The 230,686-nt window shown below is 67.2% G+C and carries 217 protein-coding genes and 1 pseudogene (2 of these 218 cut by a window edge); 79 read left to right on the plus strand and 139 right to left on the minus strand.

Annotated features, from left to right (window positions below):
• Window positions 1-200, minus strand: partial view of a serine/threonine-protein kinase gene (locus ON32_RS11985; protein WP_245550985.1) — the 5' end (the start) only. It extends 1,549 nt beyond the left edge of the window; 200 of the gene's 1,749 nt are visible here — the first part of the coding sequence; its start codon is at window positions 198-200; the stop codon falls past the left edge of the window.
• A 185-nt stretch (window positions 201-385) separates the two neighbouring features.
• Here ON32_RS11985 and ON32_RS11990 point away from each other — a divergent pair, with 185 nt between their 5' ends.
• Complete coding sequence (locus tag ON32_RS11990; RefSeq protein WP_040790952.1) at window positions 386-883, plus strand: hypothetical protein; 498 nt, start codon at window positions 386-388, stop codon at window positions 881-883.
• 144 nt (window positions 884-1,027) lie between these two features.
• On the opposite strand, the gene ON32_RS11995 is transcribed toward ON32_RS11990, so the two are convergent.
• Window positions 1,028-1,444 (minus strand): MarR family winged helix-turn-helix transcriptional regulator, encoded by a 417-nt coding sequence (locus tag ON32_RS11995; RefSeq protein WP_217998048.1) that lies wholly within the window; start codon window positions 1,442-1,444, stop codon window positions 1,028-1,030.
• 102 nt (window positions 1,445-1,546) lie between these two features.
• Between ON32_RS11995 and ON32_RS12000 the strand changes: the two genes are divergently transcribed.
• The gene (locus ON32_RS12000) at window positions 1,547-2,071 is read left to right on the plus strand and encodes a MarR family winged helix-turn-helix transcriptional regulator (protein WP_051133153.1); all 525 of its coding nucleotides are present in this window, start codon (window positions 1,547-1,549) and stop codon (window positions 2,069-2,071) included.
• A gap of 40 nt (window positions 2,072-2,111) precedes the next feature.
• Here the strand turns inward: ON32_RS12000 and ON32_RS12005 are convergent, their stop codons facing one another.
• The gene (locus tag ON32_RS12005; protein WP_373284294.1) at window positions 2,112-2,576 is read right to left on the minus strand and encodes a DUF7144 family membrane protein; all 465 of its coding nucleotides are present in this window, start codon (window positions 2,574-2,576) and stop codon (window positions 2,112-2,114) included.
• A 173-nt stretch (window positions 2,577-2,749) separates the two neighbouring features.
• Here ON32_RS12005 and cobG point away from each other — a divergent pair, with 173 nt between their 5' ends.
• The 3 genes from cobG to ON32_RS12020 all read left to right on the plus strand — a co-directional run bounded on the left by cobG (window position 2,750) and on the right by ON32_RS12020 (window position 5,750).
• Window positions 2,750-3,934 (plus strand): precorrin-3B synthase, encoded by a 1,185-nt coding sequence (gene cobG / locus ON32_RS12010; RefSeq protein WP_040790954.1) that lies wholly within the window; start codon window positions 2,750-2,752, stop codon window positions 3,932-3,934.
• A 4-nt stretch (window positions 3,935-3,938) separates the two neighbouring features.
• Window positions 3,939-4,505, plus strand: coding sequence for a GNAT family N-acetyltransferase (locus tag ON32_RS12015; RefSeq protein WP_281032231.1), 567 nt, complete (start codon window positions 3,939-3,941; stop codon window positions 4,503-4,505).
• A gap of 243 nt (window positions 4,506-4,748) precedes the next feature.
• Entirely contained in the window at window positions 4,749-5,750 is a 1,002-nt protein-coding gene (locus ON32_RS12020) for an alpha/beta hydrolase (protein WP_373284300.1), read from the plus strand.
• Window positions 5,751-5,778: 28 nt separating this feature from the next.
• On the opposite strand, the gene ON32_RS12025 is transcribed toward ON32_RS12020, so the two are convergent.
• From ON32_RS12025 to ON32_RS12045, 5 genes are read right to left on the minus strand one after another with little or no spacing between them, the layout of a single operon-like run.
• Window positions 5,779-6,636 carry an alpha/beta fold hydrolase gene (locus ON32_RS12025; protein ID WP_174361625.1) on the minus strand — a complete coding sequence of 286 codons (858 nt, stop codon included), beginning with the start codon at window positions 6,634-6,636 and terminating at the stop codon, window positions 5,779-5,781.
• 51 nt (window positions 6,637-6,687) lie between these two features.
• Window positions 6,688-7,971, minus strand: a complete 1,284-nt coding sequence (locus ON32_RS12030) for an acyl-CoA dehydrogenase family protein (RefSeq protein WP_040790956.1) — start codon at window positions 7,969-7,971, stop codon at window positions 6,688-6,690.
• 8 nt (window positions 7,972-7,979) lie between these two features.
• The gene (locus ON32_RS12035) at window positions 7,980-8,984 is read right to left on the minus strand and encodes a phosphotransferase family protein (protein WP_040790957.1); all 1,005 of its coding nucleotides are present in this window, start codon (window positions 8,982-8,984) and stop codon (window positions 7,980-7,982) included.
• On the minus strand, window positions 8,981-9,307 hold the full coding sequence (locus ON32_RS12040; protein ID WP_245550987.1) for a DUF6285 domain-containing protein: 327 nt from the start codon (window positions 9,305-9,307) through the stop codon (window positions 8,981-8,983). Before ON32_RS12040 ends, ON32_RS12035 begins: the two co-directional genes overlap by 4 nt.
• Window positions 9,308-9,319: 12 nt before the next feature.
• Complete coding sequence (locus tag ON32_RS12045) at window positions 9,320-10,174, minus strand: oxygenase MpaB family protein (RefSeq protein WP_051133154.1); 855 nt, start codon at window positions 10,172-10,174, stop codon at window positions 9,320-9,322.
• A 240-nt stretch (window positions 10,175-10,414) separates the two neighbouring features.
• Between ON32_RS12045 and ON32_RS12050 the strand changes: the two genes are divergently transcribed.
• Window positions 10,415-11,542: an NDMA-dependent alcohol dehydrogenase gene (locus ON32_RS12050; protein ID WP_040791233.1), complete on the plus strand. Its 1,128-nt coding sequence runs from the start codon at window positions 10,415-10,417 to the stop codon at window positions 11,540-11,542.
• 106 nt (window positions 11,543-11,648) lie between these two features.
• Window positions 11,649-12,077, plus strand: a complete 429-nt coding sequence (locus tag ON32_RS12055) for a DinB family protein (protein WP_051133209.1) — start codon at window positions 11,649-11,651, stop codon at window positions 12,075-12,077.
• 11 nt (window positions 12,078-12,088) lie between these two features.
• Here ON32_RS12055 and ON32_RS30525 read toward each other — a convergent pair whose 3' ends face one another.
• On the minus strand, window positions 12,089-12,760 hold the full coding sequence (locus ON32_RS30525) for a CatB-related O-acetyltransferase (protein WP_085995179.1): 672 nt from the start codon (window positions 12,758-12,760) through the stop codon (window positions 12,089-12,091).
• Between the two features lie 196 nt (window positions 12,761-12,956).
• Here ON32_RS30525 and ON32_RS30975 point away from each other — a divergent pair, with 196 nt between their 5' ends.
• A complete protein-coding gene (locus ON32_RS30975; RefSeq protein WP_040790959.1) occupies window positions 12,957-13,322 on the plus strand; it encodes a four-helix bundle copper-binding protein in 366 nt (121 codons plus the stop codon).
• On the opposite strand, the gene ON32_RS12070 is transcribed toward ON32_RS30975, so the two are convergent.
• On the minus strand, window positions 13,241-14,644 hold the full coding sequence (locus ON32_RS12070; RefSeq protein WP_051133155.1) for a serine/threonine-protein kinase: 1,404 nt from the start codon (window positions 14,642-14,644) through the stop codon (window positions 13,241-13,243). The genes ON32_RS30975 and ON32_RS12070 overlap by 82 nt on opposite strands.
• Before the next feature lie 103 nt (window positions 14,645-14,747).
• On the opposite strand from ON32_RS12070, the gene ON32_RS12075 reads away from it, so the two are divergent.
• Both ON32_RS12075 and ON32_RS12080 read left to right on the plus strand, forming a co-directional pair.
• Window positions 14,748-15,431: a TetR/AcrR family transcriptional regulator gene (locus tag ON32_RS12075; RefSeq protein WP_040791236.1), complete on the plus strand. Its 684-nt coding sequence runs from the start codon at window positions 14,748-14,750 to the stop codon at window positions 15,429-15,431.
• Entirely contained in the window at window positions 15,428-16,315 is an 888-nt protein-coding gene (locus ON32_RS12080) for an alpha/beta fold hydrolase (RefSeq protein WP_051133156.1), read from the plus strand. The genes ON32_RS12075 and ON32_RS12080 overlap by 4 nt, the downstream gene beginning before the upstream one ends.
• A 22-nt stretch (window positions 16,316-16,337) precedes the next feature.
• Here the strand turns inward: ON32_RS12080 and proS are convergent, their stop codons facing one another.
• Entirely contained in the window at window positions 16,338-17,777 is a 1,440-nt protein-coding gene (gene proS, locus ON32_RS12085; RefSeq protein ID WP_040791238.1) for a proline--tRNA ligase, read from the minus strand.
• Between the two features lie 151 nt (window positions 17,778-17,928).
• On the opposite strand from proS, the gene ON32_RS12090 reads away from it, so the two are divergent.
• On the plus strand, window positions 17,929-18,264 hold the full coding sequence (locus tag ON32_RS12090; protein WP_040790960.1) for a YnfA family protein: 336 nt from the start codon (window positions 17,929-17,931) through the stop codon (window positions 18,262-18,264).
• A gap of 150 nt (window positions 18,265-18,414) precedes the next feature.
• Here the strand turns inward: ON32_RS12090 and ON32_RS12095 are convergent, their stop codons facing one another.
• Window positions 18,415-19,617 (minus strand): MFS transporter, encoded by a 1,203-nt coding sequence (locus ON32_RS12095; RefSeq protein WP_217998050.1) that lies wholly within the window; start codon window positions 19,615-19,617, stop codon window positions 18,415-18,417.
• A gap of 83 nt (window positions 19,618-19,700) precedes the next feature.
• Here ON32_RS12095 and ON32_RS12100 point away from each other — a divergent pair, with 83 nt between their 5' ends.
• Entirely contained in the window at window positions 19,701-20,075 is a 375-nt protein-coding gene (locus ON32_RS12100) for an ArsR/SmtB family transcription factor (protein ID WP_051133157.1), read from the plus strand.
• A gap of 113 nt (window positions 20,076-20,188) precedes the next feature.
• Window positions 20,189-20,659, plus strand: coding sequence for a hypothetical protein (locus tag ON32_RS12105; RefSeq protein WP_040790962.1), 471 nt, complete (start codon window positions 20,189-20,191; stop codon window positions 20,657-20,659).
• Window positions 20,660-20,787: 128 nt separating this feature from the next.
• On the opposite strand, the gene ON32_RS28845 is transcribed toward ON32_RS12105, so the two are convergent.
• From ON32_RS28845 to ON32_RS12120, 4 genes are all read right to left on the minus strand, one after another.
• Window positions 20,788-21,030, minus strand: a complete 243-nt coding sequence (locus tag ON32_RS28845) for a hypothetical protein (protein WP_157224177.1) — start codon at window positions 21,028-21,030, stop codon at window positions 20,788-20,790.
• A 172-nt stretch (window positions 21,031-21,202) separates the two neighbouring features.
• Window positions 21,203-21,628, minus strand: coding sequence for an ESX secretion-associated protein EspG (locus ON32_RS12110; protein ID WP_169331617.1), 426 nt, complete (start codon window positions 21,626-21,628; stop codon window positions 21,203-21,205).
• The gene (locus tag ON32_RS12115) at window positions 21,580-21,909 is read right to left on the minus strand and encodes an ESX secretion-associated protein EspG (protein WP_040790964.1); all 330 of its coding nucleotides are present in this window, start codon (window positions 21,907-21,909) and stop codon (window positions 21,580-21,582) included. Before ON32_RS12115 ends, ON32_RS12110 begins: the two co-directional genes overlap by 49 nt.
• Before the next feature lie 317 nt (window positions 21,910-22,226).
• Window positions 22,227-22,808 carry a TetR/AcrR family transcriptional regulator gene (locus ON32_RS12120; protein ID WP_083874468.1) on the minus strand — a complete coding sequence of 194 codons (582 nt, stop codon included), beginning with the start codon at window positions 22,806-22,808 and terminating at the stop codon, window positions 22,227-22,229.
• Between the two features lie 72 nt (window positions 22,809-22,880).
• Here ON32_RS12120 and ON32_RS12125 point away from each other — a divergent pair, with 72 nt between their 5' ends.
• Window positions 22,881-23,741, plus strand: coding sequence for an alpha/beta fold hydrolase (locus tag ON32_RS12125; protein ID WP_040790965.1), 861 nt, complete (start codon window positions 22,881-22,883; stop codon window positions 23,739-23,741).
• Between the two features lie 14 nt (window positions 23,742-23,755).
• On the opposite strand, the gene ON32_RS12130 is transcribed toward ON32_RS12125, so the two are convergent.
• Together ON32_RS12130 and ON32_RS12135 are read right to left on the minus strand one after the other, a co-directional pair.
• On the minus strand, window positions 23,756-23,986 hold the full coding sequence (locus tag ON32_RS12130) for a hypothetical protein (protein ID WP_040790966.1): 231 nt from the start codon (window positions 23,984-23,986) through the stop codon (window positions 23,756-23,758).
• Between the two features lie 514 nt (window positions 23,987-24,500).
• Window positions 24,501-24,995 carry an MFS transporter gene (locus tag ON32_RS12135; protein ID WP_157224178.1) on the minus strand — a complete coding sequence of 165 codons (495 nt, stop codon included), beginning with the start codon at window positions 24,993-24,995 and terminating at the stop codon, window positions 24,501-24,503.
• 206 nt (window positions 24,996-25,201) lie between these two features.
• Between ON32_RS12135 and ON32_RS12140 the strand changes: the two genes are divergently transcribed.
• From ON32_RS12140 to ON32_RS12150, 3 genes are read left to right on the plus strand one after another with little or no spacing between them, the layout of a single operon-like run.
• A complete protein-coding gene (locus ON32_RS12140; RefSeq protein WP_040790967.1) occupies window positions 25,202-25,837 on the plus strand; it encodes a precorrin-8X methylmutase in 636 nt (211 codons plus the stop codon).
• Window positions 25,834-27,375 carry a precorrin-2 C(20)-methyltransferase gene (locus ON32_RS12145; protein ID WP_040790968.1) on the plus strand — a complete coding sequence of 514 codons (1,542 nt, stop codon included), beginning with the start codon at window positions 25,834-25,836 and terminating at the stop codon, window positions 27,373-27,375. The genes ON32_RS12140 and ON32_RS12145 overlap by 4 nt, the downstream gene beginning before the upstream one ends.
• Window positions 27,376-27,402: 27 nt before the next feature.
• The gene (locus tag ON32_RS12150; RefSeq protein WP_040790969.1) at window positions 27,403-27,987 is read left to right on the plus strand and encodes a PadR family transcriptional regulator; all 585 of its coding nucleotides are present in this window, start codon (window positions 27,403-27,405) and stop codon (window positions 27,985-27,987) included.
• Here ON32_RS12150 and ON32_RS12155 read toward each other — a convergent pair.
• From ON32_RS12155 to dprE2, 4 genes are all read right to left on the minus strand, one after another.
• On the minus strand, window positions 27,897-28,682 hold the full coding sequence (locus ON32_RS12155; RefSeq protein ID WP_281032228.1) for a cobalt-precorrin-6A reductase: 786 nt from the start codon (window positions 28,680-28,682) through the stop codon (window positions 27,897-27,899). The genes ON32_RS12150 and ON32_RS12155 overlap by 91 nt on opposite strands.
• An 11-nt stretch (window positions 28,683-28,693) precedes the next feature.
• Window positions 28,694-29,311 (minus strand): DUF8020 domain-containing protein, encoded by a 618-nt coding sequence (locus ON32_RS12160; RefSeq protein ID WP_040790970.1) that lies wholly within the window; start codon window positions 29,309-29,311, stop codon window positions 28,694-28,696.
• A gap of 93 nt (window positions 29,312-29,404) precedes the next feature.
• Window positions 29,405-30,649 carry a bifunctional cobalt-precorrin-7 (C(5))-methyltransferase/cobalt-precorrin-6B (C(15))-methyltransferase gene (locus ON32_RS12165; protein WP_040790971.1) on the minus strand — a complete coding sequence of 415 codons (1,245 nt, stop codon included), beginning with the start codon at window positions 30,647-30,649 and terminating at the stop codon, window positions 29,405-29,407.
• The gene (gene dprE2 / locus ON32_RS12170; protein WP_040790972.1) at window positions 30,646-31,407 is read right to left on the minus strand and encodes a decaprenylphospho-beta-D-erythro-pentofuranosid-2-ulose 2-reductase; all 762 of its coding nucleotides are present in this window, start codon (window positions 31,405-31,407) and stop codon (window positions 30,646-30,648) included. Before dprE2 ends, ON32_RS12165 begins: the two co-directional genes overlap by 4 nt.
• A gap of 146 nt (window positions 31,408-31,553) precedes the next feature.
• On the opposite strand from dprE2, the gene ON32_RS27065 reads away from it, so the two are divergent.
• Both ON32_RS27065 and ON32_RS12180 read left to right on the plus strand, forming a co-directional pair.
• Window positions 31,554-31,976 (plus strand): hypothetical protein, encoded by a 423-nt coding sequence (locus tag ON32_RS27065; protein WP_051133160.1) that lies wholly within the window; start codon window positions 31,554-31,556, stop codon window positions 31,974-31,976.
• Between the two features lie 105 nt (window positions 31,977-32,081).
• Window positions 32,082-32,486 carry a PPOX class F420-dependent oxidoreductase gene (locus ON32_RS12180; protein ID WP_040791243.1) on the plus strand — a complete coding sequence of 135 codons (405 nt, stop codon included), beginning with the start codon at window positions 32,082-32,084 and terminating at the stop codon, window positions 32,484-32,486.
• Here the strand turns inward: ON32_RS12180 and ON32_RS12185 are convergent.
• Window positions 32,473-33,600 carry a M24 family metallopeptidase gene (locus tag ON32_RS12185; protein ID WP_040790973.1) on the minus strand — a complete coding sequence of 376 codons (1,128 nt, stop codon included), beginning with the start codon at window positions 33,598-33,600 and terminating at the stop codon, window positions 32,473-32,475. The two genes, ON32_RS12180 and ON32_RS12185, sit on opposite strands and share 14 nt — an antisense overlap.
• A gap of 200 nt (window positions 33,601-33,800) precedes the next feature.
• Here ON32_RS12185 and ON32_RS12190 point away from each other — a divergent pair, with 200 nt between their 5' ends.
• The gene (locus ON32_RS12190) at window positions 33,801-34,736 is read left to right on the plus strand and encodes a 5'-3' exonuclease (protein WP_051133161.1); all 936 of its coding nucleotides are present in this window, start codon (window positions 33,801-33,803) and stop codon (window positions 34,734-34,736) included.
• A 104-nt stretch (window positions 34,737-34,840) separates the two neighbouring features.
• On the opposite strand, the gene ON32_RS30530 is transcribed toward ON32_RS12190, so the two are convergent.
• The 11 genes from ON32_RS30530 to dop all read right to left on the minus strand — a co-directional run bounded on the left by ON32_RS30530 (window position 34,841) and on the right by dop (window position 47,691).
• Window positions 34,841-35,677, minus strand: coding sequence for a DUF4333 domain-containing protein (locus tag ON32_RS30530; RefSeq protein WP_051133211.1), 837 nt, complete (start codon window positions 35,675-35,677; stop codon window positions 34,841-34,843).
• A 78-nt stretch (window positions 35,678-35,755) separates the two neighbouring features.
• Window positions 35,756-38,455 (minus strand): DEAD/DEAH box helicase, encoded by a 2,700-nt coding sequence (locus ON32_RS12200; protein ID WP_373284295.1) that lies wholly within the window; start codon window positions 38,453-38,455, stop codon window positions 35,756-35,758.
• Between the two features lie 3 nt (window positions 38,456-38,458).
• Window positions 38,459-39,430 (minus strand): twin-arginine translocase subunit TatC, encoded by a 972-nt coding sequence (gene tatC / locus ON32_RS12205; RefSeq protein WP_040790975.1) that lies wholly within the window; start codon window positions 39,428-39,430, stop codon window positions 38,459-38,461.
• A gap of 169 nt (window positions 39,431-39,599) precedes the next feature.
• A complete protein-coding gene (tatA, locus tag ON32_RS12210) occupies window positions 39,600-39,857 on the minus strand; it encodes a Sec-independent protein translocase subunit TatA (protein ID WP_040790976.1) in 258 nt (85 codons plus the stop codon).
• A 240-nt stretch (window positions 39,858-40,097) separates the two neighbouring features.
• Complete coding sequence (locus tag ON32_RS12220; RefSeq protein WP_040790978.1) at window positions 40,098-41,162, minus strand: helix-turn-helix transcriptional regulator; 1,065 nt, start codon at window positions 41,160-41,162, stop codon at window positions 40,098-40,100.
• Window positions 41,159-42,154 (minus strand): helix-turn-helix transcriptional regulator, encoded by a 996-nt coding sequence (locus tag ON32_RS12225; protein ID WP_040790979.1) that lies wholly within the window; start codon window positions 42,152-42,154, stop codon window positions 41,159-41,161. Before ON32_RS12225 ends, ON32_RS12220 begins: the two co-directional genes overlap by 4 nt.
• 408 nt (window positions 42,155-42,562) lie before the next feature.
• Window positions 42,563-43,921 carry a Pup--protein ligase gene (gene pafA / locus ON32_RS12230; protein WP_217998051.1) on the minus strand — a complete coding sequence of 453 codons (1,359 nt, stop codon included), beginning with the start codon at window positions 43,919-43,921 and terminating at the stop codon, window positions 42,563-42,565.
• Window positions 43,922-44,146: 225 nt separating this feature from the next.
• Window positions 44,147-44,929, minus strand: coding sequence for a proteasome subunit alpha (prcA, locus tag ON32_RS12235; RefSeq protein ID WP_040790981.1), 783 nt, complete (start codon window positions 44,927-44,929; stop codon window positions 44,147-44,149).
• Window positions 44,926-45,783 carry a proteasome subunit beta gene (gene prcB / locus ON32_RS12240; protein ID WP_051133212.1) on the minus strand — a complete coding sequence of 286 codons (858 nt, stop codon included), beginning with the start codon at window positions 45,781-45,783 and terminating at the stop codon, window positions 44,926-44,928. The genes prcA and prcB overlap by 4 nt, the downstream gene beginning before the upstream one ends.
• A 14-nt stretch (window positions 45,784-45,797) precedes the next feature.
• Complete coding sequence (locus ON32_RS12245) at window positions 45,798-45,992, minus strand: ubiquitin-like protein Pup (protein WP_040790983.1); 195 nt, start codon at window positions 45,990-45,992, stop codon at window positions 45,798-45,800.
• A gap of 205 nt (window positions 45,993-46,197) precedes the next feature.
• The gene (dop, locus tag ON32_RS12250; RefSeq protein WP_040790984.1) at window positions 46,198-47,691 is read right to left on the minus strand and encodes a depupylase/deamidase Dop; all 1,494 of its coding nucleotides are present in this window, start codon (window positions 47,689-47,691) and stop codon (window positions 46,198-46,200) included.
• Between the two features lie 276 nt (window positions 47,692-47,967).
• On the opposite strand from dop, the gene ON32_RS12255 reads away from it, so the two are divergent.
• From ON32_RS12255 to ON32_RS12265, 3 genes are all read left to right on the plus strand, one after another.
• Window positions 47,968-49,173, plus strand: a complete 1,206-nt coding sequence (locus tag ON32_RS12255) for a DUF418 domain-containing protein (RefSeq protein ID WP_051133162.1) — start codon at window positions 47,968-47,970, stop codon at window positions 49,171-49,173.
• Between the two features lie 79 nt (window positions 49,174-49,252).
• Entirely contained in the window at window positions 49,253-49,753 is a 501-nt protein-coding gene (locus ON32_RS12260) for a nitroreductase/quinone reductase family protein (RefSeq protein ID WP_083874394.1), read from the plus strand.
• A gap of 92 nt (window positions 49,754-49,845) precedes the next feature.
• Window positions 49,846-50,382 carry an NUDIX hydrolase gene (locus tag ON32_RS12265; protein ID WP_040790985.1) on the plus strand — a complete coding sequence of 179 codons (537 nt, stop codon included), beginning with the start codon at window positions 49,846-49,848 and terminating at the stop codon, window positions 50,380-50,382.
• On the opposite strand, the gene ON32_RS12270 is transcribed toward ON32_RS12265, so the two are convergent.
• From ON32_RS12270 to arc, 3 genes are all read right to left on the minus strand, one after another.
• Complete coding sequence (locus ON32_RS12270) at window positions 50,362-51,039, minus strand: TIGR00266 family protein (RefSeq protein ID WP_040791248.1); 678 nt, start codon at window positions 51,037-51,039, stop codon at window positions 50,362-50,364. The genes ON32_RS12265 and ON32_RS12270 overlap by 21 nt on opposite strands.
• 123 nt (window positions 51,040-51,162) lie before the next feature.
• Window positions 51,163-51,531 (minus strand): arsenate reductase family protein, encoded by a 369-nt coding sequence (locus ON32_RS12275; RefSeq protein ID WP_040791249.1) that lies wholly within the window; start codon window positions 51,529-51,531, stop codon window positions 51,163-51,165.
• Between the two features lie 97 nt (window positions 51,532-51,628).
• Entirely contained in the window at window positions 51,629-53,389 is a 1,761-nt protein-coding gene (arc, locus tag ON32_RS12280; protein ID WP_040790986.1) for a proteasome ATPase, read from the minus strand.
• 555 nt (window positions 53,390-53,944) lie between these two features.
• Here arc and ON32_RS12285 point away from each other — a divergent pair.
• Window positions 53,945-54,517, plus strand: coding sequence for a WKL family lipoprotein (locus tag ON32_RS12285; protein WP_040790987.1), 573 nt, complete (start codon window positions 53,945-53,947; stop codon window positions 54,515-54,517).
• A gap of 51 nt (window positions 54,518-54,568) precedes the next feature.
• On the opposite strand, the gene ON32_RS12290 is transcribed toward ON32_RS12285, so the two are convergent.
• A complete protein-coding gene (locus ON32_RS12290; protein ID WP_040790988.1) occupies window positions 54,569-55,402 on the minus strand; it encodes a tRNA (adenine-N1)-methyltransferase in 834 nt (277 codons plus the stop codon).
• A 74-nt stretch (window positions 55,403-55,476) separates the two neighbouring features.
• Here ON32_RS12290 and ON32_RS12295 point away from each other — a divergent pair, with 74 nt between their 5' ends.
• Window positions 55,477-56,373: a RecB family exonuclease gene (locus ON32_RS12295; protein ID WP_040790989.1), complete on the plus strand. Its 897-nt coding sequence runs from the start codon at window positions 55,477-55,479 to the stop codon at window positions 56,371-56,373.
• Window positions 56,374-56,398: 25 nt separating this feature from the next.
• Here ON32_RS12295 and hisG read toward each other — a convergent pair whose 3' ends face one another.
• From hisG to metH, 8 genes are all read right to left on the minus strand, one after another.
• Window positions 56,399-57,250 (minus strand): ATP phosphoribosyltransferase, encoded by an 852-nt coding sequence (gene hisG, locus ON32_RS12300; protein ID WP_040790990.1) that lies wholly within the window; start codon window positions 57,248-57,250, stop codon window positions 56,399-56,401.
• Between the two features lie 69 nt (window positions 57,251-57,319).
• Window positions 57,320-57,583, minus strand: coding sequence for a phosphoribosyl-ATP diphosphatase (locus ON32_RS12305; RefSeq protein ID WP_040790991.1), 264 nt, complete (start codon window positions 57,581-57,583; stop codon window positions 57,320-57,322).
• An 86-nt stretch (window positions 57,584-57,669) separates the two neighbouring features.
• Window positions 57,670-59,484, minus strand: coding sequence for a choline/carnitine O-acyltransferase (locus ON32_RS12310; protein WP_040790992.1), 1,815 nt, complete (start codon window positions 59,482-59,484; stop codon window positions 57,670-57,672).
• A gap of 24 nt (window positions 59,485-59,508) precedes the next feature.
• On the minus strand, window positions 59,509-60,312 hold the full coding sequence (locus ON32_RS12315) for a class I SAM-dependent methyltransferase (RefSeq protein WP_051133163.1): 804 nt from the start codon (window positions 60,310-60,312) through the stop codon (window positions 59,509-59,511).
• 28 nt (window positions 60,313-60,340) lie between these two features.
• Complete coding sequence (locus ON32_RS12320; RefSeq protein ID WP_083874395.1) at window positions 60,341-61,198, minus strand: HalD/BesD family halogenase; 858 nt, start codon at window positions 61,196-61,198, stop codon at window positions 60,341-60,343.
• Between the two features lie 159 nt (window positions 61,199-61,357).
• Window positions 61,358-62,062: an HAD family hydrolase gene (locus tag ON32_RS12325; protein ID WP_040790994.1), complete on the minus strand. Its 705-nt coding sequence runs from the start codon at window positions 62,060-62,062 to the stop codon at window positions 61,358-61,360.
• 480 nt (window positions 62,063-62,542) lie between these two features.
• Window positions 62,543-64,336, minus strand: a complete 1,794-nt coding sequence (locus ON32_RS12330) for a serine/threonine-protein kinase (RefSeq protein WP_040790995.1) — start codon at window positions 64,334-64,336, stop codon at window positions 62,543-62,545.
• Window positions 64,337-64,526: 190 nt separating this feature from the next.
• Window positions 64,527-68,123 (minus strand): methionine synthase, encoded by a 3,597-nt coding sequence (gene metH / locus ON32_RS12335; RefSeq protein ID WP_040790996.1) that lies wholly within the window; start codon window positions 68,121-68,123, stop codon window positions 64,527-64,529.
• A 174-nt stretch (window positions 68,124-68,297) separates the two neighbouring features.
• Between metH and ON32_RS12340 the strand changes: the two genes are divergently transcribed.
• On the plus strand, window positions 68,298-69,188 hold the full coding sequence (locus ON32_RS12340; RefSeq protein WP_040790997.1) for a PAC2 family protein: 891 nt from the start codon (window positions 68,298-68,300) through the stop codon (window positions 69,186-69,188).
• Between the two features lie 66 nt (window positions 69,189-69,254).
• Here the strand turns inward: ON32_RS12340 and ON32_RS12345 are convergent, their stop codons facing one another.
• Entirely contained in the window at window positions 69,255-69,602 is a 348-nt protein-coding gene (locus ON32_RS12345) for a hypothetical protein (protein ID WP_245550991.1), read from the minus strand.
• Between the two features lie 212 nt (window positions 69,603-69,814).
• Here ON32_RS12345 and ON32_RS12350 point away from each other — a divergent pair, with 212 nt between their 5' ends.
• A complete protein-coding gene (locus ON32_RS12350) occupies window positions 69,815-71,008 on the plus strand; it encodes an NsdA family TPR-like regulatory protein (protein ID WP_217998052.1) in 1,194 nt (397 codons plus the stop codon).
• A 6-nt stretch (window positions 71,009-71,014) separates the two neighbouring features.
• Here ON32_RS12350 and ON32_RS12355 read toward each other — a convergent pair whose 3' ends face one another.
• Window positions 71,015-71,581 (minus strand): M15 family metallopeptidase, encoded by a 567-nt coding sequence (locus ON32_RS12355; RefSeq protein WP_245550993.1) that lies wholly within the window; start codon window positions 71,579-71,581, stop codon window positions 71,015-71,017.
• 389 nt (window positions 71,582-71,970) lie between these two features.
• Here ON32_RS12355 and rph point away from each other — a divergent pair, with 389 nt between their 5' ends.
• Window positions 71,971-74,574 carry a rifamycin-inactivating phosphotransferase gene (gene rph / locus ON32_RS12360; protein WP_040790998.1) on the plus strand — a complete coding sequence of 868 codons (2,604 nt, stop codon included), beginning with the start codon at window positions 71,971-71,973 and terminating at the stop codon, window positions 74,572-74,574.
• Window positions 74,575-74,628: 54 nt separating this feature from the next.
• Here the strand turns inward: rph and ON32_RS12365 are convergent, their stop codons facing one another.
• The 3 genes from ON32_RS12365 to mftE form a co-directional block, all read right to left on the minus strand.
• A complete protein-coding gene (locus ON32_RS12365) occupies window positions 74,629-76,305 on the minus strand; it encodes a fumarate hydratase (RefSeq protein ID WP_051133164.1) in 1,677 nt (558 codons plus the stop codon).
• Window positions 76,306-76,772: 467 nt separating this feature from the next.
• Complete coding sequence (mftD, locus tag ON32_RS12375; protein ID WP_040791001.1) at window positions 76,773-78,005, minus strand: pre-mycofactocin synthase MftD; 1,233 nt, start codon at window positions 78,003-78,005, stop codon at window positions 76,773-76,775.
• A complete protein-coding gene (mftE, locus tag ON32_RS12380) occupies window positions 78,002-78,754 on the minus strand; it encodes a mycofactocin biosynthesis peptidyl-dipeptidase MftE (RefSeq protein ID WP_051133165.1) in 753 nt (250 codons plus the stop codon). Before mftE ends, mftD begins: the two co-directional genes overlap by 4 nt.
• Before the next feature lie 98 nt (window positions 78,755-78,852).
• Between mftE and mftR the strand changes: the two genes are divergently transcribed.
• From mftR to ON32_RS12415, 7 genes are all read left to right on the plus strand, one after another.
• Window positions 78,853-79,446 (plus strand): mycofactocin system transcriptional regulator MftR, encoded by a 594-nt coding sequence (mftR, locus tag ON32_RS12385; RefSeq protein ID WP_040791002.1) that lies wholly within the window; start codon window positions 78,853-78,855, stop codon window positions 79,444-79,446.
• Between the two features lie 125 nt (window positions 79,447-79,571).
• Window positions 79,572-80,474, plus strand: a complete 903-nt coding sequence (locus ON32_RS12390; protein WP_040791003.1) for an STAS domain-containing protein — start codon at window positions 79,572-79,574, stop codon at window positions 80,472-80,474.
• A 13-nt stretch (window positions 80,475-80,487) separates the two neighbouring features.
• Window positions 80,488-80,877: an STAS domain-containing protein gene (locus ON32_RS12395; RefSeq protein ID WP_040791004.1), complete on the plus strand. Its 390-nt coding sequence runs from the start codon at window positions 80,488-80,490 to the stop codon at window positions 80,875-80,877.
• Between the two features lie 4 nt (window positions 80,878-80,881).
• Complete coding sequence (locus tag ON32_RS12400; RefSeq protein ID WP_040791255.1) at window positions 80,882-81,280, plus strand: anti-sigma regulatory factor; 399 nt, start codon at window positions 80,882-80,884, stop codon at window positions 81,278-81,280.
• Window positions 81,273-81,902, plus strand: coding sequence for a SpoIIE family protein phosphatase (locus ON32_RS12405; protein ID WP_040791005.1), 630 nt, complete (start codon window positions 81,273-81,275; stop codon window positions 81,900-81,902). Before ON32_RS12400 ends, ON32_RS12405 begins: the two co-directional genes overlap by 8 nt.
• Window positions 81,903-81,918: 16 nt before the next feature.
• Window positions 81,919-84,225, plus strand: a complete 2,307-nt coding sequence (locus ON32_RS12410; protein WP_040791006.1) for a SpoIIE family protein phosphatase — start codon at window positions 81,919-81,921, stop codon at window positions 84,223-84,225.
• Between the two features lie 819 nt (window positions 84,226-85,044).
• The gene (locus ON32_RS12415; RefSeq protein ID WP_051133166.1) at window positions 85,045-85,383 is read left to right on the plus strand and encodes an STAS domain-containing protein; all 339 of its coding nucleotides are present in this window, start codon (window positions 85,045-85,047) and stop codon (window positions 85,381-85,383) included.
• Window positions 85,384-85,497: 114 nt separating this feature from the next.
• Here ON32_RS12415 and ON32_RS12420 read toward each other — a convergent pair whose 3' ends face one another.
• A complete protein-coding gene (locus ON32_RS12420) occupies window positions 85,498-86,538 on the minus strand; it encodes an LLM class F420-dependent oxidoreductase (protein ID WP_040791256.1) in 1,041 nt (346 codons plus the stop codon).
• 124 nt (window positions 86,539-86,662) lie between these two features.
• Between ON32_RS12420 and ON32_RS12425 the strand changes: the two genes are divergently transcribed.
• The 7 genes from ON32_RS12425 (at window position 86,663) to ON32_RS12455 (ending at window position 94,738) form a co-directional block, all read left to right on the plus strand.
• On the plus strand, window positions 86,663-87,325 hold the full coding sequence (locus ON32_RS12425) for a cyclodeaminase/cyclohydrolase family protein (RefSeq protein ID WP_040791008.1): 663 nt from the start codon (window positions 86,663-86,665) through the stop codon (window positions 87,323-87,325).
• A 255-nt stretch (window positions 87,326-87,580) separates the two neighbouring features.
• Window positions 87,581-87,952, plus strand: coding sequence for a hypothetical protein (locus ON32_RS12430; RefSeq protein ID WP_157224179.1), 372 nt, complete (start codon window positions 87,581-87,583; stop codon window positions 87,950-87,952).
• A gap of 280 nt (window positions 87,953-88,232) precedes the next feature.
• The gene (locus ON32_RS12435; protein ID WP_373284301.1) at window positions 88,233-89,402 is read left to right on the plus strand and encodes a glycosyltransferase family 4 protein; all 1,170 of its coding nucleotides are present in this window, start codon (window positions 88,233-88,235) and stop codon (window positions 89,400-89,402) included.
• A complete protein-coding gene (locus ON32_RS12440) occupies window positions 89,399-91,510 on the plus strand; it encodes an amylo-alpha-1,6-glucosidase (protein WP_040791258.1) in 2,112 nt (703 codons plus the stop codon). Before ON32_RS12435 ends, ON32_RS12440 begins: the two co-directional genes overlap by 4 nt.
• 103 nt (window positions 91,511-91,613) lie before the next feature.
• On the plus strand, window positions 91,614-92,369 hold the full coding sequence (locus tag ON32_RS12445; protein ID WP_040791010.1) for a L,D-transpeptidase: 756 nt from the start codon (window positions 91,614-91,616) through the stop codon (window positions 92,367-92,369).
• Window positions 92,370-92,564: 195 nt separating this feature from the next.
• A complete protein-coding gene (locus ON32_RS28500) occupies window positions 92,565-93,662 on the plus strand; it encodes a DUF8176 domain-containing protein (RefSeq protein ID WP_157224180.1) in 1,098 nt (365 codons plus the stop codon).
• Window positions 93,663-93,871: 209 nt separating this feature from the next.
• A complete protein-coding gene (locus ON32_RS12455; protein WP_040791260.1) occupies window positions 93,872-94,738 on the plus strand; it encodes a universal stress protein in 867 nt (288 codons plus the stop codon).
• A gap of 54 nt (window positions 94,739-94,792) precedes the next feature.
• Here the strand turns inward: ON32_RS12455 and ON32_RS12460 are convergent, their stop codons facing one another.
• The 14 genes from ON32_RS12460 to ON32_RS12525 all read right to left on the minus strand — a co-directional run bounded on the left by ON32_RS12460 (window position 94,793) and on the right by ON32_RS12525 (window position 109,271).
• Window positions 94,793-96,058 (minus strand): cytochrome P450, encoded by a 1,266-nt coding sequence (locus tag ON32_RS12460; RefSeq protein ID WP_245550995.1) that lies wholly within the window; start codon window positions 96,056-96,058, stop codon window positions 94,793-94,795.
• A 299-nt stretch (window positions 96,059-96,357) separates the two neighbouring features.
• On the minus strand, window positions 96,358-97,584 hold the full coding sequence (locus ON32_RS12465) for a cytochrome P450 family protein (RefSeq protein WP_040791011.1): 1,227 nt from the start codon (window positions 97,582-97,584) through the stop codon (window positions 96,358-96,360).
• Window positions 97,585-97,594: 10 nt separating this feature from the next.
• Window positions 97,595-98,866 (minus strand): cytochrome P450, encoded by a 1,272-nt coding sequence (locus ON32_RS12470; RefSeq protein ID WP_040791012.1) that lies wholly within the window; start codon window positions 98,864-98,866, stop codon window positions 97,595-97,597.
• The gene (locus ON32_RS12475) at window positions 98,863-99,483 is read right to left on the minus strand and encodes a GTP-binding protein (RefSeq protein ID WP_051133168.1); all 621 of its coding nucleotides are present in this window, start codon (window positions 99,481-99,483) and stop codon (window positions 98,863-98,865) included. Before ON32_RS12475 ends, ON32_RS12470 begins: the two co-directional genes overlap by 4 nt.
• The gene (locus ON32_RS12480; RefSeq protein WP_040791013.1) at window positions 99,458-99,805 is read right to left on the minus strand and encodes a DUF742 domain-containing protein; all 348 of its coding nucleotides are present in this window, start codon (window positions 99,803-99,805) and stop codon (window positions 99,458-99,460) included. Before ON32_RS12480 ends, ON32_RS12475 begins: the two co-directional genes overlap by 26 nt.
• Complete coding sequence (locus tag ON32_RS12485; RefSeq protein WP_051133169.1) at window positions 99,802-100,233, minus strand: roadblock/LC7 domain-containing protein; 432 nt, start codon at window positions 100,231-100,233, stop codon at window positions 99,802-99,804. The genes ON32_RS12480 and ON32_RS12485 overlap by 4 nt, the downstream gene beginning before the upstream one ends.
• Entirely contained in the window at window positions 100,233-101,807 is a 1,575-nt protein-coding gene (locus ON32_RS12490) for an ATP-binding protein (RefSeq protein WP_040791015.1), read from the minus strand. Before ON32_RS12490 ends, ON32_RS12485 begins: the two co-directional genes overlap by 1 nt.
• Before the next feature lie 1,014 nt (window positions 101,808-102,821).
• Window positions 102,822-103,208 (minus strand): metal-sulfur cluster assembly factor, encoded by a 387-nt coding sequence (locus tag ON32_RS12495; RefSeq protein ID WP_040791016.1) that lies wholly within the window; start codon window positions 103,206-103,208, stop codon window positions 102,822-102,824.
• The gene (gene sufU, locus ON32_RS12500; RefSeq protein ID WP_040791017.1) at window positions 103,205-103,690 is read right to left on the minus strand and encodes a Fe-S cluster assembly sulfur transfer protein SufU; all 486 of its coding nucleotides are present in this window, start codon (window positions 103,688-103,690) and stop codon (window positions 103,205-103,207) included. The genes ON32_RS12495 and sufU overlap by 4 nt, the downstream gene beginning before the upstream one ends.
• Window positions 103,691-103,693: 3 nt before the next feature.
• A complete protein-coding gene (locus ON32_RS12505; protein ID WP_040791018.1) occupies window positions 103,694-104,947 on the minus strand; it encodes a cysteine desulfurase in 1,254 nt (417 codons plus the stop codon).
• 1 nt (window position 104,948) lies between these two features.
• Window positions 104,949-105,719, minus strand: coding sequence for a Fe-S cluster assembly ATPase SufC (sufC, locus tag ON32_RS12510; protein WP_040791019.1), 771 nt, complete (start codon window positions 105,717-105,719; stop codon window positions 104,949-104,951).
• A 38-nt stretch (window positions 105,720-105,757) separates the two neighbouring features.
• On the minus strand, window positions 105,758-106,936 hold the full coding sequence (gene sufD / locus ON32_RS12515) for a Fe-S cluster assembly protein SufD (RefSeq protein ID WP_040791020.1): 1,179 nt from the start codon (window positions 106,934-106,936) through the stop codon (window positions 105,758-105,760).
• Complete coding sequence (sufB, locus tag ON32_RS12520) at window positions 106,936-108,396, minus strand: Fe-S cluster assembly protein SufB (protein ID WP_040791021.1); 1,461 nt, start codon at window positions 108,394-108,396, stop codon at window positions 106,936-106,938. The genes sufD and sufB overlap by 1 nt, the downstream gene beginning before the upstream one ends.
• Entirely contained in the window at window positions 108,393-109,271 is an 879-nt protein-coding gene (locus tag ON32_RS12525) for a helix-turn-helix transcriptional regulator (RefSeq protein WP_373284302.1), read from the minus strand. The genes sufB and ON32_RS12525 overlap by 4 nt, the downstream gene beginning before the upstream one ends.
• A gap of 265 nt (window positions 109,272-109,536) precedes the next feature.
• Here ON32_RS12525 and mptB point away from each other — a divergent pair, with 265 nt between their 5' ends.
• From mptB to ON32_RS12545, 4 genes are all read left to right on the plus strand, one after another.
• Window positions 109,537-111,282, plus strand: coding sequence for a polyprenol phosphomannose-dependent alpha 1,6 mannosyltransferase MptB (mptB, locus tag ON32_RS12530; protein WP_373284297.1), 1,746 nt, complete (start codon window positions 109,537-109,539; stop codon window positions 111,280-111,282).
• Window positions 111,279-112,211, plus strand: a complete 933-nt coding sequence (locus tag ON32_RS12535) for an ABC transporter ATP-binding protein (RefSeq protein ID WP_040791023.1) — start codon at window positions 111,279-111,281, stop codon at window positions 112,209-112,211. Before mptB ends, ON32_RS12535 begins: the two co-directional genes overlap by 4 nt.
• On the plus strand, window positions 112,208-112,999 hold the full coding sequence (locus ON32_RS12540; RefSeq protein WP_040791024.1) for an ABC transporter permease: 792 nt from the start codon (window positions 112,208-112,210) through the stop codon (window positions 112,997-112,999). Before ON32_RS12535 ends, ON32_RS12540 begins: the two co-directional genes overlap by 4 nt.
• Before the next feature lie 73 nt (window positions 113,000-113,072).
• Window positions 113,073-114,041: a COX15/CtaA family protein gene (locus ON32_RS12545; protein ID WP_040791025.1), complete on the plus strand. Its 969-nt coding sequence runs from the start codon at window positions 113,073-113,075 to the stop codon at window positions 114,039-114,041.
• Window positions 114,042-114,096: 55 nt separating this feature from the next.
• On the opposite strand, the gene ON32_RS12550 is transcribed toward ON32_RS12545, so the two are convergent.
• Window positions 114,097-115,329: a PucR family transcriptional regulator gene (locus tag ON32_RS12550; protein WP_040791026.1), complete on the minus strand. Its 1,233-nt coding sequence runs from the start codon at window positions 115,327-115,329 to the stop codon at window positions 114,097-114,099.
• A gap of 198 nt (window positions 115,330-115,527) precedes the next feature.
• Window positions 115,528-115,878: a hypothetical protein gene (locus ON32_RS12555; RefSeq protein WP_040791264.1), complete on the minus strand. Its 351-nt coding sequence runs from the start codon at window positions 115,876-115,878 to the stop codon at window positions 115,528-115,530.
• A 126-nt stretch (window positions 115,879-116,004) separates the two neighbouring features.
• On the opposite strand from ON32_RS12555, the gene ON32_RS12560 reads away from it, so the two are divergent.
• Complete coding sequence (locus ON32_RS12560) at window positions 116,005-116,979, plus strand: quinone oxidoreductase family protein (protein ID WP_040791027.1); 975 nt, start codon at window positions 116,005-116,007, stop codon at window positions 116,977-116,979.
• Between the two features lie 68 nt (window positions 116,980-117,047).
• On the opposite strand, the gene ON32_RS12565 is transcribed toward ON32_RS12560, so the two are convergent.
• On the minus strand, window positions 117,048-117,971 hold the full coding sequence (locus ON32_RS12565) for a heme o synthase (RefSeq protein WP_245551021.1): 924 nt from the start codon (window positions 117,969-117,971) through the stop codon (window positions 117,048-117,050).
• 569 nt (window positions 117,972-118,540) lie between these two features.
• Here ON32_RS12565 and tkt point away from each other — a divergent pair.
• From tkt to ON32_RS12625, 12 genes are all read left to right on the plus strand, one after another.
• A complete protein-coding gene (gene tkt / locus ON32_RS12570) occupies window positions 118,541-120,688 on the plus strand; it encodes a transketolase (RefSeq protein WP_040791265.1) in 2,148 nt (715 codons plus the stop codon).
• A gap of 6 nt (window positions 120,689-120,694) precedes the next feature.
• Complete coding sequence (gene tal / locus ON32_RS12575; protein WP_040791029.1) at window positions 120,695-121,825, plus strand: transaldolase; 1,131 nt, start codon at window positions 120,695-120,697, stop codon at window positions 121,823-121,825.
• 5 nt (window positions 121,826-121,830) lie between these two features.
• The gene (zwf, locus tag ON32_RS12580) at window positions 121,831-123,405 is read left to right on the plus strand and encodes a glucose-6-phosphate dehydrogenase (protein WP_040791030.1); all 1,575 of its coding nucleotides are present in this window, start codon (window positions 121,831-121,833) and stop codon (window positions 123,403-123,405) included.
• The gene (gene opcA / locus ON32_RS12585) at window positions 123,402-124,313 is read left to right on the plus strand and encodes a glucose-6-phosphate dehydrogenase assembly protein OpcA (RefSeq protein ID WP_174361630.1); all 912 of its coding nucleotides are present in this window, start codon (window positions 123,402-123,404) and stop codon (window positions 124,311-124,313) included. The genes zwf and opcA overlap by 4 nt, the downstream gene beginning before the upstream one ends.
• Window positions 124,303-125,061, plus strand: a complete 759-nt coding sequence (gene pgl, locus ON32_RS12590) for a 6-phosphogluconolactonase (RefSeq protein WP_040791032.1) — start codon at window positions 124,303-124,305, stop codon at window positions 125,059-125,061. The genes opcA and pgl overlap by 11 nt, the downstream gene beginning before the upstream one ends.
• Window positions 125,062-125,070: 9 nt before the next feature.
• Window positions 125,071-126,267: an inorganic phosphate transporter gene (locus ON32_RS12595; protein WP_040791033.1), complete on the plus strand. Its 1,197-nt coding sequence runs from the start codon at window positions 125,071-125,073 to the stop codon at window positions 126,265-126,267.
• Window positions 126,264-126,548, plus strand: coding sequence for a hypothetical protein (locus ON32_RS12600; protein ID WP_245550996.1), 285 nt, complete (start codon window positions 126,264-126,266; stop codon window positions 126,546-126,548). The genes ON32_RS12595 and ON32_RS12600 overlap by 4 nt, the downstream gene beginning before the upstream one ends.
• Before the next feature lie 4 nt (window positions 126,549-126,552).
• The gene (locus ON32_RS12605) at window positions 126,553-126,897 is read left to right on the plus strand and encodes a DUF3349 domain-containing protein (protein ID WP_040791035.1); all 345 of its coding nucleotides are present in this window, start codon (window positions 126,553-126,555) and stop codon (window positions 126,895-126,897) included.
• The gene (locus ON32_RS12610) at window positions 126,898-127,194 is read left to right on the plus strand and encodes a DUF3349 domain-containing protein (protein WP_040791036.1); all 297 of its coding nucleotides are present in this window, start codon (window positions 126,898-126,900) and stop codon (window positions 127,192-127,194) included.
• 112 nt (window positions 127,195-127,306) lie between these two features.
• Entirely contained in the window at window positions 127,307-129,607 is a 2,301-nt protein-coding gene (locus tag ON32_RS12615; protein ID WP_040791037.1) for a thiamine pyrophosphate-dependent enzyme, read from the plus strand.
• Between the two features lie 42 nt (window positions 129,608-129,649).
• Window positions 129,650-130,045, plus strand: coding sequence for a hypothetical protein (locus ON32_RS27080; RefSeq protein ID WP_051133170.1), 396 nt, complete (start codon window positions 129,650-129,652; stop codon window positions 130,043-130,045).
• 230 nt (window positions 130,046-130,275) lie between these two features.
• Window positions 130,276-130,752: an SRPBCC family protein gene (locus ON32_RS12625; RefSeq protein WP_040791038.1), complete on the plus strand. Its 477-nt coding sequence runs from the start codon at window positions 130,276-130,278 to the stop codon at window positions 130,750-130,752.
• 61 nt (window positions 130,753-130,813) lie between these two features.
• On the opposite strand, the gene ON32_RS12630 is transcribed toward ON32_RS12625, so the two are convergent.
• Complete coding sequence (locus ON32_RS12630; protein WP_245550997.1) at window positions 130,814-131,800, minus strand: alpha/beta fold hydrolase; 987 nt, start codon at window positions 131,798-131,800, stop codon at window positions 130,814-130,816.
• Between the two features lie 54 nt (window positions 131,801-131,854).
• On the opposite strand from ON32_RS12630, the gene ON32_RS12635 reads away from it, so the two are divergent.
• Entirely contained in the window at window positions 131,855-132,703 is an 849-nt protein-coding gene (locus ON32_RS12635) for an SDR family NAD(P)-dependent oxidoreductase (RefSeq protein ID WP_040791040.1), read from the plus strand.
• A 6-nt stretch (window positions 132,704-132,709) separates the two neighbouring features.
• On the opposite strand, the gene secG is transcribed toward ON32_RS12635, so the two are convergent.
• From secG to ON32_RS12680, 9 genes are all read right to left on the minus strand, one after another.
• The gene (gene secG / locus ON32_RS12640) at window positions 132,710-132,943 is read right to left on the minus strand and encodes a preprotein translocase subunit SecG (RefSeq protein ID WP_040791041.1); all 234 of its coding nucleotides are present in this window, start codon (window positions 132,941-132,943) and stop codon (window positions 132,710-132,712) included.
• 38 nt (window positions 132,944-132,981) lie between these two features.
• Complete coding sequence (locus tag ON32_RS12645) at window positions 132,982-134,574, minus strand: MFS transporter (protein ID WP_040791267.1); 1,593 nt, start codon at window positions 134,572-134,574, stop codon at window positions 132,982-132,984.
• Window positions 134,575-134,761: 187 nt separating this feature from the next.
• On the minus strand, window positions 134,762-135,547 hold the full coding sequence (gene tpiA, locus ON32_RS12650) for a triose-phosphate isomerase (RefSeq protein WP_040791042.1): 786 nt from the start codon (window positions 135,545-135,547) through the stop codon (window positions 134,762-134,764).
• Window positions 135,547-136,773, minus strand: coding sequence for a phosphoglycerate kinase (locus tag ON32_RS12655; RefSeq protein ID WP_040791043.1), 1,227 nt, complete (start codon window positions 136,771-136,773; stop codon window positions 135,547-135,549). The genes tpiA and ON32_RS12655 overlap by 1 nt, the downstream gene beginning before the upstream one ends.
• Window positions 136,774-136,785: 12 nt before the next feature.
• Complete coding sequence (gene gap, locus ON32_RS12660) at window positions 136,786-137,805, minus strand: type I glyceraldehyde-3-phosphate dehydrogenase (RefSeq protein WP_040791044.1); 1,020 nt, start codon at window positions 137,803-137,805, stop codon at window positions 136,786-136,788.
• Window positions 137,806-138,391: 586 nt separating this feature from the next.
• The gene (gene whiA, locus ON32_RS12665; RefSeq protein WP_040791045.1) at window positions 138,392-139,375 is read right to left on the minus strand and encodes a DNA-binding protein WhiA; all 984 of its coding nucleotides are present in this window, start codon (window positions 139,373-139,375) and stop codon (window positions 138,392-138,394) included.
• Window positions 139,366-140,412, minus strand: a complete 1,047-nt coding sequence (locus ON32_RS12670) for a gluconeogenesis factor YvcK family protein (RefSeq protein WP_040791046.1) — start codon at window positions 140,410-140,412, stop codon at window positions 139,366-139,368. The genes whiA and ON32_RS12670 overlap by 10 nt, the downstream gene beginning before the upstream one ends.
• A complete protein-coding gene (gene rapZ / locus ON32_RS12675) occupies window positions 140,409-141,368 on the minus strand; it encodes an RNase adapter RapZ (protein ID WP_040791047.1) in 960 nt (319 codons plus the stop codon). Before rapZ ends, ON32_RS12670 begins: the two co-directional genes overlap by 4 nt.
• 264 nt (window positions 141,369-141,632) lie before the next feature.
• Window positions 141,633-142,361, minus strand: a complete 729-nt coding sequence (locus ON32_RS12680) for an alpha/beta fold hydrolase (protein ID WP_051133171.1) — start codon at window positions 142,359-142,361, stop codon at window positions 141,633-141,635.
• Window positions 142,362-142,445: 84 nt separating this feature from the next.
• Here ON32_RS12680 and ON32_RS12685 point away from each other — a divergent pair, with 84 nt between their 5' ends.
• Entirely contained in the window at window positions 142,446-143,027 is a 582-nt protein-coding gene (locus ON32_RS12685; RefSeq protein WP_051133219.1) for a TetR/AcrR family transcriptional regulator, read from the plus strand.
• Window positions 143,028-143,084: 57 nt separating this feature from the next.
• Here the strand turns inward: ON32_RS12685 and uvrC are convergent, their stop codons facing one another.
• Window positions 143,085-145,160 carry an excinuclease ABC subunit UvrC gene (gene uvrC / locus ON32_RS12690; RefSeq protein WP_040791048.1) on the minus strand — a complete coding sequence of 692 codons (2,076 nt, stop codon included), beginning with the start codon at window positions 145,158-145,160 and terminating at the stop codon, window positions 143,085-143,087.
• A 94-nt stretch (window positions 145,161-145,254) separates the two neighbouring features.
• Here uvrC and ON32_RS12695 point away from each other — a divergent pair, with 94 nt between their 5' ends.
• Window positions 145,255-147,288, plus strand: a complete 2,034-nt coding sequence (locus ON32_RS12695) for a gamma-glutamyltransferase family protein (protein WP_083874474.1) — start codon at window positions 145,255-145,257, stop codon at window positions 147,286-147,288.
• A gap of 26 nt (window positions 147,289-147,314) precedes the next feature.
• Here the strand turns inward: ON32_RS12695 and ON32_RS12700 are convergent, their stop codons facing one another.
• From ON32_RS12700 to ON32_RS12715, 4 genes are all read right to left on the minus strand, one after another.
• Window positions 147,315-147,905, minus strand: a complete 591-nt coding sequence (locus ON32_RS12700) for a PH domain-containing protein (protein WP_083874407.1) — start codon at window positions 147,903-147,905, stop codon at window positions 147,315-147,317.
• Between the two features lie 3 nt (window positions 147,906-147,908).
• Window positions 147,909-148,388 (minus strand): 6,7-dimethyl-8-ribityllumazine synthase, encoded by a 480-nt coding sequence (gene ribH, locus ON32_RS12705; protein WP_040791049.1) that lies wholly within the window; start codon window positions 148,386-148,388, stop codon window positions 147,909-147,911.
• 28 nt (window positions 148,389-148,416) lie between these two features.
• A complete protein-coding gene (locus ON32_RS12710) occupies window positions 148,417-149,661 on the minus strand; it encodes a bifunctional 3,4-dihydroxy-2-butanone-4-phosphate synthase/GTP cyclohydrolase II (protein WP_040791050.1) in 1,245 nt (414 codons plus the stop codon).
• Between the two features lie 313 nt (window positions 149,662-149,974).
• The gene (locus tag ON32_RS12715; RefSeq protein ID WP_040791051.1) at window positions 149,975-150,598 is read right to left on the minus strand and encodes a riboflavin synthase; all 624 of its coding nucleotides are present in this window, start codon (window positions 150,596-150,598) and stop codon (window positions 149,975-149,977) included.
• 821 nt (window positions 150,599-151,419) lie between these two features.
• On the opposite strand from ON32_RS12715, the gene ON32_RS12720 reads away from it, so the two are divergent.
• Complete coding sequence (locus ON32_RS12720) at window positions 151,420-151,893, plus strand: hypothetical protein (protein ID WP_051133172.1); 474 nt, start codon at window positions 151,420-151,422, stop codon at window positions 151,891-151,893.
• 54 nt (window positions 151,894-151,947) lie between these two features.
• Here ON32_RS12720 and rpe read toward each other — a convergent pair whose 3' ends face one another.
• The gene (gene rpe / locus ON32_RS12725; RefSeq protein WP_040791052.1) at window positions 151,948-152,622 is read right to left on the minus strand and encodes a ribulose-phosphate 3-epimerase; all 675 of its coding nucleotides are present in this window, start codon (window positions 152,620-152,622) and stop codon (window positions 151,948-151,950) included.
• A 129-nt stretch (window positions 152,623-152,751) separates the two neighbouring features.
• Here rpe and ON32_RS12730 point away from each other — a divergent pair, with 129 nt between their 5' ends.
• The 3 genes from ON32_RS12730 (at window position 152,752) to ON32_RS12740 (ending at window position 156,412) form a co-directional block, all read left to right on the plus strand.
• Window positions 152,752-153,174 (plus strand): ATP-binding protein, encoded by a 423-nt coding sequence (locus ON32_RS12730; protein WP_040791053.1) that lies wholly within the window; start codon window positions 152,752-152,754, stop codon window positions 153,172-153,174.
• Between the two features lie 74 nt (window positions 153,175-153,248).
• Window positions 153,249-154,022: a SigB/SigF/SigG family RNA polymerase sigma factor gene (locus tag ON32_RS12735; protein WP_281032232.1), complete on the plus strand. Its 774-nt coding sequence runs from the start codon at window positions 153,249-153,251 to the stop codon at window positions 154,020-154,022.
• A 221-nt stretch (window positions 154,023-154,243) separates the two neighbouring features.
• Window positions 154,244-156,412 (plus strand): molybdopterin oxidoreductase family protein, encoded by a 2,169-nt coding sequence (locus ON32_RS12740; protein ID WP_040791274.1) that lies wholly within the window; start codon window positions 154,244-154,246, stop codon window positions 156,410-156,412.
• 72 nt (window positions 156,413-156,484) lie between these two features.
• Here ON32_RS12740 and ON32_RS12745 read toward each other — a convergent pair whose 3' ends face one another.
• The 20 genes from ON32_RS12745 to pyrR form a co-directional block, all read right to left on the minus strand.
• Window positions 156,485-157,534 carry a hypothetical protein gene (locus tag ON32_RS12745; protein WP_040791054.1) on the minus strand — a complete coding sequence of 350 codons (1,050 nt, stop codon included), beginning with the start codon at window positions 157,532-157,534 and terminating at the stop codon, window positions 156,485-156,487.
• Between the two features lie 236 nt (window positions 157,535-157,770).
• Window positions 157,771-159,204, minus strand: coding sequence for an RsmB/NOP family class I SAM-dependent RNA methyltransferase (locus ON32_RS12750; RefSeq protein WP_040791275.1), 1,434 nt, complete (start codon window positions 159,202-159,204; stop codon window positions 157,771-157,773).
• A 377-nt stretch (window positions 159,205-159,581) separates the two neighbouring features.
• On the minus strand, window positions 159,582-160,505 hold the full coding sequence (fmt, locus tag ON32_RS12755; protein WP_040791055.1) for a methionyl-tRNA formyltransferase: 924 nt from the start codon (window positions 160,503-160,505) through the stop codon (window positions 159,582-159,584).
• Window positions 160,505-161,047: a peptide deformylase gene (gene def, locus ON32_RS12760; RefSeq protein ID WP_040791056.1), complete on the minus strand. Its 543-nt coding sequence runs from the start codon at window positions 161,045-161,047 to the stop codon at window positions 160,505-160,507. Before def ends, fmt begins: the two co-directional genes overlap by 1 nt.
• Before the next feature lie 172 nt (window positions 161,048-161,219).
• On the minus strand, window positions 161,220-162,227 hold the full coding sequence (locus tag ON32_RS12765) for an esterase/lipase family protein (RefSeq protein WP_040791276.1): 1,008 nt from the start codon (window positions 162,225-162,227) through the stop codon (window positions 161,220-161,222).
• A gap of 78 nt (window positions 162,228-162,305) precedes the next feature.
• Window positions 162,306-162,965, minus strand: a complete 660-nt coding sequence (locus ON32_RS12770; protein ID WP_040791057.1) for a PadR family transcriptional regulator — start codon at window positions 162,963-162,965, stop codon at window positions 162,306-162,308.
• 250 nt (window positions 162,966-163,215) lie between these two features.
• On the minus strand, window positions 163,216-165,333 hold the full coding sequence (locus ON32_RS12775; RefSeq protein ID WP_245551024.1) for a primosomal protein N': 2,118 nt from the start codon (window positions 165,331-165,333) through the stop codon (window positions 163,216-163,218).
• A gap of 131 nt (window positions 165,334-165,464) precedes the next feature.
• Complete coding sequence (gene metK, locus ON32_RS12780; protein WP_040791058.1) at window positions 165,465-166,676, minus strand: methionine adenosyltransferase; 1,212 nt, start codon at window positions 166,674-166,676, stop codon at window positions 165,465-165,467.
• A gap of 161 nt (window positions 166,677-166,837) precedes the next feature.
• Complete coding sequence (gene coaBC, locus ON32_RS12785; RefSeq protein ID WP_051133175.1) at window positions 166,838-168,088, minus strand: bifunctional phosphopantothenoylcysteine decarboxylase/phosphopantothenate--cysteine ligase CoaBC; 1,251 nt, start codon at window positions 168,086-168,088, stop codon at window positions 166,838-166,840.
• 50 nt (window positions 168,089-168,138) lie between these two features.
• A complete protein-coding gene (gene rpoZ, locus ON32_RS12790) occupies window positions 168,139-168,417 on the minus strand; it encodes a DNA-directed RNA polymerase subunit omega (RefSeq protein WP_040791060.1) in 279 nt (92 codons plus the stop codon).
• A 59-nt stretch (window positions 168,418-168,476) separates the two neighbouring features.
• A complete protein-coding gene (gmk, locus tag ON32_RS12795; RefSeq protein WP_051133220.1) occupies window positions 168,477-169,049 on the minus strand; it encodes a guanylate kinase in 573 nt (190 codons plus the stop codon).
• 20 nt (window positions 169,050-169,069) lie between these two features.
• The gene (gene mihF, locus ON32_RS12800; protein WP_040791062.1) at window positions 169,070-169,390 is read right to left on the minus strand and encodes an integration host factor, actinobacterial type; all 321 of its coding nucleotides are present in this window, start codon (window positions 169,388-169,390) and stop codon (window positions 169,070-169,072) included.
• Window positions 169,391-169,912: 522 nt separating this feature from the next.
• On the minus strand, window positions 169,913-170,326 hold the full coding sequence (locus ON32_RS12805; RefSeq protein ID WP_051133176.1) for a VOC family protein: 414 nt from the start codon (window positions 170,324-170,326) through the stop codon (window positions 169,913-169,915).
• Window positions 170,327-170,452: 126 nt separating this feature from the next.
• Window positions 170,453-171,277: an orotidine-5'-phosphate decarboxylase gene (gene pyrF, locus ON32_RS12810; RefSeq protein ID WP_040791063.1), complete on the minus strand. Its 825-nt coding sequence runs from the start codon at window positions 171,275-171,277 to the stop codon at window positions 170,453-170,455.
• 81 nt (window positions 171,278-171,358) lie between these two features.
• Window positions 171,359-174,709 carry a carbamoyl-phosphate synthase large subunit gene (gene carB / locus ON32_RS12815; RefSeq protein WP_040791064.1) on the minus strand — a complete coding sequence of 1,117 codons (3,351 nt, stop codon included), beginning with the start codon at window positions 174,707-174,709 and terminating at the stop codon, window positions 171,359-171,361.
• Entirely contained in the window at window positions 174,709-175,845 is a 1,137-nt protein-coding gene (gene carA, locus ON32_RS12820; RefSeq protein ID WP_040791065.1) for a glutamine-hydrolyzing carbamoyl-phosphate synthase small subunit, read from the minus strand. Before carA ends, carB begins: the two co-directional genes overlap by 1 nt.
• On the minus strand, window positions 175,842-176,336 hold the full coding sequence (locus ON32_RS12825; RefSeq protein WP_040791066.1) for a PH-like domain-containing protein: 495 nt from the start codon (window positions 176,334-176,336) through the stop codon (window positions 175,842-175,844). Before ON32_RS12825 ends, carA begins: the two co-directional genes overlap by 4 nt.
• Window positions 176,336-177,670 carry a dihydroorotase gene (locus tag ON32_RS12830; protein WP_040791279.1) on the minus strand — a complete coding sequence of 445 codons (1,335 nt, stop codon included), beginning with the start codon at window positions 177,668-177,670 and terminating at the stop codon, window positions 176,336-176,338. Before ON32_RS12830 ends, ON32_RS12825 begins: the two co-directional genes overlap by 1 nt.
• 71 nt (window positions 177,671-177,741) lie before the next feature.
• Window positions 177,742-178,698: an aspartate carbamoyltransferase catalytic subunit gene (locus tag ON32_RS12835; protein WP_040791067.1), complete on the minus strand. Its 957-nt coding sequence runs from the start codon at window positions 178,696-178,698 to the stop codon at window positions 177,742-177,744.
• Entirely contained in the window at window positions 178,695-179,366 is a 672-nt protein-coding gene (gene pyrR, locus ON32_RS12840) for a bifunctional pyr operon transcriptional regulator/uracil phosphoribosyltransferase PyrR (protein WP_245550998.1), read from the minus strand. Before pyrR ends, ON32_RS12835 begins: the two co-directional genes overlap by 4 nt.
• Window positions 179,367-179,752: 386 nt before the next feature.
• Between pyrR and ON32_RS12845 the strand changes: the two genes are divergently transcribed.
• Window positions 179,753-180,061, plus strand: a complete 309-nt coding sequence (locus tag ON32_RS12845; RefSeq protein ID WP_040791068.1) for a hypothetical protein — start codon at window positions 179,753-179,755, stop codon at window positions 180,059-180,061.
• 80 nt (window positions 180,062-180,141) lie between these two features.
• Here the strand turns inward: ON32_RS12845 and ON32_RS12850 are convergent, their stop codons facing one another.
• The 5 genes from ON32_RS12850 to ON32_RS12870 form a co-directional block, all read right to left on the minus strand.
• Window positions 180,142-180,675: a DUF4334 domain-containing protein gene (locus tag ON32_RS12850; RefSeq protein WP_040791281.1), complete on the minus strand. Its 534-nt coding sequence runs from the start codon at window positions 180,673-180,675 to the stop codon at window positions 180,142-180,144.
• Window positions 180,676-180,844: 169 nt separating this feature from the next.
• A complete protein-coding gene (locus ON32_RS12855; RefSeq protein WP_245550999.1) occupies window positions 180,845-181,108 on the minus strand; it encodes a YciI family protein in 264 nt (87 codons plus the stop codon).
• On the minus strand, window positions 181,105-181,614 hold the full coding sequence (gene nusB, locus ON32_RS12860) for a transcription antitermination factor NusB (protein WP_040791069.1): 510 nt from the start codon (window positions 181,612-181,614) through the stop codon (window positions 181,105-181,107). The genes ON32_RS12855 and nusB overlap by 4 nt, the downstream gene beginning before the upstream one ends.
• 1 nt (window position 181,615) lies before the next feature.
• The gene (gene efp / locus ON32_RS12865; RefSeq protein ID WP_040791070.1) at window positions 181,616-182,179 is read right to left on the minus strand and encodes an elongation factor P; all 564 of its coding nucleotides are present in this window, start codon (window positions 182,177-182,179) and stop codon (window positions 181,616-181,618) included.
• A 38-nt stretch (window positions 182,180-182,217) separates the two neighbouring features.
• Complete coding sequence (locus ON32_RS12870) at window positions 182,218-183,345, minus strand: M24 family metallopeptidase (protein ID WP_040791071.1); 1,128 nt, start codon at window positions 183,343-183,345, stop codon at window positions 182,218-182,220.
• Between the two features lie 145 nt (window positions 183,346-183,490).
• Between ON32_RS12870 and ON32_RS12875 the strand changes: the two genes are divergently transcribed.
• From ON32_RS12875 to aroB, 4 genes and pseudogenes are all read left to right on the plus strand, one after another.
• Window positions 183,491-184,000 (plus strand): prepilin peptidase, encoded by a 510-nt coding sequence (locus tag ON32_RS12875; protein ID WP_040791283.1) that lies wholly within the window; start codon window positions 183,491-183,493, stop codon window positions 183,998-184,000.
• A 75-nt stretch (window positions 184,001-184,075) separates the two neighbouring features.
• Window positions 184,076-185,314, plus strand: a complete 1,239-nt coding sequence (gene aroC, locus ON32_RS12880) for a chorismate synthase (RefSeq protein ID WP_085995184.1) — start codon at window positions 184,076-184,078, stop codon at window positions 185,312-185,314.
• Window positions 185,311-186,000: pseudogene (locus tag ON32_RS28505) on the plus strand (shikimate kinase); the annotation flags it as partial. The gene aroC and the pseudogene ON32_RS28505, both read left to right, overlap by 4 nt.
• Before the next feature lie 500 nt (window positions 186,001-186,500).
• Window positions 186,501-187,622, plus strand: coding sequence for a 3-dehydroquinate synthase (gene aroB / locus ON32_RS12890; protein WP_040791072.1), 1,122 nt, complete (start codon window positions 186,501-186,503; stop codon window positions 187,620-187,622).
• Between the two features lie 29 nt (window positions 187,623-187,651).
• On the opposite strand, the gene ON32_RS12895 is transcribed toward aroB, so the two are convergent.
• The 7 genes from ON32_RS12895 to ON32_RS12925 form a co-directional block, all read right to left on the minus strand.
• Window positions 187,652-188,125, minus strand: coding sequence for a B-4DMT family transporter (locus tag ON32_RS12895; protein ID WP_245551000.1), 474 nt, complete (start codon window positions 188,123-188,125; stop codon window positions 187,652-187,654).
• Window positions 188,126-188,207: 82 nt separating this feature from the next.
• Window positions 188,208-189,011: a shikimate dehydrogenase gene (locus ON32_RS12900; protein WP_040791287.1), complete on the minus strand. Its 804-nt coding sequence runs from the start codon at window positions 189,009-189,011 to the stop codon at window positions 188,208-188,210.
• Window positions 189,012-189,057: 46 nt separating this feature from the next.
• Window positions 189,058-190,560 carry an endolytic transglycosylase MltG gene (gene mltG, locus ON32_RS12905; RefSeq protein ID WP_040791073.1) on the minus strand — a complete coding sequence of 501 codons (1,503 nt, stop codon included), beginning with the start codon at window positions 190,558-190,560 and terminating at the stop codon, window positions 189,058-189,060.
• A complete protein-coding gene (ruvX, locus tag ON32_RS12910) occupies window positions 190,557-191,111 on the minus strand; it encodes a Holliday junction resolvase RuvX (protein ID WP_040791074.1) in 555 nt (184 codons plus the stop codon). Before ruvX ends, mltG begins: the two co-directional genes overlap by 4 nt.
• On the minus strand, window positions 191,111-193,789 hold the full coding sequence (alaS, locus tag ON32_RS12915; protein ID WP_040791075.1) for an alanine--tRNA ligase: 2,679 nt from the start codon (window positions 193,787-193,789) through the stop codon (window positions 191,111-191,113). The genes ruvX and alaS overlap by 1 nt, the downstream gene beginning before the upstream one ends.
• Before the next feature lie 143 nt (window positions 193,790-193,932).
• A complete protein-coding gene (locus ON32_RS12920; RefSeq protein ID WP_040791288.1) occupies window positions 193,933-195,288 on the minus strand; it encodes a replication-associated recombination protein A in 1,356 nt (451 codons plus the stop codon).
• 134 nt (window positions 195,289-195,422) lie between these two features.
• Window positions 195,423-196,589, minus strand: a complete 1,167-nt coding sequence (locus ON32_RS12925; protein WP_040791076.1) for a phosphotransferase family protein — start codon at window positions 196,587-196,589, stop codon at window positions 195,423-195,425.
• Between the two features lie 330 nt (window positions 196,590-196,919).
• Between ON32_RS12925 and ON32_RS12930 the strand changes: the two genes are divergently transcribed.
• Window positions 196,920-197,807: a DUF2189 domain-containing protein gene (locus tag ON32_RS12930; protein ID WP_245551001.1), complete on the plus strand. Its 888-nt coding sequence runs from the start codon at window positions 196,920-196,922 to the stop codon at window positions 197,805-197,807.
• A gap of 61 nt (window positions 197,808-197,868) precedes the next feature.
• Here the strand turns inward: ON32_RS12930 and aspS are convergent, their stop codons facing one another.
• On the minus strand, window positions 197,869-199,695 hold the full coding sequence (aspS, locus tag ON32_RS12935) for an aspartate--tRNA ligase (protein WP_051133222.1): 1,827 nt from the start codon (window positions 199,693-199,695) through the stop codon (window positions 197,869-197,871).
• Window positions 199,696-199,866: 171 nt separating this feature from the next.
• On the opposite strand from aspS, the gene ypfJ reads away from it, so the two are divergent.
• Window positions 199,867-200,787, plus strand: coding sequence for a KPN_02809 family neutral zinc metallopeptidase (ypfJ, locus tag ON32_RS12940; protein WP_040791078.1), 921 nt, complete (start codon window positions 199,867-199,869; stop codon window positions 200,785-200,787).
• A 92-nt stretch (window positions 200,788-200,879) separates the two neighbouring features.
• Here the strand turns inward: ypfJ and ON32_RS12945 are convergent, their stop codons facing one another.
• Window positions 200,880-202,535 (minus strand): hypothetical protein, encoded by a 1,656-nt coding sequence (locus ON32_RS12945; RefSeq protein WP_040791079.1) that lies wholly within the window; start codon window positions 202,533-202,535, stop codon window positions 200,880-200,882.
• Window positions 202,532-202,873, minus strand: coding sequence for a type VII secretion target (locus ON32_RS12950; RefSeq protein WP_040791080.1), 342 nt, complete (start codon window positions 202,871-202,873; stop codon window positions 202,532-202,534). The genes ON32_RS12945 and ON32_RS12950 overlap by 4 nt, the downstream gene beginning before the upstream one ends.
• Window positions 202,874-203,072: 199 nt before the next feature.
• Here ON32_RS12950 and ON32_RS12955 point away from each other — a divergent pair, with 199 nt between their 5' ends.
• The 4 genes from ON32_RS12955 (at window position 203,073) to ON32_RS12970 (ending at window position 208,384) form a co-directional block, all read left to right on the plus strand.
• Complete coding sequence (locus tag ON32_RS12955; RefSeq protein ID WP_040791081.1) at window positions 203,073-204,074, plus strand: NAD-dependent epimerase/dehydratase family protein; 1,002 nt, start codon at window positions 203,073-203,075, stop codon at window positions 204,072-204,074.
• 31 nt (window positions 204,075-204,105) lie between these two features.
• Window positions 204,106-205,122: an Rv2578c family radical SAM protein gene (locus tag ON32_RS12960; RefSeq protein ID WP_040791082.1), complete on the plus strand. Its 1,017-nt coding sequence runs from the start codon at window positions 204,106-204,108 to the stop codon at window positions 205,120-205,122.
• A gap of 191 nt (window positions 205,123-205,313) precedes the next feature.
• Entirely contained in the window at window positions 205,314-207,296 is a 1,983-nt protein-coding gene (locus tag ON32_RS12965) for a 2-oxoacid:acceptor oxidoreductase subunit alpha (protein ID WP_217998053.1), read from the plus strand.
• Complete coding sequence (locus ON32_RS12970; RefSeq protein WP_040791083.1) at window positions 207,293-208,384, plus strand: 2-oxoacid:ferredoxin oxidoreductase subunit beta; 1,092 nt, start codon at window positions 207,293-207,295, stop codon at window positions 208,382-208,384. The genes ON32_RS12965 and ON32_RS12970 overlap by 4 nt, the downstream gene beginning before the upstream one ends.
• Before the next feature lie 60 nt (window positions 208,385-208,444).
• Here the strand turns inward: ON32_RS12970 and ON32_RS12975 are convergent, their stop codons facing one another.
• The gene (locus ON32_RS12975; RefSeq protein WP_051133180.1) at window positions 208,445-209,092 is read right to left on the minus strand and encodes a hypothetical protein; all 648 of its coding nucleotides are present in this window, start codon (window positions 209,090-209,092) and stop codon (window positions 208,445-208,447) included.
• Window positions 209,093-209,133: 41 nt separating this feature from the next.
• A complete protein-coding gene (gene hisS, locus ON32_RS12980; RefSeq protein ID WP_040791292.1) occupies window positions 209,134-210,411 on the minus strand; it encodes a histidine--tRNA ligase in 1,278 nt (425 codons plus the stop codon).
• Window positions 210,412-210,662: 251 nt separating this feature from the next.
• Here hisS and ON32_RS12985 point away from each other — a divergent pair, with 251 nt between their 5' ends.
• Entirely contained in the window at window positions 210,663-211,544 is an 882-nt protein-coding gene (locus ON32_RS12985; protein WP_040791084.1) for a peptidylprolyl isomerase, read from the plus strand.
• Window positions 211,545-211,831: 287 nt separating this feature from the next.
• Entirely contained in the window at window positions 211,832-212,431 is a 600-nt protein-coding gene (locus ON32_RS12990) for a hypothetical protein (protein WP_040791085.1), read from the plus strand.
• Between the two features lie 107 nt (window positions 212,432-212,538).
• Here ON32_RS12990 and ON32_RS12995 read toward each other — a convergent pair whose 3' ends face one another.
• The 17 genes from ON32_RS12995 to ON32_RS13075 all read right to left on the minus strand — a co-directional run.
• Entirely contained in the window at window positions 212,539-212,997 is a 459-nt protein-coding gene (locus tag ON32_RS12995) for a DUF4913 domain-containing protein (RefSeq protein WP_245551002.1), read from the minus strand.
• Window positions 212,994-214,823: a type IV secretory system conjugative DNA transfer family protein gene (locus ON32_RS13000; protein ID WP_051133181.1), complete on the minus strand. Its 1,830-nt coding sequence runs from the start codon at window positions 214,821-214,823 to the stop codon at window positions 212,994-212,996. The genes ON32_RS12995 and ON32_RS13000 overlap by 4 nt, the downstream gene beginning before the upstream one ends.
• 36 nt (window positions 214,824-214,859) lie before the next feature.
• Window positions 214,860-215,462, minus strand: a complete 603-nt coding sequence (locus tag ON32_RS13005) for a hypothetical protein (protein WP_245551004.1) — start codon at window positions 215,460-215,462, stop codon at window positions 214,860-214,862.
• Window positions 215,459-217,141 (minus strand): peptidoglycan DD-metalloendopeptidase family protein, encoded by a 1,683-nt coding sequence (locus ON32_RS13010; RefSeq protein ID WP_040791086.1) that lies wholly within the window; start codon window positions 217,139-217,141, stop codon window positions 215,459-215,461. The genes ON32_RS13005 and ON32_RS13010 overlap by 4 nt, the downstream gene beginning before the upstream one ends.
• A gap of 16 nt (window positions 217,142-217,157) precedes the next feature.
• The gene (locus ON32_RS13015) at window positions 217,158-217,463 is read right to left on the minus strand and encodes a transposase (RefSeq protein WP_245551005.1); all 306 of its coding nucleotides are present in this window, start codon (window positions 217,461-217,463) and stop codon (window positions 217,158-217,160) included.
• Window positions 217,463-219,454: a putative type IV secretion/conjugal transfer ATPase gene (locus ON32_RS13020; RefSeq protein WP_083874415.1), complete on the minus strand. Its 1,992-nt coding sequence runs from the start codon at window positions 219,452-219,454 to the stop codon at window positions 217,463-217,465. Before ON32_RS13020 ends, ON32_RS13015 begins: the two co-directional genes overlap by 1 nt.
• A gap of 7 nt (window positions 219,455-219,461) precedes the next feature.
• Window positions 219,462-220,952, minus strand: coding sequence for an SCO6880 family protein (locus ON32_RS13025; protein ID WP_040791088.1), 1,491 nt, complete (start codon window positions 220,950-220,952; stop codon window positions 219,462-219,464).
• On the minus strand, window positions 220,949-222,412 hold the full coding sequence (locus ON32_RS13030; protein ID WP_245551006.1) for a conjugal transfer protein TraG N-terminal domain-containing protein: 1,464 nt from the start codon (window positions 222,410-222,412) through the stop codon (window positions 220,949-220,951). Before ON32_RS13030 ends, ON32_RS13025 begins: the two co-directional genes overlap by 4 nt.
• Before the next feature lie 104 nt (window positions 222,413-222,516).
• Window positions 222,517-223,329, minus strand: a complete 813-nt coding sequence (locus tag ON32_RS28510) for a DUF8175 domain-containg protein (protein ID WP_040791089.1) — start codon at window positions 223,327-223,329, stop codon at window positions 222,517-222,519.
• Entirely contained in the window at window positions 223,326-223,967 is a 642-nt protein-coding gene (locus tag ON32_RS13040) for a DUF8175 domain-containg protein (RefSeq protein ID WP_245551007.1), read from the minus strand. Before ON32_RS13040 ends, ON32_RS28510 begins: the two co-directional genes overlap by 4 nt.
• 94 nt (window positions 223,968-224,061) lie before the next feature.
• Window positions 224,062-224,331: a hypothetical protein gene (locus ON32_RS13045; RefSeq protein ID WP_040791090.1), complete on the minus strand. Its 270-nt coding sequence runs from the start codon at window positions 224,329-224,331 to the stop codon at window positions 224,062-224,064.
• A 25-nt stretch (window positions 224,332-224,356) separates the two neighbouring features.
• Window positions 224,357-224,653 (minus strand): hypothetical protein, encoded by a 297-nt coding sequence (locus ON32_RS13050; RefSeq protein ID WP_040791091.1) that lies wholly within the window; start codon window positions 224,651-224,653, stop codon window positions 224,357-224,359.
• Between the two features lie 168 nt (window positions 224,654-224,821).
• Window positions 224,822-225,481, minus strand: coding sequence for a hypothetical protein (locus tag ON32_RS13055; protein WP_051133182.1), 660 nt, complete (start codon window positions 225,479-225,481; stop codon window positions 224,822-224,824).
• Complete coding sequence (locus tag ON32_RS13060) at window positions 225,478-226,359, minus strand: MinD/ParA family ATP-binding protein (RefSeq protein ID WP_040791092.1); 882 nt, start codon at window positions 226,357-226,359, stop codon at window positions 225,478-225,480. The genes ON32_RS13055 and ON32_RS13060 overlap by 4 nt, the downstream gene beginning before the upstream one ends.
• Window positions 226,360-226,373: 14 nt before the next feature.
• On the minus strand, window positions 226,374-227,318 hold the full coding sequence (locus tag ON32_RS13065; RefSeq protein WP_040791093.1) for a DUF8176 domain-containing protein: 945 nt from the start codon (window positions 227,316-227,318) through the stop codon (window positions 226,374-226,376).
• Between the two features lie 57 nt (window positions 227,319-227,375).
• Entirely contained in the window at window positions 227,376-229,031 is a 1,656-nt protein-coding gene (locus ON32_RS13070; RefSeq protein WP_040791094.1) for a cutinase family protein, read from the minus strand.
• A gap of 242 nt (window positions 229,032-229,273) precedes the next feature.
• A protein-coding gene (locus ON32_RS13075; protein WP_040791299.1) for a RelA/SpoT family protein crosses the window boundary here: on the minus strand, window positions 229,274-230,686 show its 3' portion. Its footprint extends 993 nt past the window's final position; 1,413 of the gene's 2,406 nt are visible here — the last part of the coding sequence; its start codon lies beyond the right edge, outside the window; it ends in the stop codon at window positions 229,274-229,276.

Consider the following 230,686-nt stretch of genomic DNA (forward strand, 5'->3'; position numbering starts at 1 on the left):
CCGGTGCCGAGCACACCGAGTAGCCGATAGTCCCCGATCCACGTCGGATCGTGGATACCGAGAGATTGCATCCCGCGGCCGCTCCCTTCACCTGACAGCAACGGGCCGATATCGGCTTCCCATCCGCCGACCACCGGTTCTGGACGCTCCCGGTGCCCGTCACCCCGGGAATCGGTGCCGATCACCGCACGATAACGCAAGATCGAAGATCACAGATTCACAAGGACCGCCGCCACGGGGTTAGCAGCACGGGCGGTGGGGTCTTAGTCTGACGAGCGTTGTTCGATCGACCGGGAAGCACTCTCCCGCTGAACCGACATGGGCCACCGATCCGGTTCCACCGGCCCTGAATCCGCTCGCGTGACAGACGACCCCGGAGGTTTTCATGAAGAAAACGATCGTCGCCGCTCTGACATTCACGCTGATGGTTTTCCTGGCCGATCAGGCCGATGCCCAACCTGCCCCCGTCGAACCGGCCCCACCCGCCGCGCCCGCCGCGGTGGACCCGACGGTCCGGTCCGGCCCGGTGGGGACCCCGATCCAGGTCAGCAACGACGGTGATATGGCCGTCATCGTCCGTCCCACCGATACAACCGTGCCACCTCGGGAAATCGGCAATACGGTACTCACCCAGGAGGTGACCTTCCAGCACATCGCCGGTAACCCGTCCCTGGCTCCCGATCTCGATCTGTTCCTGGTCACGACGGACGGCGAGCTGATCGCCCCGCTCACGGACGTGCCCGGCGGCCTGGTGGCCGGCCCCCTCGAGCCCGGCGAGACCCGAACCGGGATCGTCGCGTTCGAACTCCGGCCGGATCAGACGGCGAAGGAAGTCGTGTACGCGCCCGTGGAGGAGGACATCCAGGGCACCTGGACCCTCTGACCTACTCCGACCGCAGCCCGTCGGCGGCGGTCGGTCGTCGATTCGTCCGCGTACCCCGGCTCCCATGGACGAGCCGGGGTACGCGGAATTCGTATGTCTCTTCCCGATGATCGCCTCCTCCCGACGATCGGTGCGCGAACGACCTCACGGCATCCCGGCGACGAAACGGGTGAGCAGCCGAGCGAATTCGGCCCGTTCGCGCTCGGACCACCCGGTCATCGCGGCATCGAACGCGGCTCGACGCCGCGTATGGGCCGCGGCGAGTAGCTCGAGTCCCGCCTCGGTCAACACCAGCACCGAGCGCCGCCCGTCCGCCTGATCGGCGAGACGCCGAACCAACCCCTGCGCGACCGCCGCCGCCACCAGCCTGCTCGCCCTGGGCTGATCTACCGCCAGCGCCTCCGCCACGGTCGATACGGTCGTCGGTTCCGACGATCCCTCGATCACGTCCAGCACATCGAACGCCGGTCCCACGGGCTCCCCCGCTCCTGCGAGCACCCGCCGGGTCTGTCTGCGCCGGATCGCCACCATTGCCCGTTCGATTCGCTCGACATCGTCCACCCGGACATGCTATAACTCGGCATATACTTGTAATTGTACAATTATATTACAAACAGCATATTTATGTCGGGCAAACTCGTATTGGCAGACGAAAGGCCGTCCGTGAAGAAACTCCCCCTCATCGCCGTACTCGCGCTCGCGCTACCCGCGACCGCCTGCGGCTCGTCCACCGGAACTCCCGCCCGCACCGCGCCCGCCACCGACACCGGCGAGAACCGGCCCCTCGGATATCAGGTGAAACGGCTCGACCGATTGATCACCACGACCTTCGACCGTCTGCTCGGCGAGACCGGTCTCACCCGCCGCGAATGGCAGGCCCTGCACACGATCGCCCGCAAACCCGCCACCACCACCGAACTCATGGACGCCCTGCGGCCCTTCTGGGAGGTCGACCGGACAACCCCGGACGACATCACGGACGCATTGATCGAACGCGGCTGGGTGCAGCGCACCGTCGACGGCCGATTCGAGCTCACCACGACCGGTCGCGCGGCCCACGACGAGGCCGCCGACACCGTGGGACGACTCCGCGGCCTGGCCGTCGCCGATATCGCCGACGCGGACTATGTCCACATGATGGGCACCATGCAGCGGATCATCGACAACCTCGAGCGCGCGGCTCACTGAGCAATACGGGCCGAGCGGCGCTGCGACGATCCGGCAACCGTCATGCCCGTTCCGGGCTCCAGGTCGTGATCGCCCATATCACCACCACGTCCAGGGCGATGATCAGGATGGACCACAGCGGGTAGTACGGGATCCACAGGAAATTCGCGATGATCGACAGGCAGGCCAGCACGATCGCCGTGACCCGCGCCCAGGTCGCCCCCGTCACGAGCGCCAAGGCGGTGAGGATCAGCAGAATGCCGACCACGATATGGATCCACCCCCACCCGGTGAGATCCAGGTTGTAGGTGTACTGGGGGCCGACGACGAAGATATCGTCCTCCACTACGGCGGAGATCCCCTGGAGGAGATTGACGACTCCCACGGTCAACAACAGGGCGGCAGCGGCGATGGTCCCGCCGAAAGCCAGACCCTGCCGTACCGGACTCGAGCCGGATCGCGGGAGCGTGTGCGTACCGCTGGTTGTGGGGCTTTCCGAGCTCTGATGTTTGGGTTCGGTGGTCACGATCGGTTCTCCTCCACATGCGGTGGGGCGGTGAACTGCGCCGACAGGGCGCGATTGTCGACGAATCCGTCGTCTCGATCAGCGAACTACCAGTTCAACGATAACCGCGTGGCCTCGTCCCGGAAAGAGGCGCGGCGGATGCGCGGCCACCGGCCTCGTATCCTGGTCGGGTCATGATGCGCCCGAAACCCGACTCCTGCCCCGGTGTCCTGCGGCTGCACGATGCCGCCGACGGTCCGCTGGCCCGGATCCGACTGCCCGGTGGGCGACTGACCCCTGAACAGGTGCAGGCCCTGGCGGAGGCGGCGCACGAGCTGGGCGATGGAAATATCGAACTCACCTCGCGCGGCAATGTGCAGCTGCGGCAGGTGCGGGATGCCGGGGCGCTCACCGACCTGTTGGCGGGGGCCGGTCTGCTGCCCAGTCGAACGCACGAGCGCGTCCGCAATATCGTGGCCTCCCCGCTCTCGGGCCGTATCGGCGGCGGCGCCGACGTACAGGCACTGGTCCCGGCATTGGATACCGCTCTGCTCGCCGCACCCCGGCTGGCCGACCTTCCCGGCCGGGTGTTGTTCGGGCTCGACGACGGCCGTGGCGATATCAGTGGGCTGCGCCCGGATATCGGCGCCCACGCCGTGGGAGACGACGAATTCGCGCTGCTGCTGGCCGGACGGGACAGCGGCGTTCGGGTCTCGCCGGCCGAAACCGTCGAGGTATTGCTGGCCGCGGCGCACGGTTTCCTCGAGCTGAGCAATGGGCAGTGGCGGCTGCACGAGATCGACAACGGCATCGAACGCCTGGTCGAGCTGCTCGGTCTGTCCCCGGGTCCGGACCGGATCGACCCCCCCACACGAACCGAACCCCCGATCGGGTGGCTGCCCCAGGACGACGGTCTGGTCGCCCTGGGTGCCGGTGTACGATTTGGGTCCCTGCCCGCCCGGACGGCCGAGTTCGTCGCCGCGATCGAACGCCCGGTGCTGATCACCCCGTGGCGTGGTCTCGTCATCACCGATCTCGAGGAATGGCCCGCCGAACAGGTGGTTCGAGTGCTGGCACCCATGGGATTGATCTTCGACGCCGCCTCGCCATGGCTGGATATCACCGCCTGCGCCGGCCTGCCCGGCTGCGCGAAATCCCACACCGATGTGCGCGCCGATGCCGCCGAGGCCGTGGAATCCGGCCGCACCGCCTCGGATATCGGGGTCGCGCCGACGGACACGGTAATTCCCGCCGAGCTGGTCACCACCTCCGGCCGCCAACACTGGTCCGGCTGCGACCGTCGCTGCGGGCGCCCACCGGGCCCGGTCACAGAGGTCACCGCCGGTCCCGCCGGCTATCGGGTCACCACCGCCGACTGACCGTATCCGGGCGTGCTCGGCTCGAAAATCGGTTGGCCGCGCGCACCATCGGCGCGAGGATTCCCCCATGATCCGTATGACGTCGGAAGCCGACCTGCCCGTACTACGGGATATCGAACGCGCCGCGGGAAGGCAGTTCGCCGAGATCGGCATGATGACGGTCGCCACGGACGAACCACCCGCGCCGGAGGTATTCGCCGAGCGCCATTCGCACGGCCGGGTCTGGGTGTACGTCGACGAATCGGATACCCCGATCGCGTTCGCAATGGTGGGGGTGGTGGACGGCACCGCCCATCTGGAGCAGGTTTCGGTGCACCCGGATCACGCGGGTGAGCGCATCGGGCAGGCCCTCATCGGACGGGTGCTGTCCTGGGCGCGCGCCAATGGGTTCCCGACCCTCACCCTGACCACGTTCGCCGAAGTCCCCTGGAACGGCCCCTACTACGAAAGGCTCGGATTTCGCCCGTTGACCCGATCGGAGGAGACGCCGGGACTACGCGCGATCCGCGCCGCGGAGGCCGCACACGGACTGGATCGGTGGCCTCGGATCTGTATGCGTATCGACGTGTGAGCGCCCACCACGGCGACACTCACGCCGAATCCGCGTGTCCCATACACGGTTGTTACGGATCATACGTCCGGCTCGTATACAGTGACTCCGGCTCGGTGCGCGGTGGTCGCGATATCCGCGACCCGGGAAGCGATTGTGATACCGCACGCCGATCCCGTCCGATTTCGGACACCGGGTCGGCGGTATCGCGCGGCAGCAGAATTCGACTCTCTTCGACCGGTGAACAGGACGAAGGCGGGAGGTATACGAGTGGACGGAGCCGAGCGAGCCGGAAAACGACGGAAAAACCGCTCGTGGCCGATAAAAGCTCTCGCCGTGGTCGCGGCGGCCGTGCTCATGTCGACGATCGGTGCGGCCGTCGCCCCCGCCGCGCCGATCCGGGAAGCACAGCTGCGCGCCCCGGCCGGCGGCACCCAGGACCTCTTCGTGCCGTCCAGCATGGGACCCATCAAGGTTCAGGTGCAGTGGGCGGCTCGTGGAGGCAGCGCCGCGCTCTATCTGCTCGACGGTCTGCGGGCGCCGGAGGACCACAACCAGTGGACCACCGATACCGATGCCCTGCGCCGATTCGTGGGCGACGATGTCACCCTGGTGTTCCCGGTGGGCGGTCGCTCGAGTTTCTACACCGACTGGTACCGACCGAGCAGCACCAACGGCCAGGAACGGGCCTACAAATGGGAGACGTTCTTAACCCGGGAGCTGCCCGATTTCCTGGCCCGCTATGGGGTCTCGCGCACCAACAACGCCATTGTCGGCCCCTCCATGGGCGGTAACGCCGCACTGGTACTGGCCGCCCACCATCGCAACCAGTTCAAATTCGCCGGGTCCTTCTCGGGGTTCCTTCACCCCACCTTCCCGCTCTGGAACGAGGCGATGCGCGCGGCCATGTGGGACGAGGGCAATTTCAACCTGGCCGATATGTGGGGCCCGATCGACGACCCCGCCTGGACCCGCAACGACGCCACCGTACAGGCCGAACTGCTACGTGGACTGCCGATGTACATCTGGTCGGGCAATGGCGCGCCCGGCCCGCTCGACGCCTCGCACGGTGTCGGTGAGACCGTGAACGCCATGGGATTGGAGGCGATCGCGATGACCGCCGCCCAGATATTCCGCGACCGGATCAATGCCGCCGGTATCCCGGCCCGGGTCGATATCGTCAACGGCACACACACCTGGCCCTATTGGGCGCAGGCGCTCGAGACGGCACGTCCGATGATCCTCGAGGCGCTCGGCGTGCGCTGACCCACGCCCCGGCCGGTGTGGTGGGCACTCACCCGAGAAGGTCGCGCAGGATGCGGTCGGCATGTGTCCACAGCAGCGCGCCACCGGCGTCGGCCACATGGTGTCGGACGGCCTTCGGAATTCGCCGGGCGAGGGTGCGCCCGTGGTCGGGCGAGTGGGTGGGGTTGGTGTCGTGTTCGCCGTACCACAGGTACACGGGGCAGTCGAGGTCCTCGACCCGGAACGGCCACGGGGACAGATGGAGAACCGTATCTCGGGCATAGCCCGCCGAGCCCTGCGCGAAGCCGGCCGCCAGGGTGCGGCGGAACATTTCGTCGAACTGTGGTTGTCGATAGATTTTCCGGTCCACCTCGGGACTCGTCTCGACGCTCATCCGCCACAGGGTCTCGGCGCTGCCGAAGCCGGCGAACTCGGCCTCGGCCTCGACCGGGTCGGCGGTCACCCGATCGACCAGGCGACGCACCTCGGACGGCAGGGTGAGTCCGGGGTGGGCGAGTTCGTCACCACCCGAGACGATCGCCACCGCCGAGCCCACCGCCCGCGCGGCACAGGCGAGCGCGAACGGCGCTCCCTGGGAGAAACCCACCAGTGCGGGGTCGGTGAGGCCGAGCCGACCGATATCGTCGGCCCAGTCGAGCAGTGTCCGGCCGGGGGCCGGGGTGGAGACACCGAGGCCGGGACGTTCCACCGAGATGAGCCGCACCCCCAGTTCGGTCACCACATCGGCACCGAAACCCAGCCATCGTCCCCATCCCGCTCCGGGACAGAACACGACCGGCCGGCCATCCGGCGGCCCCCACTCCGCCCACCCCAATCGACGTCCATCCGGTAGAATATTCTCCCCGGCCCGGACCGGTTCGGCGATGACCATGTTCACTCTGCCCATGATTTCACTCTGCCCATGATGATCCGCCCCCGCGGTGGCCGGTGAACGCGATCAGCGCGATGCGTTCTGCGACCCGACTCCCTTGACCACGGTCCGGTCCATGAACCCGAACAGATATCCGGCGACCCGGCGCATCTGGATCTCCTCCGCGCCCTCGGTGATGCGGTAGCGGCGGTGATGCCGGTAGATGTGTTCGAACGGCTTGTACCGGGAGTAACCGAGTCCGCCGTGCACCTGCATGGCCCGATCGGCGGCCTCACAACACAGCCGGTTGGCCCAGTAGTTGCACATCGATACCTGTTCCGAGACGGCGAAGGTACCGTAGGCGTCCATCGACCAGGCGGTCTTGTGGATCAGCGCGCGCAACATCTCGCACTGGGTGTGCAGTTCCACCAAGGGGAACTGGATCGCCTGATTGGCGGCCAACGGTTTACCGAAGGGTTTGCGTTCCTTGGCGTAGGCGACGGCCTGGTCGACGCAGTACTGGGCGGCGCCGAGACTGGACGCGGCCTGGCGGATGCGGTTCTCGTTGAAGAAATGCTGGACGACGGCCAGGCCTTTACCCTCCTCGCCGAATACCGCCGAGGAGGGCACGCGCACATCGGTGAGCGAGACCCGGGCGTGGTCGGTGGGCATATTGAAGGTCCACAGGTATTCCTCGACCGTGAAACCCGGCGTGTCGGTGGGCACCAGGAACGCGGTGATACCGCTGCCCTCGCCCGCCCTGCCCGAGGTGCGGGCGAAGATCAGGTCGGCGTCGGCGATATGGACGCCGGTATTCCAGGTCTTGCAGCCGTTGATCACCCAATCGTCGCCGTCCCGGACGGCGGTGGTCTCCATATGGGTGGCGTCGGAGCCGTGTTCGGGTTCGGTGATACCGAACGCGAAGAATTTGGTGCCCGCGGCCAGGCCGTCCACCCATTGGGCCCGCTGCTCCGCGGACCCGTATTCGAGCATCAGCAGCAGGCCGACATTATTGGCAACGATGGCGTGCTCGTTCTGTAAATCGCAGTGCAGGCCCAGGCCGCGGCGGGCCAAATGTTCACGGATCACGGCCATACCGAGATTGGTACCGTCCCGACCGCCGTACTCGGCGGGAAAGGCGTAGCGATAATGGCCGGCGGCGTCGGCGCGACGCCGGGCTTCGGCGAGGAGTTCCTCCCACTCCCGACTCGGCAGACCGCCGCGTTCCCAATCGGTGCGGGCGTCTTCGCGACGGTGGTCGAAGAAGCGGATGTTGTCGTCGGCCCGTTCGAGCGGAACGATCTCCTTGTCGATGAAATCGTCCAGTTCGTCCAGATAGGCGGCCAGGTCGGCGGGCAGTTCGAAATCCACGATGACTCCTATGCTTTCGCGCGAGGGCGGATCTGCATGAGCAGATCCCATTCGATTTCCGAGACGCGCCGACCGCCGGCGGCCATGACGATATCGCGGACGGTGCCGTCGAGATGGGCCGCGGCCTGACCGGCGAGACCGACCCCCCAGGCGAGCGTGCCCATGACCTTCCACCAGCGGTAACGGTCGGCCTCGAAGGCCGCTCCGGTGCTCTCGTAGCCGCGGACGAAGGTGTCCCGGTCGGTGATTCCACCCATTTCCCGGTGATCCTCGCGGAATCGCCACATCCGCAGGGCGGGCCAGGCGACATCGCGCATGGGGTCGCCGAACCGCTGGGCCCCCTCCCAGTCGAGGACGGCACGCAGTCCGTCGGGGCCGACGATCAGATTGCCGTTGCGCATATCGGTATGCAGGAGGACGGGTTTCGGCGGTAGGCCGGGTAAACGTTTCTCCAGCCAGCGCAGCGCCAACCCGAAAACGGGGCGGTCGGCGAGAAGTTCACGCACCCCCCGTTCGGCCGCGGCGAACTGTTCGGCGGCGGGATCGACGCCCGCGGCGGGCACGCTGTCCGGGACCGCGGCCGGGTCGATACCGTGCAGGCGGCCCATGGCCACGCCCCACTGTCGCGCCACCGTCTCGGCGTTACCGGCGGCCGCGATGGTACGCAGTACCTTGCGGGGCACGGTCTCCCCGTCGATGTGTTCGGAGATCATGAACGGTTCGCCGATATAGCGGGTGTCCGTGCAGACGGCCACCACCTCCGGTGCCGGAATACCGTTGGCCCGGGCCAGTTCCCGCACCGCGGCCTCGGCGTCGACCGGGACGAGTTCGACCGCGGGCGGCACGATCGTGGCCACCAGGGGACGCGGTTCACCACCGTCCACGGTGGCCTCGAAGGCGATATTGCGCCGCCGCGCGCCCGCGGACAGGAACTGAAACCGAAAGATCCGCACGGAGCCGCCGAACTCGTCACCGAGAAAGGCGGTCAACCCCTGGACCGGGTCGGTGCTCATTCACCTTCCCACCTGTCGTATCCGGGTTTGGCGATGGCGAGATCGGCTCGCACCACCTCGGTGAGCGCCTGCCACAGCGCCTCGTCGTCACCGGGGGGAACGGCGGCCAGCAGGTCCCGTTCCCGCCGCGCCGCCTGCGGACCGAGTTCGACCTCGCGTCCGAGGATGCGGGCCAGGTTCGCCCCGACTCGCGCACGATGCTGCAGATCGGGCGGCAACGCCGGCAGCAGTGTGTCCTCCAGGAGTTCGGCAAGTGTTTCCAGCAGTTCTGCTGCCGTCGGACGGTTCTGCACGGGCTCTCCCTCGTCGGATTCCGTACCCACTAGATCATGGGGTCAGGTGGTACGCACGCGTTCGATCCCCGCGTAGGCGCGTGGGGCGTATTTGAGCCGGTCCGGCAGCAGCGGCCATATGGTGCGCACCGTCGTCGCGAACGCGCGGAAGCACACCTGGTCGATCGGGGTCCAGCGCAGGCCGAGAATCTCCCGGGCCCGTTCGGGCATGAGTGCGTTGGCCAACCACACGTTGAATGCCATCACGGGTCGCCAGATCACCGTCCACACCGGTTCGGGAATACCGGGGAACGCCGGAATCCGCTCCCGGTTCAACCGCAGGGCGAAATCGGTGGTGGCGTTGGCTTCCAGAACCTCGTCGATGGTGTGGTCCCAGTACTCTTCGAATTCCGCATAGTCGGTCACCAGCACCCGGTCGGACAGCCCGTACATCCGCCACCAGGTGATGCCCTCGGCGATCAGTTGATCCTTCTCGGCGTCGGTGAGCGGCGTGCCGAAATACTCGTTGAGCGCGATGGTCAGTTCGACGAAAGTGGCATGAGTCCACCAGTACACGTCGGGGTTGAGGGCGTGATAGCGCTCGCCGCGTGAATCGGTGCCTTTGAGGTGTCGGTGGTAGTCCCGCACCCGCCGGGCCTGATCCTCGTTGTCCGCGTCGTAGATCATTCCCTGGATCTGCGGTAACGAGCGCACCAACCGATCCCAGGGATCCGCAAAGAAATTCGAGTGGTCCTGCAGGGCCGCGCCCACGGCGGGGTGCATGTTCTGCAGGATTCCGGTGCGTCCGAGGAACAACATGTTCCGCAGGTCACCGGCGTACTTCCAGGTCAGTGAGCCTGGCCCGATCGGTGCGCCCTGCGGGGCGGATGGCTCGATGGCGGTATTCGGGGCACCCATGAACCGACCTCCTGGTCTGCACGAAATGAGGTACTGAGAGAAACAGTAGATGATCTTCTCATTCTCGCATCACCCGGGCATTCCACGAAGCCGGTCGCGGCCGATGAGTGAAACCCGGATTGCGTCGAAGTATTTGTCGTATCGTCGTCTGGACGGTTGTCCATACACTTGTGTGCAGCAGTTCGGATCCGGTCTCCGGCGGTATGTGCAGTGGGCCCGGATCGCGCGGAAAGGCGAACGATGAAGACCAAGGGCGCTCTCATCTGGGAATTCGACCAGCCGTGGCAGATCGAAGAGATCGAGATCGGCGATCCACGCGAACACGAGGTGAAAATCCGGCTCGAGGCGGCCGGAATGTGCCATTCCGACCACCATCTGGTCACCGGCGGCATCCCGATGATGGGATTCCCGGTGCTCGGCGGCCACGAGGGCGCCGGCGTGATCATCGAGGTCGGCGCGGGCGTGGAAGACCTTGCGGTCGGTGACCACGTGGTGCTGTCGTTCATCCCCTCCTGCGGGAAGTGCCCGTCGTGCCAGGCGGGTATGCGCAATCTCTGCGATCTGGGAGCGCTATTGCTGGCGGGCACCTCGGTAACCGACGGGTCGTTTCGCATCCGGGCCCGCGGCCACGACGTCTACCCCATGGCCCTGCTGGGCACCTTCTCCCCCTACATGGTGGTGCACCAGAGCTCGGTGGTGAAGATCGCTCCCGATATCCCGTTCGAGGTGGCGTGCCTGGTCGGCTGCGGAGTCACCACCGGTTACGGTTCGGCCGTGCGCACCGCCGATATCCGTCCCGGCGAGGATGTCGCGATCATCGGTCTGGGCGGAGTGGGGATCGCCGCACTACAGGGCGCGGCACACGCGGGTGCACGCTATATCTTCGCCATCGACCCCATCCCCTGGAAACGCGAGCAGGCGTTGAAATTCGGCGCGACCCACACCTACGCCGATATCGAGGAGGCCACCGCCGCGTGCGCCGAGATCACCTGGGGTGGAATGGCCAAGAAGGTCATCGTGACGGTGGGCGAGGTGCACGGCGAGGACGTCGACAGCTGGATGGGCATCACCGCCAAGGGCGGTACCTGCGTACTCACCGCCATGGGCAGCCTCACCGACAACCGGGCCACCCTGAATCTGGCAATGCTGTCGCTACTGCAGAAGAACCTGCAGGGCACCATTTTCGGCGGCGGCAATCCGCACTACGACATCCCGCACCTGTTATCGATGTACAAGGTGGGCAAATTGAATCTGGACGATATGGTGACCCGGCAGTACCGGCTCGACCAGATCAACGAGGGCTACCAGGACATGTTGGCGGGACGCAATATTCGCGGTGTCATCCGCTACACCGACGCCGACCGCTGACCATGCGCCGACACCGGCCGCCTCGTGACCGACGCCGGCGTACGGTGACGGCGTGACCGCACCGGAACCGATCTGCCACGGACCCGAACGGGCGCTGTTGGAGAACATGCTCGACCGAAATCGCGCCACACTCGTGGCCACCGCGCGCGGCCTCTCCGAAACGGATGCCCGACGCCGGCTCGTACCCTCGCTGACCACGCCGATCGGATTGATCAAACACGCCACCGTGGCCGAGCGGGTCTGGTTCCAGCGGGTACTGGCCGGCATCGGCGAACACGACTGCGATGGCCCGGCCACCCCCGGCGACGTCAGTTTCCTCGTCGGGGACGACGAAACCCTCGAGGAGGTGATCACCGCCTTCGAACGTGCCTGCGCCCGATCACGGGAGATCGCCGCCGAATACGACCTCGAGGTGCGCCGCCGACACTGGCGCATGGGCACGGTCGACCTGCGATGGATCTATCTGCACATGATCGCCGAACTGGCCCGACACGCCGGGCACGGCGATATCCTGCGCGAACAGATCGACGCCTGAGCTACCGCTGCTCACTCCGTCGCGGAGCCACCCCACCCGTGCGACTCGGCGATCCGCGCCAGTTCGGCGGGTGAACCGCCCATGATGACGGCCGCGTGCTCGGTGACGAGTTCGATCGGCCAATCCCACCAGCGCACCCGTAGCAGGACAGCGACCTCCTCCGGAGTGAAGCGGGTGCGGATATGGCGGGCGGGATTACCCGCGACGATGGCATACGGTTCGACATCCTTGGTGACCACCGCGTGCGCGGCGACCACCGCACCGTCGCCGACGGTTACACCGGGCATGATCGTGGCGGAGCGCCCGATCCACACATCGTTGCCGATCACGGTGTCCGGAAGCGGGTCGATGGCGGTGAACACTTCGAGGGTGTTGTCCGTCCACGCCCCGCCGAACATGGTGAACGGGTAGGTGGACGGACCGACCATCGGGTGGTTACCGGCCGGCATGACGAATGTCGCCCGCGGCGCGATCGCCGTGAACCGGCCGATGATCAGGCGCTGCGGACCGTAGTTGTACAGCACGTTCGCGTCCTGGAACGGCACCCCGCTGCCCTCGTCGTCGAAGTAGGTGAACTCTCCCACCTCGATGAACGGCGAATCGATCTGGTTGGACAGGAACACCACATTCGTCAGCTCCGGTCGGGTGGACGGATGCAACCGTGTGGGGTCGGGGATCGTCAAGGGAAGTCATCTCCTGTCCGGGATCGATTGTCGCGACCGACCACGCTACCTACCCATACGGCATCGGAATCGAACGTACCGCTCCGACAGGCTCACCCCCACGGGCGGCAGCGGGTTCATCGGCGTCGGGGGGGTACGCCCCCCCGCTGGAAACACCCGACCCCGGGAAGGAACGCCGACGACCCGGGCAGCCGATATGCTCCAGGCCCACCCGACCGATTTCGGAGAGACCGACCGACGTGCTCTCGCCCGCTGTATCGAGGAGTGCTTCTTCGCCTGCGCTCGGGTGTGTACCGCATGCGCGGACGCCTGTCCGGGCGAGGAAACCGTCGCCGAGCCGATCAGCTGTACCCGCGCCGACCTCGATTGCGCGGACATCTGCATCACCACCGGCCGGGTGCTGTCCCGCCATCTCGATTACGACACCGATCTCGTCCGCGTGGCGCTCACGGCCTGGTCGCCCTATTCCAACCGCCGTGATCATTTGGGGGCGGTCAGGGTGAGCTTGCTACACAGCCACCGACCGTCGACGTTCTCGAGTGTCATCACCATCGACAACTGAGTGGTCCTCGGTTCGGGAGCCACCGCTGTCTTGACGGTCTGCTCCCCGATGACCAGCACCTCGGCCCGAGTGGCATCGCCGGATTTGTAGTAGCACTGCAGATCTTTCACTCGGGTGGATGTCCGGTTCTCCACCAGGAGATCACGCAGAGTCGGGAGCGATTCGTCGAAATCCCGCTTGGCCTTTCCGGTCGTATGCTCGCCGATCGCCCTCATGTAGGCGTCGATATCGGTGTAGTCGTAGTTCGTGATTGCCTCGGTGATATCGCAGGCCGCCTTCTCGAGCTCCTCCTCCATGGTCCGCTGCTGCTGCAGTTGCGCGGCCTCGGAGGAATTCCACGCCATCGACACCGCGGCCACACCGCCGCCGAGTGCGAGGACGACGACGAGCGCGGCCACCCCGAGCAACAGCATGCGGGATCGACCATGCCGCGGCGGCGGAGCCGCCGCGGGCGGGGACGGCAATGCCGACCGCGGCAGCCGAGCGTCGGCGAGCGCCGCGGCAGCCGCCTCGGCGAGCTCACCGCAACTGTCGAATCGATGCTCACGCTCCTTGGCCATCGCCTTCGCGATCACCGCGTCGAAACCGTTGGGCAGGGCCGGGTTCAGGTGACCAGGGCGCGGCGGAGGTAGATGCAGATGGGCGTGGATCAATTGGCCGGTGGTCGTGGCGGGAAAGGGGGGCGAACCGGTGAGCAGGTGGTGCAGTGCCCCACCGAGGGCATAGACATCGGTGCGGCGGTCGATACCGGACGAGGCGTCGAACTGTTCGGGGGCGGCATACCGGAAACTGGCAAAGACCTCCCCGGTGCGAGTGAGCCCGGCAGTTTCGTCCAAGGCCTTGGCAATGCCGAAGTCCGCGAGCAGGACTCGCTGTGGCGTACCACCGGCGATCAGGATGTTGCCCGGTTTGACATCCCGATGCAGGATCCCGTTCCGATGGGCGTGGTCGAGCGCTCGAGCGGTCTGGTCGATGATCCACACGGCGTAGTCCGGTGGGAGCGGACCGTTGCGCAGCAGGGTGCCGACATCGGTCCCGTCGATGTATTCCATGGCGATCCACAGCCGCCCCTCATGCTCACCGCGGGCGTAGATCGTCACGATATTCGGGTGCGCCAATCGCGCGGCGGTATCGGCCTCACGTTGAAACCTCGCCCGCACATCAGGGTCATCGGTCACGGCGCCGCCGAGCAATTTCAGGGCGACGAAACGCGGTAGATCACGATCGTGCGCGAGGTACACCTCGCCCATACCGCCCATGCCCAGGAGGCGTTCGATGCGATATCCCGCGAATACCTGCCCCGGCTCCGCCGTCTGCCCCACCCGGCTCTCCTCTGCTCGATCTCGCGGTCACCCTACTGCATATCGAAACCGAGCAGCCTGTAGTGACCATATAATGGATTCTGGTCACTACGAGAGAGGTCATATGCCACGTCCACTCATCCCCGACCGCCGGGGGCGCATTCTCGCGGAGGCACAGGCACTCATCCTGGACAAGGGCTGGCCCGCCACCACGGTGGCCGATATCGCCGAGCGCGCGGGTATCGGCAAGGGCGCCGTCTACCTGGAGTTCCCCAATAAGGCCGCGATTCTGGAAGCTCTGCTGAACCACCGGATGAAACAGTTGACAGCCCGGGTGCATCGCCGAGTCCTCGACGCACGGCAACTGGTGGACCTACCCACCGTCTACCGATTCGGCGTCGAGGCACTACTGGCGGACCCGTTGATGTGCGCGCTGTATGTGGGTGATCGGACCGTACTGGGCGACCATGTCCGAGACGTGGCCGACGATCGGTACCTGCAACGGATGGAATGGCTCGGCGACTATATCGCCCGGCTCCAGGAGATCGGGATCGTCGACGCCGGCGTCCCCACGAAAACGATCGTCCGCGTCCTGGGCGTGTACACCCTGGGCCTGGTCCACGCGCCGGGTGTACTCGGCGCGACCACCCCGGAAGAACTGGCCGATGCGGTCGGCCTGTTCGCCGACCTCGTCGGCCGCGGACTGGCCACCGATCTGCCCGTCGACCCCGAGGCGGCCCGCACGGCGCAGCTGACCCTACTCGAACGACTCGGTGGTCAACTCGACCTCCTGGAGGAGCAGTCATGACCGAAATCTTCGGCACCCACACCGATCTGACCGTCTTCGGCGGCCCCGTGCGGTGGTACCACGCCGGCGATACCGGGCCGGCGATACTGCTGTTGCACGGCGGGATGCTGGATACCGCACAGGGGGTGTGGCGCCATCTCGCCGCCGACCTGGCCACCGATTACCGGGTGCACCTCATCGACCTCCCCCGCCACGGCGGCAGCCGACCGTGGTCGGGAGTATTGGACGACACCTTCTATCGTCGCTTCCTCCACGACCTGCTCGACACCCTCGATCTACCCCGCGTGGCGATCATCGGACTCTCCCTGGGAGCGGGAATCGCCACGGGCTACGCCCTGGATCACCCCGAGCGGGTCAGCGCCCTGATCGCCGTCGGCCCCGGCGGGATCGGGGCCAAACGTAGGGCACAGTTCCTCACCTGGCTGCTCATCCGCACCCCCGGCGCCATGCGGCTGACCGCCCGATACCTGGCCCGCCACCCCGAATGGATTCGGAAATCGATGCGCGCCGAACTCACCGCCGGCGCGGACACCCGCGATTTCGAGACCATTGTCGAGCGGGCCGTCGCGGAGGCCGAGGCGAAGGCCGAATACGGCGAACCGGCCCTCGACGACTGGATGATCCACTCCTATGGCCCCTTCGCCATGCGGGTGAACCTCCTGCCCGAGCTGCCGAAACTGACCGTTCCGACGCTCTGGGTCCGCGGCGGCCGGGATCGGCTCGTCGGCGACGCCGAGATATCGGCCGCGGCCGCCGCGACCCCGAACTCCCGCCTGGTGACCATCCCGGACGCCGGACATATCGTCACCTACGACAAACCCGACGAATTCGGTCGCCTGGCCCGGGAATTCCTGGCCGAGGCACTCGACCGCTCCCGACCGTAGCATCGGCCACGGGCGATATCGCTCAGTAGGCGCGACCGAAGATCACGCGCTTGCCATGGGCCGAGGCCGCTCCGCACCGAACACACGCACCAACCGCGGGTTCGTCCGCCAGGGGAATGCAACGCGGGGTGGCGGCGGTTGCGGATTTGATGTCCTCCTCGCAGGCGGAGGCGCCGCAGTGCAGCGCCCGCGCCCATCCGGTCGCGACCGCGGCGGCGAAGTCGTCCCAGCTGTCGACCGTACGGGTGTGTTCGTCACGGAACGCGGTCGCACGAGCGAGCAGGAACGCCTGGAACTCGTCCAGCACCCCCGGCACGATCTCGGACAGAGAATCGAGCGGTACGGCCCGCTTGCCCTCGTCACCCAGGCGTTTCACCAGCATCGCCGTTCCGGCCGCCAGATCCCGCGGACCGAGCTCGAGCCGGATCGGCACACCGCGCATCTCCCACTCGTTGTATTTGAAACCGGGGCTGAGTTGCCGCCGGGCATCGACATGGGCGCGCACACCGGCCGCCCGCAGCCTGCGGGCCAGATCGTCGGCCGCATCCTCGACCGCGGGATCGCCACCACGGGTGATCGGCACGATCACCACCTGATACGGCGCCAGCCGCGGCGGGAACACCAGCCCCTTGTCGTCACCGTGGGTCATGACGATGCCGCCGATCATGCGGGTGCTCATCCCCCAGGACGTGGTGTGGCACAACTCGTCGCGCCCCGATTCGCCGGTGTAGCGGATGCCGAACGCCGTGGCGAAGTTGGTACCCATATAGTGCGAGGTACCCGCCTGGAGCGCGCGGCCGTCACGCATCATGCCCTCGATGGTGAACGTCGCCACCGCCCCGGCGAAACGTTCGCCGGGTGTCTTCTCCCCCGGGATCACCGGCATGGCCGCCAAATCCCGCGCCACCTCGTGGTAGATGTCGAGGGCCAGCATGGTCTCCCGACGGGCATCGGCCTCATCGATATGCGCGGTGTGTCCTTCTTGCCACAGGAATTCGGTGGTGCGCAGAAACATTCGCGGCCGCAGTTCCCACCGCACCACATTCGCCCACTGGTTCAACAACAGCGGCAGATCCCGGTGGGAAGCGATCCATTTGGCCATCATCTCGCCGATGATGGTTTCCGAGGTCGGCCGCACCACCAGCGACTCCTCGAGCTCCTTACCGCCGGCATGGGTCACCACGGCCAACTCCGGGGAGAACCCTTCCACGTGCTCGGCCTCCCGACCGAGATAGCTTTCCGGGATCAGCAACGGAAAGTAGGCGTTCTCATGGCCGGTGTCCTTGATGCGACGGTCGAGTTCGGCCTGTAACAGCTCCCACAGCCGATACCCGTACGGTCGAATGACCATGGTGCCCTTGGCCGGGCCTCGGTCCACGAGGCCGGCCTTGAAGACCACCTCGTTGTACCAGGCAGCGAAATCCTCGCTCTGGGCGGTCACACCGCGCTCATCCCGTGCCATGGTCACAGAGACTACTGGTGGGCGGCAGATCTGCTTCGGCCACTCCCCGTGGATCGGTCGCCTCGCCGTCCCACCGCGGGCGCCCCGGATTTCCGGCGGCCGGCCCATCCACCGACGACCGGCACCGGACTCGGAATCCAGGGTCGGACCCGTGACCATATTGCGTTCGATCCTGTTGTTCGTGCTCGCCGCCGTGGCCGAGATCGGCGGGGCCTGGCTGGTGTGGCAGGGGGTGCGCGAGCATCGGGGATGGGCGTGGATCGGCGCGGGTGTGATCGCCTTGGGGATCTACGGCTTCGTCGCCACCGGACAACCCGACGCCCAGTTCGGTCGTATCCTCGCCGCCTACGGGGGCGTATTCGTCGCCGGTTCGCTGCTGTGGGGAATGGCGCTGGACGGTTACCGACCCGACCGCTACGACATCATCGGCGCCCTGCTCTGCCTCGCCGGGGTCGCCGTCATCATGTACTCCCCCCGAGTCGAGTGAGGGCGTGCCCCCAACTCACCGCGTATCGAGGCCATAGCAATCGGCGAACAACCGATTTCGGAAGTACCTGCATGTCGGATGAAGTTCGGGAACCCATTATGATGCCCGGCCCGACGTCGTCGGGTCGGGCGGATACAGGCGGCGCTGCGCTCATTCACGCACGGCAGACCGATAGGCCGCCGCACCCGTGAACAGTGCGAGAACCGCGAGGGTTACCGCGAGCACGGTCGCGGCGGCCTGCATACCCCATCCGTTGACGGCATAGCCGGTGGCCACGGTGAGTACCGCTGCGGGGAGATAGGCGCAGATGTTCAGCGCGGCATTGGCCTCGGCCCGGCGGTCGGCCTCGACGTGGTGGGCGATGAGCCGCAGACCACCCAGTTGGCCGAGCCCCTGCCCTGCACCGGCGAATACGGCCGATACCACGAAGAAGAGGGGGCTTTCGATGCCGAGGGTGAGCACCACGGCGGCCATCGCCAGGACGGTGCAGGCGGTTCCCAGTGCGAACAGCCGACGTACGGCGAGCCGCGTGAGCACGATCTGGGAACCGGTGGCGGCCAGGAACATCACGCACGCTGCACCGCCGGCCAACAGCGGCGAGGTGGTCCCGAGGGCGAGCACCAATAGTGACGGACCGAGGGACAGCACGAAGGAGGTTGCGCTCAGTCCGGGCGCGAAAACCCCTGCCCCGCCGAGAACATGTCCCCGATTGGGCGCGGGCACGCGCGGTAGACGTGGCCACAGGACCCCCGGCACCCGGCCGGACGGACGGTTCAGCGGTAATCCCACATAACCGACAAGGGCGAGAAGCAACAGCACGATGTTCACGGTGAAGACCCATTCGATAGGGCGTTCCGTTAGCTGGTAGACGATTCCGCCCAGGAGCGGCCCGAGACCGGCTCCGAAGACCATCGCGATGGAGGCCCACATCGAGGTGGCGGATCGGCGATGTTCCGCGCCGAGGTCGACAACCGCCGCCATACCGGCGGACACCACGATCCCGACCGCGATGCCGACCAGCAGCCGCGCGACGATCAGGGCGATGACATCGCCCGCGGTCATGAAAAGCACCGCGGAAACCATGGCGATCAGGATCCCCGGTATCACCACCGCCTTGCGACCGTAGCGATCGGCCGCACGTCCCGCGATCAGCAGCGTCACCACCAGGCCCGCAATATAGGCGGCGAACACGATCGTCAGGGTCGCCGACGAATACCCCATCTCCCGCTGCCAGTACACATACAGCGGGGTCGGGGAGTTGGACAGCGCGAATACGGCCGTCACCGCCCACGCCGCCCGCAGCATTTGCCATCTCGTCCCGCTGCGCTCCGCAGCCCCACGTACCACCGTCACGGACCATCCTCCTTGTACGAGAAAATACGTACAAGGAATGTAGCTGTACGAGAATTTTCGTACAAGCCGGCTAGAATGGCGATATGCCAGAGCCCACATCCGATATCGAGCGACCGCCGCTCCTGCCGGAACCATCCGTCGACGAACTCCGACTCGAGACCGTGATGGGCGCCCTCGCCGATCCGCTCCGTATGACGGTGGCGCGCAAACTCCTCCTGGAGTCCGACGAGTTCGATCACCCCTGTGGCTGGTTCGGCTTCGACCGCCCCAAATCCAGCCTCACCCACCACTTCAAGGTGCTCCGCGAGGCGGGCGTGATCCATCAACGGCAGTACGGATTGGAACGACGCAGTCGGCTCCGCACCGAGGACCTCGAGCAACGCTTCCCCGGCCTACTCGACCTCATCGCCTCGACCGGCCGGAACCCGCACGAACCACATCCGGCTCGAACGGCATAACGACCGCCCCTGCCACCACTTTCGGGGCCTTCCACCCCGTGCCGGGAACGGTAGCGTTCACGTCGGTAGCAGCTCTCTGCTCGACGAGCGAACGAACCTGGAAGGCTCGAGTCATGGCCCATGCGCAAAGAATCGGCCGATACGTGCGGACGAGCGCCATCGCCGTCGCGATGGCGGCGGGAATGTTCACCACGGCAATACTCGCCGCGCCGGCCGCATCCGCGACGCAGAGCGCCTCGGTCGTCGAGGGCCGAGGAAGGATCCTGGTCACCGTGATCGAGGACCATCCGCAGGAGACCGCCGACGAGACGATATGGATGGACGGCCGCGAACTCCCGCACTGCGACTGGGGCAAGCGGGACATCGTCGGTCGAGCCCGTCACCATCGCATCTGTGACGTGCCCGCCGGCGCCCACCACATCCAGGTGCGCGATCCCGGCAAGGGCACGCTCTTCGACGGCCGGGTCACCGTCCCGCCGCCCAACGGCCTGCTCGACATCGTGGACACGGTGGTGAGCTGTCTACGCCTGCCGATTCCGACCGACCCGACCTACCAGGACGTCCTCTGTAAACAGATCGGTTGACCTGCCCGCCGGCCGGGGCGGTCAGGTCCATCGTCACTCGCCATTGCACCGTGGCCCCCTCGGAGGACTCGGCGGCATCGAGTACCGCATCGCACGCACCGGGTCCGGCGGTCTTCACCGACGTCACCTCACCCGCTTTCCCCAGCTCCTCCCGTAGCAGCAGGGCACACATCGATCTCCCGAGCCCGCTGCATGATTTCCCGCCGCTGGGTGGCGTTCTCCGGCGCGGTGAACCACACCAGGTCGGTTCCGGCCGTCGGCGACGGAGACTCCGATCCACAACCGGCGACGGCAATCGCCACGACACCCGCCAAGGCCGGGATTCGGAACATGATCCCCCGCACGGCTCCACCGACGACAGACTCGGACAAATCAACCAGCGGCCACCCACCACGCCAATAGATGCCGGACACCGATACCGACCCCCACCGGCGTCTGCGTCATGGAATCCACCCGGACAAGACGAGTGGCGCCCGGCAGCGAACATGCCGTTCGCCGCCGACCCCGGGTATCCGGATCGGCAGCGGTGCAGCCGTGAAGGGTTCAGCCCGGATCGATCATGCGGACGAGCTCTCCGCGCAGCTCGGTATGCGAGATCGGATCGATGTGGAAATCCCGGTAGCGCTGTCGGTACACGTAACGACCGTCGTCGGTGACGTCGAACCAACTCAGATAGCGCGGCGGGAACGGGCGGGGCTCGCGAAGACCGTGGCGTACCTCGATATGCCCCGCCCCATCCCGAGGGGCGCGCAGCAGACGGCGCATACGGTCGGCCATCCGGAGTTTGCCACCGGTCCAGACCTCATGGGTTTCCCGCAGGTGATCGATACTTTCCACCAGAGGCGGGTGGCGTCCCTTGGGGAGCTCACCGAGGACATAACCGAACACCCGGGGCACGATCTCGGCAGGACCGACCTGGATCACCACATTGCCGCCGAACTCCGGGGTGGGGCCCGGCCGCTGCACCAATGTGAGCCGATCGTGGTGACAATGGCCCCGTATGCGCGGACGGGGCGCAGTCGCGTGCCGAACAGAGTGAGGGTGGAATCCGGGTCGGCAGCCACCCGTAGCGCGGCCGACAGGTCCGGGTCCCGCCCGATGGGCAGACGTTCCCTCAGCTCGGAGGCGATCTTCTCGTATTCGGATTCCCAACGGACCGACGAGACCAGGCGCAGCGGAAACGGATACCGATCCCGGCCGGTCTCGGCCCACACGTGCATGAACTCGTCGGGAGTGAATTCCCATTTCACCGGTGGCCACCGCCGTCGTCGTACGATGCCGGACGGGGAGCCGAGAAGGTATCGCCTCGGTGGGCGCCACCGGCGGACATCACGAGCGGCGTATCCGGCGTCGGGCGACCCGACCGCGCCGCGACGCCACTCCCCTGACCGATGTCCATGGTGCTACCCGCCCTTCACAGAACTGCGCTCACCTTACTGGATGCACCCGCCGGTCGACCGGCTTCCGCGGTCTGTCCGCTTCGCCCCAGCGGTGCGTCACCATAGCCCCGGGTCACCCGAAGCATTCTGTCCCGCAGGAGGATCGCGACGGATCCGACAGGCATCCCTCATCTCTCACCACACGATGCCGCGTCCACCCGGTCGGCCATGGCGCGACCGGCGGCGTGTAGCGGCTCGGCGCTGCGTAACGTGCGGCTCAGCACGAAAGCGCCCTCGAGCGCTCCGATCACCGCCAGGAACAGATCGCGCGCGGCGGCGGGGGACAGACCGCGGCGCACGAAGTAGTCGGTGCCCTGGTCGATCCAGGACGTCATCACTTCCGCTGTCACCGCGCGCAGCTCCGGTTCGCTGTCGGCGATCTCTCCGGCGACCGTTGCGACCGGGCACATATTCATCCAGGCGGTCTGCTCGATCGTCTCGGCCGCCGAGGCGAAGGCCGCACGCACACCCTCGCGTAGGTCCTCGTGGGGATCCATCAGCAGCGGCAGGAGCTGAATGTAGGCGGCTCCGGAGGCGCGGAGAGCTTCGGCGGCGATCTGCGGTTTTCCGCCGGGGAAATGATGATAGAGCGAGCCCATGGGGGCTCGGGCCAGTTCCGCCACCTGTTTGACCGAGGTGGCGCTGTAACCCTGGCGACGCATCAGCTCGGCCATGGCCGTGGTGATCCGCTCGCGGGTGCCGGTTGACATCTTCTCTCCCACTCACCCAGACTAGAACACACGCTCTAGAGTGATCGCTCTAGAGAGATCGGAAGGAGTGGTATGCCGATCGTCGATCTACCCGCCGGCCGGGTCCACTACGTCGAACGCGGCGCCGCGGCGCCGGACCGGCCCACCGTCGTGCTGCTGCACGGCCTGCTCATGAACCACACGATCTGGGATCGGGTCATCGACCTACTCCCCGACGATTTCCGCTACGTCCTGCCCGACCTCCCCCTCGGCGCCCACCCGATCCCCTTGAATCCCGACGCCGAACTCGATCTGCGCGGCCTGAACCGGCTCATCGCCGATTTCCTGACCGCCCTGGACCTGCGCGATGTCACCCTCGTACACAGCGACTGGGGCGGCGGCCTGTTCCTCACCTCCTATGGGTGGGACGAGCGGGTCGGCCGGATCATCGCCCTACCCTGCGAAGCCTTCGACAACTTCCCTCCCGGCCTCCCCGGGAAGATGGCGACCGTGGCGGTGCACATACCGGGCGGCATCACCTTGGCCCTGCACCAACTGCGGATACGCCGGCTGCGCAACTCGCCCCTGCTGTTCGGCCACATGGCGCGCAATCCCCTACCGGACGAGCTGGTGCACGGTTGGACCGAACCCGGCCTGCGTAGTGCAGAGATACGCCGCGACCTGCACAAATACGCCACATCCACATTCCACGGGCCCGACCTCGTCGCCCGCACCGAAGCGCTGCGGAATTTCACCGGGCCGGCATTGATCCTGTGGTCCTCGGCGGGCAAGGTGATGCCCCGTGAGCACGGCCGACGCCTGGCCGATCTGCTACCGAACGGCCGACTCGTCGAAATCGATGACGCCTATGTGCTGTCCATGATCGACCAACCGGAGGCCGTCGCCCATGCCATGACCGAGTTCCTCACCCGAACCCGCGCCGACAGATCCTGAAACGAACTCCGAGCTCAGGTCCACAGGCTGCGACACGGCAGTGGGGGCAGGTGCTCCTGCACGTTCTCGTCGATGGTCACCACGGCCCCGGTGGTGGACGCGGCCGCCGCGAACCGACGCGCCACATGGTGATCGTCCTGGTAGTCGAGTTCCACCGGCGGGTTGGCGAAACACACTCGGATGTGACACACACCCGGATGGTGGTCGTGTCCGCCGGCAATGTTCTGATTCGCCCGTACAGCCATCGTGCCAATTCCCGAAATTGTCGTTCGGCCGGCATGGTGGCGGCTCGTGATCGCGACCACGCCGGTAGAGGTCTCCAGCCTGGAGCATCCGGCCGGCGACCGCATCGGTAGAAACCGGTCACCCACCTAGGTGGTTCAACCGTCGATACAAGGAGAGGGCGGCGGCGAAGAGGCCATCGAGAAGAACGCCGGGCGTCCGGCGGCCACCGCAGAAAACGCACATCGGCCGCGACGACCGGCCGATCCCGCCTGCCGCACATCGGGTGAGCATTCGTTCATCCGATACTTTCGAGTGGTTTCGAGTGGTTTCGAGTGGTTTCGAGTGGTATCGAGTGGTATCGAGTGGTATCGCCATCCGAATATACGACTCCGCTACCGGCCATGCTCCGGATCGGGGAGCGGGAGGCCGAGCCGAGCGGCGACGAGCGGGACCGCACAGAGGTGGTGAGCACGGCCTGCGGACCGCATCGGTCGGCCAATGCACCGAATGCGGGCAGCAGCAGTCCATCGGCGCTCACCCCGATCCCAGGGTGACCCCGGCGGCGGTACCGGGACGTGACGGGAGATAGTCCTGCCCCGATCGCACCAGGACTGCGAACGGAACGTCGACGGCCATACCGGTGAGCACCGCACACAGCAGAGCGAACAACGGGTGCGGCACCATACGTAGGGCGAGCAATACCGGAACAGCGGCGACGCTGCCGATTCGGACCACCCGCACCATACCGATCCGGTCGGTCAACCACCCGCCACCATGCCCGAGACACCCCACCATCAGCGCCGCCAACGCCACACCGCCCAGGGCCGGTATCGCACGTAACTCCTCGACCCAATACAGCGCCAGGAAGGTGACGAGCGCGGCGAAGACCACCGATCGCACCACCGCGACGGCGATCGACACCCGAACGGCGACCATCGGTCGTGGCCGCCGGTATGCGCCGCCGACGCCACGATCGCCGTCCCACACATCCGATGGCGCCGGCCGAGGCCGAGCGGAACGGGGCGACACCGGTCGCTCCGACGGTCGATAGGAGCCCGTATCCCCCGTATCCGTCGACCCCTACGACGCCTCCTGTGCGCATCTCGGCCGACTCCATGGCCGTGACCCGCGGAAACGACGTATACCACTGGAGGTGCTTCCGTCCGCGAACTCACCCTCGGTCCGCGCCGGCACCCGCACCGTACCGCCGGGACAGGCCGGAATATGGTGTCCGCATGCCCGACACGCATGTTCCGTACCTCACCGATGCGGCCGAGATCTACCGCCGCTCGTTCTCGATCATTCGATCGGAGGCCGACCTGGAACGCTTCCCGGCGGATGTCGAGCAGGTCGTGGTGCGGATGATCCACGGGGCCGGACAGGTCGATCTGGCCGATGACGTGCTGTTCACCCCGGGTGTGGTGGCCGCGGCGCGGGAGGCGCTGCAAGCGGGCGCACCTATTCTGTGTGATGCGAACATGGTGGCCTCGGGGGTCACCCGTACCCGGTTGCCCGCCGATAACGACGTCGTCTGCCTGCTCCGGGATCCACGAGTGCCGGAGTTGTCCGCGAGGTTGGGGACCACCCGATCGGCGGCGGCCCTGGAACTGTGGCGTGACCGGCTCGACGGTGCGGTGGTCGCGATCGGGAACGCGCCGACGGCGCTGTTCCATCTACTGGACATGATCGCGGCCGGTGCGCCGACCCCGGCGGCCGTGCTGGGTATCCCGGTCGGGTTCGTGGGAGCCGCCGAATCCAAGGAGGTCTTGGCCGCCACGTCCGGAATCGAATACCTGACCGTGCGGGGTCGGCGCGGCGGCAGCGCCGTCACCGCCTCGGCATTGAACGCGATCGCGAGCGAAGCGGAATGACCGGCAACGCGGGGAAACTGTGGGGGATCGGGCTCGGACCGGGCGATCCGGAACTGGTGACCGTGAAGGCGGCGCGGGTGATCGGCGAGGTCGATGTGATCGCGTTCCACAGCGCACGGCACGGGCGCAGTATCTCGCGGGGAATCGCGGCCCCCTATATGCGGCCCGGCCAGCTCGAGGAGCACCTCGTCTATCCGGTGACCACGGAGACCACCGATCATCCCGGTGGATACCAGGGCGCCATCGACGAGTTCTACGAGCAGGCCGCGCAGCGGCTGGCCGCCCACCTGGCGGCGGGACGGTCGGTGGCGCTGCTCGCGGCCGGTGACCCGCTGTTCTACAGCTCCTATATGCATATGCACCGGCGGTTGTCCGACCGGTTCGAGACGGAGATCGTTCCGGGGATCACCTCGGTGAGTGCGGCCTCGGCGGCATTGGGAACACCCCTGGTGGAGGGCGAGCAGGTGTTGACCGTACTGCCGGGCACCATGCCGACCGAGGAACTCACCCGCCGGCTGCGCGACACCGATGCGGCCGCGATCATGAAGCTGGGCCGCACCTATCCGAATGTGCTTCGAGCTCTGGACGATTCCGGACGACTCGACCGGGCCTACTACGTGGAGCGGGCCAGCACCACCCGGCAGCGGGTGGACGCCGCCGCGGATGTGGATGCCGAGGACGTCCCGTATTTCGCCATTACGATCGTGCCGGGACCGGAACCCACCGGTCCGATAACGACCGGACCCACGATACGAACCTCGACCGATTCGGCCGATACGAACACCGACCGCGGAGTCGGTGAGGTCGTGGTGGTCGGACTCGGTCCCGGCGATCGGGACTGGACCACCCCGGAAGTCGACCGGGAACTCGCCCGGGCGACCGATATCGTCGGCTACACCACCTATGTGAATCGGGTGCCGGTGCGTCCCGGCCAGCGCCGGCACGCCAGCGACAACCGGGTGGAATCCGAACGCGCCGCCATGGCCTTGGACCTGGCGCGGCGCGGCGCCCGGGTGGCAGTGGTGTCCTCCGGCGATCCGGGGGTGTTCGCCATGGCGGCCGCGGTGCTGGAGGAATCCGCCGATCCCCAGTGGGCGGGGGTGCCGGTGCGAGTCCTGCCGGGGGTGACCGCGGCGAATGCTGTGGCGAGCCGGGTGGGCGCGCCACTCGGACACGACTATGCGGTGATCTCACTGTCGGATCGGCTGAAACCGTGGGAGATCGTGGCCCGTCGGTTGTCGGCGGTGGCCGCCGCCGATATGGCCATCGCGATCTACAATCCGGCCTCCCGACAACGCACCTGGCAGGTGGGGGCAATGCGGGAGCTGCTGCTGGAACACCGCAAACCGGACACACCGGTGGTACTCGGCCGCGATGTCGGCGGGCCGACCGAATCGGTGCGCGTGGTCACGCTCGACGAACTGGACCCCACCGAGGTGGATATGCGGACGCTGCTCATCATCGGCGCGTCCACCACTTCCGTGGTCGAGACCGAGGACGGTACGCGAGTGTTCACTTCCCGGCGCTATCGAGCCTGAGCACCTCCCATCCGATAACATTCCACTGTGGAAGCTTCAAAAGGGAAAGACGCGGCGGACGGCGGGCGCCGGCGGCAGCTGAACTCCACGGCGGCCTCACTGTTGGGGTTCCTGCACGAGGGACCGATGTCGGGGTGGGATCTGGTGACCCTGGCCCAGGAGCGGATCGGGGATTTCTGGACGATCACTCAGAGCCAGGTGTATCGGGAACTCGCCACCATGTCCGCCGACGGACTGGTGGTCAAGGGAGAAACCGGCGCTCGCGAACGCACCCCGTACCACATCACCGACGCCGGACGGGAGGAGTTCGCCGCTTGGATAGCCCGCGACCCGGGCACCGAGACCATCCGCGTTCCACTCCTGCTGACCCTGAACTTCGGCGATCACCTCGACCGCGCCCAACTCGAGTCCTTCATCGAAGCCGGCCGCCGAGTACATCGGGAACGGCTGGAACGCTACCTCACCGAGGACGCCGAAGGCCTACCCCCACATCGACGCGCCACCCTCGAATTCGGAATCGCCTACGAGCGCGCCGTATTGGAGTGGTTCGATCGGTTGCCCGAAATACTCGACTCCCCACCATCCGGCAACCGCTCGACCAACAGCCGATAGGTCTCGGCAACCGTTTCGGCGGCGGTGATACCCGGCGGTATCGGTGGCCGGTTCACCATCACCACCGGAATGCCGAGCCCACGAGCGGCGACGAGTTTGGCGTAGGTCGAATCACCGCCACTGTCCTTGGTCACCAGCACATCGATGCGATGACGGACCATCAACTCGGTTTCCTCCGCGACGGTGAACGGCCCACGGGCGAGCAGGATCTCGTGTCGTGGCGGCAGCGGATCCTCGGGAGGATCGATCGCGCGGATCAGGAACCACGGCCGACTCGCCTCGGCGAACGCGGCCACCCCCTGGCGGCCGATGGTGAGCAGAATTCGCTCGCCCAATCCCACGGATGTGGCGACGGCCGTGGCCAGATCGGGTACTCGCCACCACCGATCCCCGGGCCCGGCGGTCCACCCCGGCCGAGCGAACCGGATCAGTGGGATGTCCAGGGCGGCGGTGGCCGCAACGGCGTTTTCCGTCATGGTCGCGGCGAACGGATGCGTGGCATCCACTACGGCATGAATATCGTTGTCACACAACCATTTCTGCAAGCCCGCGACACCGCCGAAACCGCCGATCCGGACGGCGCCCGCGGGCAACAAGGGGTCGCGAACGCGTCCGGCGAGCGAGGAGACGATATCGAATCCCCGCTCGCCGGACAGCATTCGGGCCAGTTCCCGGGCCTCCCGGGTCCCGCCCAACAGCAGAATTCTCAGGGCTGGCCGCTGAAGTAGGCGATACCGGCATTCAGCAGCGACGGACCACCCGCCACCGCCAGACCGATGACCGCACCCAATACGGCACCCGGAATCAGACCGACGCCGAAGAACACCAGGCCGATCGCAGCACCGATGAGACCACCCACCAGAGCACCCAGGGACGCCCGCTGCAGTTCATCCATGAACCACTGCTGCGCGCCGATGAACTCGGCCTGAGCCGGCGCACCAGCGACGGGTTCGGCCTGCGGGGTGAGGGTGAGTCGGCTGCTGTCGGCATCGATCTCGGCGGCGATCTCCACCGGCCGGCCGGCGGCCTCGACGGTCAACGGAATGCTGGTGATCTCCTGCCCGGCGGCGTTGGTCAGGACCACCGACTTCTTGTCGGAGGTCAAGCTGAACGTGCCTCCGGTAACGGTGGTGACCACCGACCGACCGGCCTCGGCGAGGGCCAGGGTGTAATCGACGCCCTGATCGCTACCGGTCACCTCGGTGGCGGCGGCACCCTGCTCCTGACCCGGCGCGGGAGCCGGGGCGGCATGGACGGTACCGGCGCTGACTCCGGTGGCCGCAATGGCCAGCAGGGCCGTCGCGGCGAACTTCTTGTATTTCATTTATCTCCCCAGATGAAAATCGGACCCGACCATGATCGGGACTCGAACAGACATTACTCGCCGAACCCGTCGGAGATAACCGTGTCGTCCCGATTATGTGAATCCCGCACCCGTTGCCTTCGTCACCGACCATTGGGTCACCGGCAACTGCGGCCGCCACGTGGTGAATCGTCCCAGTGGCTCGCCCCGGTAGATCTGAAACCGGCGCAATTCGCCACCATGCGCCGACGCCCACCCCACCAACAGCGTCTCCGATTCGGCGGTCACCGCGGTGGCGACCAGCCGACCGCCCGGGCGCAACCGGGCCCAACAGCTGTCGAACAGATCAGGCCGGGTGAGACCGCCACCGAGGAATATCGCGTCCGGTGGAGTGGATTCGACGGTTTCCAGCGCGGCGGGAACCTCACCGCGGATTTCCACCTCGGGCACCCCCAGCGCGGTCGCATTGGCGGCGATCTGTTCCCGCCGGCGCTCGAGCAGCTCGAAGGTGACGGCCCGACAACTCGGATGGGTGCGACACCATTCGATGGCGATGGTGCCCGACCCCCCACCGATATCCCACAGCAGTTCCCCGGGAGCGGGGGCGAGCGCCGACAGGGTGAGGGCGCGTACCTCGGCCTTGGTGAGCTGGCCGTCGCCGCCGTACACGGTGTCGGGTAGGCCGGGGACACGGGTCAGACGCGGATGTTCCGGGTCGGCGGCGGTTTCGATCGCGACGATATTGAGCGGATCGCCGGGCGGCGCGTCCCATTCGCCGGCCACACCGCACACGATACGTTCCGCCGGGCCACCGAGCTGTTCCAGAACGGTGACGGTGGAAGAACGGAAACCGTTGTTGCACAACAGCTCCACCACCCGACGGGGAGTCTCGGCATCGGCGCTCAACACCAGCACCCGCCGCCGGTCGGACAATTCGGGCAATACCCGGGCCACCGGCCGACCGACCACACTGACAATGCCCACCTCCGGCAGCGACCAACCCAGCCGCGCGCACGCCAGCGACGCCGACGACGGTTGTGGCAGCACCCGCAGGGCCTCCGGGCCGAGCAGTCGGGCCAATGTGGTGCCGATCCCGTAGAACATCGGATCACCACTGGCGAGCACCCCCAGTCGAGTATCGCGGTACTCGTCCAACAGGCGTGGCAACGCGGGCAGTAGCGGAGACGGCCAAGGCACCCGATGCGCCGGCACCTCGTCCGGGAGCAATGCCAGCTGGCGGGACGAACCCAGCAGCACCTCGCATTCACGTATCGCCGCCCGCGCGATACCGCTCAGACCCTCCCAGCCGTCGGCGCCGATACCGACCACCGGGATACGCGGCTCCGACCGGTCGCTCATCGCGGCATCCGCCGCCAGATTACTTGCGGGAGCAGTCGCATACCGAAGAAGACCGGCCGCAGTATCCCGGGAATCCATACCCGGCCCGCACGGCGACCCAATGCGTCCACCACCGCGTCGGCGACCTGGGCGGGGGTACTGGAGAACGGGGCCGGTGTCATTCCCTCCGTCATCCGGCCGATGACGAAACCCGGACGGGCGAGCAGAAGATGCACCCCGCTACCGTGCAGCGCGTCGCCGAGACCGCTCGCGAAACCGTCCAACCCGGCCTTGGCCGAACCGTAGACATAGTTGGCGCGCCGCACCCGAATACCGGCGACCGAACCGAACACCACGATCTGCCCGCTGCCCTGGACGCGCAGCTCGTTCGCCAGGACGGTCAGCACACTGATCTGGGCGATGTAGTCGGTGTGCACCACCGCCAGGGCATGTTCCGGATCACGTTCGGCGCGCGCCTGATCGCCGAGAACACCGAATGCGAGGACCGCCACCCCGATGGGACCGTGCTCGGCCACGATCTTCGACAGCAGCGCCGGATGGCTCGCGGTATCGTCGGCGTCGAACTCGACCGGGTACACCGCCGTCGCACCGGCCGCGGTGAGCGTCGCGGTCTCGTCCGCGAGGTCGGCGCTACGCCGAGCCGCCAATACCACCTCCCGCCCCGACGCCAGCCTCCGCGCCACCTCCATACCGATTTCACTGCGCCCCCCGAGAACCAGCACCGTTCCGGAGTCGATTCCGCGCACACGACGTTTCATACGCCCAGTCTGACATTCGCCCACTCCGCCTCCGCCGGCGCTCGCCGACCCGCCGGACGATGGACCACCGCACGAGGACATACGTTCTCCCCGGCCCTGGAACGAGGGGCATGCGATGACCGAACGAACCCCTTAACGTCCCCGGTATGCATCGACAGGGACAACCGTATTCGCCGACGCAGGTTCCGGTGCTGATCGAAGCCACGGATTCCTCCGTCATAGGTAGACCGATCGGACTGCCGATGCTGGTCGAATTCGCGCCCGGGCTCCGATTCCGACTGCGGCCCGGGCAGAATCACCTCGCCCTGCCACCGGGGTACTACCACGCCCGGTTGTGGTCGCAGTACACCTTCTGGCATGTCGGCAAGGCGACGCTCGATATCGATACCACCCGGGGGCCGGTCCGGTTCTTCTACGCGGCGCCGCACACCATCTACCACAGCGGTGCGGCCGGTTTCCATCCGCAGGAACGCCCGGGAGGGTCGTGGCGTACGGCCTATTACCTGCTGGCCCTGCTGGGCCTCGTCCTCTCGCTCATCCTGCTGTTCGTCGTGCTGACCCACTTCTGAGTCGAACACGGGTCCGGGTCGACACCTGTGCCCGACGCACATCACGAAACGTGTACTTCCGGAGTCGATCTCCACGCCCGAGGAGACGCCCGCTACGGTCGGCTGATGACCACCGGCACTGTCGAATTGTCCCCGGCCGCGCTCGAGTTCGTGACCGAGCGGCATCTGGCCACCCTGACCACTCTCCGCGCCGACGGCACTCCGCATGTGGTGGCGGTCGGATTCACCTGGGATCCCACGGCGGGGGTGGTGCGGGTGATCACCGACGGCAAATCGGTGAAGGCCCGTAATGTGCGCCGATCCGGATACGCCGCGGTGAGCCAGGTGGACGGTATTCGCTGGCTCACCCTCGAAGGCCCGGCCACCGTCCTCGACGATCCCGACAGCGTCGCCGAGGCCGTACGTCGCTATGCCGAACGGTATCGGGTGCCGCGGGAGAACCCGACCCGGGTGGTGATCGCCATCCGGGTCCGGCGGATGCTGTCGAGCAGCACGCTCAAAGCACTGTGAGCTCGTGCGGCCGGAGGTTCAGGGCTTCGTGGCCGTTCTCGGTGACCACCACGATGTCCTCGATCCGGGCACCCCATTCCCCGGTGAAATAGATACCGGGTTCGACGCTGAACGCCATTCCGGGCCGCAGTTCCAGGTCGTTGCCCGCCATGATGTAGGGCTCCTCGTGCACCGACAGACCGATACCGTGGCCGGTGCGGTGCACGAAAGCGGAGCCGAGCCCGGCATCGGTGAGGAGGTCACGGGCCGTGGCGTCCACTTCTCCGGCCCGAATCCCGGGTCGAACCGCGGCCACGGCGGCGGCCTGGGCCCGTTCCAGCTCGTCGTAACGGGCGGTGATCCGCGTATCGGGTTCGCCGAGGACGTAGGTTCTGGTGGAATCGGAGTAGTAGCCCGGTTCCACGGGACCACCGATATCGACGACCACCACATCCCCCTGTTCGATCCGCCGATCGGACAGCTCGTGGTGCGGGCTCGCGCCATTGGGTCCGCTACCGACGATGACGAAGGCCGCCTCGGAATGCCCCTCGGCCAAGATGGCCTCGGCGATATCGCGGCCCACCTCGGCCTCGGTGCGACCCACCCGCAGCCACTCCCCCATCCGGGCGTGCACCCGGTCGATGGCGGCGCCCGCGCGACGCAGCGCCTCGATCTCGGCCTCATCCTTGATCATGCGCAGTTCCCGCAGGACCGGGGTTGCCGAGACGGGCAGTCCGCTGAACGATTCCGCCAGCGGCAACAGGTGCCGAGCCGGCATCTCCTCGGCCACCGCCACCCGGGAGCCCACGTGCAGTGTCGACCGGACCAGTTGATAGGGGTCGGTGCCGTCGACCCAGTCCAGCACCTGCAACCCGAGTTCGCTCACCGCCGACTCCGCCAGTCCCGGCAGCTCCAGTTTCGGGACCACCACCGAGGGGGTGGCATTGTCGGCGGTGATCACCAGGCAGGTGAGTCGTTCGAACGACTGGGCGCGGGATCCGATCAGATACCGCAGATCGGGCCCCGGGGTGATCAGCAGGGCGTCGAGATGGGCCTTGCGCATCGCCTGCACCGCCCGCTCCAGCCGCTCACCGTAGACATTCGCCGCGAACCGTGACTCCGTGTGCCCGTTCATGGTCTCGACGTTACCTCGCCGCGCCGCGCTCGGTGGGCTGCCCGGCCGCGCCCGCGTGGTGACTCCCGTGCGGCGATATCGAGGCTGTGGTGGGGCGCCGTCGGCGTCGATGCCCGACCGCACGACACCGTGTTTCTCGTGTCGGCGGTGCCGGGTAGCCTCGGCGGGTGACCTCCACCGATTCGTCGCCTGCACCACTGATGTTGCTCGACGGGGCGAGCCTGTGGTTTCGCGCCTTCCACGCCATTCCGGAGAAGATCACCGCGCCCGACGGACGCCCGGTGAACGCGCTGCGAGGTTTCACCGATATGGTTGCCGCACTCATCACCCGGTATCGACCGGGACGGCTGGTGGTCTGTCTCGATCTGGACTGGCGGCCGGGTTTCCGGGTGGATCTGGTGCCCACCTACAAAACCCATCGCCTGGCCACCGCCGCCGACGCCGACCCCGGCGCCGAGGAGGTTCCCGATACTCTCACCCCGCAGGTCGACATGATCATGCAGGTACTGGCCGCAGCCGGAATCGCCACCGGCGGCGCCGAGGGACTGGAGGCCGACGATGTGCTCGGCACCCTCGCCACCCAGGAGCTCGCCGATCCGGTGATCGTCGTCAGCGGCGACCGTGATCTGTTACAACTGGTCCGCGATACTCCGCAATCACCGGTGCGGGTGCTGTACGCGGGTCGAGGTCTGGCCAAGGCAGAGCTGTTCGGCCCGGCCGAGGTCGCCGCCAAATACGGTGTGCCGCAGGAGAACGCGGGCCCCGCCTACGCCGATATGGCCACCCTACGCGGCGATTCCTCCGACGGCCTGCCCGGCGTACCCGGGATCGGGGAGAAGACGGCGGCCGGCCTCATCTCCCGTTTCGGATCGTTGGAAACGCTCATGGCCGCCATCGACGACCCCGACGCCGATATCGCCCAGGGCGTCCGCGCCAAACTCCGGAATGCCCAGGACTATCTGAAGGCCGCCGCCCCGGTGGTCCGCGTCGTCCGCGACGCCACCGTAATGCTGTCCCGGCCCGATATCCTGCACCCCGCTCCCGCCGACCCGGACAAACTGCGAGAGTTGGCCGCGACCTACAACGCTGCAAGCCCTGTCGAGCGCCTCATCGAGGCCATTACCGGATCGGCCTGAGCTACCGGATCGGCCTGAGCCGGACGTGGCCCGGAGAATAGACCGCATCCCGACGATCCCCGGCCGCCTCCGAGCGATACGGCCGGGGATCGCGGGTATTCGGCTCAACTGGGACGGCCGACCTCGTAGGTCCCGTCCTCCTTGGTGATCTTGATATTCACCGTCTTGGCCTCCCCGCCCACCTTCAGCTCGCAGGTGAACGTGGCGTCGACCTTCACTTCCTGGCCGGACGGGCAGGTCACATCGCTGATGTCCTCGATCCCGTACGACTCCGACAGCACCTTCTGCACACCGTTCTGCAGGGCGCCCTGATCGAGTTCGTCCTTGGCGGTGAGGACCAGGATCAACGCGACGACACCGCCGACCACCGCCAATGCCAGGACCGCGAGACCGACGATGAGCCCGGTCTTCTTGCCACCGCCCGGTGTGGGGCCGGGCTGCCCACCCCACTGTTGCTGCGGCTGCTGCCCCCACTGCTGTTGCGGCTGTTGCCACTCCTGCGACTGCTGCTGCCCCCAATCCTGTTGCGGCTGCTGCCCCCACTGCGGCTGAGGCTGTTGTTGCGGTTGTTGCTGCGGCTGGGGCTGCCACTGTGGTTGTGGGTGCGGCTGGGACGGCTGCTGCCCGCCCCACTGCGGCTGGGGCTGCGACGGTTGCTGCGCCCCCCACTGCGGCTGAGATTGTCCCCACTGCTGCTGACCGCCCTGATCGCCCCACTTCTGCGTGGGCTGCGCCTGCTGCGGATCGGGTTGCTGCGCAAAGGGCTGCTGACCCCCCCACTGTTGCTGGGTCGGGTCGGCTCCGCCGGGGTGAGCGGGGCCGGGTGCGCCAGGGTTGTGTCCGGCCCCGCCGGGTGCCTGCTGTCCACCCCACACCTGGGTGGGATCGTTGCGTCCCTCCCCTGGGTTGGGGGCGCCGTTCGGTCCGTACGGGCCGCTCATCTGCTTGCCTCCACTCGCAATCGTCATACACACGGTAGCCCCCCGCGTGCGCATGAAATCAAATCACAATCAGGGTAATCACGCTGCGTCCACCGCGACGACACCCCGCCGAATCGCGCGCACCGCCTTGGCGGCGGTCGAGGCGACCTCCGGGTCGTCGGCAGTGTCGTGAATCTGGTCCAGCAGATCGATCACCTGCCGACACCAGCGCACGAAATCACCGGCCGACTGCGGCGTGTTCTGCTCGCCACCGGCGAACAGCGCTTCGGCCAGCGCCTCACCGCGGGCCCATTTGTAGATACCGGTGACAAACCCCAGATCCGGTTCCCGGGTCGGCTCCAGACGATGCTCGGCCTCGTCCGAGCGCAGCCGAGACCATTCGGCGATCGTGGCTGCGATGGCACGCCGAATCGGCGCCGTGGGACCGGCAGCGCCGAGGAACCCGCCCTCGGACCGCGACTCGTACACCAGGATCGATACCACCGCCGCCAGTTCCGCCGGCCCCAGGCCACGCCACAACCCCTGACGCAGACATTCGGCCACCAGCAGATCGCTTTCGGCATAGATACGGGCCAACCGGCGACCGTCCGCGGTGACCTCCCCGTCACGGACGAAACCACGTTCCTCCAGCAGTCCGACGATCCGATCGAAGGTGCGGGCCAACGAATTCGTGGTGGCGGCCACCTTCTGCCGCATACCCTCGGTCTCCCGCAGGATCCGGTGATACCGCTCGCCGATTCGGGCCAACTGCTCCCGGTCGGGCCGGGAATGCGCGGGATGCGAACGCAGACTGCGGCGCAGGGCCACCAGCTCGGCATCGTCGGCGGCCCGCGATCGACGGTCGCGTCGCGGCCGACCCGGCGCGGTGATACCGGTACTGCGCAGCGCCGCGGCCAGATCCCGCCGGGTGCGGGCGGTACGGTGGTCCACCCGGCGCGGCAGCCGCATCCGCCCCAACGGTTGCGCCGGCACCGGGAAATCGGCGGCCGAGACCCGGCCCGCCCACTTGTCCTCGGTGAGCACCAGGGGCCGCGGATCACCCGGCGTGGCATCCGGCTCCAGGATCACCGCCAGGCCCGCCCGGCGTCCGGTGGGTATGGCCACCACATCGCCGCGACGCAATGCGGTGAGCGCGGCGACGGCGGTTTCCCGCCGGTCGGCACGCGACCGCTGGGACAGCTGTTTCTCCCGTTGTTTGATCCGCTCCCGCAAGGCGAAATAGTCGAGGAACCCACTGTCCTCCCCGCCGAGCTGGGCGACGAGTTTGCGCAACTGGGCCTCGTTGCGTTCGATACCGCGCACCAGGCCCACCACCGAGCGGTCGGCCTGGAACTGGGCGAAGGACCGCTCCAACAACTGCCGCGACTCCTCGGCACCCATCCGGTCGATCAAATTGATCGACATGTTGTAGCCGGGACGGAACGAACTGCGCAGCGGATAGGTGCGGGTGGAGGCGAGCCCGGCAACCGCGCTGGTATCGACCTCGGGCTGCCACAGCACCACCGCATGGCCCTCCACATCGATACCGCGGCGGCCGGCACGCCCGGTGAGCTGGGTGTATTCGCCCGGAGTGAGTTCGGCGTGGGTTTCGCCGTTGAACTTGACCAGCCGCTCGAGCACCACCGTGCGAGCCGGCATATTGATGCCCAATGCCAAGGTCTCGGTGGCGAACACCGCCCGCACCAACCCGTTGACGAACAGTTCCTCCACGGTGTGCCGGAAGGCGGGCAGCATACCGGCATGGTGGGCGGCCAGACCTCGATGCAGCGCCTCCCGCCATTCCCAGTAACCGAGCACCTCCAGATCGCCGCGCGGCAGATCGCCGGTATGTTTCTCGATGATCTCGTCGATCCGCTCCCGATTGTCCTCGTCGCCCAGATCCAGCGACGAGCGCAGACACTGGGCGAGCGCACCGTCACAACCGGCGCGGCTGAAGATGAACACGATGGCGGGCAGCAGCCCTTCCTCGTCCAGTCGGGTCAGCAACTCCGGGCGCGGCAGCGGACGGAAGAAGCGACGCGGTCCCCCGCGCCCGCGGGGGCCGCCCCAGCCGTCCATCCGGTCGGCGGCCTCCCGATGCCGGATATAGCGCACCAGATCCTCGTCGACGACCACCCGCTGCTCCGAGGACGAGGTGTCGAACAGGTCGAACATCCGACGACCGACCATGACGTGCTGCCACAGCGGCACCGGGCGCGTCTCGTCCACCACCACTGCGGTATCACCGCGCACGGTCTCCATCCAGGCGCCGAACTCCTCGGCGTTCGACACCGTGGCCGACAGACTCACCAAACGCACCTCCGGCGACAGGTGCAGGATGACCTCTTCCCACACCGCACCGCGGAACCGGTCGGCCAGATAGTGCACCTCGTCCATCACCACATGCGACAGTGCCGCCAAGGCCTCGGACGAGGCGTAGATCATGTTCCGCAGCACCTCGGTGGTCATAACCACCACCTGGGCGTCGGGGTTGATCGATTGGTCCCCGGTGAGCAGCCCCACCCGTTCCCGGCCGTAGCGTTCGGTGAGATCGGCGAACTTCTGGTTGGACAGCGCCTTGATCGGGGTGGTGTAGAAGCATTTGCCGCCCGAGGCGAGCGCCAGATGGACCGCGAACTCGCCCACCACGGTCTTACCCGCGCCGGTGGGCGCGCAGACCAGCACGCTGTGCCCCTCTTCCAATGCGGTGCAGGCCTGGCGCTGGAAAGGATCGAGATCGAAGCGGAGCTGTGCGGCGAACCGCGCCAACTCCGCCGGCAGCGCCGTATGCGATATCACTTGTCAGAGGGTATCGGAGTAATCCGACACGGGTCGCGTTGTTTTATCCGTCACCGCCCCCGGCCCGGATGTGTCGATCGGGGCGGCCGCCTGCACCGGTTCGGGAGCGGCGATCGGCGAGGCCTCCTCGTCGTCCCACGATCCCCAGCCCTCGGCCTGCGCCCGCCGTGCCCGCCGTTTGTCGTTGATCCTGGCGAACTGCACCGCCATCTCGAACAGCACCGTCAACGCCAGCGCCAACGCCAACATCGAGAACGGGTCCTGCGGGGTCACGATCGCCGCGAACACGAACAGCCCGAAGATGATCCCCCGGCGCCACGATTTCAGCTTCTCGTACGGGAGTATCCCGATCAGATTCAATCCGACGATCAACAGGGGCGTCTCGAAACTGACCCCGAAAATGACCAGCAACTGGATGATGAACCCGAAATACTGCGAGCCGCTCAGCGCGGTGATCTGCACATTGTCACCGATGCCGAGCAGGAAGCTCAATGCGTGCACGACCACCACATAGGCCAGCACCGCACCGGCGACGAACAGCACCGAACCCGAACCGACGAAACCGATTGCGTACCGGCGTTCCTTCGGATACAGGCCCGGGGTGATGAACGCCCACAGCTCGTACAACCACACCGGGCACGCCAGCACCACACCCGCGACCAGGCCGACCTTCAATCGCAGCATGAACTGTTCGAACGGCGCCGTCGCCAACAGGCGGCACTCGCCGTCCGGTGTCAGCGTTGCCCGAGACTCCGGCGGCAGATCGCAGTACGGGCCACGCAGCAACTCGCCGAGGCTGGGCAACCCGAAAACGGAATGCGCGTACCACAGGAAGCCGAGGATGGTGGTCAGCAGCACCGCGGCGAGGGAGATCAGCAGTCGGGTACGTAGCTCCTGGAGGTGCTCCACCAACGACATGGTGCCGTCGGGGTTGGTCCTGCGCCGACTACGCCGGGGATCGAACGGAATACGCATGATGTGGCTGCCCTTGTGCTCGCGTGCCTCGCTCCACCCGGACGGCGACTACCCGTCGAATCCGGCGACCGGGAACTGCCCGCGGCGGATAACGACGAGAGCCCGGCCGGAGATGCCGGGTTACAGTATCGTCCCGCCCGGGATGGACCCGTCCGGGAACCGTTCGACTCTAGAGCGCCTTCGGCTCTTTCGCGGTTTCGGTGCTCGACGCGGTGACCGGCTGCTGACCGGGGGGCAGCTGCTGCGGCGGCTGCGCCACGGTATTCGACGCGGAATCCCCCTCGTTCTGCATCTGCGTGACCTCGCTCTTGAAGATGCGCAACGACCGGCCGAGACTGCGGGCCGCGTCGGGCATCCGCTTCGCGCCGAAGAACACCACGAAAACCACTGCGATGATCAGCCAGTGCCAGATGCTCAGACCGCCCATGTGAACTACCTCCAAAGACTGTGGTGTTTTCGATGCTACCTGCCCGCATGACGTGCACGAACCGTGCGCCGTGGCCGATGTCGACGCCATTCCGGACCGGTGGAACCGAAAGCGGACAACCGCACCGCGCCCCGCGCCCGAACGCCCTCGGGCGGTGAGCACGAATCACCGGTCGAGCCGAATCGCGGTATCGGAACTCGATGGCCGACCGTCCACCGGCAACGACCGGGCCCGGCCGATTCACGCCGGATCCGCGGCCGCCAGGTCGGCCTCGGCCGCGGTGTAGGCGGCGAGGGCGCTTTCGGAACGTTCCCGTACCGCAGCCACCAGCTCCGCCGGTCCGAGCACGGTGGCCCCGGAGCCGAAGCCGAGTACCAGCCGGGTCATCCAGTCCAGGGTAGCGAACCGCATGGTCGCCTCCACGCTACCGTCCGGATGCACCGCCACCCGATGCATGGGGTACTGGTCCAGCACCCAGCTGTAGTCGGCGGTGATCCGCAGCCGGGCCTGCGGAAGTGCCGGATCGTCCTGGAACAGGTCGAGGACGGCGTCGGTATCGGTGGCATGACTCGGCGGACGGGCCGGTTCGTCGAGTTCGGTGGCGCTCTCGATCCGGTCGAAACGGAACAGCCGCACCCCCTCGGCCTGCCGGCACCAGCCCTGCAGGTAGCTGTTGTTGTCGACCAATACGATCCGAATGGGGTCGACCACCCGCTCGGATACCACATCCCGGCTGGCCGAGTAGTACACCAAACGCACCGCGTGCTGCTTCGCGAGCGCCGCCCGCACGGTCCGTACCGCGGGCGCCTCACTCGACCGGTCCCCGTCTCGGGTGCCCGCGGAACCGTCCGTCCCCTGGTTTGAGGCCACCGGTCCCGTCGATGCGGAGTTCCGCACCGACGGCGCCGCGGCGGTCTCGGAGGCACCCCCGGATATCGCCGATTCGATCTTGGCGATGGCCGAATGCGCCGCCGTCGGATCCACCATGCCGGGCAGGTCGACGATCGACCGCAATGCCACCAGCAGCGCCGTCGCCTCGGTGGAGGTGAGCCGCAGCGGGCGCTCGATACCGGCCGAGAAGGTGACGTCGATGCTCTCCTCGGAGAACGACAGATCGATCAGGTCACCGGGACCGTAACCGGGCAGCCCACACATCCACAGCTGGTTCAGATCACTCATCAATTGCTTGGTGGTGACCCCCAGATCGGCGGCCGCCTCGGCGGCACTGATCCCTGGATTCGCGATGAAATACGGCACCATGTTCAGCAGCCGCGACAATCGCACCGACAATCGGCTGGTGCTCATGCGCCGACCTCCGTCCGGTCCAGTACCGACCGCAGCCGCGCGATCACGTCCTCCCGCAACTGCGCCGGGGTCAGGACGAGCGCATCGGGACCGAGACCGGTGATCACCCGGGCCAGCCAGTCCCGGGAACGAATCGGCAGCTCGACCACCGTACCCGCTCGGCCCGCGATCGTCCGCTCCCCGACCGGGTGCCCGAGTCGCCGCAGTTCCCCGCCCCGGCCCTCGGCCACCCATACGGTCGCCGAACCGGTCACCGGAGCGCCTTCGGTGACCGTGGCCACGATCTCGCGCAGATCCACATTCTCGGGCTTGTGCACGGTATTGCGGGGCCCATAGGCAACGATCTCGTCGCCGATCCGGGACAACCGGAAGGTCCGGGTCGCGTTCTTCACCCGGTCGTGGCCCACCAGATACCACCGGCCGCGGTGCGTGACCACACCCCACGGCTCCACATCCCGCATCAGATACGGCTCGTTGATCGCGCCCCGATGTTCGAAACGTACCGCCTGACCCGCGTCGATTGCGGCCAGCAGTTTGCCCAACACCGGTTCGGACCCGCGGGTGCGCGCCGGAACCGCCGGAATCGTGGCAATCGCGCTGTCGGTTTCCACATGGACACCCGCCGCGCGGAGTTTCAGCAGGGCGCCTCCGGCCGCCGCCGCCAACTCCGGTGATTCCCACATCTGCACCGCCACCGCGACCGCGGCCGACTCCTCACTGGTCAGATCGATATCGGGCAGCTCATAGGCATCCCGGTTGATCCGATAGCCCTCCACCGTGGAGAACTGTCCCGCCGGTCCCAACTCCAGCGGGATGCCCAGATCACGAAGTTCGTTCTTGTCCCGTTCGAACATGCGGCTGAACGCCTCGTCGCCGGCGCAGTCCTCATAGCCCGCGACGCTGTGTCTGATCCGCTCCGCGGTCAGGAACTGCCGGGTCGACAGCAGCGCGATGACCAGATTCACCAGCCGCTCGACCTTGGATATCGCCACTCGAACAGCCTAATGCAGTGTTCGATTGCGCCGCTTTCGGCGGCGCGGGTTGCGGGCCTCGCCGAACTCGGCACGGGGAGCGCCACTGGAGAAGACGGGAGGAAGTCGACGTCGAGAGCACAGGCGACAGCGACAGTGCGTAGGAAGACAATGAGTAAGAAGACAATGCACAGGAAGGCAATGCACAGGAAGTAGCGCCGGTCGACTTCATGCCCGGATCGGTATGCGACCGCAGGTCGGCACGTGTTCTCGGCTCGGGACCGGTCCGGTGGGCGGGCTCGGGAGTCACGCTCGAGAACCGGCCCCCTCGGAAACCGACGAACCACACCCTGCGCACCTCGTGGCGCCGAGTTCGGCGAGACCCACAGGGCCGAAGCCCACGGCGACCGAGCCCACGGCGACGAAGAACTACATCGAGGCGATCAGGCGATCCACGCGTTCGTCCACCGAACGGAACGGGTCTTTACACAACACCGTGCGTTGGGCCTGATCATTCAGCTTCAGGTGCACCCAATCGACGGTGAAATCACGCCCCGCCGCCTGGGCGGCGTTGATGAAGTCGCCGCGCAGTTTGGCGCGGGTGGTCTGTGGTGGGGTGTCCACCGCCGCGTCGACCGCGTCGTCCTCGGTGACCCGCTTGGCCAGACCCTTGCGCTGCAGCAGGTCGAAGACGCCACGTCCACGTTTGATGTCGTGGTAGGCCAGATCCAGCTGGGCGATCTTGGGGTCGGACAGTTCCATCCCATACCGCTCCTGGTAGCGCTGGAACAGTTTGCGCTTGATCACCCAGTCGATCTCGGTGTCGACCTTGGCGAAGTCCTGCGCTTCCACCGCGTCCAGGGTTCGGCCCCACAGATCCACCACCTGGTCGATCTGTGGATCGCGTTCCCGATTGCGCAAATGCTCCACTGCGCGGGCGTAGTACTCGCGCTGAATATCGAGTGCGCTGGCCTGGCGTCCGCCGGCCAATCGCACGGGACGGCGGCCGGTGAGATCGTGGCTGACCTCGCGGATGGCACGGATGGGGTTGTCGAGGGCGAAATCGCGGAACGAGACCCCGGCCTCGATCATCTCCAACACCAGCGACGCGGTGCCCACCTTGAGCATGGTGGTGGTCTCGGACATATTCGAGTCACCGACGATGACATGCAGCCGGCGGTACTTCTCGGCATCGGCATGCGGTTCGTCGCGGGTGTTGATGATCGGCCGCGAGCGGGTGGTGGCCGAGGAGACACCCTCCCAGATGTGCTCGGCCCGCTGCGACAGGCAGTAGGTGGCCGCCTTGGGCGTCTGTAGCACCTTGCCCGCACCGCAGATCAGCTGCCTGGTGACCAGGAACGGCAACAGCACATCGGAGATGCGGGAGAACTCACCGGCCCGAACGACCAGGAAGTTCTCGTGGCACCCGTAGGAGTTGCCCGCCGAGTCGGTGTTGTTCTTGAACAGGTAGATGTCCCCGCCGATCCCCTCTTCGGCCAGACGTTGTTCGGCATCGATGAGCAGATCCTCGAGGACCCGCTCCCCGGCCCGGTCGTGGGTAACCAACTGAACCAGGCTGTCACATTCGGCGGTGGCGTATTCCGGATGCGATCCGACATCGAGGTACAGCCGGGCACCGTTGCGGAGGAACACGTTGGAACTGCGCCCCCACGACACCACCCGGCGGAACAGATACCGGGCCACCTCATCGGGGCTGAGCCGGCGATGCCCGTGGAACGTGCACGTCACACCGAATTCGGTCTCGATCCCCATTATTCGTCGCTGCACACTATCGACATTACAGCCATGACGTGGGGTTGCGTGGGGCTGTGAAAAACCCGGCTGTATACGTCTTGGCAACGATTGGACCGAAATCGGCTCGATCGCAGGGCATCAGGGCCCGGAAGAGCCCGGAAAACGCGGATTCGACGCGGGATCGAGACCACACGCCGACAGCACCGTACCCGGTCTCGGCAACTGTTGTCGCGCCGCCGAGACCGGGCCGTCGAACGGTTATTTCTTCTTGTCGTCGGTGCTCGCGGATTTTTCCGCACCATCCGATTTCTCGGCGTCGGCGGAGTCCTCGGCCGGAGCCAACAGCTGTTCCAACATCGCACGACCGACCCGCCGGAAGGCCCGCCGAGGCCGGGCCTGCTCGAGGGTGGCGACCTCGAGCGAGCCGACGCCCAGCATCCGCTTCTCCTTGTCGGCGCCGTCCGGCACCCCGGCCTGCAACGCTCGCACCGCCACCCCCACGGCGGACCGAAGGTCCATACCGGACCGGTAGGAGTCCTTCAGCGCCGTGACGATCGGCTCGGTGGTACCGCCCATCACCACATAATCGCGTTCGTCGACGATCGAGCCGTCGAAGGTGATGCGATACAGCACCGCCTCCGGCTCCTGTTCGGGGTAGCTGACCTCGGCGACGCAGATCTCCACCTCGTAGGGTTTGAGCTGGTCGGTGAAGATTGTGCCCAGGGTCTGGGCATAGGCGTTGGCCAGCGCCCGACCGGTGACATCGCGCCGGTCGAACTGGTATCCGCGCAGATCGGCCTGCAGGATGCCACCGCGACGCAGGTTCTCGAACTCGTTGTACTTACCGACGGCGGCGAAGCCGATCCGGTCGTACAGTTCGCTCACCTTGTGCAGGGTCGCCGACGGATTCTCCGCGACGAACAGCACACCCTTGTCGTACACCAGCACCACGACACTGCGACCCCGAGCGATACCCTTGCGCGCGAGCTCGGTCTTGTCGCGCATGATCTGCTCGGCCGACGCATAGTACGGCAGTGTCATGCGCGGGTGCTCCCTTCCTGTTCGGCCGCTTCCCGGTCGGCGGCGATATCACGGGCGATGGCCTCGAGACGTTCCTCGGGCACCTCCACCGCCCCCTCGGCATCGATGACGATCGCCGTCGGATAGATACCACGCAGTAGGTCGGGCCCACCGGTGGCGGTATCGTCGTCGGCCGCGTCGACCAGGGCTTCCACCGCGATACGCAGTGCTCGATCCTGATCGATCCCCTTGGAGTAGAGCTTCTTCAGCGATGTCCTGGCGAACATCGATCCGGAGCCCACCGCGGTGAAACCGAACCGTTCCTCACTACGACCACCCACCACATCGAAGGAAACGATGCGCCCGGCGCGGTCCGGGTCGGTGGCCTGCTCGTCGTAACCGACCAACAGCGGCACCACCGCGAGCCCCTGCATGGCGGCCGGGAGATTGTCGCGCACCATCTTCGACAGCTTGTTGGCCTTACCGTCGAAGGTGAGCGACACCCCCTCGATCTTCTCGTAGTACTCCAACTCCACGGCGAACAGCCGCACCAGTTCGATGGCCATTCCGACGGTGCCGGCAATACCGGTCGCCGAATAGGTGTCGGTGATGTGCACCTTTTCCACATCTCTACCGGCCAGCAGGTTGCCCTGGGTGGAGCGGCGGTCACCGGCGATCAGCACCCCACCCCGATAGGACACGGCCACGACCGTGGTCCCGTGGGGGGCGATATCCGACGCGCCGCCGCCGGTATTCCCGGCGGCGGCGTTCGCGGTCATCACCTCACCGAATCTGTTGCTCGGCAACAGCTCCGGTGCGTGCATACGCAGATGTTCGGTAAAGGATGACAGGGCGTACCCCGGGTGGAGACGCATGGGGTCACCTGCGGTCACTGGCCACCTTTCTGCACGTAGGCGCGGACGAAGTCCTCGGCGTTCTCCTCGAGCACATCATCTATCTCGTCGAGCAGGTCGTCGGTGTCCTCCGCCAGCTTCTCGCGCCGTTCCTGACCCGCGGCGTCCACACCGTCGGGGCCCTCATCCTCGTCGCCGCCCCCGGCGCGTTTGGTCTGCTCTTGTGCCATCGCAGCCGACCTCCTCTGTGTTCACCACGACCGGATTCCCCGTTCGGGTCCCGGCCGAATCGTGAGCAGCATCTGTGCTCGTCTTTCAACACTACCCAGCCCGAGCGACACATAGTCGGATTCCACCGTCCCGGCACCGGGCCGATACCGAAACGCGGCGGTTCACCCCGGCTCGCACCGGGAGTCGCCGACCGGGGTCGTGCGCTCAGCTGGTGAGCTGTTGCACCAGGTCGGCCGCGGTTCCGACACCGTCGAGCAGCTCGCCCACATGCGCTTTGGTACCGCGGCGAGGTTCGAGCGTGGGAATTCGTACCAGGGAATCACCGCCCAGATCGAAAATCACCGAATCCCAGCTCGCGGCCGCGATATCGGCGCCGAAGCGGCGCAGACACTCACCGCGGAAGTAGGCGCGGGTATCGGTGGGCGGAGTCGTCATGGCCTCCAATACCTGCTGCTCGCTGACGAGTCGTTTCATCGAGCCCCGGGCCACCAGACGGTTGTACAGACCCTTGTCCAGCCGAACATCGGAATACTGCAGATCCATCAGGTGCAGTTTCGGCGCGGCCCAGCCCAGACCCTCACGGCTGCGCATACCCTCCAGCAACCGCAGTTTGGCGGGCCAGTCCAGCAGGTGGGCGCATTCCATCGGATCTCGTTCCAGCAGGTCCAACACCATGGCCCAGTTCTCCAGGATGTCGATGACGCGCGGATCGTCGGTGTTCTTGTGGAACGCGGCCACGCGCTCGTGGTAGATCCGCTGCAATGCCAGTCCGGTCAGTTCCCGACCGTCGGCCAAGGCCACCGTGGCACGCAGGGTCGGATCGTGGCTGATGGTGTGCACCGCCGTCACCGGCCGGGCCAGCTGCAGGTCGGACAGGTCGGCACCGGACTCGATCAGATCCAGCACCAGGGCGGTGGTGCCGACCTTGAGGTAGGTCGACATCTCGGCCAGATTGGCGTCACCGATGATGACGTGCAGCCGGCGATACTTGTCGGCATCGGCATGCGGTTCGTCCCGGGTATTGATGATGCCGCGTTTGAGCGTGGTCTCCAGCCCGACCTCGACCTCGATATAGTCGGCGCGCTGCGACAGCTGGAAACCGGCGTGCTCACCGGCCTGTCCGATCCCGACCCGACCGGAACCGCAGATCACCTGGCGGGACACGAAAAACGGTGTCAATCCCACGATCACCGCGTTGAACGGCGTCTCCCGGCTCATCAGGTAGTTCTCGTGGGTGCCATAGGAGGCGCCCTTACCGTCGATGTTGTTCTTGTACAGCTGCATTCGGGGCGCACCCGGAACGCTGGAGGCATGCCGGGCCGCGGCCTCCATCACCCGCTCCCCAGCCTTGTCCCACAGGACGGCGTCCAGCGGATCGGTCACCTCCGGGGCGGAGTACTCCGGATGAGCATGGTCGACATACAGCCGGGCGCCGTTGGTGAGGATCATGTTCGCGGCACCGACCTCGTCGGCGTCGATCACCGGCGCGGGACCGTTCATCCGACTCAGATCGAAACCGCGGGCGTCCCGCAGCGGCGACTCCACCTCGTAGTCCCAGCGCGTGCGTTTGGCGCGGGGCACCCCCTCGGCGGCAGCGTAGGCCAGTACCGCCTGGGTGGAGGTGAGAATCGGGTTGGCCGAGGGCTCGGTCGGAGTGGAGATACCGTACTCGACCTCGATACCGATGATGCGCTGCATGGCATCGAGCCTAAACGACATCAGGGGACGACCGTCCGGTAACAGGCCGCGCACGGCCGGAGCGCGGGCCCGGACATGCCCGAGGTACCCGGGCGCGAACCCTTCCGTGCCCTGTCCGGGAAACCTGCTCCATCCGGGGGATGGAGGTACGCCTTCAGGATGAGCGAGATCACCCCGCCGGTACGACTTCCGAACGACGCCGATCGCGGGACATCCACCCTCGCGTGATTCTTCCGGGCGACGCGGCGCGGTATCGGGTGATGCGATGGTTCCACCATGACCGGCATACGGACCGATCTCACCGTCGACGACCCGAAACCGCCTCGTCCGGCCCGGCTGAGAGCACTGGACATACTGCGTGGAATCGCCATCCTGGGCACGCTCGGCACCAATATCTGGATCCTGACCGACCCGGAGGGCATGATCGGCTACATCGATCGGCTGAGTACCGCTACCACCGACGCCTGGATGTGGGTGGAGAAGGTGTTGCAGCAACTGGCCCAGGGCAAATTCCTGGGTCTGCTCACCGTGATGTTCGGTATCGGTCTGGCCATCCAACAGGGGTCGGCGCAGCGAGGCGGACGTCGCTTTCCGGGTGCCTACCCGTGGCGCGTCGGGTTGCTGTTTCTGGACGGGGTGCTCAACTTCGTGTTCATCGCCGAGTTCGACGTGCTGATGGGCTATGCGGTGACCGCGCTGATCGTCGCCTACGTCCTGGCGCGCGGCCCTCGGGTCCGGCGGCGTTGGATCGTCGGCGCCGCAGGTGTCCACCTGACACTTCTGACAGTGCTCGCTCTCGCCACGGCGACGGCATCACAGGGCGATTCATCCGCTTCCGAACCACTGGACCCGAACCCCTATGCCGATGGTTCGTTCTGGGACCTGGTGTTGTTCCGGCTGGAGAACGCCGGGAGTTTCCGGTTCGAGCCGGTCGTGATCCTGCCGATGACGATCGCGCTGTTCCTGATCGGGGCCCGGCTGTACCGGGCCGGAGTGTTCGCCACCGAAGGCGCTCGGTTGCGGCGCCGGCTCATGGTCGTCGGTTTCGGTATCGCTCTGCCGGTGGACCTGTTCGGTGGTGTGCTCGGCGGTGGAGTGAGTGTGAACTGGATCTTTCTGCTCCGTTACGGCGCGGCACCGTTCGTCTCCCTGGCCGTCCTGGCCCTGGTCGCCGAGTTCTATCTGCGCCGGCCGCACGTCGGTTTCCTCGGTCGCCGAATGGCCGAGGTGGGCCGGACCGCGCTCAGCTGCTACATCCTGCAGAACCTCGTCGGCTCGATCCTGTGCTACGGCTGGGGTTTCGGCCTGGCGGTCCGCTATGACCACCCCGCGGCCCGGGTTCCGTTCACCATCGTGATCTATCTGGTCGTCGTCGTCACCATCACCACCTTCGCCCACCTGTGGCTGCGCCGTTTCGAGCGCGGTCCCGTCGAATGGTTGTGGCATACGGGCTATCGGCGGCTCGCCGGGTCGAACGCATAGCCCCGAAACGGGCAGAAATCTTTGCCCCCATGGGGATCCGATACTCTCGGACCATCGGGCCTCCCCGCGAAGGAGCATCATGAACAAGGATTCCACGACGAATCCGTATGGCACCCCATCGACAACCGGTCCACAGCCGGTCGGCCGGTCCCAACAGGTGACGAATTCCGTCGTACGCGCTCTGCTGAAAGCGCCGCTGCTGGGCCGGGTGGTGGGACGACGGCTGATGATCCTGCACGTCGTCGGGCGCCGGACCGGGCGGGTATTCGATATCCCGGTCGCCTACACCCACCACGACGGAGCGCTGCTCATCGGCACCACGCTGCGGCCGTGGGTGAAGAACATTCGCCCCGACACCCCGATACAGGTATCGATGGGCGGTCCGCGGCACAGCGCCGATGCCGAGGTGATCACCGATGCCGACGAGGTCGTGCGGTTGTTCGAGATCGTGGCCCGGGACAATCGCCAGAACGCGCGGCACAACGGCATCGGTTTCGACGCCGACGGCAATCCGAACAAGGCCGACCTGTACCAGACCTGGCAGCGCGGCGGCGCGATCATCCGGCTGGTACTGCGCTGATCCCACCCGGGCACGGTACCGGCCGGCCGAAGCGGCAGCGCAGCGGCGCCCACGCTACCCTCGCCCTCGTGTCGGTTCCATCCGAGCGGGAGATGATCGCCGTCTACGATGACCGGGGTCGACCGACCGGGGTCGCCGACCGGGCCCTGGTCTATCGGGACGGACTCTGGCATGCCAGTGCCGGTGTGTTGGTGCGTTCCGGGGACGGCCGCCGTATCTACGTACACCGCCGCACCGAGACCAAGGCCGTGTTCGCCGGACTGCACGACTGTTTGGCCGGAGGTGTGGTGGCCCCGGGCGAGAATCCGGTCGATACCGCGGCGCGGGAACTGGCCGAGGAACTCGGCATCGTCGTCCCCACACCCACCGACCTGCGGCCACTGGCCCGAACGTCCTGGGACGGCCGGTGGGCGGGTCGGGCGCTGCGCTGTCACCTGTTCGCCTACGAACTGCGTTACGACGGGCCGATCCGACATCAACCGGAAGAGGTCGCGGCCGGATGGTGGTGGCCGGAGGCCACACTGCGCGCACATCTCGCCGACCCGTCCTGGCCATTCGTACCCGACAGCCGGCAGGTGCTCACCGGGATCCTGCTCCGATCCCGACCGTTACCCGGCCGATACCGATGACGTCCACGCGGCGAAAGCACCGGGATTGCGGGTCTGCAACAGCACCCGGCCGGGGCCGACGAAGTCGAAGACCAGCCCCTCACCGGATTTCAGCGACTGGAGCGAACGCCCCGATACGGCGCGGCGAACGGTGAACCGCATCGCCAGATCGTAGGCCACCACATGACCGGTATCGATGGTGATCGGTTCGTCGGGGGCCAGATCGATGACATCGATTGCGCCGAAAACCCCCACCACAACCTGCCCGTCGCCGTGCGCGCGCAGTCCGAAGCCGCCCTCACCGCCGAACAGATTCGCGAAACCACCCCATTTGCTCTCCACCTGCACCCCCTGCGAGCCGGCGATCCAGGAACCGCGGCTGATGAAGAACGGGCGATCCGGGGCGATCGGCAGCACCGATATATCCCCCGGTAGCGAGGGCGCCACATCCACCCAGCCGCCTTGCGGCGGCGCGGTGAAGGTGGAGACGAAGAACGACTCCCCGGCCAGCACCGACCGTCTCAGCCCGGCCAGAATCCCGCCCTCGGCCTTCGCCTGCAAACTCACTCCGGCCGAATGCGCCACCATGGCCCCGGATTCCACCCGCATCGGCTCGTCACCCGCCAGGACGCATCGCGCCACCGTCGCCGAGGGACCGTGCCGCAATTCAACTTTCATGCCCTGACAGTAGCGCCGCGCACCGACTCCGAGCGCATACCCCGATCCGAACGCCCGCCGCGCGTATCGCCGCATACGAACGCCGGGGCACCCGACGGGATGTCCGACCGGCCCACCGCGGTCTCAGCCGAGCGTTTTCAGCGCTTCCTCGTCCCGGGCCACCACGGCCCTGCCATCCGAGGTGAGCACGATGGGGCGCTGGATCAGCCGTGGGTTCGCCACCAGCGCCTCGATCCACCGCTCCCGCTCGGCCTCGGTGCGGGGCCACTCGGAAATTCCCAGCTCCTGGGCCACCTGCTCACCGGTGCGGGTGATATCCCAGGGGTGCGCACCGAGCCGGTCCAGGACGGCGCGCAGTTCGTCGGCGGTGGGCGGGTCGTCCAGGTAGCGACGCACCGTATACGCCACACCGGCGGTGTCGAGACGGTCCAGGGCGGCACGACTCTTGGAACACCGTGGGTTGTGCCAGATCTCGGTCTGTCCGATTGCCATATCGGCAGCGTATCGCGTGCACCGCACGGGTGAACGCCGGTGGATATGCGAGGAGGCCGCGCCCCCGAGGGGAAACGCGGCCTCTTCGAGCACCGGTCTACAGGTACTGTCCGGTGTTGGACTCGGTGTCGATCGCCCGGCTGGCACTGGCGTTCTTGCCGGTGACCAGGGTGCGAATGTAGACGATCCGTTCGCCCTTCTTGCCGGAGATCCGCGCCCAGTCGTCCGGATTCGTGGTGTTGGGCAGGTCCTCGTTCTCGGAGAACTCGTCCACGATCGAATCGTAGAGATGCTGGATGCGCAGACCGGGGTTACCGGTGTCGAGCACCGACTTGATGGCGTACTTCTTGGCCCGGTCCACGATGTTCTGGATCATCGCGCCGGAGTTGAAGTCCTTGAAGTACAGGACCTCCTTGTCACCGTTGGCGTAGGTGACCTCCAGGAAGCGGTTGTCCTCGCTCTCGGCGTACATCCGCTCCACCACCCGCTCGATCATGGCGCGGACGCAGGCGGCCTTGTCACCGTTGAACTCGGCCAGATCCTCGGCATGCAGCGGCAGATCCTCGGTGAGGTACTTGGAGAAGATGTCCTGCGCCGATTCGGCGTCCGGCCGCTCGATCTTGATCTTCACATCCAGACGGCCGGGCCGCAGGATCGCGGGGTCGATCATGTCCTCACGGTTGGAGGCGCCGATCACGATGACGTTCTCCAGGCCCTCGACACCGTCGATCTCGCTCAACAGCTGCGGCACCACCGTGGTCTCCACATCCGAGGAGACACCCGATCCGCGGGTGCGGAAGATCGAGTCCATCTCGTCGAAGAACACGATCACCGGCGTACCCTCGGACGCCTTCTCTCGGGCTCGTTGGAAGATGATCCGGATATGGCGCTCGGTCTCGCCCACGAACTTGTTCAGCAGCTCGGGGCCCTTGATGTTGAGGAAGTAGGACTTGGCCTCCTTGGCATCCTCACCGCGCGCCTCGGCGATCTTCTTGGCCAACGAATTGGCCACCGCCTTGGCGATGAGCGTCTTACCGCAGCCGGGCGGGCCGTACAGCAGCACGCCCTTGGGCGGGCGCAGGGCGTATTCGCGGAACAGGTCCTTGTGCAGGAACGGCAGCTCCACGGCATCGCGGATCTGCTCGATCTGCCGGCCCAGACCACCGATGTCGTTGTAGTCGACATCGGGCACCTCTTCCAGCACGAGGTCCTCGACCTCGGCCTTGGGGATGCGTTCGAAGGCGAAACCGGCCTTGGTGTCGACCAGCAGGGAATCGCCGGGACGCAGTTTACGGACCGGGGAGTCCGGATCGTCGGTGTCGTCGGCCTCGGCGACCTTCGCCAATGGCCCGGCCAGCCAGACCACCCGCTCCTCGTCGGCATGCCCGACGACCAGGGCGCGACGACCGCCGTCGAGGATCTCGCGCAGGGTGCCGATCTCGCCGACCATGTCGAAGGAACCGGCCTCGACCACCGTCAGGGCCTCGTTCAACCGCACCGTCTGACCGTACTCGAGGGTCGAGGGGTCGATATTCGGCGAGCACGTCAACCGCATCTTGCGGCCGGAGGTGAACACGTCGACGGTCTGATCCTCGTACACCCCGATCAGCACGCCGTACCCACTGGGCGGCTGACCGAGCCGATCGACCTCCTCGCGAAGCGCCACGAGTTGCTGTCGCGCCTCTTTCAAGGTATCCATCAGCTTGGTATTGCGAATGGTCAGCGAATCGATGCGGGCTTCCAATTCCCGTGTGCGATCCGGCGAATCGGCGAGTTGCCTCCGGAGTGCAGCTGCCTCGGCGCGCACTGCCTCGAGCTCTCTCCAGGCCGCCGAATCCGAATTCTCGATGGGGCTCATGTGCTGCTCCTCCCAGTCCCGGTCTATCAACGCTACCGGGCGTAACCCGTTTACGCTGTCCGACATGGTTTCGTCGTGATCACATCTATGCCGCGACCAGCCGCCGAACCATCCATGTTAGCCGGCCCTAACCCACTTGTGACGGGTTGCGAACCGTCTACTCGATAGGTTGCCGGCCACACCCCCATGCACACCTGTTTCCGCCCATATTCGCGGTCCGCGACGCCGCTCACCGCGCTCGTCTTCGGTTCCGCGGACCCGAGCGACGACGGGAACACCCACCTCCGACAACGGCATGACAACGACGGCATGACAACGACGGCATGACAGCGACACCGACCGCAACGATGCCGGCGACCGAAACACACAGTAGTCGCGATCTCCGACGATGTCGCGACCGTCTTTCCACCGGATGGGCGGCCTCGGCGCGGATGACGTCGGCGATGATGATGCACGGTCCATCCGGCCCGCGACCGAGCCACCGGATCACCATGTTAGCCTACCCTAACTCAATCGGGCGGGTCGCCTTCCCGCCTGGCCGAAAGGTTGTCAGTCATGCACGTTCGCACCCGGACACTGCGCCTGTCCCGTATCGCCGTCGCCGCGGCGGCGGTGGCCCTGGTCGTCGGTCTCACCGCCTGCGGTTCCGATGACGGTGGCTCCGATACCGCCACCACCTCCGCGACCGCCACCGACACGGCCGCGCACGACCACGGCGAGGAGCACGATCACGACGACGATCACGACGACAACCGGGACGACGACCGGGACGACGCGCACGCCCCGTCGGCGGACGCCCTACGCGGCGGCCTGGACACCTTCGTCGATCCGCAGGTGTCGACCGCGGACAAGGCGAAGATCGTCGTCGGCGGCGAGAAGCTCACCGCCAATATCGACCAGATGAACCGCGAGCTCGCCGGCTACGGCGAACTCACCTTCGCGGTCGCCGATATCGATGTGGACGACGAGCAGGCCACCGCGCAGGTCACCATCACCTCGCCCCACGGAACCGCCCCGGCCATGCCGATGACCTGGCAGCACGACCACGGCTCCGATTCCTGGAAGTTGTCCGAGCAGAGCGCCTGCGTGTTGCTCGGCTTCGCCAAGGCTCCCTGCGTACCGGCCTGAGCCGGCCGTTCGGGAGCCTCGCCCGACCCGAGGTCGGGTCGGGCGGGCGGTTCAGCCCTTCGAGGGCCGACGCTGCGGTTTCGGCGGAACGACGCCCTCGGCCAGCCGGCGGGCGCTGACCAGGAACGCGGTATGCCCCTGCATCCGGTGCTCGGGCCGCACCGCCAGGCCGACCACATGCCAGCCGCGCACCATCGACTCCCATGAGCGCGGCTCGGTCCAGCACTGCTGTTCCCGCAGGGCCTCCACCACCTTCGACAACTGGGTGACCGTCGCGACATAGACGATCAACACCCCGCCGGGCACCAGGGTCCGGGCCACCGTGGGCAGCGCCTCCCAGGGCGCGAGCATGTCCAGAACCACCCGGTCCACCTGCTCGCCCTGGTAGTCGGCCACATCCCCCACGGTCAGCGACCAGTTCGCCGGCACCTCGCCGAAGAACCGTTCCACATTGCGCACCGCGTGCTCGGCGTGATCGGAGCGGATCTCGTACGACACCACGGCGCCCTGCGGCCCCACCGCCCGCAGGAGCGAACAGGTCAGCGCACCGGACCCGGCACCGGCCTCGAGCACCCGGGCACCGGGGAACATATCGCCCTCGTGCACGATCTGGGCCGCGTCCTTCGGATAGATCACCGCCGCGCCGCGCGGCATGGACAACACATAGTCGATCAGCAGCGGGCGCAGGGCCAGGTACGGGGTGCCGTTGGTGGAGTGCACCAGACTGCCCTCCGCGGCACCGATCAGATCATCGTGGCGAATGGCGCCGCGATGAGTGTGGAACTCCTTGCCCGGTTCCAGCAGCACGGTGTACAGCCTGCCCTTGGCATCGGTCAGCTGCACCCGATCTCCGATGGTGAATGGCCCGGTCCGTCTGGCCGTCATGGATCTCCGTTTCACAGTGGGTTGGCGCTCTCATCTCGACACCGATGTCGGTGCCGCCGGATAGCCTGCCAGGTATGTCCGCGCCCGTGAGCACACCACCCCCGATCGACCCCGATTCCGCGGCGACGGGCAGGCGATCGCGCCTGGCGCTGTCGCCGTCCCGGGCCGCCGATTACAAACAGTGCCCGTTGAAGTACCGGCTGCGCGCGATCGATCGGATACCGGAACCACCGGCCCGCCATCTGGTGCGCGGCACCGTGGTGCATGCGGTGCTGGAGGATCTGTACGGTCTGCCCGCCGCCGAGCGCGGACCGGAACGCGCAACGGAACTGGCGCGACCGGTCTGGGAGCGGGTGGTGGCGGAGCGGCCCGAGGTGGCCGAACTACTCGACGACACCGAAGTGGACTCCTTTCTCGACGAGGCGCGCGAGCTGGTCCGCACCTACTACCGACTGGAGGACCCCACCCGCTTCGACCCGCAATCCTGTGAGACCCGGCTGGAGGTAGAACTGTCCGACGGCGCGCTGCTGCGCGGTTTCGTCGACCGCATCGATGTGGCGCCCACCGGCGAGCTGCGGGTGGTGGACTACAAGACCGGACGCGCGCCCGGGCCTCTACAGGAGACCAAGGCGCTGTTCCAGCTGAAGTTCTACGCTTTGATGCTGCTACGCGCCCGCGGTGTCGTACCGACCCAGCTCCGGCTGATCTACCTGGCCGACGGCCAGCTCCTCACCTACGCGCCCGAAGAGGCCGAACTGCTGCGTTTCGAACGCACCCTGTCGGCCCTGTGGCAGGCGATACGCGCCGCGGGCGAGACGGGCGAGTTCCCGCCCAACCCGAGCCGGTTGTGCGACCTGTGCCACTACCGGCAGTTGTGTCCGGCCTTCGACGGCACCCCGCCGGCGTATCCCGGATGGCCCACCGGTGGTGAATCGGCCGCCGAGACCTTCGTCGAGTCGGTCTCGGACTGAGCGGAGACCGGATTCACGAATCCGGTCAGAACGCCCGGCAGGAACGGATATCGGTGGCCAGAATCGCCTTGGCGCCCAGGTCGGCCAGTTCGTCCATCACCGCATTGCCCTGGTTGCGCGGGACCAGGGCCCGCACGGCCACCCACTCTTCGTCGGCCAGCGGGGACACCGTGGGCGATTCCAGGCCAGGAGTGATCGCGACCGCGCGGTCGAGCAGCACCTTGGGGCAGTCGTAGTCCAACATCAGGTACTGCTGGGCGAACACCACGCCCTGCAACCGCGCGATGAGCTGATTACGCGCGCGATCCCCTCGGTCGGCGCCCTCCTGCTCCACCACCACCGCTTCCGAGTCGCACAACGATTCCCCGAAGGCCACCAGATTGTGCTGCCGCAGGGTCCGGCCCGAACCGACGACATCGGCGATGGCGTCGGCGACCCCGAGCTGAATGGAGATCTCCACCGCGCCGTCCAGGCGGATCACGGTCGCCTCGATACCGCGACGGGCCAGGTCGCCGCGCACCAGGTTCGGGTACGAGGTGGCGATGCGTTTACCGGCCAGATCGGCCACCGACCAGTCCCGACCGGCCGGGGCTGCATAGCGGAAGGTGGAACTGCCGAAGCCCAGGGCCAGTCGCTCCTGCACCGGCGCGCCGGAATCCAGGGCGAGATCGCGGCCGGTGATCCCCAGGTCCAGTTCACCGGAACCGACGTAGATGGCGATGTCCTTGGGCCGGAGGAAGAAGAACTCGACCTGGTTGGCGGGGTCGAGCACGGTCAGATCACGTGAATCGGTGCGTTTGCGATAACCGGCCTCGGTCAGGATCGAGACGGCGGATTCGGAGAGAGCGCCTTTGTTGGGGACGGCGACGCGCAGCATGGTGTTCGTCCTTTCGATGCGCGAGAGGGGATGGCAGTGGGCGGCACGGACCTCGGCAGGACCCGAGGCTCACAGATGTCGGTAGACATCCTCGAGCCGCAGTCCCCGACCCACCATCAGCACCTGCACCCAGTACAACAACTGCGAGATCTCCTCGGCGAGCGCCTCGTCGCCTTGGTATTCGGCGGCCAGCCACACCTCGCCGGCCTCCTCGAGCACCTTCTTGCCCTGGGCATGCACACCGGCGTCCAGCGCGGCCACCGTCCCCGACCCCTCGGGGCGGTTGACGGCACGATCCTGGAGCTCGGCGAACAGGGCCTCGAAAGTCTTCACGGGAGGTCATTGTTTCAGACCCCTGCAAACCGTTTCCGGCCGAGTGGCAACCGTCCGGTGAACGATCGCCGCTCGGCCGGTGGAATTCAGGCCGAGGCCAGCAGTGTTTCCAACTCGTCGACGGCGGTGCGCAGGTGCTCGGCGAAGGCGTGCATCTCGTCCGCCACCGCAGCCGGGGTGGCCAGGTAGAGGTTCCACCGGTCCGGCAGCAAGACGTAGGCGATACCGATACAGCGCGAACTGGTGGAGCCGAAACCGAAGTAGCGAATGTTCACCGATGGCGCGGAGCTGGTGCTCAGGTAGTCGTCGCGCATGATGGTCCAGCCCGGGCTGGTGTAGAGCGGGATGGGGTCGGTGACGCCGAGCTCGGCGCCACGCCGCCGCTGGATCCACTCCAGTTCCCACAGATGCTGTTCCGGTGCGGCACCGGACCGGCATTGGGTGGCACGTGCCACATGCGCCTCCGCGGCGGTGCGGACCGCGGCGAGCCGAGCGGCGGTATCGGCCTGCGGGTCCTGCATGGTGTCCACGAAGGCCACCATCTCCGGGGTGACCACGCGCATGGCCTCGGTGCGGCCGTTGCGGTATTGGCGGGTGGCGATGGACTCGTAGGTGGCGCCGGTGAGCCCCTTGCTGCGGCGATGGGCCAGCTGGTAGGCGAGCTGGGCGAAGGCGTCGGGGGAGATACCCAGTTCCTTGGCGCGGGTGGTGCCGAAATCGTCGAACGAGACGATGGTGGTGGCATTTGCGGCGGCGTAGGCGGCGAAGTCGCGGCCCGCGGCGGTCACCTCGTGGCGCGCGGCCTCGTCGAGGCGGAACTCGACGAACTCGACCGGCGGCTGCCCCTGGGGACGGGCGCCGGAGCGGGTGACATGCTCCTCGACCGAGGTCTGCAACAGGGTGTCGACGAAGGACAGGATGGTGGTTCCGTCCAGTCCACAGTGCTCCACATTGATCCCGGCCTGACCGTCGGCGAACACGATGAACGACACCGATTTGTCGAACCACCGGTTGGCACTGTCACCGTGCAGCAGGGTGTCGCAGGCGTGCAGTTCGTCCCGCGGGGCGAAATCCTCCAGGCACAGACAGAACAGCGCGGTTTCGACGGTGTCGAAGGCGGCGACGTTGTCCGGATCGGTGAGCAGCTCGGTGCGCACCCGGGCCCAGTCGGCCCGGGCCATGGTGGTCAGATGCCCCACGGCGGTGTCGGGGGCCGCCGGGCGGGCGCCCGCCTTCAACACCGCGCGCAGCCCCTCGGCCAGATCGGTGAAGGCATAGGGGACGCCATCCGGCCCGATGACGTCCATCCGAAAGATGTTTCCGCGGTGGAACACCAGAATGTGTCGAGCGGTCGAGGGCCCGGGGTGTTCGGCGCTGTAGGGCACCCGCACCGTGTCCTGTTCGACTCCGGGAATCCGGGTCTCGGAGAACAGGTACTTGTTCTGCCACATCGACAGGCGTTGACCGCGTTGGGTGACCGGCGGGATCTCTTCGCGGTCCAGGGCCAGTTTGTAGTCGATGGCGGCGGCGACGATACCGGCCGCGCGCGCCACCTGGTCGGCCTCGGTGGAGGCGGCCAGGACGGTGTCGTCCCGGAAGAGGAAGAAGAAGTTGGCGTTCAACGCGATCCGGTCGCGGCGGCCCAGATACCGCGACGGCCAGAACAGATCCAGCCAGCTACCCACCCCGGCAGTGGCGTCGTATTCCTGCAGAGCCGCGTGCAGGGTCCGGCCGGGGCCGTCCGGGCGCAGCAGATCCGCGACCGCCTGCTCGGTGGTGGCGAGTTCCTCGGCGGTCAGCAGCGGCGCGCACCACTCGAGGAAACGCGCGCAGCTGTCCTCCAAGGTGGGTAGGGGCACCCGGGGCAATCGGTCTTCGGCGGCAAATGTGCGTTCGCTCACAGCGGGTCCTCGAATCGGGGTCGGTTACGGTCGCGGCCGCGACAGGAAGAGATTGGCATACAGCCATCCCTCGTCCTCGCGGCCGGTGGGATCGGTTCCCTTGGCGGACAGCGTATTCAGCACCTGCGTACGTTCGGCGTCGGAGGCGAACCGGCGTTGCGCGAAATCGCCCGGTATCCGCTCGGTGTGATAGCCCAGCTCGGCCAACGCCGCCTCGATCGGTTCGAACCCGTACATGCGTAGGACGAAGTGTGCCATCCACGGTCGCCGGTCCGGGTGTGCGGTGGCCACCCGGAGAAGGGTTTTCTCGGTGACGTAGCCGATACAGCCGGTGGAGATCACCAGGTCCACCCCGGCGAGAATCTCCCGCTGGGCGTCGGCGGGATCGGCGGACTCCAGATCGGCGTGCACCGTGTCGTGCAGCAGTCCCGCCGACCTCGCGTAGTCCAGCGCGGGCAGCGAAACGTCCATACCGATGAAACGCACCTCGGACAGGGCGTCCCGGGAGTCGAGACGGGCGCGGTCGCGCGCGATGAGCGCGGCCCGGTCGGCCGAGGAAGCGGCGTAGTGGGCGGCCAGGTCCTCGAGTCCCACATCCCAACGAAGTAGAGCCGCGTTCACCCCATAGGAGCAGCCGATGTCGAGCACCGTCGGGTACTTCCCGGTCGCGGCTCGATACTCCCGGATCTGCCGCAACAGATGGGGTTTCGCCAACTCCGGAATCCGATAGTCCAGTTCGGACATTCGGGAGTAGTACGCGCGCGGATCTGCTCTGTCGTAGATATCGTCGAAGGAGGCTTTCCCGGTGGTGTGCAACGGCACTGACACGATATTCCTCTCGTCGGACCCAACCCGCTCAATCGAGCAGCCGGTCTCCTCGTACGGCGTCCGCCGCGTCGAGGTGGTCGATGAGTACCCGACCGAACAGTTGCCGGGTACGTTCCACGGTGCCGATGACACCGGGCCGATCACTGTAGGCGAAGATCGCGGTATGTCGTTGGGTTCGTCCCACCACCGGGGCGACCCGATGCAACGAGAATCGGCCCCGAAACAGCTGTAGATCGCCGGGGCGCAATTCCAGCCGCCGGATGAGTCGCTCTCCCACGCCGGTCAACACGGCGCGCACATCGGCGAGATTCTCCGTGTGCGGGGCACGGATATTCGGGCAGTACTCGAACACGCCCCCGGCCTCGGGCGCCCGGGTGAGCATGCTGACGGTGAACTCGTTGGTGTCGAAATGCCAGGGATGTGACATACCCGGGGCCACCACATTGAGCACCAGACCGGCCAGGGGATCGGCGAATTCGTGGAGTTCGGCCAGTCCGAAGCAGTCGGCGACGAAACGTTGGAACAGTTCGCTGGTGTAGAGCCGGTGGATGAGCGCGTCGGCGGGAATGCGGTCGCGGGGGACAAACGCATTGCCGCGTTCGAGCACGATCCGTCCCGGATGGTCGTCGGGCAGGTCGGCATCCAACGGGATGTTGTAGGCGTTCACCCGCTCCACCCGGTAGTACGCCTCGGGGGCCATCCGTTCGCCCTGTTCGCGCAGAAGGTCGTGCAATTCCGGACGGATGAACTCGCGGAGGACGGTACATCCGTCCTCCGCCAGATCGGCGCGGGCCGCCTCGACCGCCGCACACCATCCGGGGCTGTCGGGGACCATGGGATAGCGTGTGGTGTCGACGATTTCGTGTACGGTCCCCGGCACTGCCATAGCGATTATTGTTAGCGGACCCGTCGCCGACACGCCCGACTATTGCCGGAGTTATCCGGTGACAAACATCACGGACCGTACGGTCTTATCGACGCTCGGCATTATTTCCACGAATCCGCGCCCCCGCGGCGGCCGAAACGACACGGCGGGAAAACCGCCTCAGCGCACCACGATTCGAGGTGATGCGGACGGCGCGACGCGCCGAACCCGCAGCGCGTACTCCAGATCCGACAGCGTCAAGCCGACGAGGCTGTCCCGATGCACCCGAAACGGGTGGGCCGGCACCGGAATCTCACACGGAACCACCAGCACGGCGCATCCGGCGGCCGTGGCGGCCTGCACCCCGGTGACGGAATCCTCGATGGCCACACAGTCTTTCGGATCGAGCCCGAGGAGTTCCGCCGCGCGCAGGTAAACAGCCGGATCAGGTTTGCCGTGCACCACCTCGTCACCGCAGACCGAGGTATCGAACCGCTCGCGCCCCAGAGTCTGCAGGGCCAGTTCGGTCAACGACCGCTTGGTATTGGTGACCAGAGCGGTAGGCAGTCCGGCGGCACGAACCATGTCCAGGGCCTCCGTCGCGCCCGGACGCCACGGAATGGGACCGGCCATCAACTCGGACACCCGCCGCTCCAGGAACCGGCCCGCGCCCCGCAGATCCTCCGGATGCGGGTCGAGACCGAGCCCGGTGAACATGATGCGCAGGGCATTGGGCCCGGAGGCGCCGATCAGGGAGTGACGCAGCTCGGTGGTCATCTGCCCGCCCAGTTCGACCGCCAACTCGCGCACGGCGATATCCCACAGCTTCTCCGAGTCGAGCAGTGTGCCGTCCATATCCCACAGCACACCCGCCGGTCGTTTCATCTGACGCGGCTCCTCGGTCGGAATTCGACCCGACCGGCTCTCGGTCGGGTGCGGCCGGCGGCCGCACGGACAGGCTATCGAGCCGTCCCCGACCGCCGGACGCCGGCTCGTCCACGCACGGCATCACCGGACGAGCGGCGTCGCGACTACCGGCCGAATTCCCGAACCATGTTCGGAATGAGCAGATACATGTTCGGAATGAGCAGATAAGCCTTCTCCGTGCTTCAGCGGCACGTACTCCCGAGCGACGCCTCGCCCGTATAATTCCGCACGCTTGGCGAGGCACTGATCAAGAGTCGGATACCAATCGGGCTGAGCCGATGCCAACCCACTTCCCATGCCGAAAATCACTCCGGCGATACCCGCGACAATCGCAATACGGCGAATGGCCACGTTTCCCCCGCCTCGAAGCACCCCAGGCCCGGTGATGGCACTCCACCGGACCGGATATGTCCGAGAACCATTGTCGTGAAACGTATCTCACATTAGTTGCGAATCGGCGATGAGCAGCCGGCCACCTTCGGAGACGATACGGAACGAACGGGTCTCCGAGGTGGTGGAACCGTCCCGCAAGGTGTAGGTCAGTCCGGCGATCACCGTGCCGGAGCCGGCCGGGGTGACCGAGGTGACCTGCACGGCGCCGATCGTCGACCAGAAGCTCGTGTAGTCGCTATAACCGCCCGCCACGTTCTGGTATTGCGTGGACAACCACGACCAGGCCGTTCCGGTGTCGCCCGGCAGCAACCCGTAGTACGCCCGGACGAACTGCTCCGCCCGGGCATCCGTGAGCGGTCCGCTCGCCACCGCCGCGTCGTGGGCGTCCGAGCCGGACTCCGCTGTCTCCTCGGCGGGTTGCCCGTCCGATCCCGCCTCGGATACCGCGCTCGTGGTCTCGCCGGATCCCGCCATCGCATCCGAGTTGTCACCGCCCGAGGTCAGGACCACCCCTGCAATCACCCCCACGACCACCACCCCGGCGGCCAGCGCCATGGTCCGGCCCCGTCCGTGTCGGGTCGTCTCGGCCGGAGGCGAGGCGGAACCGGCCCCGGTCGATGGGGGCACCGGTCGGGCGCCGGGGTCGGCGGGTGCGCCGACCCCGGCGCCCGACCGAGGATTCGGCGTCGAAGATCCGGCGATCCGCTCGGTCGGACGCACCGTGGTGTCGTCCCCGAAACCCTTGGCACCGGAACCCTTGGCACCGGAACCCTTGGCGCCGGCCGGTGATCCGCCGGGAACATCGGCCGTACCGGCGCCATCCGCCGCTCCGGTACCCCGCGGCGCGGATCCGGGCGCGCCATTCGGCGTGGCCCTATCGGACCCGGTGTCCGCGGTCGCCGAAGCCGCGGACAGCCGTTTCGTCGGCCGAGCGGATTCCACCCCCTCGCTTTTGCGAGTGGTGTCACCGGCGCCACCCACCGGCATGACCTTGGTCGACGAATTCGCCGGAAGTGGATTACGACCGGCCGCGACATCGGCGAGCAACCGCTGCGCCTCTTGCATGGTGGGCCGCTCGGCAGGGGTGGGTTCCAGCAGTCGCATGAGCACCGGCCCCAATTCCCCCGCCTCTTCGGGTTCGGTGACCTCTCCCCCGGCGACGGCGTGCAGTATGGCCAGCGGGTTGTCGCCCTCCCCGAACGGAGGCCGGCCGGTCACCGCCGCGTACAGGGTGGAGCCGAGCGCGAATACATCGGACGGCGGTTCCGGATTCTCCCCCCGCGCGACCTCGGGGGACAGGTAGGCCGGGGTCCCGGCGAGCAGCCCGGTGGCCGTGACCGTGACATCACCGGCCGCCCGGGAAATTCCGAAATCGGTGATCTTCACGGTGCCGTCGTCGGCCACCAACAGATTCGCCGGTTTCACATCGCGGTGCACGATCCCCGCGTCGTGCGCGGCGGCCAGCGCGGCAGCCGCCTGAGCGCCGATACGAGCCGCCTCCCGCGGTGGCAGTGTCCGCCCGCCCGAGAGCCGGGCGGCCAGGCTGGGAGCGTCCATGTACTCCATGACCAGCCACGGCTGATTGTCCTCGTCGGCGACATCGAAGACGGTGATCGCGTTCGGATGATGCAGCCGGGCGGCGATCCGCCCCTCCCGCAGGGCGCGCATCCGCGCCTCTTTGGCCGCGGCGGGTGGCAGGTGCGGGCCGAGCAGCACCTGTTTCACCGCGACGGTCCGCTGTAGGCGGATGTCGCGAGCTCGCCACACCACGCCCATGGCGCCGGTACCGATCGGATCCGTGAGCCGATACCGTCCGGCCACCAGCCGATCCGTCGTCATCTGGGTGTTCCCCTCCTGCTCGCCGCCGAGCCATCTCCAACTCCGCGCGTCGATGGGCGGAAATGTGAAAATCCTACGCTCCCAGGTACAGCGCACCCGCCGGCAGTCGGGCGGTCGAGACCGGCCGTGGCCGGTCGCCGGGACTGCGCGGCGGATGCGAATACCGTTTCCGTTGTGCGGTGTGCTGCCGCTATGCGTTGAAGTACTTGGCCTCCGGATGTAGCAACACGAATGCATCGGTGGACTGCTCGGGATGCAACTGTAGTTCCTCCGACAGCGTCACCCCGATTCGCTCGGCCTCGAGCAGATCGACCAGTTTGGCCCGGTCCTCCAGATCCGGGCAGGCGCCGTATCCGAACGAATAACGTGCACCGCGATAGCCGAGTTTGAAGTAGTCCGTGACATCGTCGGGATCGGATTCGGCGATGGAACGCCCCTCCAGCAGCAACTCCTCGCGGATCCGCCGATGCCAGTACTCGGCCAATGCCTCGGTGAGTTGGACGCCGATACCGTGTACCTCGAGGTAGTCGCGGTAATTGTTCGCGGCGAACAGCTCATTGGCGAAATCGGCGATCGGTTGGCCCATGGTCACCAACTGGAACGGCAGGACATCCACCTGACCGGTCCGCGTGGCGTACTCCCGGGAACGCACGAAATCCGCGATGCACAGGAAACGGTCGCGCTGCTGACGTGGGAAGGTGAACCGATACCGCTGCGGCGCATCGGGTTTCGGCTCGGTGAGCACGACCACGTCATCGCCTTCGGAGATGGCCGGAAAGTATCCGTACACCACCGCCGCGTGCTGGAGCACGCCTTCGGTGCTGAGCCGGTCGAGCCAGGCGCGCAACCGCGGACGCCCCTCGGTTTCCACCAATTCCTCGTAGCCGGGACCGTCCCCGCCGCGCTGCCCGCGCAGTCCCCACTGCCCGAGGAACAGCGCCCGCTCGTCCAGCAGACCCGCGTACTCGTGCACCGACAGACCCTTCACCAGCCGGGTGCCCCAGAACGGCGGCACCGGAACCGGTAGCTCCGCGGCCACATCCGAGCGTTCGGGCACCTCGATCGGGGTTTCGGCGGCCCGACGTTCGGCGGCAATCCGCTTGGATCGTTCGTGCCGGGCCTTGCGTTCGGCGGCCTTCTTCTGTTCGGCGATCGCCTCCGGGCTATCGGGCGCCGGCCCCTCCCCACGTTTACGGGCCATGATCTCGTCCATGAGCCGCAGCCCCTCGAAGGCGTCCCGCGCATAGTGCACCTCACCCGCGTAGACCTCGGTGAGATCGTTCTCCACATAGGAGCGGGTGAGCGCCGCTCCGCCCAACAGCACCGGGAACTGGTCGGCCACGCCCTTGGCGTTGAGCTCCTCCAGATTCTCCTTCATCACCACGGTGGACTTCACCAGCAGCCCGGACATACCGATCACATCGGCCTTCTTGTCCAGCGCCGCGTCGAGAATGCTCGTGATGGGCTGTTTGATACCGAGGTTGACCACCTCGTAGCCGTTGTTGGACAGGATGATATCGACCAGGTTCTTGCCGATATCGTGCACATCGCCCTTGACGGTGGCCAGCACGATCCGGCCCTTACCGCTGTCGTCGGTGGATTCCATATGCGGTTCCAGATGCGCCACCGCGGCCTTCATCACCTCGGCCGACTGCAGCACGAACGGCAACTGCATCTGTCCCGAGCCGAACAGTTCACCGACGGTCTTCATCCCCGACAGCAGGGTTTCGTTGATGATCTGCAGCGGCGGCACCTGCTGCATGGCCTCGTCGAGGTCGGCCTCCATACCATTGCGCTCACCGTCGACGATGCGCCGTTCCAGACGTTCGAACAGCGGCAGAGCGGCCAGTTCCTCGGCCCGCGAGGCCTTGGAATCGGCCGTGGACACCCCCTCGAACAGCTCCATCAGCTTCTGCAGGGGATCGTAGCCGTCGCGGCGGCGGTCGTAGACCAGATCGAGGGCGACCTCGCGCTGTTCGTCCGGGATCCGACTCATCGGCAGGATCTTGGAGGCGTGCACGATGGCGCTGTCCAACCCGGCCTGCACGCATTCGTGCATGAACACCGAGTTCAGCACCTGCCGGGCGGCCGGGTTGAGACCGAAGGAGATATTGGACAGACCGAGCGTGGTCTGCACCCGCGGATGCCGGCGCTTCAATTCCCGGATGGCCTCGATCGTTTCCAGACCGTCGCGACGCGACTCCTCCTGGCCGGTGCCGAGGGTGAAGGTGAGCGCATCGATGATGATGTCGCTTTCGGACAGCCCCCAGTTGCCGGTGATATCGGCGATGAGGCGTTCGGCGACGGCGACCTTCTTCTCGGCGGTGCGGGCCTGACCCTCCTCGTCGATGGTCAGCGCGACCACCGCGGCGCCGTGCTCGACGACCAGGCGCATGGTCTGCTGATATCGCGATTCGGGACCGTCACCGTCCTCGAAGTTCACCGAGTTGACCGCGCACCGGCCGCCCAGATGTTCCAGACCGGCCCGCAGCACCGCGCTCTCGGTGGAGTCGAGCATGATGGGCAGGGTGGAGGCGGTGCTCAGCCGACCGGCCAGCGCGGCCATATCCGCGACACCGTCCCGGCCGACGTAGTCGACGCACAGGTCGATCATATGGGCGCCGTCCCGGACCTGGTCCTTGGCGATATCCAGGCATTTCTGCCAGTCCTCGGCCAGCATGGCCTCCCGGAACGCCTTCGACCCGTTGGCGTTGGTCCGCTCCCCGATCATCAGCACGCTGGCGTCCTGCTCGAACGGGACCGCCGTATAGGTGCTGGACACGCTCGGCTCGGGCTCCGGGTCGCGGCGCTGCCCGATCGGCGGCAGGGCGGCCTCGACCTCCCGCACGGCCTCGGTGACCTGCCGGATGTGTTCGGGGGTGGTCCCACAGCAGCCGCCTACCAGCGCCAACCCGAATTCGGAGACGAACCCGCGCAGCGCGGTGGCCAGCTCCTCCGGGGTCAGCGGGTACTCGGCACCGCGCGAGCCGAGCACCGGCAGGCCGGCGTTCGGCATCACCGAGACCGGGACACGGGCATGACGGGACAGGTAGCGCAGATGCTCGCTCATCTCGTCCGGACCGGTGGCGCAGTTGAGTCCGATGACATCGATACCGAGCGGTTCGAGCGCGGTCAGCGCCGCGCCGATCTCGCTGCCGACCAGCATGGTGCCGGTGGTCTCGACGGTGACGTGGGTGATGATCGGAATACGCCGACCCAGCCGCCGCATGGCCTCCTTGGTGCCGTTGATCGCGGCCTTCACCTGTAGCAGGTCCTGACAGGTCTCGATGAGAACGGCGTCGGCGCCGCCCTCGAGCATGCCCAGCGCCGCCTCGGTGTAGGCGTCACGCAGAGTGGCGTAGGGAGCGTGCCCCAGCGTGGGCAGTTTCGTACCCGGGCCCATCGAACCGAGCACGTACTTCGGGGTTCCGTCGGGTCCGGGACCCATATCGTCGGCCACCTCACGGGCCAGCCGGGTACCCTTCTCGGCCAGCTCCCGAATGCGGTGGGCGATATCGTAGTCACCCAGATTGGGGAGATTGCAGCCGAAGGTGTTCGTCTCCACGGCATCGGCGCCCGCCGCGAAATAGGCGCGGTGGATCTCGCGCAGCACGTCGGGCCGGGTGTCGTTGAGGATCTCGTTGCACCCCTCCAGGCCGCGGAAGTCGTCGAGGGACAGATCCGCTGCCTGCAGCATGGTGCCCATCGCGCCGTCGCCGATGACGACACGCCGGGAGAGCGTGTCGAGCAGAGTGGTGTCGTACTCGATGGGAAGGGAGGCAGACATGAATTCCAGGGTAGTGCGTGATACCGCCGCTCCGGCCCCCTACGTCGCTTCCCTCGACGCCTGTGACGTATCCGGGTGACGGAACTCACGACGGTCACGTGTTCTGCCCGCTGAGCCGGCCCGGACGGGATAAACCCGACGCCCCCTCGCCGCGGACGCCGTAGGCTGGCAGGGATGGATGCCAGTGAACTGCCGGTAGACGGGCCCGATCTTCCCTCGCTGCGGGACCCGGTGCTGGTTGCTGCCTTCGAGGGGTGGAACGACGCGGGTGATGCCGCCAGCGGGGCGGTGGAGCATCTGGAGTTGATCTGGGACGCTCGCCCGTTGGCCGAACTCGACTCCGAGGACTACTACGACTACCAGGTCAATCGTCCCATGGTGCGCCAGGTGGACGGGGTCACCCGGGAGATCGTGTGGCCGGCGACGGTGTTGTCGGTGTGCTCTCCGCCGGGTAGCGACCGCGATGTGGTGCTGTTGCGCGGGATCGAACCGAATATGCGCTGGCGGCGATTCTGCGCGGATCTGCTGGAGTTCGTCGAGCGGTTGGGGGTGCAGACCGTCGTCATACTCGGCGCCCTACTGGCCGACACCCCGCACACCCGACCGGTGCCGGTGACCGGTTCCGCCTACAGCAAGGAGGCGGCGCAGCGGTTCAACCTGGAGCAGACCCGGTACGAGGGCCCCACCGGGATCACCGGGGTGCTGCAGGATCAGTGTGTCAAGGCGGGCATCCCGGCGATCTCGTTCTGGGCCGCCGTCCCCCACTATGTCTCCCAGCCGCCGAATCCGAAGGCGACCATCGCCCTACTGCACCGGGTCGAGGACGTCCTCGATATCGAGGTCCCACTGCGGGATCTGCCCCGACAGGCCGAGGAATGGGAGGCCACGGTCAACGAGATGACCGTCGCCGACGAGGAGATCAGCGAGTATGTGCGCTCGCTGGAAGAACGCGGCGACGCCGCCACCGATCTCAACGAGACAATGGCCGAGATCGATGGCGACGCCATAGCCGCCGAGTTCGAAAAATATCTCCGTAGACGTGGACCCGGCGGTTTCGGGCGCTGAGCCGGCTTCCCCTTCGGCACCGGCGCCCATCCGTACCGCCGCGCAAGCTCGTCCGCGGCGCCTCGGTCAGCTGTTCACGGTCCATACCCGAGCTGCGGCATCGGTGGCCAGTTTCGCGATCAACAGCTCTCGCGGAATGGTCTGACCGGCAAGGTGGTCCAGCGACGGCACCACGACATGGTGTGCGTCCGCCCGCCGGAGTTCGCGGGTGAGTTCGGCGAACGCCGTCCCGTCGCCCCCGGACGATTCGTGGAATGTCGCGGCGAAACACAATCCTTCGGCATCGGCCAGGCCGCGTAGCGCGGCCTCCATGTCCTCGCCCTCGTCCTCGGCCAGATCATCGCGTAAATACCCGTAGATCAACGCTTCCACCCGAACCTCCTGAATCTTCCCCGCGAGACCGCGGGGGACCATTACTGCTCCGGGATCAAGAAACCCGCGTTCGCGGGGATGTTGCCTGGACCGACCGGCGGGCCGATCCGGTTCGATCATGACGGGTCGCCCTCCCGGAGAGTAGATGTCAAATAGGGGACATCCCCGTGCCCTATTCGGCCCATGGGGAGTTAGCTGGTGCGATACTGGGCCGCGTGCCTACTTCTGATGATCGGCCCCTCTGGGCTGTCCGCATGCGTTCCGAACGCGACGCTCGGGGGTGGTCACAAGCCGATGCCGTACGGGCCATGCGGGCCAAGTCGTCACACAATCTGCCCACCGACAGCACGCTGTTGCGCAACTGGCGCCGCTGGGAATCCGGCGAGTCCCGTCCGGACGATTTCTACGCTCCCCTCATCGCCGCCGCATTCGACACCGTGACGGCGACATTCTTTCCCAAGGCCAGACCCAACCGCGACGACGAGCTCCTGACGGCTACCGGGATGGACACGCTCGAATTCATGGGCCGACTCCGCATATCGGACGTCTCGCCCGCCACCTTGGATGCCATCCGCTTCACCACCCAACGGCTGTGCTGCGAATACTCCACCGCGGACCCGCACGAACTACATCGCGAGGCCGCCGGCTGGCTGCGGCGGATCGCCGCCCTCCTGGACGGCCGGATCACCCTGGCCCAGCACCGAGAGATCTTGACCCTGGCCGGATGGATGGCGCTGTTGATCGGCTGCCTCGACTACGACATGGGTCGTCGCACCAATGCCGAGGCGACGCGCCGGGCCGCGATGTCGTTGGGGCAGGAGGCCGAGGACTCCGAAATCATCGGTTGGAGCGCGGAACTGGCCGCATGGTTCGCACTCACCCAGGGCAATCACCGGGGCGCGCTCCAGGCGGCGGAGGCGGTGCCCACGGCCTGCGCCCACACGGGTGTCGGGGTGCAGTTGGCGGCGCAACGCGCCAAGGCCTGGGCACGTCTGGGCGATCGCGGCGAGGTGGATGCCGCATTGGCCGAGGGCCGAGAAATCCTGGAGCGGCTCGGCCATCCTTCCGATATCAACAACCATTTCGTCATCGACCCGCAGAAATTCGATTTCTACGCCATGGACTGCTGCCGGGTGGCCGGCGACGACGCTCGGGCCGAAGACTACGCCCGGACGGTCCTCGCCGAGGCACTCGGCCCCGACGGCACGGTTCGCAATCCGATGCGGGTGGCGGAGGCGCGACTCACCCTGGCCTCGATCGCGGTGCGTCGCCGGGATCTGGAACTGGCGGTCGAGGAGGGCACTCGCGCCTTCGCCGGCCGGCGCCGCTCACTGCCCTCGCTGCTGTGGATCGCGGGCGAGGTTGCGCAGGAGATGACCGCACGATATCCGGGAGATCCGCGCACCCGGGCGTATCTGGACGAGTTGCGGGGCCTGGCGGCCGAATGAGGCCGCTCAGCGCATACTCGCGTCGGGGATCCGGGGTGGGCACGGGGTGCCGGGAATGGTGACGAGCTCGAAATGCCACCACTCGTTGTCGAATGTTCGGCACAGTCCCCACCGATTGCCGTGGGTTTCCAGCCATTGCGCGCCGGCGATCGGGGCCACATCGATGGCGCGCCCGGTGACATGGGTGGATTCCTCCGGGGGTAGCACCCATCGGCGGGCCTCCTCGGGGCTGCCGTAGGTGCGTAGCCCTTCCTCCCACATCCGCTGCTGTTCTTCTCGGCTGCGGTGGCCGGAGTTGATCCACAGCGGCACCCCTCGCGCGTGCGCCTCCTCCTCGGCCATGGTGTAGGCGACCGCGAGGAGAGGGTCGAGTCCTTCGGTACCGGCGGCGGCGACGGCGTATCCGGGTACCGGCACCCCCGAACCGTGAACCGTGCGCACCTGGGGAGCCGGGTCGATCGCGGGCGCGGCGTGCGTCACCGGCGCGCTCACCGGCAGGACGGCGGCCAGCGCCGCAGCGAGCAAGGTGATCATCGGCGACCGGATCGGCAGGGCGCGCACGGGGGTCGTCATGATGATCATCCTATCGGCCGGCACCTGCTGCGCAGGCCACGTGAAGGACACGACACCGTATTGTGAAAATTAACATTTCCATATAGGCGCACGCTCGTCACAGCGGTGATCAGCGCTGCCACAAAGGCTTTCGAAGACGGACGGAGTTGTCGCCACGGGCGACCCCGGTGGTCACTCGCGCGCTCCCGCTAGGACTCGTGTCTTCCGGAGAGCACGATCGCACCGAACAAACGCGGCCCTACGCCTGTGCCTCGTTTCGATCCGCGAGACCGGACCCGAATTCCTCATCCCCCTTTTACGTTATACCTGATCCGCTGCCCTCATGAGGCTGCGATTTATCGCCCATAATCGCCCACTGACGCGGAAACATACAGGTCAGGAGCGGTGGAATGGCGTACGTTCTGAATTTCGACGAGATCGACCGGACCCGGGTCCCGGAGGTCGGCGGCAAGGGCGCGAACCTCGGCGAGCTGTCCCGGATCGACGGGATCCGGGTGCCGGACGGGTTCTGTGTGACGACAGCGGCCTTTCGGCGGATCGTGGCCGAGGTGCCGTCGATCGATGAACGACTCGACCGACTGTCCCGCCTCGAACCGGACGACCACGAGTTGATCCGGACGCTGAGCTCGCAGATCCGGCAGGCGATAGCGGAAGTCACCGTTCCCGACGATATGGCGGGCGATATCCTCGGCTCGCTCACCCGTTTCGGCGCCCATGAGGCCTACGCCGTGCGATCCAGTGCGACGGCCGAGGATCTGCCGACCGCCTCCTTCGCCGGGCAGCAGGACACCTATGTGAACATCGCCGGACCGGAGGCGATTCTCCGACACATCGGCCGATGCTGGGCCTCGCTGTTCACCGACCGGGCCGTCACCTACCGGCTGCGCAACGGCTTCGACCACCGCAAGGTCGATATGGCGGTGGTGGTGCAGCGGATGGTGTTTCCGCAGGCATCCGGGATCCTGTTCACCGCCGACCCGGTCACCTCCGACCGGAGGATCGTGTCCGTGGACGCCGGATTCGGTCTCGGCGAAGCCCTGGTTTCCGGTCTGGTGAACCCGGATGTGTACAAGGTGCGCGACGGTGTCGTCGTCGATCGGACGATCGCCACCAAGAAGATCGCCATCCGGATCGCGCCGGAGGGCGGCACCCACATCCAGGAGATCGAGCCCGACCTGCGGGATCGGCCGGTGCTGAGTGATGCGCAGCTCGTACGCCTCGAGCGGATCGGTCGGAGCATCGAGGCGCACTTCGGTGTCCCCCAGGACATCGAATGGTGCTCGGACGGCGACGAATTCCACATCGTGCAGAGCCGGCCGATCACCACGCTCTTCCCGATTCCGGAAACCGACGACGACGGCAACCGCGTCTACGTCTCCGTCGGACACCAGCAGATGATGACCGACCCCATGAAGCCGCTGGGCATCTCGGTATGGCAACTGACCAGCCCTGCGCCCATGCGCCACGCCGGTGGGCGGTTGTTCGTCGACGTCACCCCACATCTGGCCTCGCCGGCGAGCCGCGAAGGCCTCGTCCGGGCTCTCGGTGAATCCGATCCACTCATCGGAGACGCGCTGCGCACCGTACTCGAACGGGACGGCTTCATCCGACCGAGCGCGGACGAGCTCCCTGCCGGCCCACCGACCGATACCACCGCCTCGGATGCGCCCGATCCGGCCGTCGTGCCCGAACTGATCGCCCACGGCCGCACTTCCCTCGAGGCCCTGAAACGCGATATCACGACCAGATCCGGACCGGAGCTGCTCGACTTCATCCGGTCCGATATCCAGGAGCTGCGGCACATCCTGTTCGGTCCCCGCGGTCACCAGGTACTCATGGCGGGGATGGAGGCCGCCCAATGGCTCAACGACCGACTTCGGACCTGGTTGGGTGAGAAGAACCCGGCCGATGTCCTCACCCGATCGGTGCCACACAATGTCACATCCGAGATGGGATTGGCCCTATTGGACGTCGCCGATACGATCCGACCGCACCCGCAGGTCGTGGCCTTTCTGCGCGAGATCGAACGCACGGGGGCCGAGGGCAGGGATTTCCTGGACGAACTGGTGCACCTGCCGGGCGGACGGGAGGCCCGAGCCGCCATCGACGCCTATCTCGACACATACGGTATGCGGTGTGTCGGCGAGATCGATATCACGCGACCACGGTGGAGCGAACACCCCGCCGCGCTGATACCGGCACTGCTCGTCGATATCGACAACTTCGAACCGGGCGCCGGCGCACGACGTTTCGCGGACGGCCTGCGCGAAGCCGAGAACAAGAAACACGAGCTGCTCGAGCGGCTGCGCAACCTTCCGGACGGGGAACGGAAAGCCGAGGAGACCGCCCGGATGATCGACCGTGTCCGCGCCTTCTCCGGCTACCGGGAGTATCCGAAATACCATATGGTCGGCCGCTACTTCGTCTACAAACAGGCCCTGTTGCGGGAAGCCGAACGCCTCGTGCGCGCGGGCGCGCTGCGCCGGGAAGAAGACATCTTCTACCTGACGTTCGACGAGCTGTACGAGGTCTTCCGCACCCACCACGTGTCCTACCCGCTCATCGATGAACGGAAGGCCGCCTTCCGCTCGTATCGAGCGCTCACCCCGCCCCGGGTGCTCACCTCGGACGGCGAGGCGATCACCGGGTCGTACCGGCGCACGGATCTACCGGCCACGGCCCTGGTCGGAATACCGGTGTCCACGGGGATCGTCGAAGGGCGGGCCCGTGTCGTATCGGATATCGGACAGGCCGAACTCACGGCGGGCGACATCCTGGTCACCGCCTATACCGATCCGAGCTGGACTCCGCTGTTCGTCGCGATCGAGGGCCTGGTCACGGAGGTGGGCGGGCTGATGACCCACGGTGCGGTCATCGCCCGGGAATACGGGCTACCGGCCGTTGTGGGCGTGGAGCACGCTACCCGACGAATCCGCGACGGACAGCGGATCCGAGTGCACGGCACGGACGGATACGTCGAGATCCTGGAGTGAGGAGAGTCGCTGAACCCGCCCACCGCGGCCGGGACCGGACCCGGCCGCGGGGCGCTAGACCCGCTCCTTGGACCGGGTCCGCACCCGCAGCGCGATCGGCTTCTGGGTATCGGCGAAGAAGTCGTTGCCCTTGTCGTCCACCACGATGAAGGCGGGGAAATCCTCCACCTCGATCTTCCAGACGGCTTCCATCCCCAGTTCGGGGTATTCGAGCACCTCCACCGATTTGATGCAGTCCAGCGCGAGTCGGGCGGCCGGACCACCGATCGAACCGAGGTAGAACCCGCCGTGCTCCTTACAGGCCCGGGTGACCTGCGCCGAGCGGTTGCCCTTGGCCAGCATCACATACGAACCACCCGCGGCCTGGAACTGATCGACATAGGAGTCCATCCGGCCCGCGGTGGTGGGTCCGAACGAACCGGAGGCGTAACCGTCGGGGGTTTTGGCCGGCCCGGCATAGTACACGGCCATATCCCGCATGTACTGTGGCATCTCCTCGCCGGCGTCGAGCCGTTCCTTGATCTTCGCATGCGCGATATCGCGGGCCACCACCAGCGGGCCGGATAGCGAAAGCCGGGTCTTGACCGGGTATTTCGACAGTTCGGCGCGAATCTCGGACATGGGCCGGTTCAGATCGATGTGCACAACATCGCCGCCGAGGATCTCGTCGGTCTGTTCCGGAAGGTACTGCGCGGGCTCGTATTCCAGTTGTTCCAGGAACACGCCCTCGGGGGTGATCTTGGCCAGGGCCTGACGGTCGGCGGAGCAGGAAACCGCCAGTGCCACCGGGCAGCTCGCGCCGTGGCGGGGCAGTCGGATCACCCGCACGTCGTGGCAGAAGTACTTGCCGCCGAACTGGGCGCCGATACCGAACGACTGGGTCAGCTTGAACACTTCCTCCTCGAGCGCGATATCGCGGAAGGCGTGCCCGGCCATCGACCCCTCGGTGGGCAGATTGTCCAGATAGTGGGCGGAGGCGTATTTCGCGGTCTTCAACGCGAATTCGGCGCTGGTACCGCCGATCACCACGGCGAGGTGGTACGGCGGGCAGGCCGCGGTGCCCAGCGAGCGGATCTTCTCGTCCAGGAACTCCAGCATCCGCGTCGGGTTCAGGATGGCCTTGGTCTCCTGGTACAGGAACGATTTGTTCGCCGAACCGCCGCCCTTGGCCATGAACAGGAACTTGTACGACGGATGCGCGGGATCGCCCGGGGTGGAATACAACTCGACCTGAGCGGGCAGATTGGAACCGGTGTTCTTCTCGTCCCACATGGTCAGCGGGGCGAGTTGGGAATAGCGCAGATTCAGTTTGGTATAGGCGTCGAAGACACCGCGGCTGATCCATTCGGCGTCGTCCGCACCGGTGAGCACGCCCTCGGACTTCTTGCCCATGACGATCGCGGTACCGGTGTCCTGGCACATGGGCAGCACACCGCCGGCGGAGATATTGACATTCTTCAGCAGGTCCAGCGCGACGAAGCGGTCGTTGCCGCTGGCCTCCGGATCGTCGATGATGCGGCGCAACTGGGCCAGATGCGCGGGCCGCAGGTAGTGGCTGATGTCGTGCATCGCCTCGGCGGTGAGCAGCCGCAGCACCTCGGGGTCGACCTGCATGAACGTCCGGCCGCCGTGTTCGAAGGTGCTGACGCCCTCGGTGGTGATCAGCCGGTACAGGGTGTCGTCGGCACCGATCGGGAGCAGGTCTGAATAGCGGAATTCCGGCGCGGTCACCGATCGCACTCCTTCGCGGTGGGCAGCGGGTCTGGCACAGTGAGCCTAGCGACCGACCGACACGAACCCACGGTCAGGCCATCCTTTCGGCACGACCCGATACGAAATCCACCCACATTCACGGTGACCGAAGCATATTCGCCACCGGCGATCGACCGCCACGCGTATCGGTCTGCGGCGACCGGATATCCGACCGCGATACTCGATACCCCCGACCATCCTCGTGACGGCACCGATCGATACGACGACGCCGCGGTACGGACGAACGGGGCCGCAATGGGCGGACCATCCGGTCGAACCGAATTCGCGGTGGCGGCACCCCGAGGTCACCCGCTCCCACCGAGGTCACCGGGGGACGGGAAGGGGCGCCCCTCGGCGGGCCGTCCGGTATCGGCAGCTCCATCGGCGATCCGGCCCGCTCGGTCTCGCCGTGCCGATACCTCACACGTCCGAATACACGGCCGGGCTCAGCTCGCCGCGATCTCGGTGATCTTCCCCGTCGCGGAGCGGATCGGGAGGTCCGCGTCCGCCGGAACGCCCAGCGCCCGCTCGAAACCGTCCGGTATCACGATGTCGTCGCGGTTCAGATCGGCGACCCGGGTCTTGCGCAGCCCGAGCAGCGCGGAATCGATACCACCGCGCAGGATGTCCAGGACGTTCTCCACCCCGGCCTGACCATTGGCCGCCAGACCCCACAGGTAGGCGCGGCCGATCATGACCGCGCGGGCGCCGAGCGCCACCGCCTTGACCACATCGCTGCCGCGCCGGACACCTCCGTCGAGCAGGACCTCCACCTGATCGCCCACCGCATCGGCGATCACCGGTAGGGCGCGAATCGAGGCGGGAGTGCCATCCAGGTTGTTACCGCCGTGGTTGGACACCGATATCGCCGCCACCCCGGCATCGACGGCCCGCAGGGCATCGTCGACGCGCATCACACCCTTGAGCATCACCGGCCCGTCCCACTGTTCGCACACCCAGCGCACATCGTCCCAATCCGGGGGCGGGGTACCCATCCACTCACCGTAGGCGCCGAAGAAGGCCGGCGCGGGGGTATCGCCGAGCGTCATGTTCGGCACGGTCAGATCGGGCAGCGTCCCCGCCCGCAGATAGCGGGCCAACCAGCGAGGTTTGACCACCACCTGCGGCGCGAAACTCATCATGGTGCGCAGGTTCAGTCGCTCGGGGATGACCGGACTACCCCAGTCACGGCCGTGCGAGAACGACCAGTCCAGGGTGAGGATCAGTCCCTTGGCACCCGCCCGCCGCGCCCGTGCCATTCGAGCGGCGATCTCGTCCTTGCCGCCACACCAGTAGAGCTGGAAGAAGGTGGCCGGATTGGCCGCCACCACCTCTTCGACCGGTTTGCTCGCGAACGACGACAGCCCCATCACGGTGCCGCGGGCCGCGGCGGCCCGGGCCACCGCCACCTCGCCGTCGGGATGAACGGCCTGGACCCCGGTGGGTGAGATGAGCACCGGCATCGAGATCGGCTGCCCCATCACGGTGGTGGACTGATCTCGTTCGCCGATCGGTCCGGCGACGTGCGGTGCGAAACCGAGTTCGGTGAACGCCGCCTGGTTGTCGTCGATGGTCTGGCCGCGCTCGGAGCCGGCGACGAGGGCGCCGTAGACCGATTTCGGCAACCGTTTCTCGGCCCGCCGACGTGCCTCGGCAACGGTTTCGAACCACGGGTTCATATTCGCTCCTTATCTGATGGCGCCGACGGCGGCGCGGGCCGAGGCTCCGAGGTCTCGGCATGCGGCAGCAGTGGCCACCAACTCCGGGCCGTATCGGCCAGATCGTGGATCAGTCGGTCGAGCAGGACCGCACCCTCGGCGGCGTCGGCACCGGTCGGGTCACCGAGAACACCATTGGCACTCACCGCCCGCACTCCCCCTTCGCGCAGTATCGGCAGGATCTGCGCCAGCGGACGCCGCTCGCCCGCCTCGGCGCGCTCGAGGCGCACCCGCTCGGGTGACAGTGCCAGTTGCAGGGCGGTTTCGGAGCGACCGGCGTGCGGGTCGCCGTCGTAGCGGGGGGTGTACAGGCGCACGTCCCGGGATTCCGAGCGCAGCAGTCCGACGGCCCGGTGCAGCGGTTCCAGATTCCCGCCGTGGCCGTTGACGAGCAGGATCCGCTCGAAGGTATCGGTGGCCGAGCGACACAGTTCCACGATCAGCAGTTCCAGCGCGCGCCGACCGATGGACAGGGTGCCGGGAAAACCGGCGTGTTCCCCGCTCGAGCCGTAGGGGATCGCCGGGGCGACCAGTACCCCGGGTCGCCGCTCGGCCAGGCCCGCACACAGCGCGACGGCGAGATCGGTATCGGTGGACAGCGGTAGGTGTGGACCGTGCTGCTCGGTCGACCCCACCGGCACCGCCAGCAGTGTGTCCGCAGCCACGGCGTATTCACCCGCCTCCGGCCATGTGAGATCCGACACCAACATGCGCCGAGATTAACGTCAGTGACTGACATAATCAATAGATCGGCGGCGATATGCGCCGAAGCCGCCACCGAACCGCGAAGGACCGATAATCGACAGCCGTGACGGCACAGAGCACGCGCGGACGCCCGCGCGGCACCACTCAACGCGAACTCGAGCTCATCGCCATGCGGTTGTTCAGCGAACAGGGCTTCGATCAGACCACCGTCGAACAGATAGCCGCCGCCGCGGGAATCAGCGGACGCACGTTCTTCCGCTATTTCACCGGTAAGGCCGAGGTGCTGTGGTACTCGTTCGATCATGAGGTCGCCGCCCTACGGGCGGCCTTCGCCACCGTTCCCGACGACGAACCCCTGATGGCCGCGGTCCGGCGCGTGGTGGTGAACGCCAACCGTTACCGCGCCGAGGACGTGCCCGAACTGCGCACCCGGATGCGGTTGATCACCACGGTCCCGGCCTTGGCCGCCACCGCCGGCCCGCACTACGACGCCTGGGAACGCGCCGTCTCCGATTTCGCCGCCTCTCGGCTGAGCGAACCCGCCGACGGCCTGATCCCCATGGCCGTCGGCCGCACCACCCTGGCCGCCGCCCGCGCCGCTTTCGACGCCTGGCTGACCCGCGCCGACGCCGATCTGACCGTCTATCTCGACCAGGCCCTGGCCGCCCTCGAGCGCGGCTTCGCGCCGGCCCGATGAACCCCTGGTCGGGGAATACCCCCCGAAGGTTTCGCCGACGATGGCGGTGGGGTATGACTAGGCTCGGTATCGGCATGCCGCCGAATACGACGAACCACCGACCGTCCGGAAGGGGCACAAGTTCTATGTCCGAGGTGTCCATGAGCCTTTCGGCGGACTCATTGGCCGCGGAACCTGTCGACAATCTGCTCCCACAGCTGGTCGAGCATCTGCGCCAGAACCGCACCGCCCTCCGCGAGGAATGGGCCAGGCGCATCACCGACGCCCGTCTGCTCACCGCGATGACCCCGGAGGAGGTCTTCTCCGAGGCGACGTCGATCTACGACAACTACGTCGAGGTATTGCAGACCGGTAGCGTCGAGGCGCTACAGGCCTATGCGCGCGATCTGTCCGAGCGCATCATTCCGCGGGGCGTCGAAACCGACGAGGTACTCGGCATGGTGCTGCTGCTGCGCGATGTCCTGGCACGGTCGCTGTTCGAGAAGTATCAGACCAACTTCGAACTGCTCAATGCGGTACTCGACGCCTACGAACCGGCGGCCAACCGGATCGCCAACACCGTGGGTGTCTCCTTCGTGCAGGAGCGCGAACGCATTATCCGGCAGCAGCAGGAGGCCATCCGGGAACTGTCCACCCCGGTGCTGCAGGTCCGGGAACAACTGCTGATTCTGCCCATTATCGGGGTGCTCGACAGCCAACGGGCGCGCCAACTCACCGAACAACTGCTGCGCGCCATTCGGGACAATCGGGCCAAGGTGGTCGTCATCGATATAACCGGTGTGCCGGCCATCGACTCCACCGTGGCCAACCACCTGGTGCAGACCGTCGACGCGTCCGGACTCATGGGCGCCAGCGTCATCATGACCGGTCTGTCCTCCGAGATCGCGCTCACCCTGGTGACCATCGGTCTGGACCTGTCCAAGATGAACGCGGTCGGTGACCTGCAGGGCGGGATCGAGGAAGCGGAGCGCCTACTCGGCTACGAGGTCTCGAGAGTGACCGAACGCGGCGAACGCGACAATCGGTAACCGGGCTCGAAACATGCCGGTACCCATCCTCAAACAGGGCACATATCTGATCGCGTCGGTGCAGTCCGCACTGACCGATGCCGATACCGAGCGATTACAGGACGACCTGATGAAACAGGTCAGCAAGTATCGCGCGCAAGGCATCATCGTCGATGTGACCGCCATCGATGTGATGGATTCCTTCGCCGCCAGATCACTGCGCACCATTGCCCATATGACCCAGCTGCGCGGCGCGGAAACCGTCATCGTCGGCCTGCAGCCGGAGGTCGCCTTCGCCATGGTTCAGCTCGGGCTCACCTTCGAGGACATGCACACCGCATTGGACCTCGAGGAGGGACTCGCCTGGTTGAACCGCAAAGTCCCCGCCCGCCACCAACGGGACGGTCGTGACAGTGGCCGTTGAGAACATGGTGATCGCGGTGAAGATGTCGAACGACATCGTGACCGCACGGCAGGCCGGGCGGGAGCTGGCGGAGAAGCTCGGTTTCTCGCTCACCGACCGCACCATGATCTCCACCGCCATTTCCGAGGTGGCGCGCAACATCACCAGTTACGCCGGTAGCGGCGAGGTCAGGTTGTTGGTGGACGAACGCGACGGACGCCGGGCCCTGGTGGTACAGGCCCAGGACCAGGGACCCGGCATCATCGATGTGGCTCGCGCCATGGAGGACGGATATTCGACCGGATTGGGCCTGGGTCTCGGCCTCCCCGGCGCCAAACGACTGATGGACGGCCTGACCGTCGACTCCGCCCCCGGGCACGGCACGTTGGTGGAAATGTGGAAGTGGGTACCCGACAGTGCATGAGGACGGGTTCATCGGCCGGGTCGAATGGGCGATGGCGGGCCGGGCACTACCGGGACAGGACGTATCCGGTGATCGCTGCGCGGTCTTCGACACCGGCCGCGGAACCGTGTTGTTCGCGGTGCTGGACGGACTGGGGCACGGCGCCGCCGCGGCCGCCGCGGTCGATCGCGCCACCCGGGTGCTGGACCGCAACCGCACCGCACCCCTGGACGAGCTGATGGTGTTGTGTCACCGCGCCATGGCCGATACCCGAGGCGCCGCGGTCTCACTGGCGCTGTTCGGAGCCGAGGAAGCCCAGTGGCTCGGCGTCGGCAATGTGGAATCCCAGGTGCTGACCGCGGGGCCGACCGGACCGAGGGTGCGGGCCACCGCGCTGCTGAACGGCGGAATCGTCGGGTATCGACTCCCCGCCAATCTCCACCCCCAGACCATTCCGATACGACCGGGTGATCTGTTGCTGATGTCCACCGACGGGGTGGTCACCGATCCGGGTGAGGGGGTGGATCTGTCCAGGTCGACCGCGGATATCACCATGGATCTGCTGGATCGCAACGCCAAGGACACCGACGACGCCCTCGTACTCGCTGCCCGGGTTCGGGGCACCGCGAACGGAACACCGTGAATACGGACGGTATGCGATGAGCGCCGTGCTCGCCGCCTTCCTCGACGACTACGCCGACGCGCTACGTCGTTATCTGGCCTCGCCCGGGCTCGACGGGCTCGCCGAGGGCCACGACCTGGGCCGGCGGGCGCTGGTCGAGGGGATCAGCCTGCTCGATCTCACCGAGCACCACTTCCGGGTCGTCAAACAGGCACAGGCCGAGGAGGCGAAGGCCCGCGTCGAACGCGCGGCCTCCGAATCCGACAACGGCATCGAGGAGAACGCCCTCGAATTCCTGCTACAGACCCTCATCACCCTGGACGTCGCCACCCGCGGTTATCTCGACGGCACCCGCCGCTACGAGCAGCAGCGTTCCCGCGCCGACGACCTCGCCGGCCGTGACGCATTCCGCACCGCGCTCGTGGAATCCCTTCAGGACGGCTTCTTCGTCGCCGACGGCCGCGGCACCATCGTCGAGGTCAATACCGCGTTCGGGGAGATAACCGGCTACGGTGCCTCCGGGGTCCCCTACGCGCTACCGCATCCGTGGTCGATCCCCGCCGGCCCGCGCTACCCCGATCTGGGGACCGAGGCGCTGCGGTTCGTCCTGCCCATCCGCCATAGGGACGGCCGGCAACGCTGGCTCGGGGTGAGCACCAGCGCCCTGGTCAAACCGGACGGGGTCGAACAGATCTTCGTCGGCACCGTGCGCGATGTCACCGCCGAACACGATGCGCAGGCCCGCGATCAGGCGGCGTCCCGGTTGGCCACCGCGGTCGCTTCGGCCACCAGTGTGGCCGAGGTACTGGAGGTCGGCCTGGACGAGTTGCGTCGCACGGTCGGCGCCGAGACCGCGGTGGTCTCGGTGTGGAGCGGCCGGCACACCGAACCCGAGGTCTATGTCTCCGGCGCGGCGGTGGACAGCGAAACGGTGGCCACCGGCACCGCCGGATCCATTCTCGATCCGCCCACCCAGGCCCTGCTGGACCGAGCCCGGTTGCGACCGGGGCGGACTCTCATCGCGATACCCGAGGGCGCAGAACTCGCGGAGGGTATCGTGGCCCCGCTCGGTGAGGCCGGCGATGCCGCGCTGTGGTTGCGCTTCTCCGCGCCGCGGGTCGTCGATGCCGCCGACTGGACACTGTTCTCCCTGCTCATCGGGCATCTGAGCCTGGCCGTGCAGCGGGCCCGGCATTTCGATCAGGCCCGGTCGACCTCACTCACCCTGCAACGGGCCATGCTCGGGCCGATCGACCTACCGCCGCGGTTCTCGGTGCACTACGAACCCGCGTTGCCACCGCTGGAAATCGGCGGCGACTGGTACGACGTGGTGCCGCTACCGGACGGGACCATCGGCGTGGTGGTGGGCGACTGCGTCGGCCGTGGTCTGTCCGCCGCGGTTGTCATGGGCCAATTACGCACCGCCGCCCGAGCTCTGTTGTTGCGCGGGGCGGGCCCGGCCCAGTTGCTCACCGAGTTGGACCCGGTGGCGGCCCGGATTCCCGGTGCGGTGTGCACCACGGTATGCGCGGCGGTCCTCGACCCGGTCCGTGGCCTGGTGCGATACAGCAACGCCGGTCATATGCCGCCCATCCTGGCCGATGTGCGGTCCACCGGACGGATCCTGGAAGGTGGCCGGTCGGTTCCGCTGGCGACCTTCGACGTCCCCCGCCGACCCGAGGCCACCACTCCCCTGCCGCCCGGCTCCACCCTGGTGCTGTTCACCGATGGACTGGTGGAGCGACGCGGCGAGGACATCGACGACGGTTTCGCCAAGATCGCCGCGGTACTGGCCGAGACTCCGGAACGACTACCGCGGGAGGTCGCCGACGCCGTGCTGTCGGAACTGCGTCCGGCAGGCGGATACGACGACGATGTCGCCATGGTGGTCTACCGGCAACCGCCTGCCCCGCTCCGGCTGGATCTGCCCGCACGAGCAGAACAATTGGCCGCGCTGCGGCGGACGCTCATGGCCTGGCTGACCGCCGCCGCGGTGCCGCACGACCTGGCCGGAGATCTGGTCTCGGCCACCAACGAGGCGTGCAGCAACAGTATCGAGCACGCCTATCGCGGCGCCGACGACGGCCGGGTGACACTCACCGCGGAATGCGATACCGAGACCGTTGTCATCCAGGTCATCGACCACGGCACCTGGAAACCACGTGCCGCCGACCCGGGGCCCCGGGGGCGGGGCATCGATATGATGCGTGCACTCACCGAGGAGCTGGAGATCGATCACAGCGATACCGGTACCCGGGTGCGCATGTCGGTGACCTTGCCGTCGATCACCTTCCCGGTGGCCAATGCGCTGCGGGGGACGTCACGGCGGAGTGCATCCCAGTAATGATTCGGGTCGGATGTGCGCAGCGGTCCGAACCAGCGTTGTCGCGGCCGGCGTTTTCGATCTCGATCATCCCGTCCCAACAGCTATCCGAAGCAGTGACCTGCGGTGATGGGTGTGCTGGTACCAAGGGTTTCCGGGGTGTTCGTCGTGTCTCCGTACGGCTCGGTTCATAACGGCCGCGCCGGCCGACCACACCGAAAGCGCGACGGTCGACGATGTTTCCGGCAGGGATGAGGACTTCACGGATCGGGAAGAGGCGGTCGGTCCGCTGTGGGTGGGCGAAGAATTCGTCGTGATCGTTGTTCGTCGTGATCGTTGCAGATGAGTTCATCGTGGTCGAGGTCGACGGATGCCGGGTGAGGTCGACGCGGCCGGTCGTGGCGCGGTGGTCGGCTGTGAGGGATGGATGCGCATCGGCAGACAGGTGTCGGTGGACCGGTCGTAGTGCAGGAGGTGGGCGCCGGCGAAGAAGCGATGTGTTCCCGGCGCGCCGGTTCCCAGCCCCACACCAACCCGACGGTTTTCGGCAGAAAGGCGACGATGACTCGTTCGGTGGTGGTATCGAGGTGGGGTCGAGGGTATCGGTGTTCGACAATGCCGCCGCCTCGGAGTTCCTGCCCACCGATGGCCGAGTACGGGTGGTGATCACCGATACCCGACCGCGCTTTCACCGGCTTCGGGGAGCCCGTGGACGCCGAGGAAGGTTTCGAGCGCAGCGCGAGTTGCACGAACAACCCCCGCCTTGCAATCTCCCCATATTTTGTGTGTTGTTGAGGGGTGACGAACACATCCGGAGACGCGTATCCCCTCACGGACACAATGACCACATCCGTCTCGGACCATGACGGCACGACCGTGCTCACGGTGAGTGGGGAGGTCGACCTCGCGACGGCCCCGGCCCTGGAGACCGCTATCGACGCGGCGCTCGGCGCGGAGCCCGCCGGACTCATCATCGACCTGTCCGCGGTCAACTTCCTCGCCTCGGCGGGTATGGCCGCGCTGGTCGGCGCGCATCAGCGAGCGGGCGAGGCGACGAAGATCGCCGTGGTCGCCGACGGCCCGGCGACCAGCCGCCAGCTCAAGATGACGAGCCTGGACAAGGTCTTCGCGCTGTACCGCACCCTGGACGAAGCCCTCGGTAGTTTCCGAGGCAACTGACGGAGGACCGAATCCGGGACCACCCGGTCACCACGCCGCCATCCGACGTCTCGGGGCCGGCACCTCGGCGGCCCCGAGACGAGGTGCCGGTCACCGCCGCGGGCCCTTCCCCGGTCAGTCGCAGAGCGTACGCAGCCGCTCGATCAGCTTCACCCGCTCGACGGGGGTAGCGGCCAAGGGCGCAACGTTCAGTACCGTGACACCCGCCTCCGCAAAGGCGGCGATCCGCTCCTTGACGAAGTTCTCCGGCCCCACCAGCGAGATATCGCGAACCAGATCGTCCGGGACGACCTTGGCCGCTTCATCCTTCTTCCCCGCCAGATACAGCTCCTGAATACGGTCGGCTTCCGCGCCGTAGCCGTACTTGGTGGCCAATGCGTGGTAGAAGTTCTTCCCCTTGGCGCCCATCCCACCGATGTACAGCGCCAGCATGGGCTTCACGAACTCCAGCAGCGGGGTCACGTTCTCGCCGATGGCCAGTGCCGGCCCGGCGTACACGTCCAGCGGGCCCAGGGCCGGGTCACGTCGTTCCTGCCCGGCGCGCAGCGAATCACCCCAGACCTGTTCCGCCTTCTCCGGCAGGAAGAAGATCGGCTGCCAGCCCTCGGCGATCTCGGCGGCCAGTTGGACGTTCTTGGGTCCGAGCGCGGCGAGCAACACCGGGATCCGCTCCCGAACCGGATGGTTGATCAACTTCAGCGGTTTGCCCAGGCCGGTGCCCTCTCCCTCGGGCAAGGGGATCCGGTAGTACTTGCCCTGGTACTCCAGCCGCTCCCGCCGCCACACCGCCCGGCAGATCTCCACGACCTCCCGGGTCCGGCCGATCGGCGCGTCGTAGGGCACCCCGTGGAAGCCCTCGATCACCTGGGGCCCGGAGGCGCCCAGACCGAGGACGAAGCGACCATCGGAGACGAAGTCCAGACCGGCCGCGGTCATGGCGGTCAGGCTGGGGGTGCGGGTGTAGAGCTGCATGATGCCGGAGGCCAACTGCAGGCGGGTGGTCTTGGCGGCGAGATAACCCAATGCGCTCACCGCGTCGAACGAGTACGCCTCGGGCACGAACACGATGTCCAGCCCGGCGCGTTCGAGGTCGGCCACTTCGGCCGCCGCCTCGGTGAACCCGCCCGAATAGTTGAGACCCAAACCGATACGCATAGCGATCAACATAACCGCGGCGACCAGGCGGCCTTACACCGGCTACGCGCCCGGAACAGGTAGGTTGAATTCGGAGCCCTTTTGGGGCTAATACATAGCCAACGAAATAGAGAAAGGCCAGACCGTGTCGCAGCCCACCGCGCCGCCGCAGCAAACGTCCCCCGCGTTCGGTAGCAGGCCGCTCGGAGATTACCTGGGCGAACTCGCGGCAAAGGTCCCCGCCCCCGGTGGCGGCGCGGTTGCTGCCCTGCACGCGGCCCAGGCGGCGGCTCTGGTCGCCATGGTCGCCCGCTACACCACACGCGCCAAGGACGCCGAGCACCGAGAGGTCGTCGATCGCATCATCGAGGCCGCCGATGCCTCGCGAGAGCGGGCCCTGGCCCTGGCCGACGCGGACGCCGCCGCGTTCACCGCCGTCGGCGCGGCCTACCGCCTGCCCAAGGACACCGAGGCGCAGGCCGAACAGCGCTCGGCGGCGATCACGGCGGCATTGCTCGAGGCCGCCCGCGTCCCGGCCGCCGTCGTCGACGAGGCGGACGAAGTACTCACCCTCGCCACCGAACTGTTGCCGATCGGAAATCCCAATGTGGTCACCGATATCGGAGCCGCCGCCGACGCGGCCCGGGCCGCGGCCACCAGTTCTCGGCTCAATATCGAGATCAACCTCGCGTCCCTGCCCGAAGAGCACGGTTCCGAGTTCCTCTCCACTCTGGGCCGAATCGAACAAATAAGCGCACGGGCCGATGCCCTCCACACGGATGTATTGCATGCGGTACGCGGCGATTGAGTTACGGTCGGATTACTCCATCGAAAACTCAATTGCCGGACCGTGATCGGATGGATTACCGAAGACCCGGACAACCGAAAATCCGGCGTAGACTGGGTCCCGGTCTTCCCAACCGAACATTTCGCATCGTTCGACACGACCAGTTCCATCGAGAAAGACGAGTTACCAGCTAGATGCGTCACCCGCTGTACCGGCCGAGTGCAGTACCGTCGGCCGGAGCTGTTTGCCCCAGCTCTACAAGTGCAGGAGGTAACGGTGAGGATCGGGTATACATCGGTGCCGGACATGCTCGAGCCGGATGGACTGATCCACGAGGCGCCCGTCGCCGGGACGGGGGAGGACGACACACCGGCGGCAACACTCTCCCCGCAGGGTGGACCCTTCCGGGCGCAGAGCGACGACCGGGCGAGCGATACCACTTCCGAGCGAAAGGTCTTTTCCAATATCGCGGATTGTTCCGCCGATCCCGGAATACTGACCCTCGGACAGGCTTATCGCGCCCACGACATCCATCGCTACTGTTCCGCGGAATGCCAGGTCCGCAGACGGGCCGTGTCGATCCTGACCGCAACCGAAAGACCGGGTTTCGCCATTTCCCCAGGCCTTCCCGATCCCACCGCCGATTGATTTCGTCTTCGGCGCGTCATCTGTTTGCGCCGCAGCTTTCTTCACCCACGTGCCGGATATTCCGGTGCCGGGCGGCCGGTACCACCGGACCGCCGCTTCATCGAATCTGATCCATCGCTTCACCGAATGGTTCTTATCAGCTCCACCCTTGGCCGGGCGGCGATTTCGGCGTGCCGTATGGCCACCAGTAGAGGAGGAAAAGTTGAGTACCATTTTCACGCAGGAGTCGATCGAATCGAATATTTCCGCGCGGAAGGCCAGGCATGCCCGGCTCGGCGGAATCGGTCGTAACCACCCGCTCAATATCGTGCTGGTGGCCCCGCCCTACTTCGACGTTCCCCCCGCCGGTTACGGCGGTGTCGAGGCCGTGGTGGCCGAACTCGCCGACACCCTGGTCGCCCGCGGGCACCGCGTGACCCTGTTGGGCGCCGGAAAGCCGGGCACCGCAGCGGAATTCGTTCCTGTGTGGGAGCAGACCCAGGCCGAACGGCTCGGCGATCCGTTCCCCGAGGTGGTCAACGCCCTCAAGGTGCGGCGAATCGTGGAGAAACTGGCCCGGTCACGGCATATCGACATCATTCACGACCACACCTTCGCCGGACCGCTCAACGCCCCCGCCTACGAAGCGCTCGGTATCCCCACGGCCGTAACCGTACACGGCCCGGTCGACAACGACATGTGGGAATACTACGGAGCCCTGGACGAACACACCCGGCTCATCGCAATCAGCGACCGACAGCGGGAACTGGCACCGGGTTTCAACTGGATCGCTCGGGTGCACAATGCACTCCGCCCCAGCGAGTGGCCCTTCCGCACCGAGAAGAAGGACTACGCGCTGTTCCTCGGTCGCTATGCGCCGTACAAGGGACCGCAGCTGGCCTTGCGCGCCGCGCACGAAGCCGGTGTGCCACTCATTCTGGCGGGTAAATGCAACGAACCACCGGAGAAGGCGTTCTTCGCACAGGAAATCGAGCCACTGCTCACCGACAGCGACACCGTCTTCGGTGAAGCCGATGCGGTGGCCAAACGAGAACTGCTGGCCTCCGCGCGGTGCCTGCTGTTCCCGATCCGGTGGGAGGAGCCGTTCGGCATCGTGATGATCGAGGCGATGGCGTGCGGGACGCCGGTGGTGGCCCTGCGCGGCGGCGCGGTCGAAGAGGTGATCGAGGACGGCGTCACCGGCATCATCTGCGATGATCCGTCCGAACTGCCCGCGGCCATCGCCCGAGCGAGTGAACTCGATCCGCATGCCTGCCGGCGTCGGGTCGAGGACTATTTCGGGGTCGATCAGCTGGGCGCCGGCTACGAAGCGGCCTACTATCGCATACTCGATGCGTGGGACGAAGCCCACGCCCGGGCACAGACACCGACCGCGACCGGCCTGCGTCACAACGGACTACTCGGTATGCGAGCCGAGGCCGGCACGACCTCGTTATGGAGCCGAGCATGAGCGAACCGCCGCGAGTGTTGAACTCCGGCCAGCCCGCCGCCATCAACGGTGGCGGCGGGACCGTCACCTTGGTCGAGGCGAGCACGTTCTGCCTGTCCGACCATCTCGGTGATATCCACTCCGGAACATCGCAGGGACTGTTCTTCCGGGACGCCCGCGTGCTCTCGCGGTGGGAGTTGCGGTTGGACGGTCAGCACGCCGAGCAGCTGACCGTCCTCACCCCCGAGGCATTCAAGGCTCGGTTCGTCATGCGCAAACCCCCACGTAAGGGGATAGCGGACAGTACGGTCCTGGTGGTCCGCCGACGCCTCATCGGTGATGGGCTCAAAGAGTCCATCACCGTGCGCAATCTGGGGCACGAGGACACCGCGATGACCATCACCCTGTTCGTGGACGCCGATTTCGCGGATCTGTTCGCGGTCAAGGAAGGCCGTAACCACGGCGGTAGCGCCGAAGCCGTCGCCGTGGACGGCGAACTACTGCTCACCGATCGCAACGAGCCCGGCCGTGGCCTGACCATCAGCGCCACGGGCGGGCCGGTCATGTTGCCGGGCAGCGTGAACTGGCAGGTGGTCGTGCCGGCACGCGGCCAATGGCATACCGAGATCGTGGCCCAGCCGGTGCTGTCGCACCGGCGGGTGCAGATGGCGTTCGGCGACGACGAGGACAGCCCGATCAGCCGGATCAAGGCCTGGCGCGCCACGGCGACGGACCTCACCGCCGGCGATCCCAATCTCGGAGATGTCCTGCAACGCACCGAAAGCGACCTGGGTGCATTACGCATCGATGGTCGCGAGGACGGCGCCCCGGCCTATGTGGCCGCCGGCGCCCCCTGGTTCATGACCCTCTTCGGGCGGGACAGCCTGCTCACCTCGTGGATGGCGCTGCCGCTCGACTCCGCCCTGGCGGTCGGCACCCTGCGCCGATTGGCGACGCTGCAGGGCACGAAGGTCAATCCGATCACCGAAGAGGAACCGGGCCGCATCATGCACGAGATGCGGCACGGCCCGGCCAGCGATCAGGTGCTCGGCGGCAATGTGTACTACGGATCGGTCGACGCCACACCATTGTTCGTGATGCTGCTGTCCGAATGCTGGCGGTGGGGCGCCGACGAGAAGATCATCCGGGAACTGCTTCCCGCCGCCGACGCGGCTTTGGCCTGGATCGACGAATACGGCGACGCCGATGGCGACGGTTTCGTCGAATACCGACGCAAAACCGACCGTGGACTCGCCAACCAGGGCTGGAAGGACAGTTTCGACGCCATCAACGACGCCGCCGGGCATTTGGCCGAACCGCCCATCGCCTTGTGCGAGGTCCAGGGCTATGTCTACGCGGCGCGGATGGCACGCGCCCAGCTCGCCGACCACTTCGGCGATATCGAAGGCGCCGCCCGGTTGCGGGAGCGGGCCGAGGATCTGAAAGCCCGGTTCGACGAGGCGTTCTGGGTGGAGAAGAACGGCTGGTACGCGATTGCGCTGGATGGCCAGAAGAACCAGGTCGATTCGCTGACCAGTAATGCCGCCCAATGTCTGTGGACGGGTATCGTCTCCGACGAACGGGCCGCCGAGCTGGTGCAGCGACTCGCCGACCCCAGCATGGACTGCGGTTTCGGGCTGCGCACTCTGGCCTCCACCATGGGTGCCTACAACCCGATGAGTTACCACAACGGTTCGGTGTGGCCACACGATACCGCCATCGCCGTGGCCGGGCTACTGCGCTATCGGCATATCCCGGGCGCGAGCGAACTCGCCGAACGGCTCGCCACCGGCCTGCTCGACGCGGCAAGTGAATTCGGCGGCCGGTTGCCGGAACTGTTCTGCGGTTTCGGACGCACCGAGTTCCGCTCACCGGTGCCCTACCCCACCTCCTGTTCCCCGCAGGCCTGGGCCAGCGCGGCGCCACTGCTGCTGGTGCGATCGTTTCTGGGCCTCGACCCCTGCGTCCCGCATCGCACGCTGCGGGTAACCCCGCAGCTACCGCGGGAATGGGGCAAACTGGTCCTCACCGATCTGCGGCTGGGACCGGCGACGGTCAGTATCCACGCCGAGGGCACGGCCATGCACGTACACGGATTGCCGCAGGACTGGCAGCTGATCACGGAGTAGTGCCGAGACGAGACCCAGAGGAAATCCGCTCGTGTGGTCCAGTTGATCATGGTCGCCTAATATGGACGTCTGTCCACCATATCGTCCATAAGGGGTGGCGCCCATGCAGACGGTCGCTCGGCACCTGTTTCTCGCGATCGCGGTCGTACTCACGACGGTTATCGGCTCCGGCGGCGCGACCGCCGCGATGGTCGACCGAACCGCCACCGCGCCACCCGTGGCGGCGGTGTCCCCGACAAACGGCGCCGAGGTCGGTATCGCGCACCCGGTGATCATTCGGTTTCTCGCGGACGTCACCGACCGTCCCCGCGTCGAGCACACGGTGCGAATCGGCACCGATAAACCGTTGCCCGGCCGTTTCTCCTGGAACGGCCCCCGAGAACTCACCTGGACGCCGACCGGTTTCCTGCCCACAGACAGCACCGTCACGGTAATGGTGGGTGAGCGCCGGACCGAGTTCCACACCAATGCCGGTGTCGTCGCCGATGCGGATATGTCCACCCACACCTTCACCGTCAGCATCGCCGGACAGGTGGTGCGCACAATGCCGGCATCCATGGGCAAACCCGGATGGGAGACCCCGGTCGGCACCTTCCCGATCCTGGAGAAGTTCCGCTACATCGTCTTCGACTCCCGAACCATCGGCATCCCCCTGGATGCACCGGAAGGCTATCTGATCGAAGGCGAATGGGCCGAACGGCTCACCTGGGGCGGGGTGTTCGTCCACTCGGCACCCTGGTCGGTCGATGCACAGGGCAACTCCAATGTCAGCCACGGCTGCATCAACCTCGCTCCCGACGATGCCGCCTGGTACTACGAGAACGTCGGCGTCGGCGACCCGGTGCACGTGCACTGGTAATCCACCGCTCTCCCTTTCGGGCGCTGTCGGCCCCCTTCGGCTATACCAATCGCGTACTCCGGAGATACCATCGCGCGGCGGGCCGGTATCGGATAGAAACAGGGGAAGAACTCCGGCAGTGGAATCGACGAAGGGCTAGGCGTGATGGACCGACCGGACTCTTTCTCCGACCCGGGAGGCGATCCGTATCCGACGGTGCCCATTCCGATTTCGGGCACCGACCGCTACCCCGCCCCCACATCGCAACCACCGGCGGCTTCCGCGCCCGGCACATCGCCGCACCCCCGTCCGGACGGCTTCGGCCATCCCCCTGCGACGCCGTACACGCCCGCACCCGACACCCCGGCGCGGACCGTTTCGTATTCGCTCAGCCCCTTGGACATGTTCGTCACCGAACCACTGCCGATATTTCGGCCCCCCGCGGCGTCCTACCCGCTCGACGAGAAGTACCCCGCGCCCTCCGGTGCACTGCCCGCGCCGCGCGAATATCAGGACTACGAGGGCGAATGGTCCGACTGGGTGGCCGGTCGGACCGATCCGGTGGCCTATCCCGCCAACGCCCCCGACTCCCCCACCCGGGCGGACGCCACGGGCACACCGCCGGATCCCTACCCCGAGGAAACCTCCCCCCACCCACCCGAACCGGATGACACCTCAGAGCCGGTCTCCGCTCCCACCGCCCGGGAAAGACTGCGCCGCCGGCTGGAAACGATCCGACCCACACCCACCGCGCCGCCCGACGCCCCTCGCCGGCCGGACCGGACGCGCTGGGCGACGGTCGTCCTGGGCGCGGCCGGGATGGCGGCGCTGACCGGTGCCGCCTACGTACAGTTCGTGGTGATCGGCTTCGACGACGCCCCACCGCCTGTGCCCTCCGCCTCGACCGCCACCCCGATATCGGCAGCGACCCCCGCATCCGGCGATTGTCCGTCGGAGCGGATCGGCAGCACCGTCCGCGGCAACGGACCGGGCGGCGACGCCTCCGGCCCGGAGGCCATCCTCGCTTTCCAACACGGTTATTACGTCGCCCGCTCCGGAGAACAGGCCCGGGCCGTGGTGGCTCCCGACGCCGCGGTGCCCTCGGCGGCCGATATCCAACGGGGTATCGACACCATCCCCGCCGGGACCACACACTGCGTCACCATCACCCCGGGCGCCTTCGTCGGCCAATACACCGTGGTCATCACCGAATACCGCGCCGGCTCACCGCCGCGCGGCTACAACCCCCAGTTGGTCACCACCATGCAGATCGGGAACCGGACCCTCATCACCGCCATCGGCCCGATGCCCTGACCGGTTCGGCCGCCCGGCGGCCGAACCGCTGCGCCCCACCCCGGACCGTGACCGAACGGGAACCCTATCGACACGACCGAGACCCGCCGGCCACCTGGTCACCCGACGTCGACCGAGGGAGACTCGAGGCATGGACGATATCGGCGAGGAAGATCGGATCAACCGACCATCCGACTCACGATGACGGTGTCCGGAAGGCGGCGATAGCGATGCCCGTACCGACCACAGCACCCGTCCTGGTCGGCACCGACGGCTCCGAATCCGCGCTGTACGCGGTGCGGTGGGCCGCGCAGGTGGCGGCCCGGCGGGGCGTTGCTCTGCATATCGTGCATGCCATCGGCGTACCGGTCGATATCGGGCCGACCCTCGACTACACGCCCCTCGAGGGGAAAACCTATCGGGCGGCAGCACAGGCCGCGGTGGACGACGCCCGCGTGGCCGCAACCGAGGCCGCGGCACCGATTCGACAGATCGAGATCGAGATCTCGGTCTCGGACGAGGCCCCTATTCCGCTGCTGCGGGATCTGTCCGCCCGGGCGCGGCTACTGGTCGTCGGCACCCGCGGGCTCGGGGCCCTACGCCGCGGCCTGCTCGGCTCCGCCAGTAGCTCTCTGGCCCGACACGCCCGCTGTCCCGTCGCGGTCATTCCGGAGGATCCACCCACCGAAGGGCCGGTGGTCGTCGGGGTGGACGGCTCCGGTTACAGCGCACAGGCCGTCGAGATCGCCTTCGAACAGGCGGCCGATCGGAATACCGAACTCATCGCGGTGCACACCTGGTCGGAGTTCTACCGGTACCTGCCCCGGGAGGCGCTGCAGCAGGAGGCGGAGAGCCTGCTCTCGGAGAGCCTGGCCGGTTACTGCCGGGACTATCCCGACCTACGGGTCCGGCGCGTCGTTCGGGAAGACCGACCCGCCCGCGCCATTCTCGATCTCGCCGCCGAGACCGACGCCCAACTCATCGTGGTCGGCAGCCGTGGACGCGGCGGTTTCATCGGACTGGCCCTGGGCGCGGTGAGCCAGGCGACCCTGCACTCCTACGAACGCCCCGTAATCATCGCCCGGGGGGCAACCTGATCTCCGACCACCTCGACGAAACCGACACACCTTCCTCCGATACCACGGCTCCACCTAGAGGTTCAACGGTGGCGACTTCGGGAAGACGACCGGCAGGGCCACCAACGAACGGTGCCACGGTCCGGGACGCCACGCCAGCTGATCCGCCGGCACGGCCAACTCGATTTCCGGCAGCGCATCGAGCAGCTGATCGATGGCGTCCTTCACCGCCAGGTGCGCGACCGAACGGGCGGGGCAGGCATGCGGCCCGACCCCCCACGCCAGGTGCGAACGGTTGTCGGTGAAGTCGGCGCCGCGGATCGTCGGATCGTTGTTGCACGCGGCCATGCTGATCACCACCGGCTGGTGGGCGGGTAGCCAGACACCATCGATGAAAATGGGCTGACGCGGATAGCTGATGCAGTAGTTCGCCATCGGCGGGTCGGTGAACAACACCTCCTCCAAGGCGTCCCGGGTGGCCAGGCTGCCGTCGAGGATATTGGCGGCGAACCGGCTATCGGTCATCATCAGCAGCAAGGTGTTGATGATCAGGTTCTGCACCGGCTCGATCCCGGCCCCGTAGATCGTGATGAGCTGATGGACCATCTCCTCATCGGTCAACCCGTTGGGGTGTTGGATCAACCGGGAGGTGACATCGTCACCCGGCTCGGCGCGTTTGCGCCTGGTCAGCTCGAGCACCGCATCGGTGAGCAGCGCATTGCCCTCGGTCGCATTGATGCCCTCGAAAATGGCCGCCATACCGGTGGCGGCCTGCTGCCCCAGGTCGGGTGGACAACCGATCAGAGCATTGATCGCCGCGAATGCCAGCGGGAACGCGTACTGGGAGACCAGATCGGCCTGGCCGTCCCCACAGAAGGTGTTGATCAACGGAATGGCGATCTGCTCGACGGTGCTGTGCATGGCGTGCAGATCGACCCCGTTCAGGGCGAACACATTGGCGGTCCGGTAGCGGGTATGGGCGGCACCCGCGCTGCGAATCGGGTTGGGCCGCCATTCCATCATCGGCCGCACCGGACAATCGGCGGGGATGTTCTTCTCCCACACCCGAGGATCCGCCGGAAAATGCTCCGGATCGTTCAGAATGCGGACCGCGGTGTGGTAACCGATCACCAGGGTGGCCGGAACACCCGGCGCCAACTCCACCGGCACCAGCGCACCGAACTGCTTGCGCATCTCCCGATACACCCGATGCGGGTCGGCGGCGTACTCCGCCGTGTACAGGGGGATCCGCGGCCCGTCGGCATCGAGGGGGGACCCGTGGATGAATGAGGCACCCGCGGGCACCGACAGCGGTTGGTTGCTGTGCTGTGATGTGGTCAAGTGACGTCACTCCAGGTGATGAGAGAATTCTCGGCAATCGAAACACAGACCGGTCCGGCGTGCTCATCGAGCAGGCGACCGCACCGGAAACCGTGCGAACAGAGCCGAGCGGAAGCCCCTCACTTCTACCACTAACCGTAGTTTTCGAAGGGCAAACCTCGAAAATCGGTGTGGAGACAGCACTTCACCGCCCGAAACGGCCTCGGCATCGCCGTGCTCGGGCCGATATCACGACCCGAGGCAACGATTCCGCCCACCAATTCGGCAGGGCACCCGACGCTCGCGGTTCGCCGGCTGCGCTACCGGATATCTCCCAGGTACACGGGCAATTTCTGGTGACCGTTCGATACGAAACTCACAACCGGCACCAACTCGCTCGGCTCCACCGCCAACCGCATCTGGGGGAACCGCCGGAACAACGCGGGCAGCGCCAATTCTCCCTCCAGCCGCGCCAGCGGCGCGCCGATGCAGTGATGCGCGCCGTGTCCGAACGCAACATGATCCTTGACGGCCCGGGACGGATCGAAGGTATCGGTGGTGGCGCCATGCACCTTCGGATCACGGCTCGCCGCCGCGTACGAAGCGAGAATGGCCTCACCCTTGGCGATACGCAATCCCTCGATCTCGATATCGTCCACGGCATAACGCAATGGCAGATGCGCGACCGGCGCCTCGTACCGTAGCGTCTCCTCCACCACATCGGCCCAGCTCACCGTGCCGGCCAGAGCCGCCTCCCGCTGTTCGGGATGGGTGAGCAATGCAACGATGGCCTGATCCAACAGATTGACCGTGGTCTCGTGGCCCGCGTTGATGACCAGCATCAACGTGTCCACCAGTTCCTTCTCGGTCAACTGCGAACCGTCCTCGTCCCGGGTCGTGATCATCACGCTGGTGATATCGTCTCCCGGATTCTCCCGGCGGTAGGCGACGAGTTCGGTGACCAGACCGTACATTTCGACGTAGTTGGCCTGCGCCTCCTCTTGGCCGATGGTGGTGTCGAAATACCGGTCGACGCAGATGCGCAGTCCAGGGGCCAGAGAGTCCGGCACACCGAGCAACTCGGTGATGACCTGGATGGGGACCGGATAGGCGTACCCCTCACGCAGGTCCACCACCTGTCCCGGAGGTGTGTCCGCCAACCGGTCGAGCAATTCGGTGACGAGCGCTTCGATACGGGGACGCAGGGCCAGGGTGCGCCGATGGGTGAACGCCGGCGAGACCAGTTTGCGCAGCCGACGGTGATCGGCCCCGTAGGCGGTGAACATATTGTCCACCGCGATCCACGGCAGCAACGGCCAGTCCTCGGTGATCTCACCGTTGATGAAGGCCGTCCAATGCTGTCGGGGGTCCTTGGAGACCCGCGGATCGGCCAGCAGGCTCTTCAATACGGCGGCGTCGGTGACGGCCCAGGCCGGGACCCCGCCGGGCAGTTCCACCAGGGCGGCAGGCCCCTGAGCGCGTAACCGGGCGGTCTCCCCGTGTAGGTCGGCGCCCGCCATATCCAGGACGAGGGTTTCGCGTTCCAACGAAAACTCCTTACACAATGTTCAACGGCGGAGAGGGTGGGAAGACCACGGGCAGCGCGGCCAACGCCCGGTGCCACGGTCCGGGCCGCCAGGACAACTCCTTCGCGGGCACTGCCAATTCCATCTCCGGAAGCGCGTCGAGCAACTGATCGATCGCCTCCTGAACAATCACCAGAGCCGGTGACTGCGCGGGACACGCATGCGGGCCGATGCTCCACGCCAAGTGCGAACGATTGCCGACACGTTCCCCACCGCGGATGGCCGGATCGTTGTTGCACGCGGCCATACTGACCACCACCGGCTGGTGCGCAGGCAGCCAAGTGTTGTCGATGAGGATCGGCTGCCGCGGGTAGGTGGTACAGAAATTCGCCATCGGCGGGTCGTTGAACAACACCTCGTCCAATGCGTCACGCGTGGACAGGCTGCCGCCGAGAATACCTCCGCCGAGCCGGTCGTCGGTGAGCATCAGCAGCAGGGTGTTGATGATCAGATTCTGTTCCGGTTCCAGGCCGGCACCGTAGAAGCTGATCAGATTCGACAGCAGCTCTTCCTCGTTCAGATTTGCCGGGTGATGCACCAATCGGGAGGTGACATCGTTGCCGGGTTCGGCCCGTTTCGCGGCGATGAGCTCCAGCAGCGCCTCACTGAGGTAGTTCATCCCCCATTCGGCATTGACCGTGTCGAACAGGGCGGCCATCCCGGTGGCGACCCGCTCCCCCAGTTCGGGGGTGCAGCCGACCATCCGGTTGAGCACCTCGAATACCAACGGGAACGCATACTGGGAGACCAGGTCCGCCGAACCGTTCTCACAGAACGAGTTGATCAATGGAATCGCGATCTGCTCCACCGTCTGGTGGAGTTCGTGCAGATCGATACCGTCGATGGCGGCCACATAGGCCTGACGGTAGCGCTGATGCACCTCCCCACTGTTGCGCAGAGCGTTCGGATACCACTCCATCATCGGTCTGATCGGCGAATCGGGCGGAATACTGTTCTGCCAGACCCGCGGATCGGCGGGGAAGCGCTCCGGATCGTTGAGGATTCGCACGGCTGCCTCGTATCCGATCACCAATGTCGCCGGAACATCGGGGGCCAGATCGATCGGTACGAGGGAGCCGTGTCGGTTTCGCATCTCCCGGTAGGCGCCGTGCGGGTCGGCGGCGAATTCCTCCGAGTACAGGGAGAAACGCGGACCGGGCTCTCCATTGGGGTCGCCCTGGGTGACCGGGCATCCGGTGAACGGAGGTTGTTGCTGCGAAACCGGGGGGTACTGCGTACTCAAAGACGAGACTCCAAACGATGGAACAGATATTCGACCAACGTGATGAGTGCCTGCAGGCAGGTTCGCCGGTCGCGGGCGTCGAGAGCCGTCAACGGGGCGTCATCGGTCAGGTCGAGCGCGTCCCGGATCTCCGCGAGCGGATACCGATTCGCACCCTCGAACTCGTTGACGCCCACCGCGTAGGGGACACCGCGTTCCTCGAGGACCGCCAGCACCTCGTCGGCCTTCTCGATCCGCCGGGTATCGACCAGAACGAGAGCGCCGAGTGCGCCCCTGGCCAATTCCTCCCAGAGCGGAACGAACCGCTGCTGCCCCGGAGTCCCGAAAAGGTACAGCGCCAGTTCGGGATTCAGGGTTATCCGACCGAAGTCCATGGCGACCGTGGTCTGTGTCTTCGAACCCAGTCCGGCCAGATCGTCGACACCGATACTGGCCTCGGTGATGGTTTCCTCGGTACGCAGCGGCTTGATCTCCGACACACTGCTCACGAAGGTGGTCTTGCCGACGCCGAAATTACCGGCCACCAGCAATTTCACCGATCGGGTCACGGTCTCCGGCACATAATCGACGGCGCGGTTTTCCGCGGACCGGTCAGGCCGGGAGAGCACGGAGCCCATTGAGTACCTCCTCGAGCAGGGCTATCTCCGGCAGTTTCTCAGCCGGGATCGGGATGTTCAGATGTCCGCTGTCCAGTAGGTCGGAAACGATGATCGTCACCACGGACGGGGGCAGGTCGAGATAAGCAGCGATCTCGGCGATCGACAGAGCACCGTGACTACAGACATCGACCACCCGGCGCACATCGGGGCCTGCCCCGGGCGCCGGGTCCTTGGCGGCGATGACCAGTGTGACCAGGTCCAATTCACGGCTCGGACGCGAGCGTCCGCCGGTCCGCACATAGGCGCGGACCAGGTCCGGATCACGCCGTGATCCGCTCACCGCAGATCGCCGCCGGGTCGTCTGCGCGGCTCGGAGCCGAGTTCGTGACCGACACGAGCGGCGAGCTCGTTCATTCGGTGCGCGATGAGCCCCACATCGATATCCGGCAGGGTGGACACACCCAGCAGGGCACCTTCACCCGCAGCGGTGATGAGGATCATGCCCTCGCCGTATTCGGTCATATTCTGCCGCACGTCGTTTCCGGAGCCGCCACAGAACTCACCGAGCGCCTTACCGAGCGACCGGAGGCCCGAGGCCGCGGCGGAGAAACGTTCGGCCTGATCCCGGCTGATGCCCGTCGAATGTGCGATACGCAGACCGTCCTCCGACAGCAGGACCGCGAATCGGACGCCGGGAACCTCGAGATCGTTCAGTAACCAGCCCAGCTTGTTGCTGCTGTCGGTGACCACAGTTCTCGGTGAGCCCATCAGGATGTCATCCCTTCGGTGTGTTCGGAAGCGGCAGCACGACCACTCTTGGAGCCGCTCTGCCACGCTGCTGCGATTTCGGGACGAGGCTGTCCCGGTTCGGACCGGGTGCGCCCGGTCTGGGCGGAGGGAACGGCGGACGCCACACGACGTCGCCGCTTGGGCAGGCCTCCACTGGTGATGTCGTGGACCGTGGACCGCTGGTCGTTGCCGGCCTGCTCGCTCACTCCGCTCACGGTTTCTCCCCCCGTCATCGCCACACCACTCGGTGTTGTCACTCCGGTCAGCATCGAGGAGCCGGATGTCGTTCCGATGGAGGAGGAGTTTCCGGACGTGGTGGGGGCGGCAGAAACCGACGGCACCCCGACGGGAGAGGTACCGGACGGCCCGGCGCCGTTACCACCCACTGCCGCGAGCTCACGCGCGGCAGGCGCACCACCGGAGCTCTCGCTCTCCTGGGTTGCGCGCGGCGCGACGAGCAGGGCCTCGGGGATGTAGACCATGGCACGCATACCACCGTAGGCATTGGGGCCGTCGATGTAGACGGTGAAGCCGTAACGGCGGGCCAGGGCGGCGATACCGGGGAAACCGACCTTGGGGGACGGACCCAGCTGGTGGATGTCGACCGGCCGCTCGCCCGCGAGAATCTGCCGAGCCTCTTCCATCTGCTCGGCATTCATCCGCACACCGGCGTCGTCGACGATCACGGTGACACCGTGGTGGCCTTCCTGGAAGGTGACATCGACATACGAGGTGGGCGGCGAGTACCGCAGAGCGTTGTCGATGAGCGAGGCCAGGGTGTGCACCAGCGGCTCCACCGCACGACTGATGACGATCCGGTCGAGCTGGTTGGAACGCACCCGCAGATAGTCGCGGACACGTCCGGTGGCACCACCGACGACGTCGGTGAGCGACTGGGCGGGCCACCGTCGACCGGGCAGACCACCACAGACGATCACGTAGGACTGCGCCTGACGGATCATCTGCTGCACGGTGTGGTCGATACGGATGAGGGTTTCGTAGACGCGGTCGTCCCGGTGTTCGCGCAGCGCGGCGCTGACCACCTGGCTGACGTCGGCGCCCAGGCTCACCACGGAGGTACCGAAGGAGCGCACCGCGGCGCTGGTGGCCTCACGGGAGGTCGACTCGACCTGCGCCCGGGCCGACTCCTCCTCGGCACGCACGGCCTCCTCGGCCGCGGTGACCGCTTCTTTCAGCTTTTCTTCGTGCTCTCGGGTGAGGGTGTCCCGGGTCTCGGTCTGCACCGCGCGCAGGTCTTCGGTGAATCGTTCGACGATCCAGCGCAGACATTGCGCGAAACGTGAGTTCTCCAGACCCGACGGCACTTCGGGACCCGCGGCAGGTTGCTCGAAACGGCGTAGCGAATCCGATAGCGCGGGTAGCGTACTGGCGGCGAGATTTTCGAGGGCGTCCTCGCGTACCCCCAGCTCACGCTCCAGAACATCTATTCGGTTCTGCAGCCCGCTTACGGTCCGAACGGCGTACCACGCCACGCCGAGCACCAGAATGGGGGCGAGGATCCAGGGAAGCAGCACGGCGGTATTCAGGTTCATCAGCTTTCTCGTCGTTGACGGGGCTCGAGGGTGCGCCACGCGATGCCACAGCATTCTTCTGCCACAGCGCTCGTCTCGCCTTCCTCGCGACGCCGACCATGATTGCCCCTGGCCGGATGAGGTACTCGCCGGGTACCGGCGGCGATCCCCGACCGCCCATCCCGGCGCCCACTCACGATATTCCAAAGTGGCCGAAAGACAAGACGATCGGTCGATCACGGCACCACCGGAACATCTTCGTCCGATGGCCCCGAACCCGACGACACGCACACCCTAGCAGTATTCCCGGCCACATGTTCAATATCCGACAACTATTAATTTGTCCCGCATCCGGCCGCGGCGTGTCGACCTCGGGAATCTCAGAATTATTGAGCCGGTTGCGATCACCGCAACACCCCTTCCACACCCCGGCGGACACATTTCGACGTCTCGTCCATCCCATGCCGGCGCGCATCCCAACTCCCCTGCGGGACAAAACGAACCGCCCAGTACACACCCGGTGGGCGTAACCGCGGAGCAGACACCATGGCACTCCAAATTGCCTCGCCGACCGGACAGGTGCTATAAGAGCGACCGTGCCGTCGTACGTGAAACCGCAACGGCCGTACGTTCTTCGAGAACGCCACGGCAATCACCTCTCGACCCGCCCGAGAAAGATGGTTGCGGAGCGCGAATGATCTTCGACCAGAGCCGAAAAGGTATCTGTAACGGCGTATAACGCCACTATTACGGACCAATCAACACGATGGTCACGGAAAGCGGTTCGAGCCCGAGTTTCCCAACCATCGACACAGCCGCCACATTCCGAAATGTCGATGCGCCACACGAACAACGACATCCGTCATTACCGGCACACCCTACGCGACAACCGCCACGGAAGCACGGCCACGCAGGCGGCACCGCTACGACATCACACCCACCCGTGATCGATAGCGGTGGCACATAACCCCCGGACACGGCGGTGCCCCCGGGACAACCGTCCCGGGGGCACCGCCGATGTTTCGCGAAACGCGCTCAGACCGTGAAACCGAGAGCACGCAACTGTTCTCGTCCGTCCTCGGTGATCTTGTCCGGACCCCACGGCGGCATCCACACCCAGTTGATCTTCAGATCGTCGACCAGGCCGCTGCGCACCAGCGCATTGCGGGACTGGTCCTCGATCACATCGGTGAGCGGGCAGGCGGCCGAGGTCAGGGTCATATCGAGCACCGCGGTTCGATCCTCGAGCCGCATGCCGTACACCAGCCCCAGATCGACGACGTTGATGCCCAACTCGGGATCGACCACATCGCGCATGGCCTCTTCGATGTCCTCGAGCTGCTTCAGTTCCTCCGCCGACAGCTCGGCCTGCGCCGGCTCGGCCGCCCGGTCGGTGGTCTCGGTGGATGGTGTATCGGTCATGCTGACTCCCCGTTTCCTGCCGTACGGCCCGCCATCTCGCCGGTGGCCCCGTCGATCCGGACCACGGCGTCCTTGAACGCCATCCAACCCAGCAGCGCGCATTTCACCCGCGCCGGATACTTGGCGACACCCGCGAAGGCGATACCGTCGCCGATCACGTCCTCGTCACCCTCGACGGTACCCCGGCCGGCGATCATTTCGTTGAACGCGTCGACCACCTTCAGTGCTTCCGGCAACGGCAACCCGATCACCTGATCGGTGAGCACCGATGTGGAGGCCTGGCTGATCGAACAGCCCTGTCCGTCGTAGGAGACGTCGGCGACCTCACCGTCGTCGCCGAGATGAACGCGCAGGGTCACCTCGTCACCGCAGGTGGGATTCACATGGTGCACCTCGGCACCGAACGGCTCCCGCAGCCCGCGATTGTGCGGATGCTTGTAGTGGTCCAGGATGACTTCCTGGTACATCTGCTCCATGCGCATGGTCTATACAACCCCGAAGAAGCTCTGAGCCTTCCGCACCGCGGCGACCAATGCGTCCACCTCGTCGAGGGTGTTGTAGACCGCGAAGGACGCCCGGGCGGTGGCGGCGATTCCGAACCGGCGATGCAGCGGCCAGGCGCAGTGGTGCCCGACCCGAATCGCCACCCCCTCGTCGTCGAGGATCTGGCCGACATCGTGCGCGTGGATCCCGTCCACGACGAACGACACGGCACCACCGCGATCGATGTTGTCGGTGGGACCGACGATCCGCACGCCATCGATCGAACCGAGCCCTTCCAGGGCGGCGTCGACCAGGGCGTGTTCGTGCGCGGCAACGGCATCCATACCGATTTCCCGGAGGTATCCCACGGCGGCGCCGAGTCCGACCACCTGCGAGGTCATCGGCACCCCGGCCTCGAACCGCTGCGGCGGCGGAGCGTAGGTGCTGCCCTCCATGGTGACCGTCTCGATCATGGAACCGCCGGTGATGAACGGCGGGGTATCCGCGAGCAGCGACCGCCGCCCGTACAACACCCCGACCCCGGACGGGCCGAGCATCTTGTGCCCGGAGAAGGCCGCGAAATCCACGTCCAGGGCCCGGAAGTCCACCGGCATGTGCGGAACCGACTGGCAGGCGTCCAATACCACCAGGGCGCCGACCTCGCGGGCGCGGCGCACCAGTTCGGCCACCGGGGCGACCGCACCGGTGACATTGGACTGGTGGGTGAAGGCGACGACCTTCGTCTTCGGTGAGAGCTCGTGCGAATCGAGATCGATACGTCCGTCGTCGGTGACCCCGTACCAGCGCAGGGTCGCCCCGGTACGCCGGGCCAATTCCTGCCACGGCACCAGGTTGGCGTGGTGTTCCAGTTCGGTGATGATGATCTCGTCGCCCGGTCCCACCCGGTAGGGGAACCGGTCGTCGGCGAACGAGTAGGTCACCAGGTTCAGCGATTCGGTCGCGTTCTTGGTGAAAACGATCTCGTCGGCATCGACCCCGACGAACCGCGCGATATCGGCGCGGGCGCCCTCGTAGGCGTCGGTGGCCTCCTCCGCCAACTGGTGCGCGCCGCGATGCACGGCCGAGTTGCGGGTGAGCAGGAAATCGCGTTCGGCATCCAGCACCGCCACCGGCCGCTGCGAGGTCGCCCCGGAATCCAGATACACCAACGGCTTCCCATCCCGAACCGTGCGGTTCAGGATGGGGAAATCAGCCCGGATCCGGCCGATATCGAGGGTGCGGACGGTTGCGGTCATATCACGCTCCGGCGGTCGCGGACTGGGTGAAACGGACGTAGCCGTTGGCGTCGAGTTCCTCCGCCAGTTCGGGGCCGCCCTCGGCGACGACCCGGCCGCCGACGAACACGTGCACGAACTGCGGTTGGATGTAGCGCAGGATGCGGGTGTAGTGGGTGATCAGCAGAATGCCGCCGTTCTCCCGCTCCTTGTAGCGGTTCACGCCCTCGGACACGATACGCAGGGCGTCCACGTCCAGACCGGAGTCGGTTTCGTCCAGGATGGCGATCTTCGGCTTCAGCAGACCCAGCTGCAGGATCTCGTGGCGCTTCTTCTCACCGCCGGAGAAGCCCTCGTTCACACTGCGCTCGGCGAAGGCGGGGTCGATATCGAGTTCGCTCATCGACTCCTTCACCTCCTTCACCCAGTGCCGCAGCTTGGGGGCCTCACCGCGGACGGCGGTGGCGGCGGTGCGCAGGAAGTTCGACATCGATACCCCCGGCACCTCGACCGGGTACTGCATGGCCAGGAACAGACCCGCGCGCGCACGTTCGTCGACGGACATCGCCAGCACGTCCTCACCGTCGAGGGTGATGGACCCGGAGGTGACGGTGTACTTGGGATGGCCGGCGATGGCGTAGGACAGGGTGGACTTGCCGGAGCCGTTGGGTCCCATGATGGCGTGGGTCTCACCGGATTTCACGGTGAGGTTCACGCCCTTGAGGATCTTGACGGTCTCCCCGTCCGGGGTGGCGACCTCGGCGTGCAGGTCCTTGATTTCCAGGGTGGTCATAGGTGGCAGGATTCCTTCGTGGGCTGGGAGTTCGGGGATCAGGCGCCGATGGCGGCGAGTTCGGCCTCGATGGCCGCCTCCAGCCGCTGCCGGACCTGCGGGACGGCGATCTTCTGGATGATCTCGCCGAAGAAACCGCGGACCACCAGGCGGCGAGCGATATCCTCCGGGATACCGCGGGCGCGTAGATAGAACAGCTGCTCGTCGTCGAAACGTCCGGTGGCCGAGGCGTGGCCGGCACCGACGATCTCACCGGTCTCGATCTCCAGGTTCGGCACCGAATCGGCACGCGCGCCGTCGGTGAGCACCAGGTTGCGGTTGATCTCGAAGGTGTCGGTGCCTTCGGCTTCCGCGCGGATCAGCACATCGCCGACCCATACCGTGCGGGCATCGCCCTTGGGCGAGGCGGGGTCGCCCTGCAGCGCCCCCTTGTACAGCACATTGGACTTGCAGTGCGGGACCGCGTGGTCGACCAGCAGTCGCTGTTCGAAATGCTGACCCGCGTCGGCGAAGTAGAGACCGAGCAATTCGGCGTCACCGCCGGGACCGGCGTAGCGGACGGTACCGGTGAGCCGCACCAGATCACCGCCGAGGGTGACGGCGGTGTGCCGCAGCACGGCATCGCGCCCCACCGTGGCGTGGTGGGCGGTGGCGTGGACGGCGTCGTCGGCCCAGTCCTGAATGGCGACCACGGTCAACCGGGAGCTGTCACCGAGCACGAATTCCACGTTCTCGGCATAGGTCCCGCTGCCCTTCTGGTCGATGACGACGGTCGCCTCGGCGAAGGCGTCCAGCCGGATCTGGAGGTGGCCGAAGGCCGTCTTCCCCTCACCGGGCCCGGTGACGGTGACGATGAACGGTTCGGCGACCGCCACCTCTTTGCCGACCGATATCACGGTGGCCCGCTCGAAACCCGAGTACGCCTGCGCCGCGACCCGATCCGCCGGGATGCCACCGTCGCCGAGCCGGGGATCGTCCCGATCCACGGTCTCCACGATGACACCCTCGACCGGGGTGGTCTCGACGGTGATGAAACCGTCGGCGACGGCGGTGCCGTCGTGCAGGCCGCGCAATCGACGCAGCGGGGTGAACCGCCATACCTCGTCCTTGGCGGAGGGCACTTCGAAGGCGTTCACATCGAACGAGGTGAAGACCTCGCCCTTGTTGATCGCCGGGGTACGAGCCTCGGCGGCCTCGGCAACGTTCTCGACGGCCATCAGCCGACGGCTCCTTCCATCTGCAGTTCGATCAGGCGGTTGAGTTCGAGCGCGTACTCCATCGGCAGTTCCTTGGCGATGGGCTCGACGAAGCCGCGCACCACCATGGCCATGGCCTCGTCCTCGGTGAGCCCGCGGCTCATCAGGTAGAACAGCTGGTCCTCGGAGACCTTGGAGACGGTGGCCTCGTGCCCCATGGTCACGTCGTCCTCGCGGATATCGACATAGGGGTAGGTGTCGGAACGGCTGACGGTGTCCACCAGCAGCGCGTCGCATTTCACGGTCGACTTCGACCCGTGCGCGCCCTTGTTCACCTGCACCAGACCTCGGTAGGAGGCCCGGCCGCCGCCACGCGCCACCGACTTCGACACGATGGTCGAGGAGGTGTGCGGCGCCAGGTGCAGCATCTTCGCGCCGGTGTCCTGGTGCTGACCGGCCCCGGCGAACGCCACCGACAGCACCTCGCCGCGGGCGTGTTCGCCGGTCATCCACACGGCCGGGTACTTCATGGTGACCTTGGAGCCGATATTGCCGTCGATCCACTCCATGGTCGCGCCCGCTTCGGCCTTGGCCCGCTTGGTGACCAGGTTGTAGACGTTGTTCGACCAGTTCTGGATGGTGGTGTAGCGGCAGCGGCCGCCCTTCTTCACGATGATCTCCACCACCGCCGAGTGCAGCGAATCCGACTTGTAGATCGGTGCGGTGCAGCCCTCGACGTAGTGCACGTAGGCGCCCTCGTCGACAATGATCAGGGTGCGCTCGAACTGGCCCATGTTCTCGGTGTTGATCCGGAAGTAGGCCTGCAGCGGGATGTCGACGTGCACCCCTGGCGGCACGTAGATGAACGAGCCACCCGACCACACGGCGGTGTTCAGCGCGGAGAACTTGTTGTCACCGGCCGGGATCACACTGCCGAAATACTGCCGGAAGATCTCCGGGTGCTCGCGCAGACCGGTGTCGGTGTCGAGGAAGATCACACCCTGGGCCTCCAGATCCTCGCGGATCTGGTGGTACACCACCTCGGACTCGTACTGAGCGGCGACACCGGCCACCAGCCGCTGCTTCTCCGCCTCCGGGATGCCCAGCTTGTCGTAGGTGTTGCGGATGTCCTCGGGCAGATCGTCCCAGCTGGCGGCCTGCTTCTCGGTGGACCGCACGAAGTACTTGATGTTGTCGAAGTCGATATCGGTGAGATCGGAACCCCAGGTCGGCATCGGCTTGCGTTCGAAGATGCGCAGGGCCTTGAGACGGGCCTCGAGCATCCACTCCGGCTCGTTCTTCTTCGCCGAGATATCGCGGACGACCTCCTCCGACAGGCCGCGCTGCGCGGCGGCGCCGGCTTCGTCCGGGTCGGCCCAGCCGTAGCCGTAGTTGCCCAGGGAGGCGATGGTCTCTTCCTGGGTCAACGGCGTCGGCCGGGTGGTTGCGGATTCGCGGGCGTCCGCGGCGGTCGTCGTCATTCGGCACTCCTTCCGGAGTCGATCGTTGCTTCCGTTGCGGGCTGGGCAACGGCTGATGGGGAGGCTGTATTCGATTGGAATCCGGTTCCGGCGGGTGCCACCTCGAGCGGTAGCACCGTAAGCGGTACGTGGGTGGTGCAGGCGCAATCACCGTTGGCGATGGTGGCCAGGCGTTGCACATGGGTGCCGAGCAATTCGCGGAAGGCCTCGAGCTCCGCCTCGCACAGTTGCGGGAACTCTTCGGCCACATGCGCGATCGGACAGTGGTGCTGGCAGATCTGCACGCCTGCGCCCACCGGTCGGGTGCTGGCCGCGAAACCCGCGCCGGACAGCGCCGTGGCGATTTCCTCGGCCTTGGCCACCGTCTGTTCGGGGGTCACTGTAGCGGTGTCCGCGTTCGGCGGCCGGTACCGGTCCGCGCCCCGGGGGCGGTGCGCCGGGAGCGGTTCGATCCCGGCCACGGCGGTCCGCGCCCGTTTGCGGGCGAATTCGGTGACCGCCTGCTCACCACCGATTTCGCGGAGCTGCCTGATGGCCGCTCCGGCGAGCTCGTCGTAGGCGTGGCCGAGCATGCTCCGCCCCGCCGCGGTGAGCTGATACTGCTTGGCGGGGCGGCCCCGCCCCTTCTGCTGCCACGGCGCCGAGCGGCTCGCCCGGGCCTGGCCGGATTCGATGAGTGCGTCCAGGTGCCTGCGCACCCCGGCCGGCGCCAACCCCAGGGCGGCGCCGATGGCGGTGGCGGTGATCGGCCCCTCTTCGAGGAGCAGCCGGACGATCTGGGCCCGGGTGTGCCCCTCGCCACCGGTCGCGGGCACGGCAACGGACGCGGCACCGGCCCGATGACCGGTCCCTTCGTCTACGTTCGGCAAACCCACGGTTTTCACAACATCAGTGTGGCGGAATTACTTCCCGAAATCTAATAAGGCTGCCCTGACCTGCGGCGCCCCCACCCGACACCGTCGCACGAACTGCTGCGTCGCACCGCCTCTACCACCGGTTTCATCGAAAAACGCAGGGCGCACCGAACCGTGACCGACCGGAGTGAAACAAATCACCCCCACCACTGTTTCCCTCCTGCGCCGAGCTCATCCTGCTCCGAGGCCATCCTCCGGCCGGTCGGGCCTACTAGGCTGCCTGACCGTGGCAGTAGGGGAAGGCGCGCGGCCGGGACGGCCCGCGACGGTGCGCCGCACCGCGGTGCGGCTGGGTCGGCAGGCACAGACACTGGGACGACGCGTCCTCGGATTGGACGTGCCGGCCACCGAACACACGGTCGCGGTCCTGCACCGCGACGAGTCCGAGGTCCCCGGCCTCGACCATCGGGAGTTGACCCAGCTCAACCGCATCCGATTGATGGGTGCCACCGGCACCGTTCTCATGGCCATCAGCGCGCTCGGGATCGGCGCCCAACCGGTCCACCAGAACCCCACCTCCGGTATGCGGGTGCTGGGGATCTTCGCCCGCGCGCATACCGGATCGCTGGCCATGTGCATGGTCGGCACGGTGACCGTGGTGTTGGCCTGGTTGCTGCTCGGCCGGTTCGCGGTCGGCGGGATCGGTGGGGTTCCGGTGCATCGGCTGTCCCGGGTCCAGTTGGACCGCACCCTGCTGCTGTGGATCATCCCGCTCAGCGTGGCACCCCCTATGTTCAGCAACGACGTCTACTCGTACCTGGCGCAGAGCGAGATCGCCGCACGCGGTATCGATCCGTACAAGGAAGGTCCCGTAGCGGGTCTGGGCATAGACAATGTGCTCACCAACAACGTCCCCACCATCTGGCGTGACACCCCGGCCCCGTATGGGCCGCTGTTCCTGTGGGTGGGGCGCGGTATCGCCCATCTCACCGGCGAGAACATCGTGGTCGGGGTCTGGGTGCACCGCCTGCTGGCGCTGGCCGGGGTGGCATTGATCGTCTGGGCATTACCCCGACTGTCGGTGCGCTGCGGGGTGGCGCCGGTGAGCGCGCTGTGGCTGGGTGCGGCCAATCCCCTGGTGTTGTTCCACCTCGTCGGCGGGGTGCACAACGACGCCTTGATGCTCGGACTGATGCTGGCCGGTCTGGAGTTCTCACTGCGCGCCGTTCACGGTGCCGCCGACGCTGCCACGCCACCACCTCTGGACACCCGTGGCCTCCTACTGCTGATCGGCGGGGCCGTCACCATCAGCCTGTCCTCATCGATCAAGATCACCTCGATCATCGCCCTGGGATTCGTCGGCATGGCACTGGCCAAACGCTGGGGCAACGGCCTGCGCGCGCTGTGTTCGGCGGCCGTGCTCCTGGGCGCCGTCGCGGCCCTGACGACCTTGCTGGTGAGCACGGCGAGCGGACTCGGTTTCGGCTGGATACACACCCTCGGCACCGCCAATGCGGTGCGCAGCTGGATGTCGTTGCCGACCGCGCTCGGCATCATCACCGGTTTCGGCGGCGTACTGCTCGGACTCGGCGACCACACCACGGCACTGTTGAGCATCACCCGACCGATCGCCGCGGCGGTGGCCGCGGTCATCACGGCGCGTATGCTGGTCGCCACCTGGACCGGACGCCTGCATCCGGTGGGAGCGCTCGGCGTCTCACTGGGTGCCATCGTGCTGCTGTTCCCGGTGGTGCAGCCGTGGTATCTACTGTGGGCCATCGTGCCGCTGGCCGCCTGGGCCACCAGGCCGGCGTTCCGGGTGCCCGCGGTCGCGTTCTCCGCGGTGGTGAGCGTGATCCTCATGCCGCGCGGCGCCGATCTCGAGGTGTTCCAGATCGTCGGGGCGGCCATCGCCACCATCGTGGTCGCGGTGTTGTTCCTGGTGCTCACCCGAAACTCTCTGCCGTGGCGGGAGCAGCAGGGGGTGTCGGCTTCCTCACAACCGCCCACGGCCTACCGTGTCACATCGTGAGCGCAACCCGCGACCCCGCCGTACAGGTGGACTGCGTCGTCAAACGCTTCGGCGACACCACGGCGGTGGACGGCATCGAATTCACCGTCGAACCCGCGCAGGTATTCGCGCTGCTGGGCCCGAACGGCGCCGGTAAGACCACCACCGTCGAGATGTGCGAGGGCTTCGTCGCCCCCGACAGCGGCCGGGTGCGGGTGCTGGGACTGGATCCGATCGCGGATTCGGAACGGTTGCGTCCCCGGATCGGGGTGATGCTGCAGGGCGGTGGGGCGTATCCGGGCGCGCGGGCCGGGGAGATGCTGGAGTTGGTCGCCTCCTATTCGGCCGATCCATTGGATCCCGACTGGTTGTTGCGCACCCTCGGCCTCGCCGACAACCGTCGCACCCCCTACCGCCGCCTCTCCGGCGGCCAGCAACAGCGTCTGTCCCTGGCCTGCGCGCTGGTGGGGCGACCCGAGATCGTCTTCCTCGACGAACCCACCGCCGGGATGGACGCCCAGGCGCGGATCATGGTGTGGGAGCTGATCGACGCGCTGCGCCGGGATGGGGTGACCGTCCTGCTCACCACTCATCTGATGGACGAGGCCGAGGAGCTGGCCGACCAGTTGGTCATCATCGATCACGGCCGGATCGTGGCCTCCGGCACCCCCGCCGAGGTGACGGCGCACGGCGCGGCCGGTCAACTGCGGTTCTCGGCCCCGCCGCGCCTGGATCTGACGCTGTTGGAGCGAGCGTTGCCGGAGGGGTTCGCCCCACGCGAGGTGAGTCCCGGCTCCTACCTGGTGGAAGGTGAGATCAATCCGCAGGTGCTGGCCACCGTGACGGCATGGTGCGCGCGGGTGAACGTCCTGGCCACCGATATCCGGATCGATCAGCGGCGGCTGGAGGATGTGTTCCTGGAGTTGACCGGACGGGATCTGCGCACATGACGAAACCGGATATCACCGCCAATCGCTTCGCGCCGGGGACCTTCGCCCCCGCGCCCCGGCCCAACGGCCGCGCCGCGATGCTGTTTGCGCAGACCCGACTGGATCTGCTGCTGTTGCTGCGCAACGGGGAACAGCTGCTGCTGACCATGTTCATTCCGATCACCTTGCTGGTCGGGCTCAGTCTGCTGCCGTTCGGGGATATGGGCGACCATCGGGTGGACCGGATCGTGCCCGCGGTGATGATGGTGGCGGTCATGTCCACGGCCTTCACCGGGCAGGCCATTGCCGTCGGTTTCGACCGTCGATACGGGGCGTTGAAACGACTGGGCGCCACACCGCTGCCGCGCTGGGGGATCGTGGCGGGTAAAAGCGGGGCCGTGTTGCTGGTCGTGGTGCTGCAGGCGATGATCCTGGGCGCGATCGGGATGGCGCTGGGCTGGCGGCCGAGTCCGTTCGGGCTGGTGCTGGGGGCGCTGCTGATCGTGCTGGGCACGTCCACCTTCGCGGCCATGGGCCTGCTACTCGGCGGAACGCTCAAGGCCGAGGTCGTCCTGGCGCTGGCGAATATTCTCTGGTTCGTCATGCTGGGCGTGGCGAGTGTCGTCTTCGCCACCGAGGATCCACACGCGGCGGTGCAGACCGTGGTGCGACTGGTTCCCTCCGGTGCCCTCGCGGTGGCATTGGAGTACGCAATGGACGGCGGTGTCGACTGGTTCGGCGTGGTGGTGCTGGTGGTGTGGGGCGCGGGGGCGGGGCTGCTCGCAACCAGATTCTTCCGCTTCGACTGACCTCTCCGTCGGCAACGACGAGTTGTAGTAGTCCGGCTGCGGGCCGCATTCGGCCGCCGACTACCATCCAACCGTGCTCTATCGCGCATTTCTGCGACTTGTCGACCGACTGCCGATGCCCTCCCGCCGCGTCCAACTGTGGCTCGCGGCGGCGGTGGTGGCCTCCCAGGCCGGGATCGCCGTCACCGGTGCCATCGTGCGCGTCACCTCCTCCGGGCTCGGCTGCCCCACCTGGCCGCAGTGCTTCCCCGGCAGTTTCACCCCCGTCGGGGTGTCCGAAGTCGCCGTGGTGCACCAGGCCGTGGAGTTCGGCAACCGGATGCTGACGTTCGTGGTCACCCTGTGCGCGGCGCTGATCGTCCTGGCCGTCACCCGGGCGCGGCGGCGTCGCGAAGTCCTGGTGTACGCGTGGCTCATGCCGGGTGGCACCGTACTCCAGGCGGTGATCGGCGGTATCACCGTACTGTCCGGGCTACTGTGGTGGACGGTCGCCATCCATCTACTGGCCTCCATGCTCATGGTGTGGGTGTCCGCGGTGATGTATGCGAAGGTCGCCGCACCCGATGACGGGGTCGAAACGGTGCGCGCGCCCGCGCCGCTGCGATGGCTCACCGCGCTCGCCGGAGTCGCGCTGGCCGCGGTGTTGGTGGCGGGCACCCTGGTGACCGGAGCGGGACCGCACGCCGGGGACAAGAGCATCGACCGACCGGTACAACGCCTCGAGGTGGAGATCGTGCCGCTGGTGCACCTGCACAGCCAACTGCTGGTGGGTTATCTGGCGCTGCTGATCGGGCTGGCCTTCGGCCTGTATGCGGTCGGTATGACCGTACCCGTTCGCAAACGTCTGTTCGTGTTGCTCGGCCTGGTGGCCGCTCAGGCACTGGTCGGTGTGGTCCAGTACTTCACCGATGTGCCCGCCGTTCTGGTCGTCGTCCACGTGGGCGGAGCGGCGCTGTGCACCGCCGCTACCGCCACCCTGTGGGCCGCGCTGCGCACCCGGGAGACGGTACCGGTGACCACCGCCGAAGCCACCGCGTGGTGACCGGCCGAATCCTCGACGGTCCGGCCCGCCCGAGGACGACGGTCCGGACCGTCGCTCAGGCCGATTCCGGCCGCGTGCGGTAGCTTCGGGCCACCAGGGCCGAGGTCAGGTACCACAACCCCGACGGCACCGTCGGATCGAAACCGGTCAATACCCGCACCCGTTTGAGGCGGTAGTCGAGGGTGTTGGTGTGCATATGCATCAGTCGGGCCGTGCGCTGCCGATTGAAGTTGTTGGCAATATGCCGCCGGAGAGTTTCCAGTAGCTCCGGATGATCGTCGAGTGGGTCGAGAATCGCGCTGAGATGCTCGCGGGCCGGCCCGGGACGGGTGATCTGGAACTCCAGCGCCAGATCGGCGAAACGATGCAATCCTCCGCCGCCGACGAATTGCTGCACCGTGTCGAGGAGTTCGTGCGCCTGATCGGTCGCGTTCGGGATCTCGGCCGGGCCGGCGGCCACCACGGTGGCGGTGATCGGCACCCGGGCCGCCTCCGACAGCGCCGCCACCAATGCGTCGAGCGTGTCGTCGGGGAAGGCGTCGGCGGGCAGCAATAGGGTGCCGCCGTCCACGCTGAGCAGTGACAACACCCGGTCACCGCAGCGTCTGGCCAGTTCCGCCTGCACCCGGCGCAGTTTGCGGCGGGCCACGATGCGCCCGTCCACATCGGGGGCCGATTCGTCCGGATGCGGCGGTATGGCCAAGGCCAGCACCTGATAGGACTCGGCGATCTCGATCCCGCATTCCCGCGCCATGGTGGAGGTGCTGTGTCCGCCGAGCAGCGCCGAGGTGAGGGTATGGACGGCGGTGTGATGTTCACCGACCACCATGCGGTGTTCGCTCACATAGGACACCGCCACCGCGGAGGTGAGGGTGTCGAGGATCTCCAACAGACGCCGGGCGGTGGCGATCAGGGTGGCCGAATCCGCCGGGCTCGCATTCGACAGGATCCGGTCGAAGCCGAGTTTGAAGCCTTCGTGAATGGCGTGGTTGATGGTGTCGATCGGAATACCCTCACGCGCCCATTCGGCCGCCGCCTCACGTACCCGCTCGATCTTCTCCGGCAGTTCCCGACCGTCCAGATGACTGAGGACGATCTCGAGGCAGATACGCGTCACCGCGGTGACATCTTCCTGCAGGGCGTCTCCGGGCAGGGTGCCGCAGGGGGCGACATTCTCGACGAAATGACCGACCATCTGCTGGGACAGGCTCGAAACGTCCCGCAGATGGGTCGAAATGGGACGGCCGGACACCCTGAGTCCGGGACGAGTCTGACCTGTGACCGTCATATCGGCTCCTCCTGTTCCCTACTCCGGAGGGTTGATCTCGGAGCCACGTTATCGCGAACCTATTACTCGCCAGTAGGTTTTGTTGGAAACTGTACCCGCCACCGGTGACGCGCTCGGCGCGATATGAGAACACACAATATCCGCCGACTCCCGGCGGCACCGCGACACGGCGGTGGTATCACCACCGACGATCCCGGCCTACTTCTCGTTACGGGCGCGCGGGAATCGGGTCTGCCTGGCCACCCAACCCGCCATCTTGGCCCAGTGACCGGTCCGCGGGGTGGCCCGCGAGCTCAGATCCCGATCCCACTCCTCGGTGGCAGTGAGACCGTCGACGGAGTCGACCAGGGCCCGGGCCACATCGAGATCGGCGACCATCCGATCGCCGAGAACACCATCGTCTCCGACCAGCGTGACGCGCACCCCCTGCCGACCGACCGGCTGGAGCACGGCGGTCGCCGAGCCGCCGTGTTCGGCGACGAATCCTCGCACCGAGTCCACGACGGACTTCGGCGCGGCGACGGTGGGGGTAGCGGTATCTGTACTCATACCGGCGAGTTTACCGATGAGTAGGAACGCGTCGTCCATACCGTGCCCGGCGGTGCCCGGACCACGGGAACGGACGCGCTGTCGCGTCGCGACCGGCCTTACATCGGGCCGGTGTAGAACAGACCCATGCGCGCCATCCAAGTATCCGAACACGGCGGTCCCGAGGTCCTGGAATACACCGAGCTTCCCGACCCACGGATCGGACCGGCACAACTCCTGGTCGAGACCGAGGCCATCGGCGTCAACTACATCGATACGTATTTCCGCACCGGCGCCTACTCGCGTCCACTCCCCTATATCGCCGGCCAGGAGGGCACCGGGGTGGTCGTCGAGGTCGGCGACGAGGTCGGCGAGTTCGCGGTGGGTGATCGAGTGGCCTGGGCGAACGCCCCGGGCAGCTATGCGTCCCGGGTCGCGGTGGACGAGGCCGTGGCGGTGGCGGTGCCCGAGGGCGAGGAACGAATCGACGCGCCTGTCGCGGCCTCCGCCCTGCTCCAGGGGATGACCGCGCACTACCTCCTCGAATCGGTGTACAAACCCGAGCCCGGCGAGACGATATTGGTCCATGCGGGCGCCGGTGGCGTGGGACTGCTGCTCACCCAGTGGGCGGCCGCGCGCGGGGTCCGGGTGATCACCACCGTGTCCACAGACGAGAAGGAGACCCTGTCGCGGAGCGCGGGCGCTTGGGAGGTGTTGCGCTACGGCGACGATCTGGCCGACCGGGTCCGCGCGCTCACCGACGGGGAGGGTGTGGCCGCCGCCTATGACGGGGTGGGCGCCCCGACCTTCGACCACAGTCTCGCCTCGCTGCGGGTGCGGGGCATGCTGGCGCTGTTCGGCGCGGCGGGCGGTCCGGTTCCGCCGGTGGATCTGCAACGACTGAACGCGGCCGGTTCGGTTTTCGTCACCCGCCCCACCCTTGTGCACTACACGCGAACGCGTGATGAGCTGAAGTGGCGGGCCGGCGATATTCTGGCCGCCATCGCCGATGGATCGCTGACCGTCCGCATCGGCGCGACCTATCCCCTGGCCGAGGCGGAACGAGCCCACCGCGATCTCGAGGGCCGTCGGACCACTGGATCCATCGTCCTGCTGCCCTGACGAAGCGGAGCCGTCGGGTCGCTCGGGTCGGGCGACCCGAACCGGCGGACATCTGCCGGACGAGGGAATCAGCCGAACAGAACCTCACCGATGGTGGTCCACCCCAGTACCGAGTCCACGGCCAGACCGCAGAACACCACCGCCAGGTAATTGTTGGACTGTAGAAACAGCCGCAACGGCTTCACCGATTCACCGCGCCGCACCCCGGCGTAGAGCTGATGCGCCATCAACAGGAACCAGACGCCCGCCACCAACGCCACGGCCGCGTAGATCACCCCGGCAGCGGGCACCAGGGCCAGGGTGGTCAGCACGGTGAGCCAGGTGTAGACGACGATCTGCCTGGTCACCGTCTGTTCGGTGGCCACCACCGGCAGCATCGGCACCCCGGCCGCACGGTAGTCCTCCTTGTAACGCATGGCCAAGGCCCAGGTGTGCGGTGGGGTCCAGAAGAAGATCACCCCGAACAGCGCCAGCGCGGGCCACCCGACGGTCCCGGTGACCGCGGCCCAGCCGACCAGGGCCGGCATACATCCCGCAGCCCCACCCCACACCACATTCTGCGCGGTGCGGCGTTTGAGCCCCAGGGTGTAGACGAAGACGTAGAACAGGATGGTGGCCACCACCAACGCCCCGCTCAGCAGATTCGCCTGCCACCACAGCCAGGCGAACGACGCCACCCCGAGCAGCACCCCGAACACGAAGGCGTGCGAGGTGGGTACGGCCTCACGCGCCAGCGGGCGTTTGGCGGTACGCCGCATCACCTTGTCGATATCGGCGTCGGCGACACAATTGAGGGTGTTGGCGCTGGCCGCGCCCATCCAACCGCCGAAAAGGGTGGCCAGTACGAGTCGGATATCGACATGACCCCGGTCGGCCAACAGCATGGTCGGGATGGTTGCCACCAACAGCAGTTCGATCACCCGCGGTTTGGTGAGCGCGATATAAGCCGATGCGCGCCGTAGGGATCGGGCCGCTATCCCGCCGCCGGTGATCCGGTCTCCGAGTGCCGGCGCGGAATCGTGGGCGCTGCCGACTCCCGGTTGTTGACCGATCCGCACTGTTTCTCCTCGCACGCTGTCGAACGGGCGCAGCCGGATGCCGATCCACCCACAGCCGCGCCGGGCCGGAGCCGGAGGCAGCTGCGCACCACGTCCGGCTGGGAACGAGCAGCGCGCGGCTGCGGCGCGGCCACTACTACAGACGATGGTAGACCCCCGCCGGCCACGGTCCGTCCCGCGCCCCTCGTGTTCCGGATTACTCCACTTCCCCTGATCCGCCGAGCCGGGCCGGCGCACGGCGTTTCCGTCATATCGGCCGGCCGGGCCGGCGACCTCGTGATCCGAGCGAGCGAAAACAGGACGAACCGGACGAACCATCGGCCGGCGCGGCACCCCGCGCGCACCTTCCCGCGCACCCGGGCCGCGCACGGGTCCGTCGCCGGATCGATAGCGGGGCGTGTCCTCTAGGGTATGGGGTACGCGGCACCGTCGCGGTGGTCGCCGCGCCATTCACCGCCCTGCCCACCACAGTCGACGCACTCAATGTCAGGAGAATCCCCGTCGTGTCAGTGACAGACGACATCCGCGCCCTCACTCAGCCGAACCACCCGGACGACTGGACGGAGCTGGATACCAAGGCGGTCGACACGGCCCGGGTGCTCGCCGCCGACGCGGTACAGAAAGCGGGTAACGGCCACCCGGGCACGGCCATGAGCCTGGCCCCGCTGGCCTACACCCTGTTCCAGCGCACCATGCGACACGACCCCGCCGACCCGGAATGGGTGGGGCGCGACCGATTCGTGCTCTCCTGCGGACATTCCAGCCTCACCCTCTACATCCAGCTCTACCTGGCCGGTTTCGGTCTCGAACTGGACGATCTGAAGAACCTGCGCCAGTGGGGCTCGCTCACCCCGGGGCACCCGGAGTACCGGCACACCAAGGGTGTGGAGATCACCACCGGTCCGCTGGGTCAGGGCCTGGCCTCCGCGGTCGGTATGGCCATGGCCGCCCGACGGGAACGCGGCCTGTTCGACCCGGACGCCGCGCCGGGCACCAGCCCCTTCGACCACCACATCTATGTGGTCGCCTCCGACGGCGACATGGAGGAGGGCGTCACCTCCGAGGCGTCCTCGATCGCGGGCACCCAGCGGCTGGGCAACCTGGTGGTGATCTACGACGACAACAAGATCTCCATCGAGGACGACACCACCATCGCCTTCACCGAGGACGTGGCCGCCCGTTATCGGGCCTACGGCTGGCACGTGCAGGTCGTGGAGGGCGGTGAGGACATCGTCGCGATCGAGGCGGCGCTGGCCGCGGCCAAGGCCGAAACCGAGAAACCGTCGCTGATCCTGCTGCGCACCGTGATCGGCTACCCGGCGCCGAACAAGATGAACACCGGTGCCGCGCACGGCGCCGCGCTCGGCGACGACGAGGTGGCGGCCGTCAAACGAGCGCTGGGCTTCGACCCCGAACAGACCTTCCAGGTCGACGACGACGTCATCGCGCACACCCGCAAGGCGGTCGAACGCGGTGCCCGGACCCACGCGGCCTGGAGCATCGAATTCGAGGCGTGGGCGCAGCGCGCCCCGGAGGCCAAAGCTCTGTTCGACCGGCTCTACACCGGCCGATTGCCGGAGGGCTGGACCGACGGACTGCCCACCTGGGAGCCGGACCCCAAGGGCCTGGCCACCCGTAAGGCGTCGGCGAAAGTGCTCTCCGCGCTCGGCCCGACCCTGCCCGAACTGTGGGGCGGTTCGGCCGACCTCGCCGAATCCAACAACACCACCATCCCGGAATCGGCGAGCTTCGGTCCGGAGGAGATCTCCACCGGTATGTGGAAGGCCCACCCATACGGGCGCACCCTGCACTTCGGTGTGCGCGAGCACGCCATGGGCGCGATCCTCAACGGCATCGTGCTGCACGGCCCCACCCGTCCCTACGGCGGCACCTTCCTGGTGTTCAGCGACTACATGCGCCCCGCGGTCCGTCTGGCGGCACTCATGCGGGTGCCCGTCACCTATGTCTGGACCCACGATTCGATCGGCCTCGGCGAGGATGGCCCCACCCACCAGCCGATCGAACATCTGGCGGCCCTGCGCGCCATTCCCAACCTGAGCGTGGTCCGGCCGGGCGACGCCAACGAGACCTCCCACGCCTGGCGCGCCGTGATCGAGAAGCACAGCGGCACCCACAATTCGCCGTATGTCTCCGCCGAGGCGGTGGGCACCGGTGGCCCGGCGGCGCTGGCGCTGACCCGGCAGAACCTGCCGGTGCTGGAGGGCACGGCCGACGCCTACGAAGGTGTGTCCCGGGGTGGATACATCCTGGCCGAGGCGTCCACCGGTATCCCGCAGGTCATCCTGATCGGGACCGGTTCGGAGTTGCAGATCGCCGTGGCCGCCCGCACTACGCTGGAGGCACAGGGTATCGGTACCCGAGTGGTCTCGATGCCGTGTGTGGAGTGGTTCGACGCGCAGGACAAGGCCTACCGCGACGAGGTGCTGCCGCCTGCGGTCGCCGCGCGGGTGGTCGTCGAGGCCGGTATCGCCATGCCGTGGCATCGGTTCACCGGCGACGCGGGCGAGATCGTGTCCATCGAGCACTTCGGTGCCTCGGCCGACTACCAGACCCTGTTCCGCGAGTTCGGTTTCACCGAGGAAGCGGTGGTGGCCGCCGCGCAGCGCACGCTCGACAACGTGAAGGGGTAACGGAACATGACACAGAACGCGAACATCGCCGCCCTGGCGGCGGCAGGTGTATCGGTGTGGTTGGACGATCTGTCCCGGGACCGGATCGAATCCGGTCAACTGGCCGAGCTGATCGCCACTCGCGGCGTCGTGGGGGTCACCACCAATCCGACGATCTTCCAGGGCGCGCTCAGCAAAGGACACGCCTACGACGAACAGGTGCGGGCGCTGGCCGCGCAGGGCAGCGACGCCGAGGCCGCGGTCCGCACCATCACCACCGATGACGTCCGCGCGGCCTGCGATGTGCTGGCCGAGGTGTTCGACCGCACCGGCGGCGTGGACGGGCGGGTCTCCATCGAGGTCGATCCCCGACTGGCGTTCGATACCGAGGCCACTGTGGCCCAAGCGATCGAACTGTGGAAGATCGTCGACCGACCCAACCTGTTCATCAAGATCCCGGCCACCGAGGCGGGTCTGCCCGCGATCGGCTCGGTGATCGAACAGGGCATCAGCGTCAATGTCACGCTGATCTTCTCGGTGCAGCGCTACCGCGCCGTCATGGGCGCCTACCTGGACGGGCTGCGCAAGGCCAAGATCGCCGGCCACGATCTGGCCCGGATCCACTCCGTGGCGTCGTTCTTCGTGTCCCGGGTGGACACCGAGGTCGACAAGCGACTGGAGGCCATCGGCACCCCGGAGGCGCTGGCCCTGCGGGGTAAGGCCGCGCTCGCCAACGCCCGCCTGGCCTACGCCGAATACCAGGATGTCTTCGACGGCGGGGCCCACACCTCGACCTACCGGCATCTGGCCGCGGCCGGCGCCAATCGGCAGCGGCCGCTGTGGGCATCGACCGGGGTGAAGAACCCGGACTACCCGGACACCCTGTACGTCACCGAACTCGTGGCCCCGAACACGGTGAACACACTGCCGGAGAAAACCCTGGAGGCCGTCGCCGACCACGGCGAGGTGCGCGGTGACACCGTCTCCGGGACCGCAGAGGAGGCGCGTCGGGTATTCGACGAGCTGACGGAGGTCGGTATCGACCTCGACGATGTCTTCGCGGTGCTCGAGCGCGAGGGCGTGGAGAAGTTCGAGAAGTCGTGGGAGGAACTGCTGTCCGCCACGGCCGCCGAACTGCGTGGCGGAGGGGGTAACTGAGCCCGATGGCCGGCCTCGCGGACCACGCGGCCACACCCCGGTGGCGCAACCCGCTGCGGGACGAACGGGACAAACGGGTACCGCGCATCGCGGGACCGTGCAGCATGGTGATCTTCGGCGTCACCGGTGATCTGTCCCGACGGAAACTGATGCCGGCCATCTATGACCTGGCGAACCGGGGGCTGTTGCCCCCGGGTTTCGCCCTGGTCGGCTTCGCCCGCCGTGATATGGCGAACGAGGACTTCGCGGCGATCGTGCGCGACGCCGTCGAAGCACACGCCCGTACTCCGTTCCGGCAGGAGGTCTGGGACCACCTGGCGGAGGGGTTCCGCTTCGTCCAGGGCACGTTCGACGACGATGCCGCATTCGCCCGGTTGACACGCACCTTGGCACAGTTGGATATCGAGCGGGGCACCGGCGGGAACCACGCCTTCTACCTGTCGATTCCACCGGACACCTTTCCGGTGGTCCTGGATCAGCTCGCCCGGCACGGCCTGGCCGCGAGGACCTCCGTCTCGACCGCCCATGGGCGTTCCCCCTGGCGACGGGTGGTGATCGAGAAACCGTTCGGACACGACCTGGCCAGCGCGCGCGAACTCAACGCCCTGGTCAACCGGGTGTTTCCGGAGGAAACCGTCTTCCGCATCGACCACTACCTCGGCAAGGAGACGGTGCAGAACATTCTGGCGCTGCGATTCGCCAATCAACTGTTCGACCCGATCTGGAATGCCAACTACGTCGACCATGTACAGATCACCATGGCCGAGGACATCGGGCTCGGCGGCCGCGCCGGCTACTACGACGGTATCGGCGCCGCCCGGGATGTGATCCAGAACCATCTGCTGCAACTACTGGCGCTCACCGCCATGGAGGAGCCGATCAGCTTCGAACCGCGGCAGATGCAGTTGGAGAAGATCAAGGTGCTCTCGGCGACCACCCTGGTCGAGCCCTTGGACGAGACCACCGCGCGCGGCCAGTATTCGGCGGGTTGGCAGGGTGGTGAACGGGTCGTCGGCCTGCTGGACGAGGAGGGTTTCGACCCGGATTCGCGTACCGAGACCTATGCCGCGATAACCCTCGAGGTCAATACGCGACGGTGGGCGGGGGTGCCGTTCTATCTGCGCACCGGAAAACGCCTCGGGCGTCGGGTGACCGAGATCGCGGTGGTGTTCAAACGGGCCCCGCATCTGCCGTTCGACCGCACCATGACCGCAGAGCTCGGGGAGAACGCGCTCGTCATCCGGGTACAGCCGGATGAGGGCATCACCATGCGGTTCGGCTCGAAGGTGCCCGGTTCCGGGATGGAAGTACGCGATGTGAACATGGATTTCAGCTATGGCGAATCGTTCACCGAATCCTCGCCGGAGGCCTATGAGCGGCTGATCCTGGATGTGTTGCTGGGTGAGCCCTCGTTGTTCCCGGTGGACAAGGAGGTCGAATTGTCCTGGCGCATCCTCGATCCGGTGCTCGAGCACTGGGCGACCAACGGCAAACCCGAACAGTATGCGGCGGGCACCTGGGGCCCGGACTCGGCCGCGGAGATGCTGGCCCGCACCGGCCGGGAATGGCGGCGTCCATGATCGTCGATATGCCCGACACCACCACCAGAGCGGTGACCAAACGCCTGGTACAGCTGCGGGAGAGCAATGGTGTCATCACCATGGGGCGGGTCCTGACCCTGGTGGTGTGCACCCTGGACAGCTCCGAGGCCGAGGACGCCATCGAGGCCGCCAACGAGGCCAGTCGCGAACATCCGTGCCGGGTGGTCGTGCTGGCGCGCGGTGACCGGTCGGCGCCCACCCGACTGGATGCCCAGATCCGAGTCGGCGGTGACGCGGGCGCCGCCGAGGTCATCGTGCTGCGACTCCAGGGCGAGTTGATCAGCCACGAAAGCAGTGTGGTCATCCCGTTCCTGCTCCCCGACACCCCGGTGGTCGCGTGGTGGCCGCGCGGCGCGCCTGCGTTCCCCTCGCAGGATTCGGTGGGTCGGCTGGCGACCCGCCGCATCACCGACGCCACTTTCGCCCCCGATCCGCAGGCGGCGATCAAACAGCGGCACGGTTCCTACGCGCTCGGCGACACCGATCTGGCGTGGAGTCGAATCACCTACTGGCGGGCGCTGCTGGCCGCCGCCATGGACGAACCGCCGTACGAACCGGTGGAGTCGGCGGTGGTGTCGGGCCTCCGGGAGGAACCGGCGCTGGATATGCTCGCCGGATGGCTGGCCTCGCGACTCGACTGCCCGGTACACCGTCGTACCGGGGATCTGCGGGTGGAATTGCACCGCCCCACGGTGTCGATCGCGATCGCCCGCCCGCAGAAGGGGGTGACCGCGACCCTGACCCGCACCGGCGAACCCGTGCAAAGAATCGCCCTGGCACGGCGGGGAACCCGGGATTGCCTGGCCGAGGAACTGCGCAGACTGGACGCGGACGAGATCTATGCCGAGGCATTGGCCGGAATCGAAAGGGTGCGCTATGACGGGTAGTACCGACTCCGAGTTTCCCGCCGACACCGTGGAGGTCCACTCCGACACCGACGCACTGCTCGCGGCCGCGGCGGCCCGGTTCGTCGGGGTGGTGGTGGCCGCCCAGGCCGAACGCGGCTCCGCGTCGGTGGTATTGACCGGCGGTGGCACCGGAATCGCGCTGCTCGAGCGGGTCCGGGAGGCCCCGGGCGATATCGATTGGTCCCGGCTCGACATCTTCTGGGGTGATGAGCGGTTCGTGCCCGCCGGCGATCCCGACCGCAACGAATTGCAGGCCCGTAAGGCGCTGCTCGACCACGTTCCGCTGGACCCGGCCCGGGTGCACACCGTCGCCACCTCCGATAGCGAATACCCCGATCCGGTGGAGGCCGCCGGCGAATACGCCGCGACGGTACGGGCGTATCTGACCGAACACGGCGCCTTCGATCTGCATCTGCTCGGTATGGGCCCGGACAGCCATATCAATTCGCTGTTCCCGCATTCCGACGCGGTGCGTGAGGGACACGAACTTGTCGTCGCGGTCACCGATTCCCCCAAACCGCCACCGGTCCGGATCACCTTGACCCTGCCCGCTGTTCACCGGACCCGACACGTCGTACTCATCGTCTCCGGCGCCAACAAGGCGGATGCCGTCGCCGCCGCCGTCGGTGGCGCCGATCCGGTGGAGGTCCCGGCCGCCGGTGCCCACGGCACGGAATCCACCACCTGGTTGCTCGACGCGGAGGCCGCCTCGAGTCTGCGGCGATAGTCGGCGGCCGTGACAGTCGAGTTGATCGTTCTGCTGATCGTCGTCGTCACGGCATTGGCTTTCGATTTCACCAACGGGTTTCACGACACCGCCAATGCGATGGCCACCTCCATCGCCACCGGCGCGCTCCGGCCCAAGACCGCGGTGGGACTGGCCGCCGCCTTGAACCTGGTGGGCGCTTTCCTGTCGGTCGCCGTGGCCGCGACGGTGGCCGAGGGAATAGTCCGGCTGGACGAGGTCTCCGGTCGAGAGTTGCTGCTCATCGTCTACGCCGGACTGGTCGGCGGAATCCTCTGGAATCTGCTCACCTGGCTGGTCGGGTTACCGTCCAGCTCCTCGCATGCGCTGTTCGGGGGGTTGATCGGCGCCGGCCTTGCCGCACTCGGGTGGCACGGGGTGGTCTGGTCCGGGGCCGATGGCGGGGTGCTCGCCACGATCGTGTTGCCCGCGCTGGTCTCGCCGATCGTGGCGGCGCTGGTGTCCGCCCTCGGCACCTGGTCGGTCTATCGACTCACTCGCGGGTCCGACCCCGCCAAGGTGAGTGCCGGATTCCGCTGGGGGCAGATCGGAACGGCATCCCTGGTCGCGCTGTCGCACGGCACCAACGACGCACAGAAGACGATGGGGGTGATCTTCCTGGCCCTGGTCGCGCACGGGAGCCTCGATGCCGATTCGGAGATGCCGCTGTGGGTGATGGCCGCCTGTGCGGTCGCGATCGCGGCCGGTACCTATCTCGGCGGTTGGCGGATCATCCGCACCCTCGGCACCGGGCTGGTGGAAATCGACTCACCCCAGGGCCTGGCAGCGGAATCGGCCTCGGCGGCGATCATTCTGACCTCCGCACATTTCGGCCTCCCGCTCTCGACGACCCAGACCGTCAGCGGCGCGATTCTCGGCACCGGTCTGGGCCGGGGCGCGGAAGTGCGGTGGGGGGTCATGGGCCGGATGGCGGTGGCGTGGCTGCTGACCCTCCCGGCGGCCGGGATCACCGGGGCCATCTGCTGGGCGCTGGGACACTTCATCGGCGGACTGCTCGGGATTACGGTGGTGTTCGCCCTGCTCGTGATCCTGGCCGTACTCATCTACCGGCATTCGCTGCGCGACCGGATCACCGGCGACAACATCGATACCGCACCGCGAGTTCGATCGTCCCCAGCGGACCGGCGATTGCCGTCCGTCCGGCCGGCCCCGGAGAAGGAGGCATGATGTCCACCCTGTTGTCGCATACCCGGGCCCTGTGGCAGGTCACCCTGGCCGGGTTGATCCTGGGCGCCGGGCTACCCGCGCTGTTCGCACTCGGCATTCGATGCTGGTCGGCCACCACCGCGGTCGGCCCGGACGGTTCGGTGCGACGTAATCCGAGCGCGTGGGTGGGTGCCTGCCTGTGCCTGGTGGCCGTCCTGACGGCGACGGTCGCAGGCGTGCTCTACATCGCCAGGGAGTTCCTGGCCGACCGACTCGGCGTCCGGCTGTTCGGACCGGCCTGAGTCGATGGCCGAGAACACGGATCGACAACGGCGACCGGGGTGGCCCGCTCGGGTCATCGCGTGGCTGCGGGCCGGCTATCCCCAAGGGGTGCCCCAGACCGATTACGTCGCGTTGTTCGCGATACTGCATCGGAATTTGACCGAGCAGGAGGTCGTATCGATCGCCGAGCAACTGGTGCGGGATCGGGGGGACCGAGAGATCACCCGGGACGAAATCGAGGCAGCGGTGCACCGGATGGCCCGGGAACGTCCCGGCGCGGACGATATCGCGCGGGTCGCCTCGCATCTGGCCGCCGGCGGTTGGCCACTGGCCGCACCGTCGGACGAGTTGTCGGACGAGGAACGGTAGATGCTGCCCCGGGTGCTGCGTACGGTGATCGACTGGCTGCGCAGCGGCTATCCGGAGGGCATTCCGGAATCGGATTACGTACCGCTGATCGCCTTGCTGCGACGAAGGCTCACCGACGCCGAAGTGGAACAGATCGCGACCGAGGTGCTGAACTCACCCGGGCACACGGTGGACCGGACGGATATCCAGGTGATGATCACCGAGGTCACCGACGAGATGCCCACCGAGGCGGATCTGCGGCGGGTGCTGTCGAGGTTGGATCCACCCGACTGGCCGACCGGGTCCGGTCGGCCGTGAACACCCGTCTCGGACGCAGCCACGGCGGCCCGAATGTTCGTGACCGGGACGAGCGGTCGAACGACCCGGATATGGAGCCCACCGCGTTTAGGCTGACCACCGTGATGGTCCGATGAGCGCGCACGAGGCCGATCGACGATTCCGGGCCGAGATCGCGGCCCTGCGCCCGGCTCCCGCAGCCCCGCTCGATCGGGAACTGGCGCCCGGGATCACCGGACGGATGTGTCTGGAGCTGTTCGAATCCCAGGTCGTGAGCCGACAGCTGGATCTGGCAGCGCGTCGACTCGGCGCGGCGGGCACCGGCTACTACAGCATCGGTTCCTCCGGGCACGAAGGCACCGTGGCCCTGGCCGCGGCCACCCGGATCACCGACCCGGTGATTCCGCACTACCGGTCGGGGGCACTGTTCGTCCAGCGGGTGCGGCGCGCGGGTGGGACGGACCCGGTGCGCGATGTCCTGCTCGGTGTGGTGGCCGCCGCGGCGGATCCGATCTCCGGGGGGAGGCACAAGGTGTTCGGAAGCGCGGCGGCGAATATCATCCCGCCGACCTCCACCATCGCCTCGCAGCTACCGCGGGCGATGGGGCTGGCGTTCGCCCTCGACCGGGCGACCCGACTCGGCGTGCGCTGCCCCTGGCCTGCCGATTCGGTGGTGGTGTGCGGTTTCGGCGATGCCTCGGCCAACCATTCCACCGCGACGGGCGCCATCAATGCCGCGGTGCACACCGCCCACCTCGGGATCGCCATGCCGATCCTGTTCCTGTGCGAGGACAACGGCCTCGGTATCAGCGTGCCCACCCCGCCCGACTGGATCGAATCCGCATACGGGCACCGCCCCGGCCTGCGTTTCTTCACCGCCGACGGCTGCGATCTCCCGGACGCGCTGACCGCCGCGACCGCGGCGGTCGACTGGGTTCGCGCCCACCGCCGTCCGGCATTCCTGCGGCTGCGCACCGTGCGACTGTTCGGGCACGCCGGTTCCGATGTGGAGACCGCCTACCGGGATCCGGCCGCCGTCGCGGCCGATCTGCGACGCGATCCGGTGATCGCCACCGCCCGTCTGTTGGTCACCACCGGTATCTGCGGCCCGGGCGAAGTACTCGCCCGGTACGACGCCGTCGCACGTCGGGTCGCCGAGGTCGCCGAACAGGTGGGGCGGGAACCGAAACTCGCCTCCGCCGAGGCCGTCACCGCCGTACTCGCCCCCGCCCGACCGGACCTGGTACGCGCGGATGTCCTCGAACGCGGCGGCTCGACTACCCCGGTTTCTCCACCCGAAGCGCGGCCACGAACCACTCACCCCGCGGCCGATACCGCCCGCCCCGATACGAGTGCCTCGGTACGAGCGCAGGACAGCACCCCGGCCCCCGGCGTTTCCGACCCCGTGGTGCCCCCGTCGGGTCCGGTGCCCCTGGCCCGGGCGATCAATCACACTCTGGCCGCATTGCTCGCCCGTGACCCCGATGTGCTGGTTTTCGGTGAGGACGTAGCCCGCAAGGGCGGTGTCTACGGGGTGACCAAGGGCCTGCGGCAGCGGTTCGGGGCGCGTCGGGTATTCGACACCCTGCTCGACGAACAGAGCATCCTGGGCACTGCCCTCGGCGCCGCGCTGGCCGGTTTCGTACCGATCCCGGAGATCCAGTACCTGGCCTATGTGCACAACGCCCTGGATCAACTGCGCGGTGAGGCGGCGACGCTGTCGTTCTTCTCGGCGGGGCGTTACCGCAATCCCATGGTGGTCCGCATTGCCGGGTATGCCTACCAGCGAGGTTTCGGCGGGCATTTCCACAACGACAACTCGGTGGCCGCCCTGCGCGACATCCCCGGTCTCGTGGTGGCCTCGCCGTCCCGCGCCGACGATGCCGCCGCTGTATTGCGCACCTGTGTCTCGGCCGCCCGCGTGGACGGACAGGTCTGCGTTCTCCTCGAACCCATCGCCCTCTATCACACCCGGGACCTGTACGAACCCGATGACGGTCGGTGGGCGGCGTCGCTCGACGCGCTCGAGCACGTACCGATCGGACGGGCGCGGGTCTACGGCGCCGGTACGGATCTGACGATCGTCGGTTTCGCCAATTCGGTGCCGATGAGTCTGCGGGTGGCCCGCCGGCTCGCCGACCGCGGCATCGACGCCCGGGTCCTGGATCTGCGCTGGTTGTCTCCGCTCCCCACGGCGGATCTGCTACACCATGCCCGGGCCACGGGCAAGGTCCTCGTCGCCGACGAAACCCGTCGGGGTGGGGCAGTGTCGGAGTCGGTGCTCGCCGCCCTCGTCGACGCCGGATTCACCGGCCGTATCGCCCGGGTCACCAGTGTGGACAGTTTCGTTCCGCTGGGCCCGGCCGCCGAAACGGTGCTGCTGGGTGAGCAAGAGATCGAGACCGCGGCGGTCGAGCTCGTCTCCGACCGCTGAGGGCGCGGCGGTGTGGCATGGCCCCGACCGTACGCTCACCGCATGACCGAACCGGATATACCGGGTATACCGGATATATCGGATATATCGGATATATCGGAGACCGACAGCGATATGCTGCGCCGCGTCGAGTCCGAAATCGTCGGCCAACACCGATTCATCGAATCCCGGCTGCGCGGGAGCGCCGAAACCTCACTGGAGTCGTTCGCCGAGGCGCATACCCCGGATTTCCGTTTGCACGGTATGGCAGGGACGGTTCTCGAACGGTTGGAGGTTATCTCCTCGTTCGGCGGGGCACGTGGAGCCGAACCTGCATTGTCCATCCCGATCGACGCCGTTCGGCTCGTCTCGGTGGACTTGTCCACCATTGCCGCCACCTATCATTGCTGCCATCTATCATTGCTGCCACCTATCATTGCTAACACCTATGTGGAATGACATGAGGGCACGGCCACACCTTCGACGCGGCTGTGCCCGGTGGTGTTTCGGCGCACCGCGGCGGATGCCGAACGCCTGTACCGGCATCACCTGCAGGAGACACGGGTCACCACGCCTCGGTAACCGGCGCGCCCACGGACGGGCACGGTGTTCTCTACGGAAACCGGTTGAGGTACGCGATCCGGGCAATACTGTGGACAGTAACGGCGACCTGTGGTGGAGGTGCGGCCATGACGGCGGTGTCCATGTCGGGCGAGATGCGTCCGGAGCACGACTGTGCCGACGATCGGGTGCTGCTGCACTACCAGCGCTCGTATCCGCAACCGGTACTCGAGGTGTGGACGGCCGCGACCGAACCCCGCCGGTTGGTGCACTGGTTCGGCACGGTGACCGGTTCCGGGAGCGAACGGATCGTCCACCCTCCGCACGACGGGCCGGTATCCGTGCCGTTGAACGTGCGGATCGAGCGGTGCGTCGCCCCGCACGAGCTCCGGGCGCGGATCGATACCGCGCTATTGGAGCTGCGCTTGAATCAGGTGGGCGTGGTCACCACGCTCGAACTGGTACGGCGGCATGTACCCTCGGCCCGCGCCGCTGCGATCGGTCCACGCTGGCAATTCCTGCTGGATCGGTTCACCGCCTATCTGGAACGCCGGCCGGTACCGGATTGGCCGGCGTACCCCGATCTGGCCCCCGAGTACCGATAGCCCGAGCCGGAAACCCCGCCCGAAGTGGGCCCGCATCGTTGGGCGAATAGGAGCCGCGCAGTCAGGCGATGGCGTCGCTCGATGTGGCGGCCGGTTCGGCCAGGGCGCGTAATAAGAAGTCGTTCACCTCGGCGCTACGTTCCAGATGCACCAGATGTCCCGCACCGGGTACTCGCTCGACCGCGCGGAGATCGGGCAGCAGGGCCCGCATGGTGTCCAGGGGGTTCCGCCCGCTGAAACCCTCCATATCGGGGTCGTTCTCGCCGTACAGGAAATGGATCGGCACCCGGGGTACGGCGCCGGTGTATTCGGCGGTCAGCTCCCAGTTGCGGTCCAGCACCCGATACCAGTTCAAACCGCCGGTGAACCCGGTGCGTTCGTATTCCGCGGCCAGAACGTCGAATTCCGCGATGGACAACCACGGCCAGGGCAGCGAAGGAGCTTCCGGGAGCGCGTCGAGATAGCGGGTCCCCGGTGGGTGTTTCCAGGTGTCCAGGTAGTGGTAGTCCCCGCTGAGCGCGTAGTAGACACGGGCCAGGAATTCTCGGGGGCGAGCGGCCAGGTCGGCATCGGCCGGTCCGGGTTCCAGGAAATACGACAGATGCAGGAAGTGCCGTTCGGCCATCCGATTCCAGTAGTACGACGGCGGCCGTGGTGGGCGCGGGGTGAACGGGTTGTTCAGCACCACCAACCGGCTCACCCGCTCGGGTGCGCGGAAGGCCAGCTCCCAGATCAGCGCCGCGCCGAAGTCCACGCCGACGAAGGTTGCCCGTTGTTCCCCCAGATCGTCGAGGAGGGCGAGCAGGTCGCCGACAACGGCGCGATTGGTGTAGTCGTCGAGGTCGGTCGGGGCATCGGTCCGTCCGAATCCGCGCAGGTCCGGTGCGATGGCCCGGTACCCGGCCGCGGCAACCGCGGTCAGTTGACGATGCCAAATGTATCCGGTGTGCGGAAACCCGTGGCAGAAGACGACCGGATGTCCCTGTCCCCGCTCGGTGAGGTACATCCGAATTCCCTCGTTCCGCACGAACCGGCGTGTCGTCTCCACCGGACCTCCCATTCACTAGAACGCGTTCCAGTTTCACGGTAGTGTCCCGGGAACGTGAGCGGAATACCCCATACCCTGCAAGGTCGGATCGCGGTGGTCACCGGCGCCGGCCGAGGCGTCGGCAAAGGCATCGCACTGGAGCTCGGCGCGGCGGGCGCGACCGTCTACGTCACCGGCCGATCGACCATCCCGGGACGGCTCCCCGGAACGGTGCACGAGACGGCGGCGCAGATCGACGAGCTCGGCGGCGCCGGTATCCCCTTCGTCTGCGATCACCGCGACGACGACGCGACCGCGCGCCTGTTCGAGCGGATACGCGACGAACACGGCACCCTCGACGTGCTGGTGAACAATGTCTACAACTCCCCCGCGGCGGCCCGCTGGCTGGGCAAACCGTTCTGGGAGTTCCCGCCCACGGCCTGGGACGAAACCTTCGACGTCGGCGTGCGGTCACATTATGTGGCCAGTGCGTTCGCCGTACCCTTGCTCCGGGAGGCGGGCGGCCTGATCGTCAATATCTCCTCCCCCGGCGCACAACGCTATATGCACAACGTGGTGTACGGGGTGGCCAAGGCCGCATTGGACCGCCTCACCGCGGATATGGCACACGATCTGGCCGAATCCGGGGTAGCCGTGGTCTCCCTGTGGCCGGGCCTGGTGGATACCGAACTACTCCGAATGGTGCCGGCCGATGCGGAGGGCAGGCGGCTGGTGACACTACCCGGCGAGGGCACCTTCGACCTGGCGGAGGCGGAAACCCCGCGGTTCACCGGCCGGGCGGTGGTGGCGCTGGCCGCCGACCGGGACAGACAACGGCGGTCGGGGCGGTCCTGGCGGGTCGCCGACCTGGCCGCGGACTACGGATTCACCGATGTGGACGGACGGGTTCCCCGTCACGACTGAGCGGCGTCAGGAGAACTTGATCTCCAGACCGATACCGAGAATGGCGATCAACCAGACGATCCCCGTGAACACGGTGATGCGGTTGAGGTTCTTCTCCGCGACGGTCGACCCCGACAGGCTGGACTGCATCCCGCCGCCGAACAGACTGGACAGGCCTCCGCCCTTGGCCCGGTGCAGCAGCACCAGCAGCACCAGCAGCACGCTGGTGATGATCAGGAGGATATCCAGGAACATCCGCATGGCCGACAGTGTATGCGGCGGGCACGGCCCGGACCGAATCAGGTGCGCGGCGCCACCGAGACCAGATGGATGGTGCGTTCGTTCTGCGCGTATTCGGCCACCGCCTGTTCCCGCAACCGATCCTGCGCGGTCAACCGCACCTGATGCTGGTGCATATGCTCCGACCAGGACCGCACCACGAAGGCCTCCACGTATTTGTCCTCCGCACCGATATCCCGGAACAGCCGCCACTCCATCGCCCCCGTCCGTTGGCGGGAACGCCCCAGATACACCATCGCGTCGAGGAAAGCGGGCACGTTCTCCTCCGGAACCAGGTATTCGTGCAGCACCATCACCGGACCGTCGTCGGGGTCCGGCTCCACCACCAGGTTCGGTTCCGGCCAATACGGCTGCGGGGTCAGGTCGAGAGTGTCCACATCGTGGCGGATCGGCAGCCAGAGGGTGCTCACCGCACACCCCACCAGCAGTATCGCCGACACCAACAGCGCCGCGACCGTCCCGAACGCCCCGGCGATCAATCCCCACGCCAAGGAGCCGATGGCCTGGCCCCCCATGAAGACCAGCATGTACACCGCCAGCCCCCGGGCCCGCACCCAGGCGGGCAGCAGCAACTGCATGGTGGCGTTCAGGGTGGCCAATGCCAACAGCCAGGCCGCGCCCGCGAACACCAACAGCACCAGAACCGCGGCCACCACTTCGATCAGCGCGGCCCCGGCCGCCGCCACACCGAAGACCACGGCCGCGACCGCCAACATCCGGGTAGGGGTCAGGCGCGCCCGCACCCGGGCCAGCCCCAACGCGCCGAGCACCGCCCCGACGCCGAGCGCGCCCAGCATGATCCCGTATCCGGACGAACCGAGCCCCAGTTGGTCGTTGGCGACCACCGGCAGCAATGCCCACACCGCGCTCCCGGGACCGACGAACAGCATCGACCGCGTCAGTACCCGACGGATCGCCGGCGAGGCGCGGATGAATCGGGTCCCGGCCTGCAGCGCGGCCAGCGGACGCTCACTGGGCAGGGTGCGTTCCGAGGGCCGGCGCCGCCACAGCAGCAGCGCGACGACGATACCGCCGAACGACAAGGAGTTGAGCGCGAACACCAGGGTTGGACCCGACAGCGCCACCAGCACTCCGGCCAGCGCCGGTCCCACGGCACGGCCGATGTTCATACTCATACTGCCGAGTGCGGAGGCCGATGGGATCTGCTCCCGGGGCACCAACTCCGGCTGGATGGCCTGCCAGGCCGGGCCGGTGAGCGCCTGTCCGCAGCCCAAGAGGAACAACAGTGTCAACAGCACCGCCGGAGTGGTGTGGCCGGTGGCGGTGAACAGGGTGAGGGTCACGGCCAGCAGCGCCATGACCGACTGCGCCCCCAACAACAGTCGACGGCGATCGAGCAGATCTGCCAACACACCGGACGGTATGGACAGCAGCATCACGGGCAATGTCGTCGCGGTCTGCACGAAGGACACCAGCGCCGCGGCATTGGGTTCGTCGACCATGATCCATTGCGCGCCCACGGTCTGCATCCAGGTCCCCAGATTGGAGACCAGCTGGGCGATCCACAGCGCCCGATAAACCGGCGACCGCAGCGGTGCCCAGGTGGACGGTTTCGACGTGGCTCGCGTCATCGGCTCGAGCATAGCCGCAGCCACCAGACGCCTTACCGTGAGCTCGGTGCCTGCGCGCGTCACCGCGGCGTTCGGGCCGCACCGACCGGTCACGGGCACTTCCCGAATCAGCCGAATCCACGGCCCGGGCACGAAAAACATCGAGGCCCACCGGTTTTCACCGATGGGCCTCGACGACCGGCCGGCCTCAGGGCAGCGGTCCGCCCGCCGCGATGGCGGACAGAGTGGCGAACTCATCACCCTTGAGCGAGGCACCGCCCACCAGAGCACCGTCGATATCGGGCTGCTTGATCAGCTCACCGACATTCTTGGCGTTCACCGAACCGCCGTAGAGCACCCGCACCGTGGCGGCGACCTCCGGGGAGGCCAACTTCTGCAGTTCCTCCCGGATGGCGCCGCACACCTCCTGCGCGTCGGCAGGAGTGGCGACCTTACCGGTGCCGATGGCCCAGACCGGTTCGTAGGCGATGACGACCTTCGAGATCTCCTCGGCCGACAGCCCCTTCAGGGAACCGCGCAGCTGTTCGAGGTTGTACTCGACGTGGGTGTGGGCCTCGCGGACATTGAGGCCCTCTCCGATGCACACGATCGGGGTGATCCCGTTCTTCAACGCCTGCTTGGCCTTGGCCAGCACGATGGCGTCGTCCTCGCTGTGGTACTGGCGGCGTTCGGAATGCCCGACCACGACGAAGGTGCAGCCCAGTTTGGCCAGCATGGACGCGCTGACCTCACCGGTGTAGGCGCCCGCGTCGTGGACGGACACATCCTGCGCACCGTAGGTGATGCGCAGTTTGTCGCCCTCCACCAGAGTCTGCACACTGCGGATGTCCACGAATGGCGGGAGCACCGTCACGTCGACCCGGTCGAAATACTTCTCCGGCAACGCGAAGGCGATCTTCTGCACCAGGGCGATGGCCTCGAGGTGGTTGAGGTTCATCTTCCAGTTGCCGGCGATGAGCGGGGTACGGGCCATTACGCGTCCTCCTCCGCATCGTCGAGCACACTGATCCCCGGCAGCTGCTTGCCCTCCAGGTACTCCAGTGATGCGCCGCCGCCGGTGGAGATATGCGAGAACCCTTTCTCCGGCAGCCCGAGCGCCCGCACCGCCGCGGCGGAGTCACCACCGCCGACGACGGTGAACGCGCCCTTGTCGGTGGCGGCCGCAATGGCCTCGGCCACGCCCCGGGTGCCCGCGGCGAACTTCTCGAACTCGAACACGCCCATCGGGCCGTTCCAGAACAGAGTGCGCGCCTCGGTGAGCAGGGCGGTGAACCGTTCCACCGATTCCGGACCGATGTCCAGGCCCATCCACCCGTCCGGGATCTCGTGGGCCGAGACGACCTTCGCCTCCGCATCGGCGGAGAAGGAGTCGGCGACGACGATGTCCCGGGGCAGGTGGATGACATCGGCGTAGCGGTCCAGCAGCTGTTTGCAGGTCTCGATCATCTCCTCCTGCAGTAGCGACGAACCCACCGACAGCCCCTGGGCGGCGAGGAAGGTGAAGCACATACCACCGCCGATGACCAGGGTGTCCACCTTGGGGGCCAGCGCCTCGATCACGGCCAGTTTGTCCGAGACCTTGGATCCGCCGAGCACCACCGCATACGGACGTTCGGTGGTTTCGGTCAACTTGGCCAGCACATCGACCTCGGCCGCCACCAGGGTGCCCGCGTAGTGCGGTAGCAGCTTGGCCACGTCGTAGACGGAGGCCTGCTTGCGGTGCACCACACCGAAACCATCGGAGACGAACGCACCGTCGTCACCGACCAGTTCCACCAGCGCCGCGGCCAGTTTCGCCCGTTCGGCATCGTCTTTGCTGGTCTCGCGCGGATCGAAACGAATGTTCTCCAACAGCAGCACATCGCCGTCGGTGAGCCCTTCCGCGCGGGCCAGCGCGTCCTGGCCCACCACGTCACCGGCGAGCTGGACATTGCGGCCCAGCTCCTCGCTCAGCCGGGCGGCGACCGGGGCCAGCGACAGCGCCGGATCCAGGGCCCCCTTGGGCCGGCCCAGGTGGGCGGTGACGATCACCTTGGCACCGGCCTCGACCAGCGCGCGCAGGGTCGGGACCGAGGCGATGATGCGACCGGGATCGGTGATCACACCGTTGTCGAGGGGGACGTTGAGATCGGAGCGCACCAGTACGCCCCGACCCTCGACACCCTCGGCCAGCAGGTCTGTGAGTGTTTTGACGGTCACTGCGAGCGATTCCTAGAGCGACTTGCCGACGAGGCCGATGAGGTCGGCGAGGCGGTTGGAGTAGCCCCACTCGTTGTCGTACCAGGACACGACCTTCACCTGGTCGTCGATGACCTTGGTCAGCGGCGCGTCGTAGATCGACGAGTGCGGATCGGTGACGATATCGCTGGAGACGATCGGATCCTCGTTGTACTTGAGGATGCCGGCCAGCCGGCCCTCGGCGGCGGCCTTCATGGCGGCGTTGATGTCCTCGATGCTCGCCGACTTGGCCAGGTTCACGGTGAGGTCGGTGACCGAACCGGTCGGCACCGGCACGCGCAGCGCGTAACCGTCCAGCTTGCCCTGCAGCTCGGGCAGCACCAGCCCGATGGCCTTGGCGGCACCGGTGCCGGTGGGCACGATGTTCAGCGCGGCGGCGCGGGCGCGGCGCAAATCCTTGTGCGGACCGTCCTGCAGGTTCTGGTCCTGGGTGTAGGCGTGGATGGTGGTCATCAGACCCTTGACGATGCCGAACTCGTCGTGCAGCACCTTGGCCAGCGGCCCGAGGCAGTTGGTGGTGCAGGACGCGTTGGAGATGATGTTCTGGCTGCCGTCGTACTTGTCGTCGTTGACACCCATCACGATGGTGATGTCCTCGCCCTTGGCGGGCGCGGAGATGATCACCTTCTTGGCGCCGGCGGCCAGATGCCCCTTGGCCTTGGTGGCGTCGGTGAAGATACCGGTCGACTCCACGACCACATCGACACCCAGATCGCCCCACGGCAGCGCCGCCGGGCCCTCCTTGATGGCCAGCGCCTTGATCCGCTGGTCACCGACGACGATGGTGTCCTCGCCGTCGAGCGAGACATCCTTGGGCAGGCGGCCCAGGATGGAGTCGTACTTCAGCAGCGTGGCCAGGGTCGCGTTGTCGGTGAGGTCGTTCACCGCGACGATCTCGATGTCGGTGGTGCCGAGCGCCTTCTGCGCCTCGACCGCCCTGAAGAAGTTGCGGCCGATGCGGCCGAAGCCGTTGATGCCTACCCGGACAGTCACGATATCGCTCCTCAGCTTTCCAGCGGATTCATTCCGATGCCCTAACACTAGTGCCCGCCCGGGCTCCTACCGACATGCGCCCGCCCACGAAGAACCACGACACGCGCGCGTTCCCCTCACACCGTCCCTCACAAGCCCCGACCACCCCCGGAAAAACCGGGCCGGCCCACCCGATCCACGGCTCCGGTCCAACCTCGTCCCCCTATCGGCTCGAACCGATCCCCCACCCGAACCGCCCCCGGCTCGAGCCGACCCTCGCCCGAATCGTTCCCCGAGCCGAACCGTCCTCAGGCCCAAAGCAACCTTCAGCCCGAACCGATCCCCGGCCGGAGCCGCCCCCCCGGCCCGAACCCATCCTCGACCCGAACCACCCCCAAGCCCGACCGAGCTCCCGAGACCAAACCGATACTTCCGAGACCAAGCCACCCCATGCAGCCGAGTCTCACGAGGTCCCGAAGGGTTGCGGCCCGTCTCACGTTTGCGCGCCCGAAGCACATGCACCGAAGGCGCGAGTCTCGAGCGTGCAAACGCGAAACCTCCAGGGCCGCAACCCCGCGCCGCCGAAAGCGGTGCGATCGGGCACAGCTCACGCTTCGTCGAGTAGTTCTGCGGTGACCGCCGATTCGGTGTCCGGGACGCCCAGTTCCTTGGCGCGCCGGTCGGCCATCGACAGCAGCCGTCGGATACGACCGGCCACTGCATCCTTCGTCATCGGCGGATCGGCGAGTTGGCCGAGTTCCTCCAGTGAGGCCTGCCGATGCTGTACCCGCAGCCGGCCCGCCGCGGCGAGATGGTCGGGGACATCGTCGCCGAGGAGTTCCAGTGCCCGTTCCACCCGGGCGGCCGCCGCCACCGCCGCTCGCGCCGAGCGACGCAGATTGGCGTCGTCGAAATTGGCCAACCGATTGGCGGTGGCCCGCACCTCACGCCGCATCCGGCGCTCTTCCCAGGTGAGTCGGGTGTCCTGGGCACCCATGCGGGTGAGCAACGCGCCGATGGCCTCGCCGTCGCGCACCACCACTCGGTCGGTGCCGCGCACCTCGCGCGCCTTGGCGGAGATGCCCAGCCGCCGTGCGGCTCCCACCAGCGCCAGCGCCGCCTCCGGACCGGGGCAGCTGACCTCGAGCGCGGACGAGCGCCCCGGTTCGGTGAGCGAACCGTGCGCCAGGAAGGCTCCGCGCCAGGCGGCCTCGGCGTCACCGATGCTGCCGCCGACCACCTGCGCCGGCAAACCTCGCACCGGACGTCCGCGAACATCCAGCAGACCGGTTTGGCGGGCCAGTGCCTCGCCTTCCTTGGCGACCCGGACCACGTACCGCGATGTCTTGCGCAGCCCACCGGCGCCGAGCACGTGCACATCGGATCCGTAACCGTAGAGTTCGAAGATCTCCCGTCGTAGTCGGCGGGCGATGGAACCCATGTCCACCTCGGCTTCGACGATCACCCGGCCGCCGACGATATGCAGACCACCGGCGAACCGCAGCAGGGCGGACAATTCCGCCTTGCGCGAACTCACCTGCGTTACGGCGAGCCGGCTCAGCTCGTCTTTCACTTCGGCTGTCATCGCCACGAGACGCGCTCCTTTCCACCCAACCCGGACCGCACATCCTGACCCATGTGCCGCCCCTCCACGCGAAGTCCTGATTTCTGCGGCCGAGGTTCCCGGATCAGCCGATCCAGTGCGGCGGCAAGCTTTCCGGGGTGATGTCGGTCGGTTCCCGCGTCGGCGACATCGGAAAAGACTACCCGGGCCCGTAGTTGTTCGGCAGCCCGCGCCACATGTTCGCGTTCCCGGCCGGCGGGTACGCTACCGGAATCGACCAGTACATCGTCGACCGCGAAATCCGGTGCGTGCTGGGACAATACATGTAGGTGCCGTTCGGCGGAGAATCCGGCCGTCTCTCCCGGCTCGGCGGCGAGATTGAGCACCAATATCTTTCGGGCCCGGGTGTAGGTCAACGCTTCGCGCAATTCCGGCACCAGCACGTGCGGAATCACACTGGTGAACCAGGATCCCGGTCCGAGTACCACCACATCGGCGTGTTCCACGGCGTGGGTGGCCTCCGGGGACGCGGGCGGATCCGAGGGGATCAACCGCACCCGCCGCACCTTGCCCGGGGTGGTGGCGACCGCGACCTGTCCACGAATGCACCTGCTCACCCGCGGATCCGCTTCCAGTCCGGAGACATCGGCCTCGATATCCAACGGGATGGGCGACATGGGCAGGACCCGTCCGGTTGCTCCCAGCATGGCCCCGACCTGCTCCAGGGCGGCCACCGGATCGCCGAGTACCTCGGTGAGTCCGGCCAGGATCAGGTTGCCGACCGAGTGCCCGGCCAGGGCTCCGGTCCCGCCGAATCGGTGCTGCACCGTTCGTGTCCACACGCCGTCGGCGTCGGCGGCCAGGGCGGCCAGGGCCATGCGCAGGTCGCCCGGTGGCGGCACCCCGAGTTCGGCGCGTAGTCGTCCGGAGGAGCCTCCGTCGTCGGCGACGGTCACCACCGCGCAGATCTTGCGGGTCAACCGCCGGACGGCGGTAAGTGTCGCGTACAGGCCGTGGCCACCACCGAGCGCGACCACGGCGGGATTGGCCTCCCAGCCCGTCATTCGCCGCGCCCCAGATCCCGGTGTACCACCCGCACCACGTCAACGGGACTTTCGTCGTCGGCGTCGATTCCGGCGCCGATCAGTTCACCGAGTGCCTCGGCGATCGCCACACTGCGGTGCCTACCACCGGTGCAGCCCACTGCGACCGTCATGTATCGCTTCCCCTCTTGGCGGTAGCCTTTCGTGGCCAGGTCGATCAGGTGTCGACAGGTGTGCAGAAAATCCTCGGCACCCGGTCGGGACAGCACGTATTCACTGACTTCCGTTTCCTGGCCGGTGTGCTGCCGCAGTTCTGGTACCCAGTGCGGGTTGGGCAGGAAACGTACGTCCAGCACCATGTCGGCATCCAGCGGGACACCGTACTTGAATCCGAACGATTGCACGGTCAGTTGCAGCGCCGCGGGCGCGCCGCCCCCGTAGATCTCCTCCAACTTGCGGTGCAGTTGGTGGATGGACAGCTCGGTGGTGTCGATGACGAAATCGGCGGCGGCCTTCACCGCGGCCAACCGCACCCGTTCGGCGGCGATTCCTTCCGAGAGAGTGCCGTCGGCGCTCTCGCCCTGGAGCGGATGACGGCGACGGGCGAAACCGAACCGGCGGATCAGCACATCGTCGGAGGCCTCCAAGAACAGCACTCGGGTCGGTATCCCGCGGGTGCGCAGTTGCTCGGTGACCGCGGACAGGTCACCGGTGAAGAACCGACTGCGCACGTCCATGACGATGGCCAGCCGTCGGATCGGCGGGTCCGCGGTGGCGCCGAGTTCGACCATCCGACCGATCAGTTCGGGGGGTAGGTTGTCGGTGACATACCAGCCCAGGTCCTCCAGGACGCGGGCGGCGGTGCCGCGTCCTGCCCCGGACAGGCCGGTTACCATCACCACCTCGACAGGCGGGTCGGATCGTCGTGCCGCCGTACCCGCGGTTACCGCACTGTTGTTCGATTCCACGCGTGTCATGTACCACCGGATCTGTGTCTGGAGTGCCTTCCGATCTCCCACACCGGCGCAGTGCTCTCCGGGCGGGCACAACATATCTGCTCGGGCCGCGGTACCGGACACCGACGACCTGTCGCGCAAAGTCCCTGACGGTGCTCGAGCGGGCCTTTCGAATGTAGACCCTAATGGACGCGTCGGGGCACGGACCGTCGACAACCCGCATACATCCGCGGCCGAGCAGATCCCTTCGACACCGAACCGTCCGGCCCGTCGGCATCCCGCCCGTTACCCGGCCACCCCCTCGGCCCGGAATCGGCAACCGGCAGCCAGGTCGAGCACCAGACGGGAGAATTCGTCCGGACGGATCAGCGGCAGATAGTGTCCCGCGCCGGGTACGAGGAGCAACCGTCCCGCCGAACAGGCCGCCAGGAAACGGCGTTCCTGAATCCGGAAGTGGTCACGTTCTCCGTTGACCAGCCAGACCGGGCCGGCGTATCCGCCGAGGTGAGCGAGAACATCGAAGTCGCCGAACGCCGCCACCACATCGGGAATCACCTCGGTGGCGATCCCGCCCCGCTCTATTTCCGCGGCCACTCGGCGCGGCAGCATGCGGTCGAGAATTCGGGCGCTGATACGTTCGCCACCGTCGCGTCGCCGCGCGAGCAGCCGATGCGCGATCGTGAACGGCACGGCAAGCCCCCGTCCGGGAACACAGGTCGACCCGGCGACGATCAGCCCTGAGACCTTCTCGCCATGGCGGGCGGCCGTGGCGATACCCACATAGCCACCGAGCGAGTGCCCTACGACGAGGGCGTGACCGCCCAGGTCGTCGATGGCCCGCCGCACCGTGTCGACCGCGCTTTCGAGGTCGAAGCGTTCACCGCGGCGCGCGCCGTGGCCGGGAAGGTCGACGGCGCATACCGGATGCCGAGCACCGACCCGGTCGAGAACATCGATCCAACATCCACCCCCGAGACGAATGCCGTGTACGAAAACCACCGGTATCTCCACCACTCACCCTCCAAAATGCAACGCAACGTTGCGTTGACCATAGGTCGATATGAAATACAACGCAACGTTGCGTTGTATTCTGTGGGTGTGAAGATCCCCGACCGCCCAGCCGGCGCCCGCCCCCGACGAGCCGAGGCGATTTTCACCGCGGCCATCGACCTGCTGACCACGCACGGCTACGACGGAATGACCATCGAAGCGGTCGCCCACCGCGCCGGAGTCAACAAGACCACCATCTACCGGTGGTGGCCGTCGAAGGACGCCCTGTTGGCCGATGCACTGGCCGAGTCCCGGGTACTGTCGTTCGCCGTTCCGGACACCGGGAGTCTGCGGGGCGATCTCCTCGCACTGGCCCAGGGCATCACGGGACTGCTCACCGATCCGGACACCGCCGTAATCGCCACCGCCGCGCTGGCGGCGGCCCCGACACACCCGCAGATCGCGGCCATCACCCGTGCGTTCTTCGCCGACCGCATGAACCGCGAACAACAGATATTCGACCGAGCCCTGGCCCGCGGGGAACTGCGACCCGAGGCCGTTCCCACGGCCGTCATGGACCTGCTCGCCGGTGCGATCTGGTTTCGACTACACCTGCGCAACGAACCCGTCGATCCCGAATACCTGAACCACCTGGTCGATCTCGTACTGTCCGGCATCACCGACACCTGACCATCAGAAAGGCTCCGCAGACCGACCATCTCGACCTACACACGGCGCCGGTCGACACTACTCGCCGTTGAGCACCTCCAGTACCGCCCGGGCGGTGGCCCGACCGATACCGGGAACCTCGGTGATCTCCTCGATGGTGGCCTCCTTCAACCGCGCTACCGACCCGAAATGCGTGACCAGCGCCGTCCGTCGGGCCTCCCCCAGCCCCCGCACCGAATCCAGCACCGATTCGGTCATCCGACGGGACCGTTTACTGCGATGGAAGGTGATGGCGAATCGGTGCGCCTCGTCCCGCACCCGCTGCAACAGATACAGCGCCTCGCTGGTGCGCGGCAGGATCACCGGATCGGGTTCACCGGGCACCCACACCTCTTCCAGGCGTTTGGCCAACCCGATCACCGCCACATCGGTGATACCGAGCTCCTCCAAAACCTCGGCGGCTGCCGCCACCTGGGGAGCACCACCGTCGACCACGTACAGATTGGGTGGATAGGCGAATCTGCGGGGGCGCCCGGTCTTGGGATCCACCCCCGGCGGAGGGGTCGTCTCCATGTCGGTGGTGAGCTCGTCGGTCCCGTCGCCTCGGGCCGGATCGACAGTCGCCGCACCGAGATCGGCCGGGGCGTCGGCGCCGGCGAGGTCCGCGCGTTCGATGGCATCACGTTCCCGGCGCAGTCGGGTGAACCGGCGGCGGGTGACCTCGGCGATACTGGCCACATCATCGGAACGCCCGCCGCCGGCCGCCTCTTTGATGGCGTAGTGGCGGTAGTCGGATTTCCGCGGCAGCCCGTCCTCGAACACCACCAGCGACGCCACTACATCGGTGCCCTGGACATGGCTGATGTCCACGCATTCGATACGCAGCGGGGCGGTGTCGAGATCGAGGGCGTCCTGAATGTCCTGCAGCGCCGCCGAGCGGGCGGTCAGATCCCCGGCACGCCGGAGTTTGTGCTGGGCCAGCGCCTCCTGGGCATTGCGCGCCACCGTCTCGGCGAGGGCCTTCTTGTCCCCGCGCTGCGGAACCCGCAACCGCACGGCCGAACCGCGCAACCCCGACAGCCAGTCCTGCACCTGGTCGGCGTCGGCGGGCAGATACGGCACCAGGACCTCACGGGGCACCACGGTCGCGGGCCGCTCGTCACCGCTCTGCTCGGCGACGGCCACCTGCTCGCCGTAGAACTGGGTGAGGAACTGTTCGACCAGAGCGGCCTGTTCGGCCCCCTCCCCGCTCTCGGCGGGAACATCGATGGCGTCTCCGGATTTGTCCACCACCCAACCACGTTGACCACGGACCCGACCGTCACGAACGTGGAAGACCTGCACCGCGACCTGCAATTCGTCGGTGGCGAAGGCGATGACATCGGCGTCGGTACCGTCCCCCAACACCACGGCCTGTTTTTCCAATGCCCGGCGCAGCGCCTGGACATCGTCACGCAACCGGGCCGCGGTTTCGAAGTCCAATTCCTCGGCGGCGGCGTGCATCCGCTGTTCCAGCTCCCGAACCAGCCGATCGGTGCGGCCGGACAGGAAATCACAGAAATCGTCGACGATACGCCGGTGATCGGCGGCACTCACCCGACCCACACACGGCGCGGAACACTTATCGATATAACCGAGCAGACAGGGCCGACCCATCTGCCCGTGTCGTTTGAACACCCCGGCCGAACAGGTACGTGCCGGGAACACCCGCAACAACAGATCCAGGGTCTCCCGGATTGCCCAGGCATGGGAGTACGGGCCGAAATAGCGCACGCCCTTGCGTCGCGCCCCGCGGTAGACGAACAGCCGCGGGTACTCCTCGTTCAGCGTGACGGCCAACACCGGGTAGGTCTTGTCGTCGCGGTAGCGGACATTGAACCGCGGATCGAATTCCTTGATCCAGTTGTATTCCAGTTGCAGCGCCTCCACCTCGGTGGAGACCACGGTCCATTCCACGCTCGCGGCGGTGGTGACCATCTGCCGGGTCCGCGGATGCAACGAGGCCACATCGGCGAAGTAGGAATTCAACCGGCTGCGCAGGCTCTTGGCCTTACCCACGTAGATGACGCGGCCATAGGAGTCCCGGAATTTGTATACACCGGGTTCGACGGGAATCGTGCCCGGCTTCGGGCGATACGTCGCGGGATCTGCCACGGACTCCAGCCTAGTGACCGGTACCGACAGCGAGTTTCCCTCACGGTGTATCGAACCCGTCGCCGCACTCGCCCGACGACGTTACAGTCCGTGCATGAGGCTGTGTTCGAAAGCGCGGGCAGAGGTGGGATGGAACGGGGCCGCCGGTGCGGGCCCGCTCCGGAACCGGGGCCGGCGCCGATGGCGGATACCGGGCGGATTCGCGGTGGCCGCCGTGCTCGTCACCGGATCGCTGAGCGGGTGCTCCGACGAATCCGAGACCGCGAGCCCGTGTACCACCGCTGTGACGGGCACCCCGGTTCTCGCCGCACCGCCCACCACCGCGACGCGGGGCGCGCCCGCTTCGCGCAACCTCGCCCTCGAACCGGAGATCGCCTCGGGATACCGATCCGGGATGACAGCGGTGCGTACCACCCACTACGCGGTGTCCACCGCGAACCCGCTGGCGACCGAGGCCGCGTGCGCCGTCCTGCGCGACGGCGGCACCGCAACGGACGCCCTGATCACCGCGCAGACCGTGCTCGGGTTGGTGGAACCGCAGGCCTCCGGTATCGGCGGCGGCGCCTTCCTGTTGCACTACGACGCCGCCACCCGAACGGTCGAGGCATATGACGGTCGCGAGACCGCACCCGCGGCCGCCGACGAGAACTATCTGCGCTGGATCAATGCCACCGACCACACCGAACCACAGCCGAACACGCGGGCCAGCGGCCGCTCCATCGGGGTGCCCGGGGTGCTGCGCATGCTCGAACTCGCCCATCGCGAGCACGGTCGCATGCCGTGGCGGGACCTGTTCGATCCGGCCGTCGCCTTGGCGGATCGAGGATTCGAGATAAGTCCGCGGCTCGCGGCGCAGATCGCCGAATCCGCACCGGACCTGGCCCGTGACCCCGCCGCCGCGGCCTATTTCCTGAACCCGGACGGCTCCGGTAAACCCGCTGGAACCGTCCTGACCAATCCGGCCATGTCGAAAACCTTGAGCGCTGTCGCAGGCGATGGCGCCGACGCGTTCTACACCGGACCCATTGCCGAGGATATGGTGGCCGCGGCCCGCTCCGAGGTCGGGGGACGCACCCCGAGCCTGCTCACCACCGATGATCTGGCCGGCTACCGACCGAAGAAACGGACTGCGCTGTGTACCGAATACCGGCAACACGAGGTCTGCGGTATGCCGGCGCCCTCGTCCGGCGGTATCACCGTCGCCGCCACCTTGGGCATCCTGGAGCACTTCGACCTGGCCTCGCTGGGCCCTACCGACGTCGACCGCGACGGCGGCCGGCCACGGGCCGAGGCGGTACACCTCATCACCGAGGCCGAACGATTGGCCTACGCCGACCGCGACAAGTACATCGCGGATCCGGATTTCGTTCCGCTACCGGGTGATTCGGCGCAGTCCCTGCTCGATCCGGACTACCTGGAACAGCGGGCGGGCCTGATCGATCCCGGCCACGGCATGGGCACCGCACAACCCGGGAACGTGGGATCGACGCCGGTCGGGGTCGGCCCACAACCGCCGGAACACGGAACCAGCCATATCTCGGTGGTCGACTCCTACGGCAATGCCGCCGCCATGACGACCACCGTCGAATCCGCATTCGGTTCCTTCCATATGGTCGACGGCTTCCTGTTGAACAATCAGCTCACCGATTTCGCCGCCGAACCCCTCGGCACCGAGGGCATACCGGTGGCCAATCGGGTCGAACCCGGCAAACGCCCGCGCAGTTCGATGAGCCCGACGCTGATCTTCGACCACACCCCCGAGGGGACGCGCGGCCCCCTCACCCATGTGGCGGGTTCCCCCGGCGGCGCGGTGATCATCCAGTTCGTGGTGAAAACCCTGGTGAACATGTTGGATTGGGGGCTCGACCCGCAGCAGGCCGTATCGGCCGTATCGTTCGGCGCGGCGAATTCACCGGTCACCGGGATCGGCGGTGAGCATCCGGCGATCGATACCCGCGATGACGGCGCGCACGACCCCTTGGTGATCCGACTGCGGGAACTGGGACATCAGGTGTCGGTGAAACCCCAGTCCAGCGGATTGAGTGTGCTGCGCCGCGACGGCGACGCCGGCTGGATCGGCGGCGCCGACCCGCGCCGGGAGGGCGAGGTGCTCGGCGATACCCGCTGAGCACGACCCGGCGGCGTCCCGGCGGCTCAGCCCTCGTCGCCGGGGCCCGCGCTCTCGGATTCCCGGTCGCCGGGGCCCGCGCCGGTGACCTTCTTGTCACCAAGGCGTCCGCCTTCCGTGGCCCCGGTGTACTTCGCGCCCAACTTGCGAAGCCGATCCAGGGCGTCGGCGGCGTGTTCCTTGTCGTTGGAGCGGATCGCCAACATCGGAACGTAGTCGTCGTTCACCAATTCCAGTCGGGCCCACGCCTTACGTTCGGGAAACGACACCCCGCGAATATGGCGCCATTCGAACTCGTTGTCACCGAGCACGTTCCGCACCACCACCCCGCGCGGGCCGACCCGCACCCGGGGCCGGGTCAGCAGGAGCACCGCAGCGGCGCCGAGCACGCCGATCCCGATCATGGCGAACTGGTCGACCACCCGGAAGTTCACCCCGGTGTACTCGGTGCGCAGGAAAACTCCCACCAGTGTGAAGGCCACCAGCAGCACCACCGCCACCACCACCGCGGTGCGCCGCGATCGCCGCGGACGCACCTCGAGCTCCCACTCCGCTCGTTCCTCCGTCTCGGCGGCTGTGGGGATGGCGGCCCGGCGCCATATCCGAACGACGGGCATGGACTACCGGCCGGCGCGCAGCGCGCGCAGGGTGAGTGCGGCATCCAGGGCGGCGGCGCACGCCTGCTCGCCCTTGTCCTCGGCCGAGCCCGGCAGACCGGCGCGGTCCAGGGCCTGCTTCTCGTTGTTCGTGGTGAGCACACCGTTCGCGACCGGGGTGCTCTCGTCGAGCGAAACCCGGGTCAGGCCCGCGGTCACCGCGTCACAGACATATTCGAAATGTGGGGTGTCTCCGCGGATCACCACACCCAGGGCGACCACGGCGTCATGGGTGCGCGCCAGCTCCTGCGCCACCACGGGCAGTTCCATCGCCCCGGCGCAGCGGACCACCGTCACCTTTTGCACCCCGGCTTCCTCGGCCACCCGCTCGGCATTGGCCACCAAGGTGTCACAGATCTCGGTGTGCCAACGCGACGCCACGATTCCCAACGCGAGATCCTTGGCATCGGAGAGCTCGAAACTCGGTACACCGGTGCCGCTCATCGATTCCCACCTTTTCCGTCGGTCGAGGTCACTGCGCGGTCTCCCCCAGATCCAGATCGTCCAGGCCCACCAGATCGTGCCCCATCCGGTCCCGTTTGGTGCGCAGGTACCGCAGGTTCTCGGCATTCGCCCGCACCGGCATCGGCACCCGTTCGGTGATCCGCAATCCGTACCCGTCCAGGCCCACCCGCTTGGCCGGATTGTTGGTGAGCAATCGCATCGACTTGATTCCGAGATCCACCAGGATCTGCGCGCCGGTGCCGTAGTCACGGGCGTCGGCGGGCAGACCGAGCTCGATATTCGCGTCGACGGTGTCGTGCCCGGAGTCCTGTAGCTGATACGCCTGTAGTTTGTGCATCAGGCCGATCCCACGGCCCTCGTGCCCGCGCATGTACAGCACCACGCCGCGCCCCTCGCGGGCCACCATCTCCAACGCGGCCTCCAACTGCGGCCCGCAGTCGCAGCGCAGCGATCCGAACACATCACCGGTCAGGCATTCGGAGTGCACCCGCACCAGCACGTCCTCGCCGTCGAGGATGTCCCCACGCACCAATGCGACGTGCTCCACCTCGTCGTAGATGCTCTGATAGCCGACCGCTGTGAACTCGCCCTGGGTGGTGGGGATCCGCGCCTCGGCCACCCGCACCACGTGCTTCTCGTGCTTACGCCGCCACGCGATCATGTCCGCGATGGAAATCAGCGCCAGATCGTGCTCGTCGGCGAAGACCCGCAGTTCGTCGGTGCGGGCCATGTGCCCGTCGTCCTTCTGGCTGACGATCTCACAGATCACACCGGCCGGACGCAGTCCGGCCATCCGCGCCAGGTCCACCGCGGCCTCGGTATGTCCCGGCCGACGCAGAACGCCGCCGTCCTTGGCACGTAGCGGCACCACATGACCGGGGCGGGTGAAATCGTTGGCCTTGGCATCCGCATCGGCCAGCAACCGGATGGTGGTCGCCCGGTCGGCGCCGGAGATACCGGTGGTCACGCCCTCCTTGGCGTCCACCGATACGGTGTAGGCGGTACCGTGTTTGTCCTGGTTCACCGAATACATCGGGGGCAGGCCGAGTCGATCACAGTCGTCACCGGTCAACGGCACACAGATATAACCCGACGTGTAGCGGATCATGAACGCGACCAGCTCCGGGGTCGCCTTCTCCGCCGCGAAGACGAGGTCTCCCTCGTTCTCCCGGTCCTCGTCGTCGACCACCACGACCGGCTTGCCGGCTGCGATATCGGCGACCGCCCGCTCGATGCTGTCGAACCTGGTCACGTCTGACTACTCCTGTGTTGAATATGCCGCACCGTTCGGTGCGGCGTGTTCGCGAACCCTCGGATACCCGAACCCGAGGTGGGCCACGAACGAGACCTCGATCCCGAGGTCCGTGATCGGCCGGTTGAGCATGGGAAGCATTTCTCCGCTCGACAGTGCCTGCCGGCAACGTTACAACAGGGCCTCGGCGGGTGCCGGTGCGCTGCCCCGGGCCGTGGCCAGGGACGACGAACGGTTCGGCCCCTCGCCCGGTCCGGGCCGGTCGCCGGGGGTGCCGAGGGGTGGCCGCCGGTCTCGCCGACCGGTGTGGTGCTCACCCGCGTTGCCGGAGGCGTTCGACGTATTTGGCGATCACGTCGACCTCCAGATTGACCCGACTTCCCGCCGCGGTGGCCCCGAGAGTGGTCAGTTTCACGGTGGTGGGTATGAGCGAAACCTCGAACCAGTCGTGGGTGCCGTCGGCGGCCGGGGCGTCGGCGCGACCGAGGGCGGAAACGGTCAGCGAGATACCGTCGACGGTGATGGAGCCCTTCTCCACCACATACTTGGCGAGGGCATCGGGCAGGGAGATGCGTACCACCTCCCAGTTCTGCTCCGGAGTACGAGCGAGCACGGTACCGGTGCCGTCCACATGGCCCTGCACGATATGACCACCGAGTCGACTGTTCACCGCGGCCGCGCGCTCCAGGTTCACCGCCGCTCCCGGACCGAGACCGTCGATACTCGAGCGCTTCAACGTCTCCCCCATGACGTCGACGGTGAAGGAACCGCCGTCCATCACGTCCACCACGGTCAAACACACCCCGTTGACCGCTATGGAGTCACCGTGCCCGGCATCGGAGCTCACCAGGGGGCCGCGAATGGTCAGCCGCGCGGCGTCGGACAACCGTTCCACGGCGACGATCTCGCCCAGCTCCTCGACGATGCCTGTGAACATGCACTCAACTCCGTTCGCGTCGGTGTTCCGATTACGGAACGGCCGGCGCGGGGATCGATATTCCCAGCGCTCGCCATTCCCTCTCAGGGTAGGTCCCGGACGGTGGGCGCCCGCTCCGCGCCCACCGTTCGGAGGCATGCGATCGCGCCCCGCCGAGCACGGCCCCAGGGCCGCGTAACGCGGTGGGTATCCAATCCTTCGAGGGAGCGTCACCGAATTGTTTCCGGGAGGGAAATTTCTCGCGGATTTCCGATTAAAAATACCGGATCGTCGGTACGAATAAATGGGGAAGGGAATGAATTGTGTGGTCCATCGCCTCGGCTTCGGTACCCACACAAGGTTTGATTCCCCATTACGGTCACATCGACACACGAAAAATCTCTGCCGGGTTGCACACCCACAGCTACTACCGCAATATTGTGATGTGACCGGCTCACCGTAAGACCCTTTCCACGGTGAGCCGGGTCATCGAGAACAGGGCAGTTCGAATACGACAGGTCGATCCGCATCTCGGCAACCACACCCGGACCACCGCAAAACGGTGGGGTTTTCCGCGTCGGCGAGTGGGCGAACCGACCAACAGGTCCGGCCGCATCGCACACTCGACCGAACGGTGCCATCCACCCCGAGGGGTGGAGACCGCCCGACGCGCCCCGCACCCTTCGGCCTGCCCGATAGCCGACAGCAACTACACAGCAAGTTCACCAGGCGAGGAAGTAGCCCATGAACGGACCGAATCCGACCGCAATCGATGGAACAGGAACCCATCGGCCCGCGGCATTCGCGATGACCGACACCTCCCCCGACACGGGTGATGCCCGGTGAGCACCCTCATCGGTTCCGCATCGGAATTGGAACAACGCTGCCGGGAATACCGGGAGAAAAACCATCTACCCGCCGTGGTCGATCCCGTATCGAAGTGCATTCTCCTGCATGTGGGCGCCGGCTACGGGGCCGTCACCATGCCCGTCGAGCTGGGTGAGCGGGTACAGCGGCGGCTACGGGCCGCCGGCATCGAGGGGCAGGTGCTCGCCCATCCCCGAGCCCACAGCTGGACATTCCTCACCGGACCCAAGCCCCACGAGTACACGCCCGTCCAGTCGGCCGAGATGTTCCGCCGGTACATCACGGTCGCGGGCACCGGCAGCCAGATCGTGCTGCCCTCGCCCCACGACGAGAGCACCGGCTACCGCATCTGGGTACAGGCTCCGCAGGGCGCCGCCAAACGCCCCCCGCAGAGCACGGTCCTCGACGCGGCCCTGCTACCGGAGACGGATCCGATCACACTCCGCTGACCACCGACCCCGGTCGGGTGAGGCCGGCCCGCACCCGACCGGACGACTTCCGAATCAACCGACGGTGCCGTGCGCGTGCGACCGCACGGCGGCGGCCTGTCGACGCAACTCCTCCACCGTGGCGCCCGGGTTCTCGGTGTTGTACACCGCCGACCCCGCCACGAAGCAGTCGATACCGGCCTCCGCCGCCGCCTCGATGGTGTTCGCGTTGATACCGCCGTCGATCTCCACGATCAACCGCAGTTCCCCGGCATCCACGAGTCGGCGGACGATTCGTGCCTTCTCCAGAACATGCGGAATGAACGACTGACCGCCGAAGCCGGGCTCCACGCTCATCACCAACAGGGTGTCGAAATCACGCAGAATCTCCAGATACGGCTCGATCGGGGTATCGGGTTTCACCGATAACCCGGCCTTCGCTCCGGCGGCCCGGATATCGCGCGCCACCGCCACCGGATCATCGGTGGCCTCGGCGTGGAAGGTCACATTGTAGGCACCGGCCTCGGCGTAGGGGGGCGCCCAACGCTCCGGGTTCTCGATCATCAGGTGACAGTCCAGCGGGATGTCGGTGGCCTTCAGCAGGCTTTTCACCACCGGTAGCCCCAGGGTCAGATTCGGCACGAAATGCGCGTCCATCACATCGACGTGCAGCCAGTCGGCACTCGACACCGCGTTCGCCTCATCGGCCAGACGCGCGAAATCGGCGGAGAGAATGGATGGGGCGATCATGGGGGCCGCGGGGCGGGTGAACGTCGACGTGCACACAGCGCCGCAGTCTATCCACCGCCGTGGCCGACCGTCCGGGCGAGGTCGGTGGCGGGTGGGTTGCTCGTTCCACGAATGGGTAGCCTTCAGTGCGTGATCAATACATCGGCGGAACAGGGGCTCTACAGCACCCCGGTGGAGATTCGAGTGGCGGCGTCGGTCACCCAGCTGCCCATCGTGCGCGGCCTCGCCGAAACCCTGGTCCTGCTCAGTGATTTCACCCTCGACGAAGTCGCCGATATCCGGCTCGCCGTCGACGAGGTGTGCTCCACACTCATCGCCATAGCGGCCCCGGACACGAGCCTGAACTGCCGATTCACGGTCGGCGATCTCGATTTGCTGGTGCGGGTGAGTGGCGTGGCGGCCACGGAGGGGTTACCCGACGAACGCAGCTTCGGCTGGCATGTGCTGCGCACGCTCACCGATGAGGTCCGGGCCCACCAGGAAGCCTACGACCCCCAGGTTTCCGGATTCCCGACGACCGTGGAGTTCCGTCGGATCCGAGGGAAGGCGTAGTGGTCGAGCAGGACGAGGAATTCGAGCCCGCGGGCGACACCGAGGATCTCGACGCCGAGGAAACGGCCGAGGAGTTGGCGCCGTCGCTGCCGGTGACCGGATACGACGATCTCACGGAACTGTTCGGCCGGCTGGCCGAGACCACGGAAGGTTCGGCCGATCACAACGCGATTCGCGAGGAGCTGATCAACCGCTGCATCCCGCTGGCCGACCATATCGCCCGCAAGTTCAGCGGCCGCGGGGAACCGTTCGACGACCTCACCCAGGTCGCCCGGGTCGGCCTGGTGCACGCGGTGGACCGCTTCGACATCGAACGCGGCTCGAACTTCCTGTCTTTCGCCGTGCCCACGATCATGGGCGAGGTCCGGCGCTATTTCCGCGACAACACCTGGGCCATGCGGGTGCCGCGCCGGGTGAAGGAGACACATCTGCGAATCGGCGCCGCGGTGGATGCGCTGTCCCAGTCGTTGGGCCGCTCCCCCACCGCCAAGGAGATCGCCGCCGAACTCGATGTCGACCCGGACGAGGTCACCCAAGCGGTGATCGCGGGTAATGCCTATCAGCCGACCTCCATCGACGCCGCCTCGGTGGGCCGGGACACCGATGCCTCGTTGCTGGACACCCTCGGCGAGGAGGAAGCCCAATTCGACCGGGTCGAGGAGTACGTGGCGATCCGCCCACTGCTGGCCGGGTTACCGGAACGGGAGCGACGCATTCTCACCATGCGCTTCTTCGAGTCCATGACCCAGACGCAGATAGCCCAACGGATGGGTATCTCGCAGATGCACGTCTCGCGAATTCTCGCCAAGACCCTGGCCCGACTGCGGGAACAATCGGCACGCGAGTAGGCCGCCGCCCCACGGCCCGTTCGGCGACCGGATCGCTCGGCGGATAGGCTGTTGTGCCCGATCGAGCACACGATCTACTCTCGGCCATGAGAGGGTGACCGGAGTTTTATCTCAACAACTCATCCGGTTCGTCTCGACAGATCAGAGCAACCGAACGGCGGGCCGCGTCCCCGGCGGCCCGCGGTCGCGTCGACGACGCGGCGGAAGGTGAAGTGACCGATATGAGCGCCGACACCATCGCCCGGCAGTGCACCCTGTGCGAGGCCCACTGCGGAATCCTGGTGACCGTGGAAGACCGAAAGGTCACCCGCATCGAGGGCAACCCCGACGATGTCCTGTCCAAGGGCTATATCTGCCCCAAGGCCACGGCCATGGCCGGGCTACACGAGGATCCCGACCGGCTGCGCACTCCCGTTCGTCGCGTGGGAGATTCGTTCGAACCCATCGGCTGGGACGAGGCGTTCCGGGAGATCGGCCGCCGACTTCGGTGGGTGCGGCGCACCTACGGCCGCCACGCCATCGGGATGTATCTGGGCAATCCCGCGGCGCACAACTCGGCCATCCTCTACGCGCTCGCGCTGCGCGGCGCCCTGTTGACCCGCAACTTCTTCACCGCGTCCTCGATCGACCAGTTCCCCCAGGAATTCGTGGCGTGGCAGATGTTCGGTTCGAACTTTCTCATGCCGATCGCCGATATCGACCGCACCGACCGGCTGATCGTGCTGGGCGCCAATCCGGCGGTGTCCAATGGCTCGGTCACCACCATGCCCGGCGCGAAGAACCGGATCCGCGAGGTACGTCGCCGCGGCGGCACAGTGGTGGTCATCGACCCGCGCCGCACAGAAACCGCTCGCCTGGCCGACGAACACGTCTCGGTCCTGCCCGGCGGGGACCCGTACCTGCTGCTCGGCATGCTGCACGTGATCCTCACCGAAAAGCGCTACGACGAGGCCGCGGTACGCACTCGGTGCAGCGGAATCGAAACTCTGCGACAGTTGATCGCCGACTTCACCCCCGAAAAGGCCGCCCCGCACGCGGGTGTCGACGCCGACACCATTCGACGACTGGCCCGGGAACACGCGGCGGCGGACTCGGCGGTGATCTATGCCCGGATCGGCGTCTGCCATCAGACCACCGGCACCATCACCCACTGGTTGGTGAACACCATCAATGCCGTCACCGGCAATCTCGACCGGCCCGGCGGCCAGATGTTCGCCACCCCAGCCGTGGACCTGGTTCGTCCGGCCCGGCGGATACCGCCCTGTCACGGCGCCTGGACCGACCGCTCCGGCCGCTACAAATCGTTCCGCTTCGAGCTGCCGGTGGCGGCGCTGGCCGACGAGATCCTCACCGAGGGACCCGGACAGATCCGGGCCATGATCACCTACGCGGGCAACCCGGTGCTCTCCACTCCCCAACACGGCCTGCTCGACAAAGCGCTCGACAGCGTCGACTTCTACGTGGCCGTGGACATGTACATCACCGAAACCACCCGGTATGCGGACATCATCCTGCCACCGGTTTCCCCGTTGGAGCGCGAGGACCTCGACATCCTGCTGACCATGTTCGGTGTGCGCGACACACTGCGCTACAACGCCCGCGCCATGGACCCGCCCGCCGACGGGCTGGAGGACTGGCAGATCATGGCGCGGCTGCTCACCGAGATCCTGCCGCTGCCGGCACGACCGATGACCGGGCGCGCCCTCAACACCCTGTTCGACCGGTTGAGCCCCCTGCGGGCCGCCGCGCTGGGAATGGCCGTCGGCCCGTACGGGGTGCTGCGTCACGGACGCAAGGGCATAACCCTGAAGAAGGTGCGCGAATCGCGTGGTGGTATCGATTTCGGCCCCCTGCGGCCCCGACTGCGGTCGCTGATCGCCACCTCCGACCACAAGGTCCACCTTGCCCCGGAACGGTTCGTGGTCGAGGCCGGACGGTTGATTCGCGAACTGCCCGACGCGGAAACCCGCCACGCGGGATACGATCTGCGCCTCATCGGACGCCGCCATCTGCGCAGCAACAACTCGTGGCTGCACAATGTCCCGGCCATGGTGAAGGGCCGCCCCCGGTGCACCGCCCTCATGCACCCCGACGATGCCGCCGAACGCGGGCTCACCGACGGCACCCCGGCCGCCGTCACCTCGCCCGTGGGCTCGATCGTGGTGCCGGTGGAGATCAGCGACGATATCCGTCGCGGTACGGTCGCCATCCCACACGGCTGGGGGCATCGCGAACCCGGTGTCGGCTGGACGGTGGCGGCATCGCTGCCCGGCGCCAATGTGAACCTGCTCCACGACCCCGAACAGGTCGACCGGCTGTCCGGGAACGCCGCGGTGAACAGTACCTGGGTGAAGGTCGAGCCCACCGAAAGCACCGTGGTCGTCGGCTGATCCGGCGCGTCGGGCCGCGCACCGGCGATCACATACCGGTGCGCGGTCATGGTAACCGCACCGCCGAAACGGTCAGACCGAAGGCGCGGGGGTCAGGACCTGAGCGAGTTCGGTGTGCAGGTCGAACAGCGCCGGTATCTGCTCGGCCGGCCGGCGTCCCATACCGCATTCGGTGGCGATACCGAATCGTGGCACCACCGTCCGGGCCGCCTCGATCCGGCGCAGCGCGCCGTCGCGGCCGTCGCTTGCGTGTACCAGCCCGAGGTAGAGCGTCGTTTCGGGAGAAAGATCCAGCTCACCCAGCGGTGCGAAGTACTCGACATCGGTACGGGACCGGGGAACCGGTAGATGTACCCAGTCGAGCCGACGTCCCAGGCCCGTGTTCAACCGGCCGGCGACCGCGGCCAACCGTCCCGTATCGGCGGGCTCGACGAAGTGCTGATGCCCGAAATCGCCGTAGCACAGGTGGTATCCGAGTTCCACCGCTTCGGGGACGGCCTGCCCCAACCGAATCAGCCGCTGGGCCACGCCCTCGAGTTGGGTCGGATAGTCGGACCCGAACCAGGACGGGAACACCCCCTCGAAGATGGCGAACTCCACGGCGCAATCCCATTGCACGGCAAGGTCTTCCGCGGGAACGGTATCGAGGATCCGGTCCAGTTCGGTGAGCAGTTGCGCCTCGTATCGACGCTCCAGCTCGGCCTGCGGACCCGCGACGAATGCCCCGATCACGGCGATCGGTGTGGGCAACGACACCTGGAATCGAATACCTGCCGGGATGATGCCCTCGTCACGGAGCCGTCGGAACACCTGCCAGGATTCGATCGCGGCCGTGTCGTAGCCCAAGGGGCCCAGATCGATGGTCGTCGGATCGACACCCGATTTCGGCTGCACCCGTTCACTGGGCCCGTACTCCGGGCTCGGTGGTGGAACGGTTTCCAGATCGGGGTGGGCCTGCAGCTTGGGCAGCTGCCACACCACCCAGTTGTCCCGAATTCCCGTCTCACCGTCGGGGATTCGAGTTAGCACGGTCCCCATTCGTTTCGCGGCTTCGGTGAATACCGTTTCCGCGTCCGACAGCGGGATGCTACCGCATAAATGGACCAGACCATTTCCGGTCACTATGTACCTCCTGCAAATCTGTCACGACGCGGCCATTTCCCGCTCCCGGGGGATATCGCCGCCCGAGCCGTCGGATGGCAAACTTCGGGCCAAGCGATTGCCGGGCGTTACCGATACGCGCCGTGCAGCACACGGTACGAGCCGTACACGCGGCGAACTCACCACGGTTGGGAAGTGGGAACGAGCCACCGACCGCAGCGGCGATTCACGTATCCGTCGAACGAATATCGCCTCGATCAGGATTGCGCCGGCTTGCGCAGCGCCGCGATGAACATGGCGTCGGTTCCGTGCCGATGCGGCCACAGCTGGACGGTGGGACCATCCCCGAGTCCGGCGACACCGGGCAGCAGCTCCCGGGCGTCGAGTCGCTCGGCCCCGGTACGGCGCACGGCGTCGGCGACCACCGCGACGGTCTCCGGAAGATGCGGGGAACAGGTGGAATACACCACCACCCCGCCCGGCCGCAGCAGCTCCCACGCCGCGGCGAGCAGCTCCCGTTGTAGCGCGACCAGTTCCGCGACATCGGCGGGGGTGCGCCGCCACCGCGCCTCGGGTCGACGCCGCAACGCACCGAGCCCGGTACACGGAGCGTCCACCAGAATCCGGTCGTAGCCGGGGGTCAAACCACTGCTGCGGCCGTCGGCGACATGCACGTCCACCGGCAGCCCTCGAGTGGCGGTACGGACCAGCTCCGCCCGATGTTCGGCCGGTTCGACCGCGTCCACCCGATGGCCATCGATATCGGCCAGCGAACCCAACAGGGCGGCCTTCCCACCGGGGCCGGCACACAGATCCAGCCAGCGACCGCGGTCCGCGCCGAGCAGCGGGGCCCGGGTGAGCGCGAGCGCGACCAACTGACTGCCCTCGTCCTGGACCGCGGCCATCCCCTCACGGACGGGTTCCAACGCGCCGGGGTCACCGCTGTCCAGGTACACCGCGTACGGCGACCATCGACCCTCCGCACCCCCGGTGATCAGCGCGAGCTCCTCCGCGGTGATATCCCCGGGTCTGGCCACCAGATGTACGGCGGGTCGGTCGTCGTCGGCGGCGAGGAGATCGCGCAACTCCCCCGCGTTCGCGCCGAGCGCATCGGCGAACGCCTGCGCGATCCAGGTCGGGTGGGCGTATTCGAAGGCGAGCCGCCCCAATGGATCCCGCGGAGCCAGCGCCTCGACCCATTCCTGCGGGGTCCGCTCGGCGGCCCGTCGGAGCACGGCGTTCACGAATCCCGCGCGGCCCGCGCCGGATTCGGCCCGGGCCAGCGCCACCGAAGTGTCCACGGCGGCGTGCGCACCGATCCGGGTACGCAGCAGTTGGTAGACGCCCAGACGCAGGACGTCCAGCAACGGGCCGTCGATATCGGCGGTATCGCGTCCGGCGCATTCGGCGACGACCGCGTCGAGCACCCCCAGGGTGCGACAGGCTCCGTAACCGAGTTCGGTGGCCAGGGCCGCATCCTGACCGTGCACACCGTACTCGCGCAGCAGGGCGGGCAACACCAGGTTGGCGTATGCGTCGCGTTCCCGTACCGCTCGCAGTGTCTCCAACGCGACCGTCCGGGCCGGATCGGCGGGCGCCCGGCGGCGAGTGCCCGTCTTCGACGCTTTGGCCCCACCGGCCTTCCCGTGTTGCCGTCCCGTTCCGGATTCGTTCTGGGTCCGCGCGCGCATTCGGCCGGCCGAGCCGCCCTGCCGGCGGTCCGATCCGGGTGTATCGCCCGACCGCGCGTTCGTGGTGGGTCGGCGCTCTCGATTCGTTCGTTTCCCCACCGGTTCCGCCTCTCCGCGCCGCGCGCCGGTGCGCTCCCGGTTCCGCTCGTCCCGCTGCGCGGCGGTTCCCGAGTTAATCGACCGGACATCACGTCCCGAGCGCCGATCCTCGGTGCCCCGGTCGACCGCCGGCCTGTTCCGCCGCGCCCGCGGATCCGCGGAGCCGCCGTCGACGTGCTCATCGGGTTGCGACGACGAACCGTCCGTCCCGCCGCGGTTGCGTCGAAAACCCCGCCGTCGTTCGCCGGATCCCCCGGCGGTCGCTCCTGTCGGGCCGTTCACTCGGCCACCGTACCGGGCTCCAGTCGTGCCCCACGCGCCCAGTCGAGCGCGGACATCTTCCGCTTCCCCTGCGGCTGTACCTCACCGAGCCGGACGGCGGTGGTCGCGGTGCCCACGAACACCCCCGTTTTCCGGACCTCGATACGCCCCTCCGGCAGCATCTCCTCGACCAGGTCCACCGGCCCCACCTTGATCCGGACACCGGCCACCTCGGTCCACGCACCGGGTGACGGGGTGACCGCTCGAATGTGTCGGCCGACGGCCAACGCCGGCTGAGCCCAGCGCACCCGCGCGAATTCCGAGGTGATCTTGGGCGCGTAGGAGACACCGTCGGTCGGTTGCGGAACCGCCTGCAGGGTTCCGTCCTCCACACCGTCGAGGGTCTGTTCGAGCAGTGCGGCACCGCTGACCGCCAGTCGATCCAGCAGGGTTCCGGCGGTATCGGCGACATCGATGCGTTCGGTCACCACGCCGAATACCGGGCCGGTGTCCAACCCGGACTCGATCAGGAATGTGGAGGCGCCGGTGATCTCGTCACCGGCGGCGATGGCGGCCTGTACCGGCGCGGCGCCCCGCCAGGCCGGGAGAAGGGAGAAGTGCAGGTTGATCCAGCCGTGCGGCGGCAGATCCAGCACCTTCCAGGGCAGCAGCGCGCCGTAGGCGACCACCGGACAGCAGTCGGGGGCCAACTCGTTGAGGGTCGCGACGAAATCGGGGTCGTCGGGCCGAGACGGAGTGAGCACCCGGACCCCGTATTCGTCGGCGACCTGCCCGACGGGTGAACGAGTGAGTTTCCGGCCACGCCCGGCCACCGCGTCGGGTCGGGTCACCACGGCGATCACCTCGTGCCGCGAGGATTCGAGCAGCCGTCGCAGCGACGGCACCGCCGGTTCGGGGGTTCCGGCGAAGACGATTCGCATCAGCGACCCCGCCCGGAGACGGCGCGGCTGGGGCGAACGGTGATACCGGCGGTGAACCAGTCCGATTCCCGAATGGCGCGCATGGCGTCCTTGCGATTCGGCGGATCCAGGCGATCGATGAAGAGCACCCCGTCCAGATGATCGGTTTCGTGTTGGACGCACCGGGCCAACAGATCCTCGGCCTCGAAATCGACCGGCGTCCCGTGCATGTCCACCCCCGAGACCCGCACTCTTCGGGCACGTCGGGTCTCGTAGCTCAGGCCGGGAATGGACAGGCATCCCTCCGGCCCGATCTGATCCTCCTCGCCCGATGGCGTCCATACCGGGTTCACCAGATGCCCGGCGGCGTCACCGGTGTCGTAGACGAAGACCCGCAGCCCCACGCCGATCTGCGGCGCGGCCATACCGACACCACCGTCGTCGTACATGGTGTCGGTCAGGTCGGCGACCAGCTGCCGCAGCTCGGCACCGAAATCGGTGACCTCCGCCGCGCGGGCTCGCAGAATAGGATCGCCGAAGAGGCGGACGGGCTGAATGGTCACGGCAGCTCCCGATAACAGCGGACAGAAAAAGGAATAACGGTCATCTCATTCTAAAGACGCGCGCACACGACGCGTGGATCCCCGATTCCGACGCCCCCGGCTGATACAAAACGGATGCGGTCGGGCGGGTGTCGAGTCCCCCGCCCGACCGCCACTCGACCGGATCGGCCGTTCAGATATTGCCGCCGATGATCACCTGCGGTATTCCCGTCCCGAGCGGGACGGGAACGCAGACCGGGGTCGGTGCGGTCTGCGGGTCCAGCGCCTCCAACAGCAGTTCGGCGACGAACGGGTCGTACACCATGTGGAAGTGTCCGGTCAGATTCACCGGGCAGCGATCCTGCAGCACGATGTTCTCGGCGCCGGGACCACGCAGAGCGATGTTCTCGAACGGTTGGATCATCTCGTCGAACCGAGAACCGATCGTCACATAGCGCACTCCGGGGACGGTGTCACCGCCGGAATTCAGCTCACGCATGAATTGCGAGCCCTGTGCCTGCTGAACGGCCGCGACGGAGAGCACCCGTTCGAATACCTGCTCGGCACCCGGGATCTGCCGGGCGATCGGCACCAGCCCGTACATCACACCCCCGTAGGTGGGCGAGGCGAGCCCCACCCACACCCCCACCTTCGACGCGCCCCCGAGTTTGTTGATGTAGTAGCGGGTCACATTCGCCCCCTGCGAGAATCCCACCAGATCCACCTGGCGCGCACCGGTCGCGGCGAGCACCTCGTCCACGAACGCGGCGATCTGATACCCGCTGAGCACCATGTCCTCGGTCCCGTAGGTTCCCGCTCCGGGACGGCCACCGTAGTTGAGGGCGAAAACGCAGTAACCCTCCGCGGCCAGTCGCGGCGCAATGGCGGACCAGTCCGTATAGGCGCTGGCATCGGTGCCGTGCGCGAGCACCACCGGACGGGGGTGGGCCGCGGTCGGTGCGCAGGCGAAATCGTTCGCGCCCGAGGGCGCCGCGTTCGGATGGGTCTTCATGTACAGGGCGGCCGCGAGGTGATCCGACTGCCGCGGCGCCGATTCGGTCGGCACGACCGGCGGGAGATAGCCCGCCGGTCGTGCGGTCGCGGGCCCCGCGCCGAGTACCGAGCCGACAACCATCACGGCCGTCGCGATTCCGGACAGAACAACTCTGCCCCATTGTGTTATGTCCCCACCCCACCGCATTCGTATCCGTTTCACATCACAATCATCTACCCCATTCGTCGCCGATTTCCCGCTCCGAACACGACTTTGGCCGGGCCGTTACTTTTCGGGTGTGTCATCCTCGGCCAGGATGCGGTATAAGGCGCGTCGGGCCTCGGTGAGTACCTCGGCCGCCTTGGTCGCCTGCTCGGGGGTACCGGCCGCCGCGACCTGCGCGACCGCACCGAACAACTGCCCCAGCAAACCCCGCAGGTCGATCGCCTGTTCGCCGACACCTTCCTTGACCTGCGCCCACGGGTCCCCGAGTTCGTCGCGGTGCGCGGTGACGTATTCGGTGCCCGTGGCGGTCAACTGGGCCGTTTTTCGACCGGCCACCTTCTCGATGACGATCAGCCCCTCGTCCTCCAACTGCGACAACGCCGGGTAGATGGACCCCGGACTGGGGCGCCAGAGATCATCGCTGCGTTCGCGGATCTGTTGGATCAACTCGTATCCGTGCATCGGCCGCTCCGCGAGCAACAACAGGATCGCGGCGCGCACATCACCACGTCGGCCTCGGCCCCCGCGCCCCCGACCACGCCCGAAACCGGGACCGAAACCGGGACCGAAACCGGGACCGAAACCCCGCCCAGGACCGAAGCCCGGGCCGAATCCGGGACCGAAACCATGACCGCCGTGCCGGAAATGTCCGTGCGGCCCATGTCCTCCGTGGCGACGCGACCATCGGGCGCGCATCGCGTGGCGCTCCATGTCTTCCATAACGACCTCCCCAGGCTTTCGTACGTTCTTCATGATATCGACGATATATCGACAATCTATCCACAGCAAGGCCTTGCACGAAGCCCACACCCCGGCATACAACCGCGCCTCTCGAGCGATACACCACCGACAGCGGGGCGAGAACGGCGACTTCCGGTAGCGAATACGTCCCGCCGGAATTCGGTCCGGCGGCTCGGTATCGGACGGCTCGGTATCGGACGGCTCGGATAGGCTCAGATCTCGGATAGGCTCAGATATTGACCGGATCGACCCGAACGCGCAGCGGCGCATCCGAACGATGGCTGCTGCGAACCGCCTGGGCGGTGGTGAGGGCGCGGGACAGCCGCTGTCCATCGGACCGGGCGACTCGCAGCAATACCCGTTCGATCTCTTCGACGGCGTTCCCGGCAGCGGAGCGGGCTGCGGACGGAACACGCTCGGCGCCCGGCAACGGCACCGGCCCCAGAACATCGACCGTATCCGGAAGCTCGGCGGCGGCCAGAAGTTCGGCTATCGCCTCGGGGGTACCGTCCACCGCCGCCATGCGCACCGCCGGCGGGAACCCCACCTCGGTGCGCTGGGCGAGTTCGGCGGCGGCATGACCGACCGGGTCCCACCGCACCAGCGCCTGCACCGTCGGCAGGGCCGGTTCGGCCATGACGATCACCTGCCCATCGGCCTTCACCAGCGCGGCGGCACCCAACCAGCGACGTAACGTGTCCTCGGCGGCGCGCAGATCGGCCCGCCCCAGCAGGGCCCACCCGTCCAGGAGCAGACCCACCCCGTAACCGCCGTCGATCAGCGGCTCGGCGCCCACGGTGGCCACCACCACCTGCGGGCCGGGCGGCACGGTATCCAGTAACTCGGCGCCGCTGGAACCCCGGATCGGCACCCCGGGGAAAGCTCGACCCAATTCCTCGGCGGTACGAACGGCCCCGATCACCACGGCGCGCAACGCCCGCCCACCACACGCCGGACAACGAAACACGGCATCGGACCGACCACACCATCGGCAGGTCGGGCTCTGTGGGCCGGGCGCGGCCCGGTCATCGCCCGAATCGACCACACCGGGCAGCGCCAAGGGACCGTTGCAGTGCCGACAGCGCGCCGGGGTACGGCACCTACCACACGCCAACGCTGGGACATACCCCCGCCGCGGCACCTGGACCAATACCGCCTCGCCGGCGGCCAGGGCCGCTCGGGCCGCCGCGAACGCGACACCCGGGATACGGACGATCCGGGCGATCGGATCACGCTCCAGGGCCATATCACTGTCGCCCGGCGCGCTGATCCTCGCGGACGCCGCCCGCACCACCGCACGGTCGGCGACCAGATCATGCGCCCAACCACTCTCGACCACCGACTGGATCTCCGCGGTCCGCGCATAACCGGCCGCGACGAAGGCGGCGCCGGTATCGTGCGCTCGCAGCATCGCCACTTCGCGGGCATGCGGATACGGGGCGCGGGGTTCGGCGTAGGTGTCGTCCCCGTCGTCCCAGATGGCGATGAGACCCAGATCCCGGACCGGCGCGAAAACCGCGGCCCGCGTGCCGACCACCACGCGCGCGGTACCGCGCAGCGCCGCCAACCAGCGCCGGTACCGGGCCGCCGGGCCGAGACCGGCCGAAAGCCCCACCGCCGAATCCCCCACCAGACGTTCGCATTCGGCCAGGACCCGATCCAGATCGCGTTGGTCGGGAACCATGAGGACGGCGCTACGGCCCCCCGCGACCACCACCGCCGCCAGTTCCGCGAGTCGACGGGCCCAGTTCTCACCGGGCAGCGCCTGCCAGGCCGCCCGCGCGCCGCGATGCCGCGCCAGCGCCGTGACGAACGCCTCCCCGTGCCGGTATCGCCGCCAGGCGGACATCTCGACCCCGGCCGGAATATCCGGCGTCTCGGGGCTCGTATCTCCGGAGCTCACCGCCCCGGGCGAATCGGCCGCCGCGGGGGCGGACACCGTCGCGGCCGTGGAATCGCCATCACCGCCCGGTCGGCCTTTCCCGGCTCGTGTGGCCTCCCCGTTCTCCGTCCGCGCATGACGTGGGGGGATCGCCAACCGCAGCACATCGGCCCGGGTACCGGCGTATCGTGCGGCGACAACGGTGGCCAAACGCAGGATCTCCGGTGTCAGCACCGGCTCGGGCGAGACGACCCGTTCCAGTCGCACCAGTTTGCCCGGATGATCGGTGTCGGTATGGCGCGACAGCAGGTATCCGTCCACCAACCGCCCCGCGAAACGCACCCGCACCCGTACCCCCGGTCGGGCCGTTTCGTCCAGCTCCGGCGGCACCAGGTAGTCGAAATCGCGGTCCAGATGCGCCGGGGTGAGCAATGGCAGCACCCGCGCGACGGGATGAGAGATAATCCCCGGCTCGGGCCGAGCCGGCGGCTCGACCGGGGATTCGGGTTCCGATCCGACCGACACCCCCGGCGAAACGGGGTCGCCGGGGGTGTCGGTCGAATGTCCCACGGTCGTGCGCACGCGGGCAGCGGAATCTACAGTCCGGCGGCGGCGCGCAGTTTGTCCGCGCGGTCGGTGCGCTCCCACGGCAGGTCGATATCGGTACGACCGAAGTGCCCGTAGGCGGCGGTCGGGGCGTAGATGGGGCGCAACAGATCCAGGTCGCGGATGATGGCGCCCGGGCGCAGATCGAACACCTCGGTGATGGCACCGGCGATACGCGCCGGATCGACCTTCTCGGTGCCGAAGGTCTCCACGAACAGCCCGACCGGCGCGGCCTTACCGATGGCGTAGGCCACCTGGACCTCCACCCGGTCGGCCAACCCGGCGGACACCACGTTCTTGGCGACCCAGCGCATGGCGTAGGCAGCCGAACGGTCCACCTTCGACGGGTCCTTACCGGAGAACGCGCCACCACCGTGCCGCGCCATACCGCCGTAGGTGTCGACGATGATCTTGCGGCCGGTCAGTCCGGCATCACCCATCGGGCCACCGAGCACGAACTTGCCGGTCGGGTTCACCAGCAGCCGGATATCGGAGGTGTCCAGATCGGGCAGCGCCAGGTCGGCGAGCACACTGTCGAGGACCTTCTCCCGGATATCGGGGGTGAGCAGATTGTCCAGGTCGATATCGGCGGCATGCTGGGTGGACACGACCACGGTGTCCAGCCGCACCGGGCGGTCCCCGTCGTATTCGATGGTGACCTGGGTTTTCCCGTCGGGGCGCAGATACGGCAGCACACCGCTCTTGCGCACCTCGGTCAGCCGCCGCGCCAACCGATGCGCCAGCGCGATCGGCAGCGGCATCAGCTCGGGGGTGTCGGTATTGGCGTAACCGAACATCAGGCCCTGGTCACCGGCGCCCTGCAGTTCGATCTCATCGTCGGAGCCGCCGACACGCGCCTCGTGCGAGATATCGACACCCTGCGCGATATCCGGCGATTGGGCTCCGATGGCGATATTGACGCCGCAGGAATTGCCGTCGAACCCTTTGGCCGACGAGTCGTAGCCGATTTCGAGCACCTTTTCCCGCACGATACGGGGAATATCCGCATAGGCCTCCGTGGTGACCTCGCCCGCGACATGGACCTGTCCGGTCGTCACGAGAGTTTCCACCGCCACGCGGCTGCGGGGGTCCTGGGCCAGCAAGGCGTCGAGGATGGAGTCACTGATGGCGTCACAGATCTTGTCCGGGTGCCCCTCGGTCACGGACTCACTGGTGAATAGCCGGCTACCGGACGTGCGCACAGATCTTCCTTCTTCCTCAACGGTTTACTCGGACGGTATGCGACAGTAACGCTGAGCCACCGGATCGCAATCCCTGGGATCCAGACTATTCCAACCGGCGACGAATCGGTGACGCTCACCACGCCCGTGGCGCACGGATCCGAGTACGACGGGCCGAGTACTCAGCGCAGCAGTGGTCCGAGCGCGTCCAGTACCCGGCTGGCCAGCAGTGCCTTGGAACCGTGGTCGAGGGCCTGCTCGGTACCGTCGGCGCCGAGCAGCCAACCGTCGTTGGTGTCGACCTCGAAGGCCTTGCCCTCACCGACGGCATTGACCACCAACAGATCGCAGCCCTTGCGAGCGAGTTTGGCGCGGGCATGGGTGAGCACATCGCCGTGTTCGTCCCCGGTCTCGGCGGCGAAACCGACGATGGCGGTGCCCGGCAGCTGCCCGTCGCGGCGAGCCTGGACCAGGCCCGCGAGAATGTCCTCGGTCCGGGTCAGCGGAATGGTGTCCGGTTCGCCGGCGCCTTTCTTGATCTTGGCCGCGGCCACGTTCGCCGGCCGGAAATCGGCCACCGCCGCCGCCATGATCACCGCGTCGGCACCCACCGCATGCTTGTCCACCGCGGTCTTGAGCTGTTCGGCGGTGGTGATGTGCACCAACTCGACCGCCGCCGGTGGGGCCATCTCGATGGTGTTCCCGGCGATCAGGGTGACCTGCGCCCCGCGCTGGGCGGCGACGCGAGCCAGCGCGTAGCCCTGTTTACCGGAGCTACGGTTGCCGAGGAAGCGCACCGGGTCCAGCGGTTCACGGGTTCCACCCGCCGTGACGACGATGCGGCGCCCCACCAGATCGCGCGGGACGGCGTCGGCGCGTTCGAGCAGCAGCATGGCCAGACCGAAGATCTCCTCGGGTTCGGGCAACCGACCGGGGCCGGTATCGGCGCCGGTGAGCCTGCCCGACGCCGGTTCCATCACGGTGGCGCCGTAGCCGCGCAGCGCGGCCACATTGGCCACGGTGGCGGAGTGCTCCCACATCTCGGTGTGCATCGCGGGCGCGAAGAGCACCGGACATCGCGCGGTGAGCAGTGTGCCGGTGAGCAGATCGTCGGCGCGTCCGGATGCGGCGCGCGCCATGAGGTCGGCGGTGGCGGGCGCCACGACGACGAGGTCGGCCTCCTGTCCGAGCCGCACATGTGGCACCTCCGGCACATCGGCGAACACCCCGGTGTGCACCGGATGCCCGGACAACGCCTCGAAGGTGGCCTTACCGACGAACTGCAACGCCGCCTCGGTGGGGATCACCCGGACGTCGTGGCCGGTCTCGGTGAACCGGCGAACCAGCGCGCACGCCTTGTATGCGGCGATACCACCGCCGACTCCGACAATGACCCGGGTCATCACGCCTCCTGAAGATGGCACCGTAGACATCCGTATCCGGCCACCGACCGATCGGGTCGTCGGCGGGGCCGGTGGACGGGCTACTCGCCCTCGGTGTGCTCGAGCAGGTCGGCGTGGATCTCACGCAGCGCGACCGACAGCGGTTTCTCCTGCGGAAGCGGCTCGACCAGGGGGCCGACGTACTCGAGGATGCCGTCGCCGAGCTGGTTGTAGTAGTCGTTGATCTGGCGCGCCCGCTTGGCGGCGTAGATGACCAGGGCGTACTTGGACGAGGTACGCTCCAGCAGTTCGTCGATCGGCGGGTTGGTGAGGCCGACGGGGGTGTCGTAGGCGGGCGCGGCGGTGTCCGTACTGCTCACTAGGGGGGCTCCTGCGGGTCGGTGGGTCGAGGCTGTGCGGCCGCGCGGGCCGCACAGCGTCACGAACTGGAATTCGTGCTGACGAACAACGATACCAACTGCTCGCAGGCGCTGGTCACGTCGTCGTTGACGATGACGACGTCGAATTCGTCACGCGCTGCCAGTTCGACCCGTGCGGTCTCCAGCCGGCGCTCGATCGCCTCGGGTGATTCGGTGCCGCGGCGATGCAACCGCGCCACCAGCTCGTCCCAGCTGGGCGGGGCCAGAAACACCAGTACCGCCTCGGGTATGGCCCGGCGGATCGACCGCGCACCTTCCAGGTCGACCTCGACCAGGACCGGTAGTCCCTCCGCCAGCGCGGCGAGAACCGGTCCGGCCGGGGTGCCGGAGCGTTGCAGTCCACCGTGGATCTCCGCCCATTCGAGCAGACCCCCGGATTCGATCAGGGCATCGAACTCGGCCCGATCGATGAACCGGTAGTCGCGGCCGTCGACCTCACCGGGACGCGGGTCCCGAGTGGTGACCGACACACTGAAGACCAGTTCCGGTAACCGTTCGCGCACACAGCGCACCACGGTGGATTTGCCCACGGCCGAGGGGCCGACCAGTACGACCAGCCGACCCTTCGTCATTTGTTCGACCACGGGGGTGGTCAGGCGCTCGGATCGAACTTGGCCAGCAGCGCCTTGCGCTGCCGATCACCGAGCCCGCGCAGGCGGCGGGTGGGGGCGATCTCCAGTTCGGTCATGATCTCCTCCGCCTTGACCTTGCCAACCTTGGGCAGGGCCTCGAGCAGCGCGCGTACCTTCATCTTGCCGATGATCTCATCGGTCTCGGCACTGGCGAGGACCTCTTTGAGGTCGGTGCCGCCGCGCTTCAGGCGATCCTTGAGCTCCGCCCGAGCGCGGCGAGCGGCAGCCGCCTTCTCCAAAGCAGCGGCGCGCTGCTCGTCAGTCAGCTGGGGAAGGGCCACGGTTCCTCCGTCTCATCGTTCATTGCTGTATCTACCGTCGGTAACCCGGCGGTCTCAGCGACCGTACCCACGACTGCTCCCGATTGCGAACCCACCCCCCAGGTCAGGGCATGAATCGGGCATATCCGCTCGGTTTCCGATCGCTGTCCACGCCGCCTCTGGTTCGGTCGTCGACAACCCGTGCACGAGGGCCGAAACAAGCTGCGACCAGGGGATTTTCCGAACATACCCCACGTTTGCGGATGAATAGCCACCATTGATGAACCCGACACGACAATTGGTCGACCGTCCGACCAGGAACTTTCTGGAAATTTCCGCGCGTCGCGCCGATTCCGTCCGCGTGTCGCGGTTTCCCCCCGCCATGCACCCCCGGGTCCGACGGGTCCACGCCTCGGCGGGCCGTCCGGCCCGCTCACGGCCACGTCGGCGCGAGAAACCGTCCTGCCCCTTGCCCCCGGTCGGGACGAGGGGGATAGGACACACCACGACCACGATAGGGAAATCCGGCCGGTAGGTCGGTTTTCAGTCGTAGTGGCAGAACTCGACGAGCGTGCCCTCGGGCGCACGCACATACCCGACCCGCATTCCCCACCCCGGCCGATCGAACGGGCCGGCAACAACCGCGGCCCCGCGCTCGGCAACCGTCGCCACGGCCCGGTCGACATCGGCGACGCGCAGGGCGATCACCACCGTATCGGCCGCGCCGCGGGGTCGATGCTCGGCGCCGATCGCGGCGTCCAGGAGTTCACGGGTGAAAAGAGCCAGGTCCGTGCCACCGATCGAGAAACAGGCGTACGGCCCCGTCTCCGGATCGGCGACCTCGGCCTTGGGTTCCAGGCCCAGCACCTCGTGATAGAAGCGATAGCTGGCCCCGAAGTCGTCGACCAGCACACGTGTCTGTCCGTAGGACAACAGTCCGAGATCCGAATCGGACATGATTCACCTTTCATCTGCCGTTCCCGGGGATGTGACGGGAACGTGCCGGCGACGTAATCCGTCACCGGCACGAGACAGGGGTATCACGGTCCGTTCCGACCATCGACACGCCCCCGGCGCGGTCGCTCAGTTCTGGAGAAAGGCGAATTCGTCGCTCAGTTTCCGCAGGCGCGACCGCAATGCCAGCACCGCGGGGCCGGCCTGCAGGATCTCCCGCGAGACGTTCGGCAGGACCGCTCCCCGACTCGCCGCGGGGACGAGCTTCCGGATCGAGTCGGCTCCACCACCCTGAGCACCGACGCCCGGCATGAGGATCGGGCCGTTGAGCGCACTCAGGTCGGGCGCCTCGTCGAGGGTCGCGCCGACCACCACGCCGACCGACCCGAATGCCGCACCGGTATTGCGCGCCGCGGCCTCGTCCACCATGGTCTGGGCAATGGTGCGTCCGTCCGCGGTGACAACCCGCTGCAGCCGCGCGCCCTCCGGGTTGGAGGTGGCCGCGAGGACGAAAACACCCCGGTGGTTGGCCTCCGCCAGCTCCAATGCCGGAGCCAACGCGCCAAAACCGAGATACGGCGATACGGTGACGGCATCCGAGCCGAGCGGCCCGTCGCCGAGCCACGCCCGGGCGTAGGCGGCCATGGTGGAGCCGATATCGCCACGTTTGGCATCGGCCAGCACCAGGGTTCCCGAGGAACGCAGCTCGGCGATGGCGCACTCCAGCACGGCGATCCCATCGGAACCGTAGGTCTCGAAAAACGCCACCTGCGGTTTGACCACCGCTGTCACGCCGGCGAACGCCTCGACACAGATCTCGGCGAAGCGGGCCACACCGTCCACATCGTCGTCGAGACCCCAGGACGCCAGCAGGGACGGGTGCGGGTCGATCCCGACACAGATCGGCCCCCACCGCCGCACGGCCGCGCGCAGTCGCTCACCGAATGTCGTCACCGTGACCTCGTCTCGTCGGCGGGCGTGCGACGGCACGCCCGCGGAACCTGGTGGGCGCGGGGTATACCAGCGCGGAACATATCAGCCCCGCAGCGCCGAATGCAGTTCCTGCAGCGACCGCACCCCGAGTCCACCGCTGATGGCGGCCTCGATGCCCTGTACCGCGGCCGCGGCGCCCTGCACGGTGGTGATACAGGGAATGTTCACACCCACCGCGGCGCTGCGGATCTCGTAGCCGTCGATACGAGGTCCGGAGTTGCCGTACGGGGTGTTGAACACCATGTCCACCTCGCCATCGCGGATCTGGTCCACAATGGACGCCGTGGGCGTCTGCGAATCGACCGGCGGATCGGAGTGCTTACGCACAGTCTCGCACGGAATTCCGTTGCGGCGCAACATCTCCGCGGTACCCTCGGTGGCCAGGACACGGAATCCGAGATCGTACAGGCGCTTCACCGGGAACACCATGGACCGCTTGTCCCGGTTGGCGATCGAGACGAAGACCGTGCCCTCGGTGGGCAGCGAACCGTAGGCAGCGGACTGGCTCTTGGCAAAGGCGGTGCCGAAATCCGCGTCGATGCCCATGACCTCACCGGTGGATTTCATCTCCGGGGACAGCAACGAGTCGATCCCACTGCCATCGGCACGCCGGAACCGGTGGAAGGGCAGTACGGCCTCCTTCACCGCGACCGGAGCGTTCAGCGGCATCCGACCCCCGTCGCCCTCGGCCGGCAACAGGCCCTCCTTGCGCAGCTCGGCGATGGTGGCGCCGAGCATGATCCGAGCGGCTGCCTTGGCCAGCGGTACTCCGGTGGCCTTGGAGACGAACGGCACGGTACGGCTGGCGCGCGGATTGGCCTCCAGCACGTACAACACATCGTCCTTCAGCGCGTACTGGACATTCAGCAGACCTTTGACACCGATTCCCTTGGCGAGCGCGACGGTGGACCGACGTACGGACTCGATATCGCTGCGACCCAAGGTGATCGGCGGCAACGCACACGCGGAGTCACCGGAATGGATACCCGCTTCCTCGATATGTTCCATGACACCGCCGAGGTACACCTCGTCGCCGTCGCAGAGCGCGTCGACATCGATCTCGATGGCGTCTTCGAGGAAACGGTCCACCAACACCGGGTGTTCGGGACTGAGCTCGGTGGCGCGGGAGATATACCCCTCGAGGGACTTCTCGTCGTAGACGATCTCCATACCGCGTCCACCCAACACATACGACGGACGCACCAGCACCGGATAGCCGATATCGGCGGCGATCTTCTTCGCCTGATCGAAGTTGGTGGCGGTGCCGTACTTGGGGGCGGGCAGACCGGCGGCGACCAGGACGTCACCGAATTCGCCGCGGTCCTCGGCCAGGTCGATGGCGGCGGCACTGGTGCCGACCACCGGCACCCCGGCCTCGGTGAGGCGCTGCGCCAACCCGAGCGGGGTCTGACCACCGAGTTGCACGATCACACCCGCCACCGTGCCGGACTCGGTTTCGGCGTGGTACACCTCGAGCACGTCCTCGAAGGTGAGCGGCTCGAAGTAGAGGCGGTCGGCGGTGTCGTAGTCGGTGGAGACGGTTTCCGGGTTGCAGTTGACCATGACCGTCTCGTAGCCGGCCTCCGACAGCGTCTGGGCCGCGTGCACGCACGAGTAATCGAACTCGATGCCCTGACCGATCCGGTTGGGGCCGGAGCCGAGAATGATCACCTTCTCGCGGTCGCGCTGCGGGGCGACCTCGGACTCGGCGGCGGGGTCGAGTTCGTAGCTCGAATAGTGGTACGGGGTCTTGGCCTCGAACTCCGCGGCGCAGGTGTCGACGGTTTTGAACACCGGCCGAATGCCGAGCCGGTGCCGCAGGGCGCGGACTCCGCTCTCTCCGGCCAGTTCCGGCCGCAGTGCCGAGATCTGCCGGTCGGACAGGCCGTGGTGCTTGGCGCGGCGCAACAGCTCCTCGTCGAGTACCGGAGCGTCCAGGAGTTCGCGGCGCAGCTCGACCAGACCGGCGACCTCGTCGACGAACCAGGGGTCGATACCAGAGGCGGCGGCCACATCCTCGACGCTCGCGCCGAACCGCAGCGCCCGCTCCACCTGGTAGAGCCGGCCCTCGGTGGGGGTGCGTAGATCGTCCAGGATCGCCCGGATCGCCGCCTCGACCTCGGCCGGATCGTCGGACTTCGGCGCCCAGGCCCCGTCGTCGACGGTCCAGAAGCCGGGGACCTTGGTCTCCAGGGAGCGCAGCACCTTGCCGAGCGCCTCGGCGAAGTTGCGTCCCAGCGACATGGCCTCACCCACCGACTTCATGGTGGTGGTGAGGGTTGGGTCGGCGCCGGGGAACTTCTCGAATGCGAATCGGGGCGCCTTCACCACCACATAGTCGAGGGTCGGCTCGAAACAGGCCGGGGTCTCGGAGGTGATGTCGTTGACGATCTCGTCCAGGGTGTAGCCGATGGCGAGTTTCGCCGCGATCTTGGCGATCGGGAACCCGGTCGCCTTGGACGCCAACGCCGAGGAACGCGACACCCGGGGGTTCATCTCGATGACGATGAGCCGGCCGTCGCGCGGGTTCACCGCGAACTGGATATTGCAGCCACCGGTGTCGACGCCGACCTCGCGCAGGATGGCGATGCCCAGATCGCGCATCTTCTGGTATTCGCGGTCGGTGAGCGTCATGGCAGGGGCGACGGTGACCGAGTCGCCGGTGTGCACACCCATCGGATCGACGTTCTCGATGGAGCACACCACCACGACATTGTCGCGGCCGTCGCGCATCAACTCGAGCTCGTATTCCTTCCAGCCGAGGATGGATTCCTCGATGAGCACGTTCGCCGTCGGCGAGGCGGCCAGACCACCGCCCGCGATCCGGTCCAGGTCCTCGTCGTCGTAGGCCATACCGGAACCGAGACCGCCCATGGTGAACGACGGCCGCACGACCACCGGGAAGCCGAGTTCGGCGACGGTTTCCCGGACCTCCTCCATGGTGTAGCAGACCCGGGACCGGGCGCTTTCCCCACCTACCTTGGCGACGATGTCCTTGAACTTCTGCCGGTCCTCGCCGCGCTGGATGGCCTCGAAATCGGCGCCGATCAGCTCGACCCCGTACTTCTCCAGCACCCCGCGCTCGTGCAGCGCGACCGCCGTGTTCAGCGCGGTCTGTCCACCGAGGGTGGCCAGCAGCGCGTCGGGGCGTTCCTTGGCGATGACCTTCTCGACGAACTCCGGGGTGATGGGCTCGACGTAGGTGGAGTCGGCGAACTCCGGGTCGGTCATGATCGTGGCCGGGTTCGAGTTCACCAACGACACCCGCAGGCCCTCCGACCGCAGCACCCGGCACGCCTGAGTACCGGAGTAGTCGAATTCACAGGCCTGGCCGATGACGATCGGCCCCGATCCGATGACCAGGATGTGTTCGAGATCGGTACGGCGCGGCATCAGGCTCCCTCCATCAGACCGGCGAAGCGGTCGAACAAATACGCGGCGTCATGGGGCCCGGCGGCCGCTTCCGGGTGGTATTGCACCGAGAAGGCGCGGCCATCGACCAGCCGCACCCCCTCGACGGTGCCGTCATTGGCACAGACATGGCTGACCTCGGCCGTGCCGAAGGGGGTGTCGAACCGCTCCCCCGCCTCGCCCTCCAGCGCGAACCCGTGGTTCTGGGCGGTGATCGAGACCCGGCCGGTCTCCTGTTCCACAACCGGAACATTGATCCCGCGGTGGCCGAACTTCATCTTGTAGGTGCCCCGCCCCAGGGCGCGGCCCAGGATCTGGTTGCCGAAGCAGATACCGAACAGCGGCACACCTCGACCGAGCACTCCCTGGGTCAGGGCGACGGCATCGTCCTGGGTGGCAGGGTCGCCGGGACCGTTGGACAGGAACACACCATCGGGTTTCAGCTCCAGAACCTGGTCCAGGGTGGTGCTCGAGGGCACCACGTGCACGCGCATCCCGCGCTGTGCGAACATCCGCGGGGTATTGGTCTTGATCCCCAGATCGACCGCGACCACCGTATGCCGCACCTCACCGCCGGTGGGTTCGATGGTGTACAGCGCATCGGCGCTGACCTCCTCGGCCAGGTCCGCGCCCAACATGGACGGCTGGCCGTTCACCCGGGCCACCAGTTCCTCGGTGCCGGCCAGGGCCGGGCCGGAGAAGATGCCCGCCTTCATCGAACCCCGGGTGCGCAGATGCCGCACCACGGCACGGGTGTCGATCCCGGCGATACCGACGATGTTCTGCCGGGCCAGCACCTCGGGCAGGGTGGTGGTGGCGCGCCAGTTGGAGGCGCGCCGAGCCGGATCTCGCACCGCGTATCCGGCCACCCAGATCTGCCGGGATTCGTCGTCCTCGTCGTTCCAACCGGTATTGCCGATCTGTGGGGCCGTGGCCACCACGATCTGCCGGTGATAGCTGGGGTCGGTGAGGGTCTCCTGATAGCCCGTCATGGCGGTGCAGAACACCGCTTCGCCGAGGGTCTGGCCCACCGCCCCGTAGGCGGTGCCGCGGAACACCCGTCCATCCTCCAGCACCAGGGCGGCCTGTTCCCGGGCTCGCGTCGGTTGTGTGGTCACTGTTCGTCTCCCGTCGTCGCCCGTGTCCATGCCGGATACACCGTTTTGTCGTCACCCCGGAAACCGGTGTCTATCTCGGTCCCGGTCGGCAGTACCCAGCGGATCACCAGGACACCGTCTTCTGTCATCACCTTGCCCGCGTGACCGCGTTCGGTGCGGATCGCGGTAATGGATTCCTCCGGTATCCAGATCGCAGACGCGCCGTCACGTTCCAACAGGATGCCGTGCTCGAACCTGGTCAGTTCGGCGGTGGCCCGGAAACCCAGATCACCCACCGCGATCCGGTCCTGCCAGCTCGGTGCCATGGTGCTGCCCAGGTACAGACCGGTGGTCGGCTCCAGTACCTGGGCTCCCGGTTCCGCGGGAACCGAGGGCAGTTCCCCGACGAGGTTCGCCTGCCGTGCCCCGCGGTTACGCCACCCGCGGTACATCAGGTAGACGAACAACGCCCACAGGGCGATGCACAGCAGCACCCACAGTGCCCGCTCCATCACCGACCCCCGGATCCGCCGCGCGCGGACACGGGCGCCGCGGCCACTCCGTCGCGCGCGGTGATCCGCCCGCGCAGCAGGGTGGCCGTCACCCGACCGGGAAGCTCCATCGACTCGTACGGGGTGTTGTCGGAGATACTGGCCAGTTCCGTGGCCCGCACCGTCCAGGTCACATCGGGGTCGACCAGCACGAGATTGGCGGGCTCCCCGACCTCGATGGGCCGGCCCTGATCGTCCAATCCGACGATCTCGGCGGGCCGTTCGCTCATCACCCGGGCCACCCCGCGCCAGTCCAGTAGGCCGGGACGCACCATGGTTTCCACCACCACCGACAGCGCCGTCTCCAAACCGAGCATACCGGGCCGCGCCGCCGAGAACTCACAGCATTTGTCCTGCTCGGCGTGCGGAGCATGGTCGGTGGCGACGCAGTCGACGATACCGTCGGCCAGTGCCCGGCGTAGTGCCTCGGCATCGGCGGCCTCACGCAGCGGCGGGTTGACCTTGTTGACCGCGTCGTAGGTTTCCAGCCGCGAGTCGTCCAACAGCAGGTGATGCGGCGTCACCTCGGCGGTGATCGCAATACCCTGGGATTTCGCCCATTTCACCAATTCCACGGTGCCCGCCGTGGAGGCGTGGCAGATGTGTACCCGAGCGCCGGCGTCGCGGGCGAGCAAGGCGTCGCGGGCGACGATGGACTCCTCCGCGGCACGCGGCCACCCGGCCAGGCCCAGTCGGGCGGCGGTCGGCCCTTCGTGGGCGACCGCGCCCACGGTGAGTCGCGGCTCCTCGGCGTGCTGGGCGATGAGTACGCCCAGCGAGGTCGCGTATTCCAGGGCCCGCCGCATGACCAGCGGGTCGTGGACGCAATGACCGTCGTCGGAGAACATCCGCACCGCGCCGACACCCGCGGCCATGGTGCCCATCTCGGCGAGCTGTTTCCCGGCCAACCCCACGGTGACCGCGCCGACCGGATGGACGTCCACCAGTCCGACCTCCCGACCGCGCCGCCACACATGATCGGTGACGACATGGGAGTCGGCGACCGGATCGGTATTGGCCATGGCGAAGACCGCCGTGTACCCGCCCAGCGCCGCGGCCGCGGAACCGGATTCGATGGTCTCGGTGTCCTCACGGCCGGGTTCGCGCAGATGGGTGTGCAGATCCACGAAACCGGGCAGCAGGACCTGTCCGCGCGCCTCGATGATCTCGGCGTCCAGGACACCCAGGTCGGTGGCGATCTCCCGGATCACCCCGTCCACGACCAACACATCGACCGGCTCGCCTTCGCCGTAGGGACGGGCGCCCTTGATCAACACCGTGCCCTGACCGCTCATGCTCTGCTCATCACGGTGTGCGCGGGCGCCCTCCGTGGTCACGCGAGCCACCTCCTCCGGACGCTGACCGCTCACGCCGCGGCCTCCTGTACGCCTACCAGCAGGCGGAACAACACCGCCATACGCATATGGACTCCGTTCGTCACCTGTTGGAGGACGGCCGCCCGCGGTGAATCGGCCACCGAGGAAGCGATCTCCATACCACGCAGCATCGGTCCGGGATGCAGGACCACCGCGTGGTCGTCGAGAAGGGCGAGCCTGCGTTCGGACAGCCCGTAGTGCACCGCGTATTCGCGTGCCGACGGGAAGAATCCCCCGTTCATCCGCTCCGCCTGCACCCGCAGCATCAATACCGCATCGGCGCCCGGCAGTTCGGCATCGAGGTTCGTCGACACCCGTACCGGCCAACCGCTCACCCCCACGGGCAGCAGGGTGTGCGGCGCCACCAGCACCACCTCCGCGCCGAGGGTGGACAGCAGGAAAGCATTGGATCGAGCCACCCGGCTGTGCAGGATGTCGCCGACGATCACCACTCGCCGGCCCGCGATATCGCCGAGCCGCTGCCGTAGGGTCAAGGCGTCCAACAGGGCCTGGGTGGGGTGTTCGTGCATTCCGTCACCGGCATTGATCACCGCCGGGACCGAGCTCGCCGTACGCCGCGACCAGTCCTCGAACCAGTGCGCGATCCGATGCGCGGCGCCGGACGCCGGATGCCGCACGATGAGCGCGTCCGCCCCGGCCGCGTGCAGGGTGAACGCGGTATCACGCAGCGATTCGCCCTTGGCGACCGAGGAACTGCTCGCGCTCACATTGATCACATCGGCGCTCATCCACTTACCCGCGACCTCGAAGGACACCCGGGTTCGGGTGGAGTTCTCGAAGAACACCGTCATCACGGTGCGCCCGCGCAGGGTGGGCAGTTTGCGTACTTCCCGACCGAGCAGTGCCTGCTCGAAGCGCTCGGCCTCGTCGAGCAGTTCGGTGGCGGTGGCGCGATCCAGGTCGGTGACGGTCAGCAGATGCCTCACCGGGACTCCTCCTGATGCAAGTAGACGCCGTCGCGGCCGTCGTGCTCGGTGAGCAGCACGGAGATGTCCTCGCTGCGCGCGGTCGGCACGTTCTTACCGACGTAGTCGGCGCGGATCGGCAGTTCGCGGTGCCCGCGGTCGACGAGAACCGCGAGCTGCACCGCCCGGGGCCGGCCCAGATCCCGCAGCCCGTCCAGCGCGGAGCGGACCGTGCGCCCGGAAAACAGCACATCGTCGACCAGCACCACCAACGCGTCCTCGATTCCGCCCTCGGGCACCGAGGTGCGTTCCAGTGGGCGGTGCGGGCGGGTGCGCAGATCGTCGCGGTAGAGGGTGATGTCGAGAGAGCCGAGCGCGGGGCGGACCCCGGAGAATTCCTCGACCTTGTCGGCGAGCCGCGCGGCGAGCGTGGTGCCGCGAGTGGGGATACCGACCAGCACGACCCGCGGGGCATCCGGCTCGTTCGAATCGAGCGCGGTTTTCTCGATGATCTGATGCGCCATTCGCGCGATGGTCCGTCCGACATCGGACGCCGACAGCAGCTCTCGGCCCGCCGCCACCCACTCCGGGGTGTGTCGTGGCGTCTGAGCACCGGTGGTCTTCTGTCCGCTTCCCGTCGATACCTCGGCGGCGCCGGACGTGGCCGCCCGGTCTTCGGGCACGGCCATACCGACCTCCTTCCCCGCCTCACTGGACGGTCCGTTAAAGGATGTCTTACGCCCAGCAGCCTAGCAGCCCGACCAGATCGCTTTTCGCCAGGTGAGGGGCCGATATTCGGGTGTGAGACGGACCACGTCGCCGCACGTGTTCGCTCGTGACCGATGGCACATCATGCCGCCCCCGCACAGGCCGTCGGCGGAAGCGACCTCCATTCGGCAACATGAGGTCGTCCCGGCCGCCGGGCGACCATGGCGAAGTTCGCCGGGATCCGAGGCACGCCACCCCTGCGAGCAGGCGCCGAGCTCGGGGAAACCGTGGGCAATTCATCGACCACATCGAAGACGACTCACTGATATCAGGGAACATATGTTCGATATCGAGTAGCCTCGGCGGCATGATCGCCCCATTACAGGGATCACTGTTCGACAGGCCCGGCGAGATGCGACTCGACCCCTCGGTACCGCGGCACCGAACCCCACTCACCCACGGAGCATGGGTGGATCTACATCCCGGCCGGTTGCGTGGCGCCGACGAACTGTTCCACCGACTGGCGACGACCGACGGAACCGGCTCATATGCCGAATACGTCGCGGTCGCGGCCGACTCGGCGACCCTGGCCCGCGCGGTAACGCTCGTCTCCGCCGTGGAGACCGTACTACCGCTGAGCCAGGCGGCCCGGGCACACGAATCGGTCGAAGCGTGAACGCCGCCGGGCAGGATCATCCTGCGCCCTGGCGACCGATGAGGATCGCCGCGATCGGCGACGATACCGAGCGCCGACGATCAGCGACGCAGCAGGAAGAAATACGGCTCGCTCAGGCCGCGCATATCCATGACACCCAGCAGGCTGTTCTCGTCGAGCCGACGGAAATGGTCGATGATCGGCAGATGGTCGTAGACCATGGCCGCGCTCACCACACCCCGGTACTCGATATCACGCAACCGCGCCCCGGGTTTGCGAGCACGCAGCACGGGCGCCAATTTCCGCAGATTCCGGCGGACGGGACGTAGCCAGCCGGCGGGGATCTTCTCGGCCAACGCGAGCGGCACCCGGCGCGGATCCACCGGGAAGACCGTACCGGTCTCATCCGTGAACAGCAGCGGATGCACTTTGTCCGGCTCGTCGAATTGCTTTCCGTACCAACCGGATTCGGTCAGCAGACCGTCCATCGGATGACCGGTGGGCAGTTCCTCGCCACGCCACCGGCCGACGACCACCTCGTCCACCCGGGCGGCGGGCAGCCGATCGAACACCTCCCACGCCTGTGCGGTGGTGCATCCGTTCTCGGGCAGCGTGACGCTGCCGTTCTCCGCCATCACCCGCACTCCTTCACATCCGCCTCGGCCACACGTTCCCGGCCCGTCTCCCATCACAGGCGACGGGCCGGGAACATAATAGAGAAAGTCTATCCTTCTCTCACACGGCGGTCGCCCCGACAGTCACTACCGGGGCTCGATAGGCGATCACCGGAGACCGGTACGGCATTCAGCCGGTGATCTCCCACTCGTATACGGTCAGCTCCGAAGCGCCGGTGGTGTGCACCGGATCGGTGTACACGATTTTCTTCGCCTGTTCCAGAGAATCCGCCAGGACGATATAGGCACCACCGGTGTTGTCGGTGAAACGGCCGGTTTCCTGGAGCATGCCCCGCTCCCGCAGCTCGGCCAGGAATCGTTTGTGCGGTTCGACGACCGCCGGGGTGAACCGTGGGGTGCGCATGACCATGACCAGGTACTTGCGCACCTTCACCCCTCCGAATCCGGCCGCGCGGCCCGGGTGGCCGCCGCGGCCGCACGGACCTGCGGCGCCACCTGGACAACCTGGCCGAGCACACCGTTCACGAAGGCGGGCGATTCGTCGGTCGACAGCTCCTTGGCCAGCTCCACCGCCTCGTCCACCGCGACCACGGGGGGAACATCGTCGGCGTGCAGCAACTCCCACACCGCCACCCGGAGGATGGCCCGGTCCACGGCGGGTAACCGGGACAGGGTCCAGTCCTGTAGGTACGACTCGATCGTGCCGTCGACCCGGTCCAGATCCTCGGCGACTCCGTCGACCAGGACACGGGTGTAGGCGTGCACGGGCACCACGCCCTGATCGCGAGTGGCCAGCGCGACCCGTTCGTCGGCCAGATCGGCGGGGTCGATATCGCGGGCCTCCGCCTCGAACAGCAGGTCCACCGCCCGCCGACGGGCCTTGTGGCGAGCGCCGAGTTTCTTGTAGCCGGACTTCTTGTCCGCGGGCCGGTCGGTCACGTCAGGAGTTGACCCGGCCCAGGTAGCTGCCGTCGCGCGTGTCGATGCGCAGCTTGTCGCCGGTGTTGATGAACAGGGGAACCTGGACCTCGGCGCCGGTTTCCACGGTGGCGGGCTTGGTGCCGCCGGTGGACCGATCGCCCTGCAGGCCGGTTTCGGTGTGGGTGACCTCGAGCTCGACGGAAACCGGCAGCTCGACGTACAGCGGCTCACCCTCGTAGGTGGCGACCTGGACGTTCATGTTCTCCAACAGGAACCGGGAGCTCTCACCGATGGTGGCCTCGGAGATGGCGATCTGGTCGTAGGTCTCGCCGTCCATGAAGACGTAGTCGGTACCGTCGTGGTACAGGTAGGTCATATCGCGACGATCGACGGTCGCGGTCTCCACCTTCACACCCGCGTTGAAGGTTTTGTCGACGATCTTTCCGGACAGCACATTCTTCAGCTTGGTCCGCACGAAGGCGGGACCTTTGCCCGGCTTGACGTGCTGGAACTCGACGATCTGCTGAAGCTGACCGTCGATCCTCAGCACGAGGCCGTTCTTGAAGTCGCTGGTGTCCGCCACTGTCCTCGGGTCTCCTCAATTCGCTTTCGCCACCGGCGTCACTCGACGACGGTCAGGTCCTTGGTGGTGTGGGTGAGCAGCTCCGCGCCATCGTCGCGCACCACGAGTGTGTCTTCGATCCGGACCCCTCCGCGCCCGGGAAAGTACACTCCCGGCTCGACGGTCACCGCCACGCCAGACTGGAGTGTACCCGTGCCCGTTTTGGCTATTCCGGGCGCTTCGTGGATACGCAGACCCACCCCGTGCCCGAGACCGTGTACGAACAACGAGCCGTGTCCGGCGGCGTCGATCACCTCCCGCGCGGCGGCATCCACATCGGCGACGGGCACGCCCGGACCCAACGCCTCCCGTCCGGCCCGCTGGGCCTGCAGGACCAGTTCGTATGTCTCGCGCTGCCAGTCCGCGGCCCGGCCGAGCACGAAGGTGCGGGTCATATCGGAGTGGTAGCCGCCGACCACCGCGCCGAAATCGATCTTGACGAAATCCCCGGTGGCCAGCACCGCTTCGGTGGGCCGATGATGGGGGACCGCGGAATTCGCGCCGGCGGCGACAATGGTTTCGAAGGCGATCGCCTCGGCGCCGCGCTCGAACATCGCCCACTCCAGGTCCCGGGCCACCTGACGTTCGGTGCGTCCCGGACGCAGCGCGCCGTCGGCGAGCAGGGCCGCCAACGCTTCGTCACCGACCGCGCAGGCCGCGCGCAGTCGATCGATCTCGTAGTCGTCCTTCACCATGCGCAACTGTTCGACGAGCCCCGGGGTGGCGACCAGTTGCAGCCCCGTACCCAATTCCTCGAACGCGCGATATTGGTCGACGGTGACGACATGGCTTTCGTAACCGACCCGCCCGAACTGCCATTCACAGGCCAGTTCCACCAGGCGCCGGGTGACGGCCCGGACGATCTCGGCACGCAGATCGGGAACCTGTCGGCCGATCTGGACGCGATAGCGCCCATCGGTGGCGATAACCGTGCGCTCCTCGGCGCCGGGCGTATCCCACGAGTGCACCAACAGGGCGGCGTTCGATCCGGTGAATCCGGTCAGATATCTGATGTTCACCAGGTCGGTGACGAGGAGTCCATCGATCTCGTTCTCGATCAGCAGACTGCGCAACGCGCCCCGGCGCGCCGCATAGTCGGGTGTGGGCCCCGCGGCTTCAGCAGACATGGGTCAAAAGTACCGCCGTCGGCGATGATCACTCGACCACTGATCAGAAACATGTAATGTTCACAATTCGATTCGGGTGGGCGCTCTATCCCCATTCCACGTCCTTCCGGCGGCGCTGACCCGCCGGCCCGGAATCGTGGACGGTATGCCGGTTGTCACTTTCGTACTCTTCGTCCTGTGGTGCTGCGCGCTGAGCGTCGGTGATATCCGCACGCGCCGCCTACCGAATTCCCTCACCGGATGGGGCGCCGCGGCCGTCTTCGGTCATGCGTTCGCCGCCGGGCGGTTCGGCGCGGCGGCGGCCGGGGCGGTCCTGCTGGCCGTGCCCTACCTCCTGGTACACCTGGCCCGACCCGCCGCCCTGGGCGCCGGTGATGTCAAGCTCGCGGTGGGGCTGGGTGCGGCGACCGGGATGGCCGGCGCCACGGTCTGGGTGTGGGCGGCATTGGCGGCGCCACTGCTCACCGGTTTCGCCGGCGTCGGGGCGCTGGTGGGCCGCCGGGTGAGCGAGCGACGCCGAACCGGCGGCTTGGCCGTCCGCCGACCGAACGGTATCCCGCCGTATCGCGCACGACTCCCCGACGAACACACTTCGACCGTGCCGCACGGACCCTCGATGTGCGCGGCCACCGTTGCGGCCCTGCTGTTCCGGTAACCACTCGGCCACTCGGGCCCCGGCCCGGCGCACACCGCCCACCACGTGCCGGGGTCGGCGTGTCGACATGGGAAGATGGACAGCGTGCTGCGCTGGATAACTGCTGGAGAATCCCATGGCCCCGCTCTCGTCGCCATCCTGGAGGGGATGGTGGCCGGTGTCGAGGTGACATCGGAGGAGATTTCCGCGCAGTTGGCGCGGCGACGTCTCGGCTACGGGCGCGGCGCTCGAATGAAGTTCGAGGCCGACAAGGTGACGGTTATCGGTGGTGTGCGCCACGGACGCACCATGGGCGGACCGGTGGCGATCGAGGTCGCCAACTCGGAATGGCCCAAGTGGACCACGGTCATGTCCGCCGATCCGGTGGACCCGGCCGAACTCGCGGAACTCGCTCGCAATGCCCCGCTCACCCGCCCGCGTCCCGGACATGCCGACTATTCGGGCATGCTCAAGTACGGCTTCGACGATGCCCGACCGGTGTTGGAACGGGCCAGTGCCCGCGAGACCGCCGCCCGGGTCGCCGCGGGCACGGTGGCGCGAGCCTTCCTGCGGCAGGCGCTCGGGGTGGAGGTCGTCTCGCATGTGATCTCCATCGGGACCGCGGCCAACACCACCGGGGTGGTGCCCACCGCCGCCGATCTACCGACCATCGACCGGAGCCCGGTGCGCGCCTTCGACGCCGAGGCCGAGGCGGCGATGATCGCCGAGATCGACGCGGCGAAGAAGGACGGCGACACCCTCGGCGGCGTCGTCGAGGTGGTCGTGGAGGGGCTGCCGGTGGGCCTGGGCTCGTTCACCAGCGGAGAGAACCGGCTCGATTCCCGGCTCGCCGCCGCGCTCATGGGCATCCAGGCGATCAAGGGTGTCGAGGTGGGCGATGGTTTCGAAACGGCGCGTCGGCGCGGGAGCCAGGCGCACGACGAGATGCGACCGGGCCCCGACGGGGTATTGCGATCCACCAACCGCGCGGGCGGCCTCGAGGGTGGGATGACCAATGGTGAGGCGCTGCGGGTGCGCGCGGCCATGAAACCCATCTCCACCGTGCCGCGTGCCCTGTCCACCGTCGACATGTCCTCCGGTGCGGAGGCGGTGGCAATCCACCAGCGGTCCGATGTGTGCGCGGTACCGGCCGCGGGTGTGGTCGCCGAATCGATGGTGGCCCTGGTGGTCGCGCAGGCAGCGTTGGAGAAATTCGGCGGTGATTCGCTGACCGAGACCGTCGCCAACCTCACCGGTTATCTGGAGCGGATCGGCAACCGCCCGCACCTGACCGCGCGCGATACCGTATCCGACGCCGCCGGCCCGTCACGATGACCGCGCAACCCGGCCCGCGCGCGCCGCGCGTCGTGCTGGTCGGCCCTCCCGGCGCCGGAAAGTCGACGATCGGACGGAAGCTGGCCCGGGAACTCGGTGTCGATCTCTACGACACCGATACCGGGATCGAGGAGGAAACCGGGCGGACCATCCCCGATATCTTCGCCACCGACGGCGAGGCCGAGTTCCGCAGAATAGAGGAACGGGTGGTGCGACGCGCCCTCCTCACCCAACGGGGTGTGGTTTCCCTCGGCGGCGGGGCGGTTCTCTCGGCGAGGACCCGGGCCCTGCTGCGCGAGCGGACGGTGGTGTATCTGGAGATCAGCGTGGCCGAAGGGTTGCGACGCACCGGTACGAGCAATACCCGCCCACTGCTCAACGGCACGGACCCGGCCACGAAGTACCGCGAACTGATGCGGCGGCGACGGCCGCTGTACCGCGAGGTCTCCTCGGTACGGGTGCGGACCGACGGCCGCAGCCCCGGGCGAGTGGTCCGCATGATCCTCGGAAAACTGTCCCTGGAACCCGCCCCCGCCGCACCGCAACCGGCATCCGACCAGAGCCCGGACGGGCCTCCCCGGCGGCGACGCGGCGGTAGGTCCCGCACCCGCCGTAGAGCCCGGGCCGCCGCGGCCGACTCACGGCGCACCGGTCCGACCCGGTCGAACACCTCGAGCCGATCGGACACCACCGACACCGCCTCGACGCGTTCCGCCGACACCGCGAAACGCCCCGGCGACGCTCCGACGCGCGGCGCCACCTCCACGAACCGTGGTGGCGAAGCGACAAATCCCGCTTCCACCACACTTGAATCGCACACACTTGAATCGCACGACACCGCGACAGCCGGGCCCACCCCACCCTCCGGGCGGTCCGGTAGCGCCGCATCGACCCGAAACGGCGTGGGCGGTCCCGCTCCATCGCGGCGGTCACGTCGCGCTCGCCGTGCCCCCACGCGAAACGGCACCACCCCGACCCCGGACCGGGCGCAGACGAATACCACCGATCAGAAAGCCCCCGGCGGGGCCGCGGGGCAACCCGCCCCGACCGATACCGCCGCGGACGATCGACCGGCCGGAAAGAACTCCCCGAGTCGCTCCCGCCGGGCCCGTACCCACCGGGCCCGGGCACGAGTGCGACGGCGGGAACGCATGAAATCGGAACGGACAGAATCGGAGCACCGCACGTGACAGCAGAACCGACTCGTATCGAGGTCCGCACCGCCGACCCCTATCCGGTGATCATCGGTCGTGGACTGCTCGGTGATCTCGTCGAGACGGTCACCGCCGACGGCGGGGTGCGCACGGTCGCGATCTTCCATCAACCACCGCTGGCCGAAACGGCCGAGGTGATCCGCGGCGCATTGGCCGAGACCGGAATCGACGCCCACCGCATCGAGATCCCCGATGCCGAGGCCGGCAAGGATCTGCCGGTGGCCGGGTTCTGTTGGGAGGTGCTCGGCCGGATCGGACTCACCCGCAAGGACATGGTGGTGAGCCTCGGCGGTGGCGCGGCCACCGATCTGGCGGGTTTCGTGGCCGCCACCTGGATGCGCGGGGTTCGGATCGTGCATGTGCCCACCACTTTGCTCGCCATGGTGGACGCTGCCGTGGGCGGTAAGACGGGGATCAATACCGAGGCCGGGAAGAATCTGGTCGGCTGCTTCCACGAACCGTCGGCGGTGCTGGTGGATCTGGCGACCTTGGAAACCGTGCCGCGCAACGAGATCGTCGCCGGTATGGCCGAGATCATCAAGGCCGGTTTCATCGCCGACCCGGTGATCCTGGATCTCATCGAACGCGATCCACAGGCCGCCCTCGAGCCCGGCGGTACGGTGCTGCCGGAGTTGATCCGCCGGTCCATCGCGGTCAAGGCCGAGGTTGTCGCCGCCGATCTGAAAGAGGCCGCGCTGCGCGAGATCCTCAACTACGGGCACACTCTCGGTCACGCCATCGAACGTCGGGAACGCTACCGCTGGCGGCACGGCGCCGCGGTCGCGGTGGGTCTGGTGTTCGCCGCGGAACTGGGTCGACTGGCCGGCCGCCTCGACGATGCCACCGCCGACCGACACCGCTCGGTCCTGGAGAGCGTCGGCCTGCCCACCACCTACGATCCCGATGCCCTGCCGCAGCTGTTGGACGCCATGCAAACCGATAAGAAAACTCGTTCCGGCGTTCTGCGTTTCGTGGTCCTCGACGGCCTCGCCAAGCCCGGCCGTCTGGAGGGCCCGGATCCGTCGCTGCTCGCCGCCGCGTATTCGGCGGTCGCTCGGGAGGGCGGATCCGGCGGCGGCGCCGTATTGCTCTGAGCCGTGCCGATACCGACCCGCGGGCCCGTCTAGGCAGCGGAGCCCGCGGGCTGCCCCGAGGCGTCGTGTCCCGCCCTGCCGTGGTGCCGATCGACGAGCCGCCGGCCCACGGCGACCCCGATCAGGGCGGGAATGAAGATCAGCAGCACGATGAACGCGGCCGCGGCGGTCGCTTCGAACAGCAGACCACTGTCGCCGAGGGCGAATGCGGGGAGGAAGTCGAGCACCCAGGCCAGCAGGCCACTGCCGAGTCCACCGGCGACCGCCGCTTGCAACCACAGGATGGTCAGATCCGAACCGTGTTCCGGATCGGGGTGGATACGGCGGTCGCGGCGGCCGTCCGCCGCACCCCACGCGAATGCCGAGCCGATCAGCACGACGAGGCACAGCAGCCGGAACCACACACCATGCGTCGGCCAATATGTCATCGCGAAACCGAGTGCCGTCCGCAGCGCCACGGTCAGCGCCCCGAGCGCTATGGCCCGCATAACCCACGCAGTCATGCCGACCACCATAACCCGAGTCCGAACAACAAACTAGAACTCGTTACAGAAAGTGGGGTCCTCGCGACTCACCCACCGCCGGCTACCGCTCGAGCGCGGCGGCCATGGCCGCACGCGGGGCGGGCATCCCGGTGAACTGTTCCACCTGCCCGTAAGCCTGGTTCAACAACATATCCAGACCCCCGATCACACTATGACCGGCCACGGTGACGGCCTCGGCCAGCGGCGTCGGCCACGGGTTGTAGATGGCGTCGAGCACCACCGGGGCCGCGGCCACCGCGGCGGCGACCGCCGCGGCGGCCTCCGCAGGAACGGTGCTGACCACGGCGCCGGCCCGCGCGCACACCGCGGTGAGGGCCGTCGGCTCGAATCCGATGACCGTCACGCGCATGCCGAGCCGTTCGGCGAGTTCCACCGCCGGTCGGGCACGCCCGGAATTCCGGGCGACAATGGTGACCTTTCCGGCGCCCAACTCGGATAGGGCCAACAACGCCGGTCGCGCGGTCCCCCCGGCGCCCAACACCACGCCGGAGTCGATATCGGTGACACCACCGCCGCGCAGGGCGCCCAGCACCCCGTCCACATCGGTGCAGTCGGCTCGCCACCCATCGTCGATCCGCAGCAGGGTATTGGCCGATCCCACCAGAACCGCGCGTTCGGTGCGCTCGTCGGCGTAGGCGAGAGCCGCCTCCTTACCGGGCATGGTGACCGACAGCCCCACCCATTCCGGACCGAGACCGTCGACCAATGCGGGCAAACGGTCGGCGGTGCACTCGATCCGCTCATAGGTCCAGTTCAGTCCGAGCGCGCGATAGGCGGCCAGGTGCAGTTGCGGTGAACGGGAATGCGCGATCGGGCTACCCAGCACCGCGGCCCGCCGCGGTATATCGGTCGATTCGCCCGAGCCGGGGTGCTCGGTGGATACGGTCCGGTCAGCGGCCACTGTCGAGAATCCCACTCTCCAACGCTTTATCGATATTGCGCAGATGTTCGGAATAGGACTCGGTGAACAATGTCGTCCCCTGCTTATCGATGGTCACGAAATACAGCCACGGCCCGGGCTCGGGTTTCTCCATGGCGCGCAGGGCTGCCAATGACGGCGACGAGATCGGCGTGGCGGGTAATCCGGCCATGGCGTAGGTGTTCCATGGCGTCTGCTGTTCCCGGTCGGCGTCGGTGGTGGCCACTTCGGTGGTGTCCAGGGCGTAGTTGACCGTGGAGTCGAACTGCAACGGCTGATCGATCTCCAACCGATTCGTGATCACCCGGGCCACCTTGCCCATATCCTGCGGTAGCGCTTCCCGCTCCACCAGGGAGGCGGCGATCAGCGTTTCGTACGGGCTCAACCCGGATTGGTTTTCCTGCAACAGTCCGGTGGCCTCGTAGTTGCGGGCGCTCTCACTGACCAGTTGCCGCAGGATCTGTTCGGGCGTGCCGGTGGGATCGAAATTCCAGCTGCCGGCGGCGATCAGACCCTCGAGTTGCCGGGTGCGATCGGGCACCGTACGGACCCGGTCCATGGCCCATTCCGGCACCCCCAGCGCGGCCAGATCGGTTCCCGCCCCCGCCGCGGCCAACTGCTCGTAGGTGACGCAGCGGCGTTCCGGTTCCGTACCGATACAGCTGGCGGCGGCGATCTTGGTGTAGATGCCCTCCTTACGGGCACCGGTGTTCACATCGTGTTGGTCGTGCAATTGCCGACCCTCCGAGATCACCAGGTGCCCCACCCGGGATTCCGGGGCAACCAGAGCGGTGACCGCCTCGGTGGCCGGGCTGTGTTGCGGCACCGCGTAGTAACCCGGCTGAATCGTATTCATGTCGGGGTTCTGCACCGCCGCTTCATAGAACGCTTCCGGACTGGCGACCACACCGGCGGCATGCATGGCCTCGGCGATCTCCAGCGCGGTCTCCCCCTCGCGCACCTGCACCACCACCGGCGGTCCGGACGGACCGGCGAAATCCTCGGGCGGTATATAGCGGTTCATCCACTTCCACCCCACGGCCATCGCCGCGAGGACGAGCAGCATGGCGAACGCACCGAGGACCAGGCGTCGCTTTCGGCGACCGCGTTGTTTCGCGGCGGTCTTCCGGGACGCGGCCCGCCCTCCGGAGGAACGGCGTGGCGTCGCCCGCCGTCGACCCGACTCGGTGCGGGTTCTCGTCCGTTGTCGGGGCTGCGGTCGGGCACGGCGGGGACGCGGGCGCGGTTCCGGCTCGGGCTCGGGCGGGTCCTCGTCGTCCACATAGCGAGGGATGACAGTGGTGTCATCGTCCTCGTAGGCATCCCACTCGGCCCATTCGTCGTCGAGGTTCTCGGCCTCCGGCTCGGTCCGATCGGCCGCAGCTCGCGCCCACGCCGTCTCGTCACGCTTGTACCGACGCTCGGCCTTGCTCTGTCGAAGACGTGCCTCGACCTGGGCCCACCGATCCGTCATTCCTCGTCTCCGGATGTCGCGGGGCGAATCGCCTCGTCGACCGACCTCATCACCGCACTCCGTTCGTCCAACCAACCCTGCAGGATCTCCACGGCTGCCACCTGATCGATCACCTGCCGCTGCCCACGCGCGCGGATACCGCTGTCCCGCAAAGCGCGTGCTGCAGACACCGTAGTCAAACGTTCGTCGGAAAGCCTGATCGGCACTCCTGGCACCGCCTCCCGCAAACGGTCGGCGAATGCACTGGCCAGCGTAGCCGCGGTTCCCCTTTTCCCACGTAAGGTGCGCGGTAATCCGACAACTATTTCGACTGCCTCGTACTCTCGAACAATTTCGGCTATTCGTTCGATGTCCGGGGATATCATGCCGCGCCGCGGCCGCTCCACTCGCGCGACCGTTTCGACGGGAGTGGCGAGAATACCGTCGGGGTCACTCGCCGCGACCCCGATCCGAACGCTGCCGACATCGATACCGATCCGCCGGCCCCGGCCCGGATCGGTGCGGGGATCGGGCCGATCGACCGGACGATCCCCCTCGGGGCCCTGAACCATCAGCCGGCTAGTTCGGCAACTCGATCGCGAACGGCGGCCAGACCGGCGGCGATACCCGAGGGATCCGAACCGGCGCCCTGCGCCATCTCCGGTTTGCCGCCGCCGCGTCCGGAGATGCTCGGACCGAAACCGGCCACCAGATCCCCGGAGGTGATCCCCAACTCCTGGGCGGCCTTGTTCGCCGTCACCACGAACGGCACCTTGCCCTCGACATGCCCCAACAACACCACCACCGCCGGCTCACTACCCAATCGACCCCGGATATCGGTGGCCAATGTGCGCAGATCACCTGCACCGACGCCCTCCGGCGCGGCGGCGGCCACCAACAACACCTTGCCCACCCGCTGGGCCGACTCGGCCAACTCTGCGGCCGAAGCCAACACCGCCGCCCTCTTGGTGCGCTCGAGCTCCTTCTCGGCGGCCTTGAGCCGCTCCACCAACTGCTCCACCCGCGCCGGCACCTCCTCCGACGGCACCTTCAACGCCGACGCCACCCCCGCCAACAACGCCCGCTCCTTGGCCAGATACCGATACGAATCCAGCCCGACGAACGCCTCCACCCGACGCACCCCCGACCCCACCGACGACTCCCCCAACACCGTGATCGGCCCGATCTGCGACGAACGCGCCACATGGGTGCCACCACACAACTCCATCGAGAACGGACCCCCGATCTCCACCACCCGCACCCGATCCCCGTAGTTCTCCCCGAACAACGCCAGTGCCCCCATCTCCTTGGCCTTCGGCAAATCGGTGACAAACGTGTTCACCGGGAAATCCGCACCCACCCCCTCATTGGCCACCACCTCGATCTCGGACCGCTGCCGCTCCGACAACTGCCCCGACCAGTTGAAATCGAACCGCAGATACCCCGGCTTGTTCAACGACCCCGCCTGCACCGCATTCGGCCCCAACACCTGCCGCAACGCCGCATGCACCATATGCGTGCCCGAATGCCCCTGCGTCGCCCCACGCCGCCACTGCGGGTCCACCTGCGCCAACACCACATCACCCTCGGTGATCTGGCCCTGCTCCACCACCGTCTTGTGCACCCACACCTTCTTGGCGATCTTCTGCACATCATCGACCCGCAACCGCGTCCCCGCCGCGGTGATCGTGCCCCGATCGGCAATCTGACCACCGGCCTCGGCATACAACGGGCTACGGTCCAAGATCACCTCCACCTCCTGACCCGCGGTAGCGGTCGGCACCCGCACCCCGCCGGCGATCAACGCCAACACCCGCGCCTCGGAGGTCAACTCCTCGAACCCGGTGAACTCGGTCTCCCCCCGATCCACCCACTCCCGATACACCGACAAATCCGCATGCGCATGCTTACGCGCATGCGCATCCTCCTTCGCCCGCCGCCGCTGCTCGGCCATCAGCGAACGGAAACCCTCCTCGTCCACCGTCAGACCCGCCTCCGCGGCCATCTCCAACGTCAGATCGATCGGGAAACCATAGGTGTCGTGCAACGTGAACGCCGCCGAACCGGAGATCGTGCCGGTCCGACCGGCGGGGGTGGCGGCCTTCACCTCCTCGACGGTTTCGTCGAACAATCGAGAACCCGTGGCCAGCGTCTTGCGGAAGGCCGTCTCCTCCCCCACCGCCACGGTTTCGATCCGCCGGTAGTCGGTGGCCAGCTCCGGATACGAGGGCGACATGAGCTCGCTGACAACCTTCATGAACTCGGCCATCACCGGTTGTTCGGCTCCGAGCAGTCGGGCCGAGCGCACGATCCGACGCAACAGTCGACGCAGCACATAGCCGCGGCCGTCGTTGCCGGGATTGACACCGTCGGCAATGAGCATCGCGGAGGTGCGGGCGTGGTCGGCAATCACTCGGAAGCGCACATCGTCGGCGTGTTCGACCCCATAGGAGCGGCCGGTCAGTTCCTCTGCCTTATCGATGATCGGGCGTAGCAGATCGGTTTCGTAGACATTGTCCACGCCCTGTAGCAGCAGCGCGATGCGTTCGATACCCATACCGGTGTCGATGTTCTTCTTCGGCAGGGTCCCGATCGGCGGGTGCCCCTGCTTCGGGCTGTCCTCACCGCGGATGTCCTGCATGAACACCAGGTTCCAGATCTCCAGGTAGCGGTCCTCGTCGGCCACCGGACCGCCCTCGCGACCGTATTCGGGTCCACGGTCGTAGTAGATCTCCGAGCAGGGGCCGCCGGGACCGGGCACGCCCATATCCCAGTAGTTGTCCTTACCGTCCCGGAACTGGATCCGCTCCTCCGGAATACCGGCCACGCGTCGCCAGATCTCGGCGGCCTCCGGATCGTCCTTGTAGGCGGTCACCCAGATCCGATCGGGATCGAACCCGTATCCGCCCTCGGTTTGCGGTGTGGTGATCAGCTCCCACGCGAAGCGGATCGCCTCCTCCTTGAAGTAGTCGCCGAAGGAGAAGTTGCCCGCCATCTGGAAGAACGTATTGTGCCGAGTGGTGACACCGACCTCTTCGATATCACCGGTGCGCACACATTTCTGCACGCTGGTGGCACGCGAGTACGGCGGCGTCTGCTGGCCGAGGAAGTACGGCTTGAACTGCACCATGCCCGCGTTGACGAACAGCAGGTTGGGGTCGTCGAGAATCAGCGATGCGCTGGGCACCTCCGTATGCCCGGCACGAACGAAATGATCCAGGAATCGCCGTCTGATCTCGTGGGTCTGCACAAATACCCAGCCTACCGGTGCCCGCACCGGAATATTTCACCGAGCTGTGTGATGGTGCCGGGGCGGGGTCGCGAGCCCGGTGGATCCCGCGGATGCGCATTGTCATCCGCGGCCTCCGGCGGCCCGGCCCGCCGGAGTCGACGCTACCGCCCGCGCACGATACGGCGCAGTTTGGCCACCCGCGGGGCGACGGTGCGTTCGTGACCGTGGTCGGTGGGGTGGTAGTAGTCCACGCCGACCAGTTCGTCGGGCGGGTACTGCTGGGTGAGCACACCATCGGGGTGGTCGTGCGGATACCGGTAACCCCGAGCATTCCCCAACCGCTCCGCGCCCGCGTAGTGACCGTCGCGCAGATGTGGCGGCACCGCGCTCACCTTCCCGGCGGCGATATCCGCCATGGCCGCATCGATGGCCGCGACCACCGCACCCGATTTCGGCGCGGTGGCCAGATGGATGGTGGCCTGGGCCAGCGCCAGCCGAGCCTCCGGCATACCGACCAGCTGCACCACCTGCGCGGCGGCGGTGGCGGTTTGCAGGGCGGTGGGATCGGCCATCCCGATGTCCTCGCTGGCGTGGATCATCAGCCGGCGGGCGATGAACCGCGGGTCCTCGCCGGCCGCGATCATCCGCGCCAGGTAGTGCAACGCGGCGTCGACATCGGAGCCGCGGATGGATTTGATGAAAGCGCTGATCACGTCGTAGTGCTGATCACCGGCCCGGTCGTAGCGCACCGCGGCCCGGTCGACACTTGCGGCCACCAGATCGACGTCGACGGTGCCGTCCGGCGCGGATTCCGCCGAGGCCTCCAATGCGGTGAGTGCCCGCCGCGCGTCACCGCCGGCGATGCGCACGATATGGTCCAGCGCCGCCTCGGTCACGGTGTAGCGGCCGTTCAGACCACGCGGATCGACGAGAGCGCGGGTGAGCACCGTGAGGATATCGGCTTCGGTGAGCGAGCGCAGTTGCAGTACCAGCGACCGCGACAGCAGCGGCGACACCACCGAGAACGACGGATTCTCGGTGGTCGCGCCGACCAGGAGCACGATCCGGTTCTCCACCGCGGCAAGCAGGGCGTCCTGCTGGGTTTTGGAGAACCGGTGCACCTCGTCGATGAACAGCACCGTCTGTTCCCCGGCGAGCAGCCGACGCCGCGCCACATCGATAACCCCCCGGACCTCCTTGACCCCCGCCGACAGGGCCGACAGGGCCTCGAACCGACGCCCGGTCGCCTGCGATATCAACGACGCCAAAGTGGTCTTCCCGGTGCCCGGCGGTCCGTAGAGCAGGACCGACGCCGCCCCCGAGCCTTCGATCAGCCGGCGCAGTGGTGATCCCGGTCCGAGCAGATGCCGCTGTCCCACGACTTCGTCCAGCGTCGCCGGCCGCATCCGCACCGCGAGCGGCGCCGTGGCACCCACCCCGCGAAATGCGGCGTCACCGGCGGAGGTGTCCGACGAGGCGCCCGGGTCATCGGGCACATCGAACAATCCGTCGCTCATATCAGTGACCGTACCGCTCATCCCCGACGGCTTCCGGTCCGGTCGTCACGACCCACCCGCCTTACCGCCCCGCCGCCTCGAGCCGATATGTCACGGCCTTACGCGGAGCCGAAACGGGTGCCATCACACCGTGATCACACGCAGCGTTCGTCCAATACCGCGGCCACGCTCTCGGCGAAATCACCGATGGCGTCATTACCGTTGCACCGCGCGTCCTCGGCGAGCGCGACCCACCGATTGAGCAGTGCTTCCGAACGCGGTACCGACAGCCCGTGTTCCCGGGCCGCGGCAATGCGCGCGTGATCGGCGGGCAGGAACCAGTATGTGGTCAACCACACCCAGATCAACCGGGCTTCCAGGATCTTCTCGGCGAGCAGATCGTCGTCGGCCAGGGCGGGCCAGACACCGACGACCTCGGCGCGCCACGCCTCCACCATCTGCGCGGCCCGCTCCCGCGACAGTTCCAGATCGCACAGGCAGCCGGGGAAGGACACCAGCGCGTAGGCGATATCGAGGGTGGCGTCACGGAAGCCGCCCCACTCGTAGTCCAGGATGCGGGCGCCCTCCTCGTTGAGGATGACGTTGTCGGGGCACAGATCCGAGGAGCTGAAGGCCCGGAACCGGCCACCGGTGAACAGCCGGGCGGCCTGGGTGACCTGGGCGGTCACCTCGTCCGGAACCTCGATCTCGAGTTCCCGACGCAACAGGCCGGGCACCTCGGCGACCGCCATCTCGGCCTGTTGCGCGACCCCGTCGACCCGATGGGTGACCGATGCCCGACGCAGCAGGGCGACGAAATCCGGTTCCCGGCCCACCGTCGCCGCATGCATCCGGCCGAGGGCCTGAGCGAATGCCATGAGCGCGTTGCGGGTGGCCGGCTCGGCGCCCGAACGCAGGACATGGGTCAGTTTGGTGTTCTCACCGAGATCGCTGAGCACCAGTAGCCGATCGGGCAGGCTGTGGGCGATGAGGTAGGGACCGGGTCTCTGGTCACGCCCGAGGGCGGTGGTGAATTGGTAGGAGACGGTTTCGCGGAGAAACGCCGAGTCCACACCGGCGACACCCGGGGTGATGGTCACGTTCTTGGGATCGGTGACGGCGCCGCGAACCTGCTTGACGATCAGGGTGCGGGGTAGCGAGAAAGAGTTCTCGGCAACACGGACGCGTAGAACCGTCGTCCTCCCACTGCCGCTGAGCTCGGTCGGCTCACTCAACTTCACCGAGGCACCCATGCGCTTTGTGAGCAACTGTTGTGCCGCGGACACGACTTCTGTGGCGCGTTCAGCCAATAGTGCAGTCATCGCCTCTCAAGCTACTCGCATCAGGTCACTTCTAGCGAGCAGTTGCACAACCTTTCCGTGTCGTCCGGCGCCCGTGTGTCATGCGAACATGATGCTACTCGCCTTGACACGATTGCATCCTGTCGGGTTTTCTCGTCGCCAACTGCGGTGTGCCGCACCGCATACCAGTTGAGGGAAGGGTCTGCCGCCGTGACCGACTCACCGCATTCCGCACCGGACAGCGCCGGATCACCGAAGTCGGGCAGCAGCCCTATGGGCGGCACCGGACCCGAGGCCGGTGCGAACCCCGCGCACCCCGGACACAACGCGCCTCCCCCCGGGGCCGCATCTATGCCGCCTACCGTACCGGAGGGAGCTCCGGACCTCCGGAAATCCGATCCCGGCGCGTACCCGCACAACCCACCGCCCGGAAACCCGCAGGGGGGCGGCCATTTCCCGCCGGACGCGCCCGGCACCCGACCGTACGGGCCGGCCGAGGCCGTCGGACAGCAACCGACCGGTGCGTTTCCCGGCGGGCCGACCTACGGGCCCGCCGATACCGCAGGTCCGACGACCCCGCAGCCCGCCTACGGGTATCCGATGGGCAGCGGTATCCCGCGTCCGCTGGATGTCGGTCACGCCCTGAGCTACGGCTGGGAGACATTCCGCCGCAATCCGGGACCATGGCTCGCGGTGACCTCGCTGGGGGTGCTCATCTACCTGGTGTTCCTGGTCTTCGTACAGATCTTCGAACCCACGTCGATGATGGCGCTGCTGCTGTTGTTCTTCGCCGTGATGGGTGCCCTGTGGGTGGTGCAGGCGGCACTGGTTCGCGGCGCGCTGTACGAAACCGACGGGTATCGACCGACTTTCGGCTCCTACTTCTATCTGGGTTCGCTCGTACCCATTCTGTTGACGGCGCTGCTGGCGTTCATGGCGACCCTGCTCGCCTCGGCGGTTTGTCTGCTACCCGGTATCGCCGTCGGAATCGGCTGTATGTTCTCCCTGCATTTCGCCATAGATCAGGGCCACGGTCCGTTCGCGGCGATCAAATCGAGCGTCATGCTGGTACTGGGAAATATCGGGCCGGTCCTGCTTCTGGTGCTGGCGGTGGTCGTGGTGACCCTCCTCGGCACCCTGTTGTGCGGTTTCGGACTGTTGATCGCCGGCCCGGTTTCGGCGGTCGCGGTGACCTACGCCTACCGCGAGATCACCGGTGGCGCGGTCGCGGAGATCTGATTCGGCGCCCGAAACGCCTGCGGCGAGGGCATGAGTTTCGGGCGCCGAAACACGGGATCGGTCAGGGCCGCACCCCGGCGCCACCGGAAGCGGCACCATGGGCCACGGCCTTGGCGGCCACACCATTGGACTGGGGTTTGGCATCCAAACCCGATTCCTTACGCTGTTGCTCGGTGATCGGCGCCGGCGCGTCGGTGAGCGGGTCGACACCACCGCCCGTCTTCGGGAACGCGATCACCTCTCGGATCGAATCCATTCCGGCGAGCAGGGCGGTGATACGGTCCCAGCCGAAGGCGATACCGCCGTGCGGAGGTGCGCCGAAGGCGAAGGCGTCCAACAGGAAACCGAACTGTTCCTGCGCCTCCTCGGGGCTGATACCCATCACCTTGAAAACGCGTTCCTGCACATCACGGCGGTGGATGCGGATACTGCCGCCACCGATTTCGTTGCCGTTACAGACGATGTCGTAGGCGTAGGCGAGCGCCGAACCGGGATCGGTGTCGAAGGTGTCCATGGACTCCGGTTTCGGTGAGGTGAAGGCGTGGTGCACCGCGGTCCACGCCGAATACCCCAGGGCCACATCGCCGCTCGCGGTGGCGTCCTCGGCCGGTTCGAACAACGGCGCGTCCACGATCCACACGAACGACCACGCCTTCTCGTCGATCAGTCCCACCCGCCGGGCGATCTCCACCCGCGCCGCACCCAACAGCGCGCGCTGCGCCTTGGGCGCACCGGCGGCGAAGAACACGCAGTCACCCGGCTTCGCCCCGACATGCGCGGCCAGCCCGTCGCGTTCGGCGTCGTTGATGTTCTTGGCGACCGGGCCGCTCAGGGTCCCGTCCTCACCGACCAGTACATAGGCCAGCCCCTTGGCGCCGCGTTGTTTCGCCCATTCCTGCCAGGCATCGAGTTGCCGCCGCGGCTGGCTCGCACCACCGGGCATGACGACCGCGCCCACATAGGGGGCCTGGAACACCCGGAACGGGGTGTTGGCGAAGAATTCGGTGCATTCGGTGATCTCCAACCCGAAACGCAGATCCGGCTTGTCGGTGCCGAAACGCCGCATGGCCTCGGCGTAGGTCATATGCGGAATCGGAGTGGGGATTTGGTATCCGATGAGTTCCCACAGCGCGACGAGGATCTCCTCGGCCAGCAGGATCACATCCTCCTGGCGAACGAAACTCATCTCGATGTCGAGCTGGGTGAACTCCGGCTGCCGGTCGGCGCGGAAGTCCTCGTCGCGGTAGCACCGCGCGATCTGGAAGTAGCGCTCGATACCACCGACCATCAGTAGCTGTTTGAACAGCTGCGGGCTCTGCGGCAGCGCATAGAAATTCCCCGGCTGCAAACGCGCCGGAACCAGGAAGTCGCGGGCGCCCTCCGGGGTGGACCGGGTGAGCGTCGGGGTCTCCACCTCGACGAACTCGTGTCGGGCCAACACGGCGCGGGCGGCGGCGTTCACCTTCGAGCGCAGCCGGATCGCATGCGCGGGTCCTTCTCGACGCAGATCCAGGTAGCGGTGTTTGAGACGGGCCTCTTCACCGGGCTCGTCGTCGAGCTGGAACGGCAGCGGCGCGCTCTCGTTGAGCACCTCCAGTTCCTGCACGTTCACCTCGACGGCGCCGGTCGGCAGCTCCGGGTTCTCGTTGCCCGCGGGACGCTGCTCGACCACCCCGACGACGCGCACACAGTATTCCGCGCGCAGCCGATGCGCCTGTTCGGCGGCCGCGCCCTCCCGGAATACGGCCTGCGCCACGCCCGAGGCATCGCGCAGATCGATGAAGATCACGCCACCGTGGTCACGCCGCCGAGCCACCCAACCGGAAAGGGTGACGGTCTGACCGACGTGTTCGCTTCGCAGCGAACCGGCCAAGTGGGTGCGCAGCACGGGATTCCTTTCGACGGATGTGGCACCGGAACGGCCTTCCGGGTCGGATGCCATCGTAGTGAGACGCGCCGTCCGGGCGGAAACCGATATCCGTTCGGACCATACCGACCGTGCCGAGGCGCCCCCGGACGGGTCGTGGCTCGCCGGACACGTCATGGATAGAGTTTCGGCATGACCTTCAACGAGGGTTTGCAGATCGACCCGAACCGCGCCTCGTCCGGCGGACCGGGTATGGGCGGCAAACTGGCATTGGGTGGCGGCGCGGGTGGTCTGATCCTCCTGGTGATCACACTGTTGATGGGCGGAGATCCCGCGTCGGTGCTCGGCCAGTTCACCGGCACCCAGGACCAGCAGATCGAGTCCGGGACGCAGGGCACCCCGGAACACTGCCGGACCGGTGCGGACGCCAACCGATACGTGGACTGCCGGGTGGTGCTCACCGCACAGAGTCTGGATGCCGTCTGGGCGGAAGAGCTACCGAAGCAGACGAGAGTGAACTACGTCCCGCCGAAGCTGCGGCTGTTCTCCGGTGCCGTCGCCACCGGTTGTGGAAACGCCACCAGCGATGTCGGCCCGTTCTACTGCCCGGCCGACAGCACCGCCTATTTCGATGTGAGTTTCTTCCAGGAACTGGTGGATCGATTCGGTTCCAGTGGCGGACCGCTGGCGCAGGAATACGTGGTCGCGCACGAGGTCGGTCATCATCTACAGACCCAACTCGGCGATATCGGCCGGGCGCAGCGCGATCCACGAGGCGCGGAATCCGGCGCCGTGCGCACCGAACTACAGGCCGACTGTTATGCGGGCATCTGGGCCCACTATGCCGACAAAACCCCGGCGCCGGGCGGGGCCCAGCCGTTCCTGCAGCCGCTGAGCGATACCGATATCCAGGATGCCCTCTCGGCCGCCTCGGCGGTCGGCGACGACCGCATCCAACGCGCAGCACAGGGCCGGGTCAACCCGGAGGCCTGGACGCACGGCTCGTCTCAGCAGCGCCAACGCTGGTTCCTCGCCGGATACCGGAGTGGCCGGGTGGCCGCGTGCGATACCTACTCCGCCCGGGACCTGAACAATCCCCCCGCACTGCGCTGAAGACATGTGACCGACCCGACACCGAACGCGGCCCGCTCTCCGATCTCGGAGCGGGCCGCGATTCGTTTCGGCACCCTCGGGCCGCGTCCGCGCTAGTACTGGAATTGGTCCTGGGTGTAATCGTCGTCCGCATCGAGGTCCATACCGCCGATGACCTGCGGTGTGGATTCTCCGAGCGGTCCGGTGAGATCGTCGTCGCCGGTGCGGCTCCGATACGCCTCGACGGTGCGTGAATGTTCCTCGTCGTTGGAGCGCTGCCCGGCCGCCGCGGCACCCGGGCCGCCCATGAACGAACTCGACGCCGGGGTGGTCGAGGGCGTACCGGGCAGCCCGGCGGTCATTCCCGGGCGCAACACACCCGGCGCCATCGGGTTCCCGGATGTGCCGGGGGTGGACGGCGTACCGGGCACGCTCGGAATACCACCGACGCGCCCCGGACTACCGGGAACGCCCAGCGCCCCCAGTGAGCCCGGACCGCCGGGCGAGCCCGGTGTGCCGGTACTCAGTCCGGCCGTGGTGGTCGAGGGAGTTCCGAGGGAGGAGGTGAGCGGGGATTCCAGCCCGGCCGCCGAGGTCATGACCTCCTTGGCCTGCGACAGGATCGGTTCGCCGATGTTCTGCGCGACGGCTTGGGCGGCCTCCGCGGCCTGCGGAGCCTGGGGGCCGAGCAACTGACTCACCAGCCCGTTCAGTTCCGCCGTCTTACCGGCCAGATCACCACGAGTGAGATTGACCACCCCCACGGCCTGGCCGAGATGTTCGGTGGCCGAGGCGATCAATGCGGTCTGCGCGGGCGGGGTCAGGATCACCGGTGACAGCGCCACGGCCTGGGTGGCGAACGACGATGCGATGGCGGTCAGCTGCGCATTGCCCTGCTGCACCACCGCGGCCGCGCTCTGGGTGAGCGCGGAGATATCGATTCCGCGCTGGCTGGTCTCCAGACCGGCGGCGTGGGCCTCCTGTCCGGCGGTCTGCGCGGTATTCGCGGCCTCGCTCTCCCACACCTGGCCGAGAGCGGCCAGACTGCTCTTGCCGACGCTCATGGCCATTTCGATGATCTGGGACGATTGGTTCAGGATCGCGGTCGGATCCAGAGCGCCGATAACCCCGGTGCCGAAGCTGTTCAGCAGATCGAGAATCGGTTTGAACAGCACATCCACCCCCGGCAGCCCGGACAGCGCCGCGCCGCCGAGCAGCGCCCCCACCGGATCTTCCGGCAGCGCCGGAAGCGCGGCGGGCGCCGTGGTCGCGCCGGATGCGGCAGATGCCGCTGCCGCGGCGGCGGCCGGAGCGTTGCCGAGCAGACCCTGCGCCTGGCCGAGCACGCCCTCGGCGATTTCACCGGCGGGTGCCGAGATCTGGCCGATCACGGCGGTCGCGTCCCCGGCGAGCTCCGCGGCCTGCTCCACCGCACCGGACAGGATGTCCTGCGCGTCCGGCGTCTCGGACCCGGCGGATCCGGACAGACCGGGCAGACCGCCGAGCGGGGAACCGGTCGCCGCGGGTGTGTCCTCGACGATCTTGCGGGACAGCAGGAATTCCGGCGGCTCGATCGGCGGCAGGTCTTCGGGAAGCTGCGGTAGCGCGAGATTCTGTATCGCCAGTGCCGGATCGGGCATCATCGCCTGGGCGGCGGCCGTGTGATCACCGGCCGGAGCCACCGCGCCCTCGCCCATCGAAGAGCCGGTGATCCGTTCGAGCCGGGATTCGATGACCCCGGAGGTCGCGGCGGAATCCAGCGGTCTCATAGGGCACCGCCGATCCCGCCGGCGATATCGGCGACCGCGGCTCCGAGCGAGCCGGCATTGCCCAGATCGGTGCCGTCGTAGTTGGCGGCGGAGCCGAACGCCGCCTGCGACAGCTGTTGATACTTGGCCGACAGATCGTTGATATCGCGGGCCTGGAGCACCTGCGCCGCGGCGAACATGGCCAGATAGTCGGCGCCGATCAGTCCGAACACCGGTGTCAACGCGGCGACATTGGCCACCGCGTCGAAATTGCCCGCCCCCGCGATATCACCGGCGATCCCGGCATTGGTGGCGCCGAACGCACGCAGCGCCTCGGTCTCTACCGAGAGATCACTCATCGAGCTCCCCCCAACGGTCGTCGTGAACTGTGTGTCTCCGCACGCAGGAGCGGTTGCCGTTGTGCCATACCGCCTGCCCTGCCGCATCTTTACGGCTGCGACCCGAATATAGCCCACCGGCACGACCGTTCACGAGCGATCGCCCGCCCATCAACTAGAACGTGTTGCAATTTAGAACAGGTTCTATATTCTCGTCCTCATGAAGGTCGCAGTGACCGGCGCAGCCGGCTACCTCGGTACGAACCTGCTCCCGTTGCTGGTCGAGCACGGTCACGAGGTGGTGGCAATCGATCGCCTGACCCCGCACCGACCCGCGAAACCGAATGTGACCTGGGTATCCGCCGATGTCCTCGACCCCACCGCCATGCGTTCGGCCCTGGACGGCGCGGAAATCGTCTACCACCTCGTCGCCGTGATCACTCTGGCCGAACGCAACGACCTGGCCTGGCGGATCAATACCGAAGGAGTCCGGGTGGTGGCCGAGGCCGCCCATGCGGTAGGCGTGCGCCGCCTCGTCCACGCCAGTTCCATCCACGCCTTCGACCAGTACGGCTGCGGTGGGCGAATCGATGAAGAGTCGAGCCGCTCGACCGATCCCACCCTCCCGGTCTACGACCGCTCCAAATGGGCCGGGGAAAAGGAACTGCGCGCGGTGATCGATCGCGGCCTGGACGCGGTGATCTGCAATCCCACCGGCGTCTTCGGCCCTCGTGACAACGGCACCCCGCTGTCACGGATCAACCGCTATCTGCGCGATGCCGCCCGCGGCCGGATCCCCGCCATGATCGATGGCGGTTTCGACCTCGTCGATGTGCGCGATATCGCCCACGGGCTCGTCCTGGCCGGGGAACACGGCCGCACCGGCGAGAACTACCTCCTCGGCGGCGAGATGATCTCGATGATGGAACTGTGCCGCCGCACCGCCGCCCACGCCGGGAAGAAGGGTCCGCGATTCTCCATTCCACCGCGCCTGATCTCCGGCCTCATGCCGGTACTGGAACCGATCGGCGCCCGACTGGGCACCGATGTGTTCTCCCGGGCCACGCTCGGCGCCCTGATCTCCGCCCCTTTGGTCGACCACGGCAAGGCCACTCGCGAACTCGGTTACCGGCCGCGCCCGCTCGACGAGACACTGCGCGATCTCGTCGCCTTCTTCGCCGGATCGCCGACACCGCGTAGCGATACCGCCACGGCGGGTTGACAGCCCATAGAACGCGTGTTCGACTGATCGAGTGCGGTGGCAGAGCCAGACCCCGGACGGCGACGACGGCGCTTTGCCCGGCCTCGACCGGGCGATGTTCACCCGAACCGTACGCACACCGGAATTCGCCGGCATCACCTTTCACGAAGTGCTGTGCACGAGCGCGCTGAACAGGCTTCCGGAGAAGGCGAATTCGCCGTTTCGGTGGACGATCGACCCGATGCGCGGTTGTTCCCATGCCTGCCGCTACTGTTTCGCCCGCGACTCACACGAATCCCTGGACCTCGACGCCGGAACGGATTTCGACAGCCGGATCGTGGTGAAGACCAATATCGTCGCGGTGCTGCGCCGCGAACTCTCCCGACGGTCCTGGCACCGGGAACCGGTGGTGCTCGGCACCGATACCGATCCCTACCAGCAGGCCGAGGGCCGGTATCGGCTGATGCCCGGAATCATCCGAGCTCTCACCGATTCCGGCACTCCGTTCTCGATCCTCACCAAAGGCGCTCTGCTACAACGGGATCTACCGCTACTCACCCTGGCGGCACGAGAAGTGCCGGTACACATCGGCATCTCGCTGGCCATGCTCGACGCGGAATCGCATCGTGGCCTCGAACCCGGCGCGCCCACACCCCGGTCCCGACTGGACCTGGTGCGCGCCCTCACCGATGCGGGCTTCGCGGTGAACGTGATGGTGGCGCCGGTCATCCCCTATCTCACCGACGGCCGCGACCAACTCGACGCACTGTTCCACGAGATCGCCGCGGCCGGTGCGGTGTCGGCAATCGTGTTACCGATGCACCTGCGCGGCAGCACCCGCGATTGGTTCCTGGGCTGGCTGGGCGAAACCCACCCCGCACTACTGCGCCGCTACCGACAGCTCTACCGCACCGGAGGGCAGGTCGCACCGGAGTACGCGACCTGGCTGCGGAAACGGGTCGATCCGCTACTGGCCGAGCACGGCCTGTGCCGGGAGGAACCGGACGAGGAACCGCCGAGGCCGGAACCGGCACCGCAGGCCGAAGCGCAACTACCCTTGTTCTCCTGACCTCGATCCCGGACGGCTCCACGGACCGGCCCCGGCCCACCGAAGACCCACCGAATCACCCGGTCATCCGGCGCGCACGGGCAGGTGAGCGGCAACTCGTATGCCGACACGCGCATACCCGGCACACCGCCCCATCGGGGGAGTACTTTGGCCACTGGCAGCGCTCTTCAACGAGGAAGTGAAGCACGCGTATGGTTTCGCAGCACAACGATATCGACCACGCCGACGGCACCACTGCCGCCGCTGTTCGAAATGACGGCGGCGCAGCGGCTCTGGACCGTGTGGTCATCCGCTTCGCGGGCGATTCGGGTGACGGTATGCAGCTCACCGGGGATCGCTTCACCCACGAGGCGGCGGCCTTCGGCAACGATCTCGCCACCCAACCCAACTTCCCGGCCGAGATCCGGGCCCCGCAAGGCACGCTGCCCGGCGTGTCCTCGTTCCAGATCCAGATCGCCGATCACGACATCCTCACCGCCGGCGACCAGCCCGATGTGCTGGTGGCGATGAACCCGGCCGCGCTGAAGGCCAATATCGACGATCTGCCGCGCGGCGGCACGATCATCGTCAACACCGACGAGTTCACCGGCCGCAACCTCACCAAGGTGGGCTATTCCTCCGATCCGCTCGCCGACGAGAGCCTCGCCGATTTCGTCGTCCATCGAGTGCCGATGACCTCGCTGACCCTCGCCGCCACCGAGGCCACCGGTGTCGGGAAGAAGTCGGGTCAGCGCGCCAAGAACATGTTCGCGCTCGGGCTGCTGTCCTGGATGTACGGGCGGCCGATCGGTGGCACCGAGCGGTTCCTGCGGGAGAAGTTCGCCGCCACCCCGGAGGTCGCCGAGGCCAATGTGCTCGCCTTCCGGGCGGGTTGGAACTACGGCGAGACCACCGAGAGCTTCGCCACCACCTACGCGATCGCCCCGGCCGCGCTGCCACCGGGCACCTACCGTCAGATCACCGGCAATACCGCGCTCGCCTACGGCCTGATCACCGCGAGCTCGTTGTCCGGGCTGCCGTTGTTCCTCGGCACCTATCCCATCACCCCGGCCTCCGACATCCTGCACGAGCTGAGCAAGCACAAGAATTTCGGCGTCACCACCTTCCAGGCCGAGGACGAGATCGCCGGTATCGGCGCCGCCCTGGGCGCCTCGCTCGGCGGAGCGCTGGGCGTCACCAGCACCTCCGGGCCGGGCCTGGCCCTCAAGAGCGAGACCATCGGGTTGGCGGTGATGACCGAACTGCCGCTGGTGATCATCGATGTGCAGCGCGGTGGACCGTCCACCGGTCTCCCGACCAAGACCGAACAGGCGGACCTGTTGCAGGCGCTGTACGGCCGCAATGGCGAGAGCCCGGTGGCGGTGCTCGCCCCGCGCTCGCCCGCCGACTGTTTCGCGACCGCGGTGGAGGCCGCCCGGATCGCGCTCACCTACCGCACCCCGGTGCTGCTGCTGTCCGACGGCGCCATAGCCAATGGATCGGAACCCTGGTCGATCCCTCGCGTCGAGGACCTGGAACCGATCGACCCCGGATTCGAACCGCCCGCCGACGAGGACGACGACGGCTCGTTCCGCCCCTACGCCCGCGATCCGGAAACCCTGGCCCGCCCACTGGCCGTTCCGGGCACCAAGGGCCGCGCGCATCGGATCGGCGGGCTGGAGAAGGCCGACGGCAGCGGTGATATCTCCTACGACCCGGCCAACCACGATCTGATGGTGCGCCTGCGCCAGGCCAAGATCGACTCGATCGAGGTGCCCGAGACCGAGGTCGACGATCCGGACGGCACCGCCGAAGTGCTGCTGATCGGCTGGGGCAGCTCCTACGGACCGATCGGCGAGGCCTGCCGCCGGGTGCGCAGACGCGGGGTGCCGGTCGCCCAGCTGCATCTGCGGCATCTGAATCCACTACCACCGAATCTCGGCGAGGTGCTGCGGCGCTACCGCACTGTGGTGGCGCCGGAGATGAACGGCGGTCAGCTGGCCATGCTGCTGCGCGCAAAGTACCTGGTCGATGTCCGGCCATGGACGAAGGTCGCGGGTACGGCGTTCTCCGCCCAGGAGCTCGTCGGCGTGATCGACGCGGCGCTGGACGGTTCGATCGCCGAACTGGAACAGGACAAGGCCTTCGCCGCCAGGGCGCGGGCGACCTATCGCACGGACGGGGGCTCCCGATGACGATTATCGAAACCTCGCTGCTCGGGACCGAGCTGGGCATAACGCCGGTATCCGGGACCTCGGGCGTACCGGCCGCGGACGAGCCGCAGAAGGCCAAGGACTTCACCTCCGACCAAGAGGTGCGCTGGTGCCCCGGCTGCGGTGATTACGTCATCCTGGCCACGGTGCGCGGTTTCCTGGCCGACCTGGGACTACGCCGGGAAAACCTCATGTTCGTGTCCGGGATCGGCTGCTCGAGCCGTTTCCCGTACTACCTGGACGCCTATGGGATCCATTCGATCCACGGCCGCGCTCCGGCAATTGCCACCGGACTCGCGGTCACCCGCCCCGACCTGTCGGTATGGGTCGTCACCGGCGACGGCGACGCATTGTCCATCGGCGGCAACCATCTCATCCACGCGCTGCGCCGCAATGTGAACATGACGATCCTGTTGTTCAACAACCGGATCTACGGGCTCACCAAAGGCCAGTACTCCCCCACCTCGGAAACGGGCAAGGTCACCAAATCGACGCCCATGGGGTCGGTGGATCACCCGTTCAACACCCTGTCGGTGGCATTGGGCGCCGAGGCGACCTTCGCCGCCCGGGCCCTGGACTCCGATCGCAAGGGCCTCACCGAGGTGCTGCGCGAGGCTGCCGAGCACCGCGGCACCTCCTTCGTGGAGATTCTGCAGGACTGCCCGATCTTCAACGACGGCTCCTTCGATGTGCTGCGCCGCGGCGACAGCGAATCGCGACTGATCCGGCTGCGACACGGCGAACCGCTGCGGTTCGGCGCGGACGGAGAGTTCGCCGTGGTGCGCAAGGGCTTCGGACTGACCGTCGCCCGCACCGACGAGGTGTCCGCGGACGAGATCATCGTGCACGACGCGCACTCCGACGACCCGGAGTACGCCTACGCGCTGTCCCGGCTCTCCGACCAGGACCTCGCACACGTGGTCACGGGCATATTCCGCGCGGTGAACCGCCCGACCTACGACGACGGCGTTCGCGCTCAGCTCACGAGCGCGCGCGAGACGAAACCCGTCACCGAGGGGTCCCTGCAACAGCTGCTCACCGGGCCGGAAACCTGGACCGTCACCGGGTAGCGACCGCCCCGACATCGACGTATGGCCGTAACCGGGTCGGTGCTCGCACACCGGCCCGGCTCAGGACAGCCGGGCCACCTCCGCGTCGGTCAGCACAACCGGAGAGATGTAGTCCCGGTCACGGACCAGGACGACGGCCCGATACAGCGGTCGCTCGGCGAGCCCCGCGTCCCGGGCCTCGGCGCGGAGTTGACCCACCAGCATCTCGGCGACCGCGAGCGCGGCGGCGAGCGGGCTCGCCGTCAGCGCATCGGCCAGGGCGCGTAGGCCGAGCAGATGCAGTTCCCGTCCGCTGCCCGCGTCGGTGTACATGGCCAGCGGAACGATCTGGCTGTCGGGGCCGGCGGTGATCCGCAGCGCGATCCGGCTCAATCGCGCCGGGTAGACCAGTATCTCCGCCCCGGTGGCCTCGGCGATCGGGATCACCCGTTCCCGCAACAAGGTCCGGGCGTGCAGGGTGGTTCCGGACAGCCAGATCCGCCGCCGGCGCAGGGCCAGGGCGTAGACCGCCGTCGGCGCCCCAACCGCCACGCCGACCGGGATGCCGAGGCTCCATCCCGACACGATGCCCACGAGCAGCGCCGCGCCGATACCCACTCCCAGGCCCGCCAGCGCCAGCCGGCGCAGCGCCGGGGCGTACAGCTCGGGGGCGACCAGGTCCAGTCCGATCCGGTGTTCCGGTTCAGACCCTGGGGTGGGTGCTGTCACGACGGTGCATTCGGTTCGGGGAACGGTTTCCCCGAACCGTACTATTCGTCGTCCGCCAGCGCCGCGACAATCGTGCCGACCGTACTGTCGATCGGGATCTGACGCTGCTGTCCGGTGCGCATGTCCTTGAGGCCGATGCTGTGCTCGGCCAGGTCCCGATCGCCGAGGACCAGCGTGAACCGGGCGCCCGACCGGTCGGCCGCCTTCATCGCGCCCTTCACCCCGCGTCCGCCATAGGCCAGGTCCACCCGGATACCCGCCGCCCGCAACTGTGCAGCCAGCACCACCAGGCGCTGTTTGGCGGTATCACCGAGCGGAACCCCGTACACCTCGCAACGCGCCGAATCGCCCGCCGTCACACCCTCGGCCGCCAATGCCAGAACGGTGCGGTCCACCCCGAGACCGAAACCGATACCGGACAGCGCCTGGCCACCCAGTTCGGCCATCAGACCGTCGTAGCGGCCGCCGCCGCCGATACCGGACTGGGCACCGAGGCCGTCGTGCACGAATTCGAATGTGGTCTTGGTGTAGTAGTCCAGACCCCGCACCATCCGCGGGTTCACCGCATACGGCACGCCCAGTGCATCGAGGTGGGCCAGTACCTGCTCGAAGTGGGCCTTGGCGGAATCGGAGAGGTGGTCGATCATGAGCGGCGCCTCGGCCGTCATCTCCCGCACCTCGGGTCGTTTGTCGTCGAGCACCCGCAATGGATTGATCTGCGCCCGTCGGCGGGTCTCCGCGTCGAGTGGTAGCCCGAACAGGAATTCCTGGAGTCGTTCCCGGTACTGCGGACGGCAGGTCTCGTCGCCGAGCGAGGTGATCTCCAGCCGGAAACCGGTGAGACCGAGGCCGCGGAACCCGGCGTCGGCGACCGCGATGACCTCGGCGTCCAGCGCCGGGTCGTCGATACCGATGGCCTCCACGCCGACCTGCTGCAACTGGCGGTAACGCCCGGCCTGGGGGCGTTCGTACCGGAAGAACGGACCGGCATAGCAAAGTTTCACCGGCAGCTGTCCGCGATCGAGTCCGTGTTCGATCACCGCGCGCATCACCCCGGCCGTGCCCTCCGGACGGAGGGTGACACTGCGGTCGCTACGGTCGGAGAAGGTGAACATCTCCTTGCTCACCACATCGGTGGATTCACCGACACCGCGGGCGAACAGTTCGGTGTCCTCGAAGACCGGCAGCTCGATATGCCCGTACCCGGCGAGTCGGGCGGCGCGGATCAGTCCGTCGCGAACCGCGACGAATTCGGCCGAGCCCGGCGGCACGTAGTCCGGGACGCCTTTCGGGGCGGAGAAGCTGCTGGTCTTGGTCACGATGATCCAGTTTCCCCCACCGTGCCCGATCAAGTCCAACCGGTTACCGCGAAGCGGGGGCGCGGCGGACACGGACCGCCCCGGCGGAACTGATGGGATGCGCCCGAGCGGAGATGGCAGACTCTGGGGCACGTCCCGTAGGTCACGGTTGCGACACCGAGCAGACCCGGGGACACGCTGTAGCCGATGTATCAGACCAGGAGCGTCCGACCGGACCCGATATCCGGTCGCCGCACGGGAGGAACGTGGTAGTGCCGAGCAACGAACAGCGCCGAGCGGCGGCGAAACGCAAGCTGGAGCGTCAGTTGGCCAACCGTGCCGCACGGGAGCGCAAGCGCAAACAACTCACCGTCGCCGGATCGGTGCTCGGCGTCATAGTGGTGGCGGCCGCGATAACGGGCGTGTACTTCCTCACCCGGGGCGACGACGACGCCGATACGGCCGCCGCATCCACCACCCCGGAGGCCTCGCTGTCGAACACCCCCCTGGCGGCGCCGCCACCGGCTCCGGTGGCCAAGCCCGCCACGGTGAACTGCACCTACCGTCCCACCGGTCCCGCAGCCAAACCGGTGGACCCACCGCGCACCGAGGGGATCCCGACCGCCGACGGCAATGCCACGCTCAGTATCAGCGTCGAGACGAATCAGGGGCCGCTCGGACTGACGCTGAACAACGCGCAGTCGCCGTGCACGGTGAACAGCTTCGCCAGCCTGGCCGGTCAAGGCTATTTCGACGGCACCGACTGCCACCGACTCACCGAAGGTGAAGGGCTGAAGGTATTGCAGTGCGGCGATCCGACCGGGAGCGGCACCGGCGGCCCCGGCTACGAGTTCGACAACGAGTACCCCACCGACCAGTACGCGCCCGGCGATCCGGCGCTGCAGCAGCCGATCGGCTACCAGCGCGGCGTGCTCGCCATGGCCAATGCCGGTCCGGGCACCAATGGCAGCCAGTTCTTCATCGTCTACGGCGATTCGATCCTGCCGCCGAACTACACGATCTTCGGCACCGTGGACGAGACCGGTCTGCAGACACTGGACAAGATCGCCGCACTCGGCCAGGACGAATCCAACGGCCCCGGCGACGGTAGGCCCCGGCAGCCGGTAACCATCCAGACGGTACGCATCGACTGACCCCCACCGGCGGCGGACGTGCCGACACCGGTTCGCCCGCCGCCGACCATCCGGTTAGGTGACCCTTACACCGCAGAAGGTTCGGCCGTCGCACTCGCGGGCCGGAATTGTGCGGTTTATGCTGATGGAGCGGCATTACGGCCGATTACGGTCGGGCGTGTCGGGTAATCTCGGAACACGGAGTGCGCGTGGCGAAATCACCTTGTTCGGATTGTCGCCGACAGCGTGCGGGTCGCGACGAGGCGCCACATCATCCATAGTGATCACCGCAGCATCGGGGAGCAGACATGTCCGAGGAAATCGACGACGTCGGCCGGGAAACCGCGGCCATGCTGAGGACAATGTTGCAGATCGCGACCCTGGTCGCTCTCAAAACCCGGGAACGCGGTCAGCGTGAGGCCGAGGCGCGCGTCAAACTCACCGAGGCCCGGCTCAAGGAGGCCCGGGAGTTGCAGATCCGCGAGGCCCGGGAGGCCAAGGCCAGAGATCCGCGCAATCAGGAACTGGCCCAAATGCTTTCGCGGCCACTACCGGATACGGCCGCCCGAATCGCCCCGCATCGGGAGGAAGGGGCCTATCGCGGGGTGTCGCTGGAGAAGGACCGGTTCTCCCTCTCCCAGACCGTCGAGGCCTTCGCCGAGGCGGCGTCGGGAGGGAAGGACGAACAGCCCGGCATCAACTACGACTCCGTGGAACGCCGGACCGCTCTGGCCGCGCATCTGGCACGGATCGGCGTCGAACCCGAGCTCGCGGCGGCACGCATGCTCGTCGAGGTCGGTCAGGCCAAACCGGCATCCGAGGCGGCGCGCACCCGCCCCGAATACGCACCCGCTGTGCAGCGGGCGCGAGAGCAGGAGCTGGGGCGCGGTCTCGAACGCACGCGCTGACAACGGTTCACGAACGGCCCGACCGCACCCGCCCTCCGCGGGCGCTCGGGCCGTTCGCCGTTCCCGGCTCCCACACCCCATCGAGATCGAATCGGCCGGACCTCGACTCACCCGTGCAATGGCAACTCGCTGTAGTCCGGATCGCTGAACAATCCCTCGGGCGGTGCCGTCAACGGCAGCGGACCCAGCATGTCCTTGTGTCCGTTACGGACACTGCAGTATTTGAACGGCCCACGCGGGTCCAACAGGACCTTCATATGCGGATCGGCGTGGTCGAGCAACCAGACACTCATCCCGGTGGCGCTGTCCTGACGCAAATGCTCCCAGGCCCGCCACAGGGCATCCAACCGAACCAGGGCCTCGGGATGCTTCCACCACTCCCGGCACCAGACGGTATCGCTGAGATCGCTGACCTGCCTGCGGTACAGGACACTCAGATAGTTCTCGACGAACTCCACCACATCGCTGTAGATCGTCGCTCTCTCCACACCCGGTGGTTGCGGCGCGTGCCCCACTTCCGGAGCCCGCCTTACGTTCTGCGCTTCCGGCGCATGCGTTTCGGTCACAGTGGACGCTCCTCGATCGGTCCCTCCGGCTTCGCTTCCGGCGCCGGCGTCGATTTGACCAGCGCCGGAGAGCCGATCACATCGGTGATCAACGTCTTCCGTTGCGGATCGTGCTGTTCGATGGACTTCTTCACCGCATCGCGGTACGGGCCCTCCCACCAGGGCACGGTGCGCACGAGCACCGGCGGCGCACCGGACGAGAAAACGATGGCCCGGCCACGCGGTAGTGTCGCCAATGCCTGCACGGTGAAGGTCTTCGAGGACCCCAGCGACCGGGAATAGCTCTTACCACCCTTGGACTCCGACACCGAGGCCGAGATCGACGAGTGCTCACCAATGGCCTCGGAACGTTCGCGCAGGAAATTGGTGTCGTCCACCCCACTGCCGAGCACCTTGACATTGGCGGCCGACCACAATGCGTTCATCCCGTCGTCACCCCAGCAGCGCGCTCCCTGGGCCCAGGACTGCAGGACCGTCATGACCACGATCCCCCGCGAACCGAAGTGGCTGTACTGCTTGGGCAGGTCCTTCCAGCGAACCACGTTCGCCGCCTCGTCGAGCACGGCCAACAACGGGATCGGCAATCGACCGCCCGCCGAATGCGAGGCCTTGCGCATGGCCACGTCGATCACGGCCTCGGTGAGCGCGCTCACCAACGGGGACGCCGAGCCGCGCCCCTCGAGGGAAAGACTGTAGAGGGTGCCGTTGCGTTCGATGAATTCCAGTTCGTCGAACTGGCGCCGGTTCTCACCGGGTGTGATCCACGGGTGCACGTTCCGCAGTTTCAGGCAGCGACACATCTTCTTGGCCGTGCCGAAGATACCGCTTCGTGTCCGCGGGTCGGCGTTGTACTGCGAGGACAGACCGGACGCGGTGTAGTCGTGGCCGGCATTGCGCAGCAACTGGATCGGCTCGATGTTCTGCGGATCGGTCACCCACTCCCACACCTGGGTGATATCCCGATTGCCGATGGCGGCGGCGAGGAAGAGCCCGGCCAACAGGTCCTCGGCTTCCGGGTCGAAGAAGGCGTCGGTCTTGGCATCCGAACCGTCGTCACCGTCGGCGAAATGGCCGGCCAACCGGGCCGCCCGCATTTCGCAACCCTCACGGCGCACATCCACCCAGTCCAGGGGATTCCAGTACCAGCCGGGTTCCTCACCCGCGACGCCCTGCGGGTCGAAGACGAAGGTGGGGCTGCCTTTGGATTCGCGCACATCCCGGGTCGCGTCCACCACATCGCGTTTGTTCGAGGTGGCCAGCACCGGGCCGATCGCGGCGAGAATGGCCGGAATGACCCGGGAGGTGGACTTACCCTGCCGCGGACCCCAGATGTCCAAGTGCAGATCCTCGTAGGAACCGTAGAGCATCACACCGTCGGCGACGCCGATACCGATCGGCACGCCCGGCGCGTCGTCGTAGCCGAGTTTCACCCCCAGCTGGTTCGCCTTCTCCCGCACCCCGGCCTCGGTGAGCGAGGCGATGGCGCCACCGTTGCCCATCACATCGGCCTTGTCGTCGACGGAGAGCCGTCCCTGGCTCTGCCGCGCCTTGATCCGGCGCCGCATCCAGACGCCCACCACCCCACCGATGATGATCAACAGCAGGACCGCGGTCGCCCCGGCCGGCCAGCGAATGGTGCCCCGCAGCAATCCGATCAGGATGGCGATCGGATTGAGCGGCATGTTCTGCGGACGGACCGCGAACAGATTGCCCAGTTGCAGTGACACCCACAGAACGGCGATCGCCGTGCCGCCGATCGCGAGCAGGACAAGGGTGCCGTCGGGCCCGGGGACGGCCGGGTCCTTCACCGGTTTCTTCTTCGCCATACCTGCCTCCTGAACAATCCGTACGCAAAAGCCCTGTCAGCGGAAGCCGTCGAGCCGCCAGCCGCCGGGAGTGCGCACCACGGTGGCGATAACGGTGGTCGGGGGGAGCGCTTCCGCACGCCCGTCCGGGTAGACGACGGTCTGCTCGATACCGATCTTGAACTGCGCGACATTCGGGTCGGCGGCGGTGGGCGGACGCTCCCCCGATGCGAAGGTGAACGCATCCACCCGCGCACCCGCGGCGGCCCATTCACCCCAACGCAGTGTGGTGCGTGGCCCCTCCGCGCGGGAGGAAGCGTCCAGCACGCGAAGCAGGCTGGGACCCAGCCATTTTCGAGCCCGTGCCAGTGATGCGTTCTGGTCCTCGGCGGCCGGTCGCCAGGTGAAGATCTCCCGCAACGCCGCCACCGCGACACCGTCGGGCGTACTCGGGTCGGGTGCGGGAACGGCCTCGAGCCGACGCGCCGTCGATACCGCCGGCCCTGCCTCCGAACCCGTGGTGTCGTCGACGGCGCCGCACGCACTCAGTATTGCGATACCCGATACCAGCGTCACCATCAGCCCCGCATCCGCCGACACCCGATACATCCAGGCTAACCGCCCGAATCGGCGAAACGGCGCCGATTTTCGCGTGTTCACAGCACCCTCCTCGCGCGCGCATCGCCGGGAACTGCGGTTTCCCCCACACCACCCGGGGAATTCGCGTCGGCCTCCGGTGCGGCGTGGATCATCCGCCCGTTTCCGATGTAGATGCCGACATGCGCGGGACCGCGCAGTCCGAAATCACTGAACACCAGATCACCGGGCCGCATGGCGCCGAGTGACACCTCGGTGCCCACCTCCCACTGCTGTTCGGCCGTCCGAGGCAACGAAACCGTGCCGGACGAGGCGGCGAATACCGCGGCCGAGGTCAGGCCCGGGGCGTCGAGCCCACCGCCACTGGGTCCCTGGGGACCACCACCACCCCAGACATAGGGGGTGCCGAGCCAGTCGCGTGCGGCCCGCACGATCTGCTCGCCCGCCTCACCTTCCTCCGGTACGAAACGGCCCTGCGCACCCGGTGTCCGATACTGCGGCTCCATGGCGAGGATGGCGGCCACATACGGCTGGGTTTCCGAATAGTGCGCGGCCACCTGATTCGGCATACCGCCGGAGGCGAGGACCGCGCCCTCACCGGCGTTGTAGGCGGCCAGGGTCAAGGCCACCACATCACCGCGGACCCGCCCTTCGGCGATCCACCCCGACACCTTCTTCGCGAGCGCGCACATATAGCGTCCCTGACCGACGATGGCGTCCCCGTCGTCCCATACGCTGGCGATACCGTTGCCGTCGGCATCGATCACATACGGCTGCCCGTCTTCCGGATCGATACTGGTGGCCGTGCCCGGCAAGAACTGCGCCAACCCCTGCGCCCCCGCGGGCGAGGTGGCGCCACGACGGAAACCGGACTCCTGTCGCCCCTGGGCGGCCAGCAGCGACGGGGTGATCTCCGGGCACAGCGACCCCGCACGCCGATACCACAGTTCGAGCTCCGGCGGCACCTTCCCATCGGCCAGCGCCCCACCCGGTGTGCCGAACCCGCGCACACAGCGCGGATCGGTCGAATGCGCCCGCGCTCCACCGATATCCGGAGTGGGCGCGCCGTCCAACCAGGGGACGGGGTCGATCTGCCGGCCCCCGGTGAACCGCCCGCCCGGCACGATCTCGAAATGCAGGTGGGGTCCGGTGGATTCGCCCGCCGAGCCCACCTCCCCGATATGTTGGCCCGCCCGCACCACATCACCGACCCGCACCAGCACCCCGCTGTCCCACATATGGCCGTACACGGCCGAAAAGGACCGGCCGTTGCCGGGGTCCACGGAGTCGATGACGATCCAGTTCCCGAAACCCGAGGCGGGACCCGCGGCCACGACCACCCCGTCGGCGACCGAGAAGATCGGTGTGCCGTCGGGGGCGGCCAGGTCGATGCCCTTGTGCCCGCCGTCGCGGGAGCCGAAAACATCGGAGATGCTGTAGGTTCCCGCCGCCATCGGCCAGACCCGACCCAATTGCTCGGCACCCGCCGCCAAGGACGGCGTGTCGGTCACGGTGGGCTTGGGAGTATGCGACCCCAAAACGTCCGAATCCCCCAACGACCCCCCGTCCGCGCGCGGATCACCCGGCGGATAACCCCCCAACGGCGGCAACTCCCCTTGCGGGCCGAGCACCGTCCCGCCCTCACACGGATCGTCCACCGCGGGCAGCACGATCACCAGCACCACCGTCATCAGACCGAGGACCACGCCCAATGCCGTCCACAGCATCGAGCGGGCGTTCACGGCTCCTCCGGGAAACTCACGTGCGACGCCGCGTTTCGTTGAGGGTCTCGGCCAGCGCGCGATTCATCTCCGCCGCCGCGGCCAACTGCTGCTGCAGTAGCGCGACCTTGCGCCGCAGAGCGGCCGCGTCCAGACGTTCCAGGCCCGGCCCCTCGGCGGCCCGGACCCAGTTGCGAACCGAATTGGTGTGCACACCGATCTGTTCGGCGACCACCCGACACGCTTCCGATTCGCTGCGCAGCTTCCCGGTGAGCGCGAGTACCTGCTCCACCGCGGCAGCACGGACCTCCGGCGATACTCTCCGATACGACCGGTGCGGCATCACAACGCTGTCCCACCCGTCGTATCTCTTTCATCCGAAACCATCGCGTTGCGGCCCGGATACGCGGTGAACTCCTCGAACCGCTGGTTGGTGTCGTGGATTCCGCTTTCCCGTTCCGCGGCCGTGAACTCCATGTGGAACGGGATACCCGGGCGACGATCCTCACCGATCTTCAGCAGGAACTTGCCGGTGCCCGGTGGTGAGGGCCGCTGTTGTCCGGGTTTGAGCGCCTCACCGGTGAGCGCTTGTGGGGCGGACCATCCGGTCACCATCTCCTCCTCGGCGGATGTGAACGGAACCGTGCTGTCCAGGCGTTTGATCTCCTCCGCCGGTAGCGCACCGAAAATCTTGGCGCGTGCCCGTTCGAGGAAGCCGAGCGCCTTGGCGATCGCCGCTTCCGAGCCCAGTGCTTGTAGGTCCTTGATGGTGTGGCTGATCATGATCAGCGCCGTGGCGATACCGCGCTGCAATCGGGTCAGCTCGTCCACCCGGTCGACCATGAAATCGCCCAGGCCGAGCACCTGCCACAGCTCGTCCATCACCACCTGGAAGTACCGCTGCGGCGCCAGCCCGGCATCGGTGAGCGTATGGGCCGCCTCGACGGCGGCGAAACCATCGGCCCAGCAGGCCAACATAACCGCGGCCTTGAGTTTCTTGTCGCCTTGCGGGATATGGGAGACATCGATGCAGACCGCGACCGCGTCGGTGTCGATCGGCACCGAGGTCTGGCCGTTGAACACCGCCCCGAACGGCCCCTGGGTGAGAGCGCGCAGCGACCGACGCAGTCCCCGAATCGCGTCCTGGTATTCGATCGGATCGTCGGCGCCCGCGTCGAGCATCAACTGCTGCCCGCCGTCCACGATCACCTCCAGCAGGTTCTCCATGATGGGCGGCTTGTCCGGCGTGTAGCCGCTACCCGGCTCGTAGAGGATGCGCAGTGCGGTGGAGATGAGTGTTTCCTCGTAGTCGCGCACCCGCTCACCGCGTACCAGTTCCACCAGACCCGCAATGAGCGTCACCTGCCGGGCCCGCAGATCCTGCAGCACCTGTAGTTGCAGATCGGGCCGGTGATCCAGGCGCGGCACGATAGTGCCGAGCACACCCGCGGCCAGCGGGTTCAGTTTGCCGTGTCCGTACCCGAGGTCGATCACCTGTCCGCCGACCAGCTCCACCAGCTTGCGGTAATCGGGTTTGACATCGGCGAGGATCAAGGGCGTGATGCTCTGCGCGATACCGCCGAGCACGATCCGACGCACCAGCGAGGATTTACCGAACCCGTTCAGCCCCAGGACGAACAGGCTGGGCGCGGTGATGAAACTCCCACGCATGAACCAGTTCATCGGATCGAAGCACACCGGCGCGCCGGTGTGCAGATGGGAACCGAGCGGGGTGCCGATCAACGGCGCGCCCGCGCCCACCGACCACGGCCACAGTCCCGCCACCTGTGCGGTGGTGGCACGGTATTCGACCGTCCGACCGATCACGTTCATCCGACCACCGCCGGGACCCAGATAACCGCGCGGGGTCAGTTGGGCGACCTGACGATCGAAACCGTCCTCGATGGCCTGTTCGGCCCGCGCCGCGTAATTGCGGCGGCGGAGATCGTCGGTGTGTATGCGGAAGGTCGCCCAGGCCGCGCGCAGCCCGGAACCCTCCCGGCTGATCGTCTCGTAGCGGGCCCGGGTGGCATCGTCGAGCAGAGGTGGACCGGACTGGCGGCGTTTGTCCGCGCGGGCCTTCGCCCGCCGCGCCGCCCGATCGAATTCCCCGGTGCCCATGGCCCGGTCGGCGGCCTTGTCGAACTTGACGGGCCGCACGTGCGTACGGGCCCGGCTCCCACCGGTATCGAACGGATCGGCGCCGGCGTGCGGTGTTGCCGCGCGGCGACTCCGATGGTCGGCACGTGAGCGTTCGACGACTTCGCCGCGCCGAGGTCGACCGGTCGGGGACTGCTGCCGTTCCCGTACGGATGGCTCGTGCTCACGTACCATTACTCACTCACCCCGCCAGTGCTTTCGGAATTGTCGCGTGTTCGGGCAGGATCACGCCGCAACCGAGCGAGGCCGCGAAAGCAGCCGCCTGATAGCGGTAGCAGCGCCGGATCTTCAACCGGGCCTGGGTGGACAGGTCTCGGGTGATGGCCTCGATCCGAGGCAGATCCCCACGCAGCGGCTCGGTGATGGTGACCAGCACGCCGAAACGGGTGACCCCGTGTCCGCGGGCCTGTTCCTCCCGGGCCTGCTGGGTGGCGCCCACCCGCAGGGTCGCCGCGGCGGAGACCACGCCTCGCTCGCTCTGCTGGGCCACCAGCGCGTTCTTGAAATCGTCGTCGACGATCTCGGCGGCATCGGCGGCCGAATGCGGGCGGTACACGATGGCGATCCGCTTACGCGGCACCTCGGGGTTGGGGGCCAGCAGCCGCTGCAGCACTCGCTCGTCGACGGCGCCCTCCGGCGCGGTGTCCATCTCCCAGGACACCGATCGCCCGCCATCGTGCACCAGGTGGTCCCATTTCTCGTCACAGGACACCGGCCCGGCGTCGGCCCAATCCAGCCCGTGCCCCTCCGGTTCCCCTGCGGCGACTTCGAGATCCGCCTGGGAAGCGGGGTCGTAACTGCGCCGGATGAAGGCGATGATCTCATCGGCCGACATCGGCTGGGCCCGCACCCCGGCCTCGGCGAGCGCGGCGCAGATGCCGGGCAGCCGGCGGCCGATCTCGACCGCTTCCTCGGCGGGGTTCTTCCGCCGTTCCACCGTGGTGGCCTTGAAGGTGATGGCCACCCGGGGCAGGAGCTGCACCCGTTCCTGTGGCAGTTCGGTGGCGAGTTCGTACATCACCTGCTGCGCCAGTTCCGGCGCATCCGGCCTGGTAATCGTGGAAACCTCGTTGAGCAGCCGGTTTCCGGTCTCGGGCACGGTATCGATGACCGGGACCACCGCCACGATATCGCTGGTCTGGCCCAGCGACGCCAGGAATGTGCCCCATGCCGACACCCACCGGTCGATCACCGGTTGGTCCACCGCCTCGTGCCCCTGCGGCCAGGCCCGCAACACCACGGTGTACTGCGCGAACTGCGGTAGATGAATCATCCCGAAGCTGTATCCACCGGCGTCGATTCCCTCGTAGAGCCTCGACGGGGCGAGCAGTCCGGGCAGCCGGGTGAACCCTCCCGGGATACGGGAGAACCGGCCACCCCGGTACACGTGCTCACCGCGACTGCGTGAGCGCATCCAGTTGAACATCATCAATCCCGTCTCGTAGCCGGAGCGGCCCCCCGTCCGCCACACCAGTGGAACCATGATCACCACGCCGACCCCACCCACGACGAAGCCCCATTGGAAACCGCCGAACATCGCGGTGACCAGGGCGGTGATCACCACGACGAAGCCGAGCACCGTCTCTTCCCACCGCAGGCCGAACAGACCGGCGCTGCGCGGCTTCTGCCACAGTCCGTAGGAACGGCGTTCGTAGGTGTCGGGCGTCGTCATCGCGGAATGGTGCTCCTGCCGAGATCAGGGGAACGGTTGGCCCAGCGGTCACCCGCGACATCGCCCATGGCCGCATCGGCCCGGCTCATACCGGATGTCGCGGCACGTGCCGCGCTTATTCTGCTCGCCGCACGGGACGCTCCGGAGGGGACTCCACCCGAACCCGACGGCGCGGCCGCCCGATCGGCGGATGCCCCACCCCCTCCTCCGCCGCCGCGCGGCGGCGGGGTGGGTCGGGGAGATCCGGCGCGTCCGCTACCGGAAGGCGGCGGAGTACGACCCGTACCGGTGACATAACCGGCCGCGCCCGGCGCGGCCGCGCCCTTCACACCGACCGCCTTGGTGCCCACGGCACCCAGGCCGGCCGCCGCGATCAGGGTGCCGCCCGTGGCGGTGAGACCGGAACCGCCACTACCCACGATGGCCACCGCCGGGGTCACCAGACGCATCAGGGCGGGCAGGACGAAGGCCACGCTGCACAGCAGCACGATGGCCACCAGCATGCGCTGGGCCTCCTCGCCTTCGGGCAATCCCGATGTGGCGGTCAGCTCGTTCACATGACCCGCCGTGGTGAAGGCGATCATGTACACGATCGCGGCCACCGGCTTCCACAGCATGAACGCGATGATCCAACCGACCAGCTTCTGATACGACTGCTTGCCGATATTCATCCCGGACGACGCCGCCGCCAACGGAAGCACCCCGGCCGCGATCACCAACAGCCCCTGCCGGACGATGGCCAAAACGATCTGCGCCAGAGCGCCGAGCAGCCCGACAATGGCGATGATCAACACCAGACCGGGCGAGAACGCCTGCAACTTACTGGTTTTCACCATGAGCTCGGCCATACTCCGGGCATTTCCATCGGTGGAATCGTTGATGATCCACTCGGCAAACCGATCCGAAGCCTGCGTACCGGCCACGATCACCGCACCCAGCATCCAGGAACTGAACACGACCCGGGTGAACATGCGGAAGGATTCGGCCGCCTCGTTCATCGCGGCCCCGCGTCTGGCCTCGGCCAATCTGGCGCCGGACAGAATCACCGACGCGATCAACAACAATATCTGCGCCTGATAGGTGTAGTCGTTGATCTTGGTGAACAGCGCGCCCGAATCGCTGACCGCCTCGTTGGGCACCTTCATCCAGAACGTCAACGCCAGGATGATGGCCTCACCGAGACCGTTCATCAACGAATCCACCACCTTGCCGAAGGTGGAGTCCCACGCCTTGTCCTTGACCGCGGTGGCCGCCTCCCCCGGATGCGAGACGGCATTACCCGCCTTGCACACCGCCGAGGCCGCATCACCCAACGAGATCCCCGGGATGCCGAGACCGTCGAGCGCATCGTGGATCTCGTCGCAGGTCTCGTCGAAACCGTAGGTCTGACCATAGGCCACCGTCGGGGTCGCGACCATCACGGTGAAGACCACCGCGAGAATGGTGACCAGTTTTCTCATCAGATCCGAGCCCCGGCCCCGCGCGGGGGCCCGCTCCCGACCCGTCGAGTGCCGGTCACTGTCGTCAACAGTTTGCGCTTGCACTTTCCGCCCCACATCTCCGATCACCACGAGGTCCACCCCTCCAGCGATTCGACATATTCGGTCCGAGTGGAGGCCGAGGTGGTCGGCTTGAGCCGCCAGTCACCCGCGTCCCACACCATGATCAGCCGTAGTGCCACCCACAGCCGTTTTCCGTCGACCTGGGGTCCGCGAGTCGCCAAGCGGACGATCGCCATGTCATCGGCGTAGTCATCGATCTTGAACGCATCCGGGGCCACCAGATAACGGGTGATCGATTCCGGTTGCTGCTCGGGCAGCCGATCCGCCGCCAACGCCCGGTCGTATGCGGCGATCTGTTGGGCCGTCACCCGCACCTGCCGCACATACAGATCACGATGCGCGGGACGGGCATTGAGCCGATAGGTGATCTGCGCCGCCGCCAACGCAGCACCCTGCGGGGTATGCGAATAACCGACTGCCAGACCGTCCTCGATCCGACTCGGACCGTCGGAGGTCGAGAACGGCACCGAGGCGCCGTAGACCCGCTGCCACCCCCGCGGCCCGTCGGTGCCCTTGGGCGCGGCGGTCAGCCAATCCGGATCGGATGGTTTGCGCTGCCCCGAGGGATCCTGCGGAAGCGGCTGCCCGGCCGGATTGTTCGGAATGTCGACCCGCCGCCCGAACAGGTCGATCTCCGGGGCCGCGAACCCCTCGGCGACCGGTCCGTCCACCACCGACGGCCCCTCGGCGACCGGCGGATCGTCACGCCCCACGTACACGAACACGCCGACGATCACGATCAGCGTCAATACCGCCGCGGACGCCACCACGCCGAAGGAGACGCGGTCGCGCGCGTACGGCTCCTTCTCGCTCACTTCGGTGCCTCCAAGGGGACGATATCGCCGGGTAGTTCACTGATCGCATCGATGGGCCGCTCGGTCGACCCCGGGTCCGGTAGCCGTAACCTCCAATCCTCGGCGAACCACTCCACGGTGGTGTGATTCACCGCTTTCGAACTGTCCGAATACTCGGTGTAGATGTCGACGCGAGCGCGTTCGTCGGTGTAATCGGTGATCCGGTAGCCGAGCACCCGCGGTAGGTATTCGGGGGAAGCCGCGCCGGTGATGGACAGCTGCACTCGATTCACCGACCATTCGTCACGCGCGGCGCCCGGCACCAGCTCCCGGGCCACCACATTCGACCACTGGCTGTCGGCGGCCACCGACAATCGCACCGTATGGGTTATCGCGGCCACCGCCGCGCCCGGTGGGGAATGCTCGAATCCCGTTGCCGCACCCTCGGAATCCGAAGCGGGACCCTGATCGGTATACGGCAGGGGCACTCCCTGGAACGGCTGCCAACGCACCCCGGTGGGCGGCGCGGACAGATCCGGTCCGGACGTGTCCGACCCGCCACCGCAACCCGCGACGGCGGCCAGAACCACGGCCACCGACGCGCACAGCATCCGTCCCCGGCCACCGGGTCCGGTGGCCGTTTTCACTATGGAATTCATGCGCAGGCCGTTCCCACCCTGCGCCGCACGCTCGCCCCGCATATTCCCGCCGTGAACGGTCCGCCTCCGTGGTCACACACGGTCACTCCTGCGCTCATGCCGGCAGAAACGCCAGCGCGATACCCGAAGCCGTGCTGGCGACCGCGGCGCCGAGCAGGCTCATGAGCACACCGTGCGAGGCGTCGTTCATCGCCAGGTCGCTGCGGAACACCAACCACAGCTTGCCCGCCGAGACGATCATCCACGCCAGACACACCAGCAACGCGAACCACAACAACCAGTTCAACAGTTGCGTGAGCGGTTCCAGCACCTCGGCCGGCATTTGTTTGTAGGCGAACACCTCGACCACCCGTACTCCAGACATCACGGCCTCACGTTCCGATGACGGCTTACGTTCCGATGACGGCGTTCATGATGGTGCCCGCACTGGTGGCGACCACACCGCCGATCATGGCACCGGCCACCATCTTCGGTGACTCCAGCCCACCACCGGTCCACTTCTCCCAGGCGAATTTTCCACCGGCGTAGATGATTCCGCAGACACCCGACAACAGGACGAACCAGGTGAGGTACCGCACCAGTTGCAAGATCTTCTCCGAACCGGGAGGGGCCTCCGGAGTCGGGTTGCCCACCTGGGCGAGAAGAGTGCCATAACTCTCGTGCACGGCGAGGAGGACGGTGCTCATCGGGTGCCTTTCTCGAAAAGGGATGAGGGACGTTCGGCCCCCGCCACTGCGGGGAACCCGGTGGGAACGGTCGAGGCCCGGAAAAGGTAGCCGTGCGTGGCCGCGGAGGGCGCCCGATCGTGCCGAATGAACTGTGCTAAGGGTAGGTGCTCGGCGACGGTCACGGCATCACTCCTCGGGCGGTCTCGATCTGGCCTGTTCGGGACGACGAGACTCCGCCAGGGCGGCCCGGGCCGCGGAGACGATCTCCCAGCCGATTTCCCGAATCCCTTGCGGCACCTCGTCGAGCGGATCGATCCGGCGCCGCCGCTGCGGTATCACCGCAACGCCCGGTGTCCACACCGGCAGCTTCTCCGGTTCGACCAACGTCCACTCCTCGTACCACGGCACCTGCCAGATCTGGCCCGCCAATGCGCCGACCACATCCCGGTAGCGGCGGATCTCGGGAGCCATCCGGCCGGGGCGCGCCGCCACCGTGATCAGACCGAGTACCTGGGAGGGCCCGGCGAAACCGGAATGGTGCTGGCGCAGCAGATCGTGCGCACGGGTCAATCCCGTGATGGTTTCCCGGGCCACCAGAACGACAAAGGGGGATTCGCGGTCGAAGACGCCGGGCCAGCGGCGGCCCGAATCCGCCGCTGGCGCAAGCACATGCGCGAGGGTACTGACTCCGGCGCCGCCGTGCACCCCCAGCAGCCAGACCAGCGGCGCCCGACCGGCTCCGGGGATGGGACGGTCCCAGATGCCGGCGCGGCGGGATTCCGGTGGGGGAACCACACCGGCCTTGGGGTGTTCGGGTCGAGAGGGAAGATTCATGGCGGCGGTCATGATGCCACCCCGGCGAGTAGCTGCCCATAGGCGCGACGGGTCTCATCGGCCAATGCGATATGCCGAACGAGTTCACCGCGGGCCAGATGTGGGTCGTAGGGGACCTCGGCGATATCGCGAACCCAGCCGGACAGGTGCTCACGCAAATGCTCGGCAACTCGGGAATCGTCGCCGGGATGTTGATGCGAGATGACGATGGTGGTGTCTCCGACAATGCCACCACCCATACCGTCGGCGGCCTCACCGAACTCGTCGTCCAGCCATTCCAGGGTGACTCGCAGGCGATTCGCGGCATCGGTGCGCGCCGGGATCGTCAGGACCAGCGCCACATCCGCGTCGTCGAGCAGTGGACGCAGCTGACGCCCGGCAATCGGGCTGCCGCCGTCGTAGATCGCGGTATAGCCGGCCTGATCCACGGCGCGCGCCACCGTGAGATAACTCGCACGCCGACGCAGTGGCGCGGCATCCCGCCAGAGCAGACCTATCCCCGAGGTCGCGCGGGACATACATTCCTTCAAGGGCGCGGGCTCGTCATCACCCCGTCCGTAGAGCCACGATTGCAGACTGATCGGATGCAGGTGCTCGTCGGCGCCGCGCAAGGCCAGATCCCCACCGGCCAGGGTGGCGTCCACGGCAATGGTCGGGGTGCCGGACATACCGAGCTCACCGGCCAGTCCCAGTGCCGTCGTGGTGGTTCCGGCGCCGCCGCATCCACCGACCACCAGAATCGGTCGGGGTCTGCGCACGGAGTCCGAAACATCCTTCGACCGCCGCAACCGCACCACCGGAGCCTCCGCGTCCGTCGATTCGGCGGGCGGATCGTCTTCCTCGGCGACGGCGGGTGCGTCGTCGAGCCAGCTGCTCCAGTCGTCTCCCATCCCTGCACTCTCCTCTATCCGGCCGTTATACCCGTGATCAGGGTGCGGCCGTCGATCACCGCGGTGGTGACCGTCTGCTTGCTGTAGGTGGCCGGGGCATCGTTCGGTCCGTATTCGGTGATCTCGACCGAATAGCGACCGTCCGCGACGGTCACGATACGCAGGCAGTACTCGGTACCGGGTGCGACGCTGTCGATCCCGGCCTGAATTCGTTCGGCGGGCGATACCCGCGCATCGGGTGCGACCACCGATCGGGCCGCGGCACCGGAGCGCTCCACGTAGTAGGCGTATTGGAAGCGCATGATCACATCGGGCCCCGAGGTGGTGTCACCTCGTTCGGCGCCGCGCACCACGGTGTCGGATCGCTCGGTGACACAGCGATTCGCGCCGGCATTCGCCCGATCCCCCTCGGCGATGAACCGCAGTGCAGCACCATCGTCCGGGCCCGAGCCACGGGACGCGCCCGGGGCGAGCAGATACAACACCACCGCGGCCGCGGCGGCGAGCAACAGCACGGCGGCCGCCAGAACACCGATCGTGCGCCGCCGCCGGGCCTTCGCCTCCGCATCGTCCGAACGTCCGGCGGCACGACCGATTCGGGCGGGTTGCGCATCGGAGTCGGCCCAGGGGAACTGCACCAGGTCACCGTCGTCTGCGGCACCCGGCTCAGGGTCGGTGACCCAGTCCGACCAACCACCGGTGAATCCACTTCGGCGTTCGGAGAGTTCGGTGGGTTCGACGACCGATTCCGCCGACCGGGTGCGAACCCGCGTGGGCACCATGTCTTCGGGAGCTATCTCGTCGGCGGAGATGTAGTCCGGATAGCGAGCGGGCCCACCGTCGTCCGCCGATACCGTATCGCTCGTCACGCTGTTGTTCGTCCGCTCGGGCGCGGAGTCCGCATCCTGTGGCTCGAGCGGGTCGTACCAGCGGTCGAGCTTTTTGTACGACTTCAACATTCCCCCATTCCCGCAGGCCGGGGCACGTGGTATCGCATCGTCGAACCCTCTCGGCGATCAGTGGGTGGAGAACGGGTCGGTCTCGGGGGCACCGGGTCGTGCGACAGGTGAAGTCACCGCGGCTCCGCCGAAGGAGGCACCGTCGACTCCTGTCCCAAATGGGAATTGTCCCGTACCGGGTGAGGTCGGAGCCGGCGACGCGCCGGAGTCGGACTCGAAGAATCCGGGCGTGGATTCCGGCTTCCCGGCCCGCGGTAGTCCGACCGACGGCGCGTCGACCGTCCGTGGGGCCTCGCCGCTACCGACGGCCGCATCGATATCGCGAGCGGCCGCGGCGATCCAGTCCGCGATGAACTTGGTGGGCGCCTCACCGGTGGCCGAGATGGCGGCATTGCCGTAGGCCTGATGCCGCTGGATGGTATCCCAGTAGCGCACCCAGGTGGTGGTGTTGAGCAGTTCGCTGTTGTCGGTGATGTTGTCCACCACCGCGTCGAATGCCTGGCTCACCAATCGGATACCGGTGGTCGGTGGGATGAGCTGCGGTATGGCGCCGAGCAGTTTGGTGCCCAACAGCAACAGCGCGGCCGGAGGATTCGCCAGTCCCGCGGTGGCGAGTTCGGCGATCGCGGCCGGGTTCAACACGGTGCGCACCACGGTAACCACCGCGTTCAAACCGATCAGACCGACCTTCAGCAGGGCCCGCATGGCGGCCGGGATATCGAGCGGGGTCCGCGGATCGGCGGCGTCGGCCAATCGCTCGGAGATCGACTTCTTCGGCGAGATCGACAGATTCGCCAGCGAGGTGCCCTGGATGTCCTCGTTGACCACTTTGGTCACGGTCTTGATGGAGGTGAACGCCAGCGCCTGCGCGATCGAGGTCAGCGAGGCGATCGGATCGCCGCCGCTGAGCTTGGCCTGGCCGACGATACTGGCCACCGCCTTGAGGATCGGCGCCCCCTCGGGGGCGTCGCAGGCCAGATCCCCGGCGGCACAGAAACTGGCCACCCGGCCGGTGAGAGCGCCGAAGTTCTTGGCGGTATCGCGATCCGGAGCGATACCGCCACCGGCCGCGGGAGTCTGTGGCAGTGCGGCGATCTGCGCCACCTGCGTGCCCTCGGTGCCCGGCGCGGGGTCGGGGGTCGCCTTCCCCGGCGCACCGGGGAACAGCGGTGCGCCCGGGGTGCGGGTGGGGTCGCCGATGAGGGCCACGGCGGCGATCTTCTCCGCCGGTATGACACCCTCGCCCCGACCGATCTCCTGGGCGAACACCGAGGCCACATGCGCGCCCTGGGAATAACCGATGATCGCGAACCGGGTGTTGGGGCAGCGTTTGGCCACCGAATTCGCCATCGAACGCAGACGGGCCAGCCCACCGGTGACCGATTCGGAATACGGTGTGGCGCTGCGGCCATCGATACCGCCGAAACCGGCTTCGTAAGGGACATAGGCACGTTCGACGAGACCGGGTTCGTGGGCATTGGCCATCAGGGGTCGGAAGACCGTGGACAGCATGCCGGTGTCGGTGGTCGGCGCGGCATCCGGCGAGGACTCACCGGTGCCCTGAATTCCCAACGCGTACAACGCCGGACAGGTCTGGATCGATAGCGCGGTGGACGGACCCGCCGGATTCGGTGCCTGCGCATGGACCGAAGGCGCGAGGGCGACGGTACCCGCCGTCGCGGTCGCCACAGTCACGGTGAGTGCGGTCAGCATCCCCGAGATTCTTGCCGTGCATCCAGCCATAGCGACCCGCAATCCGTCTTGTCACAGTTATCCGAGCGCAATGAAACGCAATTGACCGTAACAGATTTCGGCTATCACCGCTGAAGCGGCGGAAAGTTTACGTGACCCGTTGGTGACTTCAGGACGCAGCACGGCGATCCGAGGCCCAAACGTTATAAGTTTCCGATCTTGTCGCCCCCCTCCGACAAGCCCCCGTGACAGGGCGGTGCCGCTCAGGCGGCGGAGGTCACCCGGTAGACGTCGTATACGCCCTCGACATTGCGGACGACGTTCAGCAGGTGCCCCAGATGCTTGGGATCGCCCATCTCGAAGGTGAACTTGCTGATCGCCACCCGGTCGCCGTGGGTGGTCACCGAGGCCGAGAGGATATTGACCTTCTCGTCGGCCAGCACCTTGGTGACATCGGACAACAATCGGGTGCGGTCCAACGCCTCGATCTGGATGGCGACCAGGAACACCGATGACGGCGACGGCGCCCACTCCACCTCGATGATGCGTTCGGGCTGCGCGCGCAGGGAATCGGCATTGGTGCAGTCGACGCGATGCACGCTCACCGCACCACCGCGGGTGACGAAGCCCATGATCTCGTCACCGGGGACAGGGGTACAGCATTTGGCCAGTTTGGCCACGGTGCCCGGGGCGCCGGGGATCAACACCCCGGCATCGCCGGTGAGTCGTTGCCGGGACGGCGTCGTCGACGGGGTGGAACGTTCGGCGAGCTCGTTCTCCACATCGCCGATACCGCCGAGCTGGGCCATCAGCCGCTGCACCACATGGTGCGCCGACACCTGGTTCTCGCCGACGGCGGTGTAGAGCATGGAGATATCGCTGTAGTGCAGTTCGTGCGCGACGGCCGTCATGGCGTCGACACTCATCAGCCGCTGCAGCGGTAGTCCGACCCGGCGGACCTCCTTGTTGATCTGCTCCTTGCCGTTCTCCAACGCCTCTTCCCGGCGTTCCTTGGCGAACCACTGCCGGATCTTGGCCTTCGCCCTGGGGGAGACCACGAAGTTCTGCCAGTCGCGGCTGGGGCCGGCGTTCTGCGCCTTCGAGGTGAAGACCTCCACGACCTCGCCGTTTTCCAGCTGCCGTTCCAGGGCGACCAATCGGCCGTTCACCCGGGCACCGATACAGCGGTGTCCGACCTCGGTGTGCACCGCATAGGCGAAGTCGACGGGCGTGGACTTCTGCGGCAGGGTGATCACGTCGCCCTTGGGGGTGAAGACGAAGATCTCCGGCGCCTTCAGATCGAAACGCAGCGACTCCAGGAACTCGGCCGGGTCGGCGGCCTCCCGCTGCCAATCCAGCAGCTGGCGCATCCAGGCCATATCGTCGACCTCGGCGGTATCGCCGGAATGCTTACCGCGGGTCTCCTTGTAGCGCCAGTGCGCCGCGATACCGAACTCGGCGGTCCGATGCATATCGTGGGTGCGGATCTGCACTTCCAGCGGTTTGCCGTCGGGGCCGACGACGGTGGTGTGCAGCGACTGGTAGACGCCGTATCGGGGCTGGGCGATGTAATCCTTGAAGCGGCCGGCCATCGGCTGCCACAACGAATGCACCACCCCGACCGCGGCGTAGCAGTCGCGCACCTCGTCGCACAGGATGCGGATACCCACCAGGTC

The organism is Nocardia paucivorans NBRC 100373, assembly GCF_000308675.1.
In the GTDB taxonomy this organism is placed as follows: Bacteria; Actinomycetota; Actinomycetes; order Mycobacteriales; family Mycobacteriaceae; genus Nocardia; species Nocardia paucivorans.

What these genes read in the sequence shown, in the direction of transcription:
- secG (WP_040791041.1), bottom strand. Translation starts at nt 132,943, where the DNA reads ATGCGGATGTTCCTGGATATCCTCCTGATCATCACCAGCGTGCTGCTG.
- ON32_RS12125 (WP_040790965.1), top strand. Translation starts at nt 22,881, where the DNA reads ATGCCGATCGTCGATCTACCCGCCGGCCGGGTCCACTACGTCGAACGC.
- ON32_RS12410 (WP_040791006.1), top strand. Translation starts at nt 81,919, where the DNA reads ATGAGCGCCGTGCTCGCCGCCTTCCTCGACGACTACGCCGACGCGCTA.
- ON32_RS12415 (WP_051133166.1), top strand. Translation starts at nt 85,045, where the DNA reads ATGACCACATCCGTCTCGGACCATGACGGCACGACCGTGCTCACGGTG.
- ON32_RS12505 (WP_040791018.1), bottom strand. Translation starts at nt 104,947, where the DNA reads ATGACCGCAACCGTCCGCACCCTCGATATCGGCCGGATCCGGGCTGAT.
- ON32_RS12270 (WP_040791248.1), bottom strand. Translation starts at nt 51,039, where the DNA reads ATGAAAGTTGAATTGCGGCACGGTCCCTCGGCGACGGTGGCGCGATGC.
- ON32_RS12945 (WP_040791079.1), bottom strand. Translation starts at nt 202,535, where the DNA reads ATGAGACCGCTGGATTCCGCCGCGACCTCCGGGGTCATCGAATCCCGG.
- ON32_RS12955 (WP_040791081.1), top strand. Translation starts at nt 203,073, where the DNA reads ATGAAGGTCGCAGTGACCGGCGCAGCCGGCTACCTCGGTACGAACCTG.
- ON32_RS12400 (WP_040791255.1), top strand. Translation starts at nt 80,882, where the DNA reads ATGGTGATCGCGGTGAAGATGTCGAACGACATCGTGACCGCACGGCAG.
- ON32_RS12180 (WP_040791243.1), top strand. Translation starts at nt 32,082, where the DNA reads ATGACCACCGGCACTGTCGAATTGTCCCCGGCCGCGCTCGAGTTCGTG.
- metH (WP_040790996.1), bottom strand. Translation starts at nt 68,123, where the DNA reads ATGTCTGCCTCCCTTCCCATCGAGTACGACACCACTCTGCTCGACACG.
- ON32_RS12970 (WP_040791083.1), top strand. Translation starts at nt 207,293, where the DNA reads ATGACGATTATCGAAACCTCGCTGCTCGGGACCGAGCTGGGCATAACG.
- ON32_RS12740 (WP_040791274.1), top strand. Translation starts at nt 154,244, where the DNA reads ATGAGCGCCGACACCATCGCCCGGCAGTGCACCCTGTGCGAGGCCCAC.
- ON32_RS12055 (WP_051133209.1), top strand. Translation starts at nt 11,649, where the DNA reads ATGCTCGACCGAAATCGCGCCACACTCGTGGCCACCGCGCGCGGCCTC.
- ON32_RS30530 (WP_051133211.1), bottom strand. Translation starts at nt 35,677, where the DNA reads ATGAGCGGCCCGTACGGACCGAACGGCGCCCCCAACCCAGGGGAGGGA.
- ON32_RS12100 (WP_051133157.1), top strand. Translation starts at nt 19,701, where the DNA reads ATGCCAGAGCCCACATCCGATATCGAGCGACCGCCGCTCCTGCCGGAA.
- sufC (WP_040791019.1), bottom strand. Translation starts at nt 105,719, where the DNA reads ATGACCACCCTGGAAATCAAGGACCTGCACGCCGAGGTCGCCACCCCG.
- ON32_RS12550 (WP_040791026.1), bottom strand. Translation starts at nt 115,329, where the DNA reads ATGACGGTCACAGGTCAGACTCGTCCCGGACTCAGGGTGTCCGGCCGT.
- ON32_RS12700 (WP_083874407.1), bottom strand. Translation starts at nt 147,905, where the DNA reads ATGCCCGTCGTTCGGATATGGCGCCGGGCCGCCATCCCCACAGCCGCC.
- ON32_RS12615 (WP_040791037.1), top strand. Translation starts at nt 127,307, where the DNA reads ATGAGCGCGCACGAGGCCGATCGACGATTCCGGGCCGAGATCGCGGCC.
- ON32_RS12765 (WP_040791276.1), bottom strand. Translation starts at nt 162,227, where the DNA reads ATGCGGTGGGGTGGGGACATAACACAATGGGGCAGAGTTGTTCTGTCC.
- rapZ (WP_040791047.1), bottom strand. Translation starts at nt 141,368, where the DNA reads ATGACACGCGTGGAATCGAACAACAGTGCGGTAACCGCGGGTACGGCG.
- dop (WP_040790984.1), bottom strand. Translation starts at nt 47,691, where the DNA reads ATGCAGCGCATCATCGGTATCGAGGTCGAGTACGGTATCTCCACTCCG.
- ON32_RS13020 (WP_083874415.1), bottom strand. Translation starts at nt 219,454, where the DNA reads ATGGTACGTGAGCACGAGCCATCCGTACGGGAACGGCAGCAGTCCCCG.
- mftE (WP_051133165.1), bottom strand. Translation starts at nt 78,754, where the DNA reads ATGTTGGTGTCGGATCTCACATGGCCGGAGGCGGGTGAATACGCCGTG.
- arc (WP_040790986.1), bottom strand. Translation starts at nt 53,389, where the DNA reads ATGAGCCCCATCGAGAATTCGGATTCGGCGGCCTGGAGAGAGCTCGAG.
- ypfJ (WP_040791078.1), top strand. Translation starts at nt 199,867, where the DNA reads ATGACCTTCAACGAGGGTTTGCAGATCGACCCGAACCGCGCCTCGTCC.
- ON32_RS13060 (WP_040791092.1), bottom strand. Translation starts at nt 226,359, where the DNA reads ATGGGAGACGACTGGAGCAGCTGGCTCGACGACGCACCCGCCGTCGCC.
- cobG (WP_040790954.1), top strand. Translation starts at nt 2,750, where the DNA reads ATGATGCGCCCGAAACCCGACTCCTGCCCCGGTGTCCTGCGGCTGCAC.
- ON32_RS12265 (WP_040790985.1), top strand. Translation starts at nt 49,846, where the DNA reads ATGATCGCCGTCTACGATGACCGGGGTCGACCGACCGGGGTCGCCGAC.
- pyrR (WP_245550998.1), bottom strand. Translation starts at nt 179,366, where the DNA reads ATGGCCGTGCCCGAAGACCGGGCGGCCACGTCCGGCGCCGCCGAGGTA.
- ON32_RS12025 (WP_174361625.1), bottom strand. Translation starts at nt 6,636, where the DNA reads ATGGGCAGAGTGAACATGGTCATCGCCGAACCGGTCCGGGCCGGGGAG.
- ON32_RS12080 (WP_051133156.1), top strand. Translation starts at nt 15,428, where the DNA reads ATGACCGAAATCTTCGGCACCCACACCGATCTGACCGTCTTCGGCGGC.
- ON32_RS12275 (WP_040791249.1), bottom strand. Translation starts at nt 51,531, where the DNA reads ATGGCAATCGGACAGACCGAGATCTGGCACAACCCACGGTGTTCCAAG.
- ON32_RS12930 (WP_245551001.1), top strand. Translation starts at nt 196,920, where the DNA reads ATGCCGCCTACCGTACCGGAGGGAGCTCCGGACCTCCGGAAATCCGAT.
- ribH (WP_040791049.1), bottom strand. Translation starts at nt 148,388, where the DNA reads ATGAGCGGCACCGGTGTACCGAGTTTCGAGCTCTCCGATGCCAAGGAT.
- ON32_RS12390 (WP_040791003.1), top strand. Translation starts at nt 79,572, where the DNA reads ATGTCCGAGGTGTCCATGAGCCTTTCGGCGGACTCATTGGCCGCGGAA.
- ON32_RS13015 (WP_245551005.1), bottom strand. Translation starts at nt 217,463, where the DNA reads ATGCCGCACCGGTCGTATCGGAGAGTATCGCCGGAGGTCCGTGCTGCC.
- ON32_RS12805 (WP_051133176.1), bottom strand. Translation starts at nt 170,326, where the DNA reads ATGTCCGATTCGGATCTCGGACTGTTGTCCTACGGACAGACACGTGTG.
- ON32_RS12185 (WP_040790973.1), bottom strand. Translation starts at nt 33,600, where the DNA reads ATGAACGGGCACACGGAGTCACGGTTCGCGGCGAATGTCTACGGTGAG.
- rph (WP_040790998.1), top strand. Translation starts at nt 71,971, where the DNA reads ATGGCGTACGTTCTGAATTTCGACGAGATCGACCGGACCCGGGTCCCG.
- ON32_RS13025 (WP_040791088.1), bottom strand. Translation starts at nt 220,952, where the DNA reads ATGACGACGCCCGACACCTACGAACGCCGTTCCTACGGACTGTGGCAG.
- ON32_RS12490 (WP_040791015.1), bottom strand. Translation starts at nt 101,807, where the DNA reads ATGAACCTGAATACCGCCGTGCTGCTTCCCTGGATCCTCGCCCCCATT.
- dprE2 (WP_040790972.1), bottom strand. Translation starts at nt 31,407, where the DNA reads ATGAAACGTCGTGTGCGCGGAATCGACTCCGGAACGGTGCTGGTTCTC.
- ON32_RS12695 (WP_083874474.1), top strand. Translation starts at nt 145,255, where the DNA reads ATGAGGCTGTGTTCGAAAGCGCGGGCAGAGGTGGGATGGAACGGGGCC.
- prcB (WP_051133212.1), bottom strand. Translation starts at nt 45,783, where the DNA reads ATGCGTCTCCACCCGGGGTACGCCCTGTCATCCTTTACCGAACATCTG.
- ON32_RS12350 (WP_217998052.1), top strand. Translation starts at nt 69,815, where the DNA reads ATGCGTTCCGAACGCGACGCTCGGGGGTGGTCACAAGCCGATGCCGTA.
- ON32_RS12260 (WP_083874394.1), top strand. Translation starts at nt 49,253, where the DNA reads ATGAACAAGGATTCCACGACGAATCCGTATGGCACCCCATCGACAACC.
- ON32_RS12445 (WP_040791010.1), top strand. Translation starts at nt 91,614, where the DNA reads ATGCAGACGGTCGCTCGGCACCTGTTTCTCGCGATCGCGGTCGTACTC.
- ON32_RS12355 (WP_245550993.1), bottom strand. Translation starts at nt 71,581, where the DNA reads ATGACGACCCCCGTGCGCGCCCTGCCGATCCGGTCGCCGATGATCACC.
- ON32_RS27065 (WP_051133160.1), top strand. Translation starts at nt 31,554, where the DNA reads ATGCATCGACAGGGACAACCGTATTCGCCGACGCAGGTTCCGGTGCTG.
- carB (WP_040791064.1), bottom strand. Translation starts at nt 174,709, where the DNA reads ATGCCGCGCCGTACCGATCTCGAACACATCCTGGTCATCGGATCGGGG.
- ON32_RS12345 (WP_245550991.1), bottom strand. Translation starts at nt 69,602, where the DNA reads ATGGTCCCCCGCGGTCTCGCGGGGAAGATTCAGGAGGTTCGGGTGGAA.
- ON32_RS12075 (WP_040791236.1), top strand. Translation starts at nt 14,748, where the DNA reads ATGCCACGTCCACTCATCCCCGACCGCCGGGGGCGCATTCTCGCGGAG.
- sufU (WP_040791017.1), bottom strand. Translation starts at nt 103,690, where the DNA reads ATGCGCATGGAGCAGATGTACCAGGAAGTCATCCTGGACCACTACAAG.
- ON32_RS12610 (WP_040791036.1), top strand. Translation starts at nt 126,898, where the DNA reads ATGCTGCCCCGGGTGCTGCGTACGGTGATCGACTGGCTGCGCAGCGGC.
- mltG (WP_040791073.1), bottom strand. Translation starts at nt 190,560, where the DNA reads ATGACGGATCGGTGGGCCCAGGTCGAGGCACGTCTTCGACAGAGCAAG.
- ON32_RS12165 (WP_040790971.1), bottom strand. Translation starts at nt 30,649, where the DNA reads ATGAGCGACCGGTCGGAGCCGCGTATCCCGGTGGTCGGTATCGGCGCC.
- ON32_RS12130 (WP_040790966.1), bottom strand. Translation starts at nt 23,986, where the DNA reads ATGGCTGTACGGGCGAATCAGAACATTGCCGGCGGACACGACCACCAT.
- ON32_RS12870 (WP_040791071.1), bottom strand. Translation starts at nt 183,345, where the DNA reads ATGTCTGCTGAAGCCGCGGGGCCCACACCCGACTATGCGGCGCGCCGG.
- ON32_RS12395 (WP_040791004.1), top strand. Translation starts at nt 80,488, where the DNA reads ATGCCGGTACCCATCCTCAAACAGGGCACATATCTGATCGCGTCGGTG.
- zwf (WP_040791030.1), top strand. Translation starts at nt 121,831, where the DNA reads ATGGCCGGCCTCGCGGACCACGCGGCCACACCCCGGTGGCGCAACCCG.
- ON32_RS12255 (WP_051133162.1), top strand. Translation starts at nt 47,968, where the DNA reads ATGACCGGCATACGGACCGATCTCACCGTCGACGACCCGAAACCGCCT.
- pgl (WP_040791032.1), top strand. Translation starts at nt 124,303, where the DNA reads ATGACGGGTAGTACCGACTCCGAGTTTCCCGCCGACACCGTGGAGGTC.
- ON32_RS12455 (WP_040791260.1), top strand. Translation starts at nt 93,872, where the DNA reads ATGCCCGTACCGACCACAGCACCCGTCCTGGTCGGCACCGACGGCTCC.
- ON32_RS12420 (WP_040791256.1), bottom strand. Translation starts at nt 86,538, where the DNA reads ATGCGTATCGGTTTGGGTCTCAACTATTCGGGCGGGTTCACCGAGGCG.
- ON32_RS13065 (WP_040791093.1), bottom strand. Translation starts at nt 227,318, where the DNA reads ATGTTGAAGTCGTACAAAAAGCTCGACCGCTGGTACGACCCGCTCGAG.
- ON32_RS12045 (WP_051133154.1), bottom strand. Translation starts at nt 10,174, where the DNA reads ATGGGTGCCCCGAATACCGCCATCGAGCCATCCGCCCCGCAGGGCGCA.
- ON32_RS13055 (WP_051133182.1), bottom strand. Translation starts at nt 225,481, where the DNA reads ATGACCGCCGCCATGAATCTTCCCTCTCGACCCGAACACCCCAAGGCC.
- ON32_RS13000 (WP_051133181.1), bottom strand. Translation starts at nt 214,823, where the DNA reads ATGGCGAAGAAGAAACCGGTGAAGGACCCGGCCGTCCCCGGGCCCGAC.
- tal (WP_040791029.1), top strand. Translation starts at nt 120,695, where the DNA reads ATGACACAGAACGCGAACATCGCCGCCCTGGCGGCGGCAGGTGTATCG.
- ON32_RS12605 (WP_040791035.1), top strand. Translation starts at nt 126,553, where the DNA reads ATGGCCGAGAACACGGATCGACAACGGCGACCGGGGTGGCCCGCTCGG.
- ON32_RS12920 (WP_040791288.1), bottom strand. Translation starts at nt 195,288, where the DNA reads ATGAGCGACGGATTGTTCGATGTGCCCGATGACCCGGGCGCCTCGTCG.
- ON32_RS12475 (WP_051133168.1), bottom strand. Translation starts at nt 99,483, where the DNA reads ATGGGCTCCGTGCTCTCCCGGCCTGACCGGTCCGCGGAAAACCGCGCC.
- ON32_RS12670 (WP_040791046.1), bottom strand. Translation starts at nt 140,412, where the DNA reads ATGACGGGCTGGGAGGCCAATCCCGCCGTGGTCGCGCTCGGTGGTGGC.
- ON32_RS12340 (WP_040790997.1), top strand. Translation starts at nt 68,298, where the DNA reads ATGGATGCCAGTGAACTGCCGGTAGACGGGCCCGATCTTCCCTCGCTG.
- ON32_RS12925 (WP_040791076.1), bottom strand. Translation starts at nt 196,589, where the DNA reads ATGACTGCACTATTGGCTGAACGCGCCACAGAAGTCGTGTCCGCGGCA.
- ON32_RS12875 (WP_040791283.1), top strand. Translation starts at nt 183,491, where the DNA reads ATGCCGGTTGTCACTTTCGTACTCTTCGTCCTGTGGTGCTGCGCGCTG.
- ON32_RS12825 (WP_040791066.1), bottom strand. Translation starts at nt 176,336, where the DNA reads ATGGAGCGGGCACTGTGGGTGCTGCTGTGCATCGCCCTGTGGGCGTTG.
- ON32_RS13030 (WP_245551006.1), bottom strand. Translation starts at nt 222,412, where the DNA reads ATGAGAAAACTGGTCACCATTCTCGCGGTGGTCTTCACCGTGATGGTC.
- ON32_RS27080 (WP_051133170.1), top strand. Translation starts at nt 129,650, where the DNA reads ATGACCGAACCGGATATACCGGGTATACCGGATATATCGGATATATCG.
- ON32_RS12770 (WP_040791057.1), bottom strand. Translation starts at nt 162,965, where the DNA reads ATGGAAGACATGGAGCGCCACGCGATGCGCGCCCGATGGTCGCGTCGC.
- ON32_RS12845 (WP_040791068.1), top strand. Translation starts at nt 179,753, where the DNA reads ATGATCGCCCCATTACAGGGATCACTGTTCGACAGGCCCGGCGAGATG.
- ON32_RS12540 (WP_040791024.1), top strand. Translation starts at nt 112,208, where the DNA reads ATGACGAAACCGGATATCACCGCCAATCGCTTCGCGCCGGGGACCTTC.
- ON32_RS12750 (WP_040791275.1), bottom strand. Translation starts at nt 159,204, where the DNA reads ATGCGCGCGCGGACCCAGAACGAATCCGGAACGGGACGGCAACACGGG.
- fmt (WP_040791055.1), bottom strand. Translation starts at nt 160,505, where the DNA reads ATGCGAATCGTCTTCGCCGGAACCCCCGAACCGGCGGTGCCGTCGCTG.
- sufB (WP_040791021.1), bottom strand. Translation starts at nt 108,396, where the DNA reads ATGACGACGACCGCCGCGGACGCCCGCGAATCCGCAACCACCCGGCCG.
- ON32_RS12160 (WP_040790970.1), bottom strand. Translation starts at nt 29,311, where the DNA reads ATGAAATACAAGAAGTTCGCCGCGACGGCCCTGCTGGCCATTGCGGCC.
- ruvX (WP_040791074.1), bottom strand. Translation starts at nt 191,111, where the DNA reads ATGGTTCAGGGCCCCGAGGGGGATCGTCCGGTCGATCGGCCCGATCCC.
- ON32_RS30975 (WP_040790959.1), top strand. Translation starts at nt 12,957, where the DNA reads ATGCTCCAGGCCCACCCGACCGATTTCGGAGAGACCGACCGACGTGCT.
- tatA (WP_040790976.1), bottom strand. Translation starts at nt 39,857, where the DNA reads ATGGGCGGTCTGAGCATCTGGCACTGGCTGATCATCGCAGTGGTTTTC.
- hisG (WP_040790990.1), bottom strand. Translation starts at nt 57,250, where the DNA reads ATGCTGCGCGTCGCCGTCCCCAACAAAGGCGCTCTCTCCGAATCCGCC.
- sufD (WP_040791020.1), bottom strand. Translation starts at nt 106,936, where the DNA reads ATGGCCGTCGAGAACGTTGCCGAGGCCGCCGAGGCTCGTACCCCGGCG.
- ON32_RS12145 (WP_040790968.1), top strand. Translation starts at nt 25,834, where the DNA reads ATGACCGGCAACGCGGGGAAACTGTGGGGGATCGGGCTCGGACCGGGC.
- ON32_RS12330 (WP_040790995.1), bottom strand. Translation starts at nt 64,336, where the DNA reads ATGACGACGGATCGGCTGGTGGCCGGACGGTATCGGCTCACGGATCCG.
- ON32_RS12220 (WP_040790978.1), bottom strand. Translation starts at nt 41,162, where the DNA reads ATGAGCACCAGCCGATTGTCGGTGCGATTGTCGCGGCTGCTGAACATG.
- aroC (WP_085995184.1), top strand. Translation starts at nt 184,076, where the DNA reads ATGGACAGCGTGCTGCGCTGGATAACTGCTGGAGAATCCCATGGCCCC.
- ON32_RS13050 (WP_040791091.1), bottom strand. Translation starts at nt 224,653, where the DNA reads ATGAGCACCGTCCTCCTCGCCGTGCACGAGAGTTATGGCACTCTTCTC.
- ON32_RS12105 (WP_040790962.1), top strand. Translation starts at nt 20,189, where the DNA reads ATGGCCCATGCGCAAAGAATCGGCCGATACGTGCGGACGAGCGCCATC.
- ON32_RS12295 (WP_040790989.1), top strand. Translation starts at nt 55,477, where the DNA reads ATGTCCGCGCCCGTGAGCACACCACCCCCGATCGACCCCGATTCCGCG.
- ON32_RS12645 (WP_040791267.1), bottom strand. Translation starts at nt 134,574, where the DNA reads ATGACGCGAGCCACGTCGAAACCGTCCACCTGGGCACCGCTGCGGTCG.
- ON32_RS12625 (WP_040791038.1), top strand. Translation starts at nt 130,276, where the DNA reads ATGACGGCGGTGTCCATGTCGGGCGAGATGCGTCCGGAGCACGACTGT.
- prcA (WP_040790981.1), bottom strand. Translation starts at nt 44,929, where the DNA reads ATGACACTGCCGTACTATGCGTCGGCCGAGCAGATCATGCGCGACAAG.
- opcA (WP_174361630.1), top strand. Translation starts at nt 123,402, where the DNA reads ATGATCGTCGATATGCCCGACACCACCACCAGAGCGGTGACCAAACGC.
- ON32_RS12035 (WP_040790957.1), bottom strand. Translation starts at nt 8,984, where the DNA reads ATGAGCACCGACCCGGTCCAGGGGTTGACCGCCTTTCTCGGTGACGAG.
- ON32_RS12850 (WP_040791281.1), bottom strand. Translation starts at nt 180,675, where the DNA reads ATGGCGGAGAACGGCAGCGTCACGCTGCCCGAGAACGGATGCACCACC.
- ON32_RS12555 (WP_040791264.1), bottom strand. Translation starts at nt 115,878, where the DNA reads ATGAGTACAGATACCGCTACCCCCACCGTCGCCGCGCCGAAGTCCGTC.
- proS (WP_040791238.1), bottom strand. Translation starts at nt 17,777, where the DNA reads ATGGCACGGGATGAGCGCGGTGTGACCGCCCAGAGCGAGGATTTCGCT.
- ON32_RS12120 (WP_083874468.1), bottom strand. Translation starts at nt 22,808, where the DNA reads ATGTCAACCGGCACCCGCGAGCGGATCACCACGGCCATGGCCGAGCTG.
- gmk (WP_051133220.1), bottom strand. Translation starts at nt 169,049, where the DNA reads ATGACGAAGGGTCGGCTGGTCGTACTGGTCGGCCCCTCGGCCGTGGGC.
- coaBC (WP_051133175.1), bottom strand. Translation starts at nt 168,088, where the DNA reads ATGTCTACGGTGCCATCTTCAGGAGGCGTGATGACCCGGGTCATTGTC.
- ON32_RS12245 (WP_040790983.1), bottom strand. Translation starts at nt 45,992, where the DNA reads ATGGCACAAGAGCAGACCAAACGCGCCGGGGGCGGCGACGAGGATGAG.
- ON32_RS12050 (WP_040791233.1), top strand. Translation starts at nt 10,415, where the DNA reads ATGAAGACCAAGGGCGCTCTCATCTGGGAATTCGACCAGCCGTGGCAG.
- ON32_RS12560 (WP_040791027.1), top strand. Translation starts at nt 116,005, where the DNA reads ATGCGCGCCATCCAAGTATCCGAACACGGCGGTCCCGAGGTCCTGGAA.
- ON32_RS12485 (WP_051133169.1), bottom strand. Translation starts at nt 100,233, where the DNA reads ATGGGCTCACCGAGAACTGTGGTCACCGACAGCAGCAACAAGCTGGGC.
- ON32_RS13070 (WP_040791094.1), bottom strand. Translation starts at nt 229,031, where the DNA reads ATGCTGACCGCACTCACCGTGACTGTGGCGACCGCGACGGCGGGTACC.
- ON32_RS11990 (WP_040790952.1), top strand. Translation starts at nt 386, where the DNA reads ATGAAGAAAACGATCGTCGCCGCTCTGACATTCACGCTGATGGTTTTC.
- ON32_RS12715 (WP_040791051.1), bottom strand. Translation starts at nt 150,598, where the DNA reads ATGTTCACAGGCATCGTCGAGGAGCTGGGCGAGATCGTCGCCGTGGAA.
- ON32_RS12600 (WP_245550996.1), top strand. Translation starts at nt 126,264, where the DNA reads ATGATGTCCACCCTGTTGTCGCATACCCGGGCCCTGTGGCAGGTCACC.
- ON32_RS12950 (WP_040791080.1), bottom strand. Translation starts at nt 202,873, where the DNA reads ATGAGTGATCTCTCGGTAGAGACCGAGGCGCTGCGTGCGTTCGGCGCC.
- ON32_RS12140 (WP_040790967.1), top strand. Translation starts at nt 25,202, where the DNA reads ATGCCCGACACGCATGTTCCGTACCTCACCGATGCGGCCGAGATCTAC.
- ON32_RS13040 (WP_245551007.1), bottom strand. Translation starts at nt 223,967, where the DNA reads ATGAATTCCATAGTGAAAACGGCCACCGGACCCGGTGGCCGGGGACGG.
- ON32_RS12495 (WP_040791016.1), bottom strand. Translation starts at nt 103,208, where the DNA reads ATGACCGATACACCATCCACCGAGACCACCGACCGGGCGGCCGAGCCG.
- mftD (WP_040791001.1), bottom strand. Translation starts at nt 78,005, where the DNA reads ATGAACCCGTGGTTCGAAACCGTTGCCGAGGCACGTCGGCGGGCCGAG.
- ON32_RS13045 (WP_040791090.1), bottom strand. Translation starts at nt 224,331, where the DNA reads ATGTCTGGAGTACGGGTGGTCGAGGTGTTCGCCTACAAACAAATGCCG.
- ON32_RS12440 (WP_040791258.1), top strand. Translation starts at nt 89,399, where the DNA reads ATGAGCGAACCGCCGCGAGTGTTGAACTCCGGCCAGCCCGCCGCCATC.
- ON32_RS12895 (WP_245551000.1), bottom strand. Translation starts at nt 188,125, where the DNA reads ATGACTGCGTGGGTTATGCGGGCCATAGCGCTCGGGGCGCTGACCGTG.
- rpe (WP_040791052.1), bottom strand. Translation starts at nt 152,622, where the DNA reads ATGATCGCCCCATCCATTCTCTCCGCCGATTTCGCGCGTCTGGCCGAT.
- ON32_RS12965 (WP_217998053.1), top strand. Translation starts at nt 205,314, where the DNA reads ATGGTTTCGCAGCACAACGATATCGACCACGCCGACGGCACCACTGCC.
- ON32_RS12290 (WP_040790988.1), bottom strand. Translation starts at nt 55,402, where the DNA reads ATGACGGCCAGACGGACCGGGCCATTCACCATCGGAGATCGGGTGCAG.
- tpiA (WP_040791042.1), bottom strand. Translation starts at nt 135,547, where the DNA reads ATGGCCCGTACCCCGCTCATCGCCGGCAACTGGAAGATGAACCTCAAC.
- ON32_RS12320 (WP_083874395.1), bottom strand. Translation starts at nt 61,198, where the DNA reads ATGGCAGTGCCGGGGACCGTACACGAAATCGTCGACACCACACGCTAT.
- ON32_RS12990 (WP_040791085.1), top strand. Translation starts at nt 211,832, where the DNA reads ATGTCCGAGGAAATCGACGACGTCGGCCGGGAAACCGCGGCCATGCTG.
- ON32_RS12325 (WP_040790994.1), bottom strand. Translation starts at nt 62,062, where the DNA reads ATGAAACGACCGGCGGGTGTGCTGTGGGATATGGACGGCACACTGCTC.
- ON32_RS12190 (WP_051133161.1), top strand. Translation starts at nt 33,801, where the DNA reads ATGTTGCTCGACGGGGCGAGCCTGTGGTTTCGCGCCTTCCACGCCATT.
- ON32_RS12830 (WP_040791279.1), bottom strand. Translation starts at nt 177,670, where the DNA reads ATGAGCGGTCAGGGCACGGTGTTGATCAAGGGCGCCCGTCCCTACGGC.
- ON32_RS12285 (WP_040790987.1), top strand. Translation starts at nt 53,945, where the DNA reads ATGCACGTTCGCACCCGGACACTGCGCCTGTCCCGTATCGCCGTCGCC.
- tatC (WP_040790975.1), bottom strand. Translation starts at nt 39,430, where the DNA reads ATGCGTATTCCGTTCGATCCCCGGCGTAGTCGGCGCAGGACCAACCCC.